General features: G+C 67.3%; 175 protein-coding genes, 4 tRNA genes and 1 pseudogene. 102 read left to right on the forward strand and 78 right to left on the reverse strand.

Going from position 1 to position 211,056, the window contains the following annotated elements; genetic code table 11:
- A pseudogene (locus ACFX59_RS08895) lies at positions 1 to 314 on the forward strand (integrase core domain-containing protein); the annotation flags it as partial.
- Positions 315 to 342: 28 nt separating this feature from the next.
- Here the strand turns inward: ACFX59_RS08895 and ACFX59_RS08900 are convergent.
- Positions 343 to 720 (reverse strand): hypothetical protein, encoded by a 378-nt coding sequence (locus tag ACFX59_RS08900; RefSeq protein WP_387431628.1) that lies wholly within the window; start codon positions 718 to 720, stop codon positions 343 to 345.
- An 81-nt stretch (positions 721 to 801) separates the two neighbouring features.
- Between ACFX59_RS08900 and ACFX59_RS08905 the strand changes: the two genes are divergently transcribed.
- The 4 genes from ACFX59_RS08905 (at position 802) to ACFX59_RS08920 (ending at position 4,036) form a co-directional block, all read left to right on the forward strand.
- The gene (locus ACFX59_RS08905) at positions 802 to 1,965 is read left to right on the forward strand and encodes an IS110 family transposase (protein ID WP_387431631.1); all 1,164 of its coding nucleotides are present in this window, start codon (positions 802 to 804) and stop codon (positions 1,963 to 1,965) included.
- 615 nt (positions 1,966 to 2,580) lie between these two features.
- Positions 2,581 to 3,585 carry an SDR family oxidoreductase gene (locus ACFX59_RS08910; RefSeq protein WP_387431634.1) on the forward strand — a complete coding sequence of 335 codons (1,005 nt, stop codon included), beginning with the start codon at positions 2,581 to 2,583 and terminating at the stop codon, positions 3,583 to 3,585.
- 16 nt (positions 3,586 to 3,601) lie between these two features.
- Positions 3,602 to 3,826 (forward strand): hypothetical protein, encoded by a 225-nt coding sequence (locus ACFX59_RS08915; RefSeq protein WP_387431637.1) that lies wholly within the window; start codon positions 3,602 to 3,604, stop codon positions 3,824 to 3,826.
- A 9-nt stretch (positions 3,827 to 3,835) separates the two neighbouring features.
- On the forward strand, positions 3,836 to 4,036 hold the full coding sequence (locus tag ACFX59_RS08920) for a hypothetical protein (RefSeq protein WP_309703539.1): 201 nt from the start codon (positions 3,836 to 3,838) through the stop codon (positions 4,034 to 4,036).
- A gap of 56 nt (positions 4,037 to 4,092) precedes the next feature.
- On the opposite strand, the gene ACFX59_RS08925 is transcribed toward ACFX59_RS08920, so the two are convergent.
- Together ACFX59_RS08925 and ACFX59_RS08930 are read right to left on the reverse strand one after the other, a co-directional pair.
- The gene (locus ACFX59_RS08925; RefSeq protein WP_387431640.1) at positions 4,093 to 5,217 is read right to left on the reverse strand and encodes a sensor histidine kinase; all 1,125 of its coding nucleotides are present in this window, start codon (positions 5,215 to 5,217) and stop codon (positions 4,093 to 4,095) included.
- On the reverse strand, positions 5,207 to 6,448 hold the full coding sequence (locus tag ACFX59_RS08930; RefSeq protein WP_387431642.1) for a sigma-54-dependent transcriptional regulator: 1,242 nt from the start codon (positions 6,446 to 6,448) through the stop codon (positions 5,207 to 5,209). Before ACFX59_RS08930 ends, ACFX59_RS08925 begins: the two co-directional genes overlap by 11 nt.
- A gap of 188 nt (positions 6,449 to 6,636) precedes the next feature.
- Here ACFX59_RS08930 and ACFX59_RS08935 point away from each other — a divergent pair, with 188 nt between their 5' ends.
- On the forward strand, positions 6,637 to 9,057 hold the full coding sequence (locus tag ACFX59_RS08935; RefSeq protein WP_387431644.1) for an ABC transporter permease: 2,421 nt from the start codon (positions 6,637 to 6,639) through the stop codon (positions 9,055 to 9,057).
- Between the two features lie 40 nt (positions 9,058 to 9,097).
- On the opposite strand, the gene bioB is transcribed toward ACFX59_RS08935, so the two are convergent.
- A complete protein-coding gene (bioB, locus tag ACFX59_RS08940) occupies positions 9,098 to 10,120 on the reverse strand; it encodes a biotin synthase BioB (protein WP_387431647.1) in 1,023 nt (340 codons plus the stop codon).
- A 261-nt stretch (positions 10,121 to 10,381) separates the two neighbouring features.
- On the opposite strand from bioB, the gene ACFX59_RS08945 reads away from it, so the two are divergent.
- Both ACFX59_RS08945 and ACFX59_RS08950 read left to right on the forward strand, forming a co-directional pair.
- Entirely contained in the window at positions 10,382 to 12,904 is a 2,523-nt protein-coding gene (locus ACFX59_RS08945; RefSeq protein WP_387431649.1) for a putative bifunctional diguanylate cyclase/phosphodiesterase, read from the forward strand.
- A 166-nt stretch (positions 12,905 to 13,070) separates the two neighbouring features.
- Positions 13,071 to 15,539, forward strand: a complete 2,469-nt coding sequence (locus ACFX59_RS08950; RefSeq protein WP_387431652.1) for a putative bifunctional diguanylate cyclase/phosphodiesterase — start codon at positions 13,071 to 13,073, stop codon at positions 15,537 to 15,539.
- Between the two features lie 53 nt (positions 15,540 to 15,592).
- On the opposite strand, the gene ACFX59_RS08955 is transcribed toward ACFX59_RS08950, so the two are convergent.
- The 8 genes from ACFX59_RS08955 to ACFX59_RS08990 all read right to left on the reverse strand — a co-directional run bounded on the left by ACFX59_RS08955 (position 15,593) and on the right by ACFX59_RS08990 (position 28,511).
- Positions 15,593 to 17,113 (reverse strand): tryptophan halogenase family protein, encoded by a 1,521-nt coding sequence (locus ACFX59_RS08955; protein ID WP_387431654.1) that lies wholly within the window; start codon positions 17,111 to 17,113, stop codon positions 15,593 to 15,595.
- Positions 17,110 to 17,835 carry a DUF6445 family protein gene (locus ACFX59_RS08960; RefSeq protein ID WP_387431656.1) on the reverse strand — a complete coding sequence of 242 codons (726 nt, stop codon included), beginning with the start codon at positions 17,833 to 17,835 and terminating at the stop codon, positions 17,110 to 17,112. Before ACFX59_RS08960 ends, ACFX59_RS08955 begins: the two co-directional genes overlap by 4 nt.
- 63 nt (positions 17,836 to 17,898) lie before the next feature.
- Positions 17,899 to 20,739 carry a TonB-dependent receptor gene (locus ACFX59_RS08965; protein WP_387431657.1) on the reverse strand — a complete coding sequence of 947 codons (2,841 nt, stop codon included), beginning with the start codon at positions 20,737 to 20,739 and terminating at the stop codon, positions 17,899 to 17,901.
- Between the two features lie 420 nt (positions 20,740 to 21,159).
- Positions 21,160 to 22,164 carry an SMP-30/gluconolactonase/LRE family protein gene (locus tag ACFX59_RS08970; protein WP_387431660.1) on the reverse strand — a complete coding sequence of 335 codons (1,005 nt, stop codon included), beginning with the start codon at positions 22,162 to 22,164 and terminating at the stop codon, positions 21,160 to 21,162.
- A 55-nt stretch (positions 22,165 to 22,219) separates the two neighbouring features.
- Entirely contained in the window at positions 22,220 to 24,511 is a 2,292-nt protein-coding gene (locus tag ACFX59_RS08975; protein ID WP_387431663.1) for a family 43 glycosylhydrolase, read from the reverse strand.
- Complete coding sequence (locus tag ACFX59_RS08980; RefSeq protein ID WP_387431666.1) at positions 24,508 to 25,998, reverse strand: family 43 glycosylhydrolase; 1,491 nt, start codon at positions 25,996 to 25,998, stop codon at positions 24,508 to 24,510. The genes ACFX59_RS08975 and ACFX59_RS08980 overlap by 4 nt, the downstream gene beginning before the upstream one ends.
- 73 nt (positions 25,999 to 26,071) lie before the next feature.
- Entirely contained in the window at positions 26,072 to 27,214 is a 1,143-nt protein-coding gene (locus ACFX59_RS08985; protein ID WP_387431669.1) for a sensor histidine kinase, read from the reverse strand.
- Entirely contained in the window at positions 27,204 to 28,511 is a 1,308-nt protein-coding gene (locus ACFX59_RS08990) for a sigma-54-dependent transcriptional regulator (RefSeq protein ID WP_387431672.1), read from the reverse strand. Before ACFX59_RS08990 ends, ACFX59_RS08985 begins: the two co-directional genes overlap by 11 nt.
- Before the next feature lie 126 nt (positions 28,512 to 28,637).
- On the opposite strand from ACFX59_RS08990, the gene ACFX59_RS08995 reads away from it, so the two are divergent.
- Genes ACFX59_RS08995 through ACFX59_RS09015 form a run of 5 tightly spaced genes read left to right on the forward strand, consistent with a single transcriptional unit; the run spans position 28,638 to position 35,042 of the window.
- Complete coding sequence (locus tag ACFX59_RS08995; RefSeq protein ID WP_387431676.1) at positions 28,638 to 29,870, forward strand: efflux RND transporter periplasmic adaptor subunit; 1,233 nt, start codon at positions 28,638 to 28,640, stop codon at positions 29,868 to 29,870.
- Between the two features lie 13 nt (positions 29,871 to 29,883).
- The gene (locus ACFX59_RS09000; protein WP_307097969.1) at positions 29,884 to 30,561 is read left to right on the forward strand and encodes an ABC transporter ATP-binding protein; all 678 of its coding nucleotides are present in this window, start codon (positions 29,884 to 29,886) and stop codon (positions 30,559 to 30,561) included.
- A gap of 11 nt (positions 30,562 to 30,572) precedes the next feature.
- A complete protein-coding gene (locus ACFX59_RS09005; RefSeq protein WP_387431680.1) occupies positions 30,573 to 31,334 on the forward strand; it encodes a GIN domain-containing protein in 762 nt (253 codons plus the stop codon).
- Positions 31,335 to 31,360: 26 nt separating this feature from the next.
- A complete protein-coding gene (locus ACFX59_RS09010; protein ID WP_387431683.1) occupies positions 31,361 to 33,775 on the forward strand; it encodes an ABC transporter permease in 2,415 nt (804 codons plus the stop codon).
- Positions 33,768 to 35,042, forward strand: a complete 1,275-nt coding sequence (locus tag ACFX59_RS09015) for a TolC family outer membrane protein (RefSeq protein ID WP_387431685.1) — start codon at positions 33,768 to 33,770, stop codon at positions 35,040 to 35,042. Before ACFX59_RS09010 ends, ACFX59_RS09015 begins: the two co-directional genes overlap by 8 nt.
- A 13-nt stretch (positions 35,043 to 35,055) precedes the next feature.
- Here the strand turns inward: ACFX59_RS09015 and ACFX59_RS09020 are convergent, their stop codons facing one another.
- The 5 genes from ACFX59_RS09020 to ACFX59_RS09040 form a co-directional block, all read right to left on the reverse strand.
- A complete protein-coding gene (locus ACFX59_RS09020; protein ID WP_307097973.1) occupies positions 35,056 to 35,442 on the reverse strand; it encodes a response regulator in 387 nt (128 codons plus the stop codon).
- Positions 35,435 to 38,848 (reverse strand): CheR family methyltransferase, encoded by a 3,414-nt coding sequence (locus tag ACFX59_RS09025; protein ID WP_387431689.1) that lies wholly within the window; start codon positions 38,846 to 38,848, stop codon positions 35,435 to 35,437. The genes ACFX59_RS09020 and ACFX59_RS09025 overlap by 8 nt, the downstream gene beginning before the upstream one ends.
- Before the next feature lie 32 nt (positions 38,849 to 38,880).
- Positions 38,881 to 39,465: a PAS domain-containing protein gene (locus tag ACFX59_RS09030; protein ID WP_387431692.1), complete on the reverse strand. Its 585-nt coding sequence runs from the start codon at positions 39,463 to 39,465 to the stop codon at positions 38,881 to 38,883.
- Positions 39,466 to 39,573: 108 nt separating this feature from the next.
- Positions 39,574 to 41,469, reverse strand: a complete 1,896-nt coding sequence (locus tag ACFX59_RS09035) for a M61 family metallopeptidase (RefSeq protein ID WP_387431695.1) — start codon at positions 41,467 to 41,469, stop codon at positions 39,574 to 39,576.
- 179 nt (positions 41,470 to 41,648) lie between these two features.
- A tRNA-Cys gene (locus tag ACFX59_RS09040) sits at positions 41,649 to 41,722 on the reverse strand.
- Between the two features lie 209 nt (positions 41,723 to 41,931).
- Between ACFX59_RS09040 and ACFX59_RS09045 the strand changes: the two genes are divergently transcribed.
- The 5 genes from ACFX59_RS09045 (at position 41,932) to ACFX59_RS09065 (ending at position 49,176) form a co-directional block, all read left to right on the forward strand.
- Positions 41,932 to 42,600, forward strand: coding sequence for a protein-L-isoaspartate O-methyltransferase (locus tag ACFX59_RS09045; RefSeq protein ID WP_354293411.1), 669 nt, complete (start codon positions 41,932 to 41,934; stop codon positions 42,598 to 42,600).
- Positions 42,601 to 42,606: 6 nt separating this feature from the next.
- Positions 42,607 to 44,124: a TolC family outer membrane protein gene (locus tag ACFX59_RS09050; protein WP_387431698.1), complete on the forward strand. Its 1,518-nt coding sequence runs from the start codon at positions 42,607 to 42,609 to the stop codon at positions 44,122 to 44,124.
- Between the two features lie 52 nt (positions 44,125 to 44,176).
- Positions 44,177 to 44,758 carry a DUF2497 domain-containing protein gene (locus tag ACFX59_RS09055; protein WP_309703477.1) on the forward strand — a complete coding sequence of 194 codons (582 nt, stop codon included), beginning with the start codon at positions 44,177 to 44,179 and terminating at the stop codon, positions 44,756 to 44,758.
- 104 nt (positions 44,759 to 44,862) lie between these two features.
- Positions 44,863 to 46,461 (forward strand): histidine kinase famiy protein, encoded by a 1,599-nt coding sequence (locus ACFX59_RS09060; RefSeq protein ID WP_387431701.1) that lies wholly within the window; start codon positions 44,863 to 44,865, stop codon positions 46,459 to 46,461.
- 42 nt (positions 46,462 to 46,503) lie between these two features.
- On the forward strand, positions 46,504 to 49,176 hold the full coding sequence (locus tag ACFX59_RS09065) for a valine--tRNA ligase (protein ID WP_387431704.1): 2,673 nt from the start codon (positions 46,504 to 46,506) through the stop codon (positions 49,174 to 49,176).
- A gap of 141 nt (positions 49,177 to 49,317) precedes the next feature.
- On the opposite strand, the gene ACFX59_RS09070 is transcribed toward ACFX59_RS09065, so the two are convergent.
- Positions 49,318 to 51,096 (reverse strand): cation:proton antiporter, encoded by a 1,779-nt coding sequence (locus ACFX59_RS09070; protein ID WP_309694511.1) that lies wholly within the window; start codon positions 51,094 to 51,096, stop codon positions 49,318 to 49,320.
- Positions 51,097 to 51,208: 112 nt separating this feature from the next.
- Here ACFX59_RS09070 and ACFX59_RS09075 point away from each other — a divergent pair, with 112 nt between their 5' ends.
- Positions 51,209 to 51,658, forward strand: a complete 450-nt coding sequence (locus ACFX59_RS09075) for a c-type cytochrome (RefSeq protein WP_387431707.1) — start codon at positions 51,209 to 51,211, stop codon at positions 51,656 to 51,658.
- Positions 51,659 to 52,048: 390 nt separating this feature from the next.
- On the opposite strand, the gene ACFX59_RS09080 is transcribed toward ACFX59_RS09075, so the two are convergent.
- Positions 52,049 to 53,269 carry an NADP-dependent isocitrate dehydrogenase gene (locus ACFX59_RS09080; RefSeq protein ID WP_309694514.1) on the reverse strand — a complete coding sequence of 407 codons (1,221 nt, stop codon included), beginning with the start codon at positions 53,267 to 53,269 and terminating at the stop codon, positions 52,049 to 52,051.
- A gap of 142 nt (positions 53,270 to 53,411) precedes the next feature.
- Between ACFX59_RS09080 and ACFX59_RS09085 the strand changes: the two genes are divergently transcribed.
- Positions 53,412 to 54,134: a phosphatidylserine decarboxylase gene (locus tag ACFX59_RS09085; protein WP_307097985.1), complete on the forward strand. Its 723-nt coding sequence runs from the start codon at positions 53,412 to 53,414 to the stop codon at positions 54,132 to 54,134.
- 8 nt (positions 54,135 to 54,142) lie between these two features.
- A complete protein-coding gene (gene pssA, locus ACFX59_RS09090; RefSeq protein ID WP_387431711.1) occupies positions 54,143 to 54,952 on the forward strand; it encodes a CDP-diacylglycerol--serine O-phosphatidyltransferase in 810 nt (269 codons plus the stop codon).
- Here pssA and ACFX59_RS09095 read toward each other — a convergent pair.
- Positions 54,891 to 55,211 (reverse strand): hypothetical protein, encoded by a 321-nt coding sequence (locus tag ACFX59_RS09095; RefSeq protein ID WP_354293420.1) that lies wholly within the window; start codon positions 55,209 to 55,211, stop codon positions 54,891 to 54,893. The genes pssA and ACFX59_RS09095 overlap by 62 nt on opposite strands.
- A 284-nt stretch (positions 55,212 to 55,495) precedes the next feature.
- Between ACFX59_RS09095 and rpsB the strand changes: the two genes are divergently transcribed.
- From rpsB to ACFX59_RS09165, 14 genes are all read left to right on the forward strand, one after another.
- Positions 55,496 to 56,305: a 30S ribosomal protein S2 gene (gene rpsB / locus ACFX59_RS09100; RefSeq protein ID WP_307097988.1), complete on the forward strand. Its 810-nt coding sequence runs from the start codon at positions 55,496 to 55,498 to the stop codon at positions 56,303 to 56,305.
- Between the two features lie 160 nt (positions 56,306 to 56,465).
- Entirely contained in the window at positions 56,466 to 57,401 is a 936-nt protein-coding gene (gene tsf, locus ACFX59_RS09105; protein WP_387431715.1) for a translation elongation factor Ts, read from the forward strand.
- 321 nt (positions 57,402 to 57,722) lie between these two features.
- Positions 57,723 to 58,448, forward strand: coding sequence for a UMP kinase (gene pyrH, locus ACFX59_RS09110; protein WP_307097990.1), 726 nt, complete (start codon positions 57,723 to 57,725; stop codon positions 58,446 to 58,448).
- Positions 58,449 to 58,451: 3 nt separating this feature from the next.
- Positions 58,452 to 59,009, forward strand: coding sequence for a ribosome recycling factor (gene frr / locus ACFX59_RS09115; RefSeq protein ID WP_307097991.1), 558 nt, complete (start codon positions 58,452 to 58,454; stop codon positions 59,007 to 59,009).
- Between the two features lie 89 nt (positions 59,010 to 59,098).
- Positions 59,099 to 59,767 carry a polyprenyl diphosphate synthase gene (uppS, locus tag ACFX59_RS09120; RefSeq protein ID WP_387431968.1) on the forward strand — a complete coding sequence of 223 codons (669 nt, stop codon included), beginning with the start codon at positions 59,099 to 59,101 and terminating at the stop codon, positions 59,765 to 59,767.
- A gap of 53 nt (positions 59,768 to 59,820) precedes the next feature.
- Positions 59,821 to 60,588: a phosphatidate cytidylyltransferase gene (locus tag ACFX59_RS09125; protein WP_309698157.1), complete on the forward strand. Its 768-nt coding sequence runs from the start codon at positions 59,821 to 59,823 to the stop codon at positions 60,586 to 60,588.
- Entirely contained in the window at positions 60,588 to 61,745 is a 1,158-nt protein-coding gene (gene dxr, locus ACFX59_RS09130; protein WP_387431718.1) for a 1-deoxy-D-xylulose-5-phosphate reductoisomerase, read from the forward strand. Before ACFX59_RS09125 ends, dxr begins: the two co-directional genes overlap by 1 nt.
- The gene (gene rseP / locus ACFX59_RS09135; RefSeq protein WP_387431720.1) at positions 61,742 to 62,878 is read left to right on the forward strand and encodes an RIP metalloprotease RseP; all 1,137 of its coding nucleotides are present in this window, start codon (positions 61,742 to 61,744) and stop codon (positions 62,876 to 62,878) included. The genes dxr and rseP overlap by 4 nt, the downstream gene beginning before the upstream one ends.
- A 70-nt stretch (positions 62,879 to 62,948) precedes the next feature.
- Positions 62,949 to 65,678 (forward strand): outer membrane protein assembly factor BamA, encoded by a 2,730-nt coding sequence (bamA, locus tag ACFX59_RS09140; protein WP_307097994.1) that lies wholly within the window; start codon positions 62,949 to 62,951, stop codon positions 65,676 to 65,678.
- The gene (locus tag ACFX59_RS09145) at positions 65,678 to 66,349 is read left to right on the forward strand and encodes an OmpH family outer membrane protein (protein WP_307097995.1); all 672 of its coding nucleotides are present in this window, start codon (positions 65,678 to 65,680) and stop codon (positions 66,347 to 66,349) included. Before bamA ends, ACFX59_RS09145 begins: the two co-directional genes overlap by 1 nt.
- Before the next feature lie 7 nt (positions 66,350 to 66,356).
- A complete protein-coding gene (gene fabZ / locus ACFX59_RS09150; protein ID WP_307097996.1) occupies positions 66,357 to 66,845 on the forward strand; it encodes a 3-hydroxyacyl-ACP dehydratase FabZ in 489 nt (162 codons plus the stop codon).
- Positions 66,846 to 66,943: 98 nt separating this feature from the next.
- Positions 66,944 to 67,174 (forward strand): 50S ribosomal protein L31, encoded by a 231-nt coding sequence (gene rpmE, locus ACFX59_RS09155; protein WP_007404343.1) that lies wholly within the window; start codon positions 66,944 to 66,946, stop codon positions 67,172 to 67,174.
- A 161-nt stretch (positions 67,175 to 67,335) separates the two neighbouring features.
- Positions 67,336 to 67,626, forward strand: coding sequence for a PilZ domain-containing protein (locus tag ACFX59_RS09160; protein WP_309694537.1), 291 nt, complete (start codon positions 67,336 to 67,338; stop codon positions 67,624 to 67,626).
- Positions 67,627 to 67,663: 37 nt separating this feature from the next.
- On the forward strand, positions 67,664 to 69,097 hold the full coding sequence (locus ACFX59_RS09165; RefSeq protein WP_387431726.1) for an L-serine ammonia-lyase: 1,434 nt from the start codon (positions 67,664 to 67,666) through the stop codon (positions 69,095 to 69,097).
- 9 nt (positions 69,098 to 69,106) lie between these two features.
- Here ACFX59_RS09165 and ACFX59_RS09170 read toward each other — a convergent pair whose 3' ends face one another.
- The 11 genes from ACFX59_RS09170 to paoA all read right to left on the reverse strand — a co-directional run bounded on the left by ACFX59_RS09170 (position 69,107) and on the right by paoA (position 83,643).
- Positions 69,107 to 69,904: a ThuA domain-containing protein gene (locus ACFX59_RS09170; protein WP_387431729.1), complete on the reverse strand. Its 798-nt coding sequence runs from the start codon at positions 69,902 to 69,904 to the stop codon at positions 69,107 to 69,109.
- 172 nt (positions 69,905 to 70,076) lie between these two features.
- Entirely contained in the window at positions 70,077 to 71,636 is a 1,560-nt protein-coding gene (locus ACFX59_RS09175; RefSeq protein WP_387431731.1) for a DHA2 family efflux MFS transporter permease subunit, read from the reverse strand.
- Entirely contained in the window at positions 71,636 to 72,799 is a 1,164-nt protein-coding gene (locus tag ACFX59_RS09180; RefSeq protein WP_307098000.1) for an efflux RND transporter periplasmic adaptor subunit, read from the reverse strand. Before ACFX59_RS09180 ends, ACFX59_RS09175 begins: the two co-directional genes overlap by 1 nt.
- Positions 72,796 to 74,199: an efflux transporter outer membrane subunit gene (locus ACFX59_RS09185; protein ID WP_387431734.1), complete on the reverse strand. Its 1,404-nt coding sequence runs from the start codon at positions 74,197 to 74,199 to the stop codon at positions 72,796 to 72,798. Before ACFX59_RS09185 ends, ACFX59_RS09180 begins: the two co-directional genes overlap by 4 nt.
- Positions 74,196 to 74,648: a MarR family winged helix-turn-helix transcriptional regulator gene (locus ACFX59_RS09190; protein WP_307098002.1), complete on the reverse strand. Its 453-nt coding sequence runs from the start codon at positions 74,646 to 74,648 to the stop codon at positions 74,196 to 74,198. Before ACFX59_RS09190 ends, ACFX59_RS09185 begins: the two co-directional genes overlap by 4 nt.
- Positions 74,649 to 74,764: 116 nt before the next feature.
- The gene (locus ACFX59_RS09195; RefSeq protein ID WP_387431738.1) at positions 74,765 to 77,254 is read right to left on the reverse strand and encodes a glycoside hydrolase family 9 protein; all 2,490 of its coding nucleotides are present in this window, start codon (positions 77,252 to 77,254) and stop codon (positions 74,765 to 74,767) included.
- Between the two features lie 357 nt (positions 77,255 to 77,611).
- Entirely contained in the window at positions 77,612 to 78,256 is a 645-nt protein-coding gene (locus ACFX59_RS09200) for a tetratricopeptide repeat protein (protein WP_387431741.1), read from the reverse strand.
- Positions 78,257 to 78,360: 104 nt separating this feature from the next.
- Positions 78,361 to 79,722 carry a cation:proton antiporter gene (locus tag ACFX59_RS09205; RefSeq protein WP_387431744.1) on the reverse strand — a complete coding sequence of 454 codons (1,362 nt, stop codon included), beginning with the start codon at positions 79,720 to 79,722 and terminating at the stop codon, positions 78,361 to 78,363.
- A gap of 128 nt (positions 79,723 to 79,850) precedes the next feature.
- Positions 79,851 to 82,061, reverse strand: a complete 2,211-nt coding sequence (gene paoC, locus ACFX59_RS09210) for an aldehyde oxidoreductase molybdenum-binding subunit PaoC (RefSeq protein ID WP_387431746.1) — start codon at positions 82,059 to 82,061, stop codon at positions 79,851 to 79,853.
- Complete coding sequence (locus ACFX59_RS09215; RefSeq protein WP_387431748.1) at positions 82,058 to 83,008, reverse strand: FAD binding domain-containing protein; 951 nt, start codon at positions 83,006 to 83,008, stop codon at positions 82,058 to 82,060. Before ACFX59_RS09215 ends, paoC begins: the two co-directional genes overlap by 4 nt.
- A complete protein-coding gene (gene paoA, locus ACFX59_RS09220; RefSeq protein ID WP_387431750.1) occupies positions 83,005 to 83,643 on the reverse strand; it encodes an aldehyde dehydrogenase iron-sulfur subunit PaoA in 639 nt (212 codons plus the stop codon). The genes ACFX59_RS09215 and paoA overlap by 4 nt, the downstream gene beginning before the upstream one ends.
- A 177-nt stretch (positions 83,644 to 83,820) precedes the next feature.
- Here paoA and ACFX59_RS09225 point away from each other — a divergent pair, with 177 nt between their 5' ends.
- The 8 genes from ACFX59_RS09225 to ACFX59_RS09260 all read left to right on the forward strand — a co-directional run bounded on the left by ACFX59_RS09225 (position 83,821) and on the right by ACFX59_RS09260 (position 94,068).
- Entirely contained in the window at positions 83,821 to 84,378 is a 558-nt protein-coding gene (locus ACFX59_RS09225; RefSeq protein WP_354293449.1) for a sigma-70 family RNA polymerase sigma factor, read from the forward strand.
- On the forward strand, positions 84,375 to 85,064 hold the full coding sequence (locus ACFX59_RS09230; protein ID WP_387431752.1) for an anti-sigma factor domain-containing protein: 690 nt from the start codon (positions 84,375 to 84,377) through the stop codon (positions 85,062 to 85,064). Before ACFX59_RS09225 ends, ACFX59_RS09230 begins: the two co-directional genes overlap by 4 nt.
- Before the next feature lie 216 nt (positions 85,065 to 85,280).
- Positions 85,281 to 85,664: a hypothetical protein gene (locus ACFX59_RS09235; protein WP_387431754.1), complete on the forward strand. Its 384-nt coding sequence runs from the start codon at positions 85,281 to 85,283 to the stop codon at positions 85,662 to 85,664.
- 133 nt (positions 85,665 to 85,797) lie between these two features.
- A complete protein-coding gene (locus ACFX59_RS09240; RefSeq protein WP_307098012.1) occupies positions 85,798 to 86,010 on the forward strand; it encodes a cold-shock protein in 213 nt (70 codons plus the stop codon).
- Between the two features lie 72 nt (positions 86,011 to 86,082).
- Positions 86,083 to 86,274, forward strand: coding sequence for a hypothetical protein (locus ACFX59_RS09245; protein WP_307098013.1), 192 nt, complete (start codon positions 86,083 to 86,085; stop codon positions 86,272 to 86,274).
- Positions 86,275 to 86,362: 88 nt separating this feature from the next.
- Complete coding sequence (locus ACFX59_RS09250; protein WP_387431758.1) at positions 86,363 to 87,979, forward strand: DUF5597 domain-containing protein; 1,617 nt, start codon at positions 86,363 to 86,365, stop codon at positions 87,977 to 87,979.
- Positions 87,980 to 88,156: 177 nt separating this feature from the next.
- The gene (locus ACFX59_RS09255; RefSeq protein ID WP_387431971.1) at positions 88,157 to 90,925 is read left to right on the forward strand and encodes a DUF3857 domain-containing protein; all 2,769 of its coding nucleotides are present in this window, start codon (positions 88,157 to 88,159) and stop codon (positions 90,923 to 90,925) included.
- A 203-nt stretch (positions 90,926 to 91,128) separates the two neighbouring features.
- Positions 91,129 to 94,068: a TonB-dependent receptor domain-containing protein gene (locus tag ACFX59_RS09260; RefSeq protein ID WP_387431760.1), complete on the forward strand. Its 2,940-nt coding sequence runs from the start codon at positions 91,129 to 91,131 to the stop codon at positions 94,066 to 94,068.
- A gap of 117 nt (positions 94,069 to 94,185) precedes the next feature.
- Here ACFX59_RS09260 and ACFX59_RS09265 read toward each other — a convergent pair whose 3' ends face one another.
- From ACFX59_RS09265 to ACFX59_RS09275, 3 genes are all read right to left on the reverse strand, one after another.
- Positions 94,186 to 97,332, reverse strand: a complete 3,147-nt coding sequence (locus ACFX59_RS09265) for a TonB-dependent receptor (RefSeq protein ID WP_387431762.1) — start codon at positions 97,330 to 97,332, stop codon at positions 94,186 to 94,188.
- Positions 97,329 to 97,484: a hypothetical protein gene (locus tag ACFX59_RS09270; protein WP_309694574.1), complete on the reverse strand. Its 156-nt coding sequence runs from the start codon at positions 97,482 to 97,484 to the stop codon at positions 97,329 to 97,331. The genes ACFX59_RS09265 and ACFX59_RS09270 overlap by 4 nt, the downstream gene beginning before the upstream one ends.
- Before the next feature lie 308 nt (positions 97,485 to 97,792).
- Positions 97,793 to 99,886 carry an alpha-glucuronidase family glycosyl hydrolase gene (locus ACFX59_RS09275; protein WP_387431765.1) on the reverse strand — a complete coding sequence of 698 codons (2,094 nt, stop codon included), beginning with the start codon at positions 99,884 to 99,886 and terminating at the stop codon, positions 97,793 to 97,795.
- 202 nt (positions 99,887 to 100,088) lie between these two features.
- Here ACFX59_RS09275 and manD point away from each other — a divergent pair, with 202 nt between their 5' ends.
- From manD to ACFX59_RS09290, 3 genes are all read left to right on the forward strand, one after another.
- A complete protein-coding gene (gene manD, locus ACFX59_RS09280) occupies positions 100,089 to 101,300 on the forward strand; it encodes a D-mannonate dehydratase ManD (RefSeq protein WP_387431767.1) in 1,212 nt (403 codons plus the stop codon).
- A gap of 10 nt (positions 101,301 to 101,310) precedes the next feature.
- On the forward strand, positions 101,311 to 102,627 hold the full coding sequence (locus ACFX59_RS09285) for an MFS transporter (RefSeq protein ID WP_387431974.1): 1,317 nt from the start codon (positions 101,311 to 101,313) through the stop codon (positions 102,625 to 102,627).
- Between the two features lie 137 nt (positions 102,628 to 102,764).
- The gene (locus ACFX59_RS09290; RefSeq protein WP_387431770.1) at positions 102,765 to 103,820 is read left to right on the forward strand and encodes a patatin-like phospholipase family protein; all 1,056 of its coding nucleotides are present in this window, start codon (positions 102,765 to 102,767) and stop codon (positions 103,818 to 103,820) included.
- A gap of 31 nt (positions 103,821 to 103,851) precedes the next feature.
- Here the strand turns inward: ACFX59_RS09290 and ACFX59_RS09295 are convergent, their stop codons facing one another.
- Entirely contained in the window at positions 103,852 to 104,640 is a 789-nt protein-coding gene (locus ACFX59_RS09295; protein WP_387431773.1) for a DUF1206 domain-containing protein, read from the reverse strand.
- A gap of 520 nt (positions 104,641 to 105,160) precedes the next feature.
- On the opposite strand from ACFX59_RS09295, the gene ACFX59_RS09300 reads away from it, so the two are divergent.
- The 4 genes from ACFX59_RS09300 (at position 105,161) to katG (ending at position 110,715) form a co-directional block, all read left to right on the forward strand.
- Positions 105,161 to 105,937: a response regulator gene (locus tag ACFX59_RS09300; RefSeq protein ID WP_387431776.1), complete on the forward strand. Its 777-nt coding sequence runs from the start codon at positions 105,161 to 105,163 to the stop codon at positions 105,935 to 105,937.
- Positions 105,921 to 107,270: an ATP-binding protein gene (locus ACFX59_RS09305; protein WP_387431779.1), complete on the forward strand. Its 1,350-nt coding sequence runs from the start codon at positions 105,921 to 105,923 to the stop codon at positions 107,268 to 107,270. Before ACFX59_RS09300 ends, ACFX59_RS09305 begins: the two co-directional genes overlap by 17 nt.
- 89 nt (positions 107,271 to 107,359) lie before the next feature.
- Positions 107,360 to 108,265 carry an intradiol ring-cleavage dioxygenase gene (locus ACFX59_RS09310; RefSeq protein WP_387431782.1) on the forward strand — a complete coding sequence of 302 codons (906 nt, stop codon included), beginning with the start codon at positions 107,360 to 107,362 and terminating at the stop codon, positions 108,263 to 108,265.
- A 224-nt stretch (positions 108,266 to 108,489) separates the two neighbouring features.
- Positions 108,490 to 110,715, forward strand: coding sequence for a catalase/peroxidase HPI (gene katG / locus ACFX59_RS09315; RefSeq protein WP_387431784.1), 2,226 nt, complete (start codon positions 108,490 to 108,492; stop codon positions 110,713 to 110,715).
- 116 nt (positions 110,716 to 110,831) lie between these two features.
- Here the strand turns inward: katG and ACFX59_RS09320 are convergent, their stop codons facing one another.
- The 5 genes from ACFX59_RS09320 to ACFX59_RS09340 are packed head-to-tail and all read right to left on the reverse strand — an operon-like array spanning position 110,832 to position 116,105.
- On the reverse strand, positions 110,832 to 111,488 hold the full coding sequence (locus ACFX59_RS09320; RefSeq protein WP_387431786.1) for an alpha/beta fold hydrolase: 657 nt from the start codon (positions 111,486 to 111,488) through the stop codon (positions 110,832 to 110,834).
- Positions 111,489 to 111,528: 40 nt separating this feature from the next.
- Positions 111,529 to 112,182, reverse strand: coding sequence for a YjbE family putative metal transport protein (locus tag ACFX59_RS09325; RefSeq protein ID WP_387431789.1), 654 nt, complete (start codon positions 112,180 to 112,182; stop codon positions 111,529 to 111,531).
- Positions 112,183 to 112,186: 4 nt separating this feature from the next.
- On the reverse strand, positions 112,187 to 113,488 hold the full coding sequence (locus ACFX59_RS09330; RefSeq protein ID WP_354293478.1) for a CitMHS family transporter: 1,302 nt from the start codon (positions 113,486 to 113,488) through the stop codon (positions 112,187 to 112,189).
- Positions 113,489 to 113,520: 32 nt separating this feature from the next.
- The gene (locus ACFX59_RS09335; RefSeq protein ID WP_387431792.1) at positions 113,521 to 115,026 is read right to left on the reverse strand and encodes an OprO/OprP family phosphate-selective porin; all 1,506 of its coding nucleotides are present in this window, start codon (positions 115,024 to 115,026) and stop codon (positions 113,521 to 113,523) included.
- On the reverse strand, positions 115,023 to 116,105 hold the full coding sequence (locus ACFX59_RS09340) for an ABC transporter substrate-binding protein (RefSeq protein ID WP_387431795.1): 1,083 nt from the start codon (positions 116,103 to 116,105) through the stop codon (positions 115,023 to 115,025). The genes ACFX59_RS09335 and ACFX59_RS09340 overlap by 4 nt, the downstream gene beginning before the upstream one ends.
- 97 nt (positions 116,106 to 116,202) lie before the next feature.
- Here ACFX59_RS09340 and ACFX59_RS09345 point away from each other — a divergent pair, with 97 nt between their 5' ends.
- Positions 116,203 to 116,868 (forward strand): response regulator transcription factor, encoded by a 666-nt coding sequence (locus tag ACFX59_RS09345; protein WP_307098032.1) that lies wholly within the window; start codon positions 116,203 to 116,205, stop codon positions 116,866 to 116,868.
- Entirely contained in the window at positions 116,858 to 118,273 is a 1,416-nt protein-coding gene (locus ACFX59_RS09350; protein WP_387431798.1) for a sensor histidine kinase, read from the forward strand. The genes ACFX59_RS09345 and ACFX59_RS09350 overlap by 11 nt, the downstream gene beginning before the upstream one ends.
- On the opposite strand, the gene ACFX59_RS09355 is transcribed toward ACFX59_RS09350, so the two are convergent.
- The 8 genes from ACFX59_RS09355 to ACFX59_RS09390 all read right to left on the reverse strand — a co-directional run bounded on the left by ACFX59_RS09355 (position 118,261) and on the right by ACFX59_RS09390 (position 128,692).
- Positions 118,261 to 119,103, reverse strand: coding sequence for a MipA/OmpV family protein (locus tag ACFX59_RS09355; protein WP_387431800.1), 843 nt, complete (start codon positions 119,101 to 119,103; stop codon positions 118,261 to 118,263). The genes ACFX59_RS09350 and ACFX59_RS09355 overlap by 13 nt on opposite strands.
- Before the next feature lie 16 nt (positions 119,104 to 119,119).
- A complete protein-coding gene (locus tag ACFX59_RS09360; RefSeq protein WP_387431802.1) occupies positions 119,120 to 120,547 on the reverse strand; it encodes an efflux transporter outer membrane subunit in 1,428 nt (475 codons plus the stop codon).
- The gene (locus ACFX59_RS09365; RefSeq protein ID WP_387431804.1) at positions 120,540 to 123,581 is read right to left on the reverse strand and encodes an efflux RND transporter permease subunit; all 3,042 of its coding nucleotides are present in this window, start codon (positions 123,579 to 123,581) and stop codon (positions 120,540 to 120,542) included. Before ACFX59_RS09365 ends, ACFX59_RS09360 begins: the two co-directional genes overlap by 8 nt.
- A gap of 3 nt (positions 123,582 to 123,584) precedes the next feature.
- Positions 123,585 to 124,667 (reverse strand): efflux RND transporter periplasmic adaptor subunit, encoded by a 1,083-nt coding sequence (locus tag ACFX59_RS09370; RefSeq protein WP_387431806.1) that lies wholly within the window; start codon positions 124,665 to 124,667, stop codon positions 123,585 to 123,587.
- 96 nt (positions 124,668 to 124,763) lie between these two features.
- Entirely contained in the window at positions 124,764 to 125,825 is a 1,062-nt protein-coding gene (locus ACFX59_RS09375) for a helix-turn-helix domain-containing protein (RefSeq protein WP_387431808.1), read from the reverse strand.
- A gap of 324 nt (positions 125,826 to 126,149) precedes the next feature.
- Positions 126,150 to 128,111, reverse strand: a complete 1,962-nt coding sequence (locus ACFX59_RS09380) for a putative bifunctional diguanylate cyclase/phosphodiesterase (RefSeq protein ID WP_387431810.1) — start codon at positions 128,109 to 128,111, stop codon at positions 126,150 to 126,152.
- 173 nt (positions 128,112 to 128,284) lie between these two features.
- Complete coding sequence (locus ACFX59_RS09385; protein WP_387431812.1) at positions 128,285 to 128,431, reverse strand: hypothetical protein; 147 nt, start codon at positions 128,429 to 128,431, stop codon at positions 128,285 to 128,287.
- A gap of 171 nt (positions 128,432 to 128,602) precedes the next feature.
- Positions 128,603 to 128,692 (reverse strand) — tRNA-Ser (locus ACFX59_RS09390).
- A 159-nt stretch (positions 128,693 to 128,851) separates the two neighbouring features.
- Between ACFX59_RS09390 and ACFX59_RS09395 the strand changes: the two genes are divergently transcribed.
- Genes ACFX59_RS09395 through ACFX59_RS09410 form a run of 4 tightly spaced genes read left to right on the forward strand, consistent with a single transcriptional unit; the run spans position 128,852 to position 132,736 of the window.
- Entirely contained in the window at positions 128,852 to 129,895 is a 1,044-nt protein-coding gene (locus ACFX59_RS09395; RefSeq protein WP_387431813.1) for a lytic transglycosylase domain-containing protein, read from the forward strand.
- A complete protein-coding gene (locus tag ACFX59_RS09400; protein WP_387431815.1) occupies positions 129,879 to 130,553 on the forward strand; it encodes a septal ring lytic transglycosylase RlpA family protein in 675 nt (224 codons plus the stop codon). Before ACFX59_RS09395 ends, ACFX59_RS09400 begins: the two co-directional genes overlap by 17 nt.
- 31 nt (positions 130,554 to 130,584) lie before the next feature.
- Positions 130,585 to 131,757, forward strand: coding sequence for a D-alanyl-D-alanine carboxypeptidase family protein (locus ACFX59_RS09405; RefSeq protein WP_309694618.1), 1,173 nt, complete (start codon positions 130,585 to 130,587; stop codon positions 131,755 to 131,757).
- A 4-nt stretch (positions 131,758 to 131,761) separates the two neighbouring features.
- Positions 131,762 to 132,736 (forward strand): AAA family ATPase, encoded by a 975-nt coding sequence (locus tag ACFX59_RS09410; RefSeq protein WP_387431818.1) that lies wholly within the window; start codon positions 131,762 to 131,764, stop codon positions 132,734 to 132,736.
- A gap of 120 nt (positions 132,737 to 132,856) precedes the next feature.
- On the opposite strand, the gene ACFX59_RS09415 is transcribed toward ACFX59_RS09410, so the two are convergent.
- Entirely contained in the window at positions 132,857 to 133,567 is a 711-nt protein-coding gene (locus tag ACFX59_RS09415) for an SDR family NAD(P)-dependent oxidoreductase (protein ID WP_354293500.1), read from the reverse strand.
- Positions 133,567 to 135,018, reverse strand: a complete 1,452-nt coding sequence (purF, locus tag ACFX59_RS09420; RefSeq protein ID WP_387431822.1) for an amidophosphoribosyltransferase — start codon at positions 135,016 to 135,018, stop codon at positions 133,567 to 133,569. The genes ACFX59_RS09415 and purF overlap by 1 nt, the downstream gene beginning before the upstream one ends.
- A gap of 144 nt (positions 135,019 to 135,162) precedes the next feature.
- Between purF and ACFX59_RS09425 the strand changes: the two genes are divergently transcribed.
- From ACFX59_RS09425 to ACFX59_RS09440, 4 genes are read left to right on the forward strand one after another with little or no spacing between them, the layout of a single operon-like run.
- Positions 135,163 to 135,414, forward strand: coding sequence for a Rho termination factor (locus ACFX59_RS09425; RefSeq protein ID WP_307098049.1), 252 nt, complete (start codon positions 135,163 to 135,165; stop codon positions 135,412 to 135,414).
- Positions 135,415 to 135,455: 41 nt separating this feature from the next.
- On the forward strand, positions 135,456 to 135,818 hold the full coding sequence (gene hisI / locus ACFX59_RS09430; RefSeq protein ID WP_387431825.1) for a phosphoribosyl-AMP cyclohydrolase: 363 nt from the start codon (positions 135,456 to 135,458) through the stop codon (positions 135,816 to 135,818).
- Entirely contained in the window at positions 135,815 to 136,324 is a 510-nt protein-coding gene (locus ACFX59_RS09435; RefSeq protein ID WP_387431827.1) for a hypothetical protein, read from the forward strand. Before hisI ends, ACFX59_RS09435 begins: the two co-directional genes overlap by 4 nt.
- A 33-nt stretch (positions 136,325 to 136,357) precedes the next feature.
- On the forward strand, positions 136,358 to 136,768 hold the full coding sequence (locus ACFX59_RS09440; RefSeq protein ID WP_309694627.1) for a MerR family DNA-binding transcriptional regulator: 411 nt from the start codon (positions 136,358 to 136,360) through the stop codon (positions 136,766 to 136,768).
- Between the two features lie 235 nt (positions 136,769 to 137,003).
- Here the strand turns inward: ACFX59_RS09440 and ACFX59_RS09445 are convergent, their stop codons facing one another.
- Genes ACFX59_RS09445 through ACFX59_RS09455 form a run of 3 tightly spaced genes read right to left on the reverse strand, consistent with a single transcriptional unit; the run spans position 137,004 to position 140,541 of the window.
- A complete protein-coding gene (locus tag ACFX59_RS09445) occupies positions 137,004 to 138,275 on the reverse strand; it encodes a cell wall hydrolase (RefSeq protein ID WP_387431830.1) in 1,272 nt (423 codons plus the stop codon).
- On the reverse strand, positions 138,272 to 139,192 hold the full coding sequence (gene cysK / locus ACFX59_RS09450; protein ID WP_294235727.1) for a cysteine synthase A: 921 nt from the start codon (positions 139,190 to 139,192) through the stop codon (positions 138,272 to 138,274). The genes ACFX59_RS09445 and cysK overlap by 4 nt, the downstream gene beginning before the upstream one ends.
- A complete protein-coding gene (locus ACFX59_RS09455; protein WP_309703362.1) occupies positions 139,189 to 140,541 on the reverse strand; it encodes an MFS transporter in 1,353 nt (450 codons plus the stop codon). The genes cysK and ACFX59_RS09455 overlap by 4 nt, the downstream gene beginning before the upstream one ends.
- Positions 140,542 to 140,712: 171 nt before the next feature.
- Here ACFX59_RS09455 and pdhA point away from each other — a divergent pair, with 171 nt between their 5' ends.
- From pdhA to ACFX59_RS09475, 4 genes are all read left to right on the forward strand, one after another.
- The gene (gene pdhA, locus ACFX59_RS09460; protein ID WP_294235726.1) at positions 140,713 to 141,756 is read left to right on the forward strand and encodes a pyruvate dehydrogenase (acetyl-transferring) E1 component subunit alpha; all 1,044 of its coding nucleotides are present in this window, start codon (positions 140,713 to 140,715) and stop codon (positions 141,754 to 141,756) included.
- A gap of 1 nt (position 141,757) precedes the next feature.
- A complete protein-coding gene (locus ACFX59_RS09465; RefSeq protein WP_387431833.1) occupies positions 141,758 to 143,188 on the forward strand; it encodes a pyruvate dehydrogenase complex E1 component subunit beta in 1,431 nt (476 codons plus the stop codon).
- 87 nt (positions 143,189 to 143,275) lie between these two features.
- Positions 143,276 to 143,968, forward strand: coding sequence for a squalene/phytoene synthase family protein (locus tag ACFX59_RS09470; RefSeq protein ID WP_387431835.1), 693 nt, complete (start codon positions 143,276 to 143,278; stop codon positions 143,966 to 143,968).
- 282 nt (positions 143,969 to 144,250) lie between these two features.
- Entirely contained in the window at positions 144,251 to 144,739 is a 489-nt protein-coding gene (locus tag ACFX59_RS09475; RefSeq protein ID WP_387431837.1) for an EF-hand domain-containing protein, read from the forward strand.
- On the opposite strand, the gene trmFO is transcribed toward ACFX59_RS09475, so the two are convergent.
- Entirely contained in the window at positions 144,651 to 146,042 is a 1,392-nt protein-coding gene (gene trmFO / locus ACFX59_RS09480) for a methylenetetrahydrofolate--tRNA-(uracil(54)-C(5))-methyltransferase (FADH(2)-oxidizing) TrmFO (protein ID WP_387431839.1), read from the reverse strand. The two genes, ACFX59_RS09475 and trmFO, sit on opposite strands and share 89 nt — an antisense overlap.
- Before the next feature lie 75 nt (positions 146,043 to 146,117).
- On the opposite strand from trmFO, the gene ACFX59_RS09485 reads away from it, so the two are divergent.
- The gene (locus ACFX59_RS09485; protein WP_387431842.1) at positions 146,118 to 146,552 is read left to right on the forward strand and encodes a DUF488 family protein; all 435 of its coding nucleotides are present in this window, start codon (positions 146,118 to 146,120) and stop codon (positions 146,550 to 146,552) included.
- Here the strand turns inward: ACFX59_RS09485 and ACFX59_RS09490 are convergent, their stop codons facing one another.
- The 5 genes from ACFX59_RS09490 to ACFX59_RS09510 all read right to left on the reverse strand — a co-directional run bounded on the left by ACFX59_RS09490 (position 146,553) and on the right by ACFX59_RS09510 (position 152,790).
- Entirely contained in the window at positions 146,553 to 147,836 is a 1,284-nt protein-coding gene (locus ACFX59_RS09490; protein ID WP_387431844.1) for a methyl-accepting chemotaxis protein, read from the reverse strand.
- Between the two features lie 87 nt (positions 147,837 to 147,923).
- Positions 147,924 to 148,274, reverse strand: coding sequence for a DUF952 domain-containing protein (locus tag ACFX59_RS09495; protein WP_387431847.1), 351 nt, complete (start codon positions 148,272 to 148,274; stop codon positions 147,924 to 147,926).
- Entirely contained in the window at positions 148,271 to 151,021 is a 2,751-nt protein-coding gene (gene gyrA, locus ACFX59_RS09500) for a DNA gyrase subunit A (RefSeq protein WP_387431849.1), read from the reverse strand. Before gyrA ends, ACFX59_RS09495 begins: the two co-directional genes overlap by 4 nt.
- A 333-nt stretch (positions 151,022 to 151,354) precedes the next feature.
- Positions 151,355 to 152,053 carry an SDR family NAD(P)-dependent oxidoreductase gene (locus ACFX59_RS09505; protein ID WP_387431852.1) on the reverse strand — a complete coding sequence of 233 codons (699 nt, stop codon included), beginning with the start codon at positions 152,051 to 152,053 and terminating at the stop codon, positions 151,355 to 151,357.
- The gene (locus ACFX59_RS09510) at positions 152,050 to 152,790 is read right to left on the reverse strand and encodes a YaaA family protein (protein WP_387431855.1); all 741 of its coding nucleotides are present in this window, start codon (positions 152,788 to 152,790) and stop codon (positions 152,050 to 152,052) included. The genes ACFX59_RS09505 and ACFX59_RS09510 overlap by 4 nt, the downstream gene beginning before the upstream one ends.
- Positions 152,791 to 152,959: 169 nt before the next feature.
- On the opposite strand from ACFX59_RS09510, the gene ACFX59_RS09515 reads away from it, so the two are divergent.
- Positions 152,960 to 154,252, forward strand: a complete 1,293-nt coding sequence (locus ACFX59_RS09515) for a tol-pal system YbgF family protein (protein ID WP_387431858.1) — start codon at positions 152,960 to 152,962, stop codon at positions 154,250 to 154,252.
- Positions 154,253 to 154,773: 521 nt separating this feature from the next.
- Here the strand turns inward: ACFX59_RS09515 and ACFX59_RS09520 are convergent.
- The gene (locus ACFX59_RS09520) at positions 154,774 to 155,241 is read right to left on the reverse strand and encodes an Lrp/AsnC family transcriptional regulator (RefSeq protein ID WP_042487895.1); all 468 of its coding nucleotides are present in this window, start codon (positions 155,239 to 155,241) and stop codon (positions 154,774 to 154,776) included.
- A gap of 191 nt (positions 155,242 to 155,432) precedes the next feature.
- Here ACFX59_RS09520 and ACFX59_RS09525 point away from each other — a divergent pair, with 191 nt between their 5' ends.
- Positions 155,433 to 157,277 (forward strand): sensor histidine kinase, encoded by a 1,845-nt coding sequence (locus ACFX59_RS09525; RefSeq protein ID WP_387431862.1) that lies wholly within the window; start codon positions 155,433 to 155,435, stop codon positions 157,275 to 157,277.
- A gap of 8 nt (positions 157,278 to 157,285) precedes the next feature.
- Entirely contained in the window at positions 157,286 to 158,290 is a 1,005-nt protein-coding gene (locus ACFX59_RS09530; RefSeq protein ID WP_387431864.1) for a polysaccharide deacetylase family protein, read from the forward strand.
- A gap of 40 nt (positions 158,291 to 158,330) precedes the next feature.
- Here ACFX59_RS09530 and ACFX59_RS09535 read toward each other — a convergent pair whose 3' ends face one another.
- Positions 158,331 to 159,374, reverse strand: coding sequence for a mannose-1-phosphate guanylyltransferase/mannose-6-phosphate isomerase (locus tag ACFX59_RS09535; RefSeq protein ID WP_387431867.1), 1,044 nt, complete (start codon positions 159,372 to 159,374; stop codon positions 158,331 to 158,333).
- 150 nt (positions 159,375 to 159,524) lie between these two features.
- On the opposite strand from ACFX59_RS09535, the gene ACFX59_RS09540 reads away from it, so the two are divergent.
- From ACFX59_RS09540 to ACFX59_RS09555, 4 genes are all read left to right on the forward strand, one after another.
- Positions 159,525 to 160,913: a TIGR03013 family XrtA/PEP-CTERM system glycosyltransferase gene (locus ACFX59_RS09540; RefSeq protein WP_387431869.1), complete on the forward strand. Its 1,389-nt coding sequence runs from the start codon at positions 159,525 to 159,527 to the stop codon at positions 160,911 to 160,913.
- Positions 160,910 to 162,913 carry a tetratricopeptide repeat protein gene (locus ACFX59_RS09545; protein WP_387431872.1) on the forward strand — a complete coding sequence of 668 codons (2,004 nt, stop codon included), beginning with the start codon at positions 160,910 to 160,912 and terminating at the stop codon, positions 162,911 to 162,913. Before ACFX59_RS09540 ends, ACFX59_RS09545 begins: the two co-directional genes overlap by 4 nt.
- Positions 162,914 to 162,961: 48 nt before the next feature.
- Complete coding sequence (locus ACFX59_RS09550) at positions 162,962 to 163,780, forward strand: ATP-binding protein (RefSeq protein ID WP_387431874.1); 819 nt, start codon at positions 162,962 to 162,964, stop codon at positions 163,778 to 163,780.
- Positions 163,781 to 163,900: 120 nt separating this feature from the next.
- Positions 163,901 to 163,977 (forward strand) — tRNA-Pro (locus ACFX59_RS09555).
- Between the two features lie 286 nt (positions 163,978 to 164,263).
- On the opposite strand, the gene ACFX59_RS09560 is transcribed toward ACFX59_RS09555, so the two are convergent.
- Both ACFX59_RS09560 and ACFX59_RS09565 read right to left on the reverse strand, forming a co-directional pair.
- Entirely contained in the window at positions 164,264 to 164,551 is a 288-nt protein-coding gene (locus ACFX59_RS09560) for a hypothetical protein (RefSeq protein WP_387431877.1), read from the reverse strand.
- Between the two features lie 474 nt (positions 164,552 to 165,025).
- Complete coding sequence (locus tag ACFX59_RS09565; protein WP_387431879.1) at positions 165,026 to 166,036, reverse strand: LacI family DNA-binding transcriptional regulator; 1,011 nt, start codon at positions 166,034 to 166,036, stop codon at positions 165,026 to 165,028.
- 386 nt (positions 166,037 to 166,422) lie between these two features.
- Between ACFX59_RS09565 and ACFX59_RS09570 the strand changes: the two genes are divergently transcribed.
- From ACFX59_RS09570 to lepA, 7 genes are all read left to right on the forward strand, one after another.
- A complete protein-coding gene (locus ACFX59_RS09570; RefSeq protein ID WP_387431882.1) occupies positions 166,423 to 169,674 on the forward strand; it encodes a TonB-dependent receptor in 3,252 nt (1,083 codons plus the stop codon).
- Positions 169,675 to 169,733: 59 nt separating this feature from the next.
- A complete protein-coding gene (locus ACFX59_RS09575) occupies positions 169,734 to 170,438 on the forward strand; it encodes a SapC family protein (protein WP_387431884.1) in 705 nt (234 codons plus the stop codon).
- Positions 170,431 to 171,468 (forward strand): cupin-like domain-containing protein, encoded by a 1,038-nt coding sequence (locus tag ACFX59_RS09580; RefSeq protein ID WP_387431886.1) that lies wholly within the window; start codon positions 170,431 to 170,433, stop codon positions 171,466 to 171,468. The genes ACFX59_RS09575 and ACFX59_RS09580 overlap by 8 nt, the downstream gene beginning before the upstream one ends.
- Positions 171,465 to 172,958 carry a tryptophan halogenase family protein gene (locus ACFX59_RS09585; RefSeq protein WP_387431888.1) on the forward strand — a complete coding sequence of 498 codons (1,494 nt, stop codon included), beginning with the start codon at positions 171,465 to 171,467 and terminating at the stop codon, positions 172,956 to 172,958. The genes ACFX59_RS09580 and ACFX59_RS09585 overlap by 4 nt, the downstream gene beginning before the upstream one ends.
- Positions 172,959 to 173,352: 394 nt before the next feature.
- Positions 173,353 to 173,904, forward strand: coding sequence for a nicotinamide riboside transporter PnuC (gene pnuC, locus ACFX59_RS09590; RefSeq protein ID WP_387431890.1), 552 nt, complete (start codon positions 173,353 to 173,355; stop codon positions 173,902 to 173,904).
- Positions 173,901 to 174,428, forward strand: coding sequence for an AAA family ATPase (locus ACFX59_RS09595; protein ID WP_387431892.1), 528 nt, complete (start codon positions 173,901 to 173,903; stop codon positions 174,426 to 174,428). Before pnuC ends, ACFX59_RS09595 begins: the two co-directional genes overlap by 4 nt.
- A 39-nt stretch (positions 174,429 to 174,467) precedes the next feature.
- A complete protein-coding gene (gene lepA / locus ACFX59_RS09600; RefSeq protein WP_387431894.1) occupies positions 174,468 to 176,279 on the forward strand; it encodes a translation elongation factor 4 in 1,812 nt (603 codons plus the stop codon).
- Between the two features lie 728 nt (positions 176,280 to 177,007).
- On the opposite strand, the gene ACFX59_RS09605 is transcribed toward lepA, so the two are convergent.
- The gene (locus ACFX59_RS09605) at positions 177,008 to 180,418 is read right to left on the reverse strand and encodes an autotransporter domain-containing protein (RefSeq protein WP_387431896.1); all 3,411 of its coding nucleotides are present in this window, start codon (positions 180,416 to 180,418) and stop codon (positions 177,008 to 177,010) included.
- A gap of 162 nt (positions 180,419 to 180,580) precedes the next feature.
- Between ACFX59_RS09605 and modA the strand changes: the two genes are divergently transcribed.
- Genes modA through ACFX59_RS09620 form a run of 3 tightly spaced genes read left to right on the forward strand, consistent with a single transcriptional unit; the run spans position 180,581 to position 182,649 of the window.
- Positions 180,581 to 181,357 carry a molybdate ABC transporter substrate-binding protein gene (modA, locus tag ACFX59_RS09610; RefSeq protein WP_387431899.1) on the forward strand — a complete coding sequence of 259 codons (777 nt, stop codon included), beginning with the start codon at positions 180,581 to 180,583 and terminating at the stop codon, positions 181,355 to 181,357.
- A 7-nt stretch (positions 181,358 to 181,364) separates the two neighbouring features.
- Positions 181,365 to 182,054 carry a molybdate ABC transporter permease subunit gene (modB, locus tag ACFX59_RS09615; RefSeq protein WP_307104498.1) on the forward strand — a complete coding sequence of 230 codons (690 nt, stop codon included), beginning with the start codon at positions 181,365 to 181,367 and terminating at the stop codon, positions 182,052 to 182,054.
- Positions 182,044 to 182,649 (forward strand): ATP-binding cassette domain-containing protein, encoded by a 606-nt coding sequence (locus tag ACFX59_RS09620; RefSeq protein ID WP_387431902.1) that lies wholly within the window; start codon positions 182,044 to 182,046, stop codon positions 182,647 to 182,649. Before modB ends, ACFX59_RS09620 begins: the two co-directional genes overlap by 11 nt.
- A gap of 8 nt (positions 182,650 to 182,657) precedes the next feature.
- Here ACFX59_RS09620 and ACFX59_RS09625 read toward each other — a convergent pair whose 3' ends face one another.
- Complete coding sequence (locus tag ACFX59_RS09625; RefSeq protein WP_387431904.1) at positions 182,658 to 183,548, reverse strand: DMT family transporter; 891 nt, start codon at positions 183,546 to 183,548, stop codon at positions 182,658 to 182,660.
- A gap of 94 nt (positions 183,549 to 183,642) precedes the next feature.
- Here ACFX59_RS09625 and ACFX59_RS09630 point away from each other — a divergent pair, with 94 nt between their 5' ends.
- Positions 183,643 to 183,819, forward strand: coding sequence for a hypothetical protein (locus ACFX59_RS09630; RefSeq protein ID WP_387431907.1), 177 nt, complete (start codon positions 183,643 to 183,645; stop codon positions 183,817 to 183,819).
- Positions 183,820 to 183,921: 102 nt separating this feature from the next.
- Here the strand turns inward: ACFX59_RS09630 and rpsI are convergent, their stop codons facing one another.
- The 3 genes from rpsI to ACFX59_RS09645 all read right to left on the reverse strand — a co-directional run bounded on the left by rpsI (position 183,922) and on the right by ACFX59_RS09645 (position 186,124).
- A complete protein-coding gene (gene rpsI / locus ACFX59_RS09635) occupies positions 183,922 to 184,467 on the reverse strand; it encodes a 30S ribosomal protein S9 (protein ID WP_309694698.1) in 546 nt (181 codons plus the stop codon).
- Positions 184,467 to 184,946, reverse strand: a complete 480-nt coding sequence (rplM, locus tag ACFX59_RS09640) for a 50S ribosomal protein L13 (protein WP_037568175.1) — start codon at positions 184,944 to 184,946, stop codon at positions 184,467 to 184,469. Before rplM ends, rpsI begins: the two co-directional genes overlap by 1 nt.
- A gap of 122 nt (positions 184,947 to 185,068) precedes the next feature.
- Positions 185,069 to 186,124, reverse strand: a complete 1,056-nt coding sequence (locus ACFX59_RS09645) for a COX15/CtaA family protein (RefSeq protein ID WP_387431911.1) — start codon at positions 186,122 to 186,124, stop codon at positions 185,069 to 185,071.
- A gap of 125 nt (positions 186,125 to 186,249) precedes the next feature.
- Here ACFX59_RS09645 and ACFX59_RS09650 point away from each other — a divergent pair, with 125 nt between their 5' ends.
- On the forward strand, positions 186,250 to 186,717 hold the full coding sequence (locus ACFX59_RS09650) for a Fur family transcriptional regulator (RefSeq protein ID WP_307098104.1): 468 nt from the start codon (positions 186,250 to 186,252) through the stop codon (positions 186,715 to 186,717).
- A gap of 13 nt (positions 186,718 to 186,730) precedes the next feature.
- Here the strand turns inward: ACFX59_RS09650 and ACFX59_RS09655 are convergent, their stop codons facing one another.
- Positions 186,731 to 187,264, reverse strand: a complete 534-nt coding sequence (locus ACFX59_RS09655) for a hypothetical protein (RefSeq protein WP_387431914.1) — start codon at positions 187,262 to 187,264, stop codon at positions 186,731 to 186,733.
- Positions 187,265 to 187,328: 64 nt separating this feature from the next.
- The gene (locus tag ACFX59_RS09660) at positions 187,329 to 187,616 is read right to left on the reverse strand and encodes a GNAT family N-acetyltransferase (RefSeq protein WP_387431917.1); all 288 of its coding nucleotides are present in this window, start codon (positions 187,614 to 187,616) and stop codon (positions 187,329 to 187,331) included.
- Between the two features lie 299 nt (positions 187,617 to 187,915).
- Between ACFX59_RS09660 and dxs the strand changes: the two genes are divergently transcribed.
- A complete protein-coding gene (dxs, locus tag ACFX59_RS09665; RefSeq protein ID WP_387431920.1) occupies positions 187,916 to 189,841 on the forward strand; it encodes a 1-deoxy-D-xylulose-5-phosphate synthase in 1,926 nt (641 codons plus the stop codon).
- Positions 189,838 to 190,014: a hypothetical protein gene (locus ACFX59_RS09670; protein WP_354293551.1), complete on the forward strand. Its 177-nt coding sequence runs from the start codon at positions 189,838 to 189,840 to the stop codon at positions 190,012 to 190,014. Before dxs ends, ACFX59_RS09670 begins: the two co-directional genes overlap by 4 nt.
- Positions 190,015 to 190,381: 367 nt before the next feature.
- Here ACFX59_RS09670 and ACFX59_RS09675 read toward each other — a convergent pair whose 3' ends face one another.
- On the reverse strand, positions 190,382 to 191,065 hold the full coding sequence (locus ACFX59_RS09675) for an alpha/beta hydrolase (RefSeq protein ID WP_307098115.1): 684 nt from the start codon (positions 191,063 to 191,065) through the stop codon (positions 190,382 to 190,384).
- A 167-nt stretch (positions 191,066 to 191,232) separates the two neighbouring features.
- Between ACFX59_RS09675 and ACFX59_RS09680 the strand changes: the two genes are divergently transcribed.
- From ACFX59_RS09680 to proC, 5 genes are all read left to right on the forward strand, one after another.
- A complete protein-coding gene (locus tag ACFX59_RS09680) occupies positions 191,233 to 191,967 on the forward strand; it encodes a TlyA family RNA methyltransferase (protein ID WP_387431923.1) in 735 nt (244 codons plus the stop codon).
- A gap of 123 nt (positions 191,968 to 192,090) precedes the next feature.
- Complete coding sequence (locus ACFX59_RS09685) at positions 192,091 to 192,609, forward strand: TspO/MBR family protein (protein ID WP_387431925.1); 519 nt, start codon at positions 192,091 to 192,093, stop codon at positions 192,607 to 192,609.
- A 22-nt stretch (positions 192,610 to 192,631) separates the two neighbouring features.
- The gene (locus tag ACFX59_RS09690) at positions 192,632 to 192,904 is read left to right on the forward strand and encodes an accessory factor UbiK family protein (RefSeq protein WP_307098121.1); all 273 of its coding nucleotides are present in this window, start codon (positions 192,632 to 192,634) and stop codon (positions 192,902 to 192,904) included.
- A 138-nt stretch (positions 192,905 to 193,042) separates the two neighbouring features.
- Positions 193,043 to 193,546 (forward strand): YbjN domain-containing protein, encoded by a 504-nt coding sequence (locus ACFX59_RS09695; RefSeq protein ID WP_307098123.1) that lies wholly within the window; start codon positions 193,043 to 193,045, stop codon positions 193,544 to 193,546.
- 11 nt (positions 193,547 to 193,557) lie between these two features.
- Positions 193,558 to 194,361: a pyrroline-5-carboxylate reductase gene (gene proC, locus ACFX59_RS09700; protein WP_387431928.1), complete on the forward strand. Its 804-nt coding sequence runs from the start codon at positions 193,558 to 193,560 to the stop codon at positions 194,359 to 194,361.
- 58 nt (positions 194,362 to 194,419) lie between these two features.
- Here the strand turns inward: proC and ACFX59_RS09705 are convergent, their stop codons facing one another.
- Positions 194,420 to 194,917 (reverse strand): helix-turn-helix domain-containing protein, encoded by a 498-nt coding sequence (locus ACFX59_RS09705; protein ID WP_307099192.1) that lies wholly within the window; start codon positions 194,915 to 194,917, stop codon positions 194,420 to 194,422.
- Positions 194,918 to 194,974: 57 nt separating this feature from the next.
- Between ACFX59_RS09705 and ACFX59_RS09710 the strand changes: the two genes are divergently transcribed.
- From ACFX59_RS09710 to ACFX59_RS09720, 3 genes are all read left to right on the forward strand, one after another.
- A complete protein-coding gene (locus tag ACFX59_RS09710) occupies positions 194,975 to 196,072 on the forward strand; it encodes a branched-chain amino acid aminotransferase (RefSeq protein ID WP_387431930.1) in 1,098 nt (365 codons plus the stop codon).
- A gap of 63 nt (positions 196,073 to 196,135) precedes the next feature.
- Positions 196,136 to 196,210 (forward strand) — tRNA-Gln (locus tag ACFX59_RS09715).
- A gap of 112 nt (positions 196,211 to 196,322) precedes the next feature.
- Positions 196,323 to 198,413 (forward strand): integrase, encoded by a 2,091-nt coding sequence (locus ACFX59_RS09720; protein WP_387431933.1) that lies wholly within the window; start codon positions 196,323 to 196,325, stop codon positions 198,411 to 198,413.
- A 23-nt stretch (positions 198,414 to 198,436) separates the two neighbouring features.
- On the opposite strand, the gene ACFX59_RS09725 is transcribed toward ACFX59_RS09720, so the two are convergent.
- Entirely contained in the window at positions 198,437 to 199,780 is a 1,344-nt protein-coding gene (locus ACFX59_RS09725) for a sigma-54-dependent transcriptional regulator (protein ID WP_387431936.1), read from the reverse strand.
- The gene (locus ACFX59_RS09730; protein ID WP_387431939.1) at positions 199,777 to 201,519 is read right to left on the reverse strand and encodes an ATP-binding protein; all 1,743 of its coding nucleotides are present in this window, start codon (positions 201,517 to 201,519) and stop codon (positions 199,777 to 199,779) included. Before ACFX59_RS09730 ends, ACFX59_RS09725 begins: the two co-directional genes overlap by 4 nt.
- Before the next feature lie 164 nt (positions 201,520 to 201,683).
- Between ACFX59_RS09730 and ACFX59_RS09735 the strand changes: the two genes are divergently transcribed.
- The 5 genes from ACFX59_RS09735 to ACFX59_RS09755 are packed head-to-tail and all read left to right on the forward strand — an operon-like array spanning position 201,684 to position 204,681.
- Positions 201,684 to 202,007 carry a hypothetical protein gene (locus tag ACFX59_RS09735; protein WP_387431941.1) on the forward strand — a complete coding sequence of 108 codons (324 nt, stop codon included), beginning with the start codon at positions 201,684 to 201,686 and terminating at the stop codon, positions 202,005 to 202,007.
- A gap of 15 nt (positions 202,008 to 202,022) precedes the next feature.
- The gene (locus ACFX59_RS09740) at positions 202,023 to 203,291 is read left to right on the forward strand and encodes an SDR family oxidoreductase (protein WP_387431944.1); all 1,269 of its coding nucleotides are present in this window, start codon (positions 202,023 to 202,025) and stop codon (positions 203,289 to 203,291) included.
- Positions 203,284 to 203,757 (forward strand): DUF2269 family protein, encoded by a 474-nt coding sequence (locus tag ACFX59_RS09745; protein WP_387431947.1) that lies wholly within the window; start codon positions 203,284 to 203,286, stop codon positions 203,755 to 203,757. The genes ACFX59_RS09740 and ACFX59_RS09745 overlap by 8 nt, the downstream gene beginning before the upstream one ends.
- Complete coding sequence (locus ACFX59_RS09750) at positions 203,754 to 204,287, forward strand: DUF4166 domain-containing protein (RefSeq protein ID WP_387431949.1); 534 nt, start codon at positions 203,754 to 203,756, stop codon at positions 204,285 to 204,287. The genes ACFX59_RS09745 and ACFX59_RS09750 overlap by 4 nt, the downstream gene beginning before the upstream one ends.
- Entirely contained in the window at positions 204,280 to 204,681 is a 402-nt protein-coding gene (locus ACFX59_RS09755; protein WP_387431951.1) for a thiol-disulfide oxidoreductase DCC family protein, read from the forward strand. Before ACFX59_RS09750 ends, ACFX59_RS09755 begins: the two co-directional genes overlap by 8 nt.
- A 273-nt stretch (positions 204,682 to 204,954) precedes the next feature.
- Here ACFX59_RS09755 and ACFX59_RS09760 read toward each other — a convergent pair whose 3' ends face one another.
- Genes ACFX59_RS09760 through ACFX59_RS09770 form a run of 3 tightly spaced genes read right to left on the reverse strand, consistent with a single transcriptional unit; the run spans position 204,955 to position 207,568 of the window.
- The gene (locus ACFX59_RS09760; protein ID WP_387431953.1) at positions 204,955 to 205,824 is read right to left on the reverse strand and encodes a restriction endonuclease; all 870 of its coding nucleotides are present in this window, start codon (positions 205,822 to 205,824) and stop codon (positions 204,955 to 204,957) included.
- Complete coding sequence (locus ACFX59_RS09765) at positions 205,821 to 206,576, reverse strand: hypothetical protein (RefSeq protein ID WP_387431956.1); 756 nt, start codon at positions 206,574 to 206,576, stop codon at positions 205,821 to 205,823. Before ACFX59_RS09765 ends, ACFX59_RS09760 begins: the two co-directional genes overlap by 4 nt.
- 56 nt (positions 206,577 to 206,632) lie before the next feature.
- Positions 206,633 to 207,568, reverse strand: coding sequence for a hypothetical protein (locus ACFX59_RS09770; RefSeq protein ID WP_387431958.1), 936 nt, complete (start codon positions 207,566 to 207,568; stop codon positions 206,633 to 206,635).
- Positions 207,569 to 208,864: 1,296 nt separating this feature from the next.
- On the opposite strand from ACFX59_RS09770, the gene ACFX59_RS09775 reads away from it, so the two are divergent.
- Positions 208,865 to 209,191 carry a helix-turn-helix domain-containing protein gene (locus ACFX59_RS09775; protein ID WP_387431960.1) on the forward strand — a complete coding sequence of 109 codons (327 nt, stop codon included), beginning with the start codon at positions 208,865 to 208,867 and terminating at the stop codon, positions 209,189 to 209,191.
- Positions 209,151 to 210,119, forward strand: a complete 969-nt coding sequence (locus tag ACFX59_RS09780; protein ID WP_387431962.1) for a reverse transcriptase family protein — start codon at positions 209,151 to 209,153, stop codon at positions 210,117 to 210,119. Before ACFX59_RS09775 ends, ACFX59_RS09780 begins: the two co-directional genes overlap by 41 nt.
- Positions 210,120 to 210,170: 51 nt before the next feature.
- Here ACFX59_RS09780 and ACFX59_RS09785 read toward each other — a convergent pair whose 3' ends face one another.
- Entirely contained in the window at positions 210,171 to 210,707 is a 537-nt protein-coding gene (locus ACFX59_RS09785) for a hypothetical protein (protein ID WP_387431965.1), read from the reverse strand.
- Positions 210,708 to 210,970: 263 nt separating this feature from the next.
- Here ACFX59_RS09785 and ACFX59_RS09790 point away from each other — a divergent pair.
- The coding region (locus tag ACFX59_RS09790; protein WP_387431976.1) for a transposase at positions 210,971 to 211,056 on the forward strand (86 nt) is incomplete at its 3' end.

Genomic DNA, 211,056 nt, shown 5'->3' on the forward strand with positions numbered 1-211,056 from the left:
ATCCCTTCGATCGCGCCTGCTGGCGGCATGAGATCGAGCATCGGCTCACCAAGCCAAACCATCCCTGGACCAACGGCTAGGTCGAACGGATGAACCGCACCATCAAGGACGCAACGGTCAAACGCTATCACTACGACAGCCATGACCAGCTTCGACAGCACCTCCAGCTGTTCATCGACGCCTACAACCATGCCCGCCGGTTGAAGACGCTCCGCGGCCTCACACCCTACGAATATGTCGCACGCATCTGGACAGAAAACCCGAGCCGATTCAAAATCGATCCGTACCGCCACTCCCCAGGACTAAACACCTAGATCATGGGCGTCGCGCCACCAGCCAGCACTACGTGTCGACAGCCGCGATATCCTGGTCAGCCGCGACCATCAGAGACGGCGTCGACATGGTTGAAAAGTCTAGATGCATGAACGGAAAGGTATCGACCCCGGCAATGATCCGACGCGGCACCCAAAATTGGAAACCGGGTTCTACAGCGGTCAAATCCTGCCCCCGCAACCATACACACCCAACATCCTCATACATGAGCCGCCACGGCATAGCCGATGGCGGATCGGCGCGTTCACGCCTTAGCGACGGCGCCCCGCCCTTCGGCGGCAGGGCCGCTGGCGAATCTTGGCTCTCCGCCAATTCCACCACCTCGAATCTGTGCCCCACCCAGCCGCGCTTGCGTGCCGCTTCCGCCAGCGACGCGTCGTGCGCCATGGCTTGTGGGTTAGCTGCTGCCCAGGCGACGGCGGGAGGCGTATCCTTTTTCGGTCAACGGTGACGGGAAAGGAGCAGGTCATGTCGAAGAAGATCGTAGCGCCGGTTTACGTCGCGGCGATGGCGCGGGCGGAGGCGGATCCGGCGTCAGCGCGGTTTTGGGTCGGGCTAGATATCGGGTTCAAGAGCACGGCGGTGTGCGTCGTGGATGTCGACGGTGCGGTGGTCCACCAGGTGTCGATGAAGAGTCACGCGACCGAGATCGGCCGCTATCTGCGCCGCAACTTCAAGTCGCACGTGACGCTGATCGGCATGGAGACGGGCGGCTTGTCGCCGCACCTGGCAGGCAAATTGCGCGAGCAGGGTTTCCAGGTGGCGGTGCTCGACGCGTTGCAGGTCCACCGGGTGCTGTCGGTGAAGCGCAACAAGACAGACACCAACGACGCGCGCGGCATCGCCGAGATCACGCGCAGCGGTCGCGACTATCTGACCGAGGTCTACGTCAAGTCGAACCTGTGCTTCGAGGTTCGGGCGTCACTGATCATGCGCGACCGCCTGGTCAAGCAGCGGCGCGAAACCGAGGCGATGATCCGCGGGCTGGTCCGGGTCTATGGCGGGCGGATCGAACCCGGCAGCGACAGCCCGGCGACGTTCCGCGAACGGGCCATCGACCAGCTGTGCCTCATTGCCGACACCGAAGCTGTCGACCTGCGGCCGCGGGTCATCCCGCTCCTCGACCTGTGCGAGCGTTTCTACATCGAGGCCGGGCGGATCGAGCGCGAACTGGACTTGCTCGCGGCCTCCAATCCGGTGTGCAAGCGGTTCATGGAGATCTCCGGCATCGGCACGATCACGGCGCTGTTCTTCTATAGCGCGATCGAGGACCCGACACGGTTCCGGCATGTCGACGATGTCGCGGCCTATCTGGGTCTGACCCCGCGCGTCTACCAGTCGGGTGAGAGCCTGACACATGGCGGGATCAGCAAGATGGGTAACCAGCTGACCCGCACGCGTCTGGTCGGGGCTGCGACCGTCATGCTGGCGAACACCAAGTCGTTCAGCACGCTCAAGGACTGGGGCATGAAGCTCAGCAAGCGCGTCGGCTTCAACAAGGCCAAGGTCGCGCTCGCCCGCAAACTGGCAATCGTGATGTTCAGCCTGTGGCGCGACGGCACCCACTTCATGGCCAAGGCCGCTGATGTGGGGCCGCACCGCGACCTGATGCAGGCGCGCGCGACCGCATAGACAATTCCAGGTTCACACCAGGTTCGTCCGCACAAGAGCGACGAAACCGTCCTCCCGGGAGGCGGAGGGACAGGACACTTCGGGCCTAAAGGTGAGGTGGCGACAATCTCGTGACGCTTGTTGAAGCTCCACCCTTTGCACGTGAATGCCCATACTGCGGCAGGTGACAGGCCCAACGGCCATCGCAAAGCGCCCGACCGCGAAGAGACTGTTGCACTCCGGGAGTGATGACGGGTGATCTTGCAAATATCCGCGAAGGAGCAGATCATGAGGTAGCGTAAAGAAGTCGGGATATCCCTCGCACCGAGGGGCAGCAGCTAGAGACTTTCCGCGATTTCGCGTGACCCCAAAACACCTCCGTCCGGCCGCCGCCCAGATCGGCGACGATCCGCCAGTAATGGCTGAACGGGGCAGAGGTCGGCCCGATGGTCTTCACATAGCTGTTATTCCGCCATGACCCGGTCTACCTGCTCAAGCGAATAAAAATCGCGTTATAGCAATGGGATGTCTAAGCCGTAGATCACCCCGCCTCCCTGCCACATCACCATCGCGCATTTTTCGCAGCAACCAACCCTCTCCACGCGCGTCCCACCCACGCAACGGGAAGGACTGGCGATGACGAGAACGGCGGTGGTGACGGGTGGGAGCGCGGGTATCGGCTTGGCGACGGCCGAGGCGTTGGCGAAGGCCGGATGGAATGTCGCGATCATCGCGCGGGATGCGGCGCGGCTGGAGGAGGCGCGTGCCATGCTCGTCAAGCATGGCGGCGGGGTTCTTGCGATCAGCGCGGATGTCGCCGATGCGGCGGCGGTCGATGCGGCGGCGGACCGGATCGAGCGGGAGTTGGGGCCTATCGAAGCTTGGGTCAACAATGCGATGTCGACCGTCGTCGCGCCCGCCGACCGGATCAGTGCGGAGGAATATCAGCGTGTCACCGCGACCACCTATCTCAGTCAGGTCTATGGCGCGCTGGCCGCGCTGCGGCATATGAAACCGCGTCGGCGCGGGGCCGTCATCCAGGTTTCGTCGGGACTTGGCATCCGGGCGGTGCCGCTTCAGGCCGCCTATTGCGCGGCCAAGTTCGCCGTCTCGGGCTTCACCGACGCGCTGCGCGCCGAGCTGATCGCCGACAAGGTGCCGGTGACGCTGACCGTCGTCTATCTGCCCGCCGTCAACACGCCGCAGCCCGGCTGGGCGCGCAATCATACCGGGCACGAGCAGGTGCTGCCCGATCCGCTGTTCGATCCGCGTGTCTGCGCGGAAGCGATCCTGTCGGCGATCGACAGGCCGGAGCGTGAGATCTGGGTCGGCCGATCGACCATCCAGATGGCGATCGCCCAGTCGCTGGCCCCCGGTTTCGCCGATCGGCAGGCGAGCGGCTTCGCCAAGGACCAGTTGGGTGCCCCGACCAGCAACAAGCCGGGCAATCTCGACCAGCCGGTCGCCGGTCCTGCGCGGATCGACGGCGACTCGACCGATCGAGCGATCGACAATAGACGCGAGTTCTTCACGTCGCGGCAGCGCGATCTGCTCAAGCTGGGCGTCGGCGGTGGCCTTGCGGGCATCGGCGCGCTGGCCGGGTTCGGCGTGTCCCGCCTCTTCGCCCGCCCGAACCGCTGACCGACAGGAGGACAGGATGGCCGATATTGCCACCCAGACCCGCCGTCGCGAGATCGCGACCGAACATCTGCTGTTCAAGACGATGGAATATGTCGAGCGACAGCATCCCGGCCTGCTCGATTTCCTGGAGGACAGCCTCGACCATCTCGGCGATCCGGCGGACGGCGTGGACAAGGATGATGCGGCGGTGCAGGCGATCGCACGCCGCATGATCGCCGGTGCACGGCGCGAGGGCGGCTGAGCCCGGCCGATGGCGCTTCACTTCGTCGGCTTTCGCGGTGAGGAATATGTCCGCGCCATACGTGTCTTCGGCCCGCCCGACTTCATCCATATCGGGTGGGACCGTTGGGCGCGGCTGGAGGTGATGCAGGACGACGTCGCGGTGTTCGCGACCGGAACGGCGGAGGACGAACCGTCGGCTTACAGCTTTCCCGATATTCGCGAGCCGTAACGCGGCGGACATTCCTTATCGGCCATCACCCGACCCGGCATGACCGCCAGTAGGGGTTACGCACCCGGCACCCGCAGGCGGAAGGTGGCGGGTGTCAGGGCCAGAAGGTCGAGCGAACCGCCATGCGCCTGGGCGATCCGGCGCGCGAGGCTGAGGCCGATGCCGGTGCCATGGGTCTTGGTCGTGGCAAAGGGGCGGAAGATGGCGGTGGCCTGGTCGGGGGGAATGCCTCGCCCATTGTCGGTGACGTCGATGGCGACCAGCCCGTCCTGTCCGCTCACCGACACGGTCACCGCCGCCCTGTCGGCATCCGCGGCTTCGACGGCATTTTGCAGCAGCGCCCAGATCGCCTGGGCAAGCTGGTCGCGATCGACCATTCCGGTCCGGGGCACAGGGATCGCGATCGTCAGGACTGCGTCGGGCCAGCGGCTGGCGAAGAGCCGCGCCAGATCCTCGATCAGCTCATTCAGGCGGACGGGTTGCTTGACCGGCGGGGGCAGGCGGGCCAGCGACCGATAGGTCTCGGCAAAGCGCTGCAACCCCTCGGCATGGCGCGCGAGGGTCGTCAGGATTTCCGGCAGAAGATGGCGCTCGTCGCCCTTCGCCTCGATCGCGGCGAGCCCGCATTCGGCAAGCGAGACGATCGGCACCAGGCCGTTGAGCAGCTCATGGCCCAGCACCTGGATCATCTCGGCCCCAGCACGCGCCTCCGCCGTCCGCTCCTCGCTCTCGACATCGACCAGCGCGACGACGGATTTCGTGCCGAGTTCGACACGGTCGGCGCGCCAGCTTCGTCCGGCATGGCGGAGATGCGTGGCCTCGCGATCGAACAGGGGCGGCGGGGGCGGCAGGATACGGTCATCGGTATCGAACAGGCGGCGTGCGGCGCGGTTGAGCGCGCGGGCACCCCCTCCATCGACCAGCAGCAAGGGGGTAGGGGAGGCGTCGAGCAATGCGCCGTGGACCAGGGCCTGGCGATCCGCCTCGCTCGCGGTCGGCGGTGCGGTGATGGCGGAGCGCCCGGTCGCCAGCAGGCTGCGCAGCGTCAGCCATGCGATGGCGAGCAACGCACCGGCCATGGCCAGCCACAATCCATGCGCCCATGCCAGACCCGCCGCCGCCCCCGCCATGGCGAGGGACAGCGCCGTCGCGATCGCGGATCGCCCGGCGCTAGAGGCCATGCTGCGCCATGCGTCGGTAGAGCGTTCCCCGGCTGATCCCCAGGGCCGAGGCCGCGCGCGAGATATTGTGCCGATGCTCCTTCAACGCGGCCTCGATCATCGATCGTTCGGCATCCTCCAGGCGGAAAGCGGGCGCCGCGTCGGTCGCGACCGACGGCGAAAGGGGGCCGACGGGGCGGAGCGCGGCTGCGTCGATCACCCCGTCATCGGACAGCAGGACCGCGCGCTCGACCGCCGCCGCCAGCCCGCGCACCTCGTCGGGCCAGTCGGTCGCGGCCAAGACCGCTTCGGCGGCGGGCGTCAGCCGGACCGAGGCATGACCATAGGCCTCTGCCGCGACCTGGGCGAAATGACGCGCCAGGACCACCGCATCGTCCCGCCGCGCATGGAGCGGCGGCACCGCGATCTCCAGGGTGCAAAGGCGCCGGTGCAGCGCGGGGGGCAGCGATCCCAGCCCTTCCGCCACGCTGATACACCGCAATCCGGGCGGCAGCCGGTCGAGCAGCCGCGCCTGGGCCACCGCGTCCAGCCGGTCCGGGTGGCGCAGAAGGAGGGTGCCGTGCGCGCCGTCGAGCGACGGCCATTGCTCCGGATCGCGAAGGTCGATCCGCAGCGGCGGGCGGTCCGCCTCGCGCGACGCGGCATGGACCGCCAAGGCCGCCAGGGTGCGGCCCGATCCGGATCGGCCGGTGACGCAGATATTGGCGACGGTCGGCCCGACCCGCCGGATCGTCGCGCGCATGCTTTCCATGGCGACGGAATTGCCCAGCAGCATGAGGCCGCCACCCGATCGATCCCCGGACGGGCTTGCGGCGGGACCGCGCGCGCCGATCGCGGCCGTGCATTTCGCGAGCAGATCATCCTTGCGCCACGGCTTCATCAGGAAGTCGCGCGCGCCCGCCTGCATCGCGGCGACCGCGATCCGGATGCCGCTGTGCGCGGTGATGACGATGATCCGCGCATCGGGGTCCTCGGCCATGATCCGCGCGATGCAGGACAGGCCTTCCTTGCCGTTCGTCCGACCCGCGGTGAAGTTCATGTCGAGCAGGATCGCGTCATAACGACGCCGCGCGAGCAGCGAATAGGCCGCCTGAGGATCGGCCGCGATGTCCAGCCGGTGCCCGGCCAGCCGAAACAGGATATCGGTCGCGCGCGCCACGACGGGATCGTCCTCGACCAGTAATATCGTCCATGGGCTTGACAGGTCGGGCGACTGTCCGTCGGCGGACATAATGTTCCGTCCTGCTTGGGCCTGGGTCGACGCCCGACAGGAGAAGTCTTTGTTCATAAGGGGTTGGCGTTTCCGGCGCTGGACAGTGACACTCCATCCATGATGACCGATCATCCGGGACGTGCAAGGGGCGGCGACAGGGCGCGCCCGGCCCGCGAAAGGATCGGGTTTCGGACGGAGAGGCGTCGATGAACAGCTTGGCCCTGACCGCGCTCTACCGGGCGACGACACGCCATATGGGGCACGCCCTGCTCAACATCGGCGGGCTGGCGGTCGGGATCGCGGCGTTCCTGGTATTGGGGCTCTATATCCGTTTCGAATGCAGCTTCGAGCGATGGATTCCCGATCATCGGCATATCTATCTCGTCCGGACCGAACTGCATCTGCCCGGCAGTCCGTTCAACGGTGCCTATCCGATGACGATGGCGGGCCTGTTCGAACAGATGCGGCAGGATTTTCCGGCGCTGGTCGGCACGCGCATCCGGGGCGGCAAGCAGGGGGGCAGCATCGTGCGAGAGGGCGATGCGATCGTCGCCGATGTCGCGCAGGTGGATCCGGGCTTCTTCGATGTCTTCGACTTGCCGATGCTGCGCGGCGACGGGCGGCGGGCGCTGGCGCACCCGTCCGGCGCGCTGCTCAGCCGGGCCGAGGCGCGTAGGCTGTTCGGGGATGCCGACCCCATCGGGCAGAGCCTGACCATCGCGGTCGATACGCCCAAAAGCTATCGGGTCGCGGGGATCTTCGAGGATCTGCCCCGGAACAGCGACCTGCAAATCTCGATCCTGGTCCCGATGCCGCGCAAGCCGCCGCCCGCGCGGTGGGATTGGTACAAATGGGGCACGGTCGATGCGATGACCTATCTGCGCTTTCCCGATGCCGCGACCGCGCGCGCGTTCGAGGCGCGGATGCCCGCCTTCATCCGGCGCCATGCCGGACAGGATCTGGGGCCCGATCCCGCCAAGGTGATTTCCCTGCCGCTGCTGCCCATCGCGCGCTTCCATCTCGAGCCGCCGGGCGGTGCCGAGGTCGGCGCGCGCAAGCTGACCGTGGTGACGCTGGGGCTGGTCGGCCTGCTGACCCTGCTGATCGCGATCATCAACCATGTGAATCTGGCGACCGCGCAGTCTGGGCTTCGGGCGCGCGAAGTGGCGATGCGCAAGGTGCTGGGGGCGGATCGCGCCCGGCTGATCCGCCAGTTCCTGGGCGAGGCGGTGGCGATGGCGGCGGTCGCGACACTGGCGGGCATGATCCTGGCCGAGCTGAGCCTGCCGCTGGTCAATGCGGCGGGCGGATTGTCGCTGGCCTTTCCCTATGCGCTGGCCCTGCCGATCCTGGCGGGCATGGCGCTGGTCGTCGGGGTGATGGCGGGCGTCTATCCGGCGATGGTCCTGTCGCGCTTCCCGGCGGCGGCGGTCCTGGCCTCCGCGCATGCGCCGGGGGGCGGGCGAGCGGGGATGCGGGGTCGTGAGGCGCTGGTCGTGATCCAGTTCGGGCTCGCCATCGCCTTCCTGATCGCCACGACGGTCCTGGTCGCGCAGACGCTGCATGTGCGGCGATCCGATCTGGGCTTTCGGCGCGAGGGGCTGATGCTCATTCCGTCGCTCGCCGACAAGCGCATCTTTCCGGATCAGGCACGCCCGATCCTGGCGGCCTTTCGCCGCCTGCCCGGTGTCGTCTCAGTCGGGGCCGCTTCCTCGGCGCCGGGGGGCGGATCGGAGAATGTGGACATGCTCGACCTGCCGGGGCGAGCGCCGCTGACGATCGGCAATCTGATCGTCGGGCCCGATTTCTTCCGGACCTATGCCCCCATATTGCTCGCCGGGCGCGTCTTCGACGATGCCCACCGCGCCGACGATGCCAGCGACTGGACCCGGTGGAAGGACGGACGCAACGTCGTCATCAACCGAGCCGCCGCGCGCGCGCTGGGTTTCCGCAGCCCGGCGGAGGCGATCGGCAAGACCGTGGGGCGCAGCAATCCCCGGACGATCATCGGGGTGATTGACCAGTTGCGCTTCGGCTCGCCCCGCGCGCCCGACATGGTCACCTTCTATCAATATCATCGCGACGGGCCGCCGAATGCGATCGCGGCCATCCGCTACACCGGGGACGCGTCGGCCATGCTGGCGCGCGTGCGGGCGACCTGGCGTCGGCTGGCGCCCCAGATACCGCTGGACGCGCGGACCGCCGACCAGCGGCTGGCGGAATTCTATACGAGCGACGATCAGGCGGCCCGCCTGTTCGCGATCGGGGCGGCCATGTCGGTTCTGATCGCCTGTGTCGGCCTATGGGGCCTTGCCTCGTTCGACACCGCGCGGCGGGTGCGGGAGATCGGTATCCGCAAGACCCTGGGGGCGTCGTCGGCGGATATCGTGCGGTTGCTGCTGCTCCGCTTCGTGCGGCCGATCCTGATCGCGAACCTGCTGGCCTGGCCGCTGGCCTATGTGGCGCTGCGCCTGTGGCTGGCGGGGTTCGACGACCGGATCGCATTGTCGCCGCTCCATTTCGTCGCGCCCAGCCTGGGGGCGATCGTCATCGCCGTGGCGACCGTGCTGGGGCAGGCCTTGCGCGCCAGTCGGGCGACTCCGGCCTGGGCGTTGCGTCAGGGGTGAGCGGCGGTGGCCCCCCGGCACGCGCCGGGGGGCTCGACGGTTATTCCGCCGCAACCCGCATGGGTTCTGCGCCTTCCATCGGCTTAAGGCCCAGCCTGGCGAACAGCGCGGCATCGGCATCGTCGCCCGCATTGCCCGCGGTCAGCAGCTTGTCGCCGGTGAAGATCGAATTCGCCCCCGCCAGGAAGCACAAAGCCTGCGTCGCCGCCGACATGCTCTCGCGGCCCGCCGACAGGCGGACCATGCTCATCGGCATGGTGATGCGCGCGACCGCGACCGTGCGGACGAACTCGATGTCATCGATCCGCGCCAGCGGCGTGTCGGCGAGCATGTCGCCCAGCACCGTGCCCTTGACCGGGACCAGCGCATTGACCGGCACGCTTTCCGGGTGGCGCGGCAAGGTGGCGAGCGCATGGACGAAGCCCACCCGGTCGCCGCGCGTCTCGCCCATGCCGACAATGCCGCCGCAGCACACCGAAATGCCCGCCTCGCGCACGTTGGACAGCGTCCCCAGCCGGTCCTCGAAGCAGCGCGTCGTGATGACGTTGGCGTAGTTTTCGGGCGAGGTGTCGATATTGTGGTTGTAATAGTCGAGGCCCGCCTTCGCCAGCCGCTGCGCCTGGGGGGCGTCGAGCATGCCCAGCGTCATGCAGGTCTCCAGCCCCATGGCCTTCACACCTTCGACCATGGCGACGACCTTGTCCATGTCGCGCTCCTTGGGGCTCCGCCAAGCCGCGCCCATGCAGAAACGCTGCGACCCCGCCGCCTTGGCCTCGGCGGCGGCCGCCAGCACCGCCTGCACGTCCATCAGCTTCTCGGCCTTCACGTCGCTTTCCGCCGAGGCGCTCTGCGAGCAATATCCGCAATCCTCGGGGCAGCCGCCGGTCTTGATCGAGCACAAAGTGCATAGCTGCACCTCGTCGGCGGCATGATACGCGCGGTGCACCTCGGCGGCGCGGAACAGCAGCTCGGGGAACGGCAGGTCGAACAGCGCGGCGATCTCGGCGCGGGTCCAGTCGGTGCGCAAATGCGCCTCGGGGCGAAGCGCGGTGGTCGTCGTCATTACGTCTGGTCCTGTCCTTCGCCCGTCTCGGGCGGCATGTTACGGCCGAGCAGCCTCAGCCCGTCCTCGGCCGCGTCGCAGGGCGCCTGATAGTCTCGCCATGGGGCAAGGTCACCCGGTATGTCCCGGTTTTCTTCGGGCAATCCGGCCTAGCAACCTTGGCACGCCGCGTGATAGGACGCGTTTTCATCTTTGTTAAGATGTCCAATTTAGTGACGGTTCGTTATCGATCGGCGGTGGGGGCCGCAAAAATTGCTGTCCATGTTCAAAGCGCTGCGGCTGGTCATGCTGGCCGTCCTGATCGGCCTTGCGCCGGGAATCGCGTCGGCCGCCGGCGTCGATCTCCATCGCTCGGTGTGCAGCGCGGCGCTGCCGGACATGGCGGGTGATGCCGCGATCGCCGCCGCGCCCTATCGCTGCGGCGCCGATGCCCCGACCGACAGCGACCAGTGGCTGTGGCTGCGGCTGGACCCGTCGCATCTCGGGGGGCTGGCCTCGCCGTGGAGCCTGCTGGTCGACCAGGTGCGGTTCGACCGCATCGCGGTGATGACCGTGACCGACCGGGGCATGACGCGCCGGAGCTGGTCGTCCTCCGACCTGGGAGGCAATTGGGCGCCGGGGGGGCTGCTGAAATTTCCGATGACGGTGCCCGGTCGTGACATTCGCGGCCTGTATCTGGGCTTTCGGCGGATCGACGACCTGTCGCTGATGCGCAAGGTCGTGGCGATGCCGGGTTCGGCGCTGACCACGGGCGAGGTGAAGTGGCTGCTGCTGATCGGGCTCTTCACCGGGACGCTGCTCTCGGCCTTTCTCTACAATCTCGTCATCCATACCGGGCGGCGTCTGGCGTTTCAGCGCTGGTATCTGCTCTGGGTTTCCGTCTCGCTCGCTTATGGGCTGGTCTGGACCAATGCGGCGGCCTTTGTGGTGCCGCAACTGGTGGGCCCGGTGGCGTTCCGGCTGGATTATGTGCTGGTCGGCCTGATGGTGGCGGCGTGCAACATGTTCTTCTTCTCGGTGATCGAGGAGGGGATATTGCCGCGCGGCTTCGTCCGGGCGGGGCGCGTGCTGGCCGTGGCGGGGGCGGTCATGGGCTTCGTGGCGGCGGCGGACATGTGGTTTCCGGTCATCCTCACCGACCGCCTGCTCAACTATGTCATCGCGGGAACCTCGGCGATCATCGCGCTGTCCTGTGGCATCGCGGTGCGGCGCGGCAGCCGGGTCATCTGGTTCTACATGATCGGCTGGGGGCCGGTCATCTGCCTGTTCCTGCTGCGCCTCGCGCGCAATCTGGGCTTCGCGCCGCAGAACGACCTAGTCGATCTGGCAACCTTCGCCGCGCTGGCCTTCGAGGCGCTGGTCCTGTCGCTGGCGATCGCCGACCGGTTCCGCCTGATCCGCCACCAGCTCGAACTCGCGCGCCAGCGCCGCGAGGTCGACATGGCGGAGACCAAGACGCTGCGGATCGCCGCGCATACCGACTTCCTGACCGCGCTGGGCAACCGCGCCGCGTTCCAGCAGCACGCCAACGACCTCATCAAGGGCCATGTCCCGTTCAGCCTGTTCCTGATCGACGTCGATTATCTGAAGGACGTCAACGACCGGCTGGGCCATGCCAGCGGCGATGCCCTGCTGCTCAGCGTCGGCTCGGCCTTGTCCCAGGCCACCCGGCTGTTGCCCGACGTCCGGGTGGCGCGGATCGGCGGCGACGAATTCGCCATATTGTGTCCCGGATCGGTCGAGGCCGAAACCGCGCTGTCCGAGGCGATCATGACCGTCCAGGGCGACCGCTGGCACCCGACCGACAGCAACTGCACCCTGTCGCTCAGCATCGGCGCGGCGCGCTATCCCGACGATGCCGACGCGCTCGACATGCTGTATCAGAATGCCGATCTGGCGCTCTATACCGCCAAGCGGCTCGGGCGCGCGCGCTATATCCGGTTCGACCCCTTGCAGCGCAGCCTGCGCGACCTGCAGCTGGAATTCACCAGCGATGTCGAGGCCGCGCTCCAGCGGGGCGAGTTCCAGCTCTATCTCCAGCCGATCGTCTCGCTGGAGACCACGCGGGTCTGCGGCTATGAGGCGCTGCTCCGCTGGAACCACCCGCGTTACGGCCTGATGGCGCCCGATCGCTTCGCCGATGTGCTGGTGGCGGAGCGGATCGGCCTGCGCATCCAGGAACATGTCCTCGAACTCGCACTGCTCCAGCTGCGCGAGCATGGCGAGCGGATGGGCGTGCTGAGCGTCAACTTCACCTCGGCCCAGCTCTCGGGCCCGCGCTCGGCGCGCAATGTCCTCGACCGGCTCGCGCATCACGGTATCGCGGCGTCGCGGCTGTGCGTCGAGGTGACCGAGGGGGTGATGCTCGACCGGACGGCGGACACGATATTGGCCAATCTCCGTATCCTGCACGATGCGGGCGTGACGATCGCGCTCGACGATTTCGGCACCGGCTATGCCTCGCTGGTGCATCTCCGCCGGTTGCCGGTGGACCGGATCAAGATCGACTGCTCCTTCGTGTCGAGCATCGAGCAGTCCGAGGGAGGGACGATGGCGATCGTCCGGGCGATCGTCGGCATGGGCACCGGCCTGGGCAAGGTCGTGGTCGCCGAAGGGATCGAGAGCGAGGCGCAGGCGCTGTGCCTTCGCGACCTGGGGTGTCAGCTGGGGCAGGGGTTCCTCTATGGCCGCCCCGCACCCGGACTGATGGCCGATCCCCTGCGCGTGGCCGCCGGACCGGCCGCGGCCAATGACGTGGCGCAGGTGGTGGCGGCCCACCACTAAGCCCGAATGGCGGGCGGCCTGCCCCCGAGTGGGACAAACCGGCCCTTTCCGCCGCAAATGGCGATGCGGTATTCTGCGTTAACATAGTTTATGGAGGCGGCCGTCGCGCTCGGCCTCGGGCGGGCCTGACCCTTTCTCCCGCTTTTCTTGGAACCAGGATCGCCTCTTGGCTGCATGCTCTATGGACGGATCGGACGTGGACGGCGGCACGGCGCTTTCCCGCTTCTGCGCGCTGGCCCGGCAGCTTTTCGCCATGCCCCATGCCTTTGTCCTGCTGGAAGAGGGGGGCGAGTATCGCCTCGTCGCGGGATCGCGGGGCGAGGATCGGGATGACGATCGCATTCTGCACGACGAGGTGATGCGTCGTCGCGCGGCGAGGGCGGTCGGAGTGCAGGAAGACGGCGGCGCCACGGCCTTTCGGGCTGCGGCACCGCTGATGCGCGCGGATGGCGGATGCGCGGGGGTGCTGGCGCTCGGCGACAGCGGGCCACGGCGTTGGGGCGCGCGGTCGTCGGCACTGCTCGAACGGCTGGCGGCGGACGCGGCGGCCCTGTGGCAGCGCGAGGCGGAGAGCGCCGCGGCCACCGCCCGGCTGCGCGATCAGCTGGCCGAGACGCGGCGGGAACTGCACGAACTGGCGGATCATGGCGCGCATGCCCGCATGTTGAGCCGCCAGATGCCCTGGACCGCCGATCCGAACGGCAGCATCCGCGAGGTGGACCCGCGCTGGCTCACCCTGACTGGGCGCACGGCCGAACAGATATTGGGCGAGGGCTGGACCAGCGCGGTTCACCCCGACGACCTGCCCGTCATCGCGGCGGCGTGGCAGCGGGCCCTGTCGACCGGAGCCTCGACGGGGGTCGATGCGCGCGTGCGGATGCAGGACGGGGCCTATCGCTGGTTCAACACCCGCTCCGCCCCGCGTCTGGGAGAGGATGGTTCGATCTATCGCTGGTACGGGACGATCGAGGATATCCATGATCGCGTCATGGCCGAGCAGGCGCTGAGCGAAAGCGCAGCCTTTACCCGCAACGTGCTGGAAAGCACGACCGATTGCGTGGTCGTCATCGATCGCGACTGGCGGATCACCTATCTCAATGCGCGGGCGTCCAAATTCTTTCGCCCGTTCCGCGCGGCGGCGGTCGGCGATGCGGTCTGGGATCGCTTCGCCGAATATCGCAAGAGCGACCTGGCCCAGCGCTTGAAGGTGGCGATCGGTACCGGCCAGCCCAAGCGGTTCGAGATGCACCTGTCCGACCCCGATATCTGGCTGCATATCCATGCCTGTCCGGTCGCCGAGGGGCTGGCGATCTTCTTTCGCAACATCACCAGGCGGATACGCGACCGCGAGCGGCTCGTCCGGCTGGCGCATTGCGACCCGCTGACCGGGTTGGCAAACCGGACCTTGTTCAACCAGGTGCTGGAAAATGCCTTTGCCGGGCGGACCGAACGGCCGGTCGATGTCCTCATGCTCGACCTCGATTTGTTCAAAGAGGTCAACGACACGCTGGGCCATCCGGTCGGCGATGCGGTATTGTGCGCGGTCGCGGAGCGGTTCCGGTCGGTGACGGGTGAGGGGGACGTGCTCGCGCGGCTGGGCGGTGACGAGTTCGCGGTCATCCACTGGCCCGATCCGGCGGGGGGCAGCGCGATCGCGCTGGCGCATCGGCTGCTCGCCTGCTTCGCTGCGCCCTTCCCGCTGGAGGATACGGCGATCCGGCTGGCGGCCAGTATCGGCGTGGCGTCCTCGGTCCAGGCGCAGGGCTCGGCGAACGAGTTGTTCAAATCGGCCGATATCGCGCTCTACCGCGCCAAGGAGGCGGGAAGGGGAACGATCCGCGTCTTCGACTGCCCGATGGCGGCGCGCGTGCGCGACCGCCAGGTCATGAAATATGATCTGGAAGCGGCGCTATCGCGTGACGAATTGCGGCTGGTCTATCAACCGCTGCTCGACCTGAAATCCGGTCGGATCACGGGGGCCGAGGCGCTGCTCCGCTGGCATCATCCGACCCGTGGCGATGTGCTGCCCGGCGATTTCGTCCCGCTGGCCGAGGAGACCGGCCAGATCGTGGCGATCGGCGACTGGGTCGTGGCGACGGCGTGCCGCGATGCCGTGAACTGGCCCGGCGATGCGACCGTCGCGGTCAATCTGTCGGGCGTGCAGTTGCGCGACGACCTGCTGCCGTCGCGGGTGCTGTCCGCGCTGTCGCGATCGGGACTGGCGGCGGAGCGGCTGGAGCTGGAAATCACCGAGTCGATCCTGATGAGCGACAGCGACGGCACCATGGAAAAGCTGCATCGCCTGCGCCGACATGGCGTTCGCATCGCACTCGACGATTTCGGGACGGGCTATTCCTCGCTCTCCTATCTGCGTCGTTTCCGTTTCGACAAGCTGAAGCTCGATCGCTGCTTCGTCGATGACATCGGCCGATCGCCCCAGTCGGATTCGATCGTGCGCGCGGCGTGCGAAATGGGACGCGCCTTTGCGATGACGATGACGGCGGAGGGCGTGCAGACGCCCGAGCAGCTGGAATGGCTGCGCGCGCATGGCTGGTCGCAGGCACAGGGTTACCTGATCGCCCGCCCCCTGGAGGCGGATGCCTTCCTGCGACACATGGTGGCGTACAACCGTTAGTTCGGATCGCCGTTACAGGCGTCATGCCTGCTCGTGCCGCCCCGAACCGACCGTTACCGCCCGGCGGCGCAATGCCGGGCGATGAAGTCGGCATGGACGGGGATATGGCCGACCGCCGCATGGGTCACCGCCGCGATCCGATCCAGCCGGGCGCGCAGTTCCTCGATCGGGATGCCCGCCGCGATCGGGTCATAGGCGCCGGGGTGAAGTCCCTGTCCATCCATCACCGCCAGCCAGCTCGTCTTGGTGAACAGCTCGTCGCCCTCGCGGAACACGCGCCCGGTGCGGTTGTAGATCGCGATCCGCTCGGCCAGCGAGTCCGGGATCGGCATCGCCGCCAGCTGCCGCCAATAGGGGGTGTCGCGTCGCTCGGTCGCGTGGAAATGCAGGATCAGGAAGTCGCGGATGCTTTCGAACTCGGCCGCCATCAACCGGTTGTAACGGCGAATGTCCGCCGCCTCGAACGAGCGGGTCGGCAGCATTTCCAGCAGCCGCGCGATCCCCGCCTGGATCAGATGGATACTGGTCGACTCGAGCGGCTCCATGAACCCGCTCGCCAGCCCCAGCGCCACGCAATTGCCGATCCAGAAACGGTCGCGGCGCCCGGTGCGGAACCGGAGCAGTCGCGGTTCGGCCAGCGGCTCGCCGTCCAGATGCGCGAGCAGCGTCGCGGTCGCCTCGTCGTCGGAGATATGACGGCTGGCAAAGACATGGCCGTTGCCGGTCCGGTGCTGAAGCGGGATGCGCCATTGCCATCCCGCACCATGCGCGGTGGAACGGGTGAAGGGGACAGGCGGTCCCGCCGGAGCGGTCGGCACCGCCACCGCGCGGTCGTTGGGCAGCCAATGGCCCCAATCCTCGAACCCCGCGCCCAGCGTCTCCCCGATCAGCAGGCCGCGAAAGCCGGTGCAGTCGATGAACAGGTCGGCGGCGATATGGGTGCCGTCGGCCAGCATGACCGCCGCGATACGCTCCGGCCGGGCGTCGCGCACCACCTCGACCACGCGGCCCTCTTGCCGGACCACGCCCTGCGCCTCGGCATGGCTGCGCAGGAACCGCGCATAGAGCGCCGCGTCGAAGTGAAAGGCATAGCCGATATGCGCGAGTGGGGTGTTGCCCGGCTGCGGCCGCATGAACCGCCCCGCCCGAGCCGCCGCCGCGCAGATCGAATAGGCCTCGAGCGGCGCGGCTTCGCCCGCCAGCCGCAACCGCTGCCACATTGCCTCGAACGGCACCGCGCCCCGGTCGACGCCGTGCACGCCGAAAGGGTGGAAATAGCGATGGCCGGGACGCAGCCAGTCGACGAACTCGATGCCCAGCTTGAACGTGCCCTGCGTGGCGCGGACGAAGCTGTCCTCGTCGATGCCGAGCAGCGCGTTGAACGCCTGGATCGGGGGGATGGTCGCTTCGCCGACGCCGACGGTGCCGATCTCCTCGGACTCGACCAGCGTGATGGCGGGGCCCTGCGGCCCCAGCACGCGGGCCAGCGCGGCGGCGGCCATCCATCCGGCGGTCCCGCCGCCGATGATCGCGATCCGGGCGATCGGTCCGTCCTGGTCGTCGCGTCGGCTCATGCGTCCATCCGGCATTGCAGGAAGAGATTGCCGGTCAACCGGCCATGGCGCGGGTCCGCCGCCCTATCGGGCAGCGCGGTGATCTGCCCCGAATGGAGCAGCGCCGCGCGGTAGAGGATCAGCCGGTCGGGCCGGGCGGGGATCGCCTCGATCCGCACGAAGGCCGGATCGTCGCCGGTGCAATAGCCCGGCGGCGGGGCGGGGTCCGCCGCCCGCGCCGCCTGATAGGAGGGCAGTCGCTCGGCATCGATGGTCTCGAACCCCGTTGCGCGGTGGCGGAAAAAGGCGGTGCCGTCCGCATGGTCGGCCGACAGGAAATGCACGGTCGCGAATTGCAGGCGGTCGGCGGTGTCGACATGCGGCGCGCGCTGATCCTCGCTCAGATCGGCGGCGGGCGTGGTCACGAGCGAGAAATTGCCGCGGGCACGGGCCGGACGAACCGGCGCGCCGGTAAAATGCGCGGCGATCAGCGGCAGCACCGCGCGCACCATCGCATCGATATAGGCGACCGGCGCAGGCCCCAGCAGGCCGGGATAGCCGCTGCCCACCGATGCGGCGGGGGCGAAGGCGGAGCGGCTGGCGGCGAAATCGCGCAGCGCCGCCATCTGCCCCGACGCCCGGTCGACGATCAGCACGGGTTCGCGCTCCCGCCCGATCCGCAACAGGGTGAAGGCAGCCTCGGCGCCGAAGAAGGAGAATGCCGGGGGCGGCAAGGTGGCCATGGCGATCGTCCCGCAAAAAATACCGGCATGTCCTTGCGATAAGGACATGCCGGCAGTCGGGGATCAATAGGTCGCGCGCAGCGACAGGCCGAAGCGGCGGTCGTTCAGCTGATATTGCAGCGGTTGGCCGATGGTGCCGATATAGGTGACGTTCATGCGGTTGGTCAGGTTCACCGCATCCGCCGACAGCGCGATATGGCTGTTCACATTGACGCTGACCGAGGCGTCGAGCGAGGCATAGGGCTTGGCATATTGCGGCTGGTTGGTGCCCGCGCCGAAGGTCTGGTCGAGATAGCTCGACCGCCAATTATAGGCGAGGCGCGCGGTCAGCGGCCCCTTTTCGTACAGGCCGATCAGGTTGTAATTATGCTTGGACAGCTTCTCCAGCGGCAGCTGGGTCGACATGCCCGATCCGGCGACCGCGAACGGATTGGTCACGTTGGAGTCGACATAGGTATAGTTGGCCTGCACGCCGAACCCGCTGAGCAGCCCCGGCAGGAAGTCGAAGAACTGCTGATAGCCGATCTCGGCGCCCTTGATCGTGCCCTTGCCCGAATTCAGCACCGTGCTGACGTCATAGGCGCGCCCCTGGAAATTCTGGACGACCACGCCGCTGGCCAGGAAGCCGTCGACCTTCTTGTAGAACAGGCCGCCGGTCAGCGAGCCGGTCGGCGCGAAATACCATTCCGCCGTCAGGTCGAAATTGTCCGAAGAAATCGGGTTCAGGCGCGGATTGCCCGAGCTGGCGCTGGGGCGGCCGGTGATCGGGTTGACCTGGTTGGGATTGTTCAGCGTCAGGTTGGTCGACAGCTGGTCGAAGTTCGGCCGCGCCAGCCCCTTGGAATAGGCGAAGCGCATCTGGAACTCGTCGGTCAGCCGGGCGCGGATGTTCACGCTGGGCAGCGCGCGGGTATAGCTTTTCTGGACCGCCAGCGGCGAGGTGGTGCCGTTGGAATTGAACTGCGTCCCGAACGAGGTCAGGTCGGTCTTGACCAGCCGGACGCCCGCGCCGCCGTCGAAGCGCACGCCCCCCGCCGTGAATGCGAAGTCGCCCGCGCCCCAGACCGTATAGGTCTTTTCGGTCTGCGCATTCAGGTCGCCCGGCGTGAACGCATCCTTGGTCTTGGCGCCGAACAGCGCATAGAGCGCCTTGGTCTGCGCCCAGACCCCGTCGCCCGCCGGGAAGGCGGGATAGAGCAGCCCGCCGGTGACGGTGCGTCCGTCGAAGAAATTCTTGGACGGGCCCTGCATCGCCAGCTGCGGATTGCGGCTGAGCGGAATGAGCGCGGTGCCGTCGGGGGCCGAGCAGGACGGGTCGGGGCCGGTGGCGTACAGGCAGACGCCGTTCCAGGTGCCGCGCAGATTGATCGAATTGTCCGAATAGCGCGCGCCGCCGCGCAGCTTCTGCAGGAAGCCGCCCTCCAGGTCATAGTCGATGTCATAGGCCAGCGCGAGCGTGTCGGCGTCGTTCCGCTGCAACGCGTCGGCAATATAGGGGGTGGCGTAATTGGCCGGGTTGGTCAGCAACGCCTTGTCGCGGACATCCCATTGCGGACGGCTGCCGCGCAGGTCGAAATCGATGGTCGACGGATGCGGCGATCCGGTCGTCGTATTCTGGCCGGTTGCGGTGAACAGGGTCAGGACATGGCCGTTGCGATCGGCATTGTAATAGCTCTTCAGATACTGGACGTCGAAATGGACCTTGGCGCGGTCGGTCGCCTGCCAGTCGGCGCCCAGCGTGAAATTCTGGCTCTGGCTCCATAGCTGCTGGTCGAAGCGACCCGACTCGAAATTCTGGCCCTGGAGCGACCCCGATGTGGCGTAGCCATCCTTGTTGAAGGTGAAATTGGACCCCGGCAGCGGGCTCGACTGGCTGCCGCCATTGACGGTGTAGAAATAGGCGCCGCGCCGGTTGAACCAGTATTTGGCGAGCTGATACTGGCCGGTGATCAGCAGATTGTCGGCGGCGCGCCACTGGATCGCGGTCGCGACGCCCAGGCGGCGGCGGTCGCCCAGATCGTCATAGACCTGCATGCCCATCGGCGCCTTGGCATTGGCGGGCGCGCCCGCGATCGATCCGGCGGGGATCGGCTGCTGCGGATTGGCGAGGATGCCGTCCTGACGATAATAGCTGGTCGAATAGACCGCGTTCACCAGGAAGCCGATCTCGCCGATGCCGGTGTCGAACCGGTTGCTGTACAGGCCCGAGGTGGAATAGCCGAACTTGTCCGCGCGGTCATAGTAATTGCCCCGAATGGTGCCGCTGATCGTCTGGCCGGGCTTGTCGAAGGGCAGGCGGGTGCGCAGGTTGACCGCAGCGCCCACGCCGCCCTCGATGATGTTGGCGGGGGCGTTTTTGTACACGTCGATGCCCGCCAGCAACTCGGGCGGAATCCCCTCCAGGTCAAAGGCGCGACCGCCCGAGGCGGAATAGATGGCGCGGCCGTCGAGGAAATTCTGCACCTGGGTCAGGCCGCGCACGGTGATGGCGGGCGAGGTGCGGTGGTCGAAGTCGGTCGCGCCTTCGCCGTAGCGGCGCTGGATCTGGACGCCGGTGATGCGCTGCAACGCCTCGGTCGTGTTGGCGTCGGGCAGCTTGCCGATATCCTGCGCCTGCACCGAGTCGACGATCTGATTGGCGTTGCGCTTGAGCGCCTGCGCCGAACGGAGGGACTCGCGCACGCCGGTGACGACGATGTCCTGGTCGGAGACGCCCTGCGCAACCTGGGTGGCGTTCAGCGCGCCGGTGGGCTTGGTCGGGTCGCGGCCCGCCTCGACGCGCAGGCCGCCGCCCTGCATCGGTGTCGCTTCGCCGGTCTGCGCCTGTGCGCCGCCGCTGAACCCGCTTATGGCCAGAGCCGCCATGGATGCACCGATCAGCCAGCGCGATTGCAAATCTCGCATATATCCTCCCCCAATGTCCGGCCGCTCTTCGCGGCTCGACTGGGATCATGCCATATCGGTAAATGACTGACAAATAGAAGTTGCGGCCCGTCCCCTGCTCGGATCAAGAACAGGGAAGCAAATCGCTCATTTTTCAGCGGAAAAATTGTGAAAACGGCTGTGTCTCGCGCATAGTGGCGAGCGTCATGAATGTTCCTGCCGGGCATCTGAGAGTGCCGATAAAGCGAAAATGAGCCGTTACAGCGTTTTCATCAGACAAATAATGTGGCGGCATCACCGGGGCGCGACGACGCGATTCGGCGGTGCGGTCGACCCGGTCGGCCGTTCGCGTTCGGCATGGCGTCCGGTCATGCAAATATGCCGGATGGCGATCCGTGGGCAGGGCGCGGGGCTGCTGATGGCGGACCGCGCCGGGCGGCTCTATCCCTGCCAGCCCGGGCGGAGCGCCACGCGCAGGATGCGGTCGTTCGCCGCCAGGAACAACGCGCGGCCGCCCTCGCCAAAGGCGCAGTTGGCGATCGGCGCATCCTGCTCGATCAGGCCGAGCGGCTCGGCCTCCGGTGTCATCAGCATCATGCCGCCGGGCACCGAACAGACCAGCGTGCCGTCCCGCGCGACCTTCATGCCGTCGGGCAGCCCGGCGCCGCCCGCCGCCAGCATCGGCCGCGCATCGAGCAGCATGCGCCGCCCGCGCGCCATGCCCTTGGCGTCCAGATCATAGACCATGATCCGGGGCGCGGCCTCGTCCGAAACCGAGACATAGAGGCGGCGCTCGTCGGGGGACAAGGCGATGCCGTTGGGGCGGGTCAGCTCGCCGTCGATCAGGTCGATCCGGCCATCGGGGCGGCGGCGATAGACGCCGTTGACCGTCTGTTCCTTCAGCGGCGAGGTGTCGCCGTCCTTCAGGCCATAGGGCGGATCGGTGAACCAGATCGTCCCGTCGCGCGCGACATGCAGATCGTTGGGGCTGTTGAAGCGCTTGCCCGCATGGCGGTCGGCCAGCACGGTGCGGCGGCCGGTGGTCAGGTCGACCCGGTCGATCGATCGCCCGCCGCTATTGGCGATCAGCAGCGCACCGTCCCTGTCCAGCGCCAGCCCATTGGCGCCGGGCTCGCGGACCAGCGCCGGATCGGTGCCCGGTGCGCCCGACGGATCGAGCACGACGGACACCGCGCGGCCGCGCTGCCACCGGCGGACGATATTGGCGGGCGGATCGGAGAAGAGGAGATAGCCGCCACGCGGCACCCATAAGGGCCCCTCGGCCCAGCGTATGCCGGTCGCGATCACCTCCGGCTCGGTCCCCGGCGCGATCATCCGGTCGAGCCGCGGCGACAGGCGGCGGAGGCGCGGGGGCGTCTCCGCACCGGCGGGCGCGGCGAGCATGGCGAGACCGGCGGCAAGCACGGAGCGACGGGAGAGTGTCATGATGTCGGCAGCTTGCGGGAAAAGCGGTCGCCCGGCAAGCGGGCGGACCGAAGCGTCATCGCCGTGCCTTGCCGCGCGTGACCGTCACCCGCATCGTCACGCTCCGCTGCGACGGCGCGACCTCCTCGTCACGGGTCATGTCGAGGACGGGGCGACCATCGGCGGCCCAATGGACCCGACGCAGGCGCGTGTCGCGACCATCGCCGCCCACCCCGTCACCCCAGCTGTGATAGACGTAGAGCGGATTGCCGTCCTCGTCAGTGGTGAAGGCGCCGTGGCCGACGCCTTGTTCGTACCTGCGATAGTCGATGACGCCCTTGGGCATCGGCTCGCTACGCTGGAGCGGCGCGTTCCATTTGTGCCAGTTGTCGATCCGCGTCGGGTCCTCGCCGTCGCGCAGCCAGGCGCCGCCGACGACATAGGTCGGGCTGACCCCCGAGCTGGAATAGATCAGATGGGTGCGTCCGCCATGATGGAGGGCAAAGGCCCCTTCGGACAGATTTTCCTCGAAGGACCGCGTCGGCGCGACGATCGGGCGCGGGGTGGAGGTGAGGCGGGTGGGGTGCGCCGGATCGACCCGCGCGATCCAGGTCAGCGGATCGCCCAGCGGGCCCTGGCCGGGCAGATAGCGCTGCGACCAGGTGTAATAGGCCTTCCCGCCGATCGTGACATAGGACATGTCGAGGCTGATGTTGCGGGCGAATTCGGCGCGACCCAGCGGCGTTCCGTCCGCCTTTCGAATGGCGGCGGGGCGCGACCAGTCGGCGGGGTTGGCGGGATCGCCGCCGGGCCGCAGCTGCATGATATGCGACGCTACCCGGTCCCAGGCGCCGTCCTTGTTCGACTGATCGTCGCTGGGGTTGAAGCAGGGCGCGAACAGGATGGACAGCCGCCCGCCAATCTCGTGCAGTTCGGGCGCCCAATAGCATCCGGCGATCACGCGTCCCTCGGCGGTACGGTCGCGCCGGGTCAGGCGGTTGAGCAGGTCGACCTCGCGCGCCCGCCCGCCATGGTCGTCGGCCAGCGCCGCGATGCTGTCCGCGACCCGGATCGGCAGATGGGCCGATCCGACATTGTCGTTGTTCGTATCGTCGGTCGCGATGAACAGATAGCGGACCCGGCCGCCCCGTGCGTAGCGATAGATGACCGGATCGGCGCGGTTATAGGCGAAGATGGCCGGATAGACGGGCTGGCGGACGGTCCCCCACACGACATAATGCCCCGGCCCGCCGCGGGCGATCCGCGCCAGATCGGCGGTGTCCCAGTCGACGCCCCGTGTCGCGGACGATCCGTCCGAATAGGTGAGCCGCGCCCGCGTGTTCGCCAGCTGGGGGATTTGCGCGATCGTGATGCGGCGCGGGTCGACCATGGCTCGCAGATTGACGATCCGGCCATAGCGATCGGCCAGCGCGGCGGCGGTCCGGCTGTCGAGCGGCAGGGCGGCGTCATCCTCCGCCATTCCGGCGACTTCGCCCGCCTGAACCGCGCCGACATTGCCCGCCGCGACGATGCGCATTCGGCGTCCGTCATGATCGGGGAAGAAGGGCGTCGCCACCCGCTCGGTCCGTGCCAGATCGGCGACGCCGGTCCAATGCGGCTTGCCCGCATCGTCACGCCAGGCGACCAGATAGCGCCGCGCAGCACTGTCCCAGATCGCGCGCGGGGCGACGATGCCGCCGGTCGTGCCAAGGTCGATCAGCCCCAGTTCGGTGAAGTCGGCGGGACTGGCGGGATCGCTCTTGAAGACCAGCGCGCTCGACCGCTGCGACTTATCCGGCTTTCCCGCCAGATCGACCCGCGTCGCGATGACGCCGAGGCTGCCATCGGCGAAATGGAACAGCGAAGGGGCGACGATCCCACGATGCTCGACCCGGTCGACCCCGACATATTCGCCGATGGGAAAGAGGATGCCGTAATTCGCGTTGAGCGGGGTCGCGGCGCCATTGCCGGTGGCAAGCGCCAGATGGACCGAGCGGGCGATGATCGGCTGGTTCGCTTCATGCGCGTCGGTCGGGCTGCGGCCATAGGCCGACAGGCGCGGTGCGGATCCGGGCAGGAGGGTGACGGTGAAGCGCTTCTCCTGGGTCCCGGTCCCGGCCGTGACGCGACGCCCGGTCAGCGTGACGCGAACCGGCCGATCGCCGCGAAGGACCAGGCGATCGCCATCCAGAACCGGTCGGTCGGCGGACCAGCGTATCGCTCCCTCGGGCGAGACGGGCAGGCGGCTGCCCGATGCCATGACCGGCGGCACGATCCACGGGGCCGCTTGCGCCGCGACCGGCTGGGCGGAGCCGGGGGCGACCATGACGATCAGCGGCCAGGCGGCGGCGCGAAGCAACCCGCTCATCGTGCCGCACCGCTGGTCGGCGAGGCGGGGCTCCAGCGGGCGACCAGCGCATCCCGTTCCCTGGCGGTGATCGACAGGACCGAGCCGTGACGCGGCGAGGCGGGCAGGCGGAAATCCTTGGGATAGGTCCATCGGATGGGGCCGCGCAGCGACCGGGTGGCGAGCGGGATGTAACCGACGCCGCCATAATTATCGACCCAGAGGAAATATCGGAACCCGCTGGTGTCGCCCGGATTGGCGACGAAAGCGCTCGGCCCCTCGACCTCGGGCGTCCCCGCCTTGCGGCCGATGCAGCGGTAGATGGTGCGCCACGCACCCGAATGGCCGGTGGCGCGCAGCGTGCGGGAACGCTGTCCCATGATGTCCGACGAAGGACAGCCCGACACCTCCGACACCTTGGTGAAGCGGTAATAGTCCGCGCCGTCCTTCAGCACGGTGGAATCGATCATGCCCTTGTCCTTCACCAGAAAGGGCAGGTCGGCGGCCTTGAACCAGGGGCGGGGCGGGGTGAAATGGCGGAAGTCGCGGGTGGTGGAGATCAGGATCTGCGGCCCGTTGCCGTCACTGGTCCGGTGGCTGGCATCGGTGAACAGGGTCGATGTCCAATAGACGACATAGGCCTGGATCGTCGGGTCGTAGGTCGCCTCGGGCGCCCAGGTCATGCCCGCTTGAGGAAGGTTGACCTTCACATGACGCTGCTCGCTCCAGTGGACGAGGTCGGTCGATTCCCAGATTTCCAGATAATGGCTGCCCTTGTCGGTCGCGCCGCCCCAGCCGCTGCGCCCCACCGACAGGTCGGTCGCCAGCAGGAAGAAGCGGTCGCCCTCCGCCGATCGCAGGATGAACGGATCGCGCAGGCCCATCGTGCCCTTGCTCGACTCCAGGACCGGCCGTGCGCCGTTCAGCTCCCGCCATCGCAGCGCGTTGTTGCCGTCCGAAACCGCGAAGCGCAGCTTCTCACCCTCCACCGTGTCGGAATGGAAATAGACGAACATATAAGCGCTCATGTCGGCGGGACGCGGCGCGGCGGCGGACAGGATAGTCAGGTCGAGCGGGACCATGACCGGCGCGGCCCCCGGCGCGGTGATGGTCGCGGTCAGCCGAACCCGGCGGTCGGTCCGGCCGCGATGGACCACGCCCTTGAGGACCCGATCGTCGCCCTGGCCCCGGTCGCTGTCCGACAGGATCGCCGGGTCCGACGAACGCCAGCCTATCGTGACGAGACGGGCCTGCGGGTCGTCGGACGTGGCGGCAAGATCGGCGGCGGTATCGGGCAGGGTGATGCTGCCCCGGATCGGCGCGGTCAGCACGGGATCGCGACGGATCGCATCCGCCACCCGGTGCGCCAGCGCCGCCGCGTCATCGGCGGGCGCTGCCACTGGAGGGGTCGGTGCGGCGGGCATCGCCCATGTCGGAGTGATGGCGACGCTGGCCAACGCCAGCAAAAGCCCTTGTCCGCGCCCCAATCCCGGTATCCTGCCCGACATTCCCGCTCCCCGATGCTGTGATTTCGGGGCAGGATCGATCATTATGTCCTACAAGTAAAGCGGCAAGGTCGCCCTATTCGCCGGGTATGGCCAGTGCGAATGTCGTCGTCGCCACCGGCAACAGCGTCAGGTCGCCGCCATGCGCGCGGGCGATGCGTCGGGCCAGGGTCAGGCCGATGCCCGACCCGTCGGGCTTGGTGGTGTGGAAGGGGCGGAAGATCCGCGCGCGCTCCGGCCCCGCTACGCCGCCGCCGCTGTCGGTAATCGCAAAGCGCAGGCTAGGCCCGTCCATCGCGGCGGTCAGCGTCACCTGCGGCGCGACCGCTCCGCCCAGCGCCGCCTCGGCCGCGTTTTGCAGGAGCGCCCAGAGCGCCTGAGTCATCTGATCGCGGTCGCACCGTCCGATCAGTCCGTCCGGCACCGCCATGGAGAGCGCGACCCCGCTTCCGAAGCGCTGCTCGAACAACCGCGCCAGATCGACGGCCAGTTCGGCGACCTTGAACGGGTTGCGGACCGGATCGGGCAGCCGGGCCAGCGTGCGATAGGCGCGGGTGAACCGCTCCAACCCCTCGATCCGCCTGGCAAGGGTGGCGAGGATGCCGTGCAGTCGCGCATCCTGCCGCTCCGCCGCCATCACCGCGCTGTCGGCCAGCGACACGATCGGCGACAGGCCGTTCAGCAGCTCATGCCCCAATATGTCGATCATCTCGCTATCGGCATGCGCCTCGGCGGTGCGGCGCTCCGCCTCGACATCGATCAGCATGGCCAGCGCGCGCTCGGGCCCGGCCTCGACGCGTTCGATCCGCCAGCTTCGCCCCTCATGCCGCAACCGGCTTTCCTGCGGCGCGAACAGCGCGGGCGGTGGCGATGACAGGCGGTCGTCGGTCGCGAACAGCGTCCGGCCGGCGCGGTTGAGCGCCCGTGCCGATCGCCCCTCGATCCGCAGCAGCGGCAAGGGGATCTGGTCGAACAGCGCATGGAGCGGCGGGCCGCGCGGCGCCATGTCGGCGGGCGCGGGGGCGGGGGGCAGGAGGGGCGTCCGCGCGGCGGCCCAGCCGATCGCCCCGATCAGCCAGCCGGTGCCCAGGCCCAGCCCCAGCACCGACCCCAGCATGCCGTTCTGCCACGCCACCACCATCAGCCCACCGAACAGCGTCAGCATCAGTCCCGACAGGAGGATGGCGACGACCCGCCGGGCCGGCGCGTCAAAGCCCATGGCGCGCCATGCGACGATATAGCGCGCCCCGGCTGAGCCCCAGGGCCTGTGCGGCATGGGTGACGTTGTGATGATGCTCGATCAGCGCCGCCTCGATCATCCCCCGCTCGGTTTCGTCCAGGTCGAAGCTGGAGCGCGGGGCGGCGGCGGCGACCGGCGCGGCGGGGGCGAGCAGCGCCGCCTCGATCACGCCGCCATCTCCCAGCAGCAGCGCCCGCTCGATCGCGGCGGACAGGCCGCGCGCCTCGTCGGCCCATGGCGCGGAGATCAGCAGCGCCTCCGCCGCCGGGGTGAAGCGTGGGGCCGGGCGACCATGCCGCTCGGCCGCGATCCGGGCGAAATGGCGCGCGAGCAGGGGAATGTCCGCCCGACGCTGGGTGAGCGAGGGGGCGGCGATCTCCACCGTCGCGATCCGCCGCGCCAGCGCCGGGGTGATGCCACCCGGATCGTCGGCGATCGCGATGAAGCGTGCCGTCATCGGCAGCCGATCGAGCAGCCGCGCCTGCGCGACCTCGTCCAGCCGGTCGGGATGGCGCAACAGCCAGGTCCCGGCCTCTTCACCGGCCAGCCGGTCCCACGCCGTCATATCACGCAGGTCCAGCCGCGCCATCGGCCGGTCCGCACCATCGGAGGCGGCGTGGACCGCCTGGGCGATCAGCGTCCGCCCCGCGCCCGACGGACCGGTGACGACGATCCCCGCCCGGGTCGGCCCGACGCGGCGGATCAGCGCGCGCACCTGCTCGATCGCGGGACTGTCGCCCAACAGCCGGGCTGGCTCGCCGCCGTGGACCTCGCCGCTATAGGCATGAGGACGATCGGAGCGGGGGGCGGGGCGGGCGGCGGCGACCTCGATCTTGGCGATCAGCTCGGCATTGCGCCACGGCTTCATGACGAAATCGCGCGCCCCCGCCTGCATCGCGGCGACGGCCAGGCGTATGCCGCTATGCGCGGTGATCACGATGATGCAGGCCGCCGGATCGTCGGCGAGCAGCCGCGCGAGCATGGCCAACCCCTCCGCGCCATCGGTGCGTCCGGCGGCGTAGTTGAGGTCGAGCAGGATCGCGTCGTACCGCCGCGCCGCCAGACGGGAAAAGCCCTCTTCCGGCCCCGATGCGATATCCAGCCGGTGTCCGGCCAGCTCGATCGCGATGCCCAGCGATTCGGCGATGCGCGGATTGTCGTCGATGACCAGGATCGACAGCGCGCTTGACGACGCCCCGCACCGTCCATTTCCGGACAGGCTGTCCGAACGCGAACGGTCGGATTCGGCGGTCGGCGGGGAAAGTGGCGGTTTCATAGGGCTTTAGGTTTTTCGACCGTCCTGGGTGACATTCGTCCCATGATGACCGAACAGATGACAGGCGCAATCACTTCCGCCAGCGGGGATGGCGGAGGCGTTTCGGGGACCCCGCCGGGGGCCGCGATGGACCGCCGGATCGCGCGAAAGCCCGTCCCCTGGTGGCGTCGCCGCGCGGTCGTGGTCGCCATGCTGGTGGTGATCGGCGCGGGGCTGGTCTGGCGCTTCCTGCCTGCCGCCGGATCGACCGACATCGCCGCCGCCAATGTCGACACGGGCGAGGTCACGCGCGCCGCGTTCGACGATTACCTGCCGGTCCGCGCCACGGTGACGCCGCGCGTCACCACGCTGGTCGGCGTGCTGGCGGGCGGACAGGTCGAGAAGCTGTTGGCGCAGGACGGCGACATGGTCCGCGAGGGACAGCCGCTCGCCACCCTCGCCAATCCGCAGCTCAAGCTCGACGTGCTGACCCGCGAGGCGCAGATCGCCAGCCAGCTGGGCGGCGTGGCGAGCGAGGGGCTGGGGATCGAGCGCAACAAGCTCGACCGGGCGGGGCAGGTGGCGCAGGCCGAATATGACCTCATCAAGGCGCGGCGCGACCTGGGCATCCGGCGCCAGCTTCACGACCAGGGCTTCCTGTCGGATGCGGGCGTCCGCAGTTTCGAGGAGGAGGCCTCCTATCAGGAAAAGCGCCTCGCCCAGCTCAAGTCCGGCCGCGCGACCGAGGCGCGGATCACCGCGACCCAATCCGCGCGGCTGTCCGACACGCAGACGCGGCTGTCGGGCAATCTGGCGGCGGTGCGCGCCGGGCTGGAGGCGCTGACCATCCGCGCGCCGACGGGCGGGCGGCTGACCAATTTCACGATCCAGCCGGGCCAGACGCTCAAGCCCGGCGACCCGGCGGGCCAGGTCGATAGCGAGGGGGCGTGGAAGCTCGTCGCGCAGGTCGACGAATATTATCTGGGCCGTGTCGCGGTGGGGCAGAAGGCGACGACCTCGGACGGCGTCGGGCTGACCGTGTCGAAGGTGCTGCCGGCGGTGAAGGACGGGCGGTTCCAGGTCGAACTGACCTTCGACCGCGCGCCCGCCGGGCTCAATCGCGGGCAGACGATCGACATCCGCATCACGCTGGGCGCCGCGAGCCGCGCGCTGGTCGCCCCGGTCGGCGGCTGGCTGGAGGCGGGCGGCAGCTCGGCCTTCGTCCTCGATCCCGACGGCGCGCATGCCCGCCGCCGCACCGTGCGCATCGGCCGCCGCAATCCCGAACAGGTGGAGATCCTGTCCGGCCTGAACCCCGGCGAGCGCATCGTCACCAGCAACACATCGTCCGTGAAGGGCGACATACTGAACATCCGATAAGGGGGACCGACAGATGATCCGACTGGAAGGCATTCAGCGCCGCTATGTCTCCGACGAGGTGGAGACGACCGCGCTGCACGATATCGACCTGCATGTCGCGGCGGGTGAGTTCCTGGCCATCATGGGCCCCTCGGGCTGCGGCAAGTCGACCTTGCTCAACACGCTGGGCACGGTCGACCGGCCGACGGGCGGGCGATATCTGTTCGGCGACCGCGATCTGGCGGCGATGGACGAAAAGGAGTTGGCGAAGTTCCGTGCCGAGACGCTGGGCTTCGTCTTCCAGAGCTTCAACCTGATCGACGAGCTGACCATCGAGGAGAATGTCGCGCTCGGCCTCGCCTATCGCAGCGATGCGGGGGATCGTCGCGGCCGGGTGGCGGCGGCGATGGACAAGGTCGGCATCGCCCACCGCGCGCGCCACTTCCCCCACCAGCTGTCGGGCGGCCAGCAGCAGCGCGCCGCCATCGCCCGCGCGATCGTCGGCGACCCCAAGCTGATCCTGGCGGACGAGCCGACCGGCAATCTCGACACCGCCAATGGCGAGCAGGTGATGAACATCCTGACCGGCCTGAACGATGCGGGCGCGACCATCGTGATGGTCACCCACTCGCCCAGCCATGCCGACCTCGCCAAGCGCCGCATCGACATGCTCGACGGCCGCATCGTCGCCAGCGCCATGCGCGCGATCTGAAAGGATTTGTGATGAAGACCATGATCCCCGCCATCGCCCTGCTGTCGCTCGCCGCCGTCGGCGCCGCCGCGCAGGACAACGCCCAGACCTCGCGCAGCTTCGATGTGCGCGGGTTCGATCGGATCTCGCTCGAAGGGTGTGACAGTGCCGTGGTCACGATCGGCTCCGACTTTTCGGTCAGGGGGATCGGGCCATCCGTATCCCTGGCCGTCATCCGGGCCGAGGTGCGGGGGCAAAAGCTGATCGTCGACCGCCCCGAGCATATGTGCGACAGCCGCGCCAAGCGGCCGGGCATCACGCTCGAAATCACGCTGCCGCGCCTGCGGGCGGTCGAGTCGGAGGGCACCGGCTCCTTTCGGCTTCGCCCCTTCGAGGCGGCGGAGTTCCAGGCAGACATGACGGGCACCGGTAACCTGACCGTCGAGGGCCTGCGAAGTCAGCGCGTGGGGATCGTCATGTCCGGAACAGGGAACGCCATGCTTCAGGGCATCCGGATTGCCAGGCTGTCGCTCGAACTGAACGGGACCGGCTCGATCCGAGGGGCGGGCGCGGTCGAAGCCTTGACGATTGACAGCAGCGGCACCGGCAATGTCGATACCACCGCCATGTCCACCCGCAACCTGTCGGTCGATGCCAGCGGAACGGGCGGCGTGCGGGCGCAAGCCGACGGACCGGCGACCATCGACGCCAGCGGTATGACCCGCGTCGTCGTGAGCGGCCGCCCGCAATGCAGCGTCGACAAGAGCGGCTTTGCCCGCGTCACCTGCGGCTGAGCCGGGATTATCGGGGGGCTGTCATCATGAACCGCTACGCGCTTCTCTCGCTCTATCGCTCGCTTGTGCGCCACAAGCTTTACGCCGCGCTCAACATCGGGGGGCTGGCGGTGGGCATCGCCGTGTTCCTGGTGCTGGGCCTCTATGTCCGGTTCGAGACGGGGTATGAGAAATGGCTGCCGAACCATGACAAGATTTATCTGGTCGAGACCGTATGGAATCTGAAGGGCAGCGAGTTCAACGGTCCGTCGGCCGAGACGATGGGTGGTCTGCTCGACCAGTTGCGGGGTGATTTTCCCGGCGTCATCGGCACGCGACTGAGCGGCGGCAAGGGGGGCGGCAGCGTGCTGGTCAACGGCGTCGCCACACAGGAGGATGTCGCGCAAGTCGACCCGTCCTTCTTCGATGTGTTCGACCTGCCGATGGTGCGCGGAAACGGGCGTCAGGGGCTCGCAAGCCCGACGGGCACGCTCATCAGCGAAAGTCTTGCGCGCAAATATTTCGGCAACCAAGACCCCATCGGCCGAACCATGACGATCGTCGGGGATGCGCCGAAGCAATATCGAGTCAACGGTGTGTTCCGGGACCTGCCCCATGCGACCGAACAGCAATTCACGATCCTCGTCCCCTTGCCGCGCACGCCTCATTCTCCCCAATGGACTCATTGGGGCAGCACGGCGCTGACGACCTATCTGCGTTTCGATACGTCGGCAGCGGCACGGAGTTTCGAGCAGAAAATGCCCGGCTTCATCGATCGGCATGGCGCGAACGATTTCGATGGTCGTCCATCGGATCAGATCGGCATTGCTCTTTACCCCTTGGCCAAAGTCCATCTGGCCCCGGATGTCGGCGAAGGGCAGCGCATGACCGTGGTGACGCTGGGTATCGTCGGGATCGTGACGCTGCTCATCGCGCTGGTCAACTATGTGAACCTTGCGACTGCGCGATCAGGGCTGCGGGCCCGTGAAGTCGCGATGCGCAAGGTGCTCGGTGCCGATCGCTTCGCGCTCATCCGCCAGTTTCTCGGCGAGGCCATTTCGATGGTTGCCTTGGCCGCATTGTTCGGCCTGATCCTCGCCGAACTAGGCCTGCCGTTGGTCAATGCCGCGGGCGGCTTGTCACTGACCATACCGTATCGGCTTGTGTTGCCCGGGCTGGCGTTGCTGGTGGTCGTTACCGGTGTCACGGCGGGCTTCTATCCTGCAATGGTTCTTGCCCAATTTCCCGCAGCCTCGGTTCTCGCTTCGTCGCGTACACCGGGTGGCGGCCGTTCCGGCACACGAACGCGTGAGGCTTTGGTCGTCTTTCAGTTCGGTCTGGCGATCGCGTTCATGATCGGTACGGCCGTGCTGGTGGCGCAGACCTGGCATGTCCGCAACGCTGACCGGGGTTTTCGGCGCGACGGCCTTCTGATCATTCCGTCGTTATCGAGCGATCAGATCGGACCGACGCGTGCCGATGCGATCATTGCGGCGATCAGGGCATTGCCGAACGTACGTGCCGTCGGCGTATCCAATTTCGTGGCGGGCGGTAGCGGTAGCAAAAGTAGCGACAATATGCCGTTGCCAGGTGTGGCTGGAAACGGACCCATGCTGAATTGGGTCGATGTCGGTCGCGATTTTTTCAAGACGCAGGGTGTCAGCCCGATCGCCGGCCGATTGTTCGACGATGCGCATCGCAGCGACGATCGTAGTCTGGTGGCCGACGGGGGCGGCAAGAACATCGTCATCAACCAGAAGGCGGTCAGCACGCTTGGCTTCAAGTCGCCTGAGCAGGCGGTTGGCAAGACGGTGGGGGGTGATCGTCCACGCACGATCATCGGCGTCATCCCCAATGTTCGTTTTGAATCGCCGCATGATCCGACGGTCGCAACCTATTATTACTATACGACAAAGGCGCCATCCTTCGTTACCGTCGCAAGCGTTCGGGTGTCGGGCGATCCGCGTGCGACCTTGGCGCAGATCCGCAGCATATGGCAGCGATTGGCGCCCCAGGTACCGTTCAATGGTCAGACGGCGGATGAGCGTCTCGACCGCTATTACAAGGCCGACGAGCACGCGGCCCGCTTGTTCGGCATCGGTGCCAGTCTCGCCGTCCTGATCGGCTGCGTCGGCCTCTGGGGCCTGGCCTCGTTCAACACCCAGCGGCGGGTGAAGGAGATCGGGATCCGCAAGACGCTGGGCGCGTCGTCGGCGGCCATCGTGAAGCTGTTGGTCGGGCAGTTCCTGCGGCCCGTCATCCTAGCCAATCTGCTCGCTTGGCCGCTCGCCTATGTTGCGATGCGGACATGGCTGGCGGGGTTCGAGGATCGTATCAGCCTATCGCCGCTCTATTTCCTCGCCGCCACCGCCCTGGCGCTGACTATTGCGGTGCTGACCGTGCTGGGTCAGTCGCTGCGGGCCAGCCGGGCGGCACCGGCCTGGGCGTTGCGTCATGACTAAGCGGTGGCTTCTGACGGGGGCGGCGCTGGTGCTGGCCGTGCCCGCGTCGGGCGAAACCCTGCGCGATGCCATTGCCGCGGCATGGGACGGCAATCCCCAACTGGCCGCCGCACGGGCCCGGCAGGAGGCGCTGGCCGAGACGCCCAACCAGGCGCGAGCGGCCGGGCGGCTGACCGCGGCGGCGACGGGCGGCGCGGGTTATGACCGGCTGGGCTATGACGATACGGGCAGGCGTTCGGGCGCGTCGAGCGGGACCGGCGCGGTGACGGCGACCCTGCCGATCTGGACCGGCGGGCGCGTGCGCGCGGCGGTGCGTGCGGCGGACGGCGATGTCGCGGCGGGGGGCGAGGCGCTGCGCGATGTCGAGGCCGACGTGCTTGAACGCGTCGTCGGCGCCTATGCCGACCTGCTCTATACGCAACAGGCGGTGGAGATCGCGCGGGTCGGGATCGAACGGCTCGACCGGCAGGTGGCGGAAGCCCGCTCGCGCTATGGCCTGGGGCAGGCGACGCGCACCGACATCGCCCAGCTGGAGGCGCAGCGGGCCAGCGTCGTCTCCAACCTCGTCGATGCCGAAGGGGCGGCGGCGACGGCGGCGGCGAGCTATCGTGCGGTCGTGGGGCGCGACGCGGGGGCGCTCGATGCGACGATCGCGCCGCCCACGGCCTTGCCCCACACCCTGGCCGATGCGCGCGGCGCGGCGGAGGCGGCCAATCCGCTGCTGCTGGCGCAGCGACAGCGGGTGGAGGCGGCGTCCGCGCGGGTCGATCAGGCCCGCGCCGAACGCGCGCCCGCGCTCGACCTGACCGGAAATTACGGGCGCGGGGTGCAGGTGGCGGGCGGCCGCTGGACCGGCTTCGACAGCGCCGCGAGCGCGGGGCTGGGCCTGCGCGTGCCGCTGCTGACCGGGGGGGTGGTCGCCTCGCATGTCCGGCAGGCGGAGGCGGTGCGGCGGGCGGAGCGTTTCGATGTCGAGACGGCGGCGCGCAATGCGGTCCGGAGCGCGGATACCGCCTGGGCCTCGCTGATCGCGGCCGAGGGACGGCTGAAGGCCAGTGTCGAGGGGCTGTCCGCCGCCGACCTCGCGCTGAAGGGCGTGCGCGCCGAATATGGGTTCGGGCTCCGTTCGACCATCGACATTCTGGTCGCCGACCAGAGCTATCGCTCGGCGCAGCTGGCGGTGGCGCGGGCGAAGGTCGATGTGCTGACGGCGCAGGCCGCGCTGCTGCGCGCGACCGGGCGGATGGGGCGGGGCGCGTTCGACTGAGCGCGGACCCGCCTCAACTGGCTTCGCGGTCGCCTTCGCTGGGGCCCGATACCGCCATCGACAGGGTGCGGCGGAGCAGTGAGGGGGAGCAGGGCTTGCCGCACACCGCCGAGCCCGGATAGCGATTTTGGAGAGCCTGTTCATCGGCATGACCCGAATGGAAGATCAACGGCACGCCCGCCTCGCGCAGCCGTTCCGCCGCCGGAAAGACCTCGCCGTCGCGCAGCCGGACGTCCAGGATCGCGCAGGCCAGGTCGGGACGATCGCCGTCGAGATGCGCCAGCACCTCCTCGACGCTGACATAAGGGCCGTCGACTTCATAGCCGCCGTCTTCGATGATATTCTGGATATCCAGGGCCACGAAAAATTCGTCTTCGACCAGCAAAATCGTTTTAGTCATGCGCGAGGACCGTTTCGGGTAGAGCCAAGTTAAGAATGAAACGCCCATCGGCGTAATTCCGCTCCAGCCGCGCACCCAATTGTCGTGAGGAAGTCTGGACGAGAAGTGTCCCGAAACCGTGCGCCGCGTCGCTGTCGGTCGGCGAACCGCCGGTTTCGACCCATTCGATGGACAACGTGCCCCCGGCCAGCGTCCAATGGATGGACAACTCGCCCAGTCGGTGCGCCAGCGCGCCATATTTGACCGAGTTGGTCGCCCATTCGTGCAGGATCAGCGCCAGCGGCGACAGGCAACGGCGGTCGACCAGCAGGCGCGGGCCGTCGATGGCGATCTTCGACTGGCCGCTATAGGGCGCGATGGTCGCCTCCACCAAGGCGCGCAGCTCGATCGCCTGCTGCTCGCCCGCGGGCGAGGCCAGCGAATGCGCGCGGCCCAGCGTCGCGATGCGCTCGCGGACATCGTCGGCCAGCTCGGTGACGTCCTCATGCGAACGCGCCGCCGCCGACACGATCCCCGAGATGATCGCGAACAGGTTCTTCACCCGGTGGTTCATCTCGCGCAGCATCAGTTCGCGCGTCTCGGCGATGGCATATTCGGCGGTCACGTCGATCGACACGCCGACCATGCGGTGCGGCGGACTGGTGGTGACGCGGCGGCCAAAGCCCTTGATCCAGCGCTGGGTGCCGTCGATGTCGAGGCGGAAGGTCATCTCGAAATCGCCATTCCCGGCCATCGCCTCGGCTATGCCCAGTTCGACCCCGGCGCGATCCTCGGCTACGATCCGCTCCAGCCAGCGGCCCATCCGGGCCCCGTCATCCTCCGCGCCCAGGCCGAACAGCGCACGGCCGGTGTCGTCCAGAAAGGTCTCGCCGGTATCGCCGCGATATTCCCAGACGCCGATGCCGCCCGCCTTGATCGCCAGGTCCAGCCGCTCGCGCTCGGCGGCCAGCGCGCGTTCCATGCCGAGCGCCTCGGTGATGTCGGTCAGGACCAGCGTCGCCCCCTCGATCCCGTCCGACTGGGTGCGATAGGGCAGGATGCGCAGCGACAGCGTCCGCGCGCCGTCGCGGGTGGTAACGCGCTGCTGCGACGGCGATCCGCCCGCCGCGACCGATGCCGCGCCGTCGAGATAGTCGGTGTTGCTCAGCCGGGTCGACACATCGGCCAGCAGGCGCCCCCGGTCGCTGGGTTGCAGCGGGAAGATCGAGCGCGCCGCCTCGGTATAGCTGCGCACGCGCAGGTGCCGGTCGAGCACCACCACCGCCAGGTCGGTCGATTCGAAGAAATTGCGCAGGTCGGAATTGGCGATGGTCAACTGGTCGACCTTGGTCTTCAGCTCGTCATTGACGGTCGACAATTCCTCGTTGGTCGATTGAAGCTCCTCGTTCATCGACATCATTTCTTCGTTGGAGCTTTTCAGCTCCTCGTTCGCCGTCTCCAATTCCTCGACTGTCGAGCGCAGGCGGTGGCGGGTCAGGCGGAGTTCGTCCTCCAGCGCCTCGATATGATCGTCGCCGGGTTCCAGATCGGCCAGGTCGCTCGCCTCGATCGGGCTGAACGGCTCGGTATCGCGGAACAGGAACAGCAGCGATCCGTCGGTCAGCGGATCGCAGATCACCTCGACCTTCTGGATGCCATATTCGGTCGTCACCGCGACGTCGCGCGCGGCGATCCGCTTGCGGGCGTCGCGCGCCTGGCGGAGCATCGGGCCGATCACTTCGCGCAGGCCGGTACGCGCCAGCGTGACCGCGCTCGACCCGCCCGCACGGGTGACGGGGAAGTTGAAATAGCGGCTGAGCTTGCCGAACGCGGCCAGGATGCCGCCATCCTGATCCACCACCATGCTGGGCGGCGCATAGCGATCGACGATGCGGCGGGCCGCCAGGCTCTCCTCGCCCATCGGCGCGCCATGGTCCCGCTCGCCGCGCTCGCCGCGCCGCCGGATGCTGCGGCTCGTCCCGCCGGGCAGGTCGATCGGATAGGAGGGAGAGCCCGGCGAGCGCTCGAACAGGCGCGCATGGCCGTCGATCGCGGGGAAGAGATGGTCGAACCGCCCGACGCTCTCGGACGGGCCCAGGAACAGATAGCCGCCCGGCCGCAGCGCATAATGCAGCAGCGGCAATACCGATTGCTGCAACCGATCGTCGAAATAGATCAGCAAGTTGCGGCACGACACCAGGTCGATCCGCGAAAAGGGCGGGTCCTTGACCAGGCTGTGGTTGGAGAAGCGGATCATGTCGCGGATCTGCGCGCTGATCGTGAACCGCTCGGCATGCGGCATCGTGTAGCGTTCGCGCAGCGCCGCCGGAATGTCGGCCAGCGCGGCGGCGGGATAGCTGCCCTCGCGCGCGATCTGGAGCATCTGCTCGTCGATGTCGGTCGCGAAGATCTGCACCGCCAGCGGCTGTCCGCTTTCGCGCGCGGCCTCGGCGAAGAGCATCGCGATGCTATAGGCTTCCTCGCCGCTGGAGCAGCCGGGAATCCAGATGCGGATATCCTCGTCCGGGTCTCGCGCGCGGGTCAGCGGCAGGATCGCCTTGGCCTTCAGCGTATCGAACAGCTCGGCATCGCGGAAGAAGCGGGTGACGTTGATCAGCAGGTCGCGGAACAGCGCCTCACACTCGTCGGCATCCTTCTTGACCCGCGCCAGATAGGCCGAGCCCGTCGCGATGCCCAGAACGTGCATCCGCCGCTCGACCCGGCGGACCAGCGTGGTGCGCTTATAGCCCGAAAAGTCATGGCCGATGGCGTTGCGCAGCACCCGGCACAGATCGTCGATATGATCGGCGACGACCTCGGCCTCTTCCTCCTTGGGGTCGCCGGAACGACGCGCGAAAAAGGCGTGGAGACAGTCCAGTATCTCGCCCGCGGGCTTCACGAAATCGACCAGGCCGGTGCCGACCGCCGAGAGCGGCATGCCGTCATAACGGGCGCTTTCGGGTTTCTGGACGACGCTGACCCCGCCATTTTCCTTGATCGCGCGCAGCCCGGTCGTGCCGTCCGCGCCGGTGCCCGACAGGATGACGCAGGCGGCATTGGCCTGCTGGTCGCTGGCCAGCGACAGGAAGAAATCGTCGATCGGCCGGCGCAGCCCGCGCGGCTGGATGAAGTCGGTCAGCTCCAGCACGCCGCCGCGTATCGCCAGTCCCCGGCCGGGCGGAATGATATAGACGTGATCGGGCTCGATCCGCTCCAACCCCTCGCACTGACGCACCGCCAGATTGGTGTGCCGGTCGAGCAGTTGCGCCAGCATGCTCTCATGATTGGGGTCGAGATGCTGGACGACGACAAAGGCCATGCCGGTCGGCGCGCGCGCCGGGGTCAGCATCTCGCGAAGCGCCTCCAGCCCGCCCGCCGAGGCGCCGATGCCGACCACCGGCACGCTCAGGCTGTCATGATCCGGCATGTCGTGATCCCCGGCGGCGGGCTGCCCCGCATTCACGGAAAGGGCGCTCGGTCGAGGTCCGAAAGCGTCAGCTTGGCCTGGGCGATGGTCGCTGCGGTATTGGCGATCGCGGTCAGCGATCCCTCCAGGACCATGCCGCTTTCCGCCAGGATCGGGGTCAGCCGTCCCAGCGTGCGTCCCAGCTCGGCGTCATAGGCGGACAGCCGGTCGGGATGCGAACGGCTGATGTCGAATTGCGAGGCGAAGATATAGGGCATGTCGCCGCCCAGTTGGCGCAGCTTCGACATATACAGAAGGTTGACGAAGGGCGAGCCGTCCTTGCGGAAGTTGATCAGCGTCGTGCGGACATTGACCTGACGATCATTGGCCAGAAATTCGCGGATCCGGTCGCGCGCCTCGCGATTGTCGGCATGGCGTTGCAGCATCCGGCAATTCTCGCCGATCACCTCTTCGCTGGTATAGCCGGTCAGTTCGCGAAACCCGTGATTGATGAAGATCAACGGATTGTCGTCGCGCGCATCGGCCAGTGCCAGGGCAATCGGGGACTGGTCCAGATACGCGGCCAGTTGGGTCGGAATGTCGAGATTGTGCAGCAAAACTGGCTCCCTGACGCGCATTCGCATGGCGCCTGTCCCATCGCAAGGGCCGTGAACGCGGCCGGCCCCGAAAAAAGACACATGGATAAACTTTCCGGATCGGAAATCCGTTCCCGATCCGAAACGACATCATCCCGTCGTCTTGGCGGGGGATGCGGGGGCCGTGCCGACCGATGTTTCACCCAGCCAGGATCGACGGAACTGGACTTGCGCGGGCGTCAGGGTCCGGCCGAGCGTCTCGTCGGGCACGATCTGCATCGTGGGATCGGTGCCGAGCGTCAGCATCGCGTGACGCTCGGCACCGCGTTGGCGATAGACGATGGGCAGGCGGTCGCCCGGCGCATGGGCGGCGAGCAGGGCGGTCCATGCCCCGGCATCGGCCAGCGGCTTGCCGTCGAGGCTGACGATCCGGTCGCCCTTGTCGAGCCCGGCGTCATAAAGTGGCGTGCCGGGCGCGGTGCTGCTGGCCAGGGTCAGGCCGTCTTCCCCCGCGACCGGCGTCGCGCCCGCCCAGGCGGCGTCGGCATGGGCCGGGCGCAGGGTCAGTCCGGCCTGCGCCAGAAGCGGCGCGAAGTCGGGCAGCCCGCTGGCCGTCACGCTGCGCGCGAAGAAGCGGTCGGCAAAGCCCTGGTCGCCGGTCACCTGCGCCAGCGCCTGGCGGAGATCGTCGGGGCGATAGGGACGCTCGTTCCGGCCGTGGTTCCGCCAGAGCTGGCGCATGTAATCGTCCAGCGTCAGCCGCGGAAAGGCCTGGCGCAGCTCCAGGTCGAGCGCGAGCGCGATGACCGCGCCGTAAGGGTAATAGGAAACGAAGATATTGGGATTGGTCGGATCGATCGACTGCGCCGCATCGACGAAGGGCGCGCGCAGGCTCATCTCCTGCGGTCCGCCATAGCGGCGCGCGGGGGTGTTGAGCAGGCCGTTCAGTGTTCCTGACAATTGCCGGATATAATCCGCCAGCGGCATCTCGCCCGCGCGCAGCACCGCCAACGGGCCGTAATATTGGGTGAAGCCCTCCGCCAGCCAGAGCGACGGCGTGGCGTTGGCGCGAGTGAAGTCGAACGGCTCCAGTTCGGCGGGACGGATGCGCTCGACATTCCAGGCGTGGAAGAATTCGTGGCTGAGCGTCTGGATCTGCTGGAAATTCGCGGCCGCCAGCGAGCGGGGCATGCTGATGACGGTCGAGTTGCGATGCTCCATCCCGTCGCCGCTGATCTGCGGCATATAGTCGGCCAGGAAGGTATAGGTGCCATAGTCGAAGGGCGGCGGCGCGCCGAAGATCGCGATCTGCTGCGCGACGACCTTCTTGGCCATGGCGGCGAAGCGGTCGACATCGGCGGCGCTGCCGTCATGATGCACGGTCAGCCGGATGGTATAGCGCTTGGCCCCGTCCGCCACCGTCCAGCTGCGGACGTCATGCGCCGACAGCTCGACCGGGCTGTCCATGAAATATTGCAGGTCGCGCGCGGTGAAGACGGCCGGGTCGTCGGTCGGGGCGAGCTGGGTCGCGATCTTCCAGTCGGGCCGGGGGTGGAAACGGACGCGGATCGGGCGGTCGTCCTGTCCGGTTGCCCAGAGGAAGGTCGCGGGGATGTTCAGCCGGGCATGGGTCGGATCGATCTGCGCATAGGTGCCGTCGCCGCGATCGCCGAACAGCGTGTAGCGGACGGTGACCGTCCCGTCATGCCCCGCCACCGTCCAGCCATAGGGATCGGTGCGCGTCACGGTCAGCGGGCGGCCCGCGCCGTCGGTGGCGGATACCGCATAGACGTTCTTGGCGAATTCGTGGAGCGCGTAGCGGCCGGGCGAGGACCGCGCCATCTGGAAGCGGACGGGGGCGCTGTCCAGACCGCGATAGGTGACGCTGACCTGCGCCTCGTGATGCTCGGGGTGGGGGAAGGCGATGTCATAGTCGGCCGGCGCGCGCGTCGCGGTCGTCGCAGCCGTGTCGCGCGCCCGGGCCGTGGCCGGTGCCAGTCCGCCCAGCGCCAGCGCGATCGTCGCGGCCATCGTTACGTTGCGCATATATCCCCCTGCAAAGCGTCGAGAAACCCGATCTAGGCGCTACGGGGCGACGGGGTCCATCGCTTTTCCGAACCCGCATGGCGAGGGGGGCAGGGCGGGGGCGGGGGCGGGTGGCATATCCCCGTCCGGGGCAGGCATCGCTGCCCGCCCGCATCGTTCGTCCATCTTCCAGGGGAAACTGGAGGCGCGACCGGGAATCGAACCCGGGTGCAAGGATTTGCAGTCCTCTGCGTCACCACTCCGCCATCGCGCCTCGATGCGGTGAGGCGCGCCCTTTGCGCAGCTTTTGGGGCGGCGTCAACCGCTCATTCATCCAAATGTCGCATTCTTGGCAAAACCCGCTAGGTCATGACCCCGCTTGATCGCGTACTCCGCTTGGCGAGGGCGGGCCCGCGCGATAGAAGCGGCAGGATTGATTTAGTGTATTGCACGGCTAAAACGGTTGTGCGACAGGGATGGGCCATGATGACGATCAGCAATGATTCCTCGAATTTCGACGCGATGCGCCACGCGATGGTGGTGAGCCAGCTGCGTACCACGGCGGTCAGCGACCAGCGCGTCGTCGCCGCGATGGCCCGCGTGCCGCGCGAAACCTTCGTGCCCGAGGCGCTTCGTCCCGTGGCTTACCGCGACGGGACGCTCGATCTGGGCCAGGGGCGCGCGATCAACCTGCCGATGGCGACCGGCCGCCTACTGACCGAGGCCTATCTGGAGGCGGGCGACCGCGTGCTGCTGATCGGCGCGGCGACCGGCTATACCGCCACGCTGCTGGCCGAGATCGTGGCCGAGGTGGTCGCGGTCGAGGAACAGGGTGATCTGGTCGCCGCCGCGCGCACCGCGCTGGCCGGGCAGGGCAAGGTCACGCTGGTCGAGGGCCCGCTCAAGGCCGGTCATGCCGCCGGTGCGCCCTATGACGTGCTGATCGTCGATGGCGCGGTCGAGGAACTGCCCGCCGCCCTGGTCGAGCAGGTCAAGGTCGATGGCCGCATCGTCACGGGCCTGGTCGAAAACGGCGTCACCCGGCTGGCCAGCGGCCGCCGGACCGAGGGCGGCCACGGCGTGCGCCCCTTCGCCGATGCCGAATGCACCATCCTGCCGGGCTTTGCCCGTCCCCGCGCCTTCCAATTCTGAGTGTCTATGCGCCCGTATCTTAACCTTGGCCTGACCTCTGGTGTCCTGATCGGGGCGGCGCTGCTCGGCGGCACCGCTTCGGCGGAGACGTTGCGCGAGGCGATGCTACGGGCGTATCAAAGCAATCCGACGATCACCGGCCAGCGCGCGGCGCAGCGTGCGACGGATGAGAATGTCCCGATCGCACGGGCCAGCGGGCTGCCCTCGCTCCAGTCGACCGGGCAGATCACCGACAATATCGTGGTCGCCAACAACAACTTTCTGAACCCCGAACGAACGGCGACCGGCGCGGTACAGCTGTCGGTGCCGCTCTATCAGGGCGGGGCGGTCAAGAATGCGGTGCGTGCGGCCGAGACGCGGGTGGATGCGGGCCGGGCGCAGCTGCGCGGGGTAGAGGCCAATCTGTTCACCAATGTGGTGGGCGCCTATATGAACGTCATCCGGGACGAGGCGATCGTCAACCTCAACACCCGGAACGTCAACGTGCTGGAAACGAACCTGCGCGCCTCGCGCGACCGGTTCCAGGTCGGCGACCTGACCCGCACCGACGTCGCCCAGTCCGAGGCGCGTCTGGCGCAGGCCCGCGCGCAGCTGCAATCGGCGCAGGCCAATCTGATCTCCAGCCGCGAGAATTACATCAACATCGTCGGGGTCGAGCCGGTGGGGCTGGAACAGCCGCCCGCGCTGCCCAGCCTGCCCGCCTCGCCCAATGCGGCAGTCGGCATCGCGCTCGACCAGAATCCGCAGCTGATCGCGGCGCGTCGCAGCGCGGACGCCACCCGCTATGACATCGACGTCGCGCGCGCCAACCGGCTGCCCCGCGTGTCGGCGGTGTCGAGCGGCAACTACTTCAACTATCTGGGCTCGCTGAACGTCGCCACCGTGCCGTCCTCGGGCGTCAACGCGACGGTCGGCCTGCAACTGTCGATGCCTTTGTTCCAGGGCGGCCGCCCGGCGGCGCAGGTCCGCCAGGCCGAGGCGCTGCGCGGACAGGCGCTGGAGAATGCGACCGCGACCGAGCGGCAGGTCGTCGCGCAGGTCCGCTCCGCCTATGCCGTGTGGCAATCCTCGCAGGAGGTGATCCTGTCGGCCGAATCGGCGGTGCGCGCCAACTCGCTGTCGCTGGAGGGCGTGCGCGCCGAGAACAGCGTCGGCACCCGCACAGTGCTCGACATCCTGAACGCCGAGCAGGAACTGCTGAACAGCCAGGTGACGCTCGTCACCGCGCGCCGCGATGCCTATGTCGCCGGTTTCGCGCTGATCGCCGCGATGGGCAATGCCGAGGCGCGCGACCTGGGGCTGGACGGCGGGGCGCTCTACGACCCGGTCGCCAACTACAAGCGGGTGCGCAACAAGATCAACGACTGGGGCGGCGATGGCGAGCCCGCGCCGGTGGCCTCGACCACCGCCGGAACGCCCGCGCAGACGGCGGTCATCACCCGTCCGCTCGACCCCGACGTCAACGCCCCTGTTGACAGAAGCCCCGCATTAACCACAGGTGCATCGGCACCAAGCCGGCAATAAGGTCGGCTGCGGCCTTTGGGGGCCTTGGGGGGCTGAAATGGGGTTTGCGGTCATGGGTGATATCAGCGCCGAACCGTCGATGGAGGAGATCCTCTCCTCGATCAAACGCATCATCGCCGAAGAAGGGGAGGCCCCGACGCGTCAGCGTCGCCCTGCGCGCCCCGTGCCGTCACCGGCCGTCGAGGAGGATTCGCCCGAGGTCCTCGAGCTCAGCGACCCGATGCCGCTGCGCATGAAGGTGGAGGCCGCCGCCGCGCGCGCCGCCGAATCGACGTTGCGCGCCGAACTCGCCCCCCGTCCCGCGCCCGAACCGGCGGCGGCGAAGCCCGAGCCGGTCGCCCCGGCCCCCGTTCCCGCACCCGCAGCCCCCGTGGCGGCACAGAACGGGATCGAGGCGGATGACGGCGAGGAAGCGATCGTCAGCCCTCGCGCGGCGGAGGCCAGCCGTGGTTCCCTGGAGGCGCTCAGCCGTATGATGGTCAAGCCCGAACCGAGCAGCGACGGCACCCTCGAGGGGCTGGTCCGCGATATGCTGCGCCCGATGCTGCGCGACTGGCTCGACGCGAACCTGCCCGAGATGGTCGAGGCGATGGTTGCGCGCGAGATTGCCCGGATCACCCGCGAAGGGCGCTGAGCCGCGCAATTCCCGTCGATTTCCGCCCGTGCCGTTGCGCGGGCGGAACCCGCGTGACCTGACCGGGTTCGATGCGCATGGCCCCGAGAGACGAGACGCCCGAGATGGAAAAATCGCCGCGCTCGCTCGTGTCCTCACCCCCCATCTCGGACGCGCGACAGCCGCATTCGGGCCAGTCGGACATTTTCTTCGCGGCGGTCAAGACGACGCGCATGCCGATGATCGTCACCGATCCGCGCCAGCCCGACAACCCGATTGTCTTCTGCAACGAAGCCTTCAGCTTCATGACCGGCTATTCCGAGCATGAGATCCTCGGCACCAATTGTCGTTTCCTGCAGGGGCCGGAAACCGACCGCGACGTGGTGGCGCAGGTCCGTGCGGCGGTCGAACGCCGCGACGAGATCGCGGTCGAACTGCTGAATTATCGCAAGAACGGCTCGACCTTCTGGAACGCGCTGTTCGTCTCGCCGGTCTATGACGATGCGGGCGAGCTGGTCTATTTCTTCAGCAGCCAGCTCGACATCTCGCGCCGCCGCGAGGCCGAGGATGCCTTGCACGAGGCGCAGAAGATGGAAGCGGTCGGCAAGCTGACCGGCGGCATCGCGCACGACTTCAACAATCTGCTGCAAGTCATTCTGGGCTATGCCGATATTCTGGAAGCCCGCGTCGATCAGGGCGACCGCAGCGGGCGGCGCGCGGTCGAGGCGATCGCGGCGGCGGCGGCACGCGGCGCGACGCTGACCCAGCAGCTGCTCGCCTTTGCCCGTAAGCAGGAGCTGCGCGACCGGCTGCTCAACTTCAACCAGTTGATCGAGGATTTCCGGCCGATCATCAACCGCACGGCGGGCGAGGGGCTGGCGGTCCGCCAGAAGTTGGAGGAAAATCTCTGGAACTGCCGGATCGATCCGGTCCAGGCGGAAATGGCGCTGATCAACATCGTGACCAATGCGCGCGAGGCGATCGCGCGCAACCAGGGTCATGGCGAGATCATGCTGTCCACCCGCAACATGATCCAGTCCGCCGACCAGCCCGAGGGACCGGCCAATCTGGAACCCGGCGAATATGTCATGGTCCGCATCGGCGACAATGGCCCCGGCATCGATCCGGCCATCGCCGACAAGGTGTTCGATCCCTTCTTCACCACCAAGGAAATGGGGAAGGGGGCCGGGTTGGGCCTGGCGATGGTCTATGGCTTCATGCGCCAATCGGGTGGGCTGGCCTCGGTGGAGGCGGGCGAGGAGGGCGGCGCGGTGCTGTCGCTCTATTTCCCGCGCGCGGCGGGCGTGACCGAGCGGCGGCCCTCGCCGACCCAGCCCGCGCGCAGCGGCGGGGTCGAGCGCATCCTGATGGTCGAGGATCAGGAGGATGTCGGCGATCTGGGCAAGTCGATGCTCGAGGATCTCGGCTATGACGTGGTCCTGACCCGCAGCGCGCGCGAGGCGCTCGACCATCTGGCCGAGGACAGCGACTTCTCGCTGCTGTTCACCGATATCCTCATGCCCGGCGGGATGAACGGGGTGGCGTTGGCGCAGGCGGTGCGGCGCGATTATCCGCGCCTGTCAGTGCTCTTGACCACGGGTTTCGCCGACGAAGCGATCGATGAGGGCGCGCGCTCTTACGAGCTGATCCGCAAGCCCTATCGCCGCGCTGAACTCAACGAGCGGATTCGCGCCGTGCTCGACCGGCCGGGTGCGCGGACCTGATAGCATCTGGCGTCCCAGCCTCAGGCTGATTAAGGCAGCGTCATGACTGAGCTGCCCAAGACGTTCGACCCCGCCGCAATCGAAGCCCGCTGGTATGGCCATTGGGAGGAAAAGGGCCTGTTCCGCCCCGACCGCCCGAATGCCGAGCCCTGGACGATCGTCAACCCGCCGCCCAACGTCACCGGCAACCTGCATATCGGCCATGCGCTCGACAACACGCTGCAGGACATTCTCGTCCGCCATGCCCGGTTGAAGGGCAAGGATGCGCTGTGGGTGGTCGGCACCGACCATGCGGGCATCGCGACCCAGATGGTGGTCGAGCGCCAGATGAACGCGAAGGGGCAGAAGCGCACCGACTTCACCCGCGAACAGTTCCTCGAAAAGGTCTGGACGTGGAAGGCGGAGAGCGGCGGCCAGATCACCGGTCAGCTGCGCCGCCTGGGCTGCTCGATGGACTGGGCCAATGAGCGCTTCACCATGGACGAGGGCTTCAGCAAGGCGGTGCTGAAGGTGTTCGTCGACCTGTACCGTCAGGGCCTGCTCTACCGCGACAAAAGGCTGGTCAATTGGGACGCCGGGCTCGGCACCGCGATCAGCGACCTGGAGGTCGAGACGCGCGAAGTGAAGGGCAGCTTCTGGCGCCTGCGCTATCCGCTCGCCGACGGTTCGGGCTTTATCGAGGTCGCGACGACCCGGCCGGAGACGATGCTCGCCGACATGGCGGTCGCGGTGCACCCGGACGATGCGCGCTATACCGCGCTGATCGGCAAGCAGGTCCGCCTGCCCATCACCGGCCGCCTGATCCCGATCGTTGCGGACGAACATGCCGACCCCGAACTGGGATCGGGCGCGGTCAAGATCACGCCGGGCCATGACTTCAACGATTTTGAGGTCGGCCGCCGCGCCGGTATCGAAGCGCGCGACATGCTCAACATGCTCGATGCCAAGGCGTGCATCGTCCAGACGTCGGATGGCCTGATCCCCGACGCGTTCCTGGGCCTGTCGACCGCCGAGGCGCGCAAGGCCGTGGTCGCGCGGCTGAAGGACGAGGGCGTCCTGATCCCGCATATCGACAAGGACGGCGAGGAGCATGACGCCGAGCCGCGCACGATCCAGACCCCGTTCGGCGACCGCTCCGGCGTGGTGATCGAGCCGTGGCTGACCGACCAATGGTATGTCGATGCCAAGACGCTGGCCCAGCCCGCGATCCAGGCGGTGCGCGGCGGTGATATCAAGATCGTGCCCCAGGCGTGGGAGAAGACCTTCTTCAACTGGATGGAGAATATCCAGCCCTGGTGCGTCAGCCGCCAGCTCTGGTGGGGCCATCAGATCCCGGCCTGGTTCGCCGAGGATGGCCGCGTGTTCGTCGCCGAGAGCGAGGAAGAGGCGCAGGCGGAAGCGGGGGAGGGCGTTACCCTGACCCGCGACCCGGACGTGCTCGACACCTGGTTCTCCTCCGCGCTCTGGCCCTTCGCGACGCTCGGCTGGCCCGATAATGGCGACAAGACGCTGGCGGGGCGTTACCCGAACGACGTCCTGATCTCCGGCTTCGACATCCTGTTCTTCTGGGACGCGCGGATGATGATGCAGGGCCTGCACTTCATGGAAGATGTGCCCTTCAAGACCCTGTATCTGCACGGTCTTGTCCGTGCCGCCGACGGCTCGAAAATGTCGAAGTCGAAGGGTAACACGGTCGATCCGCTGGGCCTGATCGACCAGTACGGCGCCGACGCGCTGCGCTTCTTCATGGCGGCGATGGAGAGCCAGGGCCGCGACATCAAGATGGATGAACGCCGCGTCGAAGGCTATCGCAACTTCGCGACCAAGCTGTGGAATGCGGCGCGCTTCGCCCAGGCCAACGGCATCGGTGCGTCGGCGACGCTGGAGGCACCGAACGCCACGCTGGCGGTCAACAAGTGGATCATCGCCGAGACGGTGAAGACCGTGCAGGCGGTCGACCTTGCGCTGGCCGATTACCGTTTCGACGGCGCGGCGAACGCGATCTACCAGTTCGTCTGGAGCCGCTTCTGCGACTGGTATCTCGAACTCATCAAGCCGGTGCTTCAGGGCGGCGAAGCGGGCGGCGAGGAAACCCGCGCGGTCGCGGGCTGGGTGCTCGACCAGATCCTGGTCCTGCTCCACCCCTTCATGCCGTTCATCACCGAGGAATTGTGGCACGCCATGGGCGCGCGCGATCACGACCTGATCGTCGCGCACTGGCCGATGGCCGATGCCCGCGCGCTCGACCCCGAGGCGGAGCGCGAGATCGACTGGCTGATCCGTCTGGTCAGCGAGATCCGCGCCGCGCGGACCGAACTGAACGTGCCGCCGGGCGCGCGCCTGCCGATGCATGTCCGCGATGCGAATGAGGCGACGACGGCACGGTTGATCCGTCAGGCCTCGGCGCTGGCGCGCCTCGCGCGCGTCGACGCGGCCGATGGCGAGGTGTCGGGTGGTGCGGCGCAGGTGGTGGTGGACGAAGCGACCTTCGTCCTGCCGCTGGAAGGGGTGATCGATCTCGACGCCGAACGCCAGCGGCTGACCAAGGCGATCGCAGCGGTCGAAAAGGAACGCGACGCGCTGGGCGGCCGGCTGAGCAATGCCAGCTTCGTCGAACGCGCCAAGCCAGAAGCGGTCGAAAAGGCCCGCGCCGACCATGCCGACAAGATGGCCGAGGCCGCCCGGTTGCACGCCGCCCTGGGCCGGCTGGGCTGACCCCTGAAATCCTCCCCATGCGCAGCATGGGGAGGGGGACCGCGCCCGCAGGGCGTGGTGGAGGGGCAAGGCGCCTCCGTCTCGCTGCTCCGCTGACGCGACGATCTCCCTCCCCAGGCATGACCTGGGGAGGATCGGCTCCTACCCCTGTTCCCCCAATCGTCGCAGCCGCCGAATGCGCGGTTCGCGTTGCAGCTGTGCCTCGCGCCGGATGACCTGGCGCAGTTCGTCGCGCTTTTCATGGATCGATGCGATCACCGGCCCCATCGCGACGCCCAGATCGACCAGCACCGCCTCCGACAATTGCAGCGAGCTTTCCAGCGTTTCGGGCACCGCCTCGCTGACGCCCGCGCGGTAGAGTTCGGTGGCATGCGCCATGTCGCGCGCACGGGCGATGATCGGCAGGTCGGGCGCCGCCTCGCGGATGCGCCGTGCCAGCCGCACCGTCAGCACGGGGTCGTCCATCGTCAGGATCAGCGCGCGGGCGGCGGGCAGGTTGAGCCGGTCGACCAGCTCCGCCCGCGCGACATCGCCGAACAGCACCGGATAGCCTGCACGGCGGGCGTCGCTGACCGAATCGATATCGGCCTCGACCGCGACATAGGATTGGCCGTGCACGGTCAGCATGTCGGCGATCATCTTGCCGACGCGGCCAAAGCCGATGATGACGGTCCGGCCGCCATCATGTTCCAGTTCGGGCGGGGCGGGGCCATCGGTGCTGCGCGCCTCGATCCGGCGGGAGATCACGCGACCCGCTTTCGCGAGCAGCGGCGTGATGGTCAGGCCGATCGCGGTCACGGTCTGCCAGAAGGCGGCGGTCGAGGGCAGGATTAACTGTGCCTGTGCCGCAGTGCCCAGCACGATCAGCGTGGTTTCGGACGGGCTGCCCATAAGCAGCCCGGTCTCCGCCGCGACCCCGCGCCGCGCATGGGCGACGCGCAGCAGCAGATAGGTGACGATCGCCTTCACCGCGACGACCCCGATCACCGCGAGCAGCAGCGTGTCCCAGTTCCGGGCGATCAGCCGCAGGTCCAGGCTCATGCCGACGGTGATCAGGAACACGCCCAGCGCCAGCCCCTTGAAGGGGGCGGTCATCACCTCGACCTCCGAATGATATTCGGTCTCGGCGATCAGCAGTCCGGCGAGCAGCGCGCCGACGATCGGCGAAAGGCCGGCGGCGGTCGTCGCGACGCTCGCGACGATGACGACGAGCAGCGAGGCGGCCAGGAACAGCTCGGGGCTCTTGGTCCGCGCGGCCTGGGCGAACAGGCGCGGCAGGACGAACTTGCCGCCCAGATACATCGCCACCACGGTCAGTCCGCCGCGCAGCGCCACGCCCGCAATCCCGACCCAACCCTCGTCGCTCGCGGTCGGTGCCATGGCGCCCAGTGCGAAGATGATCGGCACGAGCGCCAGATCCTCGAACAACAGCATCGCGAACGCCCCGCGACCGACCGGGCTGGTCGTGCCGACCAGCGGCAACACCAAGGCGGTCGAGGAAAGCGTCAGCGCCAACCCCAGCCCGATCGCCCCGGCCCAGCCCTGTCCCAGCAGGTTCAACGCCGTCCCGATCAGCACCGCCGATCCGAGCAACTCGGCCACCCCGGTTCCGAAGACCAGTCGTCGCATCGCCCAAAGCCTGCGAAAAGACAGCTCCAAGCCTATGGAAAACAGCAATAATATGATGCCGAACTCGGCAAAGGGCTCGATCGATTCCGGGTTGGAGATGGTCAGATAATAGAGCCACGGTGCTTGGGGCACGAGCGATCCCAACCCGGCGGGGCCGACCAGCAGGCCGACCAAGATGAAGCCGATGACCGGGCTGACCCGAAAACGGGCGAAGGCCGGGATGACGATCCCCGCCGACCCGAGGATGACGAGCGCGTCGGAGAAACCCTGATTGTCGAGCCGTAATGCCATGACGGCAACCTAACCCGGCTTGGTCGCGCTTGTCAGGTCGTTAATCGGGCGAAACGGTGATGGGACGATCGGTCCACTGACGGCGGGCGTCTCCCGAGGCTAGGGGGCGGCGATGACCAAGGCCTTTCGTTTCGCTTTCCTGCCCCTTTTGCCGATGCTTGCCCTGACGGGATGTGGGGACGGCGACCGTGAGGCGCGGCTGAAAGCGGCGGGTCCGAACCCGTCGCTCGATGCGCTGATGCGGGTGGCCAATGCCGATGCGGGGGCGAAGACGTTCGGACAGTGCCTGGCCTGCCACACGATCGGCAAGGGCGAACTCGATCGCGGCGGGCCCAATCTCCACGGCATCATGGGCAAGCCGGTGGCGGGCGGCAGCGAACGCTTCGGCTATACCGCGGCGCTGATGGGGGTCGGTGGGCGCTGGGACCGGGCGACGATGGACCGCTGGCTCACCTCGCCGCAACGCTTTGCGCCAGGGACCAGAATGACCTTTGCGGGCCTGCCCGATCCGCTCGCGCGGGCGGATGTGATTGCCTATCTCGAGCTGGAAGGGCGGGAGTAACGGACTGCCTGAGCGGCGAGGGCCGGGCGTGCGCTTCGACTTGGCTCGGCGTGAACGGATGTTCCGTCAAGCGGACATTCGGTGATATCCCCATTGTTCAGCCCGAGCCGCTTGGCTGGCCACTCGGAATAGAATTCGGGGCGAAGATCCTGTGACGTTGTTCGCGCAGAGGCGCGGAGGGCGCAGAGAAGGTTTTGCTTTCGCCCTCCACTCCGGCCTGCGTCCGGGTGGTAGGAGGTTCGTAGGGGGGCTTCTTCTCAGCGTCCTCTGCGCCTCTGCGCGAAACAGGATTATTTCTTCGGTCTTCGACTTCACGCGGCTGGGGCGGAACGAAAAAGGGCCCGAAGACGATGTCTCCGAGCCCCTTCCTCGCAACAACAGGCGGCAGGATTACTGCCAGCTGCCCATTTCGGTTTCGAGGTTGACGCGGATCGCCTCGAAGAACTGCTCGGTGGTCATCCAGGGCTGGTCCGGGCCGATCAGGATGGCGAGGTCCTTGGTCATCTGGCCGTTCTCGACGGTCTTGATGCAGACCTTTTCCAGCGTCTCGGCGAAGCGGACGACGTCGGGGGTGTTGTCGAACTTGCCGCGATACTTCAGGCCGCCGGTCCAGGCGAAGATCGACGCGATCGGGTTGGTCGAGGTCGCCTTGCCCTGCTGGTGCTGGCGATAGTGACGGGTCACGGTGCCGTGCGCCGCTTCCGCCTCGATCGTCTTGCCGTCCGGGGTCATCAGCACCGAGGTCATCAGGCCCAGCGAGCCGAAGCCCTGCGCCACCTGGTCCGACTGCACGTCGCCGTCATAGTTCTTGCAGGCCCAGACGAACTCGCCATGCCACTTCAGCGCCGAGGCGACCATGTCGTCGATCAGGCGGTGCTGATATTCGATGCCCGCCGTCTTGAACTGGTCGGCGAACTCGGTCTCGTACACCTCCTGGAAGATGTCCTTGAAGCGGCCGTCATAGGCCTTCAGGATGGTGTTCTTGGTCGACAGATAGACCGGCCAGCCGCGACCCAGGCCATAGTTCATCGAGGCGCGCGCGAAGTCGCGGATCGATTCGTCCAGATTGTACATGCCCATGGCGACGCCCGAGCTGGGGAAGTTGAACACCTCCTCCTCGATCGTCTCGCCATTCTCGCCTTCCCACTTCATGGTCAGCTTGCCCTTGCCGGGCACCTTGAAGTCGGTCGCCTTATACTGGTCGCCGAAGGCGTGACGGCCGACGACGATCGGGTGGGTCCAGCCGGGGATCAGGCGGGGAACGTTCTTGATGACGATCGGCTCGCGGAAGACGACGCCGCCCAGGATGTTGCGGATCGTGCCGTTGGGCGACTTCCACATCTTCTTCAGGCCGAATTCCTCGACGCGCTGCTCGTCGGGGGTGATGGTCGCGCACTTGATCGCGACGCCGTACTTCTGCGTCGCATGGGCGCTGTCGATCGTCACCTGGTCGCTGGTGGCGTCGCGATTCTGCACCGACAGGTCGTAATAGGCCAGTTCGATGTCGAGATACGGCTTGATCAGGCGTTCGCGAATCCACTCCCAGATGATCCGGGTCATTTCGTCGCCGTCGATCTCCACGACGGGCGTGTTCACCTTGATCTTCGCCATATGCGCATCCTTAGATTTGGCAGGTTTGGCAACGCGTCTAGGGGAGGGGGCGCGGCGGATCAACCACCCTGCGCGATCCGCGAAAGGACCGGGGCGAACCGAAAAGATTGTGCGATGGCCGGTGGACAGGTAGACAGGCCCGATGCCTTCGCTTGAAAAGCCTCCCATCGCCACCACCACGGTCAAGTGGCGTTTCCCCGCCGTCCATCCCGAAGGGCGCAAATATGTGCTGATCGGGGCGGGCCTGACCCTGCTCGCCACGCTGATCACCAAGGTGCTGTTCTGGCCGTTCGTCGGCCTGTGCATCTGGATCGCCGCGTTCTTCCGCGATCCCGTCCGGACCACGCCGCAGGGCGACGACCTGATCGTCGCGCCCGCCGATGGCTTGGTCACCATGATCCAGCGCGTCGCGATCCCGCGCGAGCTGGTCGGCGAACTGGGCGAGGCGCCGCTGGTTCGCGTGTCGATCTTCATGTCGGTGTTCGACGTGCACATCAACCGCACGCCGATCGCGGGCGTCATCCGCCAGGTCGTCTATATCTCGGGCAAGTTCCTCAACGCCGACCTCGACAAGGCGTCGGACGAGAATGAGCGCCAGCATTTCGTGGTCGAGGGGCGGGATGGTCGCAAGATCGGTTTCACCCAGATCGCGGGCCTCGTCGCGCGGCGCATCGTCGGCTTCGTGAAGCCCGGAGACATGGTCGCCGCCGGACAGCGGGTCGGCCTGATCCGGTTCGGCAGCCGGGTCGACGTGTATCTGCCCGACGACGTCACGCCGCAGGTCTGCCTGGGCCAGCGGTCGGTCGCGGGCGAGACGGTGCTGGGGCGTGTCGGCGGCAAGCCGATGAGCGGCATCGCGCAATAACCGATCCGATGGCCATCTCCCCCCGCTTCGCCCGTCGAGGCCCGCCGCGCGGCCTGCCGCTCCGGGCCATCGCGCCCAATGCCGTCACCGCGCTGGCGCTCTGCTCCGGCCTGACCGGCGTGAAGTTCGCCATTGCGGGGTCGTGGGAAGCGGCGGTCACGATGATCATGGTCGCGGCGGCGCTCGACGGCCTGGACGGGCGGATCGCGCGGCTGCTGCGCGGGGAGAGTCGGTTCGGCGCCGAGCTGGACTCGCTCTCGGACGCGATTTCGTTCGGTGTCGCGCCTGCGCTCATCCTCTATCTCTGGTCGCTGCAAAGCCTGCCTCGCATCGGCTGGATCTGCGCGCTGCTCCAGGCGGTCTTCTGTGCGCTTCGCCTGGCGCGGTTCAATTCCCAACTTGATGTGATCGACCAGCCGCGCAAGACGGCGGGTTTCTTCACCGGCGTTCCCGCACCCGCCGGAGCGGGGCTGGCGATGCTGCCTCTCTATCTCTGGTTCTGGACCGGCGAGCCGATCTTCGCCTCGCCATTCCTCGTCGCGCCATGGGTGGCCTTTGTCGCCCTGCTGATGGTGTCGAGCATCGCTACCCTGTCATGGACCTCGTTCCGGTTGCGGCGTCATATCAGGTTCGAGGCACTGGCCATCATCGTCCTGGTCGGCGTGGCGCTGATCTCCGCGCCTTGGCATGCCCTGACGGCGATATGCCTTGCCTATCTGGCGAGCATTCCCTTCACCATGCTCGCCTATGCCCGCATCAAGCGGCCGCGCGGCGGCGCACCAGCGAAGGGGCAGGCGAGTTCGCCGCCCAGCGCCTGACCGCGATCCGCCGCTCGGCCACCACCAGCGTGGCGAGCGGCGTGAAGGCCGGCTCGGCATGTCCGGTCGCCAGATGGAGAATACGCCGCCATTGGGGCGCAACCATCATGACGATGGTGCCGAGCGAGGCGACCAGCGCGCCCATGAAAACCAGAACACTCACCACGATCATCATGATGCCTGCCTCCTGCCGTTCCCATACGGTGCGGCCATTAACCGAACCGTAACCGTTGATTTTTTCGTCCGGTTCCGTCGCCATAGCGGCAACATCAGGGCGAGCCGTGCCAAATCCCCGATGTTGCGAATCCGTGATAAGGCGATCCGTCCCGTTTCCCTGTTGTGGTCATCTTATGTTCCATCGATGTTCCAGAGTCAATCGGCGGTGGAACAAAAGTGAACGCAAAGGGTGGCTTGCCAAGCGGTCGACCATCGTCTAAGGGCGCGCACCTCAACACCGCATGGGAAGCATCATATTTCGGTGCGCATGGGCTTTGCCCGCCGCGTCATCCGCTTCCCAGAGGACCAACCGGAAGGAATTATCTTATGGCGGCACCCGTCGTCACCATGCAGCAGCTGGTCGAGACCGGCGCGCACTTCGGCCACCAGACCCACCGCTGGAACCCGAAGATGAAGCCCTACATCTTTGGCGACCGCAACGGCGTCCACATCCTCGACCTGTCGCAGACTGTGCCGCTCTTCGCGCGCGCTCTGGAGTTCATCAGCTCGACCGTCGCTGGCGGTGGCAAGGTCCTGTTCGTCGGCACCAAGCGCCAGGCGCAGGAGCCGGTCGCCGAGGCCGCTCGCCGCGCGGGCCAGCACTTCGTCAACCATCGCTGGCTGGGCGGCATGCTCACCAACTGGAAGACGATCTCGAACTCGATCAAGCGCCTCAAGACCCTCGAGGAGCAGCTGTCGGGCGACACGCACGGCCTGACCAAGAAGGAAGTGCTGAACCTGACCCGCGAGCGCGACAAGCTCGAGCTGTCGCTGGGCGGCATCCGCGACATGGGCGGCATCCCGGACGTGATGTTCGTGATCGACGCCAACAAGGAAGAGCTGGCGATCAAGGAAGCCAACACGCTGGGCATCCCCGTCGTCGCGATCCTCGATTCGAACGTCTCGCCCGACGGCATCGCCTTCCCGGTTCCGGCGAATGACGACGCCAGCCGCGCGATCCGCCTGTACTGCGAAGCCGTTGCCATCGCCGCGACCCGTGGCGGTCACGAGCAGCAGCGCCGTGGCGGTGCGGACTTCGGCGCGATGGCCGAGCCGCCCGTCGAGGAAGCGCTGACCGTCGCCCCGGCGGACGTCGCCGAGCAGGCGGTCGAGGCCGAGCGCCAGATCGACGCGTAATGGCGTGAGAAAGCCCCGCGGTGCGGGCGGGGCGATCATCGACCGGATGGGGCAGCCCGTCGGTCGATGACATCGGCTTGACATGCAAGCCGTGCTAAGGGCCGCCTCCGATGGGGCGGCCCTACCCGCATCCCCCTTTTCAGACAGAGGAAATCAGACAATGGCCGATATCACCGCAGCGATGGTCAAGGACCTGCGCGAAAAGAGCGGCGCGGGCATGATGGACTGCAAGAAGGCGCTGGCCGAGGCGAATGGCGACATGGACGCCGCGCTGGACTGGCTGCGCACGAAGGGCCTGGCGGCCGCGCAGAAGAAGTCGAGCCGTACCGCAGCCGAGGGCCTGGTCGGCGTCGCCACCAGCGGCACCGTCGGCGCGGCCGTCGAAGTGAACTCGGAAACCGACTTCGTCGCCAAGAACGACCAGTTCCAGTCGTTCGTGAAGGACGTCACCGCGATCGCGCTGAAGTCGACCGACGATGTCGAGGCGCTGAAGAACGAAGCGATGCCGCAGGGCGGCACCGTCGCCGAAGTGCTGACCAACAACGTCGCGACCATCGGTGAGAACCAGTCGCTGCGTCGCGCCAAGCGCCTCGAAGTGTCGAAGGGCGCGGTCGTGTCCTATGTCCACAACCAGCAGGCGCCGGGCCTGGGCAAGATCGGCGTGCTCGTCGCGCTCGAATCGGACGCTTCGGACGAGGTCCTGCAGAAGCTGGGCAAGGACCTGGCCATGCACGTCGCGGCCGCCTTCCCCAAGGCGCTGAACGAGGAAGACCTGGACGAGGCCGAGATCGAGCGTGAGCGCGCGATCGCGACCGAAAAGGCCGCCGAATCGGGCAAGCCCGCCGACATCATCGCCAAGATGGTCGAGGGCGGCATCGCCAAGTACCGCAAGGAGCACGCGCTGGTCAGCCAGCTGTTCGTGATGGACGGCAAGACCAAGATCAGCGACGTGGTGGCCAAGGCCGCCAAGGACGCCGGTGCCGAGATCCAGCTGGTGGACTATGTCCGCTTCCAGCTGGGCGAGGGCATCGAGAAGGAAGCGTCGGACTTCGCCGCCGAAGTCGCCGCGGCCTCGGGCGTTCCGCAGAAGGCGTAACGATCCGCGCCGTCCCTTGACGGGACGGTGACGGCAAGGGGGAGCGGTCGCCGCGAGGTGGTCGCTCCCTTTGCGTTTGGGGGTGGGCGATCGCTCCCGAGGCTTCGTTCGCCTCGGGCGAAGTCGAAGGGCGCGGGGTCGGCGGAACTCCATGGGCTTCGACGTCGCGCCGCCTGAACGGGGCGGGGGCGAAAGGCCGAGTCGCTTTTGTGAGACACGGCAGGCCCACGAAAATCCCCGCGATCCGCCGCTCCACGGTTGCCCGCCGCCCGCCCGCCGCCTAAGGTCCGCGGCACTTTCACCATCAAGATCCGAGAAACGATGACCAGCCCGCGCTTCAAACGTATCCTATTGAAACTCTCGGGTGAGGTGCTGATGGGCGAGGGGGGGCTGTCCATCTCTCCCGAGATCACCGCGCGCGTGGCGCAGGAGATCGCCGACGTCCGCGCGCAGGGTTATGAACTGTGCATCGTGGTCGGTGGCGGCAACATCTTCCGCGGCCTGTCGGCGGCGGCCAAGGGGTTCGAACGCGCGACCGCGGACTATATGGGCATGTTGGCGACCGTCATGAACGCGCTGGCGGTGCAGAACGCGCTGGAGCAGATCGGCGTCGACACGCGCGTCCAGTCGGCCATTCCGATGGCCAGCGTCTGCGAACCCTTCATCCGTCGTCGCGCCGAGCGGCATCTGGAAAAGGGCCGGGTGGTGATCTTCGCGGCGGGCGTCGGATCGCCCTTCTTCACCACCGACAGCGGTGCCGCGCTGCGCGCCGCCGAGATGAAGTGCGACGCGCTGTTCAAGGGCACCAGCGTCGACGGCGTCTATGACGCCGATCCCAAGAAGGTGCCGACCGCCACCCGTTACGAAACCGTCAGCTATTCCAAGGTTCTGTCCGACGACCTGAAGGTCATGGACGCCTCGGCCATCGCGCTGTGCCGCGACAACAATATCCCGATCGTCGTCTTCAACATCCGCGAACATGGCAATTTCGGTGCCGTGCTCGCCGGTCAGGGTGTGTCGACGGTCGTTCAGAACGCAGGAGCTTAACCCATGCCAGCCTATGACAAGTCCGATCTCGAGCGCCGTATGCAGGGCGCGGTCGAATCGCTGAAGCACGACCTGAACGGTCTGCGCACCGGTCGTGCATCGACCGCCTTGCTCGATCCGGTGACGGTCGAGGTCTATGGCAGCCATATGCCGCTGAACCAGGTCGCGACCGTCTCGGCGCCCGAGCCGCGCATGCTGTCGGTGCAGGTGTGGGACAAGTCGAACGTGTCGTCGGTCGAAAAGGCGATCCGCTCGGCGGGTCTGGGCCTGAACCCGATCAATGACGGCCAGACTCTGCGCCTGCCGATCCCCGACCTGACCGAGGAGCGCCGCAAGGAGCTCGCCAAGCTGGCGAACAAATATGCCGAGGGCGCGCGCATCGCGGTACGCAATGTCCGCCGCGACGGCATGGACAGCCTGAAGACCGACGAGAAGAAGGGCGTCTTCGGCGAGGACGAGCGCAAGCGTCACGAGACCGAGGTCCAGAAGCTGACCGACGCCACCGTCGCCGAGCTGGATGCGGCGGCGGCGGCCAAGGAAAAGGAAATCCTGGGCAAGTGAGTCCTCCGGCCGCCTCGGCCCAGACGGCTCTGGGGTCGCTGGTGGCCGTGCCCGATACGGGTGCGGTCCCGCGTCACGTCGCGATCATCATGGACGGCAATGGCCGCTGGGCCAAACGCCGTCTGCTGCCCCGCTTCGCCGGACACAAGGCCGGGGTGGATGCCGTGCGCCGCATCGCGCGTGCGGCGCGGGCGATGGGGATCGAGGCGCTGACGCTCTACGCCTTTTCCTCGGAAAACTGGCGGCGGCCCGAAACCGAGATCAGCGACCTGATGGGGCTGCTCCGCATCTTCCTGCGCAAGGATCTGGCGGAGCTGGTGTCGGACAATGTCCGGCTGCGCGTGATCGGCGACTATCGCCGCTTCGCGCCCGATCTGGTCGCGATGATCGACGACGCCATTGCCCGGACCTCGGTCAATAGCGGGCCGGTCCTGGCCATCGCGCTGAACTATGGCGCGCAGGCCGAGCTGGTCGAGGCGACGAAGCGGCTGGCGATGAAGGTCGCGGCGGGCGAGATGACCGCCGACGGCATCACGCCCGAGGCGATCGAGGGCGAGTTGCAGACGAACGGCCTGCCGCCGCTCGACCTGGTCATCCGCACTTCGGGCGAACAGCGTCTGTCCAACTTCCTTTTGTGGCAGGCCGCCTATGCCGAGTTGATGTTCGTCGACACGCTCTGGCCCGATTTCGACGAGGCCGCGCTGGCCGATGCGGTGGCCGCCTTCGGACAACGGCACAGGCGTTTCGGCGGCCTGTGATCGATCGCGATTCCGAACCCGCGGCAAGGCCGGTCGAGCCCGCCGCCAAGCCCATGTCCAACCTGACCAAGCGGGTGTTGGCCAGCATCGTGATGATCGCGGTGGCCAGCCTGTGCCTGGCGCTGGGCGATCTGGCCTTCTGGCTGCTGGCGGTGGTCGTCGGCCTGTTCATGATGGCCGAATGGTCCGACTTGCTGAAGGTCGATGCCAAGCAGAAACGACTGGCCCAGTTCGCGCTGTCGGTGCCGCTGGCGATCATGGCGCCGGGACTGGCGGCCGGGCCGGGCTTTTTCGCGCTGGGCCTGATCGCGGCGACCTTCTTCTTCCTGACCATCGTGTCGCGGCGGCCTGCATTCGGGGCCGGTGCCTTCTATGTCGGCCTGCCGGTCTTCTCGCTGCTGGCGATCCGTCTGCATGACGACGGGCTGGCCCTGTCGCTGTGGACGATGGCGCTGGTCTGGGCCTGCGACAGCGGGGCGTTCTTCGTCGGGCGGCAGTTCGGCGGACCCAAGCTCGCGCCGAGCATCAGCCCGGCCAAGACCTGGTCGGGGCTGATCGGCGGCGTGGCGGCGGCGACGCTGCTGGCGGTGCTGATGCGCGCCTATCATGGCCTGCCTTTGCACCTCGTCATCGCGACCCCGGTGCTGGCGGTGCTGGCGCAGATCGGCGACCTGTTCGAAAGCGGGCTGAAGCGGCGGGCGGGAGTGAAGGACAGCGGCAATGTCCTGCCAGGCCATGGCGGCGTCATGGATCGGCTCGACGGCATCGTGCCTGTGGCCCCGATCGCGGCTCTCCTGATCTTTCTGCCGGACCTGTTCTGATGCGAAGCGTGACGATCCTCGGCGCGACCGGCTCGGTCGGCACCTCGACGCTGGACCTGATCGAGCGCGAGCCCGATCGCTACCGCGTCCGCGCGCTGACCGCCAATGGCGATGTCGCCAAGCTGGCGGCGGCGGCGAAGCGGACCGGAGCCGAGCTGGCGGTGGTCGCCGACGAACGCTGCCTGCCCGATCTGCGCGAGGCACTGGCGGGGACCGGGACGCGGGTGGCGGGCGGCCGCGCGGCGGTGATCGAGGCAGCGGCGAGCGGCGCGGACTGGACGATGGGGGCGATCGTCGGGTGCGCCGGGCTGGAGCCCGCCATGGCCGCGATCGCCAATGGCGGCACGGTGGTGCTGGCCAACAAGGAGCCGCTTGTCTCGGCGGGTGAGGTGGTGCTGGCGGCGGCCGCGAAGGCGGGGGCGACGCTGCTGCCCGCCGACAGCGAGCACAACGCCATCTACCAATGTTTCGACTTTGCGCGGCCCGAGCGGGTGCGCCGGATCGTCCTGACCGCCAGCGGCGGCCCGTTCCGCACCTGGACCACCGACGCCATGCGCCGCGTCACCCCCGAACAGGCGGTGGCGCATCCCAACTGGTCGATGGGCGCGAAGATTTCGGTCGATTCGGCGACGATGATGAACAAGGGGCTGGAGCTGATCGAGGCGGCCCGGCTGTTCCCGGTCCCCTCCGACCGGATCGAGATCGTGTTGCATCCCCAATCGGTGATCCATTCGGCGGTCGATTATGTCGACGGCTCGATGCTGGCGCAGCTGGGGCCGTCCGACATGCGGGTGCCGATCGCGCATTGCCTGGCCTGGCCGGACCGCATGCCGACGCCGATGGCGCCGCTCGACCTGGTCGCGCTGGGCCGGATGGACTTCGCCGCGCCCGACCCGGTGCGCTTTCCCGCGCTGCGACTGGCGCGTGCCGCGCTCGAGGCGGGCGGGGCTGCCCCGGCCATTCTGAATGCGGCCAATGAGGTCGCGGTCGCGGCTTTTCTTGCACGCCGCATCGGCTTCCTCGAAATTGCCGCAATCGTTGAGGATATTCTCCATCGCTACGACCCGGCCCCGCCGGAAACGCTCGACGCGGTGATCGCGATCGATGCGGAGACGCGGGAGCTGGCGGGCGAGCGCGTAGAGGATTGCGTCGTTTGATCGAAACCCCCGGCCTGTTGTTGACCATCCTGGCCTTTGTTCTCGCCATCGGTCCGCTCGTGTTCGTGCACGAGATGGGCCATTACCTCGCCGGGCGCTTGTTCGGGGTGAAGGCGGAAACCTTCGCGATCGGCTTCGGGCACGAGGTGTTCGGGCTGACCGACCGGCGCGGTACGCGGTGGAAGATCGGGTGGCTGCCGCTGGGCGGCTATGTGAAGTTCGCCGGTGACATGAACCCCGCCAGCCAGCCCGACGCGGCCTGGCTCTCGCTCCCGCCCGAGGAGCGCGCGCGGACGTTCCAGGCCAAGCCGGTATGGCAGCGCGCGATCATCGTCGCGGCGGGCCCCGCGATCAATTTCGTCGCGGCGATCCTGATCCTGGCGGGCTTTGCCTGTGCCTATGGCGAGGCGGTGATCCCGCCGGTGGTGGGTGAGGTCGTGACGGGAAGCGCCGCCGCCTCTTCGGCGCTGCGCCCCGGCGACCGGGTGACGGCGATCGACGGGCGCACCGTCACCGATTTCGCCGATATCGCGCGCTATGTGCAGATCCGCGCCGGACAGCGGGTGACGATCGAGGCGACGCGCGGCGGCGTGCCGTTCACGACCGACGTCACCGTCGGCACCGACGAGCAGCGCGATCGCTTCGGCAACCGCTATCGCATCGGCCGCCTGGGCGTGCGCGGCACCGGCACGGTCGATGTCCGCCCGGTCGGCCTTCTCCGCGCCCCCGTGGTGGCGGTGAAGCGCACCGGCGAGATCGTCCGCATGATGGTCGAGACGCTGGGGCAGGTGATTTCCGGCCGCCGCTCGGTCAAGGAACTGGGCGGGCCGGTGTCGATTGCCAAGGTGTCGGGCGAGCAGATGGCGCTGGGCCTCGACGCCTTTGTTTTCTTCGTGGCGCTGGTGTCCATCAATCTGGGGTTCATCAACCTCTTGCCAGTGCCGATGCTGGATGGCGGTCATCTTCTCTTCTATGCGATCGAAGCGGTGCGACGTCGCCCCCTGGAGCCGGCGGCCCAGGAATGGGCATTCCGTGGCGGTTTGGTCGCGATCCTGGCCCTGATGCTCTTCGTGACGTTCAACGATCTGGGCAATTTGGGGCTTTGGAAAAATATCGCTGGCTTGATCGGCTGACGTCGATGGGGCAGGGCGCGAGGACGACAGGGGTCGGTTCGACTTTTCTGGGGTGGGTTTGGTGACAGCAATGACGGGTATCAAGACTGTGCGCGCAGGCGCCTTATTGCTGGCGGGCACGATGCTGTCGGGCGTCCCCGTCATGGCGCAGGTCGCGCCCGCGACGCCCGCCGGGACGACGACACAGGCGGCGGCGCCCGCCGCGACGCCCGCGCCGCAGCGGATCATCAAGACGCTGCGGGTCGAGGGCGCGCAGCGGATCGAGCCCGAGACGGTGCTCTCCTATACCAAGCTGCGCGTGGGCATTCCCTATTCGGCCGAGACGCTCGACCAGGCGCTGAAGGATCTTCAGGCGTCCGAACTGTTCGCCGACTATTCGATCTCGGGCGTCGAGAGCGGCGACATCGTGCTGCGCGTGCGCGAGAATCCGATCATCAATCGGGTCATTCTGGAGGGCAACAAGCGCCTGAAGGAAGACAAGATCAAGAAGGAGATCAAGCTCGCGCCGCGGCAGATCTTCACCCGCACCGCCGTCCGTCAGGACGTGGCGCGGATCGTCGAGCTGTACCGCCGCCAGGGCCGGTTCGGCGCGGTGGTCGACCCCAAGATGGTCAATCTGGACCAGAACCGCGTCGATGTGGTGTTCGAGATCAGCGAGGGGCCCAAGTCCAAGGTCCGCCAGATCAACATCATCGGCAACGAGAAATTCTCCGACGACGAACTGCGCGGTGCGATGTACACCAAGCAGTCGCGCTGGTTCCGCTTCCTGTCCTCGGCCACCAGCTACGACCAGGATCGCCTGGCCGCCGACCAGCAGAAGCTGCGCGCCTTCTACCTGTCCAACGGCTATGCCGATTTCCGCGTGACCAGCGCGGTGGCCGAGCTGACCCCGGACAAGAAGGACTTCATCATCACCTATGTGGTGGAGGAAGGTCCGCGCTACAAGTTCGGCGACGTCAAGGTCGACAGCCAGATCCGCGACTTCGACAATGAAAAGCTCGCCCAGTCGCTGCCGATGAAGAAGGGCGACTGGTACAATGCCAAGCTGATCGAGGATTCGATCGACAGCCTCAGCCAGACGGCGGGCCTGTTCGGCTATGCCTTTACCGACGTGAACCCCGAGTTCCAGCGTGACAAGGACACGCTGACCATGTCGATCACGTTCAACATCGCCGAGGCGAAGCGAACCTATATCGAGCGGATCGACATCAACGGGAACACGCAGACCCAGGACAAGGTCGTCCGCCGCGAGTTCCGCGTGGCGGAAGGCGATGCGTTCAACAGCTTCCAGGTTCGCCGCAGCCAGGACCGCATCAATTCGCTCGGCTATTTCCAGGAAAAGCTGGAGGTCAAGCAGAACCCCGGCTCGACCCCCGACCGCATCGTCCTGGAAACCAATACCGAGGAACAGTCGACCGGCTCGCTCCAGCTGTCCGCGGGCTATTCGTCGCTGGAACGCTTCATCATCCAGGCGAACATCACCCAGCGCAATTTCCGCGGCAAGGGCCAGGAACTGCGCGCGGGCGTGAACTATTCGGCCTATTCGAAGTCGATCGAGCTGGGCTTCACCGAGCCTTATGTGTTCGACAAGAACGTCGCGCTGGGCGTCGACGTGTTCCGTCGCGACTATAACTCGTTCAACTATCTGGGCACCACCCGCCAGACGACCTATAGCCAGGTGTCGACCGGCTTCCAGGTGCGCGCGGGCGTGCCGCTGACCGAATATTGGTCGCTGTCGGGTCGCTATGGCCTGACCTATGACGAGGTCGGCCTGGCCTCGTCCTTCTTCAACGCCGATGGCAGCTGTAACTTCCAGACGGCGGGCCGTTATCTTTGCGACGCGATCGGCAATCGCTGGACCTCGTCGGTCGGCTATTCGCTGATCTATGACAGCCTGAACAGCCGTCTGCGTCCGACCGCGGGTCAGCGTTTCTCGTTCAGCCAGGACTTTGCCGGTCTGGGCGGCGACGTGAAATATATCCGCACCCGTGGCGAAGGCGCCAAGTTCTGGGGTCTGGGCAAGGGCTTCGTCTTCTCGGTCCTGGGCGAGGGCGGCTATATCCACTCGCTGGAGGACAGCCGCGGTCCCGGCATCGACCCGGTGCGTATCGTCGACCGCTTCTATCTGGGCGAGCCGCAGTTCCGTGGCTTCGACATTCGCGGCGTCGGTCCGCGCGTGCTGCGCGTGCCCTATGTCATCGGCACGGATGGATCGCAGTCGCGTCAGACCGATCGCGACCAGATCGTCGACGACGCGCTGGGCGGCCGCGCTTATTATCTGACGCGCGCCGAGCTCGAGATTCCGCTGGGCTCGGGTGCGCGCGAAATGGGTCTGCGGCCCAGCATCTATGTCCAGGCGGGCAGCCTGTGGGGCATCACCCGCCCGCTGCCGTCGCTCGACTTCCCGCAGGCGCGCGACGCCAACGGCAATCTGCTGTTCAACAAGGACGGGTCGAAGACGCTCGCCCCCTCGCTGCTCAAGGACGGGCAGGGGCGGCAGCTGTACGTCGTGCCGACGGGGTCGGACAATGCGGGCCAGTTCACCACCTGCTCGGTCGGCTTCTCGGCGACGTCGGGCGGTACCTGCTCGGGCACCAGCACCAACACCATCGCGCAGAATACCAACTATGCCGAAGAGCAGTTCTACGGCGGCACCTGGCGTCCGCGCGTGTCGATCGGCATCGGTGTGAACTGGAATTCACCATTTGGACCGCTGCGCATCGACCTGGCCAAGGCATTGGTCACGCAGCCGGGCGACGACCCCAAGCTCATCACTTTCAACGTAGGGACGCAGTTCTGATGAAGACGATTTCCAAGCTCCTCCTCGCGGCGGCCCTGGTGGCCCCGGCCGCGACCGTCGCGACGACCGCGAGTGCGCAGGTGAACGGCGTCGCCGTGGCCGACCCGCAGGGTGCGATCGCCGGTTCGCGCGCCTGGGCGACCGCCCGCCAGCAGATCGAGACGACCTACAAGGCGCAGCTCGACCAGGCCGAGACCCGTCGCACGGCGCTCGCCGCCGAGCTGAACCCGCTGGTCCAGGCGTTCCAGACCGCGCGTTCGGCCCCCAACGCCAACGAGGCGGCGCTGCGCACCCAGGCGCAGGCGATCCAGACCAAGCAGCAGGCCGCCGAGCAGGAATTGGCCCGCCTGACCCAGCCCGCCGTCCGCGCGCAGACCTATGCCGTCGAGCAGCTCCAGGCCAAGCTGGGCGAAGCGGTGCAGAACGCCGTCCGCGCCAAGAATGTCAGCCTGCTGGTCAGCCCGCAGGCGGTGCTGTTCATGCAGCCGACCGCCGACATCACCTCGGCCGTGACCGCCGAGCTGGACAAGCTGGTCCCGACCGTCAGCATCACCCCGCCGGCGGGCTGGCAGCCCGGTCAGCAGGGTGGCCAGCAGGGCGCCGCCCCCGCCGCCGCTCCGGCCGCCACCCCGGCTCCGGCGCCTGCGCGTCGCCAGAACAGCGGCCGGTAATCGCTTCGTGAGCGACGTTGTGAACGACGAGGCGAAGACCGTCCTCGGCCCGCTGGACGTCACGCGGGTCATGGCGGCGATCCCGCACCGTTACCCGATGTTGCTGGTCGATCGTGTCGAGGAACTGGTCCTCGACACGTCGATCCGCGCGGTGAAGGCGGTGACGATCAACGAGGCGTTTTTCCAGGGCCATTATCCCGGCCGTCCGATCATGCCGGGCGTGCTGATCGTCGAGGCGCTGGCGCAGGCCGCCGGTGTCCTGGGCGTGGAAAGCCTGGGCCTCGCCAATTCGGGCAAGCTCGTCTATTTCATGTCGATCGACGGCGTGAAGTTCCGCAAGCCCGTGGAACCCGGCGTCCTCCTCCATCTGGAGGTGGAGTTCGTGTCGAAGCGGACCCGCGTATGCAAGTTCGCGGGTGTCGCCAAGATCGACGGCGTCGCCGTGGCGGAGGCCAATTTCACCGCGATGATCGCCGATCCGCCCGCCGAGGCGTAAGGGCTCACGTCGCTTTTGACTATCGGGGCGCGGTCCGCTATGGGCCGCGCCTTGAGCTTTAAGGCTGGTCGGAACCAGCCATTTTCCGGAGCAATATCATGAAGACCGATACGCACCCCGACTATCACATGATCAAGGTCCAGATGACCGACGGCACCGTGTTCGAAACCCGCTCCACCTGGGGCAAGGAAGGCGACACGATGCAGCTCGACATCGATCCGCTGGCGCACCCGGCCTGGACCGGCGGCCGTGGCCAGATGCTGGACACCGGCGGTCAGGTCGCGCGCTTCAACAAGCGCTTCGGTGGCGGTCTCACGCTCCGCAAGTAATGGCCTGGCCCTGCGGGGCCGCGCTATCGCAAAGGACCCGGCGCCTCCATGCGGAGGGGCCGGGTTTTTTGTATCCGCCGCGCGCGGCCGGAAAATCGTTTGCGATGTATTTACCACCTCGCTTTAGCATTGCCTGCATGTTCGCCGCCGAATTCGAGCCCATGAAAATTCCGGCCCGCCGTCGCTCGAAGCGGACGGAGGTGAAGGTGGAGGCCGATTATGAGGGCGACGGCCTCGCCCGCGCGCTGTGCCGCGTTCTCGACATTTCGACCCACGGCGCCCGGCTGGAAACCTATACCGAGCTGCGCAGCGGGATGACGATCTGGCTGCGGCTGCCCAAGGTGGGGCAGGTAATCGCGCGGATCGTCTGGGCCGACGATTTCGCGGCGGGGTGTCAGTTCCAGACCCCGCTGGCGCAGGACGCCTATGAGGTGCTGGCGCCGCTCGCCTGATCGCGGGGTGGCCAGGGGCGATCGGCTGGGCTAGTCCATGGGACTATTCGTTGCAAATGGAACGATCTTGACCCTGCCAGTCCCTCCCGTGACCGCGCTGCCGCGTGGCGAAGACAGTGTCGCCGCAGTCAGCGTGACCGAGCTGTTCACGATCGGTATCGGCCCCTCCAGCTCGCACACGGTCGGGCCGATGCGCGCCGCCAAGGCCTTTGCGGTCGAGATGCTCGACACCGGGCTGATCCCGGTGCGGGTGCAGGCCGAGCTGTTCGGATCGCTATCGCTGACCGGGCGCGGGCACCATAGCGACCGTGCCGTCCTGCTGGGCCTGGCGGGGGAGACGCCCGAGACGATCGATCCCGACGCCGTCGAGGGACTGCTCGCGCGGATCGGTGAGACGCGGCGGATCACGCTCGACGGGCGGCATGCGATGGATTTCGATCCCGAGGCCGATCTGCTGTTCCGCCCCGGCTTTCTGCCCGCCCATCCCAATGGGATGGTCTTCACCGCCTTCCTGTCCGACGGCAGTTCGGTGGTGCGGCGCTTCTATTCGATCGGCGGCGGTGCGATCCGGATGGAGGGGGCCGAACTGGCGCGGACCAACCGGCGACTCGCCTATCCCTTCGCCTCCGGGGCGGAACTGCTCGAGCGTACCGGGGATACCGGCCTGTCGATCGCGCAGATCGTCCGCGCCAACGAGGCGGCGTGGCGCGAGGATGCGGAGACGGACGCGTTTCTCGACCGGGTTCGCGACGCGATGGTGGGCGCGATTGATCGCGGCTGTACCGCGACGGGCATCCTGCCCGGCGGGCTGAAGGTCCAGCGCCGTGCACAGGCGATCAAGCAGAAGCTGCTCGACCGGGGGCCGCGCACCGATCCCAGCCTGGTGTTCGAATGGGTCAGCCTGTGGGCGCTGGCGGTCAATGAGGAGAATGCGGCGGGCGGACGGGTCGTGACCGCGCCGACCAACGGCGCGGCCGGGGTCATTCCGGCGGTGCTGCGCTATTATGAGGCCTTCGTCCATGGCGCGACGCGCGACGGGGTTCGCACGCTGTTGCTGACGGCGGCGGCGGTGGGGATGCTCTACAAGAAGCGGGCCTCCATCTCGGCGGCCGAGATGGGCTGCCAGGGCGAGGTCGGCGTCGCCTGCTCGATGGCGGCGGCGGGGCTGGCGGCGGCGCTGGGCGGCACTCCCGCACAGGTCGAGAATGCCGCCGAGATCGGCATGGAGCATAATCTGGGCCTGACCTGCGACCCGATCGGCGGGCTGGTCCAGATCCCCTGTATCGAGCGCAACACGATGGGCGCGATCAAGGCGATCAACGCCGCCTATCTCGCGCTGCACGGCGACGGGCGGCACATCGTCAGCCTAGATCAGGTGATCGAGACGATGCGCCAGACCGGTGAGGACATGAAGTCGCAATATAAGGAAACCAGCCTGGGCGGGCTGGCGGTCAACGTCGTCGAGTGCTGACCCGCCCGGTCAGCGCGCCGCCCAGCGGATCGCGTTGGTCAGGATGCGGCGATAGGCGGGATCGTCATAGAGCTGCGGCTCATGCCCCAGCGCGGAATAAACGACCCGTCCCTTGCTACGCGGGTTGATCCACAGCACGGGATGATCCGCGCCCATGCGCAACCGCTCGCCGGGGCGATAGCTGCCCTCGTCGACGCGCGCGAGCACGGTCATGCCGCGCGCCGCCGGATTGCCGTCGAAGCTGTACCATTCGTCGCGCGCGACCCAGGGCATCGTGACGCCGCGAAGCACGGGATGGTCCGGCCGGACCGCGACGACCCGCGCGGGCTGGATGTGATCCGCGCCGCCCGGATGGCCGATAAAGGTCGTGCCGATGATCGTATCGGCATACCAGGGCTCCTTGTGACTGTCGTCGCCCGCCGCGTGCAGCGCCACGACCCCGCCACCGCGCGCGACGAAGCGCGCAAACGCCGCCTGCTGTTCGGCGCTCAGGAAATCGCCGCTGGCGCTGTTGAGGACGACGACCGAGAAACGCGATAGCTGGTCGTCGTTGAAGACGGCGGCATTCTCGGTGGTGAAGCTGGCGCGGCCGAGCCCTTTGGCGATCCCGGCCAGCACGGTGTTGGAATGCGGGATATGCTCGATATGCCGCCAGCCATTGGTCTTCGAGACGATCAGCACGCCGCGCTTCAACCCTGCGGGCAGGGTAGGGGCGACGCTGTCGACGGTCCGGCCGGGCAGATGCGGGTCCGATGGCGCCTGCGCGGCCACGACAAGCGCCATCATCATCAGTGTTTTCAGCATCATCCGTCTCCCTTTTGGGAGAAGCTACCCAGATTGGTTACGCGCGCAACCTCTTCCTCCCCTGTAAGGGGAGGGGGACCATGCGTAGCATGGTGGAGGGGTATCTCCATCGGCCATGACACCCCTCCGTCAGCCCTTCGGGCTGCCACCTCCCCTTACAGGGGAGGAATTACGATCAATCCGCCGCGATCGGGCCGTCATGCGGCTTGGGTCGCCGGGTGAACCAGGTCAGCGCCGCCAGCACGATGCACAACCAGGCCGACACATAGAAGATGTCGGTCGAGGCCAGCAGATAGGCCTGGCCGACCATCTGCCGGGTGACGGCGGCGGCGGCCTGGGTATCGGTCAGGCCGAGATGGTTGAGCCCCGTCCGCGCCATCTGCCACACCGGGTTCTGGCCGATCGCTTCGGACAGATGCGCCTGGTGCAGCGCCTCGCGCCGGTCCCACATCGTCGTCGTCAGCGACGCGGCAAAGCTGCCCGCCGTGATGCGCGCGAAATTGGAAATACCGGTCGCCGACGGAATGCGATGCTGGGGCACGCCGTCCAGCGCGATGGTCAGCATCGCGAGGAAGAAGGTGCTCATCGCGATCCCCTGAACCATCAGCGGCAGGACGAAGTCGCTGAAGCTGGCCGAGGTGTTGAGCCCCGAGCGCATCCAGTAGGACAGGCCGAAGGCGGCAAAGGCGATGGTCGCCATGATCCGCGCATCGACCTTGCCCGACAGCCGCGCGACGATGGGGGTGAGGACCACCGCCACGGCCCCGCTGGGCGCGGCGACCAGCCCCGCCCAGGTCGCGGTATAGCCGAGCTGCGTCTGGAGCCAGAGCGGCAGCAGCAGCGTGTTGGCGAAGAACACGGCATAGCCCAGGCAGAAGGCCAGCGTCCCGATGCTGAAATTGCGCCCCTTGAACAGCGACAGGTCGACCGCCGGATTGGCGTCGGTCAGTTCCCAGATCAGCCACGCGACGAAGCCGACGATCGCGATCACCGTCATCACCACGATCCGGGTCGAATGGAACCAGTCGTCATTCTTGCCCAGGTCGAGCATCATTTGAAGCGCCCCGACCCAGACGACCAGCATGATGAGCCCGACCTTGTCGATCGGCAGGTTGCGGGTCGGCGTTTCCCGGCTCGACAGGCCGCGCCAGCACACGCCCGCACAGAACAGGCCGACCGGCACGTTGATCAAGAAGATCCAGCTCCAGTGATAATTGTCGGAGATATAGCCGCCCAGGATCGGCCCCATGATCGGCGCGACCAGCGTCGTCATCGACCAGATGCCGAGCGCGGTCGAGCGTTTCTGCGGCGGGAAGATCGAGATCAGCAGCGCCTGGCTGCCCGGGATCATCGGCCCCGATACCGCGCCCTGAAGCACGCGGAAACCGATCAGCGAGGACAGGTCCCACGCGATCCCGCACAGGAACGAGGCGATGGTGAACAGGAAGACCGAGACGCAGAAGGTCCGCACCACCCCGAACTTGCCCATCAGCCAGCCGGTCAGCGGCACCGCCACGCCGTTGGCGACGGCGAAGGCGGTGACGACCCAGGTCGAGTTGTCCGAACTGACGCCCAGATTCCCCGCGATGGTGGGCAGCGAGACGTTGGCGATGGTCGAATCGAGCACCTGCATGAAGGTGCCCAGCGCCAGCGCGAAGGCGATCAGCGCCAGCGAGGCGCCTTTCAGCGGAGCGGGGCCATCCCCCGCGCCCGCCTGGGGAGGGCCGCCCGACATCAGCGATTGGCCGCGATGATCTGCGCGATCCGCGCCTCGATTGCGGGATCGTTGCCGTCGGTCGCGGGGGTGCGATAGGTCTGGCTGGCGGGGGCGCCGATGCGCGGACCGCGCTGGTCGGCGGTATCGACCGTGACGGTCGCCGACAGGCCGACGCGCAGCGGGTTCTGGCGAAGCTCATTGGCGTCCAGCCCGATCCGCACCGGCACGCGCTGGACGATCTTGATCCAGTTGCCGCTGGCATTTTGCGGCGGCAGCAGCGCGAAGGCGTTGCCGCTGCCCGCGCCCAGGCCGATAACCTTGCCGTGATAGACGATCTTGCCGCCATAGATGTCGGCGACGATCGTCGCGGGCTGGCCGATCCGCAGGTCCTTCAACTGGGTCTCGCGGAAATTCGCGTCGACCCACAGCCGGTCGAGCGGCACCACCGCCATCAGCGGGGTTCCGGCGGCGACCTGCTGGCCGACCTGCACGGTGCGCTGCGCGACGACGCCGGTGATCGGCGCGACGACGTGCATATGGCTGCGCGCGATGGCGGCGCGGCGATAGGCGGCGATCGCGGCGAGGACCGACGGGTTGGTCGATACCTCGGTCCCCTGCACGGCGGTGCGCGCCTGCGCCGCCTGGGCGCGGGCCAGGTTCAGGTTGGCGGTCGCGACCTTCACCGCGTCGGCGGCGTGCGACAGCTCCTCGCCCGACACGGCCCCCTCGGCGGCGGCACCCCGGCGGCGGGCATAATCGGCCTGCGCCTGGGTCAGTTCGGCCTGCGCCTGGACGATGGCCGCGCCGCTCTGGTTGACCTTGGTGAAGTCCGCTCGCGTCGCGCGGACCGCGCGCGCCAGCTCGGCGGCGGCCGAGGCCACGCCGACATCGGCGGTGGCGGGGTCGAGGTCGATCAGCGGCGCGCCCTGCTTCACCGTCTGGGTGTTGTCGGCATGGATGGCCAGCACCGTGCCCGGATCGCGCGCGGTGATCGCCACCACATCGCCCGCGACATAGGCGTCGTCGGTCTCTTCCTCGGGCTTGGCGAGCAGGAAGTGGAACACGGCCCAGACGATCGCGGCGATCACCACGACGACCGCCAGGATGGTCAGGCCGGTCTTGCGCGCCCTGGGCTTGCCGGCGGGCGCGGGGGAGGGGGCGGCGGTGGCGGTGTCGCTCATCGGGGCGTGCTTTCGGTGGAAGGGGAGAAACCGCCGCCCAGGGCGACGGCCAGCGCGATCCGCGCCTGGACCGCGTCGGCGGCGAGATTGGCGTCGGCCTGATCGGCCTCCAGCTGGCGGATATCGGGGTCGATCAGCCCCAGTTGCGATTGCAGCCCGCTCGACACGCGAATGGCGTTCAGGCGGCGCGTCTCGGCCAGTCCGCGCGTGACCTCGCTCTGGCGGGCGCGCTCGGTGGCGAGGGTCTGGCTGCGCGTCACCGCATCGGCGGCCTCGCGCACCGCGCCGACGACCCGGTCGTTATAATCGGCGGTCGCCAGGTCGAGCGCGGCGGTCGCGCCGGCCAGGCCCGCGCGAAGCCGTCCGCTGTCGAAGATCGGCAGGTGGATGGCGGGCCCGGCGCCGACGGTCCCGGCATCGGCGGTGAACAGATTACCCAGCCCGACCGCCTGGAACCCCGCCAGCGCCATCAGATTGACATTGGGCAGGAACGCCTTGCGCGCGACCTCCTGCCCGCCCTTCGCCGCCTCGATCCGGGCGAGCGCGGCGGCGATGTCGGGGCGACGGGACAGCAGGTCGGCGGGCACGATCCCCGGCATGGGGAGCGCGGTGTCGAGCGCGATCCGCGTCGGCGCGATCGTCGCTGGATAGTCGAGGCCCCGCCCGGCCAGCGCCGCCAGCGCGTTGCGTGCCAGCGCCGCCTGTGCCTCGGCCCTTGCCAATGCGACCCGCGCCTGGGCGAGCAAAGTCTGCGCGCTGCTGGCGTCGAGCTGGCTGGCGAGGTGGTTGCGGATGCGCGCCTGCACCAGCCCCAGCGAGCGGGTGCGCGTATCGATGGTCCGGCGCGCGATCGCCGCCTGCCGCTCGGCACGGGCGAGTTCGACATAGGTCTGCGCGACCGATCCCGCGAGCGCGAGCCGCGCCGCCGTCACGTCGAGCATCGCCGCGCGGGTGGAGGCGCGCGCCGCCTGGATCGCGGCGGCCTGTCGCCCGAACAGGTCGATCGTCCAGTTGAGACTGGCCTGTGCCTGCCCCAGCCACTGGGTCGTCCCCGCATAGGGCGGCGGGATGGTGTAGCGGCCCGAGATGCGGCTATATTGCTCCTGCGCGTCGAGCGACACGGCGGGGCCGTCTTCCGCCCGGCGGCTGGCCAGCACCGACTCGGCCTGACGCAGCCGCGCCATCGCGATCTCCAGCGACGGATTGCCGGACAGCGCATCGCGGACGATCCGGTCGAGCTGCGGATCGCCCAGCCCATGCCACCACTCGGTCGCCACCAGCGGCGCCTGCGCGGTGCCCAGACCCAGCGTGTTGGTCGCGACCGGGGCGATGGCGGGATGCGCCTGCGGCACCGAACAGCCCGCCAGCAGAAGGGCGGTGAGGAATGTCGACCGCTTCATGCCTGGGTCTCCAGACGGTCGCGGAGCCTGAGGAGAAGGGCGACGAGCTGGTCGGCATCCTCCTGCGACCAGTCGGCCATCCAGTCGTTCCACAGGGTGACGACCTTGACCTTGCAGCGTTCCGCGACGATGCGCCCGGCCTCGGTCAGCGCGAGGCGGACGACGCGCCGATCGGATGTGCAGCGGCGGCGCGCGATCAGGCCGCGCTCCTCCAGCGTGTCGATGATCCGCGTCGTCGCGCCGGTATCGTGGCACAGGTGGCGCGACATCTCCGCCGCCGTCTCCCCGAAACCGCAGAGCAGCGTCATCAGCGCGCTCCACTGGACATGGGTGACTTCCTCATCCTGAAAGATCGGCTCCATCCCGATCCGGGCGAGCTGGAACACGCGCTTGGTCAGATAACCGACCGAGCGTTCGGGATCGAAATGGGCAGTATCTTGGTGAGCCATATGACTGCCATGGCAATAGCTGCCACGGCAGTCAATTTATGGATGTCATCATGACGCATTTGTCATAACGGAGCAGGTGCGGTGGGGCGAGACGATCGTGTCTCGCCCCGTTCGGGTCAGCGGGTTTCGCGGGTCGCCGCGATCGCGGCATTGGCGGCGAGGATATAGGCCGAGGTGGTCGCGACCGTATATTCATTCTCGAACCACAGGAACGGCCAGTCGGTCTTCAGCTCGGGGAAGTCCGGCTTCACGATCAGCACGCCCGGCACCAGCCCGCCGGGGATGAAGCCATAATCGGCGCGGTTGTGGCCATAGCCGATCAGCTTGGACGCGGTGCCCACCGTCGAGACGAGCGACAGGTTGTTCGCCGGGTGCCGCCCCAGCACATAGTCGATCGCGTTCAGCGTGTATTCGGTCCCGACGATCTCCGGGAACGCCTTGTGCATCAGGTACATGTTCGATCCGAACGCGACGACCTGATGCGATCCGGCCCAGTTGGCCTCGCTGATCGGCACGCCGAAGGGGTTTTTGGCCAGATCGGCATCGAGCTTCGCCTTGGCCTGCCGGACCAGCGGCGCCAGTGCGGCCCGGTACTTGGCGTCCATGAAGGGCAGGGCGCGGATCGCCGAGGCCCCGACCCATTCGAAGCTCTTGGCCACAACGGGCATCAGCGCGCGGAGGCGATCGGCATAGACGCGGTCGCCCTTGCTGGTGATCAGCATTTCCACCGTCGCGCCGACATTGGCGCCCTCCGCCGACCAGGGCGATCCCGAATCGTCGCGCCCGTCACCCGCCTTGACCGGGCCTTTTTGCTGGCGGGACCACAGCGTCTTGGCGGCATCCCATGCCTCGGCCGCCATGGTCGGGTCGCTGTCGGCCAGCGCCCGCGAGGCGGCGGCCAGCGCGCCCGCCACCGCCAGATTGTTGGCGGGCAGATCGGTGGTGAAGGCCCAGCGATCGTCCTGCGCGCCCGACGACCCGCCGCGCCGCTCGGTTACGCCCAGCGAGGCGTCATAGGTCAGATTGTCGGTCTGCGACCCCGCATCGCCCAGATGGGCATATTGTCGCTGGACGGGATCGATGATGCCGACGATCGCATGGCCGAACACCTTGTACTGGGCGAGCAGTTGCAGCGTGCCGTGGCGGATCTGCTGGAGCGCGTCCTGCTGGCCGTCGGGCTTGCGGATCTCGACCGCACGGGCGGCCTCGTCCACGCTCGTCTCGTCCCAGTCCAGCCCGTAAAGCTCACGCCCCCAGGCCAGATCGCGGACCACGGCGGCGTTTTGCGGCGTCTGGATGTCGTAATCGCCCGCATCCTGGAAGCCGCCGACGTCCAGCCCCGGAATATGCTCGCCCGGCTTGAATGGCGAGTCGAGGGTCGGACCCATTTTATAGCCGTCGAAATGGACGTGATTGGCCGGCGCCTGGCGCGCATCGTCCAGATGCGAGGGGGCGGACCAGACGCGATATTGTTCGCGAATGCCGACATGGTCCATCTGCTCGGCGATGAAGGTATCGAGCGAGGTCTGCCAGATTCGGTCATAGGCGTCGGGCGCGATGCGGAAGGGGTTGGTCACCTGGCCGCCATAGGAAATGGCATAGACGCCCGGTTCCCGGACCTGCGAGAAGTCGAAGGCGGCGTAATCATAGCGCATCCAGCGCCCGCGCGGGGCCACGCGGCTGCGCAGCACCGATTGCCGGGTTCCGTCGGCGGCCAAGCGGACGAGTTCGGCCTCGGCGGGGGCGGAGCCGTGTGGATCGGTCTCGATCAGCGCGACCTTGGATCGGCCCGGCGTATAGCCCGCCTGGTTGAACGAGACGACCGGCGCGCGGACCCAGTCCTTCACGACATTGGGGCGGACATGCCAGACGACGGCATTCTCCTTGGCCCCGGCCGCGATCAGCGAGCGGACGACGAACCAGCCATTCTGCGCCCGGTTGCGCGCGTCATAGAGTTCCAGCGCCCCGGCGTCCGAGGTGATGGTGACGCGGGTCAGCGGATCTTCGGGCGACAGGGTGATCGCCTTGCCCCCGGCGGCCAGCGGCATCGGATCGCCCGACCCGTCCTTGCGCATCGGCCCCGTGGCATGACGCGGGAAGAGCCCCGGCGCGCTGTCCATCAGATAGGTCTTGCCGAAATAGCTGGTCGGCAGGAAATCCAGGTTGAACCCAGCCTTGCCCGCCAGCGCCGCGGGCAGCGGCTTGTCGAGGTCGACCGCGATGCGAAACCCGTCGCCCTCCGCCGTCACCTTCACCCGATAACCCAGATCGACGTCCTTATAGGTGGATCGGACCACCACCTGATTGGGCTCGGTCCCGCGCGTCCGGCTGATGAAGGCGGGGACCGGGTCCCATTGTTCGGGCGTGCGGTTCAGCCGCACCGCGCCATCGGTCGCGATCCGCTCGCCATGCAGGACGATCTGGAGCCCGGCATTCTTCTCGTCGAAGAAGATCGGACTGAACTGGTTCTGGTCGACCATGACGGTCAGCCCCTGGCGCTCGAGCGTCTCCGCGGGGGTGACGGCCAGCGACTGTGCCCGGACCGCCTGGGCCCCCGCGATCACGCTGGCCGAGGCCAACAAGGCGATCCCCATCCGTTTCAGCATATCCCCTCCTAGTAGCGCTATCATTTCCGAATGCGGAAGCGGCGCCCGGACGGAGAGTCCGTCCCGCATTCCGCGTCCCGCATGCCGGGGCCTTTATGACCTCGCGGCGTGGGCAATCTGTGGCAGAATGCCGGATTAAACAACGGAAAAGTGGAGGGTTATCCTGCATCAGCCAAAGGGGCGGCACGGGCCTTGCCCAGCCGACGCAAGGGGCCGGAGGCGAAGTGGATATAACGCTCACATAAACGGGTATGGGATGACCTACGGCCACGAAAAAAGGGCATGAACGGATCGCCGCTCATGCCCTTGTATATCGAGGAGGGGGCCGGACGCCGCGATGCGGCGCACGGGTGAGGATCAGGGTTGCGACTTGTAGCGCGGCTGGGCGCGTCCGGCCTCGTCGGCGGCCTGGCGGATCAGCGCGATGTTGCGCTTGATCGAGGCGGCCAGCGCCGCGCGCACGGCTTCGTCGGCATCCGAACCGGCGGGCACGTCGCGCAACAGCGCCAGCCAGTCGCCCACCGCTTCGTCATGCTGGCCCTTCAGATCCTTTTCCATCGCGAAATAGAAACGGGCGCGCGCATCGCGCGCATCGCGCGGATCGAGCGCCAGCGCCTTGCGAAAGGCTTCGGCGGCGGGGGCGGGGAGGTCGGCGGAGTTGGACTTGGTCGTCTGCATCACCGCTTCGCCGAGCGCCGACCAGGCGGTCGACTGGTTGGGATCGATCGCGAGCGAGGCGCGATAGGCGGCAGCGGCCTCGTCGAAGCGGCGGGCGGCGAGCATCGCATCGCCCAGGCGCTTCTGCGCGGCGGCATCGCCGGGCGCCTTGGTGGCGGCGGCCTGCGCGGCGGCGGGGGCTATGGCGGGGGCGGGGCGGTCGACGAAGACGGGGGCGGGCTCGGCCTTGTCGACCGGGCGGCGCAGCAGCGCCATGGCGATGAACGCCAGAAGGGCCAGCACGAGCACGATGCCCGCAATGACGAAGAATTTGCCCCGTTTCATCTGATGGATCCTGTTGGAATGGGTCGGCCGCGCCCTTCTGGGTCAATCCCGTTGACAGACTGTAAACGAAACGGGGCGTGGCGATGCGGTGAGAGCCTTCGCCGTCAGACGCGGGCGCTTTTCAGCGTCTCCATCTCGCCCATCACCCGCGCCCGGCGGCCATAGACCAGCTCGAACAGCGGGCTGGCCATCATCGTCGTGACGATCGCCATCAGCACCAGCATAGAGAACAGCGCGGGGCCGATAATGCCCTTCTGCAACCCGATATTGATGATGATCAGCTCCATCAGCCCGCGCGAGTTCATCAGCGCGCCGATGCCCATCGCGGTCCGGTTGTCCTCGCCGCACACCCGCGCCGCGAGATAGCAGGCGCCGAACTTCGCCGCGATCGATGCGGCCAGGATCCCCAGCGCGATCAGCAGCAGCGGGATGGAATTGACCATGTCCATCCGGGTGTTGAGCCCCGAATAGGTGAAGAACATCGGCAGCAGCAGGACGACGGCCAGCGGCTCGACCTTCTTCTTCAGCTCGGCGACGAACAGTCCGCGCGGCATGAAGACGCCCAGGATGAAGCCGCCGAAAATGCCATGGACCCCGATCGCGTCCATGATGAAGGCCGAGATGCAGAAGGCCATCAGCGTGATCGCCAGCACGTTCATGCTCATCTCGCCCCGCGCCTCGACCGCGCGGCCGAGCGGGGCGAGGATGCGGCGGCCGAACAGGATCAGGAAACCGACATAGAGGATCGCGCCGCCGATCGCGAGGATCGCGACCCCGCTGCCCCCGCCGAACGTTGCCAGCACCACGGCCAGCACGCACCAGGACGTCGCGTCATCGAACGCCCCCGCCGCCAGCGACAGGGTGCCCAGCGGGCTGTCGGCCAGCCCGCGTTCGTTGATGATCCGCGCCAGCATCGGAAAGGCGGTCAGCGCGATGCAGGCGCCCATGAACAGCGTCGCATTGGCCTGGCTGATGCCCGGCGCGAACAGCCCCGGTACGGTCAGCAGCGCAGGCGTGATGACCGCCGCGATCAGGAACGGCGCGATGACGCCCGAGGCCGACACCGCCATCGCGCTGCGCGCCTTGGACTGGAAATGGTCGAGCCGCAGCGTCAGGCCGACCAGGAACATGTAGAGCGCCACCCCGAGCTGCGCCCCGGCGTAGAGGATGTTGCGCGTCTCCTTGGGGAAGATCGCGCCCTGAAGCTCGGGAAAGGCCAGTCCCAGCAGCGAGGGGCCCAGCACCACGCCCGCGATCATCTCCCCCACGACCGGCGGTTGCGCCAGGAAACGCTGCCCCAGCCATCCGACGATGCGGCAGGCGAACAGGATGACGGCGAGTTGCAGGAAGAAATGGATGCTGAAATCGCCGGGGGCATAGCTGGCCGCCGCCGCTGCGGTCGCCGGGCCATGCGGCGACAATATGCCCCCCGCCGTCTGCCAGAAACTGTCGATCGCGTCGTTCATATCGCCCTGCCGAGCCCCCTCCTGCCATCCGATCCCCTTTGGGGAGCGGTATCATCATGACCTTAGCGGCGCAGACCATGCTCTGCATAGGTCCTGACGATCAGGCGAAGGGGAAAGCCGACGGTCGATCACGCCATGGCGGGCAGCCGGTCGAGATGCTTTTCGAGCGTCAGCGGATAGTCGCGAATGCGCACGCCGGTCGCGTTATAGACGGCATTCGCCACCGCCGCGCCGACTCCGCACAGGCCCAGCTCGCCCACGCCCTTGGCCTTCATCGGATTGGCCTTGTCATCGGCTTCCTCCAGGAAGACGACCTCCTGATGCGGGATGTCGGCATGGACTGGCACCTCATAGCCGGCCAGGTCGTGGTTGACGAAGAAGCCGAAGCGCTTATCGACTGCCAGTTCCTCCATCAGCGCCGAGCCCACGCCCATGGTCATCGCGCCGATCACCTGGCTACGTGCCGATTTGGGATTGAGGATGCGGCCCGCCGCGCAGACCGCCAGCATCCGGCGCAGGCGGGTGACGCCGGTATAGGCGTCCACCCCGACCTCGACGAAATGCGCGCCGAAGGTCGACAGCTGGTACGTCTTGTCGAGGTCGCCGAACTCGATCCGGTCCTCGGCGGACAGCGGACCGGCGGCGATGGCATCGCGCAGCGCGACCGATCGGTTGCCGCCGGTGACCTTGCCCCCTGCAAAGCTGAGGTCGGCCGAATTGAAGCCCAGCCGCTGCGCGATCGCCTCGCGCAGCTTCACGCACGCGGCATAGACCCCGGCCGTCGCATTGGCCGCGCCGAACTGCCCGCCTGATCCCGCCGATACGGGATAGGCGGAATCGCCCAGCCGGACATCGACCCTGTCCATCGGCACGCCCATCATCTCGGCGGCGGTCTGGGCGATGATCGTATAGCTGCCGGTGCCGATATCGGTCATGTCGGTTTCGACGACGAGGCGGCCGTCCTTGTCCAGCGTGACCCGTGCGGCCGACTTCATGTTCATGTGATTGCGGAAGGCGGAGGCGACGCCCATGCCGACCAGCCAGCGTCCGTCGCGGACCTGGGCGGGCTTGGCGCTGCGCCGCGACCAGCCGAAACGCTGCGCGCCCTCCTCCAGGCAGCGCACCAGCTGGCGCTGGGAAAAGCGGCGCTCGGGCTTTTCGGGATCGACCTGGGTGTCGTTCTTCACGCGGAAGGCGACCGGGTCCAGCCCCAGCTTCTCGGCCATTTCGTCCATGGCAATTTCCAGCGCCATCATGCCGGGCGCCTCGCCGGGCGCGCGCATCGCATTGCCTTCGGGCAGGTTGAGCACCGCGAGCCGCATCGAGGTCAGGCGGTTGGGACCGGCATAGAGCAGCTTGGTCTGGTTGACCGCCGTTTCGGGGCCGCCGCCGGGCTGGTCGCCCGATCCGCTTTCATGCGCGATCGCCTGGATGCTGCCGTCCTTGCTCGCGCCGATCCTGATGCGCTGGGTCGTGGCCGGCCGGTGGGTGGCGTTGTTCGCCATCAAGGGCCGCTGCATCGCGACCTTGACCGGCCGGCCGACCGCCTTCGCGCCCAGCGCCGCCATGACCGCATCGGCGCGCAAGAACAGTTTCCCGCCAAACCCGCCGCCGACATAGGGAGAGATCAGCCGCACCTTCTCCTTGGGCAGACCCAGCGTCTTGGCAAGGTCGCTGCGCCCCCAGGCGATCATCTGGTTGGAGGTCCAGACGGTGAGCTGGTCGCCGTCCCAGGATGCGATCGACGCGAACGGCTCCATCATCGCATGGCTGTGATCGGGCGTCGTATAGGTCGCGTCGAGCTGGACCGGCGCGGCGGCGAAGGCGCTCTCGAAACTGCCGGTCCGGTCGGCCTTGCCAGGCTTGCCCTCTTCGCCGCCGGTCAGCGGCGCGGTCTTCAGCGCATCGTCCAAGTCATATTGGCCCTTGGCGCGTTCGTAATCGATGCGGACGAGGCCGGCGGCGGCGCGCGCCTGTTCGAACGTCTCGGCGACGACGATGGCGATCGCCTGGTGATAATGGTCGATCTCGGGCCCACCGAGCAGCTTGACGGTGTTGAAATTGCCCTTGTTCAGCTTGCCCGCATCGGCGGCGGTGGCGATGCCCAGCACGCCCGGCGCGGCGCGTGCATCGTCCAGGTTCATCGATCGGATGCGGCCTTTGGCGATGGCTGAACCGATGATCCAGCCATAGGCGGCATTCGGCGCCTCGGCATGATGCTCATAGGCGTAAGGGGCGGTGCCGGTGACCTTTTTAGGGCCGTCGATCCGGTCATGCGCTCGGCCGACCACGGCCATGCGGTCGATGGAGTTGGCGCCCGCAGGCTCGGTGAATTTCATGCGGTCCTCGCCTGGTTGATGACGGCCGCCAGCGTCCGTTCGACGAGCGGCACCTTATAGGCATTGTCCTGGGTAGGGCGGGCGTCGGCGAGCAGGGTCGCCGCCACCGCCTTGGCCCCTTGCGGCAGGGCGGCCTCCGCCGCCTCCACCCGCCAGGGCTTGTGCGCGACGCCGCCCACCGCGACCCGGCCGGTGCCATCCTCCTGGACGATGGCCGCGACCGAGACGAGCGCAAAGGCATAGGAGGCGCGGTCGCGCACCTTTTCATAGATATGCATGCCGCCGATCGGGCGGGGCAGGGTGACCGCGGTGATCAGCTCGCCCGGTTGCAGCGCCGTTTCGATATGCGGGGTGTTGCCGGGCAGTCGGTGGAAGTCGGCGATGGGGATGGCGCGGGTGCGGCCGTCCGCATTCACCGTCTCGACCGTGGCGTCGAGCACCCGCATCGCGACGTTCATGTCGCTGGGGTTGGTCGCAATACAGTCGCTGCTCGCCCCCACCACCGCCAGCTGGCGCGAATAGCCGCCGATCGCACTGCACCCGGTGCCGGGCTTGCGCTTGTTGCAGGCCATGTTGGTATCGTAGAAATAGGGGCAGCGGGTCCGCTGGAGCAGATTGCCCGCCGTCGTCGCCTTGTTGCGCAGCTGGCCGCTGGCCCCCGCGACGATCGCACGCGACAGGACGCCATAGTCGCGCCGGACCCGATCGTCGGCGGCGAGCGCGGTGTTGGTCGCGAAGGCGCCGATGCGCAGCCCGCCCTCCTTCGTCTTCTCGATCCGGTCGAGCCCCAGATCCTGGACGTCGATCAAATGGGTCGGCGTCTCCACCTCGATCTTCATCAGGTCGAGCAGGTTGGTGCCGCCCGCCAGGAACTTCGCACCCGGCCGCGCAGCCGCACGCGCCGCGGTGACCGCGTCCTTGGCGCGCTCATAGGTAAAGGCCTTCATGCCCTGGCTCCCGCTACCTCGGTCATCGCCTCGGCGATGTTGGAATAGGCGCCGCAGCGGCAGATATTGCCGCTCATCCTCTCGCGCATCTCGGCGCCGGTCGCCTGCGGACGCGCGGTGATGTCGGCCTGCACATGGCTGGGCACGCCGCGCTTGATCTCGTCGAGCACACCGACCGCCGAGCAGATCTGGCCGGGCGTGCAGTAGCCGCATTGATAGCCGTCATGCTTGACGAAGGCCGCCTGCATCGGGTGCAGCCGATCGGGCGTGCCCAACCCCTCGATGGTGGTGATCTCGTCGCCGTCATGCTGGAGCGCGAGCGAGAGGCAGCTGTTGATCCGCTGGCCGTTGACGATCACCGTACAGGCCCCGCACTGGCCATGGTCGCACCCTTTCTTGGTGCCGGTCAGGTGGAGATGTTCGCGAAGCGTGTCGAGCAGCGTGGTGCGCGGATCGAGCGACAGCGCGCGGCCCTTGCCGTTGACCTTCAGGGTGACGGGCATGGTGGCGGGGCCTGGGGGCATGGTCGCCTTTCGGGGTTGCGCCTCGGCCGGGCTGTGCGCCGCCATCGCGGTTGCCGCGCCGCCGATCATGACGCCGCGTCGCGACACGGAAAATTCGCTCTTGTCCGCCACCGTCCTGCTCCCTTGGATTCCGGTCATCCGTCATCCGCGCGAAAAGGTCTCAGGACGCAACCGGCCCGGTCGACAGGCCAGCGCGGCTGGCGGTCATCATGTCACACAACGCGCCTAAGCCATTTTGGTGGCGTCCGAAAATATCATGGGATAGTTTGCCGTCAAAGGACCAGCATCATGGTGATCGAAGACGATAGCCGCTCGCGTCTCGCCGAGGCGCTGCTCCGCACCGCGCAGGAGGATCGCGCGGCCTTTCGGGAGGTGTATCGCCTGTCGTCGGCGCGGCTGTTCGGCATCTGCCTGCGCATCTGCGGCGAACGCCAGGCGGCCGAGGATGTGTTGCAGGACGTCTATCTGACCGTCTGGAAACGCGCGGGCGGCTATGAGCCCGGACCCGCCAGCCCACTGGCCTGGCTGGCGACGATCGCGCGCAACCGGGCGATCGACTGGCGGCGGGCGCATGGGCGGCACCGGGCCTCGCCGATCGAGGAACAGCCGGTGCTGGTCGACGACGCCCCCATCGCCAGCACGGTCGTCGAGGATGCGCAGGAATCGCATCGCCTGGGCCGCTGCCTCGACGAACTGGAAGGGCGGTCGCGGGATGCGATCCGCACCGCCTTTTTCGACGGCTGCACCTATGCCGAGCTGGCCGACCGGTCCGCCGTGCCGCTCAGCACCATGAAGACCTGGATCCGCCGCGGCCTGATCCGCCTGAAGGATTGCATGGAGCGATGACACCGCCACCGACCATGACGGGCGACGAACCCGACGCGATGGCCGCCGAACTGGCGCTGGGGCTGCTGGAGGGGGAGGAGCGGGCGACGGCGCTCCGCCGGATGCTGGCCGATCCCGGTTTCGCGGCCCAGGTGGCGCGGTGGCGCGACCGTTTCGCGCTCTGGTTCGAGGACTGGCCCGAAGTCGCCGCTCCGGCGGACGGGCTCGCCCGGCTGGAGGCGGCGATCTTCGGCGTGCCGCCGCAGCAGCGGTCGTCGGTTCGGCTATGGCAGGGGCTGGCGGCGCTGTCGGGGCTGGTCGCGGCCTGTCTGTTGCTGTTCGTCGCCATGCGCGGGCCCGAGATGGCTCCGCCGTCCCCGCTGTTGACGACGATCGTCGCGAACAATGGGGCCGGGCCGATCGCCGCGCTCTATGACCCCGCGACCGGCCGCCTGTCGCTGGACGCCGCCAACCAGCACCGGGCGGGGCGGAGCGCGCAGCTCTGGATCATCGGGGCGGACGGCGTGCCGCATTCGCTGGGCCTGATGGCGGATCGGGGGGCGACCCGGCTGGCCCTGTCTCGCGCGCTTCGCGACCGGATGCGGGTCGGGGCGACCATCGCCATCTCGATCGAACCCGTTGGCGGTGCGCCGGGGCCGCTGCCCACCGGGCCGGTGGTGGCGACCGGCGCATGGACGCCCGTGTGACGGCAGAAACAGCGCGACGGGTGGGGGCGGACATGCTAGTCGGTGGCATCGCCGGTTTGACGACCGCAAGCGCTGGCGGCTGAGAGACCTTGTGCTCCCGCTTGTCGCGTCGGAGCAACCTGGTGATCCTATTCCTCGACGGACCGGGCGGCGCATGATCGCACGCTTCGTGACCCGCTGGCTTCGGCGGCGCTATTGGCGGCGGATGGGCTGCCGATGAGTCGGCGCCCTTCGAGCATCGAAGACCATGACCGCGCCTATCGCGCGCTGATGGACGGCATCCGCGTAGTGGAGGAACGGATCGCGCCGCTATGGAGCGCCGACCGCCGGGGGATGTCGGATCGTCATCATATCGTCCGCCACCGCGTGACCGCCAACGGCTTTCGCGAACTCGACGTGTTGCTGGCGCACTGGATCGGGCTGGTCGCCCGCCGGCCGGTCCGCATGACCGAGATCGACGGCTGGCGCGAAGCCCCGCAGGACGCGCGGGGCGCCGCCGAGATGGTCTATACGCCTGCCGAAATCCTGCGGATCGCGGGGGACTATCGGCTCGCCGCGCCGCCGCCCCGGATGGCGCATGGTTGCGGAATGGCGGCCTGATCCCCATATCGTCGGGGCTTTAGTCGCATATCGACGGTTCTCGGCGCTTTGCGGCCCCCTTTTCCTTCTTTCCCTGCTGCCCGGGCATCCGGGTCCGCCGATCCTCGGCAGACCGCGATCCGAAGGAAATATCATGAGCCAGAACGGCACCGTCAAATTCTTCAACATGGACAAGGGCTATGGCTTCATCGCGCCCGATAACGGCGGCACCGATGCCTTTGTCCATATCTCGGCGGTCGAGCGTGCGGGGATGATCACGCTCCAGCAGAACCAGCGTGTCGGTTACGAGCTGGAGCAGGATCGTCGCGGCAAGATGGCGGCGGTCAACCTGCAACCGGTCGACTGACGCGTATCGATGGCGGGGCCCGATATTCCGGTCCCGCCTGTTCCTGATGTTGGTGTCGGAAAGGATCCTGCCATGCGTGATTCCGAACTCTATCAGCAGCGTGCGGCCGATTGCCGCGACCAGGCGGCGGCCTCCGACCTGGCCAATGTGCGCGAACGCTGTCTGCGCGCGGAGGCGGCCTGGTCCGCCATGGCGCAACGCTCGCTCCGCACCGAGGCCGCGCGCGACGCGCGGGTCCAGACGGTGACCGCCATCTGCCCGTAAAGGGTGCCTCCGCTGGTTGATCCCCACCATCAAGCCGTGCACAAGCGCGCAAACGCGATCGATCGCGGATGATGGGAAGGGAAAAGTCATGCGCCGTGAACTGGTTACAGCTCTGTTGGCGCTGGCGGCGGCGGCTCCGGCGGGTGCCCAGTCGACCGAGATCCCCCGCATCGCGACCCGCGACGGTCGCCACGCGCTGATCGTCGATGGACGGCCTTTCCTGATGCTGGGCGGGCAGGTCAACAATTCGAGCAACTATGCCGCCGCCTTGCCGCAGGTCTGGCCGGTGCTCGACCGCATCCATGCCAATACCGTCGAGATCCCCGTGGCGTGGCAACAGGTCGAGCCGGAGGAGGGGCGTTTCGACTTTTCCTTCGTCCAGACCCTGCTCGACCAGGCCCGCGCGCATGACAAGCGGGTCGTGCTGCTGTGGTTCGGGACGTGGAAGAACACTTCGCCCGGCTATACCCCCGATTGGGTCAAGCTGGACAATCGCCGCTTTCCCCGGATGAAGACGCGCGACGGCAAGGATCATTACGTCCTGTCGCCGATGTTCCGTTCGACGCTGGAGGCGGACAAGCGCGCCTTCGTCCGGCTGATGACCTATCTGAAGGATCATGATCCGCAGAACACGGTCATCATGGTCCAGCCGGAAAACGAGGTCGGCAGCTATCGCAACCCGCGCGACTATGGACCGGAGGCGCAGCGGCTGTTCGCCGGGCCGGTCCCCGCCATGCTGGTCCGCCGCTTGGGCAAGCGGCCGGGGACGTGGAGCGCCGTGTTCGGGACGCAGGCCGACCGCGCCTTCAACACCTGGTACACCGCGCGTTTCATCGACGAGATCGCGGCGGCGGGCAAGGCGGTGAAGCCGCTGCCCATGTACGTCAACGCCGCACTGGCGGGCCCCTCCAACGTGCCCGACCCCGACGGGGTGGCGAGCGGCGGGCCGCAGCAGGACGTGCTCGACATCTGGAAGGTCGCGGCCCCCTCCATAGATGCCGAGGCCCCCGACATCTATGACCGCGCCAGCGGCAATGTCGCGTTGTATCTCAAGGCCTTTGCCCGGCCCGACAATCCGCTGCTGGTGCCCGAGATCGGCAATGCGCGCGAGTTCGGCCGCTATTTCTACGACGCGCTGGGGCGTGGGGCGATCGGCTTTGCGCCGTTCGGCATGGATGACACCGGCTTCTTCAACTATCCGCTGGGCGCGACGAAGCTCGACGCGGCGACGCTCGATGCCTTTGCCGGGCCTTATGGCGCGGTGGCGGGGGTGATGCGCGACTGGGCGCGGCTGGCGTTCGAGCATCCGACCTGGGGGGCGTCCAAGCCCGACGACGGCGCCGACGTGAAGACGGTGATGGGCGACTGGTCGATCCAGGGCAGCTTCGGCCAGTGGCAGTTCGGCGAAAAGAGCTGGAGCTGGCTCAAGTCCGAGCCCGCCCCCTGGGGCAAGGAGCCGGTCGGCGGGCTGGCGGTGATCCAGCTGTCGCGCGACGAATTCCTGATGACCGCCGACCATGTCCGCGTCCGCTTCGAGCCCGCGACCGCCGATCCCAGGGCCATGGTGCTGCGGGTCGAGGAGGGGCATTTCGCCGAGGGCCGCTGGGTGATGGACCGGCTGTGGAATGGCGACCAGACCGATTACGGCATCAACATCGTCGACCGTCCCGTCGTCCTGAAGGTCGTCATGGGGCGCTATCGCTGACCTTGTCCGGGCGCGCGGACGGTTCAGGCGGCGCGGCTTATAAATATGTACCGGCATGACAATTCCGTCAGGCAAGAAAAATTTGCCTGTGCCGATTGAGGCGTCATGGAAAGTCGCTACGCTCGGCCCCCTCTTGGGGTGGGGACGATAATGTTCGGACGTGCGTTACTGGTGACTATGCTGTTGTCGTCGGCAAGTGTTGTGCAGGCGAACGACAAACCTCTTTACCAGCCGGTGCCGGACTGGGTGAAGCTGGCTCCCGCGCCCGATACCAAGAGTCTGACGGCGGACAGTCCCGCCACGCTGATCGCCGACGCGCAGGTGCGGCTGGGCGACGGGATGAGCTGGTCCTATTTCGAACAGGCCACGCGCGCCAATTCGGTCCAGGCGCTGTCGCAGGCAGGGACGATCAGCCTGTCCTGGCAACCCGCGCATGGCGATCTGATCATCCACGGCGTCGACATCATCCGCGACGGGGAGCGGATCGACGCGCTGAAAGGCAAGCAGTTCACCGTCCTGCGCCGCGAACAGGGGCTGGAGCGGATGTCGATGGACGGGATGCTCACCGCGACGCTGGCGGTGGAGGGGTTGCGGGAGGGCGACATACTCGACGTGCGCGCATCGCGTACCGTCAAGGACCCCAGCCTGATGGGCAACAGCATGGGCAATGCGCCGCTGCTGGCGCAACCGGTCAAGATCGGCTTTTCGCGCGCTCGCCTGCTCTGGCCGCAGAAATCGGCGGTCCAGTGGCGCGCCTATCTGACCGGGGCCGATCCCGTGGTCGGCGATGCCAATGGCTGGCATGAACTGGTCTTCGCCCAGCCTTTCCCGCGCCAGCCCGACATCGCCCCGCAGGCGCCGGGGCGCTATGCGCGGCCCGGCTTTGTCGAGGCGTCGACCTTTGCCGACTGGCCGAACGTGTCGAAGGTCGCCGTGACGCTCTACAAGACCGACGGACTGATCCCGGCGGGCAGCCCGCTCGCCGCCGAGGTCGCCCGGATCGCCGCCGCCGAAAAGGACCCCCGCCACCGTGTCGCCGCCGCCCTGGCGCTGGTGCAGGGCAAGGTCCGTTATCTGTTCAACGGCATGAACAACGGCAATTATGTCCCGCAGAAACCGTCTGAAACCTGGTCGCTTCGCTATGGCGACTGCAAGGCCAAGACGCTGCTGCTGCTTGCCATGCTCCACGAACTGGGGATCGAGGCGGAACCCGCGCTCGCCAATATGGAGGGGGGCGACATGGTGTCGCGGCGGTTGCCGTCGTTCGCGGCGTTCAACCATATCTTCGTCGTCGCGACGGTCGGCGGCGAGAAGCTGTGGCTCGACGGGACGGGCGCGGGCACGCAATATGAGGATCTGGGCGACAGCCTGCCGTTCCGCTGGGTACTGCCGCTGCGGGCCGAGGGCGCGCAGCTGGTCGAAATGCCCAGTCGCGCCCCCGCCCGGCCCGAAATGGAGGCGACGCTCAATATCGACCAGCGCGGCGGCCTGAACATCGCCGCCCCCGCCGACATCCGCATGACCTTTCGCGGCGGTGTCGCCGGGCAGATCAAGACGCTGGCCAGCGGGCTGGACAAGCAGAAGCTGCGCGAATTGTTCGGCCATGTCGCCCCGCGCGTCGGGGAGGACCGCATCGTCCTGACCGACAGCAACGTCACGTTCGACGATGCGGCGGGCACGGCGACGGTGGCGCTGAGCGGGATCGCGAACCCGTCCTGGAATTACGCGCAGCGCCGCTATAGCGACCAGACCGAGAATTTCTCCAATCTCCGCCTGCCGGACCGCTCGCGCGAGGCGTGGAAGGATGTTCCCGTCGCGACGGGCAATCCCGGCCATGCGCTGCTCACCTATTCGGTCCGCCTGCCCGGCGATGGACAGGGTTTCGAGATCGAAGGGCCCGCGACCCTCGACGCGGCGCTGCCCGGCGGCCGGGTCAAGACGACCACGACCCTGGCGGGCCCGTTGTTGACGGTGCGGACCGAACGCCTGACCAGCGGCGCCGAGATCGCGCCCGCCGACTTCCCGGCCGAACGGACGCGGCTGGCGGAGTTGCGCAACAAGCGGATGATGGTGCGGACCCAGCCCGGCTATCCGGGCCCGTGGCGCGGGATCGAGGCGGCACGGCGCGCGCATCTCTATGACACGGTGCTCGAGCGTTATGCCTCGCTGATCGCCGAGCGGCCCGACGATCCCGAACGCTATGCCGCCCGCGCGCAGTTCCAGAGCCATATCCTCGACCGCCCGCAGGCGCTGGCCGACTGGAACAAGGCGATCGCCATCCAGGCGAGCGCGCCCTATCTCTTCGACCGCGCCAATGTGCATCTGGCGCTGGGCGATCGGGCGGCGGCCATCGCCGACCTGAAGGCGGCGCGCGATCTGGACCCCGGCAATATCGGTTATCTCCAGCGTCTGGGCCTGGTGATGGCGCGGGCGGGGCAAGGCGATGCCGCGCTCGCGATGATCGAGCCGCAGGTCGAGGAAGGCGGCGAGAACCTGACCGGCGTCCTGATGGCCAAGGCCGAGGTGCTGGCGGCGACGGGCAAGGGCGATGCCGCGCTGGCCGCGATCGACCAGGCGATGGAGCGCGAGCCCGACAATGGCCGCCTGCTCAACGAACGCTGCTGGACGGCGGGGACGCTGAACTTCGGGCTGGAAACCGCGCTCGCCAATTGCAACCGCGCGATCGAGATGGGCGGACAGATCAGCGCGATGGCGCTCGACAGCCGGGCGATGGTGTATTTTCGCCAGAACGACCAGGCGCGCGCGCTGACCGACCTGAACGCCGCGCTCGACCAGCGCCCCGAGAGCGCAGAGAGCCTGTTCATGCGCGGCGTCGTCCTGACCCGGCTGGGCAAGGCGAGCGAGGCGGCTGCCGATCTGCGCGACGCCCGGCTGCTCGATCCGCAGGTCGATGCGACCTATGCCCGCTGGGGGATCAAGCCCTGAACCTGAAACAGCGGGTCGGGCCTCCGCCATCGACCCGCCCCGCAACGCCGACAGCGTTTCTCCCAAGCCGGACGGTCCGCCGTCCGGCTTTTTTCGTGCATTCACCAATAAATAAAGAAATTTTCGATTGACTGAATATCGTATAATGTAGTTGGCAGAAACGGGAGAACAGACGCAAAATTGCTCGGAAGGGGGCATCTAACATGGTATATGGCAGAAACTGGCGGCGATCGGCCGCTTTGGTTGCGCTGGCGACCGGATTGGTGACGGCGAACGGCGCGGCGGCGCAGCAGACGCGGTTGAGCAATCCCGATGACGCGGCGGCGGGCGAGGACGTCGTGGTCACCGGCACGCGCATCAAGCGCCCAGACCTGACCAGCAACAGCCCGCTGACCAGCGTCAGCTCGCAGGAACTGACCCTTCAGGGCACCAACAATATCGAGAACGCGCTCAACCGCCTGCCGCAGTTCACGGCGGACGCGAACGAGAATGTCTCGAACGGGTCGAACGGCACCGCGCAGATCAACCTGCGCAACCTCGGCTCGAACCGCGTGCTGACGCTGGTCAACGGCCAGCGCCTGTTGCCGACCCAGGCGATGGACCTCAACTTCATCCCCTCCGCCATCGTGGAGCGGGTCGATGTCGTCACCGGCGGCGCGTCGGCGGTCTATGGTTCGGACGCGCTGTCGGGTGTGGTCAACTTCATCCTGCGCGACAAGCTGGACGGCTTCCGCCTGGATGCGCAGACCAGCATCGCCGACCACACCAACGACAACCAGTTCCTGCGCGGGATCGTGTCGGCGCGCGGCTATCAGACCGCACCCGAACATGTGTTCGACGGTGCGAAGCAGGACATCAACGCCGCGTTCGGCAAGACGATGCTCGACGGGCGGCTCAACATCACCGTCTTCGGCGGCTATCGCCATACCGAGCCGGTGCTCCAGTCGACCCGCGACGTGTCGGCCTGCGCGCTCAACAGCGAACTGACGACCTTCAGCTGCGGCGGGTCGAGCAACACCCCTTATGGCACCTTCACGCCGCTCGCCGGTCCGCTGGCGGGGCAGAAGCTGACCAACAGCAAGGACGGCACCAAGACCTGGGTGCCCTATGACAACAGCTACACCTATAATTACGCGCCGCTGAACTATATCCAGCGCAGCGGCGAGCGGTACAATGCCGGTGCGTTCCTCCACCTCGACATTTCGAAGGCGGCGGAAATCTATGGCAGCTTCATGTACATGGACGACCGCAGCTTCTCGCAGGTCGCTCCCTCGGCGCTCTGGTTCGGCCAGACCTATGCCGTGACCTGCAACAACCCGCTGATGAGCGCCAGCCAGCAACAGGCGCTGTGCGGCGCCGCCGCCGGCACCGCGACGACGCAGAACACGCTGGTCGGCTATCGCCTCGGCGGCAGCGGCACCCTGCCGCGTCGCGACGATCTCCAGCATCATTACTACCGTTCGATGGTCGGCGTGCGCGGCGATATCGGCCACGGCTTCAACTATGACGTCAGCGTGCTGCGTTCGGCCGCGCATTATGACGAGCAGTATATGAACGACGTCAATGTCGTGAAGGCGCAGCGCGCGCTGCTCGCCGTGCCGGACGGCAAGGGCGGGGCGGTCTGCCAGTCGGTGCTCAACGGCACCGATACCGCCTGTACCCCGATCAACGTCTTCCAGGCGGGCGGGCTGACCGGCCAGCAGGCGCAATATCTCTATGCGCCGACGACGACCTGGGGGCGCTATGGCCTGAACGTCGTCTCGGGCTCGATCTCGGGCGATCTGGGTACGTTCGGCATCACCAGCCCCTGGGCGCAGGACGGCGTCGGCATCGTGCTGGGCGGCGAGCATCGTCGCGAGACGCTGTACTTCACCGGCGACGAGGTGGCCAAGCAGGCGGGCACGCAGGACTCGGACGGCATCATCGCGGTCAATGAGGGCTTCGGCGAGATCGAGGTTCCGATCGCGCAGGACTCGGCGATCGGCAAGTCGCTGACGCTGAACGGCGGTTTCCGCTATTCGGCCTATAAGAACAACCAGCGTTCGACCGGCTATTCGTCGCGGTACAATGCCTTCACCTACAAGGGCGAGCTGAGCTGGCAGGTGATCGATCCGATCCGCCTGCGCGCCAGCTTCAACCATGCGATCCGCGCGCCCAATATCAGCGAGCTGTTCTCGAACCTGTCGCTGGGCAACGTCAACGCCCAGGATCCGTGCGCGGGTGCGAAGCCGACCGCCTCGCTGTCCGCCTGCCAGCTGACCGGCGTGACCGCGGCGCAGTATAACAGCCGCCTCGTGATCGAATGTCCGTCGGACCAGTGCACCGGCCAGTCGGGCGGCAACCGCAACCTGAAGCCGGAAACGGCCGACACCTATACGGCGGGCATCGTCCTGACGCCGGGTGGCGGGCGCAACCTGTCGGTGTCGATCGATTACTTCAACATCAAGGTGAAGGACTATATCGGCACGATCGATACGAACACGATCATCAGCCAGTGCTTCTCGAGCGGCAGCCCCTATTATTGCGGGCTGTTCCACCGCGACCCGCTGACCGGTTCGATCTTCGGCACCGGTTATGTCACCTCGACGACGCTCAACACCGGCTATCTGCGCACCTCAGGTCTCGACCTGGCGGCCAATGCGATGGTGCCGATCGGCAATCTGGGTCGCCTCTATGCCGACTTCATCGGCACCTATCTGTTCGAACAGGCGACGCAGCCGCTGCCGAGCGGCGACAGTTATGACTGCAAGGGGCTGTTCGGCTATGCCTGCGGGCAGCCCAATCCGGTCTGGCGCCACAATCTGCGCGTGACGTGGAAGCCCGATGCCAAGACCAGCCTGTCGTTCAACTGGCGCTTCATCGACAAGACCAAGCTGTCGACGACCTCCAGCAACAGCTTCCTGACCGGCGCGGCCGATCCGATCGACTCGCGTCTGCCCGCCTATAGCTATTTCGACCTGACGGCGGGGGTCGAGGTCGATCGCAACCTGACGCTGCGGATCGGTGCGAACAACCTGCTGGACAAGAGCCCGCCCGCCCTCGCTTCGGGCGTGCTGAACCTGTTCGGCAACGGCAACACCTATCCGGGCGTCTATGACGTGCTGGGCCGCCGCATCTTCGTGGGGGCGACCGTCAAGTTCTGACGATTGTCTTTGCCGGAATAAGAACGGGCTCCTTCCACCGATGTGGAAGGAGCCCGAAGTTTGTCGGGAGAGGATGGCGGAGCCGATCGGCTCCGCCGGGCCTGCCGAAGCAGAGGGTCAGAACGTTCCGCGCAGACCGATCAGGAACTGGCGGCCGGGCTTGTACTGGGTGAAGGTGGCGTTCTCGAACTGGAAATAGGACCGCAGCGTCGCGTTGGTGAAGTTGGCGACGTTGATGGTCAGCTGCGGCGCGCCGGGCATGCCGAACAGCTTGTCCAGGTCGAAGGACGACGAGAAGTCATAGGTGGTGAAGTCGGTGCCGAACAGTGCGGCATTGGGAATGCCGTTCTGCGCCGCGCCGCTATTCTGCGCGCCCTGACGCGAGGTGGTGGCGACGCGCAGCATCACGCCGTTCTTCTCGTAATAGCCGGTGATGTTGTAGGTGAAGGGCGCGACGCCGAACGCCACGGCGGGGCCGTCGCTGCGCTGGTCGACGATGGTAGCGTTGGCGTTGAAGCCGAAGCCGGTGATGCCGATCGCGCGGGTCAGGAAGTCTAGCGGCTGGACCCACTGGAATTCCAGGCCGTTGATGGTCAGCTTGTTGGGCACGTTGACCTGCGAAGTGACCTGCACCTGCGCCTGGCTGGGCCCGCCTCGCGCGTTGATCGCGATCTGCTGCGTCGAGTTCAGCGTGTCATAGGTGATGCCATATTGCGCCAGGTTCGAGAAGGGCACCGTCGAGATCGCGGTCGTCGTGAAGCCCTCGATCGACTTGCGGAAGGCGTTGAAGCTGATCACGCCTTCCCGCCCGGTATAATATTCGAAGCCCAGGTCCAGATTGGTCGACAGATAGGGCGCCAGCGCCGGATTGCCGATCGAGGCCTGGTCGGCCGAGGGGGCGCCGAAATTGACGCCCGGCAGCTGCGCCGACGGATCGGGACGGGTCATCGTCCGCGAGCCCGCGACACGCACCACCGCATGCTCGCCAATGTCATAGGCGAGCGTCGCGGCGGGCAGCCATTCCGAATAGACGTTGCGCGTGTTGGCGATGTTCACGATGCTCGGATAGCGGCTGCCATCGGGCAGCGAGGCGCCCGAGGCGGTCGTGTTGCGCGGATCGGGCAGCGAGACGCGGCCCGAAATCGTCTGGATCGTGTTGACGTAGCGCACGCCGACATTGAAGCGCAGCGTATTGCCGCCCAGTTCCTGTGCGCCGTTGACGGTCGCGAAGGCCGACTTGACGATCTCCCGGATATAGCCCGCGCTCGCGCCGGTGTTCGCGCCGCCATTTTCGGGGGCGTTGTCATGATAGAATTGATAGTTGCTGGCCTTTGCGAAGGCGGGCCAGTTGACCGTCACGAACCCGGCCGGTCCCGGCATCAGATAGCTCGACGCCGCGCTGTTGGGGATCAGCGACCCGCCATAGTTGACCGGCCCGCTCATCCCCGCCGTATAGCCGGTGCCATAGCCCGGATAGGTGGGATAGCCGGCGGGCGCCGCGCCGGGCGCGTTCAGGCCCTCGCAGGGCGGCTGCGAATTGGGGGAGGGGACCGCGACGTTGGGATTGTTGCCGCACACCGCGTTCTGCCAATATTGGCTGTTATCGAAACCCCGGATGCGCCGCGCGGTATTGTCGAACGCGCCGCCGATCTTCACGTTGAGCGCGGTGTCGCCCCAGGTCAGGTCGCCGCGCATCCCCTTGTTGATGTACAGCCGCCGCTCGTCCTGGAGGTTGACGCGGCTGCCCGCATTCCAGCCGAAATTCTTCGGGTCGTTCAGGTCGAGCGCGCTGGTGATCGTCGGGATGCCGCCGTCGTTCGAATAGGTGACGGTGTTGCCGGCGCCCAGCGGCGTGGTCATGCCGACGGTCGGGCTTTCGCGGTGGAAGGTCGAGCGCGCGTAATTGCCCTGGATGTTCAGCTTGAGCTTGTCGTTGATCTCCCACTCGCCGCCGGGATTGACGCTGAACAGGTGCGTCGTCTCGGTATAGGGGCGGAATTCGTTGAAGAACTGGACATTGGCGAAGGTGCCGCCGGTCACGGTGCAGCCCGCGCTGCAATCCGCCTTGTCGAAGGTCAGGTTGGTCGGGATGATCGCGCCGTTGCGGACGATCCACGCCATGTTCTCGCGGGTCAGCTCGTTCTTCTTGAAGCCGTACAGGCCGTCAATGTAGAAATGCAGCTGGTCGGTGGGGCGATATTCGGCGCTGACGATCGCGTTGACGCGGTCGCGGGGCCCGCGGATGCTGGTGACGCGGCCCAGGCGCGGCAGCAGGCCGTTGTCGATCTGCTGGATGGTCGCGCCCGGATTGTTGGCGAGCAGGAAGTTGCGGTCGATCGTCGTCCCCGCCACCAGGCCGCCGCCCGCGCCCGCAGGCACGACCGACGGGATCGTCCAATTGCCGCCGCCGGAGCTGTTGCATCCGCTGGTCGCGCCGCATTGCGCGGCGGTCAGCGCGGGGTTCGTATAGCCGATCGTCTCGAAACCGCGCGTGTCGGTGAACAGCCGCTGCGCCGAGACGCCCGCCAGGATGCCGACGGTGTCGTTGCGCCAGCTGCCGATCAGTGATCCGCGCGCGCCGATCCGGTCCTCGGGCGTCTGGTTGGACGCCTGGACGTTATAGGCGACGAACGAGGTCTGGCGATCGAAGGGCCGCGCCGAGCGCAGGTCGATATTGCCCGCCGCGCCGCCTTCGAGCAGGTCGGCGGTATAGCTCTTGTTCACGGTCAGCTTGGTGAACAGGTCGGTCGGGAAGAAGCTGAGGTCGACCGAGCGGTCGGTGCCTTGCGCGTCGGTCGCGCCCGAGGAGGCGACGGCGATCGGCGCACCGTTCAGCGTGACGTTGGTGAAGTTCGATCCCAGGCCGCGAATGGCGACGTTGGTGCCTTCGCCGGTCACGTCGCGGGTGATGGTCACGCCCGGAATGCGGTTGAAGGACTCGGCGATGTTGGTGTCGGGGAACTTGCCGATATCCTCGGCGAAGATCGAATCGGTAAAGCCGGTCGAGGCACGCTTGGCGTTGGTCGACTTGGCCAGGCTCGAGCGATAGCCGGTGACGACGATGTCCTCGCTCGTCGTGCCCTGGGTCTGGTCGGTCTGCGGCGCGGGGGGCGTCGATGGGCCATTGTCCTGGCCGTCGGCGGGAACCTGTTCCTGGGGCGGCGGCACCGCCTGGGCGAGCGCGGTCGACGCGCTCATGGCGCCGGCGGCGGTCGCGCACAGCAGGGCCAGGCGGCGCAGGCGGATGGGGGGCACAGTCCTCATGTCAGGTCCTCTCGGTCGGTCCGCTGCCCTTCGCCGGGACATGCGGCTATTCGAATATTGATGGCGGTCGGGGCGATCAGGCGTCGGGCGAGCGGTGCGGCAAGGCGGCGGCCGATGATGCGGGCCGCGTGACGCCCGATCGGGTCGGGCATGATGATGCCATGGATGTCATTCCGCTTCCCCTCACAACCGTCTGATGCGGCTTCGTTGATAGCGGTATCGTCAGGCCTATTGGTCTGTAAGTCAAATGAAATTGGCTAGACCAAAGCATCCCGGCGAAGAATTTTGCCTGTCTGCAAGCTGTTATCGATTGCGGGCCGCCATTCGCGGGCGCCATGGTCGCGGTGCGGTCGGCGCAGGGAGTTGCAAGGCAGGTCGGTCATGCCGTCCGCTCGCGCCGACTCCCCACAGGCGGCCGGACCAAAGGCGTCGCGATAGTCCGGCCTCGCTCCGCCTCCGGTCAGTGCGCCTGGCCCGGCGCGTAGGGAAAGCTCCGCGCCTTGTACCAGGCCAGGTCATGCTCGGGCGCACGGACCCCGGCGGGGAGGGGGCGATGGTTGACCGACATCCAATAGGTCAGGCTCGCGTCGCGCCACCACCGGGCTTCCTTCTCCTGGATGGCGAGATAGGTCGCGGTCTTCTGCCAGCGTTCGGCATCGATTTTGGGACGCAGCATGTCCCATTGCCGCTGCATCTGGCCGACATAGGCGACGCCGCGATCATGATGCGCGACCATCTCGTCCCACAGAGTGCGCCCGCTCGCCAAGCGGCGATCCCAGGGCAGGTGGTGGAACCAGAGCAGCATCGACTCGGGCGTCGTTGCCGGGTCGGCGAAGGCCTTGGCGACCGGCGCGGCATATTGGCCGACCGCGTTGCTGCCCTTCGCGGTCCGGTCGAAGCCGATGCCGTCCGCATCGGCGCGGTGATAATAGGCCGGGTTCCATTCGGGGCGCGCCAGATCGGCCACCCATGGCCCCGGCCCGTAATGATGGCCGGTCGCCATCAGATGCGCGAGGCCGAGCGGGCCGGTATAGTCGACCACCGCCTCGCGCGATCCCATCATCATCGCGGTGACCGTATCGACCACCTGACGGTCGGTGCCGAAGGTCTGCTCCGTCCAGTCGCGCGCAATGGCCTGTGCCGACAGGTCGGGATCCCATGCGAGGCGGCCGAAGGCGTACCAATTGGCCTGGTTGAAGGTCGATCCGCTCCAGTCGCGGTCGCGGCCGATATTGGCGACGCCCGCCATGCCCGAAAGCGCATGATGCTCCGCCGCGCCGTCGACCACATCGGCGACCGTCTCGCCCGGCTTCCACCCGGTCTTCGCGTCGAGGACCTCGGTGAACAGCGGGCCGAGATAGGCGAGATGGGTCGCGAAGCCGAGATATTCCTTGGTGATCTGGAACTCGATCATCAGGGGCGTGCGCGGCATCGCACCGAACAGCGGGTGGAAGGGCTCGCGCGGCTGGAAGTCGATCGCGCCGTTCTTCACCTGCACTAGCACATTGTCGGCGAACTTGCCGTCCAGCGGCTTGAACTCGGTATAGGCCTGTTTGGCGCGATCTTCGGGATCGGTCTCGGCATAGACGAAGGCGCGCCACATCACGATGCCGCCATGGGGTTTGACGGCGGCGGCCAGCATGTTGGCGCCGTCCGCATGGCTGGCCCCGTAATCGCGCGGGCCCGGCTGCCCCTCGCTATTGGCCTTGACCAGGAAGCCGCCGAAATCGGGGATGGCGCGATAGATCTCGTCCGCCTTGGCCTTCCACCAGGCCGCCACCGCCGGATCGCGCGGGTCGGCGGTCTTCAGTCCGCCCAGCTCGATCGGTGCGGAGAATTTGACCGACAGATAGACGCGGATGCCCCAGGGGCGGAAGACATCGGCCAGCGCCGCCGCCTTGGCGATATAGGGCGCGGTCAGGCTGTCGGCCTTGGCGTTGACGTTGTTCAGGACGGTGCCGTTGATCCCGATCGAGGCGTTGGCGCGAGCATAGTCGGTATAGCGCGGATCGCGGAAGTCGGGCAGCGTCCACCAGTCCCACAGCGACTGGCCCGCATAGCCGCGCTCGATCGAGCCATCGAGATTGTCCCAATGGTTCAGCACGCGCAGCTTCACCTTGGGCGCGGACCGCAGCTCGACCCGATCGGCCGTTCCGCCGGTGGAGAGATGGCGGAGCAGCGCAAAGGCACCATAGAGCGCGCCGCGATCGCTGTTGCCTGCTATCAGAAGCATGGTCCGGCCCTGCAACGTCACCGGGCGGACCAGATACCCTTCCTCGCCCAGCCCGCCGAAATTCAGCCCTAGCGTGCGCAGGGCGGGGTCCGAAGCGGTCGCCACCATGACGGGCGGCATGCCCGAGGGCAGGGCGCGCCTCAGTTCGGAGCCCGCCAATTCCAGCGTCGGGGACGTGCCCGAAACTCTGACATCGGCCTGCCCGACCGTCGGTGCGGCGGTGCGCAGCCACAGCGCATAGCCATCGTCCGCCATCGCCGGAAAGGGCAACGCCACCAAGGATAGGGACAGCGCGGTGGCCCATGCGCGAATCCGTTTCATGCCATGCTCTCCCGATGTGTCGGCGATTGACAAGCCGACGCTTGACCCGCACGTTACCGCTATCAGACCAATTGGCAAGTCCGGTCAGACCGGCTGCCTGACAGGAGAGGGCCGTCATGAGCCGCAGGCATCGAATGATTCGCCATGCCGTTTCGCGCGGCCATCCTTCTGTCGCGTTTCTGGTCGCCTGAAGGACGCCGCCATGCCCAAGATCGTTTCCGCCCGCCTGATCGTGACCTCTCCGGGGCGCAACTTCGTCACGCTGAAGATCGAGTGCGACGACGGCAGCACCGGCCTGGGCGACGCGACGCTCAACGGTCGCGAACTCAGCGTCGCCAGCTATCTGCAGGATCACGTCATCCCCTGCCTGATCGGGCGCGACGCGCACCGGATCGAGGATATCTGGCAATATCTCTACAAGGGCGCCTATTGGCGGCGCGGCCCGGTGACGATGACCGCGATCGCGGCAGTCGACATGGCGCTGTGGGATATCAAGGGCAAGATCGCCGGGCTGCCCGTCTATCAGCTGCTAGGCGGCGCGGCGCGTGACGCCTGCCTGGTCTATTGCCACGCCAACGGCACCAGCATCGAAGATACGATCGCCACGGCGATCCGCCACCGCGACGAAGGCTATCGCGCGATCCGCCTGCAATGCGGGGTGCCGGGGCTGGCCTCCACCTATGGCGTCGCCAAGGCGGGACAGCGTTACGAGCCCGCCGATGCCGACCTGCCCAGCGAGAGCGTCTGGTCGACCGAGAAATATCTGCGCATCGTCCCCGAACTGTTCGCCGCCGCGCGCGAGGCTTTGGGCTGGGACGTGCACCTGCTCCATGACGTCCACCACCGGCTGACCCCGATCGAGGCGGCGCGGCTGGGCAAGGATCTGGAGCCCTATCGCCCCTTCTGGATCGAGGATGCGACCCCGGCCGAGAACCAGGATGCGTTCCGCCTGATCCGCGAGCATACGACGACGCCGATCGCGGTGGGCGAGATCTTCAACTCGATCTGGGATGCCAAGCATCTGATCGAGAACCAGCTGATCGACTATGTCCGCGCTACCGTCGTCCATGCCGGGGGGCTGACCCATTTGCGGCGGATCGCCGCGCTCGCCGATCTGTATCAGGTCCGCACCGGCTGCCACGGCGCGACCGACCTGTCGCCCGTCACCATGGCGGCGGCGCTGCACTTCGGGTTGTCGGTCCCCAATTTCGGCATCCAGGAGCATATGCCGCACACGGACGAGACCGACGCGGTTTTCCCGCATCATTACCGGTTCGAGGACGGGATGATGCATCCGGGCGATGCGCCGGGGCTGGGCGTCGAGATCGACGAGGCACTGGCGGAAACCTATCCCTATAAACGCGCCTATCTGCCGGTGAACCGGCTGGAGGACGGCACCCTGTGGAGCTGGTGAGATGAGCGACATGGCCAACGCCGCCGCGACCGCCCCCGAAACCGCCGCGCATGCCGTGCCGCCGCCGCGCGGGCGGGTCCGCTGGGTGATTTGCGGCCTGCTCTTCGCCGCCGTGGTGCTCAGCTATATCGACCGGCTGGTGCTGGGCGTGCTCAAGCCGCAGCTGACCGCGCTCTATGGCTGGACCAATAGCGGTTACGGCGACATCACCGGCTATTTCCAGGTCGCCTATGGCATCGGCTTCCTGTTGTTCGGCTGGCTGATCGACCGGATCGGGCCGCGCGCCGGGTATCTGCTGGCGATGGGCAGCTGGACCATCGGGCATTTCGCGCAGACGCTCGTCACCTCGACCACCGGCTTCGTGATCGCCCGCATCCCGCTCGCCTTCGGGGAGGCGGGGACCTATCCCTCGGCGCTGGCCGCCGCGTCGCAATGGTTTCCCAAGAAGGAACGGGCGCTGGCCATCGGCATCTTTAACGCCGGGGCCAATGTCGGGGCGGTGGTGACGCCGCTGCTGATCGGCTTTATCGTCGCCGATCTTGTGCTCGACTGGCGCTGGGCTTTCATCATCACGGGGCTGTTCAACCTCGTCTGGCTGGCGGCCTGGTGGCGGCTCTATCACCCGCCCCATGCCCATCCGCGCATCACGCCCGAGGAGCGCGCCTGGATCGAGACCGAGCCCGCCGAGACGAGCGGCCGTGCCGGATTCCTCACCGTCCTGCGCCATCGCGAGGCCTGGTCCTATATGACCGGGCGCTTTCTGATCGATCCGGTCTGGTGGACCTTCCTGTTCTGGTTGCCCGATTTCTTCCACAGCCGTTACGGCTATGATCTCAAGAGCTTTGGGCCGCCTCTTGTCGCCATCTATATTATGGCGGATGTCGGTGCGATCGTCGGCGGCTGGTATTCGTCACGGCTGCTGAAGGCCGGGGTGGCGACCGGGCGGGCGCGCAAGCGGGCGATGTTCTTCTGCGCGCTGTTCGCGCTGCCGGTGATGTTCGCGGCGCAGGCGAGCAGCATCTGGATCGCGGTGGCGATGATCGGCCTGGCCTGCGCGGCGCATCAGGGCTTCTCGACCAACCTCTTCGCCCTGCCCGGCGACCAGTTCCCCCGTTATGCGCAAGGTACGTTGATCGGGCTGGGCGGCTTTGCCGGGGCGGCCGGCGGCTTCATCGCGTCGAAGGCGCTGGGCATGTTGCTCGACCGGGTGGGTAGCTACCAGCCCTTCTTCATCGCCTGCGGCTTGGCCTATCTGGTCGCGCTGCTGGTCTTCCACCTGCTCAACCCGCGCTATCGGGACGTCCGGATCGCGAAGACACGCGACTGACGCGAGGACGGGGCGTGACCGACCCAGCCATGGGTCGGCTTCATGCTGCACTGCATCCAAATCCAGCGGCGCTCGTTGCATCCCCAAGCGAACCACGGTCGTCGCAGACCCGTGAGGACGCCTTTCGGGAGCCCGCCATGACCGACACCGCATCGCCTTCGACCTCTTCCGCTCGTCCTCGGCTGGCGCTGGCCTTGCAGGGGGGCGGGGCGCACGGCGCCTATGGATGGGGCGTGATCGAGCGCCTGCCGGAGGAGGACATCGACATCGTCGCGGTCAGCGGGGCGAGCGCCGGGGCGTTGAACGGCACCGCGCTGGTCGCGGGACTGGCCGTCGGCGGCCGGGACGGCGCGCTGGCGGGGCTGGAGAGGCTGTGGAAGGCGGTGTCGCACGGATCGCCGCTACGCGCCTTCGATCACCAATGGGGCGGGCCGCTGTTCGAGCCGTGGTTCCGGCGCTCGCTCGAAATGTCGAAGATGATGAGCCGCTATCTGGCGCACCTTTCGCCCCAACTGCGCGAGATGCGGGCGCTGCGTCAGGTGGTGTCGTCGAGCATCGATCTGAGCGCCCTGACGCGCGACGGGGCGCTGCCGCTCTATATCGCCGCGACTGCGGTGTCGAACGGTGCGGCGCGCCTGTTCCGCAACGACGAGATCACGGTCGATGCGATCATGGCGTCCGCCTGCCTGCCCGATCTGTTCGCGGCGGTGACGATCGATGGCGAGGACTATTGGGACGGCGGCTTTTCCGCCAACCCCGCGCTGGAGCCGCTGATCTTCGACCATCATGGCGCGACCGACCTGTTGATCGTGCAGATCACCCCCTTCGGTGTGGACGAGGCACCAACCTCACTCGGCGGGATCATCGGGCGGATGAGCGATATCGGGTTTAACGCCTGTCTGCTGCGCGACCTGAAGGCATTGACCGAGGTGCAGGCCATCGCCCGCAGCGCAGGTTCGTCCGATCCGGCGATGCAGGCGCTGGCCGCGACCAATCTGCACATGATGGCTGCCCCGACCGCGCTGGCCGAACGCGGATCGGCGAGCAAGCTCGACACCCGCTGGTCCAAGATCCAGGAACTGCGCGAGTTGGGGCGGGCGACGGCGGCGGCGTGGCTGGACGAGAATGCCGGTCAGTTCCGCCGGTCCTCGACCCTGACCGATGACGACCTGCCCGAGGCGGTGGCGGCCTGATCCCCCCATCGCTGGGTGGGACGCGGACCGATCAATGCCAGCTGGTCGCCCGCCGGATCGCCGCGTCGACGGGCACGTCATGCAGCCGCCGATAGCGTGCCTCGACAAGGCTGAAGAGTCCGAACGCCAGCAAGCCTGCGCCGACGATCAGGTCGAACGGGTTGGTCAGCCATGACAGGACCCGCGCCATGCCGCCGGCCTCGCCCGCCTGTTCCTCGATCCCGGCCCGTGCGAGCAGATAGCCGCTGATCAGGAACACCAGTCCGCGTGCGGCATATCCCGCGCGACCGCTCCACTGCACCCAGCGTTGCCGCGCGACCGAGGCGTCCAGATAGCGCAGGAAGGACCCCTTCGTCGCCTTGACCAGCTGGACCGCGCCCAGCGCCGCCAGCACCACCGCCCCGACCAGCACGAGCGCCCAGCCGCCGGGCAGTTGGAGCGCCGTTCGCGCCCCTTCGCGCGTGCCGTCCCCGGACAGGGCCGCGCCCCGCATCACCGCGACGGCCTGCCACGCCAGGAAAAGGTGCACCGCACCGCTGACCCCCGCGCCGATCCGCTCCATCACGCCCTTGCGGTCGGTGCCGTGACGCTCGATGTCGAGCGCCGCGTCGGCCAGGCGCCAGATGCCATAGGCCACCAGGCCGACGGCGATGATGCCCAGCAGGATCTGGCCGCCGCCCCGCCCGAGATACTCGATGGCGCCGCTGGGGTCCTCGGCCCTGCCGGTGCGAAGGATAAGAAAGGCGATGACGAGATAGAGCAGGCCGCGCGTTGCAAAGCCGATCCGGGTGAGGGCGGTCAGGCGCGAATTGGCGTTCATGCGATCTCCTTTGCCCACGAAAACAAGGGCAAGGCGATCTCGTTCCCGGATCGGAACGACGTATTCGGGTCGGGGCGGCTCCAGCACCCACCCGTCTGGGCGACAGGGTGATCGAACGCTCCGGTCCGCGCCCCGCGACGAAGTTCTAGGGGCGATCGACATTCAGCGATGCCTTATCCTTCCCTCGCCCCTCGCAGAGGGGAGAGGGTTGCGCAGACTTGGCCTTTGCGAGAGCAAAGGCTTAGTCGGAGCTGGGTGAGGGGTGGGCGCTCGCGAAGCGAGCGCGCGAGCCTTTGGGCTCGCTCAACCCCTCATCCAAGCTGCGCTAGCCAGCAGGCTGGCAAGCTCCGCTAACCCTCTCCCCTGTCCAGGAGAGAGGGGAAGAAGACGCAATTGTGAATGTCGATCCGCCCTAGGTCGGCCCGATCCCGGTGTGGCGTCCCGGCCACACCCCGGTCCCGTTCTGCTGATGTTGCAGCCCTGCAATCCGCGCGATACACCGGGACGGCATCCGGGCGTCATGCAGACCGTCGCCCGTCCTGAACCGATCGAGACCATGGACCTCGAAACCCGCCTTCTCATCGTCGACGACGATCCCGGCATTCGCGAGCTGACGGCGGCGTTCCTCACCGACCATGGCTATGTCGTCGATGTCGCCGAGGATGCGGCGGCGATGCGGGCGGCGCTGGTGCGCCATGCCTATGCGCTGGTCGTTCTCGACGTGATGATGCCGGGGGAGGACGGGCTGTCGGTGCTTCGCAGCCTCGACCGTACGACCGCGCCGCCGGTCATCATCCTGTCGGTGATCGGCGAAGAGGTCGACCGGATCGTCGGACTGGAAATGGGCGCCGACGATTATATCGCCAAGCCCGCCAATCCGCGCGAACTGCTCGCCCGCATCCGCTCGGTCCTGCGTCGCAACCAGGGGCGGCCGGCTGCGATCGCCTCGGTCCAGACGGCATCGCCGGAGCGTGCATATCTGCGCTTCGCGGGCTGGCGGCTCGATCCGCTGGGACGGCAGCTGTTCGATCCGGACGAGGTCCTCATCAACCTGTCCGATGGCGAGTTCCGCCTGTTGATCGTGCTGGTCGAGCATCCGCGCCGCGTCCTGACCCGCGACTTCCTGCTCGACCAGTCGCGCGGGGCCAATGCCGAGCATTTCGACCGCGCGATCGACGTCCAGATCAGCCGGTTGCGCCGCAAGCTGCAACGATCCGACGGGCGCGGCGGCGACGATCTGGTCCGCACCGTGCGCAACGAAGGCTATCTGTTCACGGCCGATGTCGAGCGTCGCTGACCGGCGACGCGACCGGCGCGGGTCCTCGATCGCGGCGCCGATCTTCCTGCTGGTCATCGTCTCCGTCCTGGTGGCGACGGCGATTTCGTTCGTGGTCACCTTTTCCGGGCCGCCCCCCTTCGACTTTCCCAGCAGCCTGCGCTCGATCGCGTTGACGCTGGAAGGCAAGGGGCCGCCGCCTTTCGACCGGGGCGGCCCGCCGCTCGGCGTGGCGCAAGCGGCCGATGGCCAGGATCCCGGACCGGGGCCGCCACGGCGTCGAAGGGAACGGGCCGCGCCCATGGCCCGTAGCGGGGAAGTCGCCGATCCCACCGCCCGTCGTCGCCTCGCCGCCGAGTTGGGCGTCTCGCCCACCGCTGTCCTGGCCTTTACCGAAACGGCGGGCAAGACGGAGCGCGATGCCTTTGTCGGCAGCTTCACCTTCGCCTGGCATGAGGGAGCGGGCTGGTGGGTCGTGCGCAGCCATGTGCCGCCCTATCTGACGCGCTGGCACGTCCGCACCCTGCTGGCGATGCTGGTCGCGATCCTGCTGCTGTCCCTGCCGGCCTGGTGCATCGCCCACGCGCTGACCCGGCCCCTGCGCCGCCTCGCCAGCGCCGCCGATCAGGCGGGCACCGGCGCCGCGCTGCCCGCGCTGCCGGGGGGCAGTCGCGAGGTGCGCGATCTGGCGCGTGCGGTGACGACGATGCACGCCCGTCTGGCGCATCATGCCGAGGCGCGCACCGCGATGCTGGCGGGGATCGCGCATGACCTTGGCACGCCGCTGTCGCGGCTCGCCTTTCGCGTCGAACAGCTGCCCGAGGACGCCCGCGCCCGCGCCGCCGCCGATATCGGCGAGATGCGCGCGATGATCGCCGCCACGCTGGCCTTCACTCGGGACGAGGCGATCCAGGCCGACGCGCGTCGCCTCGACCTGGCCAGCCTGCTCGACAGTCTGGTCCAAGACATGGCCGATGCCGGTCAGCCCGTGACGCTGATGCCCGGCCCGCGTGCGGTCGTGCGCGGCGATACGGCGGCGTTGCGGCGGCTGTTTGCCAATCTGATCGAGAATGCCGTGCGCTATGGTGAGCGGGCGAGGGTCGGGTGGGAGATTGCGGGCGGGAATGTCGGCATATGGGTGGCCGACGACGGACCCGGCATCGATCCGGCGCAGGCGGAACGGCTGTTCCAGCCATTCGTGCGCGGCGACCCCTCGCGCAACCGCGCCACCGGCGGCACCGGGCTGGGTCTCGCCATCGTCCGGTCGATCGCGACGCGGCACGGAGGCGCGGCGACGCTGGAAAATGGCGATCGCGGCGCGATGGCGCGTGTGGTGCTGCCGCTGGCGAGCTGACACACGCTGTAACATCATGGCGGCATCCCGACATAGCCGGGCAATCCGCCACGCCGACATGCTCCTTCTGTCCGAAGGAGTATGAGTGCATGTCCGACCGCCACCCCGACCACGCCCACAGCCTGGCCGACGATCTGAAGGTCATGGAGACGCTGATGGCGCGCCGTCGCGCGCTGAAGTGGTTTGCCGGTGCGGGCACCGCCGCGCTGGTCGCGGGTTGCGGCGGCAGCGACGCGGCGTCGGGCAGCGTCGCGGTGGTAAGCGGCTCCACCGCCGGCGCCACGCCGACACCAACACCGACCGCTACCCCCACGCCGACCGCCAGCGGCACGAGCACGGCCTGCATCGCCGACCCGGCCGAAACCGCCGGCCCCTATCCCGGCGACGGCACCAACACCGCCTCCGGGGGGACGTCCAACATCCTCACCGTGAGCGGCGTCGTGCGCAGCGACATCCGCCCCAGCTTCCTCTCGACCACCACGGTCGCGACCGGCGTGTTGTTGAAGATTACGCTGACCCTGGTCGACGTCAACGCCACCTGCGCACCTCTCGCGGGTTATGCGGTCTATCTGTGGCATTGCGACCGGCAGGGGCTCTATTCGCTCTATACCGCCCCGGCGGAAAGCTATCTGCGCGGGGTCCAGGTGACCGATGCCAATGGCCAGGTCAGCTTCACCACCATCTTCCCCGGCTGCTATGACGGGCGCTGGCCGCATATGCATTTCGAGGTCTTCTCCAGCCTCTCCAATGCGCTGGGCGGTCGTTATGCGGTCCTGACCTCGCAGTTGGCGATGCCGAGCGCCGTCTGCTCGACCGTCTATGCCGATGCCACGACCTATCCGTCGAGCGCCGCGAAGTTCGCGCGTATTTCGCTGTCGAGCGACGGCATCTTCGGCGACAACAGCGCGGCGCAGATCGCCCAGCAGACGCCGGTGCTCAGCGGCAACGTCACGGCGGGTTACGACGCGACCGCGCTGATCGGTATCGCCCGCTGAATTCCCTCGTGCAAAAGCATTTGGCCGATGCTTTTGCACGCCATGCCGCAGCGGCTCCTGCGGGTCGAAGCCGGTGGGCGCGACAGGCATTGAGCCGAGAGGCGCGATGCCGGTAGTGATCGAGTATCATGATCTATCCATCCCGAATAATCGATTGGACAGATTGCCTGCGCGCGCGGCACTATCATGTGGTGAAGTGACATCGGTAGGAAGAGGACACCGAGATGGCCGATTACGAAAAGCCCAAGAGCGGCGGTTGCCCGATGGGTGGCAAGGGCGGCGGCGAGGTCAAGGCCCGGTCGCTGCTGGGACGGACCAACAAGGACTGGTGGCCCGACGCGCTGCCGATCGACATGCTGCACCAGCACGGCATCTCGCCCGACCCGATGGGCGAGGGCTTCGACTATGCCGAGGCGTTCAACGCGCTCGACTATGCCGCGGTCAAGGCCGACCTGCTCGCGCTGATGACCGACAGCAAGCCGTGGTGGCCCGCCGATTACGGTCATTACGGTCCCTTCATGATCCGCATGGCGTGGCACGCCGCCGGCACCTATCGCGTGACCGATGGGCGCGGTGGTTCGTCCTCGGGGCAGCAGCGTTTCGAGCCGCTGAACTCGTGGCCGGACAATGGCAATCTCGACAAGGCGCGGCGCCTGTTGTGGCCGATCAAGCAGAAATACGGCAAGCATATCAGCTGGGCCGATCTGTTCATCCTGGCGGGCAATGTCGCGATCGAGAGCATGGGCGGGCCGACCTTCGGCTTCGCGGGCGGCCGCAAGGACGTCTATGCGTCGGAGGGCGATACCTTCTGGGGCGCCGAGGAGCTGTGGGTCGATGAAGGCGCGCAGACCCGCATCACCGAGGAGACGCCCGAGCTCGAAGGACCGCTCGCCGCGATCCAGATGGGCCTCATCTACGTCAATCCCGAAGGGCCCGGCGGCAATCCCGACCCGCTGACCTCCGCGCGCGACATGAAGGCGACGTTCCGCCGGATGGCGATGAACTCCGAGGAGACGGTGGCGCTGACGGCCGGTGGCCATGCGTTCGGCAAGGCGCATGGCGCCAAGCCCGCCCCGCACTTCAAGAACCCGGCGGCGGAAGCGGTGCACCAGCAGGGGCTGGGCTGGCTGACCGACAGCGAGGAGATCGGCCAGGGGCATATCACCACCTCCGGCATCGAGGGCGCATGGTCGAACAATCCGACCAAGTGGACCGGCGACTATCTGCGCCTGCTGTTCAAATATGATTATGAACTGACGCAGAGCCCGGCGGGCGCCAAGCAGTGGACCCCGGTTAATCCCGACCCCGAGGATATGGCCCCCGACGCGCGCGATCCCAACAAGCGCGTGCCGACCATGATGACCACCGCCGACATGGCGCTGAAGATGGACCCCGAGTTCCGCGAGATCGCGCTGCGCTTCCGCGAGGATCAGGCGGCGCTGGACGACGCCTTCGCCCGCGCCTGGTTCAAGCTGACCCATCGCGACATGGGCCCCAAGATCCGCTATCTCGGCCCCGAAGTGCCCGAAGAGACGCTGATCTGGCAGGACCCCGTGCCGGAAGGCACCGTGCCGTCGGATGCGGCCGTGGCGGCGTTCAAGGAAGCGTTGCTTTCCAGCGGGTTGACGGTCGGACAGCTGGTCAAGACCGCCTGGGCCTCGGCCTCGACCTATCGCCGGTCGGACCATCGCGGCGGCGCGAACGGCGCGCGCATCGCGCTGGCCCCGCAGAAGGACTGGGCGGTCAACGAACCCGAACAGCTCCAGCAGGTTCTGGCCAAGCTGAACGAGCTGCGCGGCGACATGTCGCTGGCCGACGCGATCGTGCTGGCCGGCTCGGCAGCGGTCGAGAAGGCGGCGCGCGATGCCGGGTTCGACGTGGCGGTCCCGTTCCTGGGCGGTCGCGGCGACGCGACGCAGGAATGGACCGATGTCGAGAGCTTCATCTGGATGGAGCCGCAGGCCGATGGTTTCCGCAACTATCTGAAGACCCGCAACCCGGTGAAGACCGAGGAACTGCTGCTCGACCGGGCCTCGCTGCTCGGGCTGTCCGCACCGGAAATGACGGTGCTGGTCGGCGGCCTGCGCGTGCTGGGCGCGAACTTCGGCGATGCGCCGGAGGGCGTGCTGACCGATCGTCCGGGGCAGCTGACCAACGACTTCTTCGTCAACCTGCTCGACAATGACACCTTCTGGGATCTGGTGGATGCGTCGAGCGACGAGAAGTTCATCGGTTACGACCGTGGCGGCCGCCAGGAAAAGTGGCGCGCGACCCGGACCGACCTGATCTTCGGCTCCAACTCGCAACTGCGCGCGACCGCCGAAGTCTATGCCGAGAACGGGCACGAGGAGAAGTTCGTGCGCGACTTCGTGCGGGCTTGGGTGAAGGTGATGAACGCCGATCGCTTCGACGTGACCGCCAAGCCGGTGTCCGCCAACCAGGCCAGCTAACCACCCTCAGGGTGAGAAGGGGGCGCGGTGTCCGGACTCAGGTCCGGGTCGCCGCGCCCCTTTTTCATGTCGTCCGGATCGCGCGGCCGTGCCGCACCGGCGGCGTGCCGGACCGTTCAGCCTTGCAGCCAGTCCCGCAACAACTGGGTGACCTCGCCGGGGCGCTCCAGCGGGGCCAGATGCCCGCAATTGCGGATCTCGTGGAGCCGCGCGCCGGGAATTTGGTTGGACAGCTCGCGCGCTTCGGCGGGCAGGCAGATGCGGTCATATTCGCCCACCGCCACCAGCGTCGGCACCCGCACCGCCGCGATGGCCGCGCTGATATCCGGCCGGGCGAGCATGGCCCGCTGCTGGCGCTCGAACACGGCCGCGCCGACGCGCTCGGCCATCGCCTGGACCGGGCCGCTGACGATCGGGGTCAGCGTCGGGTCGGCATGGGGTGCGGTGGCGAGCAGGCCCTGCTCGGCGACGGTGCGCGGGCGCATCCGCATCGATGCGCGGGTGCCGAACAGCGCCACCCGCTGCACCCGCTCGGGCGCCTGGCGGATGACCTCCAGCGCGACATAGCCGCCCAGGCTGACCCCGGCGACCGCGAAGCGGGGCGGGGCATGGGCCAGCACCCGCGCGGCCATCGCCTCCAGCGTGTCGTCGACGGTCAGGTCGCCGAGCATCGGATGGGTGACGTCGCTCAGGTCGATCACCTGCCTGGCCCAGAGTTGGCCGTCGCAACCCATGGCGGGTAGCAGGATGAGGGGCGGCGCGTGGCGGATCATGTCAATCTCTCCCGATAAGGGGGCGTGGGGGTGGGATGGATCAGGCGAACAGGGTCAGCAGCCCGCGCGCCGGGTCGGTCAGCCCTTCCCAGATCATCTTGCCCGCGACCCACAGGATGACGAGCAGCCCGACATAGGCGAGCCAGCGATAGCGCTCGATCACGCGGGCGAGGATATTGGCGGCAAGGCCCATCAAGGCGACCGACAGGATCAGGCCGATGGCGAGGATGCCGGGATGGTCGCGCGCGGCCCCCGCGACCGCCAGCACATTGTCGAGGCTCATCGATATGTCCGCCACCGCCACCGCCCAGGCGGCGGCCCAGAAGCGGCGCGGCGCCCGGTGCGCCAGCGCATCGTCGTCGCCGTCGCCGTCGCCGCCACGCAGTTCGCGCCACATCTTCCATGCGACCCAGACCAGCAGCAGCCCGCCCGCCAGCACCAGCCCGACGATCTGGAGCAGCTGGGTCACGACCAGCGCGAAACCGATGCGCAGGACCAGCGCGGCGACCACGCCGACCAGGATCACCTTGCGCCGCATCGCCGGGGGCAGCCCCGCCGCCAGCGCGCCGACCACGATGGCGTTGTCGGCGGCCAGCAGGACGTCGATCAGGACGACCTGGGCAAAGGCGGCCAGGGCTGCGGGCGTGCCGATCGCGGCGAAGTCGGCGACGATATGCGGCCAGAGCGTCTCCATCGGATCAGCCCATCAGCGGGAAGGCGAGCACCGCCATCCCGACCAGCGTCATGACCGCGCAGACCATCGCGGCGGGGACCAGGGTGAAACGCTGGTGATCGGCCAGGTCGACGCCCGCCAGGCTGACCAGCAGATAGGTCGACGGCACCAGCGGGCTGAGCAGATGGACCGGCTGGCCCATCAGCGAGGCGCGGGCGATCGCCATCGGCGACACGCCATAATGCGTACCCGCCTCGGCCAGGATCGGCAGCATCCCGAAATAGAAGGCGTCGTTGGAGATGAAGAAGGTGAAGGGCAGGCTGAGCGCGGCGGTGATCGGCGCCATGTACGGCCCCAGCACCGGCGGAATCCAGCCGACGACCTCCTTGCTCATCGCCTCGACCATGCCGGTGCCCGACAGGATGCCGGTGAAGATGCCCGCCGCGAAGATCAGCGAGACGACCGACAGGACATTGCCCGCATGGGCGGCGATCCGCTCCTTCTGCTCGGCGACCTGCGGATAGTTGACGATCATGGCGACCGCAAAGGCCAGCATCATCAGCACCGACAGCGGCAGGATGCCCGAGACCAGCCCCGCGATCAGCGCGATGGTCAGCGCGGCGTTGAACCCGCGCAGGTGCGGACGGCGCGCCTCGGGAAATTGCGACACGGCCATGCCGGTGAAGGCGGTCGGCTCATTGGCCTTCACATGGCCGATGCGGCGACGCTCCTTGCGGCCGAACCAGATCGCCAGCCCGATCAGGAAGGCGAGCCCGGCGATCATGCCGGGGATCAGCGGCAGGAACAGCGTGGCGGGGTCGAGCTTCAGCGCGCTGGCGGCGCGGGCGGTCGGGCCGCCCCAGGGGGTCAGGTTCATGATCCCGCTGGTGCTCATCAGCAGGCAGCACAGATACAGCCGGTTCATGTCGTACCGCTTGTAGAGCGGCAGCAGCGCGGCGATGGTGATGATGTAGGTGGTCGACCCGTCGCCATCCAGGCTGACGATCGCGCACAGCACCACGGTTCCGATCAAGATGGCCAGCGGATCGCCGTGCACCACGCGCAGCAACCGGTTGACCAGCGGATCGAACAGCCCGGTATCGGTCATGATCGAGAAGAACAGGATCGCGAAGAGCAGCATGACGCCGGTCGGCGCGAGATTCTTGATGCCGTCGATCATCATGTCGCCCAGGCCGGAGGCGAAACCGGCGATCAGCGCGAAGGCGGTCGGCACGACGATCAGCGCGACCAGCGGGGTCATCCGCTTCGTCATGATGAGCGTCATGAAGGTGGCGACCATCAGGAAGCCAAGCAGGGCAAGATCCATCGAAGGATGCTCCGTGAGGGGAGGAGAGTGTTTCAGAAGGTGACGGCGATGCGCGTGCCGATCGTCTCGCCGCTGTCGGGGCCGGTAAAGGCGCCTGCGCGATTGTCGGTGTCCCAATGGACCCAGTTGAACTGGAGTCGGGTGAAGCTGTTGAGATACCAGTTGGCGCCGACCGTCGCGGCCCAGCCGCGCCCGCCGGTCAACAGGCTGGTATAGTCCAGATTTTCATAGCGCGCGGTCAGCTCGATCGCGCCGGGTCCGCCCTCGAAGATCGGTTTCAGCACGCGGGGCTGGCCGAAGCTGCCTAGGCGCGGGTTATAGGGGGGCAGGTCGCCGGTGACGAACCAGCCGCCCGACAGGCTCCATGCCTTGCTGAGGAAGTCGGGGCGGTCGCCGGTCAGGCGCGCGCGCCGCTCGCCCGCCTCGGCCATGACCCAGACCGGGCCGACATAGCCGCCCAGCTCCGCGCCATAGCCGGTGGTGCTGCGCCCGCCGAGCAGGGCGCCGGTCGACACCCGCAACGCGCCGTTGAAGCGGCCGCCGATCACCGTGTTGCGGGTCAGCGTGGTCGCCGCCGAGGACAGCGCCTCGTCAAAGCCCCACAGCCCGACATGGAGGACCGAACGCTCGCCCTTGATCGGGTTCCAGTGCGCGCGGGCCAGCACGGTGCGGCTGTCATTGGCGGCCTGGCTGCCGTCGATCCGGTCGCCGGTCAGCGTCAGCGAGGCGTGGCCGGTCTTCCAGAACAGGCGCGGCATGATGCCGACGCCGTAAAAGCCGCGCTGCGGGATGATCGCGGTGGCGACGACGGTGCGTTCCATGAAGGGCGTCGAGTCCGATCCGGTCGAGCCCTCGAACCCGCGATCGTTGAACAGATGCCCGGCGCGCAGGTCGTAATCCAGGCCCGGCCGGATACGGTTGCGCCAGCCGATGAAGGCGGTGACGATGTCGACGTCATTTTCGGAAAAGTCGGTTTCGAACTGGTAGAAGAAATGGGTGCCGACCCCGCCTTCCAGGCCCAGGCGTAGCGCGCGCATGCCGGTCGTGGTGATGTTGCGCCCGTCATAGCGCGATCCGAAGCTGGAGCTGACATCGGCCAGGATGCGACCGCGCGGCTTGAAGGTGTAGATGCCGTCCGCCGAGTGGAAGACGGGCAGGCCCGCCCCCCATTCGGTCGTCACGCCCGCCGCATTGGCCTGCCGCGCCTGCGCCACGTCGCGCTCGGCGGGGCCGGGGGGGACGAGTTGCGGCGCGAAGGGGCGGGTGACGGTGTCGCGGCCGGTCGTGTCGTTCTGCGCCAGTTGCGGTGCGGGCGTCGCCGCCGCTGCCGCCGGGGTGGTGGGGGCGGGCATGGTCCCGGCGATCGCGGCGGGGGCCTGCGTCCCCTCCAGCCGGTCGAGCCGGGCGCGCAGCGTCGCGATCTCGGCGGCCTGCTGGCGGACCAGCGCGGCGAGGTCGTCGTTGCTCGGCGTCTGGGCCAGCGCGGGGGTGGCGGCCAGCAGCGCGACCAGTGCGGTCGCGGTTCGGTACGGGATCATCGGGTTCGGGCCCCTTCGGCTAGAGTGGCGCGCCAGTCGGCCAGGAAGCGGCGGCGCTTGATCGTATCGAGATTGACGAGAAGCTGCGGCCCGACGCGGATCGGGCGTTGCTGTTCGGACGACAGGCGGGGCGCGCGGACATCGCCGCGCACCGGCAACAGCCATTGCCGCGCGAGGAGCGTCTGCCCGGAGCGCGACAGCAGGAAGTCGAGGAACAGCCGCGCCGCCGCCGGATGCCGCGCATCGCGCGTGATGAAGGCGACGCGCGAGGCGATGATCGTATAGTCGCGCGGAAACACCACCCGGATGCGCGGGTCGCGCAGCGCGCGGGTCAGCGCATAGGGGCCGACGACATTATAGGCGATGGCGATCCGCCCCGCCGCCACCGCGTCCAGCATCGGCTCGGTCGTGCGCGACAGCATCGGTCGGGTCGCCGCGATCGCCTGGACCAGCGAACGGGTGTCGCGGGTGATCGCATGATCCTCGGTCAGATAGAGATAGCCGACATTGGACCGGGCGGGGTCATAGGTGGCGACCTTGCCGGTCAGCGCGGCGCGACGGCTGCGCAGCAATTGCTCGAACGCCTCATGGGTGCGCGGCACCTGTGCCGCCGGGATGAGGCGGCGGTTGACGACGAAGGCGACCGGCTCGGCGGTGACGCCGTAACCCATGTTCTTCCAGACGGCCGTGGCGGGCAAAGCGGGCTTTTCGGGGCTGAGATAGCCTTGCGCATAGCCGTCGTTGATCAGCTTGGCCTGGAGATCCATTGCCGAGGACCAGACCAGATCGGCCCCCGCTGCGCCTTGCCGCGCCTCGGCGACGACGCGGTCGTAGATGGTGCTCGATTCCAGATCGTCATAGCGTACCGCGACGCCGGGATAGGTGCGGCGAAAGGCGGCGATCAGCGGCTGCATCGCGGCGGTGTCGGCATTGCCATAGACGCGCAGGCCGCCCTCGGCGCGCGCATCGGCGACCAGCGCGTCATAGGAGCGGGGATAGCCGACCGGGCGATGCGGCGCGCTGGCTTGCGCGAACGCCGGGGCGCCCAGCAGCAGCATCGATAGAATCAGGATTCGCATCGTTCAGGTCCTCTCGCTTCCCGCCTCTGAGTTCGGGTAAGCTCAAGGACATGAACTATGCCGGCAAGCTGTCATCCACCTTTCACCGGGCGGCGCGATGCGGATTCTGATCGTCGAGGACGATGCGGCGCTGGCGCGCGGGATCGTCGCGCTGCTGCGGGCCTCGGGCCATGCGGTCGATCACGTCGCCAGCGGCGAGGATGCGCTGATGGTGATCGCGGACGAGGCCTATGCGCTGGTCGTGCTCGATGTCGGGTTGCCGGGGATGGACGGTTTCTCGGTGCTGGAGACGTTGCGGCGGCGGGGGGCGCGCGTGCCGGTGCTGATGCTGACCGCGCGCGACGCGCTGGACGACCGGGTGCGCGGGCTGGACCTGGGCGCGGACGATTATCTGCGCAAGCCCTTCGCCCCCGCCGAGCTGGAGGCGCGGATCCGCGCGCTGGGGCGGCGGCGCGGCGGCGATCCGACCCCGGCGCTGGTCGTCGGCGCGCTGGTGCTGGACCGTTCGCGCGGCGAGGCGCGGGTCGGCGAGCGGGCGCTGGACCTGCGCCGCCGCGAATGGGCGGTGCTCGACTCGCTCGCCACCCGCGCCGGGCAGATCGTGCCGCGCGAGACGTTGCAGTCGGAGGTGTTCGGCTATGACGAGCCGGTCGGCCCCAATGCGATCGAGGTGAACATCACCCGCCTGCGCGGCAAGCTGGCCCCCGACGGCCCGGCGATCCGCACGGTGCGCGGGGTCGGCTATATGCTCGATGCCGATTGAACGCGCGCGCGGCGGCGCGCTGGCGCTGCGCACCCGACTGCTCGCGGCGATGCTGGCGCCGATGCTGGCGATCGCGGTGCTGCTGGGGCTGGCGGGGGCGACGCTGATCGCCGATGTCGTCCGCCGCACCAACGACCGCGTGCTCGGCGGGGCGCTGGGCGCGGTGGCGGAGACGGTGCAGGTGGAGCGGGGCGAGGTGACGCTCGACCTGCCCGCCGCGGCATTCGGGATGCTGGAGAATAGCGAGCGCGACAATGTCTATTACCGGATCGCGGTGGGTGGGCGCCTGCTGACCGGCTATGGCGACCTGCCCGCGCCGCATATCGCGGAACTAGCGCTCGACACGCCGCGCTTTCGTTTCGCGCGCTATCGCGGCCAGGATATCCGCGTCGCCGAGGTGCGCCGCGCGCTGCCCCGCATCGACGCGCCGGTGGTGGTGCAGGTGGCCGAGACCCTTGACGGTCGCCGGGCGCTGCAACGGCGGTTGGTGATCGCGCTGGTGCTGGGCGAGATCCTGCTGGTGGGCGTCGCGATGCTGCTGATCCGCCCGGCGCTGGCCTGGAGCCTGCGCCCGCTGGCGGGCCTGCGGGGGGCGGTGTCGGCCCGCGACCGGCGCGCGACGCCGGACCTTTCGCCGCTGGATACCGGCCCCTTGCCGGTCGAGCTTCGCTCGCTGGCCGATGCGTTCAACCATCTGCTTGCCCGGCTGGACAGCGCGACGGCGGGGATGCGGCGCTTTACCGCCGATGCCTCGCACCAGATGCGCACCCCGCTGGCGGTGCTGAAGGTGCAGGTCGCGCTGGCCCGGCGGGGCAGCCCGACCGCCATGGGCGAGATCGCCGATGCGGCCGACCGACTGGAGCATCTGGTGACGCAGCTGCTGGCGCTGGCCCGTGCCGAGGAGGCGGGCGTCGCACCCCCGCGCGAGCGGGTCGACCTGCGCGAAGTCGCGGTCGCCGTCATCAACCGCCGGATCGCGCAGGCGATCGAGGCGGGGGTCGAAATCCATCTCGATGCCCCGGCCGATCTGGTGATCGCCAGCCATCGCACGCTGGTTTTCGAAATCCTGTCCAACCTGCTCGACAATGCGATCCGCTATAATCGTCGCGGCGGCCAGGTGATGATGACCATCTCGGGCGAGCAAGGGACGGGGGCCAAGATCGTGGTGGCGGATGACGGCCCCGGCCTGCCCGATGCCGACCTGGCCCGTCTGGGCGAACGCTTCACCCGCCTTTCGACCGCACGCGACAGCCAGGGCAGCGGCCTTGGCCTCGCCATCGTCCGCTCTGCGGCATCGCGCCTCGATGCGTCGCTGGAGATCGTCAGCACCCGACCCGGCCTGCGGGTCACGCTGGGCTTCGGGGCGGCCGGAATGATCGGCAGCGACGGCGATCAGAAGCTGTAGGCCAGACCCAGCGCCCCCAGCCATTGCTGGCGCGACCCCGCCTGTGCGACGATCGGGCTGTCGCCGATGCTGCCCGTCATGCCGCCAAAGGTGCCGAGCGCGACGAGGTGCAGGCCGTGCAGCAGATTGCCGCGCAATGTGCGAACCCCGACAAGGCCGATCGTCCAGTTCTTGATCCCGCCCTTGGCATCATAGACGGGCATTCCGCTGCGCAGGCTTTGGGCGGGCGAGACGCTGTAATAGGTTCGCGCATAGCGATCCTCGGCCATGTCGACCGACGCCGTGAACGCCACCGCCATATGAAGCGATAGCGGCGTGAAATAGGTCAGGCCGGGCTGCCACAGCCCCGCATCATGGATTCCCGCCACATCGTGCCGATAGGACAGGGTGAGGGAAAGCGTGTCATAGGGGCTGGTCACGACGCCCGTTCTCTGGACCCCGACATAGCCGCCCAGTTCGATGGCGGTGCCCGGCGCGCCGAGCGCGCGGACGCGGGGATCGTGGATATCGCTTGGCGTGTTGCGGTTGAAATTGACCTGGGCGACGGGCCCGCCCTTAAACCGCCAGCCCGGCCCCGGCCGGTCGCGGAGCAGGTCGATGCTCAACTGGTTGCCCGCAAGGACGAAGGAATGTCCCTCGACCGAACCGATCGCGGCCGGGGCGACGACCGGGCTATAATGATCCGAGCCCTCATAGTCGGGAATGACGGCCAGACCGGCCCCCACCGCGACCCTGTCCCGGTCGAAGGGGGAGGGCTCGAGATGGGACTGGGCGAAGACCGGCGCTGCGATCAGCCCGGCCGCCGCGACCATGAAACGGAATGTCGACATGCGATCGTCCTTTCGATCAGCCGCCCAGGGCGACCTGCAACTGAATGCGCGCCAGCGCGCCGGCGGTGGTGTGATGGAGAAGGGCGCGCTTGGCGGCGATCTGCGCGGCCTGCGCGTCGATGAGCGGCCCGGCGGCGATGTCGCCGCGCCGATACCGCGCCTCGACCGCCCTGACGGTCTGCCGCTGGGCCTCGCTGTCCGCCGCCGCCAGGCCCCGTCGCCGGTCGAGCGCGCGGACCAGGGCCAGCGCATCGTCCACCTCGCGCCAGGCATTGCGCACCGTCTGCTGATAGGCGAGCGCGGCGCTGCGTTCTTCGGATCGACGCAGCGACAATTGGCGTTCCAGCCGCCCGCCCGCGAAGATCGGGATCGACAGGACCGGCCCCGCCCCGGTGGTGCGGGCGTCCCATCCGAAATCGGCGAGGTTCAGGACGTCGATCCCGAACAGCCCGGACAGGTTCAGGCTGGGATAGAAGTCGGCCTGTGCGGCGCCGATCGCGGCGGTCGCGGCGTGGAGCGCGGCTTCCGCGTCCAGAATGTCCGGGCGACGACGGGCGAGATCGCTGGGCAGCCCCGGCGCGGGCTCGACCAATACAGGCGCGGCGGGGCGGCCTGCGACGTCCGGCGGTGGCGTGTCGGGATTGTCGCCGACCAGGATCGCCAGGGCGCGGGCGGCGCGGGCGATGTCGGTGTCGAGCGCGAGCAGGGCGTCCTGTCGTGCCCGCTGCTCGCTTTCCACCGCGCGGGCATCGATGCCGCTGGCCAGCCCCCGTTCCCGGAGCGCGGCGGCGATGGCCAGCCTGCGCTCGCCCAGCGCGCGGTCGCGCTCGGCCAGGCCGCGCTCCGCGATCAGCCCGCGCCATTGCCAATAGGTCTGCGCCACCGCCGCCTCGACCGACAGGCGGGCGGCGCGGGCGGCGGCGTCGGCCTGCGCGATCCCGGCGGTCGCGACCTCCACCTCGCGGCGATGCTTGCCCCACAGGTCGATGGCCCATGTGGCGCTGATATCGGCCTGGTAGAGATCGAAGGCATAGCCCCTCGGAATGGCGCCCTCCGTCTCGCTGGGCGGCTGACCCAGCAGCGGCGCCAGCACCCCGGCCAGGCCCGCCGTGCCGATGCGGTTGCGACTATAGCCGAGCTGCCCGCCGATCTGCGGCAGGCTTTCGCCCCGTTTGGCGTCGCGCGCGATCCGCGCCGCCACCAGCCGTTCCTCCGCCATGCGCAGGTCGAGATTGGCGGTCAGCGCGTGCGCCTCCAACCCGTCCAGCGCCGGATCGCCGAAACGGTGCCACCAGGGCTCGGACGGCGCGGTCTGCGATGCGGTGGCCCCCTGCCACCGGGCGGGCAGATCGGCGACGGGCGGATGGAAATCCGGGCCGACCGTACAGCCGCTCAGCAACAGCAGGCCGAGCAACCCCGTGCCGACGATGCGACGGTCAAACATGGGCGGTCTCCCTGGACGCGTCCTCGCGCCCGAACAGCAACAGGTAGAAGGCGGGCAGGGCGACCAGCGTCAGGATGGTCGCGCCGATCAGGCCGCCGATCATCACGATCGCCATCGGACCCCAGAAGATGTTGAAGCACAGCGGGATGAAGGCCAGCACGGCGGCCAGCGCGGTCAGCACCACCGGGCGTGCCCGGCCGGTCGTCGCGTTCACCACGGCGTCGCGCACCGCCATCCCGTCGGCCCGGTATGATTGCACCTGATCGACCAGGATGATGGTGTTGCGCATGATCATCCCCGCCAGCGCGATCAGCCCCAGCAGCGCGACGAAGCCGAACGGCGCGCCGGTCAGCAGCAGCGCCGCCACCGCCCCGATGATGCCCAGCGGCGCGGTCGCCAGCACCAGCAGCGTTCGCGAGACGCTCTGCAACTGGATCATCAGCAGCACGAGCATGATCCCGACCGTCAGCGGCAGCAGGCGATAGATGGCCCGGTTGGCATCCGCCGACAATTCGCCGTCGCCGCCTTCCTCGAGCCGATAGCCGGGGGGCAGGGCGGCGCGGATCGCGGCGATCCGGGGGGCGGCGGCCTGAACGATCTCGGACGCCTGGACATCGCCGATCATGTCGGCCTGCACGGTCATGGTCGGCGCGGCATTGCGGGTCCAGACGACCGGCTGTTCGGTGGCGGGGCGAAGCGTCGCCACCTCGCCCAGCGGCACCATGCCATGGGACGTGGCGACGGGCATGTCGATCAGGCCGCCCAGATCGTGCCGATCCTCGGCCCGGCCGCGCACCATGATGCCGATCTGCTTGGTCCCGTTCAGCACCGCGCCCCCCGGCGCGCCTGACAGAATGGCGGCGAGGTCGCCCGCGACCTGCGCGCGGTCCACCCCCAGCGCCGCCGCCCGTTCCGGATCGATGGCGTAGCGCGCGACGGGCGCGGCGATGCCCCAGTTGATCTGAACGGCGGTGGTCGACGGGGTGGTGCGCAGCACGGCGGCGATCCGCTCCGAGATCGCGCGCAGCCGCGCCGGATCGCTCCCCACCACCCGGTACTGTACCGGCGCACCCAAGGTCGGCCCGAGCGACAGGCGGCGCACATGCAGGCTGGCTCCGGCGATGCCGGGCATTCGCTCCAGCTTGCGGATCAGCGCGTCGCGTGCCGCCAGGTCGGACGTGACCAGCATCACGGTCGCCGTCGCCGGATTGGGCAGCGCCGGACCATAAGGCAGATAGAAGCGCGCCGCACCGCGCCCGACATAGCTGTCCATGCTGCGGATACGGGGATCGCCGCGCAGCACGTCCTCCAGCCGCTTCACCGCGGTTTCGGTCGCCTCGATCGATGCTCCCGGCCGCATCGCGACATCGACCATCACCTCGGGACGGTCGGAATTGGGGAAGAATTGCTGCCGCACGAGCATCGCCCCGGCCAGGCTGACCGCCAGCAGCGCGACCGTGATGCCGACGATCAGCCAGCACCGGTCGAGCGCCCAGTCGATCGCGCCGCGCAGATATCGATAGGGCCTGGAAGGAATGGCGTCATGCCCATGGGCCCGCACCGGCTCCGGCAACAGCTTCACCCCCAGGAACGGCGTGAAGACCACCGCGACGATCCAGCTGACCAGCAGCGCCGACCCCGTCACCCAGAAGATGCCCCCCGCATATTCGCTGGTCGTCGACTGGGCGAGGCCGACCGGCAGGAACCCGACGATGGTAATCAGGGTGCCGGTCAGCATGGGAAAGGCGGTGTGGGTCCAGGCATAGGCCGCGGCCTCGCGCCGGTCGACGCCCTGTTCCATCTGGACGACCATCGCCTCGACGCTGATGATCGCATCGTCGACCAGCAGGCCGAGCGACAGGATCAGCGCACCGAGCGAAATCCGCTCCAGCCCGATCCCGGCCACCCCCATGTACAGGGCGACGATCGCCAGCGTCAGCGGCACCGACAGCGCGACGACGATCCCCGTCCGCCATCCCAGCGTGACGAAGGCGACGACCAGCACCACGGTCAAGGCGCAGAAGAACTTGACGAGGAAAGTGTTCACCGCCTCGCGGATATTGGCGCTCTGATCCTCCACCTGTGTCAGCCGCGCCCCGGCGGGCAGCGTCCGGCGGACCTCTTCGGCCGCCGTGCGGATGGCGTCGCCGAAGCCCAGGCCGTCCGCGCCCGGCGTCATCGACACGGCGAGGATGACCGCCCGGCGTCCGTCATGGCGCACCAGCGCGTCGGGCGGATCGGCATAGCCGCGTGCCACCCGCGCGATATCCCCCAGTCGGACCGCACCGGCGGCGGTCGGGATCGCGGCGCCCTCCAGATCGCGGACATCGTCCACCTGGCCCTCCAGCCGCACCGGCGTCTGCATCGCGCCCTGGACCCCGCCCGCCGGGCCGACCGCCTGGCGCTGGGCCAGCGCCTGCGCCACGCGACCGGGCGACAGGCCCATGGCTGCAAGCCGCCGGGGATCGACGTCGACGAACAGACGCCGGGGCAGTTCGCCGATGATCTCGGCCTTGCCCGCCCCCGGCACGCGCAGCATCGCATCGCGCGCCTGCTCGGCCAGGCGAACCAGGCGGGCATTGTCCGCCCCGGTCAGCGCGAAGACATAGCCATAGACATCGGCATTGTCCTCGCTCGCGGCCAGCGACGCGCCGCCGGGCAAGGCGGGCTCGACGTCCTTCAGCTTGCGCCGCACCTGCCGCCAGACTTCCTTCGCCTGGCCGGGCGGCGCGGCATCCTTCAGTTCGACGGTGATGAGGCAGGCGCCCTCCAGGCAATAGGTCTGGAGATAATCGAGATGGTCGATCCCGCGCAGCGTCTGTTCGACCGGATCGGCGACCTGCGCCCGCATCTGCGCCGGGCTGGCGCCCTCCCAGCGGGCGGAGACGATCATCTCCTTCAGGGTGAAGCCGGGGTCCTCGTTGCGGCCCAGCGACAGGAATTGGAACGCCCCCGCGACGAAGAGCAACGCGATCAGGAAGCCGACCAGCGCGGGGTGACGGATGGCCCAGCGGGACAGGTTGAAGCGGGCCATGGATCAATGGAATCCCGGCTCGATACCGGCCGCGACCACGCCCTGTCCGTCGACCAGCGTATCGGCGGCGGTGGCGACGACCGACTGGCCGTCGCGCAGTCCGGTGACCAGCGCATCCTGTCCGATCCATTCGGTGATCCGGACCGGCTGCCGCCGGATGCGCCTGTCCGGCAGGATCGTCCAGACATAGGGCCGCCCGGCTCGATCGGCGATCGCGGACAGGGGCACGCGAATCCGCTGGGCCGGGACCGACGCTCGCAGGCTGAGCGTCACCATGCTGCTATAGGGCGGCGACCCCGCTCCGTTCAGCCTGAAGCGGGCATCGCGCAGATGCGAGGCCGGATCGCCCTCGGGCGACACGAGGCGCAACCGGGCGGTGACCGCCATGGCCTGGCCGGGGCTGTGGACATCGGCCATCATGCCGGGCGTCAGGCGGACATCGGCGGGGGCGTGGATTTCCACCTCGGACGGGCCGCTCGCCAGCTTCAGGACCGTGGTGCCCGCATCGACGACGCTGCCCGGTTCGGCCAGCCTGGCGGTGATGACCCCATCCTGCGGCGCGACGAGCATGGCGTCGGACCGCATATCCCGGCTGCGTCGGACGGCGGCGGCGGCGACCGCCACTCTGGCGTCGGCGGCGCGGGCGGTCAGAGCCCGCTGGCGGACCTCGGCGCTCGACAGCGCGCCCAGGCCGTCCAGCCCTTGCGCACGGTTCGCCGCGTCCCGCGCGCCTTGCGCATCGGCGGTGGCGGCGGCCAGCTCGGCCGAGGCTTGCGCCACCCCGGCATCGGCTTCCGCCCGGCCCAGGCGACCGAGCACCTGTCCGGCGCTGACGCGATCGCCGACCCGGACCGTCAGCGCGAGCACCCGGCCCGGCCGCTTGAACGCCAGCATCGTCTCGCCATAGGGGCGCACGACGCCGCTGAACTGGCGCAGCGCGTCGCCCGCGGTATGGACCGGGACGATATCCACGATCGCCACGTCGCGATCGGGCTGGGGCGGCGGCGGCGACGAACAGCCTCCCGCAATCAGGGCGGATATGGGAAACAGCATCGCGACGATGCGATGCGTGCGGGCAAATGGCATGGCGGCCCCCTCGGGATCGGAATGGGGGTGCCATGGCGAGGAAGCGGCGCGGTGCCTCCCGGATTTCGGATTTCGACCGATCGATTCCGAAATCGATCAGTCGGACGGGGGTGTCGTGTCCAGATGGCGGCGGCGATAGGCGCTGGGCGTCTCTCCCTGGCGCGCCTTGAAGCTGCGATTGAAGACCGCCAGGCTGCCAAAGCCCGCGTCCATCGCGATGGTCAGGATCGGCACCTCGGCCTGATCGGGGTCGGCCAGCGCGGCGCAGACCTCGGCCACGCGCAGGCCGTTCAGATAATCGCTGATGTTGCGATGACCGAACCGGCCATTGACCAGCCGACGGACCCGATATTCCGGCACCCCCAGATGCGTGGCGATGGCGCCGATGGTCAGGTCGGGTGCGCGGTACAGCCGCTCCTGCGTCATCGCCATGTCCAGCGCGCGTGCGAGCGGCTCGTCCAGATCCTGGGGCGGGGAGGGATCGGCGGCGACTGGCAGGGACGGCGCGCGCTCGGGCGATGCGGATGCAAACATGTCCGGGTGGCGCAACCCGAACAGCAGCAGCGCCAGCCCGAATATCCCCGTCAGCATGCCGATCGCGCCGACGATACCGGCCATGGCGAAACCGCCCAATGCGCGTCCGATGACCTCCGCACCGATCGTCCAGAGGATGACCATCGTGACGATGACGATGAAGGCGACCCGCGCGCGCAGCCGCGCCTCGACCAGATCGCTCGCCCGGTTCCGCCACGCATGACGCAGCGTATCGACGGCAAGGACGATCCCGGCGATGTAGAGCAGGCCGTCAAGCGGATGCAACGCCCCCTGCGCCGCATGCTCGCCACCGATCACCGCCGCGCTCAGGCCGAGATAGCCCAGCGCACATGCCAGTTCCGCGACGCCAGGCCGGAAATTGTCGTCGAACCACGAACGGGCGAAGAGCCAGAATAGCGGCAGGCTGGCCGATCCCGCGACCCGCAGCACCGTGGCCAGCATCGGCCGGTCCTGCACGAAAGGCAGCCCGGCCAATTCCGCCAGCAGCGCGGCCAACGCCAGCGCCGCGCCATAGCGGCTGGGCCGGGTGGGCGCCTCGCTGAGAAACAGCGCCACCGCCAGTCCGAGCAACGTCACGATGCCGCCGTGCAGCCAGGCTTCCATGATGCGCGAGCGGGTCTTTCCTGGAGGATAGGGGGCGAGGGGCAAAAATGCCCTATCGACCCGCCGATAGAAAGCGGCGGCGCGATCGTGTCAATAGGAAGGACCGGCTTGGGGGCAGGACTCGTTGATCACAGCCGGAAGATGACGGTGGCAGCGAGGGCGGAGGCGGAGAAGATAGTTGGACAGCGATCGCGACCTCTTCATACCATCATCGCATCCGACCAGGGGCAGATGATCCGTTCCCGGCAATATCTAATCTTTGCGCCCACGAACCCGGTAGAAAATCAGCCTGTATCGCCTGCGGTATGAAGGGGAGGCTATCCATCACCCGAAAGGTTCGGTCTCACGGGCCAGGAGATAATCCAGCAAGTCGGATTCAGGCACGGGGCGGGCCAGATAATATCCCTGGAAGAGGTGACCGCCCAGCCCCTGTATCATTGCATAATCCTCGCGCGTCTCGATGCCTTCGATGACGACTTCGAGGTCGAATTTCCGACCATAATCGATGATGGCGCTGACCAGATGCTGGTCCTCGGGCGACCGGGTGATGTTAGACACGAAGCTTCGATCGATCTTGATGCGATCGACCCGGCGATGGCGCAGAGCCTCCAGCGACGAATAGCCCACGCCGAAATCATCCAGGCTGATCGTCACGCCCGCTTTCGACAGCGTTTGTATCTTGTGCTGTATGGCCTTGGTCTCGAAGGCGGTCTCCTCCGTGATTTCAACGTCGAGCAAGGGAGGCGCGAGGCCAAGCGCCTCGAAATGCTCCAGGATGATGGTGTCGACCGACAGTTGCGCCATCTCGCGCGGCGATATGTTGATCGCGACCTTGATCTCCTTCAGTCCGGCTTGGACCAGGGCTTCCAGAAGTTGACAGGCACGGTGCAACACGAAACGGAGCAGGGGTTCGGCGTGTCCGTTGATCGCGGCGAGGCGGACCACATTTTCCGGCGAGATCCAGCCATGCTGCGGATGCCGCCAGCGCAGCAGGGCTTCGATCGTGTTCGGCAAGCTTTGGCCGAGCGCGAAGATGGGCTGGAACCAGACATCCAGCGATCCGTCCTCGAGATGGCGGGGGAGGTCGCGTTCGAGGTCGCGGCGCATCTCCAATCGTTCGCGCAGCTCGTTGTCGAAGACGTGATAGCGGTTCCGGCCTCCATTCTTGGCGGCGTAAAGGGCTTCGTCGGCACAGGCCAGGACATCGGCCAGGTCCGCCTGAAGGCTCATGACGATCCCGATGCTCGCCCCCAGCGCGCCCGTATCGACGCCGTCCATGTGAACCGACAGGGCGCCGATGACAGCCTGTGCGAGGTCGGTGGCCTCTTGAAATGCCGCGACGGGGAGGAAGATGGCGAACTCGTCACCGCCCATGCGCGCGAGAAGGCCTTCGCCGTGGGTCTGGGCCTGAAGGCGCCTGGCCGCCTCTATCAGCACCTGGTCGCCCTTGCGGTGACCATAGACGTCGTTGACGGCCTTGAAGCCGTCCAGGTCGATGAACATCAGGCAATAGGCATCCTGCCCCGCCTTCATATGTTCCTCGACCTCGGCGAGAAATCCCGATCGGTTGAGCAAGCCCGTCAGGTCGTCATGCGTTGCGCGATACCGCATGATGTCGATGATGTGCAGCGAATGATCGTGCGCCGCGGAAAGGGCCGCGGCGTTCGTAGTAGCTTCGTGCTTGGCGCGGCTGAGCGCTTTGAATGTTTTTTCGGCGCGAATGGAACTGCGCGAGAGGGCGGCCATGTAAACGATCGTGGTGAAGGCGATGCAAGCCCGCTCGAACCCTCCTGCCACCAACAGGCAGATGACGACGGATGCCAGAGCCGGGAGGATGAAGCATAGGGGCGTGCGGGCGTCGGGCGTGCCGTGGGTGACGGCGCCTGCGGTGACGCCGCATACGACGGTCAGATAGAAGAGCGACTGCGGCGAGGTGTAACCGGCGCACAGGATCGGAACCCAGGCCCATACCAGTCCCGAAAGCAGCGCTCCCGCCCACATCAGATATCTCTGCACGGCGATCGATCGCAGCGGCGATCGCCGGCCGGAAACCTGTCCCACGTCCGGGGCCGGCAGATAGCAAAGGTAGAGACGCACGAGGTTCACGGTGAGCGAGGCGACGAACCAGACGATGCCGTAGAGCGCGAGGTCGCTCCTGATCGCGACCAAAAGGTTGACCATGCCGAGCATCATATTGACCGGTATGGCGACCCGGACGCAGCTCTTGATCTCGGCAATCTGGTCCAGGACGATAGGCGCAGAAAGCTCGTCTGGGATTTTCGCCACAGGGAGATCAAATTGCGTGTGGCGGGAGGAGGGCATGGGCAATCACCGTGACGAACTCGGAATAGATGCTTCGTTTCGCATGTGTAAGGTATATGCTGTGCTAACAGTGGCCGAAACTGAGCGAAATGTTGTGAAATGGCGCCGGTTTTGACCGGAAGTTTAGGCTTGGGATCCTAGCTGAAAATTGAGTCGAACCATTTCAACGACTTGCGGTTGGCCGAGAGTGAGGTGCAGGTGATTACAGCGACCGGGGCGGGGGGGCCTTGGCCCGCCGCCACGAACGTCAGCAGCTTCACCTTGCCGTCGATCCGGAATTTCATGCGTCAGGATTTCGACCCGGTGCGGGCATAGGCTATCTGAATTGGCCATCCCGTATGGCTTCCCGCGTCGCTCCGACGTGTCGATCAGAGTGATGTACCCCGCCATGCATCCACGACAACCCCGCGTTTACGAGGGGATTGAGACGTTACGAGCGTATCGATGCAGGGCCATGGCGGAAGAGGTGGGATTCGAACCCACGGATGGCTTGCACCATCGCCGGTTTTCAAGACCGGTGCCTTAAACCGCTCGGCCACTCTTCCGGATCGGCGGAAGGGGCCTGTACGCCAAGCCGGGCGGCGAATCCACCCTTGGATTTGAGCCCGTCCGGATGGGACAATCCCGCCATCCGCGGGTGATCCGTGCCGTGCGCGCGGTGACGCGAGGTTCCGGTTCCGCCGTCGCTATGGCAAACAGGCCGCATGTGGGGGGACATTACCCGGCGCGTGAGGCGCCTCGGCATTTCTTCGGCTCTGGCTCTGCTGGTCGGCAGCACGCCCGCGCTTGCGCAGGACGAGGCGGGTTTTCAGAGCTATCTGCAACAGGTGCGCGGTACCGCGAGCGCGCAGGGTGTCAGTCGTACGACGCTGGACGCCGTGCTGCCGACGCTGACGCTCAACACCCGCGTCATCGAACTCGACCGTCGTCAGCCGGGCGGCCCGAGCAATAGCGGCTTCAGCCCCTTTGCGCCCTATAAGGCCGCGCATGTCGATGCCGCGCGGATCGGCCGGGGGCGCAGCAAATATCTGGCGCAGCGCCCGCGCCTGTCGCGGATCGAGCGCGAGACGGGCGTGCCCGAATCGATCATGGTCGCGATCTGGGGCCATGAGACCAATTACGGCGCCTATACCGGCAATTTCGACCTGCTGCGCTCGCTCGCCAGCCTGGCCTATGAGGGGCGGCGGCGTCCCTTGTTCGAGGGTGAGTTCATCGCCGCGCTCAAGATGATGGACCGGGGCGTCAGCCGCGAACAGCTGAAGGGCAGCTGGGCCGGGGCGACCGGCAATCCGCAATTCCTGCCATCCATCTATCTGCGCCTCGCGCGCGACGGCGATGGCGACGGACGCGCCGACATCTGGAACAGCGAGGCCGATACGCTGGCCTCGATCGGCAACTACTTCGTCAATGCCGGTTGGCGGGCGGGTCAGCCCTGGGGCTTTGCGGTGACGGTGCCGGCCGGGTTCGATCAGTCGCAGGTCCGCAACCGGCTGGTCAGCCCACGCTGCCCGCGGGTGTTCGAGCGGCATAGCGGGTGGCGGACCATGGCCGAATGGCGCGCGCTGGGCATCGTGCCGCAGGGCACCGCCTGGCCGGGCGATCAGGTGCTGGCGACGCTGATGGAGCCCGACGGGCCGGGGCGGACCGCCTATCTGCTGACCGGCAATTACCGCGTCATCCTGGATTACAACTGCTCCAACTTCTACGCCTTGTCGGTGGGCCTGCTGGCCGATGCGATTGCGGGCTGAGATCCTGGCCCTGGCGGCACTGGTCGCCGGGTTCGCCGCGCCGGTCCGGGCGGAGGAGGCGCCGGCGCTGCGCTACGGCGGTTATCAGGCGAGCGGTCATGCCAGCTGGTACGGCCATGAACTCGCGGGTCGGCGGACCGCGACGGGGCGGCGGTTCGATCCCGACGACGTGATGATCGCGCATCGCAGCCTGCCGCTGGATTCGATGGTCGAGGTGACCGACATCGACACCGGCCGGACGATCGTGGCTCGGGTCGGCGATCGCGGGCCGGGCCGCGCCGACCGGCTGGCCGACCTGTCGCTGGGCGCGGCGCGGCTGCTGGGGACGAACCGGCGGGCGGTGGCCCATATCCGGTTGCGCGCGCTGCGGACCGGCGCGGACAATCCCGGCCTGGTGCTGGCGGGGGCCAGCGCGGTGCCGCCGGTCGCCAAGCCCATCTCGCTCGATCCGCAGGCGCGCTACCGCGTTCAGATCGCCAGCTTCTCCAGCCAGCCTCGGGCCGAAGCGCTGGCCCGCCGCTTCGAGGCGCGTGCGCACCGGGTCGGCCGGGTCTGGCGCGTCGAACGGTCGTCATTGAATGCCGATTCCGCCAAAGCCCTGCGTGACGCGGCGGCACAGGCGGGTTATGACGACGCCCGCATCCTGCATCAGGATTGACCTCCTACCTCCCTTTGGTCACGGAACACCCATGAAGACCCTGTTCGCATCGCTCGCCGCCCCGCTCGCTCTCGTCGCGCTGGCCTATCCCTCGATCGCGGCCGCGCCGCAGTTCGATACCCCCGCGCCGGTCGCGTTCATGAAGGACCTGTCGTCGGGCGCGGTGCTGTTCCAGCGGGACGCCGATCGCCGGATGCCGCCCGCCTCGCTGGCGAAGATGATGACGGTCTATGTCGCCTTCGACCTGGTGAAGAAGGGCCAGCTGAAGCTGGACGACATGGTCACGGTCCAGCCCGAGACCTGGAAGAAGTGGCATGGCCCGCAGGCGGGGTCGACCATGTTCCTGTCGCCCGGCGAGCAGGTCAGCGTCGCCAACCTGCTCTATGGCATCGTCACCCTGTCGGGCAACGACGCCTGCGTCGTGCTGGCCGAGCATATCGCGGGGACCGAGCCGAACTTCGTCGAGCGGATGAACCGCACCGCCAAGCAGATCGGGCTGACCAACAGCCATTTCGGCACCTCGAACGGCTGGCCGGACGGCGGCGTGACCTATGTCACCGCGCGTGACCTGGCCAACCTGGCCGAGCACACGATCGAGGACTTCCCCAAGCTCTACAAGCAATTCTATTCGCGCCGTGATTTCTCCTGGGGCAAGACGATGGGCGGCAACGCCATCACCCAGGCGAACCGCGATCCGCTGCTGGGTCGCGTCGCGGGGGCCGACGGCCTGAAGACCGGGCATACCGAGGAAGCGGGTTACGGCTTCACCGGTTCGGCCGAGCAGAATGGCCGCCGTCTGGTGATGGTCGTCGCGGGGCTGAACAGCTTCGGCGCGCGGGCCGAGGAATCGGTGAAGTTCATGAACTGGGGCTTCCGCGCATGGCAGGCCAAGCCCGTCGTGGCGCAGGGCAAGAAGGTTGCCGATGCCGAGGTCCAGATGGGATCGTCGAGCAGCGTCGGCCTGGTCGCGCCGCGCCAGCTGACCGTGACGCTGCCCGCCGGGCTCGACCCGGAGCTGAGCGCCAAGGTCGTCTATCAGGGCCCGATCAAGGCCCCGATCAAGGCGGGCCAGCATATCGCCGACTTGGTCGTCAGCTCGCCCGACATGCCCGCCCAGCGCCTGCCGCTGGTCGCGGACAAGGATGTCGGCGAAGCCGGGTTCTTCGGACGCGCCTGGGCCGGGCTGACCTCGTTCTTCGGGTGATCGCATGAACCTGCCGGTCGGCAATGCGGCGGCGCAGGCCGCCTTTGCCGCCGCGCTGGGGGGCGCCAAGCTGCACCATGCCTGGCTGCTGGCCGGGCCGGAGGGCGTCGGCAAGGCAGCCTTCGCGCGCGCGGCGGCCAGGCGCGTCCTGGCCCGGGCGGGCGGGCTGGGGGGCTCGCCCCCCGGCCTCGCCGTGCCCGACGATCATCCGACCGCCAGGCTGATGGAGGCGGGGTCGCATCCCGATTTCCGCGTGCTGGCGCGGCTGCCCAAGGATGCGGACAAGCCCGACCAGGATCTGGCGCGGTCGATCACCATCGCGCAGGTCCGCACGCTCCAGCCGATGTTCGCGACCGCGCCCGCCATGGGCCCGGCGCGGGTCGTCCTGATCGACGCGATCGACGATCTGGAGCGGGGCGGCGCCAATGCGCTGCTGAAGAATCTGGAGGAGCCGCCCGCGGGCACCCTGTTCCTGCTGGTCAGCCATGCGCCGGGACGGTTGCTGCCCACCATCCGGTCGCGGTGCCGCTTGCTACGCTTCGAGCGGCTGTCGGACGGCGAGGTCGCCACGGTGCTGCGCGGGCAATTGCCCGAGGCGGAAGAGGACGAGATCGCCGCGCTGGTCGCCGCCGCCGATGGCGCGCCGGGCCGTGCGCTGCGCTTTGCCGGGCTGGACATTGCCGGGCTCGACGCGGCGATCGCGCGCATTGCCGAGAGCGGCGATCCGGGCAATGCCGAGCGGGTCAAGCTGGCCAAGGCGCTGGCGGGCAAGGCCGCACAGGCGCGCTACGAAGCGTTTCTGGACCGGGTGCCTGCGTTCATCGCGGGTCGGGCGCAGACGCGGTCGGGGCCTGCCCTGAAGGTGGCGTTGGATGCCTATGCCGCCGCGCAGGATCTGGCGGGCGCGGCGCGGGGGCTGTCGCTGGATGCGCAAGGGACGGTGTTCGAGATGGCGGGGATCATCGCGACCTTGCGGTGAGGGTTGCCCTTGGGCTTCGACTTCGCTCAGCCTGAACGGCTGGCGGGAAAGGCGTGCCTCTACGTCCGTTCAGGCTGAGCGAAGTCGAAGCCCACGCTTCACCGCCAGCCAAATGGCCTGTTACAGACCCACCCGCTCGAAATGCCCCGGCGCGAAGCCGTCGATCGCCAGCGCGGTGATCCGCTCCGCCACCATTTCGGGGGCCTTGACCGAAGCCGGATCCTCGCCCGGATAGGCCTTGGCGCGCATCTGCGTACGGGTCGCGCCCGGATCGACGATGGCAGTGCGGATCGCGCTGATCTCCGACGTCTCGTCGCCATAAGCCCCGAGCAGCGTCTCGAACGCCGCCTTGGAGGCGCCATAGGCCCCCCAATAGGCGCGGGGGCGGCGTCCGACCGAAGAGGTGACGCCGATCACCCGCGCGCCCTTCGACCGGCGCAGCATCGGGTCGAAGGCGGAGATCATCGCGGCCTGCGCGCTGACGTTCAGGGTCAGGACGCGGGCGAATTCCTTGGGATCGATCGCGGGCACGGCGGCCAGCGATCCCAGCATCCCGGCGTTCAGCACGAGGATGTCCAGCGCCTGCCACCGCTCGCCGATCGCCCCGGCCAGCCGCCCGATCGACTCATTTTCCGTCAGGTCGAGCGGCGCGATGGTGGCCGATCCGCCCGCGTTGAAGATGGTCTCCTCGACCTCTTCCAGCCCCTTTGGGGTGCGCGCCGTCAGGACGACATGGGCGCCTTGCGCGCCGAGCGCGATGGCAGTGGCGGCACCGATCCCCCGGCTGGCGCCGGTGACCAGCGCCAGCTTGCCCGACAGCGCGCCCGTCATCAGGCGACCCGCTCGGCCAGCATCTGGAACTGGTCGACCGGCGCCGTCTCGTCATGGTCGGTCAGCGTGGTCGGATAATCGCCGGTGAAGCAGGCGTCGCAATAGCTGGGCTTGCCGTCGCGCGCCGCGTTCAGCGCCTTGTACAGCCCCTCGATCGACACGAAGGACAGGCTGTCGGCATGGATGAAGTCGGTCATCCCGCCCAGGTCGAGCTTGGCGGCCAGCAGCTTGGCCCGCTCGGGCGTGTCGACGCCGTAGAAGCAGCTGTGGCGGGTCGGGGGCGACGCGATGCGCATATGCACTTCGGCCGCGCCCGCCTCGCGCATCATCTGCACGATCTTCAGGCTGGTGGTGCCGCGCACGATCGAATCGTCGATCAGCACGATCTTCTTGCCCTGGATCAGCGCGCGATTGGCATTGTGCTTCAGCTTGACGCCCAGATGGCGGACCTTGTCGCCCGGCTGGATGAAGGTGCGGCCGACATAGTGCGAGCGGATGATGCCCAGTTCGAACGGAATGCCCGACTGCTGGGCATAGCCGATCGCGGCGGGGACGCCCGAATCGGGGACCGGGATGACCAGATCGGCATCGACCGGCGCCTCGATGGCCAGCTGCGCGCCGATTTCCTTGCGCACCGAATAGACCGACTGGTCGCCCGCGATCGAATCGGGGCGGCTGAAATAGACCCACTCGAAGATGCAAGGACGCGCATCGACCGCCTGGAAGGGGCGGATCGAGCGGATTTCGGTGCCCTGCACGATGACCAGCTCGCCCGGCTCGACCGCGCGCTCGAAGGTCGCGCCGCACACGTCGAGCGCGACCGTCTCCGAGGCGAAGATCACCGCGCCGTCCAGGCGACCCATGACCAGCGGCCGGATGCCCAGCGGATCGCGGCAGGCGATCATGCCCTCGGGCGTCATGACGATCAGCGAATAGGCGCCCTCGACCTGCTTCAGCGCATCGATGAAGCGGTCGAGCAGGGTGCGATAGTTCGAGGTCGCGACCAGATGGATGATCGTCTCGGTATCGCTGGTCGACTGGAAGATCGAACCGCGACGCACGAGTTCGCGACGCAGCTTCATCGCATTGGAAATATTGCCGTTATGCGCGATGGCGAAGCCGCCGGTCGACAGGTCGGCATAAAGCGGCTGGACGTTGCGCAGCGCGGTCTCGCCGGTGGTCGAATAGCGGACATGGCCGCAGGCGACATCGCCTGGCAGTCCGCGGATCACATCGTCGCGATCGAAATTGCCCGCGACATGGCCCATCGCGCGGTGGGTGTGGAACAGCGTGCCGTCGAAGCTGGTGATGCCCGCGGCTTCCTGCCCGCGATGCTGGAGCGCGTGCAGGCCGAGCGCGGTCAGCGCGGCCGCGCCGCTGGCGCCGGACACGCCGAAGATGCCGCATTCCTCGCGGAGTTTGTCGTCGTCGAAAGGATGGGTGGTCAGCATGGGAGAGGCGCTCGCAACGTTCGCAACTAAGGGGCAGACGGGGCGCATATAGGAACGTCATCCGCGTTTGTCGCCTGTTTGTCATGGTTGACGGGATCATTTTCGGGGAGGCTGCGTTTCGGCACCGAAAACAGGAGATGTCATATGGCGCGCGACCACGGACCCCAGGTCAAGGATGACGCCCTGTACGAGGAGCTGCGCAAGCAGGGTCAATCCAAGGAAAAGGCGGCAAGAATCGCCAATGCCAAGGCCAAGGGCAGCCTGGACCACCGCGCGACGCATCTGGAGGACCGGACCAAGGACGACCTGCTGAAGGAAGCGCGCAGGATCGGCATTGCGGGGCGGTCGAAGATGGACAAGGCGGCGCTGATCGCCGCGATTCGGGATCACGGCTGACGGGTTGGAAGGCGGCGCGGTTGCGGCTAGATCATGCCGCCATGGCCGACCAACGTGACACCGGGCTGACGCTCGACCCCAAATTCGACGCCAACGGATTGCTGACCGCGATCGCCACCGACCGCGTGAGCGGCGACCTGTTGATGGTCGCGCATATGAATGCCGAGGCATTGGAAGCCACGCGGACCACCGGCGAGGCGCATTTCTGGTCGCGCGGCCGGGGACGGTTGTGGAAGAAGGGCGAAAGCTCGAACCATGTCCTGCGCGTCATGGAGATGCGGATCGACTGCGACCAGGATGCGCTCTGGCTGATCTGCGACCCCGCCGGACCGGCCTGTCACACGGGCGCGCGCAGCTGCTTCTTCCGGCGGATCGAGGGCGACGGGCTGGTGCCGGTCGCGTGAGACGGGGCTGGGCGGGCCTGATGCTCGCCGCCGCGCTGGCGGCCTGCGGTTCGGGTACCGGCGATGCCGACAATGCGGCGGGCGAGCAACTGGAGGCCGCCAGCATCGCCGCGGGCCTCGTCGCCGATCCGGCGGTCGTCCCGCTGGAGGGCATGTGGGCGCGCGATTCGGATCGGATGTGCATCCTGCCGCCCGGCGATGGCGGGTCGGACGCATCATGGCAGATCGGCGTGATGCTGGATTATGGCGAGGGGCAGGGGTGCACCGCGCGCGGCACGCTCAAACGCTCGGGGCGCGACCTGGCTGTGACGCTGGGCGGCTGTCGCTTCACCGCGCGGTTCGACGGCGATGACATCCAGTTCCCCGCGACGCTGCCCGCGCCTTGCGCCTCGCTGTGCACGGGGCGCGCGAGCCTGTCGGCGCTGATCGTCGAACGGATCAGCCGGTCGGCGGCGGAGGCGCGGACGCTGCGCAGCGCGGACGGCGCGGCGCTTTGCGGCGATTGACGTTGACGTAAAGGGACCCTAGCCTTCGGCATCATGGCCAAGGTCGCTGCCCATCCCGTGTCCCCGCCCGAACCCGACCGCGACACGTACAGCATCACCGAATTGTGCGGCGAGTTCGGCGTCACCGCGCGCGCGCTGCGCTTCTATGAGGATGAGGGCCTGATCTCGCCCGAGCGGCGGGGGACGCAGCGCATCTATTCGCCGCGCGACCGCGCGCGTCTCGCCTGGATCCTGCGCGGCAAGCGGGTGGGGTTCAGCCTGGCCGAGATACGCGAGATGATCGACCTGTATGATCTGGGCGACGGCCGCCGCCAGCAGCGCGAGGTGACGATCGCCCGCTGCACCGCCAAGATCGAGGCCCTGCAGGCGCAGAAGCACGACATCGATGCCGCGATCGCGGAACTGGCGGAGTTCGTGACGCTGGTGGAAACGCATCGCGATTGAGAGCGGGGGACAGGCGGGCGCCATGTCGATGGGCGTGATACGGCGGCCGTCCCCTATTCCCCACCCTCCGTTCAGCCTGAGCGAAGTCGAAGGCCACGCCCGGCGCTGACTGCAAGCGATTTCGCGTGGCCCCGACAAGCGGGCCGTCATCCCATGGTGGTGTCGGGGAGGTTTTCCCTTGGCCTTCGACTTCGCTCAGGCTGAACGGGTGTGGGGGGGGAGCGGGGTTGGCGTCCTACGGTTTTCCCTCGGGCGATGACGCACTGGCGCGTCTCACGCCGCCGAGTTCGCCCGGTGCTGGTGTCGCGGCGGGCTGGGGCGTCGGCGTTGCCGCAGGCACGGGCATGACGGTCAGCGTCTGCCGCTTCATGCAGCGTGGCCCCCGCATCGCCGGATAGAGGGTACAGTTCCACAGCGTCCGCTCCAGCCCGGTGGCGGGATCGCGCAGATAGCTGAACGCCATCGTCTCCAATTGCGTCGAGGCCAGCGGCACGGCGCGCGGGGTGGCGGCGGAGTCGCGCCAGGCCATGACCGTGCAATGCTTGCGCTCGCCGCACAGGGTCAGTGCGAAGGCGGCGAAGCCCTCGGGCGCCAGGCCGGTGGGCAGGGTGACGAGGAACATGTCCGGGTCGCTCGCCAGCGGGGCTAGTGTTCCACCCGCCACCGCCCCCTCGGCCAGCGCGGCCCCCGCTTCGTCGGTCGCGTCGGTGCCCGCCCGATGCGGCGGCGAGAAGGGGGCGAGGGCTTCGATGATCGGCTCGCCCGCGACCTGGTGCCGGTTGAAGGCGGGCGGGGTCCCCCACCAGCCCGCCCAGCGGAAGAACAGATGCGAACCGACCCGTGCGACCTTGTCGAGGCTGGCCTGCCAATAGGGGACGACCCAGTCGGTATGGTAATGGGTGGCATGGCCCACGGGGCGGAAGACCTTGCCGTTCACCGCCATCGCGGCGATCTGGCGGGCGCGGGTCCAGGCCGCCTCGGGCGGTTGCCACTTGGTCAGCGCGCCGTCGCAGGTGAAAGTGAACTGACAGCCGGTGCTGCGCTCCTGCCCCTCGAACACCACGCCGCACACCGTCTTGGGGAAGGCCGGGTGACGCAGCCGGTTGAGCACGACCTGCGCCACCGCCTGCTCGCCCTTGGCATCGTCGCCCGCCTCGTACAGCACGCCCGCCGCCAGACAGTCGAGCGCGCGTGCCTTGTCCTCCGCCGTGCCCCGAAAGACGAAGGGGCGGGCGGCCGGGTTGGGATCGGTCGAGAAGGGGACGCCTTCGTTATAGGCGCGTGCCTCGTCGGGCGTCATGTCGATGAACGACACCGGCTCGACCGGGGGAAGCTCGGCGGACGGCACCACGCGCGGGACCTGTCGCAGCCGCTCGGTGGCGGTGCGGTGCGTCTTCGGAATGGCGGGGGCGTTCGCCACGAGCAAAGCCGGTACGACGCTGGCCGTACCGGCGATGGCAAACAGCGCCGCGCGGATGCCGCCGCGCGGCCGGGGTAAATCGCTCACTGTTCGGGCAGGAAGTCCGGCACCGACAGATAACGCTCGCCCGTGTCATAGTTGAAGCCGAGCACGCGAACGCCCTCGGGCAGGTCGGGCAGCTTCTGCAGGATCGCGGCGAGCGTCGCGCCCGACGAGATGCCGACCAACAGCCCCTCTTCGCGCGCCGAGCGGCGGGCCATGTCCTTGGCGACATTGGCATCGACCTCGATCACCCCGTCGATCGCCTGGGTGTGGAGGTTGGCCGGGATGAAGCCCGCGCCGATGCCCTGGATCGGGTGCGGGCCCGGCTGGCCGCCCTGGATGACCGGCGAGGCGGCGGGTTCGACCGCATAGACCTTCAGCTGCGGCCATTCCTTCTTCAGCGTCTCGGCGACGCCGGTGATATGGCCGCCGGTGCCGACGCCGGTGATGATGACGTCGATCGGCGAATCGCGGAAGTCGTTCAGGATTTCCTGCGCGGTCGTGCGGACATGGACGTCGATGTTCGCGGGATTCTCGAACTGCTGCGGCATCCAGGCGCCCGGCGTCTCGCGCACGATCTCCAGCGCACGCTCGATCGCGCCCTTCATGCCCTTTTCACGCGGGGTCAGGTCGAAGGTCGCGCCATAAGCCAGCATCAGGCGGCGACGCTCGATCGACATGGACTCGGGCATGACCAGGATCAGCTTATAGCCCTTGACCGCCGCGACCATCGCCAGGCCGACGCCGGTATTGCCGCTGGTCGGCTCGACGATGGTGCCGCCGGGCTTCAGCTCGCCGCTGGCCTCCGCCGCTTCGATCATCGCGAGCGCGATCCGGTCCTTGATCGAGCCGCCGGGATTGGAGCGTTCCGACTTGATCCATACCTCCGATCCGGGGAACAGCCGCTGGATCTTCACATGCGGCGTGTTGCCGATCGTTTCCAGGATGGTGTTGGCCTTCATGGCTTGGCTTCTCCGTGGGTTGGTTCGGTTGCAAGGATTTCAGGCGGATCAAAGGTTCGCGCACGCCGGAGTTCCGGGAACAGCCGCGACCAGAGCAGGGTGACGCCGATCGCGCCCAGCCCGCCGAACACCACCGCGCCGACGGGGCCGAGGATCGAGGCCATGACCCCGCTCTCGAATTCGCCCAGTTCGTTGGAGGCGGAGATGGTCAGCTGAGACACCGCGCTCACCCGCCCGCGCATCGCATCGGGGGTGTGGAGCTGGATCAGCGACTGGCGGACATAGACCGACACCATGTCCGCGCCGCCCGCGCAGATCAGCGCGGCGAGGCTGAGCAGGAAGGCGGGGTGGACGAACAGGTTGACCCCGCCCAGCGCGACCGTGCCGCTTTGGAGCCCCAGGGCGCCGGTCACATGGCTGGCGATGCCGAAGGTCAGGATCGACAGGCCGAAGACCACGACGGCGATCAGCATCTTGACCCCGACATTGCTGGTCATCGGCTTGAACGAAAACCAGATCGCGGTGGTCGCCGCGCCGATGCCCATGCCCGCCGCCAGCACGCCCAGACCCTGCGACCCGACATGCAATATGTCGCGCGCATAGACCGGCAGCAGCGAGGTCGCGCCCGCCAGCAACACCGCGAACAGGTCGAGCGTGATCGCCGCCTGGACCAGCCGGTTGCGGCGGACATAGCTGAACCCCTCGACGATTCGGGTCAGCGGTCGGCGGTCGGTCTGCGCGGGCGGCTGCGGCACCGGACCGATCAGGAAGATGCAGAGCAGCGCGACGGCGAACAGCAAGGTGGCGACGCCATAGGCGAATTCGGGATGGATCGCATAGAGCAGCCCGCCGACGCTCGGCCCGGCGATGGTGCCGACCTGCCACGCGATCGAACTGACCGCGATGGCGGTGGGCAGGCTCTCGCGCGGGACCAGATTGGGGGCGAGCGAGGAATAGGCCGGTCCCGAAAAGGCCCGCGCGATGCCGAAGGCGACGGCGGCGGTGAACAGCGCCCCCAGCGTCAGATGCCCCGACCAGGTCAGGAACCAAAGGCTCGCGGCGGTCAGCACCAGCAGCCCGGTCGTCGCCCGCACGATCCAGCGCCGGTCGACGCTGTCGGCGACCAGGCCGGTGATCGGGGTCAGCAGGAACAGCGGCACGAACTGCGCGAAGCCGATCATGCCCAGCATGAAGGCGGCCTGCCGGACGTCCATCGTCTCGCGCGCCAGATTGTAAACCTGCCATCCGATGACGATCGACATGGCGGATACCGCGATGGTCCCGCTGAATCGCGACAGCCAGTAGCTGCGGAAATTGGCGATGCGGAACGGGTGTTTGGGTCTATCCATGGTCGGCGAGCGTTGTAGGCTGCGGCGCGCCGTCAAGGCAACCGAGGCAAAGCTATTCTCCGCTAAATTCCTTCTGTCCGAATGGGAATTAAGAGGGGGAATTGAGTTTCATGACAAAGCACGCCAATAGGCGTCCATCCTTCCCTAACGGAAACAAAGGTGTTCCCGACTGTGGCAAAAGCTCCAAGCCGTACCAGCGAGCCCCCCATTCCCAATCGGGAGCGTCCCGCCGAACCGCAACCGTTCCAGGCTACCAAGGAACAGTTGCTGGATTTCTACAAGCAGATGCTCCTGATCCGCCGCTTCGAAGAAAAGGCGGGCCAGCTCTACGGCCTCGGCCTGATCGGCGGTTTCTGCCACCTGTATATCGGCCAGGAAGCCGTGGCGGTGGGCCTCCAGTCGGCGCTCGACGGCGACAAGGATTCGGTCATCACCGGATATCGCGACCATGGCCACATGCTCGCCTATGGCATCGATCCCAAGGTCATCATGGCCGAGCTTACGGGGCGTGCCGCCGGCATCTCCAAGGGCAAGGGCGGGTCGATGCACATGTTCTCGACCGAGCATAAATTCTATGGCGGCCACGGCATCGTGGGCGCGCAGGTGTCGCTGGGCACCGGCCTGGCGTTCGGGCACAAGTACAGCAATGACGGCGGCGTCTGCCTCGCCTATTTCGGCGACGGCGCGGCCAATCAGGGCCAGGTGTACGAGAGCTTCAACATGGCCGAGCTGTGGAAGCTCCCGATCATCTTCGTGATCGAGAACAACCAGTATGCCATGGGCACCGCGGTCAACCGCGCCTCGTCCGAGGACCAGCTCTATCGCCGTGGCGAGAGCTTCCGCATCCCCGGCATCCAGGTCGACGGCATGGACGTGCTGGCGTGCCGTGGCGCGGCCGAAGAGGCGCTGGCCTGGGTCCGCGCGGGCAAGGGCCCGGTCATCCTCGAGATGAAGACCTATCGCTATCGCGGTCACTCCATGTCCGACCCCGCCAAGTATCGCAGCCGCGAGGAAGTTCAGGGCGTGCGCGACAAGTCGGACCCGATCGACCACGTCAAGAAGCTGCTCGAAGCGCAGGGCGTGACCGAGGCCGATCTGAAGGTCCTGGAGCAGGACATCCGCAAGCAGGTCAACGAAGCGGCCGATTTCGCCGAACAGACCCCCGAGCCCGACGTGGCTGAACTCTACACTGAAGTGCTGGTGGAGCGTTACTAAGATGGCGATCGAGATCAAGATGCCGGCCCTTTCGCCGACCATGGAAGAGGGCACGCTCGCCAAGTGGCTCGTGAAGGAAGGCGATACGGTCAAGTCCGGCGACATCATGGCCGAGATCGAGACCGACAAGGCGACGATGGAGTTCGAGGCCGTCGATGAGGGCGTGATCGCCAAGATCATCGTCGCCGAGGGCACCGACAATGTGAAGGTCGGCACCGCCATCGCGCTGCTGGCCGAAGAGGGCGAGGACGTCGCGACCGCCGCTGCCTCGGGCAGCCGTTCGGGCGAGGCGGCCAACGCCGCGCCGAAGAACGAGGCGACCGACTCCAATTCGCCGCCGATGCCGGAAGGTGCCGCCGCCGCCGAGCAGGAAAGCGGCACGCAGAAGCTGGTCGCCGCCGCCGAGCAGGAAGCGCCCGCCTCGCCGGAAATCCCGGAAGGCACCGAGATGGTCAAGCTGACCGTCCGCGAAGCGCTGCGCGATGCGATGGCCGAGGAAATGCGCGCCGACGACCGCGTCTTCGTGATGGGCGAGGAAGTCGCCCAGTATCAGGGCGCGTATAAGGTCACGCAAGGGTTGCTGGACGAGTTTGGCGACCGTCGCGTGATCGACACGCCGATCACCGAGTACGGCTTTGCTGGTGTCGGCACCGGTGCCGCGATGGGCGGCCTGCGTCCGGTCATCGAGTTCATGACGTTCAACTTCGCCATGCAGGCGATCGACCACATCATCAACTCGGCCGCCAAGACCAACTACATGTCCGGCGGCCAGATGCGCTGCCCGATCGTGTTCCGTGGTCCCAACGGTGCCGCCAGCCGCGTCGGCGCGCAGCACTCGCAGAACTACGGCCCGTGGTATGCAAGCGTCCCCGGCCTGATCGTGATCGCGCCCTATGACGCGGCCGATGCCAAGGGCCTGCTGAAGGCCGCGATCCGGTCGGAAGACCCGGTCGTCTTCCTCGAGAACGAGCTGATGTACGGCCGTTCGTTCGACGTGCCCAAGCTCGACGATTTCGTCCTGCCGATCGGCAAGGCGCGGATCATGCGCGAGGGCAAGGACGTGACGCTCGTCTCCTATTCGATCGGCGTGGGCGTCGCGCTCGAAGCCGCCGAGAAGCTGGCCGCCGAGGGCATCGACGCGGAGGTCATCGACCTGCGCACGCTGCGTCCGCTCGACACCAAGACGGTGCTGAAGTCGCTCGCCAAGACCAACCGCCTGGTCGTGGTCGAGGAAGGCTGGCCGACCTGCTCGATCGCGTCGGAAATCACCGCCGTGGTGATGGAGGAAGGGTTCGACGACCTCGACGCGCCGGTACTGCGCGTGACCAACGAGGACGTGCCGCTGCCCTACGCCGCCAACCTCGAAAAGCTGGCGCTTGTCGACGCGAACAAGGTCGTCACGGCGGTCAAGAAGGTCACCTATCGCGGCTGAGCCGTGGGTTATCTTATGATTTGAAGGGGCCTTCCGGGAGACCGGGAGGCCCTTTTTCATGGGGTTCATTCGTGCGAAGGGCAGGGGATGACCGACGCCCCCGCCACCCCGACGCCCCCGCCCGCCATCGAAGCGGTGATGCGCGAACAGGCGCTGGCGGTGGGCTATGCGCCGGCCGCCGCGCGCGAGGGGTTCGCGGCGCTGCTCGATCTCGACCATCAGTTCGCCTCGATCCTGCAAAGCACGACCGAGCCTATGATCGGCCAGATGCGGCTGACCTGGTGGTATGAGGCGCTGGAAAAGCTCGACCGCGAGCCCGCGCCTGCGCATCCGGTGTTGCAGCGGCTGGCGGTGGCGGTCCTGCGCGCCGGAGTGCGAGGCGCGGATCTGGCGCCGATGATCGAGGGGTGGGAGGCGCTGCTCGATGATGGCGAAGCGCTGGATGACGAGCGTGTCGCCCGCCATGCGCAGGCGCGCGGGGGCGTGTTGTTCGCCTCGATCGGCCGGTTGCTGGGTGGCGAGGGGTGGGAGCCTCTCGGGACAGCTTGGGCCAAGGCCGATCTGGCCGGGCATATCAGCGACAAGCCGCTGGCGGATCGAATCGGCGCACAGGCCCTGGGCGAGCTGGACACCGCGCTGTCGTTGAAGCGGGCGCGAGGGGGGCGGGGATTGAGCGGCCTGGGTGTCCTGACCCGTGAAGGTCTGCGTCACCCGGACCGCCTGCCGGGCCATCCCCTCCGCGCGGCGCGGCTGGCGTGGCATGGTTTGACGGGGCGCTGAAGCCGTTCGCATCAGGACGGAGTCGTACCCCGGCGAAGGCCGGGGTCCAGTTGTAATGCCCTATCGACGGCGCGGGGCCTTTGCCTCCCCCGCCGATCCGGGGCGCTCCACCGGCTGCACAGAAACTGGACCCCGGCCTTCGCCGGGGTACACGCAGTGTGGGGAGCGGCTCACCAAAACCCCGTTCAGCCTGAGCGAAGTCGAAGGCCAAGGGAATCATCTTGCCGCCCGTGCATGACCCCGGTTAACCATAACCCCGTCTGACGGGGGGAGACGGAACCGATGTGGCGCTATCTGGCCGGTGGGTTGGGCACGCTGGTACTGGTGGGGGCGGGGCTGTTCCTGTGGGGCAGCCGACCCGACACGCCATCCCCGCTCCCAGCCGCGAGCGCGGCGACTGCCTCGCCCCGACAAACTGCCGAGGACGATGCGCCCCTCCCCGAAGCCTCGGCGAAGACCCGCGAGCAGAAACGCTTCGACCGCTACGACAAGGACCGCGACGGCGCGATCACGCGCGAGGAATATCTCGCCGCGCGGCGCAAGGCTTACGGCAAGCTGGACCGGGACGGCGACGGCAGGCTGTCCTTCGACGAATGGGCGATCAAGGCCACGACCAAGTTCGCCACCGCCGACCGGGACAGGTCCGGGGCGATGAACGCGGCCGAGTTCGCCACCACCGCCATTAAGCGTCGACCGGCTCGGCGGGACTGTCCGCCGGTGCGAACGGCACCGGCTGAGGCACCGGAGGCGGCCCCGGCGGAAGAGAGTTGAGCCAGCCGGGCAGCGCCTCGCGCGCGCGATCGGTGTACATCTTCTTGCGATCGGCCTTCTTGGTCCGGCCGGGAATGGGCGGGAACAGGCCGAAATTGACGTTCATCGGCTGATAGGTCTCGGCCTCGGCCAGCCCGGTGATATGGCCCAACAGCGCGCCCAGCGCCGTCTCGACCGGTGGCGGGGCGATGGTCTTGCCGGTCAGCTCGGCGGCCGCGAAACGCCCGGCGAGCAGGCCGATGGCGGCGCTCTCGATATAGCCCTCGCACCCCGTGATCTGGCCCGCGAAGCGCAGATTGGGTCGCGACTTCAGCCGCAGCGTCGCGTCGAGCAGCTCCGGAGAGCGGATGAAGGTGTTGCGGTGAAGCCCGCCCAGCCGCGCGAACTCGGCCTTTTCCAGCCCCGGAATGGTGCGGAAGATGCGGATCTGCTCGGCATATTTCAGCTTGGTCTGGAAACCGACGATGTTCCACAGCGTGCCCGCCGCATTGTCCTGGCGCAGCTGGACGACGGCATAGGGCCAGCGTCCGGTACGCGGATCGTCCAGCCCGACGCCCTTCATCGGCCCGAAGCGCAGCGTGTCGACCCCGCGCTCGGCCATGACCTCGACCGGCATGCAGCCGTCGAAATAGGGCGTGTTCTTCTCCCACTCGCGGAATTCGGTCTTCTCGCCGTCGAGCAGCGCCTGATGGAAGGCCAGATACTGGTCCTTGTCCATCGGGCAGTTGATGTAATCCTTGCCCGTGCCCTTGTTCCAGCGGCTCTGGAACCAGGCAACGTCCATGTCGATCGACTCGCGGTGGACGATCGGCGCGATCGCGTCGAAGAAAGCCAGCGCCTCCGCGCCGGTCGCCTCGCCGATGCCGCCCGCCAGCGACGGCGCGGTCAGCGGGCCGGTGGCGATGATCGCCGGCCCCTCCGGCAGCGTGTCGATCCGCTCGCGAACGATGGTGATGTTGGGATGCGCCTCAAGTGCCGCCGTCACGCCGCCCGAAAAGCCGTCGCGGTCCACCGCCAGCGCCGAACCGGCGGGCACGGCATGGACGTCGCCCTTGGCCATGATGATCGAGCCGAGCGCGCGCATCTCCTGATGGAGCAGGCCGACCGCGTTGGAGGTCGCATCGTCCGAGCGGAAGGAATTGGAACAGACCAGCTCGGCCAGGTCGCCGCCATGATGGGCGGGCGTGGTGTCCGCGCCGCCGCGCATTTCGGACAGGCGCACCTTCAGCCCCGCTTCCGCAAGCTGCCACGCGGCTTCCGAGCCCGCCAGCCCGCCGCCGATCACATGAATGTCATAGGTCATCGCGTCGCCTTAGACCCGGAAGCGCCGGGGTGGAAGCACTTGCGCCGATGCGACGCCGCCGCCACCTCATGAACCATGACGACCATCTTCACCATCGGCTATGAGGGCGCGACCGTCGACGGCTTCCTCGCCACGCTGAAGCAGGCGGGGGTCGCGCGGCTGATCGACGTCCGCGCGCTGCCCCTGTCGCGGCGGCCCGGATTTTCCAAGTCGCCGCTGGCCGCCGCCTTGCGCGAGGTCGGGATCGACTATGTCCACCTCAAGGACCTCGGCACGCCGAAGCGCGGGCGGGATGCGGCCAAGAAGGGCGATGTGGGGACGCTGCGCGACGTCTATGACGATCAGCTGGCGCTGCCCGAGGCGCAGGCGGCGGCGGCGCGGATGCTCGATCTGGCGGGCGAGATGCCGTCCGCCTTGCTCTGCTACGAACGCGATCCCTGCCATTGCCATCGCACCCTGTTGCTGGAGGCGGTGGGGCAGGGGATGACGGTGGTCGACCTCTGTGTCTGATCAGACCGCGACCAAGTCCACGAAGTTGGCCGTGCGGTCGCGCAGCGCGCCGATGGTTTTGCCCAAAGCCTCCGCCAGCCCGTGGAGCGCGCCCGCTTCCTGATCGATCCGGGTCGCATCCTGCTGGATCTGCGCGACCTGTCGCCCGATCTGGTGCGCGGCCGTCACCGACTGTTCGACATTGCCCGCGATCGCGGTGGTCGCGACTCCCTGCGCCGCCACCGCCAGATCGATCGCCTGAGAGATGGCGCCGATCGCCCCGACCGCCTCGCAAAGCTGGCCCTGTTCGGCGACGAGCGCGTGGAGGTTGGTCTTGACCTCGGCGATGTTGCGCGCGGCGTTCTGTGCGGCCTCGCGGGTCTGGCTGGCGAGCGCCTTGACCTCATGCGCGACGACCGCGAAGCCGCGTCCGGCCTCGCCAGCGCGCGCGGCCTCGATCGCGGCGTTCAGCGCGAGCAGGTTGGTGCGGGCCGATACCGCCTCGATCAGCGCGAGCAGCGCGTCGATCGCGGTGGCGCTGTCGGCCAGGGCATCGGCGCGGAGGCCGGTGGCGGCGATCCGGTCGCCGACCGTGCGGCGAATATCGCGCGCCTTGTCCATGTCGCGGGTGATCGAGGCGAAGGCATCGGCCAGGCCCCGCCCGCGCGCCGCGGTGTCGCCCAGCGCCGAACGGCTTTGCTCGACCGCCTCGGTCATGCATGTCGCGCCCGTCTGGGTTTCGCCCGCATAGCGCGCCAGATCGCCCGCCACGCGGCCCATATCCCCGGTGGCGCGGGCCAGCGTGTCCGACAGGATGGCGATATCGGCCAGGAAGTCGTGCGCTGCGCCGTCGATCCGACGCGCCCGCGCCATTCGCTCCTGCGCCAGCGCGATCTGCGCATCGGCCGCCTGCCGCGCGATCGTGGCGGCATCCAGCGTGCCCTCGAAAACGCCCTTCTTCGTCAGGATCAGCGCGTCGGGGGCGCCCCAATCGGCATGGAGCGCCAGCTTTTCGGCGATGCTCGCCCCGACCTCGCAACAGGGATGGGCGCGGACATAACCATCCAGCGTCGCGCCGAAATCGGGATTTTGCAGCAGCGCATGGCCGAAGGGATTGTAGAGCAGCCCCTTTACGTCCCGCTCGCGGATCGCGCCGACCGGGCGGCGCTCGGCGTCGAGCACCGGCAGCAGCCGCATGTCGGGATGCTGCCGGAACAGGCCGATCGCCGCCGTCAACGACGCATCGGCGTCGATCACCGGGGCTTGGGGCACGGCGACCCCGGAGGAGAAGACGGGCGGCTTCATCGCCTCCGTCCCTATGTCATCAACCGTAAACGCCGTGTTAGGAATTGATGACGTTTTCGTGACGCAACGCCATCAATTTCCTTGCGATCACCCCGAAACGGGCAGGCGGACCGTCCCGTCCGTATCGCGCTTCATCGGACCATAGGCCAGCACCGCCGTCAGCGGCAGCGGCGCATAGAGATGCGGGAAGAGCTGGCCGCCCCGGCTCTCCTCCCACTTCACCGCCCCGCCCATCGCCGCCAGATCGACCGCCGCGATGTGCAGGTCGTCCTGGCCGGCGAAATGCTTGTCGACCGTCTCGGTCAGCTGGGCGGCGGTGGACAGATGGATATAGCCATCGGCCAGATCCACCGGGGCGCCCTTGAACACGCCCTCCTGTTCCAGCGCCGCCATCTGATCGGCGGTCAGCACCTTATAGGCGGTGGCGGGTTGGCTCATTCGCCATCCTCGGGTCCGGCGGCGAGGTTCTCGCCGATGACCGCGTCGGGCTCGGGCGCGATGTCGGACGTGCCGTCGGCCAGGTTCATCTCGGCATCCTCCTCGGTCTCCTCGATGCGCGCGGCCGAGACGACATGCTCGCCCGCCGCCACGTTGAAGAGCCGCAGACCCGCCGAGCCGCGCCCGATGACGCGAAGCGACGCCAGCGACATGCGGATCAGCTTGGCCTGGTCGGTCACGAGCATCAGCTGATGCCCCTTGGATGCAGGGAAGCTGGCGACGACATCGCCGTTGCGGGCGATATTGTCGATGTTCGTGATGCCCTGACCACCGCGACCCGTGCGGCGATATTCATAGGCCGAGGACAGCTTGCCATAGCCGTTCGCGCAGACGGTCAGGATGAACTGTTCGGAGTTGCGCAGCTCTTCGTACCGCTCCACCGACAGCTCGGGCTCGCCTTCCTTTTCGCCCTTCCAGGGGGCGAAGCGCAGATAAGCCTCGCGCTCCTCCTGGGTGGTGCCGACGCGGTGCAGGACCGAGAGCGAGATGACCTCGTCCTCGCCCTTCAGCGCGATGCCGCGCACGCCGGTCGAGGTGCGGCTCTGGAACTCGCGCACATCGTCGGCGGCGAAGCGGATCGCCCGGCCGCAGCGCGTGGCGAGCAGCACATCGTCCTGGGCACCGAGCAGCGCGACGCCGATCAGCCGGTCCTCGCTCTCGTCGTCGAAGCGCATCGCGATCTTGCCGTTCGAGGGGACGTTGGTGAACGCGTCCATCGAGTTGCGGCGCACCGCGCCCTTGGCGGTGGCGAACATGACGTGGAGCTTGCCCCACTCCGCCTCGTCCTCGGGCAGCGGCAGCACGGTCGAGATCGTCTCGCCCGGTGCCAGCGGCAACAGGTTGACCATCGGCCGTCCGCGCGTGGCGGGCCCTCCTTCGGGTAGGCGCCACACCTTGTAGCGATAGACCTTGCCATGGTTCGAGAAGAACAGGACCGGCGTGTGCGTGCTGGTCACGAACAGCTCGGTGACGACGTCCTCGTCCTTGGTCGCCATGCCCGAGCGGCCCTTGCCACCCCGGTTCTGCGCGCGGAAGGCGTCGAGCGGGGTACGCTTGATATAGCCCTGCATGGTCACGGTGACGACCATGTCCTCGCGCTCGATCAGGTCCTCGTCGTCGATACCATCGGCAGCGGCGGCGATTTCCGAGCGGCGCGGGGTCGCGAACTGGTCGCGGATCGCCACCAGCTCACCGCGCATCACCTCGTACAGCTTCACGCGGTTGGCGAGGATTTCGAGCAGCTCGGTGATCGAGTCCGCCAACCCCTTCAGCTCGTCGCCGATCTCGTCACGGCCGAGCGCCGTCAGGCGATGCAGGCGCAGGTCGAGGATCGCGCGAACCTGTGTCTCGGACAGGCGATAGGTGTCGCCAAAGCCTTCGCTCTCGACCGCTTCGACCAGGCGGATATAGGGCGCGATCTCGGCGATCGGCCATTCGCGGGCGAGCAATGCCTCACGCGCGGCGACCGGCGAGGCCGAACCGCGGATGATCCGCACCACTTCGTCCAGGTTCGTCACCGCGATGACGAGGCCCAGCAAGATGTGCGCCCGCTCGCGGGCCTTGGCCAGTTCGAACTTGGAGCGGCGGGTGATGACCTGCTCGCGGAACTGGACGAAGGCCTGGATGATGTCGCGCAGGTTCAGCAGCTCGGGCCGCCCGCCGCGAATGGCGAGCATGTTGGCCGGGAAGCTGGTCTGGGCGGGGGTGTGCCGCCAAAGCTGGTTGAGCACGACCTCGGGGGTCGCATCGCGCTTCAGGTCGATGACGATGCGAACGCCTTCGCGGTTCGACTCGTCGCGAATGTCGCTGATCCCCTCGATCCGCTTTTCCTTCGCGGCCTCGGCGATCTTCTCAACCAGCGCGTTCTTGCCCTGCTGGAAGGGGATTTCGGTCAGGACGATGGCCCGGCGGTCGCCGCGCATCTCCTCGATCTCGTGGCGCGAGCGCACGATGATCGAGCCGCGCCCGGTCTGATAGGCCGATCGCGCGCCCGAACGGCCGAGGATCAGCGCGCCGGTGGGGAAGTCGGGGGCGGGGACGATCTCGTTGAGTTCCTCGACCGTGATCGCGCCGTTTTCCATGTACGCCAGACAGGCATTGACCACCTCGCCCAGATTGTGCGGCGGGATGTTGGTCGCCATGCCGACCGCGATACCGCCGGCACCATTGACCAGCAGGTTCGGGTACTGGGCGGGCAGGACCGAGGGTTCGCGCTCCGAGCCGTCATAGTTGGGCTGGAAGTCGACCGTGTCCTTGTCGAGATCGTCGAGCAGCGAGTTGGCGACCTTGGCCAGACGCGCTTCGGTGTAACGCATCGCGGCGGGCGGATCGGGGTCCATCGAGCCGAAGTTGCCCTGACCGTCGATCAGCGGCACGCGCATCGACCAGTCCTGCGCCATGCGGGCCAGCGCGTCGTAGATCGCGCTGTCGCCGTGCGGGTGGTACTTGCCCATGACGTCGCCGACGATGCGCGCCGACTTGCGGTACGGCTTGCCCGCGACGAAGCCGCTCTCGGCGGCCGAATAGAGGATACGGCGATGGACGGGCTTCAGGCCGTCGCGCACATCGGGCAGCGCACGCGCCACGATCACACTCATCGCATAGTCGAGATAGCTCGACTTCATCTCGTCGACGATGGAGATCGTCGAAATATCGGAAGGTTCCGCGAGGGTCGTCTCGTCGGCCAAAGTCTGTTGCTTTCCGGCTTGATGGTCAGATGGGAACCAAGGGTACTAGCCCAGCGTGAGCCGCCTGACCACCCCCGCGCGACCCCATTCGCGAGGGGCCGTTCGGGAGCAACGGCGGGCGCGGAGCGGGTCGGCGGGGATGGGCCCGGCGCCTATGCTCCCCCCGGGCAGCAGGATCGCGGGACTTGTCGAGGCGCTGGTCGCCGACGGGAGTAAACGGCGACCAGCCGGGGTCTTATGCCGCCCCGGCGATTTCGGCGACATGTCGCAAATGTTACTATTCTGTCATGACGTTGTCGTAACAGACGTTGTCGTAACAAGGGGTTTGACGGGTCAGGGCTGGACCTCCTTGCCCTCCCAGTCGAACAGCTTGCCGCTGTCGGGCGCGCGCAGTCCGTCGAGGACGTCGAGCAGTTGCACGGCGGCGCGATCGGCGGCGAACAGGCCGCCGGGGCGGACATTGCCCTGGAACGGCTTGGACAGCGCGGTATCGACGGTGCCGGGGTGCAGGGCGACGACGATCGAGCGGTCGTTGCGCCGCTTGTGCTCGATCGCCAGCGTGCGGATGAACTGGTTCAGCGCCGCCTTGGACGCGCGATAGCCGTACCAGCCGCCCATGCGATTGTCGGAGATCGATCCGACCCGCGCCGACAGCGCCGCGAAGATCGTCTTGCCGGTGCGCGGCATCAGCGGCAGCAGATGCTTGGCGATCAGCGCCGGGCCGATCGCATTGACCGCGAAATTGCGCGCCAGCCATGCGGGCGACAGCTGGTCGATCGCCTTTTCGGGCCCGTGGTCGCCGTCATGCAGCAGGCCGGTGGCGACGATCACCAGATCGGGGGCAGGCCCGCTGGCGATCCGCGCGGCGGCGGCGGCGATGCTGGCCTCGTCCTCCAGGTCGATATGCGCGTCGCCGGTCATCGAGCGGGCGAAGCGGGCGACCGCGATCCCCTCTTCCTCCAGCGCGTCGGCAAGGGCTCCGCCGATCCCGCCCGAGGCGCCGATGACGATTGCCCGTTTCCACTCGCTCATCGCACGAATCTCCACAGGGTCGGCGTGCTCGCCTCGGCGTCGAACGCATAGCCGTCGCTATCGAAACCGCGCATCGCATCGGTGTCGGTGATGGCATGCTCGACCATCCAGCGCGCCATGGCGCCGCGCGCCTTCTTGGCGTGGAAGCTGACGAAGCGGTCGCCCTCGCGGAAATCGACGCCGATCACGCGGATGGACGGGGGCAGCTTGCCGTCGACGGCATGCCAATATTCCTGGCTGGCCAGGTTCAGGATGGTGCCGGTGCCCTCCGCCTCGACCTCCTCGGCCAGGCGCGTGGCGATCCGGTCGCCCCACCAGTCGGTCAGCTTGTCCCCGCGCGGCGCCCAGCGCGTGCCCATTTCCAGCCGATAGGGACGCATCGCGTCCAGCGGGCGGAGCAGCCCGTAAAGCCCCGACAGCATCCGCAGATGATCTTGCGCGAACAGGATCGCGGGCTCGTCCAGCGTCTTGGCCTCCAGCCCGGTATAGACGTCGCCCGCAAAGGCGAACATCGCGGGCCGCTCGGGCGCGTCGGCGAAGTCGCGGAACCGTTCGGCATTCAGCTTGGCGAGCGCGGGCGAGATGCGCATCAGCGCGGACAGCTTCTCTTCGCCGAGGCCCGCAGCGGCGGCGGCCAGCGCGTCCGCCTCGACCGCGAAATGCGGGCGGGTGGGGGCGAGATCGGGGAGGGGGCTCTTGTAATCGAGCGTCTTGGCGGGGGAAATGACGGCAATCATGATGACGCACGCGCTAGCGGGCGGAGCGTTCGCGTTCAATCCGCGTTCAGCGGCTGACGGATAGGGTGGCACGCATCATCGCTTTGCTTGAACGGGACGAGACCTGTCCCTACAAGCGCGCCATCGACGGTTCCGGACCTGACAGGCTCTATTCTTGGAGAGAATTCGCATGAAAATCATTCCGAAACTCGCGCTGGCGGCGGTGCTTGCGACGGGCGTAGGTGGCGTTGCGCTGACCGCGCCGGCCGTCGCGCAGAAGAAGGGCAAGGAGCAGGAAGCCGGTGGCCTGAAGCTCAGCCCCGAGGCGCTGAAGGCAGCGCAGGCGGCACAGCCGGTGCTGCAGCAGAAGAATTATGCCGCCGCCGATCCGCTGGTGTCGGCGGTCGAGGCCGCGGCCAAGACCGAGGACGACAAGTATATCGCGGCCGCGATGCGCTACGAGCTCGAATCGGGCAAGCTGTTCGCCGCGCAGCAGGCGAACCCGAACGCGCCGATCGACGAGGCCCCGCTCGCCAAGCCGCTGGACGTGCTGATCGCCAGCCCCTCGACCCCGGTGACGGACAAGCCGCGCTATGTCTATCGTCGCGGCGCGCTGGCCTATAATGGCAAGCAGTATCCGATCGCGCTGAAATATTTCGAACAGGCGCAGCAGCTGGGTTACAACGACCCCAACCTGCCGCTGCTGATCGTCAAGGCGAAGATGGAGACGGGCGACGTCGCGGGCGCGAACGCCGCGCTGGCCACCACCATCGACCAGATGAACGCCTCGGGCCAGAAGGCGCCGGAGGATTATTACAAGTACGCCATCGGTCGCGCCAACAAGAGCAAGATGGTCCCCGAGACGCTGACCTGGATGCGCAAGTGGATCGTCGCCTATCCGACGCCGCAGAACTGGCGCAACGCGCTGGTCATCTATGGCCTGCAGCCGGGTTCGCTGGCGACGCTGGACAAGAACCAGAAGCTGGACCTGTTCCGCCTGATGCGCGCCTCCAAGTCGCTGGCCGACCAGAACGACTATATGGAATATGCGCAATATGCGACGGACAAGGGCCTGCCCGCCGAGGCGGAAGCGGTCCTGAAGGAAGGCATGGCGACCGGCAAGATCCCGGCCGGTAACGCCACCGCCAAGGCGATGCTGACCGCCGCCGCCGCCAAGAGCCGCCAAGAAGGCTCGCTCGCCCCGACCGAGGCGCGCGCTAAGTCGGCTGGCGACGGCAAGCTCGCCGCGCTGACCGCCGAGGCCTATTACGGCCAGGGCAATTACGCCAAGGCGGCCGAGCTGTACCGCACCGCGCTGCAAAAGGGCGGCGTCGATGCGGGCGAGGTGAACACCCGCCTCGGCATCGCACTCGCCGCGCAGGGCGACAAGGCCGGTGCCACCGCCGCCTTCGACGCGGTGAACGGTGCCCCCCGCGCCGATCTGGCGGGCTTCTGGAAGGCCTGGCTCTCGACCCAGGCATAAGGTCAACGTCCGCGCCGATCCGGTCGGCGTGGTCCTGTCCCGCGGAAAGGCCTCGGCGAAAGCCGGGGCCTTTTTCGTTCCGGTGGGAGGGGCGCGAAACTCCCTCCCACCCGCCGTTCAGCCTGAGCGCAGTCGAAGGCCACGGGATTGTGCTCGCCTGGAGGGACGCAGCGGGCGTGCGCTTCGACTTCGCTCAGCGCGAACGGTTGTCTGGTCTGCGGCCCCAAGCTCCGCGCGCGTCCCTGCCCTCCGTTCAGCCTGAGCGCAGTCGAAGGCCACGGGATTGCACTCGCCTGGAGGAAAGCTGCAGGGTGCGCTTCGACTTCGCTCAGCGCGAACGGCAGTCTGGTGAGAAGCCTCAAGCGCCGCCCGCGCCCCGCCCTCCGTTCGGCCTGAGCGAAGTCGAAGCGCACGCGAATCCCTGGAAATGGAATCACCCCGTCAAATGGCGGCCCTCCCAAGAAAAAAAACCGGCCCCCCTCGCAGAAGGCCGGTTTCCTGACTGGCCGAAAACTTGTGGGTCAGTCCGCTTCGATCGGAATCCCCGACACCTGCTTGGCGGTGCGAATGGTCAGCGAGGTCTTGACGCTGGCGACGTTGGGCGCCGGTGTCAGATGCCCGGTCAGGATTTCCTGGAAGCTCTTGAGGTCCGACGCGACGATCTTCAGGATGAAGTCGATCTCGCCGTTCAGCATATGGCATTCGCGCACTTCGGGAATACCGGCGACATGCGCTTCGAACGCGGCCAGGTCATGCTCGGCCTGGCTGCGCAGCGACACCATCGCGAAGACGGTGATCGGAAAGCCCAGACGCGCGGCGTCCAGATCGGCGTGATAGCCCCGGATCGCCCCCGCTTCCTCGAGCGCGCGGACGCGACGCAGGCAGGGCGGGGCGGTCAAACCGACGCGTTCGGCGAGTTCGACATTGGTCATACGGCCATCGGCCTGCAACAGCGCCAGGATCTGCCGATCGATACGATCGAGCGCCATTACACGATACTCCACATAAAAAGCCGATTCCCTATGTTCGTTTGCGGCTGGATATAAGAAAATTACGCACTACCGCAATTGTCTCACTTTGCAACGGCATGTCGCGTGATATTTGCAGGTTACCAGTTGGAAGGATAAAGACGTTACGTCAGGGTCCTCGGGGGCCATGGCCCAAGCGTAAAGGGAGCTCTGTGCGGTTCGACGACAGTCTGGCGACGATTCTTTCGGCCGACACTGCGACGCCATTCGGCGCGCAGACTGCCTGGCGGCAGCTGGTCGACCTGATGAGTCGCGGGCGGGTTCCCGCAGATCCGCCGATGCTGGCGCGACTGGCGGCGTTGCGCGATATCGTGCCCGAGCCCGTTCGCGCCGCCAGCGCCCGCATACTGCGTCAGGGCCCGGCACCGGTCGCGCTGGTCGCCTTCTTCGCCCAGGACGATCTGCCCGTCGCGGGACCGGTCCTGCGTTCGGTGACCCTGGCGGATGCGGACTGGCTGGCGATCCTGCCCCGGCTGACGCCCGGCACCCGATCGATTCTCCGTCATCGTCGAGATTTGTCGGAAACGGTGCAGCGGGGACTGGAGAGCTTCGGCGCGGTCGATTTCGTCCTGCCGCACTTCGGCGCGGAGGCGGTGGCCGATCCTGAGCCCGAACCCGTCACCGTGGCGCCGACCCCATCCCAGCCGCAAAGCTGGCCGATCGCCCGCGACACGCCCCCGCCGCCGCCCGCCGCCGCGCCATTGCCGCCGCAGGAGCCGCCGGTCGCCGAACAGCCGCCGCTGTCGATCCTGCTCGATCCCGTGCCGACCCAGCCCGCCACGCCGTTCGTGGCGCTGGGGCAGGTGGCCCGGACCCTGCCCTTCATGGCCGAGGCGATGCGCCATGCCGAGCCCGCTTCAGCGCCACCGCGCTATGAGATCGCCGATCTGGTCGCCCGGATCGATGCGTTCAACCAGCGCCGCGAAGAAGTGGCGGGGGCGACCCCGAGCCATGCGGGCCCGGCGCATTTCGATTTCGAGACCGACACGCGCGGACTGATCCTGGGCGTCGATGGCGTCGCGCGCGGGCCGCTGGTCGGCGTCAGCATCGCCGAGACCGTGATGCAGGGGCTGGCGCAGTTCGATGGCGTGGCGATGGGAGCGTTTCGGCGCCGCTCGCCCTTCCGCGACGCCCGGCTGGAGATTGGCGGCGCATCGGAAGCGGCGGGGTCGTGGCGGGTTTCGGCCATGCCCTATTTCGACCCGCTGACCGGCCAGTTTCTGGGCTATCGCGGCAGCGGGCGGCGGCCCCGGCGCGACGAGATCGCCAATGCGGTCGGCGCCGACACGGCGTCGGACAAGGCTTCGTCCGATTCGCTGCGCCAGCTGGTCCACGAACTCCGTACCCCCGCCAATGCGGTGGCGGGCTTTGCCGAACTGATCGAAAGCGAACTGCTCGGTCCTGTCGCGCCGGTCTATCGCGACCGGGCATCGGCCATCCGGTCGATGGCGGCGGACCTGCTCGCCTCGGTCGAGGACCTCGACACGGCGGCGCGGATCGAGGGACGGGTGCTGGAGCTGCGGCCGACCGTCGTGCCGCTGGAGCCGCTGATCCGGCGTATCCTGACCGAACTCCACCCGCTGGCCGAGTTGCGCCGTGCGGAAATCCGGTTCGAGGCGCCCGAGCAGGCGATCACCGCCCTGGCGGACGACCGCGCGAGCGAGCGGCTGATTACCCGGCTGTTCTCGGTCCTGCTGTCCAATTGCGTGGTCGGCGAGCGGCTGGCCGCCGGGCTGGCGATCGATCAGGGCATGGCGGTGCTGCGCGTCGACCGGCCGCTGGCCCTGACCGTCGAGACCGAGGGCGCGCTGCTCAGCGAGGCGGGCGACGAGGATCAGCGTGACGGCGCGCCGCTGCTCGGCACCGGCTTTTCGCTGCGGCTGATCGACAAGCTGGGCGCGGAGATGGGGGGCGGCCTGACCATCGGGCTCCACCGGGTCGTGTTGGCGCTGCCGCTCGGCGGGGAGCAGCGCGCGGGACAGGCGTCGCGCCGCTGAAGCCGGCCATGTCGACCCGGCCTTGGCGCCCCGACCCGCCCAGCGCGGAGGAACGGATCGACTGGCCTGCCGATTTCGGCACCCGCTTCCTGGTCACCGTCGATGTCGAGGAGGAATTCGACTGGTCCGCGCCGCTCGACCGGCGGCACCGCGCGACGACGGCGATGCGGGCCTTCCCGGCGGCGCATCGGCGTTTTGCCGAGGCGGGCGTCGGGCTGACCTGCATGGTCGACTATCCGGTCGCGGTCGATCCGGCGTCGGTCGCGATCCTGTCCGAGTGCCGGAACGACGGGCGGTCGGAAATCGGGGCGCAGCTTCACGCCTGGGTCACCCCACCCTATCGGGAGGTGGTCGACCCCTTCACCAGCCATGCGGGCAACCTGCCCCTCACGCTGGAGGCGGCCAAGCTGGATATGCTGACCGAGGCGCTGGCGCAGGGCTTCGGCATGCGGCCGCGTATCTTCCGGTCGGGGCGCTATGGACTGGGGCCGTCCTCGCTGGGCCTGTTGGCGGAGCGGGGCTATCGGATCGACAGCTCGATGCGCGCGCTGCACGATTATGGCGACGAAGGGGGCATGGATTTCGGCGGCATCGCGGCGCATGGCTTTCACCGTGACGGGATGGTCGAATTGCCGCTGACCAGCGTGTTCGACGGGCGCTTGCGGCGATGCGGACCGCGCGTCCATCGGTGCGCGGGACAGGTCCCATATGGTCGCGGGGTGCTGGCACGGGCGGGGTTGCTCAACCGGATACCGTTGACGCCCGAAGGGGTGGGTATCGCCGATGCGCTGGCGGGGATCGATCGGTCCTTGCAGGACGGCGTCCGCCTGCTGGTCTTTTCCTTTCATTCCCCGACGCTGGAGCCGGGGCATACCCCCTATGTCCGCGATGCGCGGGACCGGGCGCAATTCGACCTATGGTGGGATGCGGTGTTCGACCGGCTGGCCGAACGGGGCGTCCTGCCCACCACGGTCGCGGATATCCTCGCGGCGCTCGACCGGCGCCCCGGCTGACATCGGTGGGCGACCAGGACGGCCGCCCGCCGGTCGGGGATCAGCGCTTCATCGCCTCGATCAGCTTCTTGACGTCCTGGCTGCGACCGCGCGGCAGGATCAGGATGTCGTCGCCGCTCGCCACGACGATCAGATTCTCGACATCGACCGCCGCGACGCGCACCCGGTCGGTGCGGATCAGGCAGTTCTTGGTATCGATCGCCAGCACTTCGCCGCGATGCGCATTGCCGAACCCGTCCAGCTCGCTGATCGCGTGCAGCGCGTCCCAGCTGCCGACATCGTTCCAGCCCATCGCGACCGGCACCACCGCGACGCGATCGGCGCGCTCCATGACCGCATAGTCGATCGAATCGGACGGGCAGGCGGCGAAGTCGGCCTCGTTGGGGCAGATGCGCTTGCCCTCATGCGTGGCGCCGCGCATCGCCTTTTCGGCGGCGACGAGCATTTCGGGGGCGTGCTGGCCCAGTTCCTCGAGATAGCGGTCGGCGCGGAACAGGAAGATGCCGCCGTTCCACGCATAGTCGCCGCGTGCCAGCATCGCTTCGGCACGTTCCAGGCGGGGCTTCTCGACGAAGCGCGCGACCTGGTTGACCCCCGGCGCGATCTCGCGGCCGACCTGGATCCAGCCATAGCCGGTCTCGGGCTTGTCGGGCGAGATGCCGAAGGTCGCGAGCCAGCCCTGCGACACCATCGGCAGTGCGGCGCGGATCGCGGCGTGGAACGCGTCCAGATCGGCGATGACATGGTCGGACGGCATGACCAGCAGCACGTCCTCGGGCTTGGCGGCGAGCGCGGCGAGTGCGATGGCGGGCGCGGTGTTGCGCGCCACTGGCTCGAGGATCAGCGCCTGGGCCGGGGTGCCCGCGGCGACCAGCTGGTACTCGACCAGATCGGCATGACGTTGGCCCGCGACGATGATCGGTGCCGCGAAGTCCTTCGAGCTGGTCCGCTGTGCGGTCAACTGCAACATGGTCTCGTCCGAGGTCAGCGCGAGCAGCTGCTTGGGCATTTCCGGCTTGGACATGGGCCACAGTCGCGTGCCGGAGCCGCCGGACAGGATGACCGGAACGATCGGATTGTGCATGAATGCCCCTTTGTTGATCCGCCATCGCCGATCGGATGACGGTTTCGCCTATAACGCGCCCATAACGCATATCTTCACGCTTCGTTTGTCATTCCGTGTAAAAATTGGGACAGTCGTGCGTGCAAGGGAGGGACGAGCAGCGTCCGGTCGATGATCCGTGTGTTCAAACACTATGTCCCCCATGCGGTTCTGCTGCTCGGGTTGGTCGATTTCACGCTGCTGCTGCTCGCCTCCGAGCTGGGGTGGCGGTTGCGGGCCTGGCAGATCGGCTATCCGGTCGGTGCGGCGATCGACCGCTGGCCGCAGATATTGAGCTTTGCCGCGCCGCTTCAGGTCGCGCTGCTGGCGGTGGGGGCCTATTCGACCGCGTCCTTCCTGTCGCTGCGCTTCGCGGCGGCGCGGTTGATGGTCGCGGTGTCGCTGGGCGTCATCTTCCTGTCGCTGATCTTCTTCTTCTTTCCGGCAGTCTCCTATTGGCGATCGAGCCTGTTGTTCGCGATGATGTTCGCGATCCTTCTGCTGGTCGTCATGCGTGGCGCGTTGGGGCGGCTGCTGGGCGGAGACCGGTTCAAGCGGCGGGTGATCGTGATGGGGGCGGGGCCCCGCGCCGCCCAGATCGTCGAGCTGGCCGAGCGGCCGGGCGCCAATTTCCTGGTCGTCGGGGTGATCGCCATGTCCGACGCCGAAAGGGTGCTGCCACAGGCCATTCACCGCGAGGATATTCCCAATCTCCAGGCGTTCGTCGTCGGTCGCGAGGTGGTCGAAGTCGTGCTGGCGCTGGAGGAACGCCGCCGCGCCTTGCCCTATCAGGATTTGTTGCGTGTCCGGACGGCGGGCGTGCAGGTGTTCGAGCTGTCGAGCTTTCTGGAGCGCGAAACCGGGCGGATCGACCTGGCCTCGGTCAGCCATAGCTGGCTGATCTTCTCCGACGGTTTCTCGTCGGGGCGCGTCCGTTCGGTGATCCTCAAGAGGGCGTTCGACGTCACGGTCAGCCTGGCGCTGCTGATCGCGGCGGTGCCGATCATCGCGATCACCGCCATCGCCATCCGACTGGAGTCGAAGGGGCCCGTCTTCTATCGCCAGCGCCGTGTCGGCCTGTTCAACCAAGCGTTCGACATCCCCAAGCTGCGCTCGATGCGGCAGGATGCCGAGCTGGCCGGGCAGGCGGTCTGGGCGGAAAAGGACGATCCGCGCATCACCCGCGTCGGCCGTTTCATCCGCAAGGTCCGGATCGACGAACTGCCGCAGATCTGGTCGGTGCTGAAGGGCGAGATGAGCTTTGTCGGCCCGCGCCCCGAACGCCCGCAATTCGTCGAACAGCTCGAACAGCAAATTCCCTTTTACGCCGAACGGCATATGGTAAAGCCGGGGATCACCGGATGGGCGCAGCTCAACTATCCCTATGGCGCCTCGATCGACGATGCGCGGCACAAGCTGGAATATGACTTGTACTACGCCAAGAATTATTCGCCCTTCCTCGACGCGCTGATCCTGCTCCAGACGCTGCGGGTCATCCTGTGGCCGTCGGGCGCGCGGTGAGCGACGCGGCCGGGCCGGGGGCCCCGGCGGCCAGCCCCTATCCGATGCTGCGGCGCAAGCGGCGATTCTGGCGTCGGGGGCGGTTGCCGCTTCGTGTCCGGCTGGTTGCCGTATTGGCGGCGATCGCGCTGGCGGTGGGGGCGCTGCTGGTCCAGCTGTTTACCGCCAGGCCGCCGGTTGACCCCGTGCTGGCGCTGCGCAAGGCGAGCGTCGCACTGGAGGCGGGCAATTATCACGCCGCGCACGACCAAGCGCTCCAGGCCGCGGCCGCCGCGCCGCGCTCCGGGCCGGCGCAGATGATGCTTGCCCGGACCAGCCTGTTGCTGGGGCAGGGGGTGACGGCGGAGGCGGCGCTGGACCGCGCGCTGGCCGACGGCGTGCCCGAGGTCGAGACGCTGGCCGCACGGGCGGAGGCGCGCTGGTCGCTGGGCAATCTGGCGGGCGCGCAAGAGGCGGTCGATCGCATGCCCGCGCAGCAGGACGCCGCGATGATGCGCGCCGCCGCGCAGGTTCGTGCCGCCCGCGCCGGTGGCGCGACGCTTCGCCGGATGTTGCAGGCGGTCGTGGCGCGCTTTCCGAACGATGCGCGAAGCTGGACCGATCTGGGTCGCAGCCGGTTCGGCGCGGGCGACATGCTGGGCGCGAGCGAAGCCGCGACCCGCGCCGCCGCGCTGGCCCCCGCCGATCCGGCGGCGCTGACCCTGCAGGCCGAGGTGGTGCACGCGCGCTATGGTCTGGCGGCGAGCCTGCCCTGGTTCGAGGCGGCGTTACGGCGCGATGCCTATTATCATCCGGCGCTGATCCGTTATGCCGCGACGCTGGGCGATAGCGGCCGTTCGAGCGATGCGCTGGCGGCGACCCGCAGGGCGCTGGTGTCCGAGCCGGGCAGTCCCGAGGCGTTCTACCTCCAGGCGGTGATCGCCGCGCGGGCAGGGCGTTTCGCCTTGGCGGAGGGCGTGCTGGAGCAGACGCGCGGCGCCTTGTCCTATCGTCCCTCTGTCGTGCTGCTCAACGGTTTGCTGGCCTATGCCCAGGGGCGGCCGCAGCGGGCGGTGCGGGTGTGGGGGCGGCTCGTCGCGATGCAGCCGATGAACGTCGCCGCCCGTCGCCTGCTGGCGGCGGCGCAGATCGCGACGGGGGATCGCCCCGCCGCGCTGGCGACGCTTCGCCCGATCCTGAGCCGGGCGGATGCCGATGGCTATGCGCTACGTCTCGCGGCGTTCGCGGCCCCGGCGGAGGAGGGGGCGGGGCTTATCGACCGGATCGCGCAGGCGCATGTCGGCGAAGCGGCGATCTTTCGCCCCGACCGCCCGCTGGGCGACCTGACCATCGCGGCGGAAACCTCGCCGACCGACCCGACCTATGCGCTGGGGGTCATTCGCGCGCTGGCCAGCCAGGGGAACCGGGCAGGCGCGCTTGCCAAAGCGCAGGCGCTGGTCCGCGCCACGCCGGGCGCCCCGGCCGCGCTGCTGGCTTATGGCGATGTGCTGTCGACCATCGGCCGCCTGTCGGAGGCGCTGGGCCCCTATGCCCGCGCGGCCGATCTGACCTTCGACGAGCCGACGATGCTGCGGCTGGTCGATGGCTATGGACGAGCCGGGCGGGCAAGGGAGGCCGCCGTCGCCCTCGGCCTGTATCTCTCGCAAAACCCGCAGAGCGTGCCCGCGCGCCGTCTGCTCGCACGGTGGCAGCTGGCCGCCGGGGAATGGGATGCCGCGATCGAAACGCTCGAAGGATTGCGGATGCAGCTGGGGCCGGACGACGTCGCGCTGCTTCACGATCTGGCGTTGGCCTATGCCGGGGCCGGGGACGGGCTGGTCGCGCGGCGTTACGGCGCCGTGGCCTATGGGCTGGCTCCGATGAACGCGGCAGCGGCGGATGCCTATGGCGTGGCGCTGGCGGCGGCGGGCGAGACGGAGGGCGCGCGTCAGCTGTTCGACAAGGCGCTGGCGCTCGCCCCCGGCAATCCGGTCATTGCGGGGCACCGCGCCGCGCTCTGACGTCCGCCGGTCTTTGCAGCGGGGTGTCCGCGCCGTAGAAGCGCGGGCATGACCGACCTTCCCGTTTCCGTGCTGGAGCGCATCGCCGCCGCGCTCGAACGCCTGGCCCCCGCGCCCATCGTCTCCGCCGATCCGCTGGCGCATCCCGCCTATCTGTGGCGTGACGGCGTGCTTCGGCCGGTGCGCGGCTTCGCGCCGCTGCCGCTAGACCTGTTGCAAGGGCTGGACCGTCAGCGCGAGGCGCTGCTCACCAATCTGACCCGGCTGGCCGAGGGGCATGCGGCGCAGGACGTGCTGCTCTGGGGCGCGCGGGGCACGGGCAAGTCGGCGCTGGTGAAGGCCAGCGTGGCGGCGGTACAGGCGGCGCGGCCCGGTCGTCTGGCGCTGGTGTCGGTCGATACGCTCGACAGCCTGCCCACGCTGTTCGCGCTGCTGGAAGGGGTGGACCGGGCCTTTGCGCTGTTCATCGACGATCTGGGTTTCGACGAGGCGGGCGAGGCGCGCAAGCTGCGCTCGCTGCTCGACGGCGGGGCGGAGGCGCGGCCCGCGCATGTCCGCTTGCTGGTCACCGCCAATCGCCGCCACCTGCTGCCCCGCGACCTGAGCGAGCAGGACAGCGCGATCAATCCGCGCGACGTGGTGGACGACCAGCTGGCGCTCGCCGACCGTTTCGGCCTGAGCCTGGGCTTCCACGCGCTCGACCAGGACGGCTATCTGGCGATCGTCCGCGCCTATACCGAGCGCCACGACCTGCCGTTTGACGGGGCCGAGGCGGTCCATTGGGCGACCCGGCGCGGCAGCCGCTCGGGGCGGGTGGCCTGGCAATATATCGTCGACCTGGCGGGACGGAAGGAGCGGGTCCTGTAAGAGAAATTTCGTTTCGGTGAAAAAACCTCTTGCACCGATCCGAGCCGCTGGCTATTGGCGCGCCTCCAGCACGGATCGGCCTTCCCGAAAGGCTCTGAAAACCGATCCGTACTCTCTAGTCGGGGAGTAGCTCAGCCTGGTAGAGCACTGCCTTCGGGAGGCAGGGGCCGGAGGTTCGAATCCTCTCTCCCCGACCATTTACATGCCCTTATGATCACCTCCGAAAGGAGGTCCAGGCGTGGCCCAAGCCGATATGCTTATTCGGTGTCAGCCCGGTGCGGTTGGCGACATGTCCTATTTGCCCTGATATGTTCGCTCGCAGCGTCGCGTTGGCCTATGCAAAGAGGGCGACCTTCCGGCCGCCCTCCCGCTTGATGCTGTGTCCTGGATACGGTCGATATGAACCGGTGGGCCCGTTGTCGCACGCCGGGGCCTCCTAGTCAGGAACGGTGCCGATCCCCGTCAGCCATCAATTTCTTTTGGTCATGCTGCGCACGGCAGACCTTCGAAAACTGCCGACTGCAGTCGCATCAGCAATACGCCGTTGTTGAGCCAATGCGCAGAAACTGCATTTTTTAAAATGTCCAAAAGGGCAAAGTCGGCAAGCCCGGACTCGCCCACATAGGTGGCGTCCGGCGTGACGCGCCGCTGGCCATTGCCATCAAAGAACTGCCTATGGAAGCCAAAGTAGCCCATAGCGTTGTGGACGCCCTCGTAAACCTCGTAAGGTGCATCTCCGTTTAATACGACCCGAGCACAAAATAACGACATATTGATTACTCCTAAGGCCGAATCATCTCAGCCAAAGGAATGCTAATTCGTTCGATGATTGAACCGCCAGCCTTGTTGAAGTTGGTTGCGATGAACTGCGGATAAAAATTTTATGGCAGCCATTCGGAAAGCTCGTATTTCTGCGAGATCTATGAAGCGCAAGACCCCAAAAATAAATTTTCGCGCTATTCAGCAACCTGAATTCAATCGATCAATGTACCCGAGCGGCCGAGCTGGCGTACAACCGTGTTGAATGCCGCCTTCACTCCTTGCGCGCGAGCGATCTCATTCGACTGCCCGGCCGATTCCCAGAAGGTCGTCAGCCGCCAGCGGTCGGGGCAGTGGGGGCAGGCAGCGAAGAGCGAGGTGAACCGGGATCGTGTCGCACCGTCGCCCGCCGCTATCGATCATCGCCTGTCGCAGGACCTGAACGGATAGCTCCACGATGATGCGCTGCTGCTTGGGCATCCGCCCTCAAGAGCCGCAGGAGCTGGCCCTGACAATCAGCTCATAGGGAAGCTCGATCGAGGATCGGGCGCTCTCCGGACCATCGCTGCGGTCTGCCAGCAGGCTCACGGCGGCCGCCGCCATGTCGCAATTGGGTTGTCGGATCGTTGTCAGCTGTGGCCAGGCCATGCGGGCCAGCTGGGCGTCATCGAACCCGACGATGGACAATTTCTGCGGGACGGCGATCTGCGCCCGCATCGCGGCCACCAGCACGCCCAGCGCCATCTCGTCGTTGCTCGCGAAGATCGCGTCGGGTGCGCGGGGGCCATGGAGCAGGGCCTCCGCCGCGACGATGCCGGACCGGAAGGTGAAGTCGCCTTGGACCACCAGCCGGTCGTCGGGCGCGATCCCGGCGGCGTCCATGGCATCGCGAAACCCAAGCCAGCGGCGATGGGTCGCGCTATGGGTCGGGTTGCCCTTGATGAAAGCGATGTCGCGGTGGCCCAGCGCGATCAGATGCTCCGCCATGGTGCGGGCCGCCGCGCGGTCGTCGATGCTGACATAGGGTGTCCGGTCGACATCATTACCCGGCGCGATGCGGACCACGGGGACCGCATGCCGCTCGAAAATCGCGATCAGGTCGGCGCAGTCGCAAATGGGCGGGGTGAGGATCGCACCCCCCAGTTTCAGCCCGACCAGGCTCTCCTCCAGCCTCGCCTGCCAGTCGGAACGGTCGAGCGAGACGGTCTCGATGACCACATGGCGGCCGAGCGATCGCGCCCGTTCGAGCGCGCCGAGCAGGACGTCATTGGCATAGCTGCACGCCGGGTCGTCGAAGAACAGCCCGATGAGGAAGGAGCGGGTGCTCGACAGGCTGCGGGCGAACGTGTTGGGCCGGTAGTTCAATTCCGCCACGACGCGCGCGACGGCCTCGCGCACCGCCGGGCGGACATGCGCTTCGCCGTTGATGACGCGCGAGACGGTCTTGGGGGAAACGCCAGCCTGCCGGGCCACGTCCTTGATGGTAAGCGCCTTCATCAAAACATCCGGCCGGAAGACAAGGAGCGGCACGCCGGGGTCAAGCGTCCCACATGGCGTCATCTTATGCAATCGGATGCGGCCCGCAATCATGCCGTGCCTCAGGGGCAGTCTCGATAGGAGACGGGCGATCAATATCGTCGTCGCGAAAGCCGGAAAGTATCAGGACGCCGACGGCGCGCCCCGCGAAACGCGCTGCTCCCGTCGCGAAGGACAAGGGGAGTGTGGCGGCGGAACCACAGTCATCCGGTTGATTCACCGGGCGATCCCGGCGCCGGTCAATTTTGTTGACACCGATGTCATGCCGTATAGCGTGATATGGCAAAATAATACGCCGACGCGATCGGTGAAACGCGGTCCGTGAAGGTCGCAAAGGGAGAGGTGACATGAAGGGGAAGACGCTTGCGCGCGTGCTCGTGCGCTCGACATCGGTTCTGGGGCTGACGGCGGGATTGCTGCTGGCCTCCCAGGGGCAGGCGCAGACGGCACCGGCCGATCCGCAACAAGGCACGCCCCAGGCCGATACCGGCAGCCAGACGCCGCCGCCGGGCGAGGCAAGCCCCACCAATCCCCAGCCCGAAACCAATTCGAGCGACATCGTCGTTACCGGCGTCCGCGCCTCGCTGGAGCGGTCGATCGCGATCAAGCGCGACTCCAACGGCGTCGTCGATGCGATCAGCGCGGAGGATATCGGCAAGTTCGCCAATACCAACCTGGCGGAATCGCTTCAGCGTATCACCGGCGTGTCGATCGACCGGCGCAACGGCGAAGGCTCGACCGTCACGGTGCGTGGTTTCGGCGCGCAATATAATCTCGTCACGCTCAACGGCCGCCAGCTGGCGACGTCCAACATCGTCGCGGTCGGCGGCGACCAGGGCGGCGACGGTGCGGGCGGCTTCGGGCGCTCGTTCGACTTCTCGAACCTCGCCTCGGAAGGGGTGAAGACGCTGGAGGTCTACAAGACGGGCCGCGCCGCGATCCCGTCGGGCGGTATCGGCGCGACGGTCAACGTGGTCAGTCGCCGCCCGCTCGACAATGCCGATACCGGGCTGGTCGGGTCGCTGGGCGTCAAGGGCAGCTATGACAACAGCTCGGCCGACTGCATCGACTGCGGCGCGCGCGTCACGCCCGAGGCGTCGGGAACGGTCAGCTGGTCCGACAGCGAGAAGCGCGTCGGCGTGTCGCTGTTCGGCAGCTACCAGAAGCGCAATTTCAGCTTTGCGAGCGTCGCACCGGACAATTGGAATATCCGCTCGCTCAACGACTTCCTCAACCCGGCCAACGGCTTCGTCAACGGCGCGACCAAGATCAACAACCGCCCGACGGGCAACCCGCTGGTATCGGTGCCCAACGACTTCCGCTATCACTTCTCGGAGGCCAGCCGCGAGCGGATCAACGGCCAGGCGATCCTGCAATTCCGCCCGACCGACACGCTGACCTTCACCGCCGATGGTCTCTATGCCCAGCTGCGCCAGTCGGAGCGCCGCTCGAGCCAGTCCAACTGGTTCAACCGGCCGTTCAGCGAGGTGACGTTCGACGACGCCAGCAACGGCGTCGCCACCACCCAGTTCTTGGCCGAGACGATCAACGGCGTGAAGGACGCGGCCTTCGAACAGGCGTATCGCGCGCAGAAGAACCGGCTGTACGATGTCGGCGGCAACATCGAATGGAAGCCGAGCGATCGGTTCACCCTGTCGGTCGACGGCCATATCGGCGAGGCGCAGAGCCTGCCCGACAATCCCAACGGCCAGACCTCGACCACCGTCGCGATCAACGCGCCGGTCGTGACCGGCCACACGCTGCGCTGGACCGAGAACGGCTTCCCGCAGCAGACGCTGGCGATCAACGACGGCACCCAGAGCACGACCCCGACCGGCCAGCCCTTCATCAAGGGCAATAATAACGGCGTGCTGGACGTCGGCGATCTGGCGAGCGCGGTGCAGCGCCAGTTCGCGTCGAACCAGACGCAGCGGATCCGCGAGCTGCGTGCCGATGCCGCCTGGGACTTCACCGATCAGATCCGGCTAGACGCTGGCGTCGATTACCGCACCACGACGACCCGCCAGACCCAGTTCAACACGCGCCAGGTGCTGGGCGACTGGGGCAACTCGCTGCCGCCCGACATCGCGCGGCTGGCACCGGGGCAGGTTTTCCAGTTCTGCAATACCTGCAAGTTCGAGCATAACAATCCGAACGCCGACCCGAACACCCAGATCGCCTTCCGCACCCAGGATGCGACGAAGCTCTACAACACGCTGTTCAACTATTATTCCGGCGTGACGAACGACGGCGTCGACCACCGCAACAATATCGACGCGAACAGCGACAATTCGGTGCGCGAGAATATCTGGTCCGGCTATCTCCAGGGCAGCTGGAACGGGCAGGTGTTCGGCCGCAACGCCCAGATCGTGGCCGGCCTGCGTTATGAGAATACCAAGGTGCACGCCGTGTCGTTGCAGCCGGTGCCGCTGGCGATCGTGTGGACCGCGGACAATGACTTCGTGCTCCAGAACAGCACCGATCGCCAGGCGATCACGGCGCGGGGATCGTACAACAACTGGCTGCCCGCCGTGGACGCCAAGATCGAGGTGATGGACAATCTGTTCGCGCGCGCGTCCTACAGCAAGACGATCTCGCGGGCGCCGTACGGCAACCTCTTCGCCTCGACGGGCGTCGGCGCGCCGGGACGGCCGACCGCGATCGGCGGCATTGCGACGGGTTCGGCCAACAATACCGGCCTGCTGCCGCTGTCTTCGGACAATATCGACGTGTCGGTCGAATGGTATCCGCGCAAGGACGTCTTCCTGTCGGCGGGGTTCTTCGACAAGCGGGTGCATAATTTCATCGGCAACACGGTGGTGAACCGCAACCTGTTCGGGCTGCGCGACGCGACCTCGGGGCAGGCCGGCACGCGCTCGGGCACGGCGCGCGAGCAGCTGACCAACACGTTCGGCGCCGACATCACCGACGTCAACCTGTTCACCTATACCGCCCTGCTGCAACAGAATGCGGGCAATGTGGCGGCGGCGAACGCGCAGTTCGCGGCGAATTACAACACGCAGAGCCGCGCGCTGAACCAGGGCTTCGTCGATTCGATCCTGAGCCAGGTCGACATCAGCCCCAATGCCAGCGACCCGTTGTTCAATTTCGCGGTCAACACGCCGATCAACAATCGCGACGCGCATATCTATGGCGTCGAGCTGGCGGGTCAGTATTTCCTGGGTGAAACCGGCTTCGGCATCGCGGCCAGCTATACGCTCGTCCGGGGCAATATCGGCATCGATATCGCGGCGGACCCCACCGTGAACACCTTCGCGCTGGTCGGCCTGTCGGATACCGCCAATGCCACGCTGATCTACGACAAGAACGGCATATCGATGCGCCTGTCGTACAACTGGCGCGACAAGTTCCTGAGCGACATCAACCGTGGCGGCGACCGCAATCCGGTCTTCACCGCACCCTATGGCCAGCTCGACCTGTCCATGAGCTTCGACCTGACGCCGCGCTTCGCGCTCGGCTTCGAGGCGATCAACCTGACCGAAGAAGGCGTGCAGACCTATGGTCGCGACCGCATGAACACCTGGTATCTGGCCGAAGGTTCGGCACGCTATCTGGTCGGCGCGCGGTATCGCTTCTGATTTCGGAAACCCGGAAGGCCGCTGTCCCCTCCGCGGTCTTCCGGGTACATGGGGCGATCATGGCCGCACCTGTCCTGCTCAACAATATCGACCATCGCGACCTTCGCGTCGCGATGGGTCATCATGCGCGCTTCGGCGACGCCATCAACCAGACCCGCGTATTCCCCGCCGAGTTCGAGGAGCTTCAGCGCGAATACGCGATATTGCTGCGCCGGGACGAGGCGGGTGCGCTGTATGCGACCATCCTTCTGGGCCTGGACCCGGATGAGAACCTGTTCCTGAAGGGCGATCGCTGGGACGCCCGCTACATTCCCGCGACCCGTGCGCGCGGGCCGTTTTCGATCGGTCACGACCCCGCCGGCGAGCCGATGATCTTCCTCGATCCCGAGCATCCGCGACTGACCACGGATGGCATGCCCGTCTTTCGCGAACATGGCGGCAACGCGCCGCTGCTCGACCATGTCTCGGTCATGCTGCAACGCATTTATGAGGGCGTGCAGACCGAGCAGGCCATGTACGAGGCCTGGGCGGCGCTCGACCTGCTGACGCCCGCCGTGCTGCAACTCGATCTGGACGAGGGGCGGCGATACAAGGTGCCGGACTGCCTGACGATCGATAGCGCGCGGCTGGCGGCGCTGGAGGGCGGGGCGCTTGGCGAGCTTCATGCACGGGATTATCTACGCCCGGCATTCTGGATCGTGTCCTCGCTGGGCAATCTGCGCCATCTGATCGATCGCAAGCTGGTCGGCGATGCGCATGGCTGATCGCCTGCCCGCCCCGCGTCATGCCCGCGAGATGACCGGCACGCTACCCCCCGATCTCGCCGCGCTGGTCCAGCGGGACGAGCCGGTCATCCTGCGGGGCTATGCTGCCGACTGGCCGCTGGTCCGCGCGGGGCGGATTTCCGGGCATGCGGCCGCCGACTATCTCCTTCGCTTCGATCGCGGACGGCCGGTGACCGGCTATGTCGGCGAGGCGGCGATCCGGGGGCGTTTCCATTATGACGAGACGGCCACCGCGCTGAACTTCAAGAGCCAGACGCTGCCGCTGCGCGATCTGCTGGCGCGGTTGCTCGACGGGGCGGACGGGGAAGGGGAGGCGCCCGCGCACTATATGGGGTCGACCGATCTCGACGCCTATCTGCCCGGTTTTCGCGACGAGAACGACCTTGTGCCGTCGGATGGGCTGTTCGCCCGCCATCCGCCGCTGGCCAGTATCTGGATCGGCAATCGCACCATCGCCTCGGCGCATTACGACATGGCGAACAATGCGGCGATCTGCGCGGTCGGTCGACGTCGCTTCACCCTGTTTCCGCCCGACCAGATCGCCAACCTCTATCCCGGACCGCTGGCCCCGACGCCGGGCGGGCAGGTCGTCAGCATGGTCGACTTCGCCCGGCCCGACCTCGATCGCTATCCCCGCTTTGGCGACGCGATGGCCGAGGCCGTGGTGGCGGAACTCGAACCCGGCGACCTGCTGGTCTATCCGGCGCTGTGGTGGCACCATGTCGAGGCGCTGGAGACGTTCAACGTCCTCGTCAATTACTGGTGGAACACCGCGCCCGCCTATCTCGACACGCCTATGGATACGGTGATGCACGCCATGCTGTCGCTGCGCGATCGGCCGGCGGCGGAAAAGCGGGCCTGGTGCGCGATCTTCGACCATTATGTCTTTGGCGATCCCGAAGCGGTCGTCGCGCATCTGCCCCCGGCGTCGCACGGCCCGCTCGCGCCGCTCGACGAGGCGATGGCGCGGCGGCTTCGCGCCTATCTTCTGCAAAGGCTGAACCGATGAGCGATCCCTGTCCGCCGACGCGGGTCGTCATCGCAGGGGGTGGGACCGCCGGGTGGCTGGCCGCCACTGCGCTCGTGCGGCAATTGGGGCCGCTCGTCCAAGTCGTCCTGGTCGAATCCGACGAGATCGGCACCGTCGGAGTGGGCGAGTCCACCATTCCCACTGCGCGCGGCTTCCATGCCTTTCTCGGCATCGACGAGGCGGCGTTCATGCGCGCCACCCAGGCGACCTTCAAGCTGGGCATCGGGTTCGAGAATTGGGGCCGGGTCGGCGACCGCTATTTCCACCCTTTCGGAACCGTGGGGCGATCCGTGGCGATCGCCGATTTCCAGCATTTCTGGCTGGAGGCGCGGCGTCACGGGTTCGGCGGCGCCTATACCGACTATTCGCTCGAGGCGCGGGCGGCGGCGGCGGGCCGTTTCGGACGGGACGAGGCCGGGACCCTGGCCTATGCCTATCATCTCGATGCCACCGCCTATGCCCGCTTCCTGCGCGGGATCGCCGAACCGGCCGGGGTGCGCCGGGTCGAGGGCCGCATCGCCAGCGTCGAGCGCCACGGCGAGGGCGGGGACATCGCCGCGCTCCATCTGGTATCGGGCGACCGGATCGAGGGGGACCTGTTCCTCGACTGCACCGGCTTTCGCGCGCTGCTGATCGAGGGGGCGCTGGAGACGGGTTTCGAGGACTGGAGCGAATGGCTGGCCTGCGACCGGGCGATCGCGGTCCAGACCGAGGCCGTCGCGGCTCCGGTCCCCTATACCCGCGCCATCGCGCACCGGGCGGGCTGGCGCTGGCGCATCCCGCTCCAGACGCGGGTGGGCAATGGCCTGGTCTATGCCTCGGCCCATATGAGCGAGGACGAGGCGACCGCCACCCTGATGGCGGGGATCGAGGGTATGACGCTGTCCGAGCCCCGCGCCCTGCAATTCCGCGCCGGGATGCGTCGTCGCGCCTGGAGCCGCAACTGCGTGGCGCTGGGGCTTGCGGCGGGGTTCATCGAGCCGCTGGAGTCGACCAGCATCCACCTGGTCATGATCGCGGTGATGCGCCTGATCCAGGGCTTTCCCTTTCAGGGCCAGGACAGCGCGGCGCTGCGGACGCGGTTCAATGCCCAGTCGCGTCACGAATGGGAGCATATCCGCGACTTCATCATCCTGCATTACGCGCAGACGGAGCGGACGGACTCGCCTTTCTGGCAGCGCTGCTCGACGATGCGCGTCCCCGAGACCCTCGCGGAACGGATCGCATTGTTCGCCGAAAGCGCGGGGGCGTGGCAGGGGCAGGACGATCTGTTCAAGATCGATTCCTGGGTTTCGGTGATGCTGGGGCAGGGACTTGTCCCGAAAGCCCATCACCGCATTCCCGGAATGCTGAGCCGTCAGGCGCTGAAGGATTCGTTCGACGGACTGGATCAACAGCTTTCACGGCAGTTGCAGCCGATCCCGGATCATCTTGCGTTTCTCAAGGGGTATTGCGAGGCGACGGCTTGATGGCATGTCGGGAATAAGGCGGCGAGAGCTACGCCCGATCATATTCCGTTCTACCCGGCTTTTTCGAAGGGCTTCCCGTTGAATGTCGCAGCCCGACCGGCGAGATTGACGGCGGTGCCGTCGACCCGGAACTGATCGACAGAGCCGAAACAATCCTGAGTTGTGCGATGCACGAGGTTGGGCTTCCGGCCATGATCTCGCGGCGGTCGATTGGGACTATCGCGAATGCGTGCCGCTGGCCTATCGGGCGATCCCACTATGGTAACCCTTCGACTTCGGGCCGATCCGCTATGAGGAATGGGAAGGACGCTTCCGGCTCGCAGCCGTCGGCGAGCGCCGGTCTTCCTGGCGAGGGACATTCGCCGCTGGCGATGGTCCGGCCTGTCCCGGTCCGATGACCTGGCTTGAGTCCATCGCCTTCGTCCTCGGGGTCGCGAACGTCGCGCTCGTCGTGCGGCGCAGCCTGTGGAACTATCCCGTCGCGCTGGTGATGGTATCGCTCTATGCGCTGCTGTTCTGGCGGGAGCGGCTGTACAGCGACGCCGCGTTGCAGCTCTTCTTCTTCGCGCTCAACCTTTATGGCTGGATCGTCTGGCGGCGCAGCGTCGCGCAGGCGGGCGAGGTGAGGGTGGAGACGCTGTCCTTCCGCGCGCGTGGCATATGGCTGGCGGGGATCGCGATCGCCTCGCTCGGTTGGGGGGCCGCGATGGCGCGCTGGACCGATGCGGCGATGCCCTTCTGGGATGCCTCCAATGCCGTTGCCAGCGTCGCGGCGCAGATATTGCTGGCGCGGCGGCGGCTGGAGAACTGGATCCTCTGGATCGTCGTAGATCTCTCCTCCATCGCGCTCTATGCGGTGAAGGGGCTGACGCTGACCGCCATCCTCTATGTCATCTTTCTGGGGCTGAGCCTGTGGGGCTATCGCGAATGGCGGGGGCGGGCGTGACGAGCATCTGCCTGCATGGGCCCGAAAGCACCGGCAAGTCGACCGTCGGCCCGCGCCTGGCTCGGGCATTGGGCGGATGCTATCTGGGCGAATATGGCCGCGACTATGCCGAGGCGCATGGCACCGACTTCACCATGGCCGATCTGGTGGCGATCGGACAGGGGCATGATGCCCGGCTGGTCCGGGCGATGGCGGAGGGGCCATGGCCGGTCGTGACCGATACCGATCCGCTGATGACCGCCGTCTGGGCCGACATGCTGTTCGCCGCGCGCGATCCCTGGTTCGCGACGTGGAACCGGCTGTCCGACGTCTATCTTCTCTTCGCCCCCGATCTGCCCTGGATCGAGGACGGCACCCGCCTGTTCGGTACGCGCGCGGCGCGGCAACGCTTCTTCGACCTGTCGCGCGCGGAGCTGGATCGGCGCGGCGTGGCGTACCGGTTGATCGAGGGGCAGGGCGAAAGCCGCTATGCAAATTGCATCGCCGCGCTAGAGCACTTTGGCATCCGCCCGCATCTTTGCTAACGGCGTCATCGAATAGCTTTTCAGGAAACCATTCCCCCCGTGTCCACGCCGCTCGACAAGATCCGCAACTTCTCCATCATCGCGCATATCGACCATGGCAAGTCGACGCTCGCCGATCGCCTGATCCAGTTCACCGGCGGCCTGACCGACCGCGAGATGAGCGAACAGGTTCTCGACAATATGGAGATCGAGAAGGAACGCGGCATCACCATCAAGGCGCAGACCGTGCGCCTGGCGTACAAGGCGCAGGACGGCGAGACCTATACGCTGAACCTGATGGACACGCCGGGCCATGTCGACTTCGCCTATGAGGTCAGCCGAAGCCTCGCGGCGTGCGAAGGCGCGCTGCTGGTCGTCGACGCCGCCCAGGGTGTCGAGGCGCAGACGCTGGCCAACGTCTATCAGTCGATCGAGCATGACCATGAGATCGTGCCCGTCATCAACAAGATCGACCTGCCCGCCGCCGAACCCGAAAAGGTCCGCGCGGAGATCGAGGATGTGATCGGCATCGACGCCTCGGGCGCGGTGCTGGCCAGCGCCAAGTCGGGCATCGGCATCGGCGACATCCTGGAAGCGATCGTCAAGAACATCCCCGCGCCCAAGGGCGACGCGGCCGCGCCGCTGAAGGCGATGCTGGTCGACAGCTGGTACGACCCCTATCTGGGCGTCGTCATCCTGGTCCGCGTGATGGAAGGCACGCTGAAAAAGGGGCAGCAGATCAAGTTCATGCAGGCGGGCACCACCCATCTGATCGACCGCGTCGGCTGTTTCCGCCCCAAGATCGAGCAGCTGACCGAGCTGGGCGTCGGCGAAATCGGCTTCATCACCGCGCAGATCAAGGACGTGGCGCAGGCGCGCGTCGGCGACACGCTGACCGACGCCAAGAAGCCGACCGAACAGGCGCTGCCGGGCTTCAAGGAAGTCCAGCCGGTCGTGTTCTGCGGCCTGTTCCCGGTCGACGCCAACGACTTCGAGAAGCTGCGCGAGTCGATCAGCAAGCTGCGGCTGAACGACGCCTCGTTCAGCTTCGAGATGGAGACGTCCGCCGCGCTGGGCTTCGGCTTCCGCTGCGGCTTCCTGGGGCTGCTCCATCTGGAGATCATCCAAGAACGGCTGACGCGCGAATATGATCTCGACCTGATCACCACCGCGCCATCGGTGGTCTATCAGATCGAGCTGACGCATGGCGGCGGGCAGATCGATCTGCACAATCCGGCCGACATGCCCGATCCCAACAAGATCGAGTCGATCAGCGAGCCGTGGATCGAGGCGACCATCTACGTCCCCGACGAATATCTGGGTTCGATCCTGAAGCTGTGCCAGGACCGGCGCGGCATTCAGAAGAACCTGACCTATGTCGGCGGCCGCGCGCAGGCGACCTACGAATTGCCGCTCAACGAGGTCGTGTTCGATTTCTACGACCGGCTGAAGTCGTTGTCGAAGGGCTATGCCAGCTTCGACTATCACCAGATCGGCTATCGCGACGGCGACCTCGTCAAGATGTCGATCCTGGTCAATGAAGAGCCGGTCGACGCGCTGTCGATGATCGTCCACCGCGGCACTGCCGAAACGCGCGGACGCGGCATGTGCGAGCGGCTGAAGGAACTGATCCCACGCCACCTGTTCAAAATCCCGATCCAGGCGGCGATCGGTGGCAAGGTGATCGCGCGCGAGACGATCAGCGCGATGCGCAAGGACGTGACCGCCAAATGCTATGGCGGCGACGCAACGCGCAAGCGCAAGCTTTTGGAAAAGCAGAAAAAGGGTAAGGCGAAGATGCGCGAGTACGGCTCGGTCAGCATCCCGCAGGAAGCGTTCATCGCCGCGCTGCGCATGGGCGACGAGGCGTAAGAACCCGGACCGGCCGGACGCGTGGCTGTTTAAAGCCGAGCGCCCGGCCGGGTCGGTAGCTCATGCACCGTCATCGGCATGGCGGCGAAATCCTTAGGGACGACCGCGTGAGCCCATTGGGACAGATGCCTTTGTGCTCCATCGGCCGCCTTGCGGTCCCGTACGAACAGGTCGAGTTGAGGTAGGCTCTCGCACGGCTTGGGACCCCTGCCGCAGTGATAGCTTATGACAGCAATCGCATGTATCTCACCTTGTGGACCGAGTAGGATCGCACCCTTTTCATCGCAGGAATGAACGCGGCAGGCGGTGAAGAGGTGGCTGCCATCCGGTAAATCCCGGCGGGCGTCGGGCGGTCCGCCCAGAACGGCTTCGACTTGATCGATCAGGCGGCCACTATGGTAGAGTAGGCTGATGCGCTTGTGGCCATCTATCCCCAAAAACTGAGCCAATGCCTGCTGGAAGTCCGGACGCCAAGATAGGGGGTTGACCGTATCACAGCCTGTTAGCCGCCGAAGCGAACACGGCTTCACGGCGACATCCGCAGACGGTGTAGCCAAAGCGATCGCCGACATTAAAGCCGCAAGCATCACGACAATCCCCCCGAGAACACCGATCGAGAACACCGATCCATCGCATGGCGGACGGCAGTCCGCCAATGGGCTTTCGGAAAAACGTGCAGTACAAGCGGGGCGGCCGCCCAAGGAGTAAAGCGGCCGCCCTTCAGTGTATCAGAACGCGATCTTGATCGTGCCGCGATAGGACTGGTTCTCGACGTCCCGGCGCTCGAAGGTCGTGTCGGCGCCCAGCGACAGCTGGACCCGGCCCGCGACATAGGACACGCCCAGGCTCGCCTCGCCCCAGTTCTTGTCTTGGCCCGGCAGTGCGAACAGCGCGGAGGGGCCGATGCCGCCCGCGAAATTCGCACCGAACACGCCCGGCCGATCCTGGAAGTCGTGGACATAATAGGCCGAGGCATAGGGGCGGAACGGCCCGTCCGAGCTGAGCATCAACCCGGCACGCCCCTGCACGCTGTTATAATCCTGGCGATCATAACGCAGGGCGGGGCCGCCGCCCGTCTCGGCCGTGGGGGTGAAGCCCAGATGGCTGACCCGCGCGGCGATACGCGGGCCGATCTTCAGGCCGCCGAAGCTATAGGTCTTGGCCAGCCCGACCTCGCTCGACAGCGCAAGCGCATTGTCGCGCGACCGCAGGTCATAGGCGACCCCCGCCAGCGAGACGTTACGCTGCGTCCGCGCCTGGAACACGCCCGCGCTGAACTGGCTGTCCAGCGAGACGCCGCCCAGCTCGGTCTTGCCGTACAGCGTACCCTGATACAGGTCGCCGCGCGCATATTGCCCGAACGAGGTGTTGCCGGTCGTCTTGGTGTAGGAAAAGCCGAAGCCGATGATGCTCGCCTCGTCCACCTCGGTCTCGATGCCGGTGGCGATATAGAAGCCGTCGAACCGGTCGCGGACGTTCGACGTGGTCGTCTGCGGCAGGGCGCGGGACCGGCCGTCGAGATAGCCGCCCGCCAGGAACACCGCGACATTTTCGGGCAGCACATTTTCGCGCATCGACACGCCGCCGCTGTCGGTCGCCATCTGCGCCTGGGTGCCCGCCAGGTTGCTGAGCCCGAGGCTGGCGACCTGGACCGGCTGGCCGACCATGGTCAGCGTGCCGCCCAGCCCCTCGCGCGGGGACAAAGTGGCCAGATGCTCGCGATAGAAGCGTGCCGTGTTGTCGAGCGCCATCGTGCCCTGCGCGCGCTTCAGCGCCTCGGTCGAGGGGGCCAGCCCCTCCAACGAGGTGCGGATCGACGCGGCCGAGGCTAGGTCGAGCGTGCCGTACAGGCTCGGGAGATTGGCCTGGTTGCTGCGATTCTGGTCGAGCAGCCGGGCATAGGCGGTCTGGTACGGCGTGGCGTTGACGACATTGGCATAGGAGCCCGCGACGATCCGCGCGGTGATCGCATTGGCCGAATAGGCCAGCGTCGGGGTCAGGATGGCGCTGAGCGCGGCGGGGCTGTTGAACTGCCCGCTGATCCCGCCGGTCGCGGTGGCGATGGTATAGACGTCGCCCGCGCGGATCACCTGCCCGCTGACCGGTGCGAAGCCGACCGATCCGCCCACGTTCAGCTGCCCGCCGCTGCCATTGTTGGCGACGACGGCGATCTTGTCCGACGTGCCGCCCGGCCCGACATCGATCAGCAACTGCGTGCCCGAGGCCAGGATGACGTTGCCGCCGAAGGTCAGCGTGCCGATCGTGCCCGTGGTGCCCGGCGCGATCATGCCCGACACGCTGGTGAAGAAGCGGGTGTTGATCCGCCCCGTACCCTGCAGGCCGCCCGCGAGCATCAGATAGTCGCCGCCCGCATTGATCGTGCCGCTATTGGCGACCATGCCTGCCAGATGGTTGAACTCGGCCACCGTGGACAGGGTGCCGCCGCTCGCCACGGTCAGCCGCGCCTCCGACCCGTTCAGTGTGAAGCGGTCGACCGTCGCCGAGGAGCTCAGCGTCGTATTGCCCGCCGCCGACAGGGTGACGTCGTAATAGCGCGCCGCGACCGTCCGGCTGGGGTCGACATTGTTCGGCACGAAATTGGTCGCGCCCGGCAGGCCGTTGGCGATGGTCGCGGCGGGAAGCGCCGCCGCCATCGCGCTGCCCGAGGCCTGGGCTTCGTCGGTGGCGGTCCGGCTGGTCTCGGTCAGGATGGCCTTGCCTGCGGCATTGGCCTCGCCCGCGCCGGTCTGTTCGGTGCCGTCGCCATCCTGTCGCGTGACCGCGCCGGTCTTGACATTATAGCATTCGACGCCGTCACAAATGTCGCCGAACTTGTTGGTCGGATCGTTCGCGAGACCGAGGCCGGGCGAGGTGGGAACGCCATTCGTCAGCTGGCCGTTCTGGATGATCTGATAGGCCGGGTCGGTCGTCGTCACCCAGTGCGTGCCATCCTCCCAGGCGCCGTCGCCGGCCTTGGCGGCGGCATAGCGATAGGGGTTGTTGGCGGCGATATAGTCCCAGAAGAGGTAGAGCGGTTGGTAGAAGGACGAGGTGCCGTAGCTGGACGAAGCCTGCGCATTGTAGAAGCGGCTGCCGCCCGACAGCACGCCGATCACGACCTGCCGCGCAAAGGTGCGATCGAGGATCAGCGGGCCGCCCGAATCGCCGCCCGCCGTTGTGCCCTCATTGGGCAGCGCCTTGTCGCGGAACAGGTTGAAGTCGAACCGGCTGGCCGAGGACGTGCCGCGGCGGGGATCGTCGAAGTCGATCTGATAGAGATTTTGCGGCAGGTTCGCGCCCTGGCCGAACAGCCACAGATTGCGGTCGTCGAGCGAGCCCAGCATGCCGATATAGTTTTCCGCGACACGACGGCGGAAATCGATGCCGTTGGTGTCGCCCTGGTTGCCGACGCCGCTGCGGCCATAGCCGGTGACGGTCACGTGATAGCCGGTGCCGCTGTCATTGCTGATCGACGCGGGCGCGGGCAGGGCGGAGAACAGCAGCGCCCAGGTCGGGATGCCGGTCGCAGGCGTATCGAGCGTGGCGAGCGCCACGTCGCCTTCGAGGAAGCCGGTCCGCTGCGACGCGGGATTCCAGCTGACCTGATTGACATTGTAGAGCGCGTTGGCGGCCTTGGTCTTGAACTGGTCGGGATTGGCGCGACCGCCCAGCGTGTCGAGCAGCCATTCGCGCACGCCGGTCAGATTGTCGGTCTTGAACCCGAACGAGATCGGGGTGCCGCCGCGTGCGGTGCCGTAATCGGCGGCGGCGCGGGTGTTGACGCAATGCGCGGCGAAGATGACGGTGCGCGGGTTGATCAGCGTGCCGGTGCACAGGCTGAGGCTGCCACCACCTGCGGAGACGAACATTTGTCCGACCCCGTTGACGCCCCCGGCATTGTCGATCGCGCTGGTCGCGGTGCCCGGCTGGGAGATGACGATCTGCGGTTCGTCGGTGACGCGCAGGCCCGGTACGGCCTCGATCGCGTTGGCGGCGCTGGCATAGTCCTGCGCGATCTGCGGGCGCGGTGTCTCGGTCGCGGCTTGCGCCTGTGCGGCGGCGGGCAGCGCCAGCAGCGCGCTCGAAGTCATCAGCGCACGGCGAAGCCGGTCTGTGGCGGGCAGAGTGAGTCCCTGCATCATCATTATCATTCCCCTGTAGTCCGGCGTCGTCCTTACGCCGCTCCGATAACGGAGTTATTCGGGAAGATGGCGCGATACAATGACAAATGTCTGAAATTCAAACATTTTGTTGTCAAGACCGACGCGTAATTGCCGCGCCAACATAACCAAGGAAAGAACATGTCGAGCCGACGAAAGAAGCTGCTTCTGGTAGCGTGCAAAGTCTTGCCGTTCATTGCGTCATTGGGCGCGGGGCCCGCTGCGGCCCAGGAACGCGCGCCGTTGATACTGGCGGCCGCCAGTCTTCAGGAGTCGATGACCGCCGCCGCCGATGCCTGGGCCAGGCGGGGGCATGTCCGTCCCGTCATCTCCTTCGCGGCCTCCTCGGCGCTGGCGCGGCAGGTCCAGGCGGGGGGCAAGGCCGACCTGTTCGCCTCCGCCGACGAGGAATGGATGGACGTGCTGGAACGCGGCGGCCTGCTCGCCGCGCGGACCCGGAGCGCCTTTCTGGGCAATCGGCTGGTGGTGATCGCCCCGGCCGGGCAGGGCGGTCATGTGACGGCGCGCACGCTCGGCCGGACGCTGTCGGCCGGGCCGCTTGCCATGGCGGACACCGACAGCGTGCCTGCGGGCAAATATGGCAAGGCCGCGCTGGAGCGGCTAGGAGCCTGGTCCATGGTGGCCCCGCATGTCGTCCGTGCCGAGAATGTCCGTGCCGCGCTGGCGCTCGTGGAGCGTGGCGCGGTCCCCTATGGCATCGTCTATGCCACCGATGCCAGGGCGGCACCGCGCGTCCGCGTGGCGGGGATGTTCCCGGCGGCCAGCCATCCGCCCATCACCTATCCGCTCGCACGGCTGAAATCCTCGACCAATCGGCAGGCCGAGGGGTTCCGGCGCTTCCTTCTGTCGGCCGAGGGCAAGGCAATCTTCCGACGCTACGGCTTTTCGACGCGATGACGGCATGATGCTGTCGGCTGAGGAATGGGGGATCGTCCGGCTGTCGCTGCTGGTCGGGGGATCGGCGATGCTGGTCACGGTGCCGGTCGCCTTCGTCATCGCCTGGGCGCTGGCGCGGGGGCGGTTTCCGGGGCGGGTGCTGCTCGACGGGATCGTGCACCTGCCGCTGGTGGTGCCGCCGGTGGTGACGGGCTGGGTGCTGCTGCTGGCTTTCGGCCCCGCCGGGCCGATCGGGTCGCGGCTGGCGGCGTGGTTCGGGGTCAGCGTGCTGTTCCGCTGGACCGGCGCGGCGATCGCGGCCGGGGTGATGGCGCTGCCGCTGGTGGTGCGTGCCATCCGCCTGTCGATCGAGGCGGTCGATCCCCGGCTAGAACAGGCCGCGCGGACGCTGGGGGCAGGGCGGTGGCGGGTCTTCGCGACCATCACCCTGCCGCTGTGCGCGCCGGGCGTGCTGGCGGGGCTGGTGCTGGGCTTTGCGCGGTCGATCGGCGAGTTCGGCGCCACCATCACCTTCGTCTCCAACGTGCCCGGCGAGACCGCGACGCTGCCGCTCGCCATCTACTCCGCGCTGCAACGGCCCGATGGCGAGGCGATGGTCTGGCGTCTGGCGGGGGTGTCGGTCGCGCTGTCGCTGGTCGCGCTGATCGCGTCCGAATGGCTGGCGCGGCGGATGGGCCGGGGGCTGCATGTCCTTTGATATCGACGTCTCGGTCCGGCGCGGCGAGAGCCTCATCGCGGCGCGCTTCGCCACCGGGCCCGGCGCGACCGTGTTGTTCGGGCCATCGGGGGTCGGCAAGACCAGCATCCTGCAGATGGTGGCCGGGCTGTTGCGGCCCGAAAGCGGCCATGTCCGCGTCGATGGCGAGACGCTGTTCGACGGCGCGGCGCGGATCGACGTGCCGCCCGAGCAGCGACGGATCGGCTATGTCTTTCAGGAGCCCCGGCTTTTCCCGCACATGCGCGTAGGGGCCAATCTGCGCTACGGCATGCGGCAGGCGGGCGGCGACCGGGACGGGGTGGTCGCGATGCTGGGCATCGGGCATCTGCTCGATCGCTGGCCGCGCACCCTGTCGGGCGGCGAGGCGCGGCGCGTGGCGATCGGGCGCGCGCTGCTCAGCGGGCCACGCGTCCTGCTGCTCGACGAGCCGCTCTCCTCGCTCGACCGGGGGCGGCGGGGCGAGATACTGGATGCGCTGGTAGCGGTGCGGGACACGACCGGCATCCCGATCCTGATGGTGACGCACGACCCGGACGAGGCCGAGCGCATCGCCACCGCCATCGTCCGGCTATAGCGTCCGCGTCAGAACAGGGTGGTCAGCACCACGCCGCCGACGATCGCGATGCCCGCCAGGATCTGACGCAGTTTCAGCGTCTCCCGGAACAGGCGATGTCCGGCCATGGCGGCGATCGGCGCTTCGATGATGCCCAGCGCGCGGACCGGGGCCGCCGGGGACAGGGCCAGCGCAACGAACCATCCCGCCGAGGCGCAGGCCCCGCACAGCCCCGCGCCCAACGAGGGCCGCCAGCGGCGCAGCACCTCCGCCAGCACCGCCGGATCGCGCCACGCCAGATAGAGGCCGAGTGCGACCGTCTGCATCGCCTGCACCACAGCGACGCACACCAGCGCGGCGAAGATCGGATGCACCGGGTCGAGCGCCAGCGCGGCATGGCGAAAGGCGTTGAGCGAGAAGCCGAAGAACAGCCCCGAGGCCAGGCCCAGCGCCGCTCCGATCAGCGACCCGCGCCGCTGGTCGGGCGCGGGCCAGGACAGAGCGACCAGCCCGGCGGTCGTGATCGCTACCCCGGCCCAGGCAATGCCGCTGATCCGGTCATGATAGACGATCAGGCCGAGCAGCGCGGCGAGCGGCAAGGAGCTTTGCTGGAGCGCGGTGCCCACCGCGAACCCGGCGCGGTCCATGGCGGCGAGCAGCGCGGCGGTCGCCAGCACCTGCGACGCGGCCCCGACCGTGGCCGACAGCCAGAAGGCACCGCCCCAATGCAGGTCGACGCCCGGCATCACGCTATGCGCCACCGCGACGAACAGCAACGAGAAGGGCAGCCCGAACAGGAAACGCACCAGCGTCGCACCCCAGGGCCCGGAAGAGGACATGACGCCGCGTTGCAGCGCGTTGCGGCCGACCTGGAAGACCGAGGCGGCGATGGTGGCGGGGATCCAGAGCAGGTTGGCCATGAGCCGCTCCTACGCCGTCATGTTGCGCCTGCGAAGGGGTTTGTCGCCCGGCCCGCGCGGAACGCGGGCGGGGGCGATGTCGTTGATGGGCATCATGATGGTTATCGGATGCCTGTCGCTGATCATCCTGCCGCTGCTCGGCTTCGTGATCGGCGGCTATTATGGTGGCGTCGCCATCGGTATCTGGGCGGCACTGGCGGGCCTCGGCCTGGCGATCCTGGCCTGTGTCGTCCCGATCGTGGCGCTGATCAAGGCGCGGCCGTCGCGGTGAGAATCACCTGACCGGAATGCCAAAAGGGCGGCCCGTTGCCGGACCGCCCCTTCGTGCCTTGGCAAGTCCCCGGATGGCATGGGCCATCCAGGGCAGTCGCCATTAGCGCTTCGAGAACTGGAAGCTGCGACGCGCCTTCGCGCGGCCATACTTCTTACGCTCGACGGCGCGGCTGTCGCGGGTCAGGAAGCCAGCGGCCTTGACCGGAGCGCGCAGAACCGGCTCGTACTTGGTCAGCGCCTGGCTGATGCCGTGCTTGACCGCACCGGCCTGGCCCGACAGACCGCCACCCTTGACGGTGCAGACGACGTCATACTGACCTTCGCGTTCGGTGATGCCGAACACCTGGTTGATGACGAGACGCAGCGTCGGACGCGCGAAATAGACTTCCTGGTCACGACCGTTGATCGTGATCTTGCCCGAACCCGGCTTCAGCCAGACGCGAGCGACGGCGTCCTTACGACGGCCGGTCGCATAGGCGCGGCCGAACTTGTCCAGTTCCTGCTGACGCAGCGGGGTGGTGTTGACGCGCTCGACGGGAGCGGCGGGGGCTTCACCGGCGACGGCGGCGGGCTGCGCCGAAGCGGCGGCGGCCTGCTGGTTCAGCGTGGCGCCGAGATCGGCGAGCGACTGGCGGTTGTCGGACATTATGCGCCCACCTTGTTCTTGCGGTTCATGCTCGCGATGTCGAGCACCTCGGGGTTCTGCGCGGCGTGCGGATGCTCGGTGCCGGCGAAGATGCGCAGGTTGCGCATCTGCTGGCGGCCCAGCGGACCACGGGGGATCATGCGCTCGACGGCCTTTTCCAGGACGCGCTCGGGGAAGCGGCCTTCCAGGACCTTGGCGGCGGTGATGCCCTTGATACCACCGGCGTAACCGGTGTGCTTATAGTACACCTTCTGGCCCAGCTTGTTGCCGGTGAAGCGCACCTTGTCCGCGTTGATGACGATGACATTGTCACCGCAATCGACGTGCGGGGTGAACGACGGCTTGTGCTTGCCGCGCAGGATGTTCGCGATGATGGTGGCGGCGCGGCCGACAACCAGGCCGTCGGCGTCGACGATATGCCACTTCTTCTCCACCTCGTGCGGCTTGGCCGCCTTGGTGGTCTTCATGAGCGCCTTCATGGGCGTGAGACCTTTCGGTTTGAAATGCAACACGCCGCCCTTTGTCTCGGGCGGCGCGGACGAGTGGCCAATGCTGGAGGTGCCCCAAAAAGTCAAGCAAAGCGCGGCTTTGCTGACGGGTATTATAATACCTTGAGGACGCCGGGGTGGCTGCCCAGCCGGTGCGCGGCGGCGGTCGCGGCGATCAGCAGCAGCGCGGCATTGGCTTGGTGCGTCACCGCGATGTCGATCTGGACACCCGACAGCAGCGTGGCGATGCCCAGCCCGATCTGTACGACGACCAGCACGATCACCAGCCAGCCTGCGCGAAGGGCACCGGCGCGGATCGCGCGCGCCGCCATCAGCACGAGCATCGCCGCCGCCGCAAAGGCGAACCAGCGATGGATGAACTGGACGACGACCGGATTGTCGAAAGCGTTGGCGATGGCGGGCGTCATCATCGGCGTGCCTGCGGGGAACCAGGCATCGCCCATCAGCGGCCAGCTGGAAAAGGCATAGCCCGCATCCAGCCCGGCGGTCAGCGCGCCGAACATCAGCTGCACGAACAGCAGGACGAGCGCGCCCGCGCCCAGCGCGGTCAGTCGTGCCGGAGCCGCCAACCGGTTGCGATGGAGGGCCGCCAGATCGAGCGCGGTCCAGACGATCCCCGCCAGGATGAACAGTGCGGTCAGCAGATGGACGGTCAACCGGATATGGCTGACATCGGTCCGCTCGACCAGGCCCGACGCTACCATCCACCATCCGATCGCGCCCTGCAGGCCGCCCAGCGCCAGCAGCGCGACCAGGCGCGGCTTGTACCCGGCCGGGATCGCCTTCCTCGCCCAGAACCAGATCAGTGGCAGGGCAAAGGCCATGCCGATCACCCGAGCCAGCGCGCGGTGCAGATATTCCCAGAAGAAGATCGCCTTGAACCCGGCGAGTGTCATGTCGCGGTTGAAGGTCCAATATTCGGGGATGCGCTTGTAATTGGCGAACTCCGCCTGCCACTGCGCCTCGGTCAGCGGGGGGACGATGCCGGTGATCGGCTTCCATTCGGTGATCGACAGCCCGCTATTGGTCAGGCGGGTGATGCCGCCCACGATCACCATCGTCACGATCAGCCCCGCCACGGCGAACAGCCAGCGGGCAATGGCGCGGGGGCGGGCGGTGATCATGAAGGCGGGGCTCGGCTGCAACATGATGCCATCATAGGAAGCGGCGGCGGCGGCGGATAGTGGACCGAATGCCCTGTTTGCGAAAGGATGCGCGCACCGGCATGACGGCGGACCTTGCTCCCCGTGTCGCCACCACCTAAATCAACGCCATGGCGCATGCGCATCAACATCAGGAACCCGAAGGCGCCGATCTGGCCGTCGCTGCGAAAGCCACGCTGGAACGCGCGGGCGAACAATGGACGTCGATGCGCGCCAGCGTGTTCGAGGCACTGGCCGGGTTCGAAAAGCCCGCCAGCGCCTATGACATCGCCGATGCCATGTCGAAGGCGCAGGGGCGGCGGGTCGCTGCGAACAGCGTCTATCGCATCCTCGACCTGTTCGTCGGCGCCAATCTCGCCCGCCGGGTGGAAAGCGCCAACGCCTATGTCGCCAATGCGCATCCCGACTGCCTGCACGACTGCATCTTCCTGGTGTGCGACAAATGCGGGCAGACGATGCATATCGACGACGATCACCTGACCGGCGCGGTGCGCGATGCGGCGCGCGGCGCGGGGTTCCGTCCCGAGCGTCCGGTGATCGAGGTGCGCGGCCGCTGCGCGGACTGCGCCAAGGACTGATCCGGCTCGCTGCTCAGCGCAGCATCAGCCAGCCCAGTCCGGTCAGCAGCGCCAGCGCGTAGAGCCCGCCCTGCGTGCGCATCAGATAGGCCGCCCCCAGCACCCCCGCCGCCGCCAGCGCGCAGGTGGTCGCCGGGCGCGTGCCGATCCGTTCCAGGATCAGGACCCCGCCGACCAGATTGGTACCCGCATGGACCGCGATCCACAGATAGGACGGAAGCACGCCGATCGACCCCAGCAGCGGCATCTTGATGGTGGCATAGCCGCGCATCGTGGTGGGAAACAGATCGGCCGCCAGGTGGAATCCGATCCCGAAACCCAGCCCCGCCGCCACCGGCCATGTCCGGGGATCGAGCATCGCGATATAAAGCGGCAGCACGCTGTGCACCACCGCGCTGCGATGCTGGAGCCGCAACGGGCTGTCGAGATCGGGAAAGGTCGTGCCCGATGCCGTCGCCAGCGCGACCGTCGCGACCATGATCCAGGGCCCGCCTCCCCCGGCGAATGCCAGAATTACCGCCAGGAGAAGAAACAGGGAGGCTGCCATCCGTGGCGGCTACCCATTTGTACCCCTTTTGTCCAGCGCGTCGAATCGGCCGCGACTCGGCGGATTACAGCCATTTTCCCATGCGGATCAGCGGCACCGTGACCCCCTCGACCGGCGCGGACCGGACGGGCGCGATCGCCGCATAGCCGCAGGCCTGGTAGAGCGGTTCGCCGGCCAGCGTCGCCATCATCTCCACCGAGCGGAAGCCCGCCGCCCGCGCGGCCCCCTCGCACCGCGCCAGGATCGCCCGACCCAGGCCCCGACGAACGAAATCCGGGTCGGTGTACATCGCGCGGATACGCGCGGGCTGGGTCGTCGGATCGAGCAGCTTGGCGTCGCGCGGCGGCTCCATCCGCCACATCCCGCCAGCCGCTCCTCGCATTCGGCCAGCAGATAGGTGCCGTCGGCGACCAATTGCGTGTCGAGCCCCATGACCGAGCGGCTGGCGCGAATTTCGGCCGGGGAAAGAAATCCGTGCTGAAGCGTTGCGATGGCGCGGTCCATCAGGACCGCAATGGGTTCGAGGTCCTTTGGTTCGGCCCGGCGAAAGGTAAACATGTCCCGTTTCTGGCGCGATGACCGCAGACGTCCATCAAGATCCGGCCGACGGTTGCAATCGACACCACCGATTTGCTGCGATAAGCCGGTGTGATGGCAGATATTCCTCAGACCCCGTTGCTTGACACGGTCCACACTCCCGACGATCTGCGTCGACTGGCTCCCGAACAGTTGCGACAACTCGCCGACGAGCTGCGAACCGAGACGATTTCGGCGGTGGGCACGACCGGCGGGCATCTCGGCTCGGGGCTGGGCGTGGTCGAGCTGACGGTCGCGCTCCATTATGTGTTCGACACGCCCGCCGACCGGCTGGTGTGGGACGTCGGGCACCAATGCTATCCGCACAAGATCCTGACCGGGCGGCGCGAGCGTATCCGCACCATCCGCCAGGGGGGTGGCCTGTCGGGTTTCACCAAGCGGACCGAAAGCGAATATGATCCGTTCGGCGCGGCGCACAGCTCGACCTCGATCTCGGCGGCGCTGGGCTTTGCGGTGGCGAACAAGCTGGCGGGAACGCCGGGCAAGGGCATCGCGGTGATCGGTGACGGCGCGATGTCGGCGGGCATGGCCTATGAGGCGATGAACAATGCCGAGCAGGCGGGCAATCGCCTGATCGTCATCCTGAACGACAACGACATGTCGATCGCGCCGCCGGTCGGCGGCCTGTCGGCCTATCTGTCGCGCATGGTGTCGAGCCGCGAGTTCCTGGGCGTGCGCGACGTGCTCAAGAAGCTCGCCAAGCGCTTCCCGCGTCCCATCCAGAAGGCGGCGCGCAAGACCGACGAATTCGCGCGTGGCATGACCATGGGCGGCACGCTGTTCGAGGAGCTGGGCTTCTACTATGTCGGCCCGATCGACGGTCACAATCTCGACCATCTGATCCCGGTGCTGGAGAATGTCCGCGACGCCGAGGAAGGCCCGATCCTGATCCACGTCGTCACCAAGAAGGGCAAGGGCTATGCCCCGGCGGAGGCGGCGGCGGACAAATATCACGGCGTCCAGAAGTTCGACGTCATCACCGGCGCCCAGGCCAAGGCGCCGCCGGGACCGCCCGCCTATCAGAACGTCTTCGGCGAGGCGCTGGCCCGCGAGGCGGCGACCGATCCGACCATCTGCGCGATCACCGCGGCCATGCCGTCGGGCACCGGGCTGGACAAGTTCGCCGTCACCTATCCCGACCGCTTCTTCGATGTCGGCATCGCCGAACAGCATGCGGTGACCTTCGCGGCGGGGCTCGCCGCGCAGGGGATGCGGCCCTTCTGCGCCATCTATTCGACCTTCCTCCAGCGCGCCTATGACCAGGTGGTCCATGACGTCGCGATCCAGAACCTGCCGGTCCGCTTCGCGATCGACCGCGCCGGACTGGTCGGAGCGGACGGGGCGACCCATGCGGGCTCGTTCGACGTCACCTATCTCGCCAGCCTGCCCAACATGGTCGTGATGGCCGCCGCCGACGAGGCGGAGCTAGTCCATATGGTCCATACCTGCGTCCAGCACGACAGCGGCCCGATCGCGGTCCGCTATCCGCGCGGCAATGGCGTTGGCGTGGCGCTGCCCGAGACGCCGCAGCTGCTGGAGATCGGCAAGGGCCGCGTCGTGCGCGAGGGCAAGAAGGTCGCGATCCTGTCGCTCGGCACCCGCCTGGCTGAGGCGCTGCGCGCCGCCGACACGCTGGAGGCCAAGGGGCTGTCGACTTCGGTCGCCGACCTGCGCTTCGCCAAGCCGCTCGACGAGGCACTGATCCGCCGGATGCTGACCACGCATGAGGTGGCGGTGACGATCGAGGAGAATGCGATCGGCGGCCTGGGCGCGCATGTCCTGACCATGGCCTCGGACGAGGGGCTGATCGACGGCGGGTTGAAGCTGCGCACCATGCGCCTGCCCGATATCTTCCAGGATCAGGACAAGCCCGAGGTGCAATATGCGCAGGCCGGGCTCGATGCCGATGCGATCGTCGAGACGGTGTTGAAGGCGCTGCGCCACAACAGCACCCATGTCACCGAAGGCGCGCGGGCGTGATCCGGGGATGGACCGCCGTCATCGTCTTCACGACGCTGGCGGTGGTCATGATGGTGGGCGTGAATGTCCGCATGTGGCGTCGGATGAAAGCTGCCACCGCGGCGGCGAAGGCGGATGCCGAGCGGGAAGGGGAAGGAGATAGGGTTGATCGGGGCGAGCCCGCTTCGACCTGACCCGGACCTTCGTTCGGCGTCAGGGCAGTCGAAGGCCGAGGACATTCCCTGTTTTAGCCGTTCCCCGGCGAAGGCCGGGGCCCAGTTTCCATGCCACCGCGATGGCGCGGGTAATTGGCGTGGGAGGCTATGCGACCGATCGGCTTTGCCTCCCACTTACCGTCTTTACTTCCTCTCGGCGTCGCCGAAACTGGGCCCCGGCCTTCGCCGGGGTACGCCGAGTGGTGAGGTTTTCCCTTGGCCCTCGACTTCGCTCAGGCTGAACGGGGCGGGGGAGTAACTGAACGGTGCGGGGGAGCGGGTGGCCACAATCCCGTCAGCCCGTTCACGCTGAACGCAGTCGAAGCGTGCGCCACGCCACCCGCCGTCAGGACCGCCCCAGATAATGCGCCTGCGCCGCGTCGGTCGCGTTCACCGCCAGCACCGCGCGCGCCTCAGAGGGGGGTAAGGGCCCCGAAGGCGTCGGCCGGTCCATGCCGCTCGCCGCGATCACCCGGCCGAGCAGCTCTTGGCCTTCCTGCCACCAGCCCAGGCCGCTGGCGGCATTGATATGCCCCTGATGCCCGGCATCGACGAAGTGGCTGCCCCAGTCGACCGCCAGGCTGTGCGCCCGCTCGATCGAGATCCAGGGATCGTCCTGGCTGGCGACCAGGATCGAGGGGAAGGGGAGCGGGGTGCGCGGGCTGGGTGCGAAGCCCTTCAGGCTGTCGGGCGCGTCCGGCCGATCGACATCGGCGGGCGCCACCAGCAACGCGCCGGCGACCGGCCAGCCATAGGGTTGCGGCGACAATTCCGCCCACCACGCCACCGCCAGGCAACCCAGCGAATGCGCCGCCAGGATCACCGGCGCCTGCGCCTGCCGGATCGCCTCGTCCAGCCGCGTCACCCAGGCGTTGCGGTGCGGGGTCGACCACATGCCCAGCTCGACCCGGATCGTGTCGGGCCGCGCCTCTTCCCACAAACTCTGCCAGTGCGATCGGCCCGACCCACCCAGGCCGGGGACGGTGAGGACGGTCGGCTTGCGCGCCTCATAGGATGCGAACGAACCCATATGGCATCTCCTTGGCTCAGGGCCGGGTTGCCGGTGGAGCGATGGGCATCGATCCCACGACTCCCGATCCTTGGCATCAACATATTCCTATCAATCTAATAGGCAATAGGCTTTCCGCCGGACGGATCGCGGCTTGCGACGGACGGAGGCGCGGGATAGGGGCGCTTATGGCCAAGCAGCGTGTCGACCAGATGCTCGTGGATCGCGGACTCGTGGAATCGCGTTCGCGCGCCCAGGCGATGATCATGGCGGGGCTGGTCTTTTCGGGCGAAACGAAGATCGCCAAGCCGGGCCAGCAGCTGCCCGAGGATGCCGCGCTCGACGTGCGTGGGCGCGATCACCCATGGGTCTCGCGCGGCGGCATCAAGCTGGCGCATGGCCTCGACCATTTCGGCTGGGACGTGGGCGGGGTGGTGGCGATCGATGTCGGGTCCTCGACCGGCGGCTTTACCGACGTCCTGCTGCAAAAGGGCGCGGCAAAGGTCTATGCGGTGGACAGCGGCACCAACCAGCTTGCCTGGTCGCTGCGCCAGGACCCGCGCGTCATCGTCCATGAACAGACCAGCGCGCGCATCCTGACCGAGGTGCACATCCCCGAGTCGGTCGACATGATCGTGTGCGACGCCAGCTTCATCGGCCTGGCCAAGGTGCTGGAGCGCCCACTGAGCTTTGCCGGGCCCGAGGCGCGACTGCTCGCCCTGATCAAGCCGCAGTTCGAGGCGGGGCGCGACGAGGTCGGCAAGGGCGGGGTGGTCCGCGATCCCGCGGTGCACCAGCGGGTGTGCGAGGCGGTCGTCGCCTGGCTGACCGGCATCGGCTGGCACGTCGTCGGCGTGACGCCCAGTCCGATCACCGGGCCGGAGGGGAATATCGAGTTTCTGGTCGCCGCATCCCGAAATTGAACGGTGCTGTGACGCATTCGCGGCAGCTTTTCGTTTACTGTTGTGTGGCACTGCGGCAGACCGACCGCCATCATGGGAAGAGAGGCACGCTTGGGCACGATCGCATCAAAGGAACAGTTGCGGATGTCGTTCCTGCGCTGGGCCATCGTGATCGTGCCGCTGATCCTGCTGCTGGGCTTCGCCTCGGGCCGCGCGGTGCCCTCGGGCAGCGAGAATCTCTGGTATCAGGCGCTGACCAAGCCCGAACTCAATCCGCCCGGCTGGGTCTTTCCGGTCGTCTGGACGATGCTCTACATCATGATCGGGCTGGCGCTGGCGATGATCGTCCATGCGCGCGGCGCGCGGGGGCGGGGCGTGGCGATCGGCCTGTTCGTCGTCCAGTTCGCGCTGAACCTCGCCTGGACGCCGTTGTTCTTCGGCGCGCATCTGGTCGATATCGCATTGTTCGTGATCGTCGCGATCCTGGCCGTCTCGATCGCCACGACCTTCGCCTTTGCCCGTATCCGGCGCGGCGCGGCGTGGCTGATGCTGCCCTATCTGGTATGGCTTTCGTTCGCGGGCGTGCTCAACTGGCGGATCGGTCAGCTCAATCCAAATGCGGAAAGCCTTGTGCCGCGCGCCCAGACGTCCCAAATGCTGTGAAACGATTTTTGGGAATTTGATCATGCAGGCCGACAACAAGCTGTTCGACGATTTCGCCAAGGTGATGAACGGCCTGGCCGGCACCGTGGCGGGCATGGGGCGTGAGGCGGAAGCCAGCGCCCGTTCGCGCGCGCGCGAATGGATCGGCGGGCTCGACTTCGTCAGCCGCGAGGAGTTCGAGGTCGCCAAGGCGATGGCCGTCGCCGCGCGGGACGAGGCCGATGCGCTGAAGGCACGGCTCGACGCGCTGGAAGCCCGGCTGGCGAGCGCGCCCGTGACCGGGGCGGAATCCTGATCCCGACGGATAACATCGGTTCGCTGCCTGTCCCCAGCGGGCGGGCAGCTATCCACAGTTTTCGTGGGGTCGCTGCTTGCGGCGGGGCCGGACAGGGTGCACCCTGTCACGGTCTGGTTTTGTTCGCAGGAAGCCACGATGCTTGAATCGCACGATCACGAAACCGAGGAATCGGCGCCCATCGATATGCTGGAGGCGTATTTCGCCGCGCATGGGTGGGAGCATGAGCGCCATGACGAAGAGATCGTCGCGACGGTCAAGGGCAGCTGGGCCAGCTATGAGCTGCGCGCGCTGTGGCGCGATGACGACAGCGTGCTGCAATTCCTGGCCTTTCCCGACATCAAGGTGACCGAGGATCGCCGCGCCAGCATCTATGAGGCGCTGGCGCTGGTCAACGAACAGCTGTGGATCGGCCATTTCGAGCTTTGGTCGAACAGCGGCATCCTGCTCTACCGGCACGCGGCGATGGTCGATGGCGGGGACGAGGGCACCATCTCGCTGTCCGCCACCGAATTGCTGGTCGAATCGGCCATCGAGGAATGCGAGCGTTTCTATCCCGTGTTCCAGTTCGTCCTCTGGGGCGGCAAGACCCCGCGCGAGGCCCTGGCCGCCGCGCTGATCGAGACGCAGGGCGAAGCCTGAGGAGCTGGGACGTGAGCGGTTTTCCCGACGGGCCGATCTGGCTGATCGGTTGCGGCAACATGGCGGGCGCGATGCTCCGCCGCTGGCTCTCCGCGGGGCTGGATCCCGCCCAGGTCACGGTGATTACCCGAAGCGGAACGCGCGCGCCCGATGGCGTCCGCTCGCTGACCGCGCTGCCGACCGACGAGCGACCGGCGACCTTGATGCTGGGGTTCAAGCCGCAGCAGCTTGACGATATCGCGCCGACCTTGGCGCATCTGCGCCCCCGGCTGCTTTTCTCGATCCTGGCCGGGGTCGAGGAACGGGCGCTGGCGGAGCGCATTCCGGCGGACGCGGTCGTCCGGATGATGCCCAATCTGCCGGTGGCGATCGGGCAGGGGGTCACGGCGCTCTTCACCCGCTCGAACGATCCGGCCGTCCGCGCGGCGGCCGAGGCGCTCGCCCGGCCGCTCGGCCTGGCGCCATGGGTCGAGGATGAGGGGCAGTTCGACGCGGTCACCGCGCTGGCCGGATGTGGCCCGGCCTTCGTGTTCCGCTTCATCGATTCCATCGCGCAGGCGGGCGTGGCGCTCGGGCTTGATCCCGATCTCGCCCGGCAGCTGGCGCTGGCGACGGTCGACGGGGCAGGGGCCATGGCGATCGGTGCCGATGCGTCACCCGCCGTCCTTGCCGATCGGGTCGCCAGTCCCGGCGGTTCGACCCGCGAAGGGCTCAATGTGCTGGATGCCGGGAATGCGCTCCAGCGGCTGATGGCCGACACGCTTGCGGCGTCGGAACGGCGCAATCGGGAAATGGCGGCGGCGGCGCGGCGCTGATCTGGGGTTCACGCGAAGGCGCGAAGCCTCGCTCGCAACGCCTCCGCGCGAACCGAAATCAGCCGTCGTTGGAACGCAGTTCCTCGATCCGGGCGCGCTCATTCTCGGGGATGAACCCCTCCAGCACCGTCCAGAACCCGGTCACCGCCTGCTGCCCCGCGCGGGCATAGGCCTTGGCCAGCTTTTCGCGCAACGCGTCGAACAGCTCGGCCTCCATGGCCGCACCGGCCGGGGTCAGCCGCAGCAGCCTTTGCCGCCGGTCGCGGTCGCCGGGCCGCGTCTCCACCAGGTCGCGGCTCGCCAGTTCATTGAGCACGCGCCCCAGCGATTGCTTGGTGATGGCCAGGAGCGACAACAGCTCGCTGACCGTCATGTCGGGCCGCCGCGCCATGAAATAGAGCGCGCGGTGATGCGCGCGCCCCAGCCCTTGCGCGGCCAGGCCACGATCGATGGATCGCACGAGGTGGCTATTGCCGAAATACAGCAATTCCATACCCCTGCGGAGTTCGGGTTCACGAAGAAACTGTGCCGATGCGGACTGGTTCGAGGCAGCCATGTTGACCCGTCTACTCACAGCGCCTAGGCCACGGCAACCCAAAACAGAGAGTTGATCATGGAAGCGCATCAATCCCTTACGTTTCGGTTCGATCCTAGCCAGACCCCGGTCGAGGCGAGCGAGCGGACGGCGCGTTTGGTCGATCCCGGTTTCGGGCGCGTTTTCACCGATCACATGGCCCTGATCCGCTATAGCGACGACAAGGGCTGGCACGACGCGCAGATTACCGCGCGCGTGCCGCTTCAGGTCGATCCGGCCGCCTCGGTCCTGCATTATGCGCAGGAGATATTCGAGGGGATGAAGGCCTATCGCCTGGCCGATGGCGGCACCGCGCTGTTCCGGCCCGAGGCCAATGCCCGCCGCTTCCAGGATTCGGCGCGGCGCATGGCGATGCCCGAACTGCCCGAGGGCCTGTTCCTGGAATCGGTCGAGCGATTGGTCGAGGTGGAGCGCAACTGGATTCCCGAGCAGGACGGCGGTGCGCTCTATCTGCGCCCCTTCATGTTCGCCAGCGAGGTCTTCCTGGGCGTGAAGCCCTCGTCCGAATATCTCTACATGGTCATCGCCTCGTCGGTGGGCGCCTATTTCAAGGGCGGCGCGCCCGCCGTGTCGATCTGGGTCAGCCAGGGCTATACCCGCGCTGCGCCGGGCGGCACGGGCGCGGCCAAGTGCGGCGGCAATTACGCGGCCAGCCTGCTCGCCCAGAAGGAAGCGATCGCCAATGGTTGCGACCAGGTGGTGTTCCTCGACGCGGTCGAGCGCCGCTGGGTCGAGGAACTGGGCGGCATGAACGTCTTCTTTGTGTTCGATGACGGCAGCTTGGTGACGCCGCCGCTGACCGGCACGATCCTGCCCGGCATCACCCGCGATTCGATCCTGACCATCGCGCGCGCGCAGGGCCTGACCGTGCGCGAGGAGCCCTATGCCATCGACCAGTGGCGCGCCGACGCCGCCAGCGGTCGCCTGGTCGAGGCGTTCGCCTGCGGCACCGCCGCCGTCGTCACTCCGATCGGTAGCGTTGCGGAGCCCGCGGGCCGCTTCACCATCGGCAGCGGCGGTCCCGGCCAGCTGACGACCCGCCTGCGCGACCAGCTGGTATCGATCCAGCGCGGCCAGGCCCCCGATCCGCATGGCTGGATGCGCCGCCTGGGCTGACGATTTTGTCGCAATAAAGGCTTTTCAAGAACGGCGCGCCCGGTATAAGGCGCGCCTCTCCACTGGGGCGTCGCCAAGCGGTAAGGCAACGGTTTTTGGTACCGTCATACGCAGGTTCGAATCCTGCCGCCCCAGCCAGTCACTGATTGCCCCAGCTAAGGGGACCAAAAACTGCGGTTTTCGGTAGCTTAGCGGGGCTTCAACCATCGCAGTGGCGTCAACTGACGCCAGTCGATGGAGCCAGTCCCTGATGCCAGCGATCGAGAACGTCACCCGCCGCAGCGCGGTCTATTGGTGGCGTCGAAGGCTGCGTTTGGCGCCCGCGAGCGCAAATCCTATAACCGTTGTGACGATGGTCAGCCTTCTGACGAAGGATCAGCCGGTCGCGCGTCGACGCGCGGTCGCGATGACCGGGCGGAGCGAGGCGGTACGGATGAGCCTGTACGAAAAGATCGAGCGTGACGGCCTGACCGCGGAACAGGCCAGTGCGGTGTTCCAGGAGGAGATGGTCCGCTACAGGAACATGCTTGCCTATCAGCACCAGTCGATCCAACAGGACGGCGAAGGAGATGTCGCGGAACGCTTCGCGCAAATGCGGGCCATCTATGGCGCGGTGAACCGCGATTTTGCCGCCAACGGCTTCGGCGATTTTCTGGGGATCGATTATGTCGGCGGTTTCGATCGCCGCTTCGCCGACTTGGACGACGAAGCGCGCGGCCACCTCTACGCGATGCTCGGTCGAGCGCCTGACCTGCCGGAGCATCTGCTGAACGAAGCGCGCGACCTGTTGCGTCGTGTCGGTATCGACGACTCTGGCGACCGGAGTGAGACGGCCCGTCAGATCATGTGCCAGGCGCGAGTTGCCGCCGCAGCCTCGTTCGCCGATCCAGCGTTGCAGGACATGGCCAATCGGATGGCCATCGCGGCGGCGATCATGCGGCCGCTCGGCGTGGTGACTTCTTCACCTTTACAAGCCGTGACTCCGGCAGCCGCTGCGATGTCCGCGCCAACCGCAGCGAATGTCGCGGCGGATCCTGAGCAATGGGATGAGGAGGACGGGGAGGACGAGAAAGCCGAACGGCAGCGCTATGCGCGCATGACCCCGTTGGAGGTCGTCGAGGCGTATATGAGCCTCAAGCCAAAGGCCCGAGGACGCGTCGCAACGGCCAAAGCGGGCGTTAACAGGTCAAAGTCGCAGGCTAAGACCTGGGGCGACAGCCAACGGCGTCAGTTCAAGGCCGCGGCCTTCCTGTTCGGCAAGTCGAACGGCGGCAAACCCTTGGCGCGAACCAAGCCGGAGGACCTTGCCGAGTTCTATGACCAGCTCAACCGCATGCCTTCCACGCATCACAAGTCGGCAAGGCACGAGACGATGACAATCAAGGAGATTTGCGATGAAACCGCCGACCGGGTAGTTGAGGCGGAAAAGAACAACGAACCCATCACCTTCACGATCGGATTGGATGTCGGTACGATCAACAGGCACTTTGCCAACCTGAAAAAGCTGTGCACTTGGCTTGCCAGCAAGACGACCATGCGGGCGCTCGATTTCTCCGACTACATTCTCGTGGAAGAGGAGCGCGACGAACGGACGGAGCGTGATCCCTACACCATCCAGCAGGGTCAGGAACTGTTCGCGCTGAGGATCTGGACCGGCAGCCTGACGCTGGAGGACCGGTTCGCAAAGGGCAGTGGCGGCCGGATCTGGCATGATGCGGCCTATTGGGTCATGCCGATCGTCTGGTACTCGGGAATGCGGCGCGAGGAAGCGTGCAAGCTGCTCGTCGAGGACATCGACGAGGAAGATGGCGTCCCCTATTTCGACATTCGCAATACCCGTGCCGGGCGGGTCAAGACCGCCAAGAGCACTCGGAAGGTTCCCATCTGCGCGGAACTTCGCCGGCTCGGCCTGCTGGACTACGTCGCCGCGATGCGGGCGGCGGGCGAAGAATATCTCTTTCCGGAAATCGTGCCCGGCAAGGGCGGCCGACCGTTGGGCGATGTGTTCTTCAACACCATCTGGCTGAAGATCAAGCCGCTGTTGACGCTCATCAAGCCGGGCCAGGCGGTGCATAGCGGTCGACACATGGTCAGCACCGAGCTGAAGGCTTTGCAGACCTTCGAAGAGACGCGGGCCGACCTCCTCGGGCAGCAGATCGGCGGCGAAAATGCCGTTCGCTATGCGGGAGCGACGCGGCTGGAGATCCTGGCGGATGTCGTGGACCGCCTGCCCATCGTCACCGGCCATCTGCCGTCGCCCGAAACCATCAACCTTCTTCCGAAGCATCTGCGCTGTGCGCGCCCGACGCGTCAGTCGGCGGGCCGGAGGACGCGAGGCTGACAGGCGCGGTTACAGGACGGAAATCAGCGCAGCCCCATCCGATCCATCTTCTTGAGCAGACCGACGCGCGACAGGCCCAGTTCGCGCGCCGTATGGGTGTGGTTGTGCCCGGTACGTTGGAGCGCCTCGACGATGCGACGGCGTTCCAGAGCGGCGATTTCCTCTTCAAGGCTTTGGGGAACGGCGGGGGCGACGTTTTCTGGAGGGGCGTCGCCGACCGCGAAGGCGAGGTCGGCCGCAGTGACGATCGTGCCAGCCGCGCCCGGGATCGCTAGCGCGGCGGCGCATTCGACGGCCGCGCGCAATTCGCGGACGTTACCGGGCCATGCCCTGACAGCCAACCAATCCAGCGCGTCCGGCGAGAAGCTGGCCCGGCCTTCGCTCGCCCGCTGCAGGAATAGGCGGGCGAGCAACGGCACATCGGTCGCCCGCTCGGCCAGCGATGGTGTGCGCAGGACGACACCCTTGAGTCGGTAGAACAGGTCTTCGCGAAAATTGCCCTCCGCCACGGCAGCGGCAAGGTCGCGATGCGTCGCCGCCACGATGCGGACTTCGGCCTCGCGCGGAGCGCGGGCACCGATGGGCTGGTAGCTGCCGTCGTTGAGGAAGCGCAGCAGCTTGACCTGCATCGCGGCGGGCATCTCGCCGATCTCATCGAGGAACAGCGTGCCGCCATGCGCTGTCTCGATCAGGCCAGGCCGGTCGGCGGTCGCGCCGGTGAAGCTGCCCTTCAGATGCCCGAACAGCTCGCTTTCCAGCAACTCGGCCGGAACCGCGCCGCAATGGATCGTCACCAGCGGCCGCGCGGCGCGGGGCGAGGCGGCATGGATTGCACGCGCGACCAGTTCTTTGCCCGTGCCGCTCGGCCCCAGCACCAGCGCTGGGAGGCGGGTCGGCGCCACGCGGCGGATCAGGTCGCGCAACCCCGCCATCGCCGTTGATGTGCCGACGAGCCCCATATCCTCCTCGGCCCCGGCTTGCGCCCGCAGGGCGGCCACCTCGCGCGCAAGCCGCGCCCGCTCCAGCGCACGGGCGACGACGACGCGCAGCATGTCGGGATCGACTGGTTTGGCGAGGAAATCCCAAGCCCCGGCCTCGACCGCCTTCAGCGCCAGCGGATGGTCGGCATGGCCGGTCATCACCACCACCGCGGCGGGCGCGAAGGAGGGGATCAGCGCCAGCCCTGCCGCCGGGTCGTGATGCGGCGGCATGGCGAGGTCGAGCAGGACCAGATCGACCGGCTTGGCCTTGAACGCCGCCACCGCCGCGTCGCCATCGCCGACGACCTCCACGGCATGGCCAAGCCCGCGCAACCACGCGCCGGTCAGCCGCTGGAAGGCGGGTTCGTCATCGGCGAGCAGGATCATCGGGATGCTCCGAAGGTGAGGCGGAAACAGGTCGACCAGCCGGGTCGCTCGGCCAAGGTGACCGAGCCGCCATGCGCCTCCATGATTCGCCGGACGATGGCGAGGCCGAGGCCGGTGCCGCCGGGGCGGCGCGAGACGAACGGGCGGAACAGGCTGCCCGAGATTTCGGGCGGGATCCCGGGGCCGTTGTCGCAGATGTCGATCGTGACCGGCGGCCCGACCTCCGCGAAGATGGCAACGCGCGTGCCGAGCGCGCGGCCGTTGTCGACGAGGTTGGTGAGTGCACGCAGCAGCGCGTGGCGGTCCGCCGCCACCGTCAGGCTGTCCGGGACATGGACCTCCACGCCCAATGACGTGACAAGGTCCGCCACGATCAGCGGCTGCGGCATGATCGTCCAAGCGCGGGCATAATCGAGGATGTCGGTGACGAGGTGATTCATCCGCGCCACCTGCTCGCCGATCTCGGTGCGCACGTCGGGCGGCGCGCCGGTTGCTGCCATCTGGACGATTCCGAGCGGATTGCGCAGGTCGTGCGCGACCGTCGTCGCCAGCGCACCGAGTTCCGCCAGCCGCGCCTCCCGCTCCGCCACGACCAACCGGCGGGCGACGGTCAGGCGGCGGGCGCTCTCCGTCACCAGTCCGGCGAAGCGCTCGGCGACGTGCCGCGTGGCGATCGGCGCGTCGTCCCAGCCGGTGAGGGTCACCGTCTCGCCGTCGACCGACAACGTCGGGCCATCCGCCGGCAGGCTCAAGCGCTGTAGAAGGAGCGATCGCGCCGTCTCGCCCAATGCTGCTTCGTCGGTCGGTTCCGCCAATCGGTCCCGCCATTCGGCTAGGTCCGCCTCGCTGATCCGCCCGCCCGGAAAGACGATCCGGTCGGCCAGTCGTTTCAACGGCGCAAGGATCGCGAGTCCCAGGGCCAGCGTCGCGGCCAGCGCCGCCCAGGTGGCGAACAGCCCCGCGGGACGCCCGGCCAGCGTCAGCGGCAGGGAGGCGATCAGCGCGCTCGCCGCGCTCGCGCCGGCGACGAGTAATAGCCATACCAGCCCCCGGCGCGCCCACACATCCGCGGCCATGAAGCGGTGCCGCACGATGCCATAGACCAGTGCGACCGAGTAGAAGGGCAGCAGCAGGACCGGCCAGGGATAGGCGTCGATCCCCAGCGCCGGAAAGGCGAAGCCGGTCAGCGCGACGAGCCCGATCAGGCTGGAGACGAACACCGCGCCCGCCTGCCGGCGGTGCTGGCCGTCCTGCTCGCGCCACGTCTGCGCCAGCCGCAGATGCCCGGCGATCGACAGCATGGCTGCAACCGCCAGCACGCACCAGCCGATCGTCGAGGGCACGAACATGCCCGAGAATTCGCGCCACGGCACGACCGCGCCGACCCCGAAGATCAGCCCGATCAGCGTCGTAAAGGCTGCGGTCGCATAGGCCGCGATGGCGACGGGCCGCAACGCGCCGCATAGCGCAAAGGCGAAGGCCAGATGGACGAACCCCGCCGCTGGCAGCGGCGACAATGCGATCAGCGTGGTCGTCACCGGCCCGGCGGCCGGGCCGAGAACGGCGGGCAGGACCTGCGCGATGCTCCACAGGGCGACGCCCAGCAGGAACACCGCCAGCAGCGTCGATCCCGGCACGACCCTGACACGAACCGCTACGAACAGCGCCAGCAGCGCGCTGGCGATCGCGGTTAGCGAAAGTGCGCCGATATAGGCGAAGAGGCCAACAGCTATATCCATCGTTGACAGCATCGCAGCATCTTCCGTTCACGGTGTAAACATCATGCGCCGGCCCGAACGGCGAAAAGCACGAATTTCCGTCGATCCTGGCAATTGGCATGCCATTCGCAATGCTCCTCCCGAGCCGGGCGATCGTCGCCCGGCAACTGAAGGGAGATCGAACCATGTTGCTGCCGATCGCAGCTCTGCTGCTGACCTATGCGCTGACCGCGCTCATCTCTTTGCTCGCTGCCGTCGTGCTGTGGCGGCCTCTGGCAATCCTGCTCGCCGAGCTCTGCGGAACGGAGGAGCGGTCACGCTTCTGGACGGTGTGGTCGACCGTGATGATGGTCGTGACCCCGATGCTGTTCGTGTCCTGGCGGGGCGTGACCACGGAGCCGACGCAACTGGTGCAGGGCACGATGACCAGTGCGCTGCTTGGTGTCCTGATGGCGCTGGCCGGCATGGGCATGGCGGTGTGGAGCCGCAGCCCTCGCGCCGATGCCTGACGGGAGCGAGACGTCATGCATGTCCTGATCGTCGCCGCGAGCGGCTTTATTGGGCGGCACCTTGCCGCCCGGCTGGTGGCGGAGGGCGTCCGCGTCACCGCCGCCGGCCGCGCGCCGGATCGCTTGGGGCGGCGCCTGCCGGGGGCGGCGGCGATCCGCTGCGACCTTGCCACCAACGGGTTGGAGGACTGGCGCGAGCGGCTGGCGGGCGTCGACGCGGTGGTCAACTGCGCTGGGCTGTTCGGTGACGAACGGGGCTATGCGCGCGTCCATGCCGGTGGGGCGATCGCGTTGTTCGACGCCTGCCGCGCCGCCGGAGTTGGTCGCGTGCTCCAAATTTCCGCTTTGGGTGCGGCGGCCGATGCCCCCAGCGCCTATCACCGCAGCAAGGCCGCCGCCGACGATCATCTGGCGGGGATGGGGGACGCGTTCGGCTGGGCGATCGTCCGGCCGTCGCTCGTTATCGGCCAAGGCGGGCAGAGTAGCGCGCTGTTCACCACGCTCGCCGCGCTGCCGGTCACGCCGGACCTCGGTCGCGCCGATGGCTTGGTTCAGCCGATCCATGTCGACGATCTGGTCGAGATACTGGTCCGCCTGCTTCATGCCCCGCTGCCGATGGCCGCGCGGATCGATGCGGTCGGGCCGGAACCGATGACCACTGCGGCGTTGGTGACGATCCTGCGAAGCTGGCTCGGCCTGCCGGACACGATGCGCGTCACGATGCCGCGCTGGATGATCGCGGGGGCCGCTCGCCTCAGCATCGGGCCGGTGACGCGCGAAGGCATGGCGATGCTGGCGGCTGGAAACACGGCGCCGGTCGAGCCGCTGATCGCCATGACCGGCTTTCGACCGGCAACGATGGCACGCGCCTTGGCCCGCCGCCCGGCGAACGGGGACGATCTGCGGACGGCACGGCTTGCCTTTGTCGCGCCGGTCTTGCGCGTCGCGCTCGCGCTGGTCTGGTTCGCCGGGGGAGCGATACCGTTGTTCGTCATCCCGGCGGCGACGAACATGGCATGGCTCGCACGGGCCGGCCTGTCAGGCGGCATGGCGACGACCGCGTTATGGGCAGGCGCGCTGGCCGACATTGCCATCGGAGCCGCGCTCCTGCTGAGGATACGCGGCGCGGCGCTCGCCGGTATCGCCCTTATGGCGACCTACACGCTGATCCTGACCCATATCGCGCCCGAACTCTGGGCCGATCCCTTCGGCCCGCTCGCCAAGAACATCGCCGTCCTCGCCCTGTCGCTCGCCGTCAACGCGCTGGAGACCCGTCATGGCTGATTATCTGCTGCTGAAAACCGTCCATATCCTCAGCTCGACCCTGTTGTTCGGCACCGGGCTCGGCACGGCCTTCCATGGCTGGATGGCGAACCGCTCCGGCGACGCGGGCGCGCGGCGGGTGGTCAATCGCAACGTCGTCCTCGCCGACTGGCTGTTCACGACCCCCGCCGTCATCGTTCAGCCGGTGACCGGGGTGTGGCTCGCGCAACTCGCGGGCTTTCCGCTGACGACCGGCTGGCTAGCGACGTCGATCGCGCTCTATCTGATGGTCGGAGCCTGCTGGTTGCCGGTGGTCGGCATCCAGATCCAGATGCGCCGCATCGCTGACGCCACCCCGTCCGACATGCCGCTACCGGCGCGCTATTTCCAGCTGTCGCGGATGTGGTTCCTGCTCGGCTGGCCGGCGTTTATCGGGGTGATCGTCATCTTCTGGCTGATGGTGACCAAACCGGAGTTCGTGTGGTGACCCAGCCCCTGTTCCGTCGTCTCCTCGGCAGCACGATCAATGACCTATCACCCGTGCTGCGCGATGCGCATGATAGTCGGATGGACCAGCGCTGGCGCGGCGTAGCGCAGGTCGAGACGCACCCGAACCCGCTAGCCCGGCTGCTCTGCCTGATGATGCGTCTCCCCGCGCCGGGGACCGCCATTCCAGTGACGGTGCAATTCGAGCGGCGCGGTAGCGCCGAGCACTGGCACCGCGATTTCGCCGGACGTCGCTACCACAGCACGCTCGTCGAGCGCGACGGGTTGATGATCGAACGGATGGGCATGGCGACCAACATCTTCCGCGTGTCGGTGGAGGACGGCGCACTCCGGTTGGACCTGATCGGCTTCAGGTTCCTCGGCGTCCCGCTGCCTTCCACCCTGCGCCCGCATTGTCACGCCCGCGAACATGGAAACGACGGGTGCTATGTCTTGGACGTGCCCGTCGACCTCTGGCCCTTCGGCCGGATCATCCGCTACACCGGCCGGATGGAGCGGATCGATGACTGACGGCCCCATCATCCTGTTCGACGCGCAATGTGTCCTGTGCTCGGCCAATGCCCAGTTCATCCTACGCCACGATCGCCGGCACCGTTTCCGACTGGCGGCGATGCAGGGTGCAGCCGGTGCGGCGCTGTTCCGTCGGCACGGGATAGACCCGACCGATCCCGACACGATCCTCGTTGTCGATGGCGATAATGTCCTGCGAGACAGTGACGCGGTGATCGCAATCTACACCGGCCTGGGCTGGCCGTGGCGCATCGCGGGTGCGGCCCGCCTGTTACCGCACTGGTTGCGCGACGGGGCCTACCGATGGATCGCCCGCAATCGCTATCGCCTGTTCGGCAGGCGGTCGACTTGCTGGCTTCCAGCGCCGAAGGATGTCGGCCGGGTTCTACCTTAGCCGCATAATGCGAGTCGCTTCGCAGAGGGAGCGGCCGGGCAATCTATCCTGACCGCACGACAGCAACTTGAGCGAAACCGGGAGGGGTGTTTCGTTCGTGTTGCTCTGGACCGAAGCGAAGGCGACCGGGCTTGGGACAAACTCGTCGTTCCCATGCAGAAGGTTGAGCATCCGCTCTTGTCAAAAGTGGACGTTCAGCGCTTGTTCGCGCGGCTTAGCAATCAGTCGAGTTATTATGTCGTCGCTGAGCGGGCAGACCGATAGCCTCGTCGTTCAGCTCTCCGTGGGAAATAGGTCGGCCACCGGTGCAAATGGCTGGCCGGTCTCCGAGGCATGGCGAACTTTCCGTTCGAGCACGATGTCGATTGGGATGTTGCGGTCTAGCGCTTCGTACATATCCTGCCCGTCCATGCAGATAACCTTCTTGCCTCGGCCGAAAGCGGCTAGCCCGACATCGGTGAAGCCGCCGAAGCTGACGAAGAGACCGCGCGTCCAGGCGGCCTTGTCGTCGACCTTGCCCTGGAAGCTGCGCAGCTCGTCCGATCCAATCCTGTCCTGATGCCACTTGGCTTCGAGCAAGTAGGTCTCGTGCTTCAAGTCAAAACTGCCGTCGATCTGCTCACCCGTCAGGCTGAAGGGCCTGCGCGCCTTGAGGCCGAATGTGTCGAACAGCACCTTCAGATATTTCTCGAAGGCGTAGCCGCGCGGGCGTGGATCCATTTCCCACAGCGCGTTCAATTGGTCGCGTAGCGCCTCAAAGCCCTTCCGGTTGAACACCGAAACGGGTAGTGCGCCGTTGACGTTGCCGCCGCTCTCAAGCCGGCTGACGATCGCGAGCACTTGCCCTTCGGCGAGTGGGGAGGTGTCCCGCTGAGGCTTGCGCCTCATCGCGCTGCGATATTCGCTCAGCCGGCGGAGCGCTCTTGCGGCGGTCGCATCGTCCACGGCCTTCAGGAAGCAGCGAAGGTGACTGGCCTTCGACGATCCTTCAGTCTCGTAATCCCCGCCATACAGGTCGACGTCAAACTCGATCTGGAAGAATTCACCCATCGTGCGGTTGCTGAAGTCGAGAACGTATCCCTTGCTCTCGCCGCGGAGGAACTCGTCAATCAGATTGAGCTCGGCGGTCTTGATGCTGCTCATGCGGCTGACTCCGGCTTGAAACGGATGTATTCGCCAATGATCGGGATCAGTCGATCCGACGTCTCCGGCGTGTAGTCCGGGGAATGGCACAGCAGACCGACATCGAACGGCGCGGCGGCGGTGTAGTCGTCGAGGGTGAGCATCCTGAAGGGCACCGGCGGCAAGGCGAAGTCGGGATCCAGCCCGCAGAGTGCATGGTAGTCGGGCGACGATCCCATCATGGGTAGGCCGACGCGGGTGAACGACTTGATGTCGAGATAGCCGGCTGTCTTGTCGCCCTTCGGAAAGTAGATCGGCGGGAGGTCGTCCCCCCATCCCTTGGGATACACGTAGGTGAGGTCGCAGATGAACTCGGCGGCGACGGCGTAGGCGAGCCAGCTTCCCAGATTCAGTCCTTCGCTTGCCCGGACGGGTTTGCGGCGGTCCGCCAGCGGCATACCCACGCGCTTGATCATGTCCACCCAAGAGGGATCGCCCATGCCGAGATCGGCGTGCGCGTCGACGTGGACGACTTCGAGCGGCCCGCTGCCGCCCTCGACAATGTTGCGCATGACGTCGAACGCGCCGTCGTGGTTGGTGACGAACCAGCCGTCGATCGGCGCGCTGCGCGACAGACCGCACTGGCGCTCCATAAACTCGCGCAGCCTATCCTCTGCCCATGGGTGGAAGGTTTCTGCATCCAGACGCCCGCCCTCCGGCCAATGCGCCACGTGATTCAGAAAGGCGTCGAGGTCGATGTCGAGGAAGCGCATCTTCCTGGAGGCGTTCCCGTCGTTGACCATCGGAAGGGCGTCGCCGCCAACGTGCCTCACAGGAACTTCTCGGCCAGATCGCGTCGACCGCGCGGCTCAGAATGGGTGATCCGCTGATCCTCGGGGTAGTAAAAGCCCGAGACGTACAGATCATACTTGCCGATCTCTACGCGTACAGAGATCTCCGTTTGGTCATCCCAGGTGTCACGCACCGACGCCTTGCATGTCTCCCCGCGCATCTCGAAATCGAACGAGGGGCTCGCTTTGTCCCACTTGTCGATCGCGGTACGGATGAGCGTCTGGCAGATTGCGTTGCGCTTTTTCTGCGACAGCATGTCCAGCGATGACTCCTTGATCGGACCGAACATGCCGCTGGCGTTCATCGCTTCGAGGATCTTCCGCATGTGAGTGCCGGTATGCTGGTTCACGAACAGCGACGACCGCGATCCATGGGGGGCGCCGAGGATATTGGAGCGGATGTTCCACCAAGTCTCCGCCACCTGCGCACCTGCAGCCTCGGCGGCCGACAGCTGAGCGAACCAGGTCAGGGCGTCGCGGCTGCGAATCGTCCCATCGGCCTCCAATTCGACGTTCACCGCCACCACGACGACAGGGTGCGCCTGATCGGAATAGAGGGGTTCCTCAAGCCGGTATGCGTCAAGTCCTGGGACGGCTCGCACCGTGTCGACGAGTTTGTCGGCGCCTTCCTCAGAATAGGGGCATGTCACAAAGCCGCGAACGAATTCGACCGTGTGGTCAAGCTCTCGGTACGTTGGAGACTCAGTAAGGCTGGCGACGTGCTTTCCGGGATGACGGGGCGGAGCGGTCAGGATGGGGTGCCAGTCGGGGAAGAAGTCGGTGGCGTTGCCGAGCTCCTCAATCAGCGCCTCGACTCTCTGCCGGCCGGCCGCCGGATCGTTGAGGCTCTTGGTTAGGTAGCTGATCGCCTTGGCGTTCTGCTGAGCGGCGACGGTCGGGGAGCGGAATTCCATACTAATGCACCTCCACGTGAGAGCTTTATAAAACGCATATGGGTTCTAATGCGCAATTATGCAAGTCACGTGAAATAGTCATTTTACGTGATTGTCGTGCGGCTACCGATCGACCGGCGATGGTGCGGCTCGCTTGACGTGAAGTCAAAGCCGACCGACTGGTCTGCGCGGCACGAGTGACGGGTTTCAGCAAGAACCGCCGTTCACATCAACGATGCTGAATGTCTTGAGCTGGTCGACTGCTGTCTCAGCCTCAAACGCGGGATAGTGGGACATTCCTGGCGCTCCCCTGCAACGTGTCGAACGGCAGGTCCGGCCAAGAGCCGACATTTGACGTCTGCGCGACCGGCACCGCACTACGACATAGATTGGGCTGTCCGCACGTCGGCAGCTTCGGGGGGGCGCATCGCGGAAAGCGTCCATCTGTTTAGTCGGAAAGTCGGGTAGCTAAGGGCTGACCCGATGGTCTCCTTCGCTGGCCATCCCGATACTTTGACCTGCTGCCGGTCTCATGAACACCGGGTTAGGCTACATGAGCCTAATTCTCGAAGCCTATGGGGTTGAGATAGCCCAGCATGTCGGGCTGTAGAAGCGCTCGATGTAAGGCTGGCAGAGCACGCTCCGCTGTATTCGCGCTCCTTGCAGGGCGTTGACCGAACAATGGGACGACAGCATGCCCTGCGAGCCGGATGACATTGATTTCTGGAAGCACCATCTTCCGATCTGATCTATGCCTTGGCCTCGCCTCGATGTAGGCACTGACGGAACGATATTCGCTGTCAGCGAATATCTGTTGACGTCTGACGACGAATCAGGCAGGTAAGCCGCAGACATTCGGGACAAAGGCAACATCCCACTAAACTCTGGGTGAGAAATCACCTGCGGGGCAGACCTCGGTCAGTCCTCACACTTGTCAGGAGCTTGAGGGCCCCCCGCACGGGGACCGCCCGCAGCGCCGATAAGGCGCGTCCCTGTGGACGGGACGCGAAGGGTTTCGGGGGGATGCTTCTTCTCTCGTTGTGATCCTGCTTGTGGAGCTGGTCCCAATTCCGGGGCGAGTGTGCAGGAGAACTACCTATGGGAATTATTCCCTCACCGAATGTCGGGAAGAAGCGTGCGAAGACTAGCCGACGGGGTCATCCAATCCGGGATGCCCTTCTGAAGCCGACGACCTGGAAAGCCGCTGCGGCCGCCTTGGATTTTATTCTGAAGGCGGTGCGTGTGGGCGCAAAGGTCTGGGACATGTTGACGTAATCCCCCCTTAATTCTCCCGGCGGAGGTTGTGGAGGAGACATCATGTACGACAGAGCTTTGAAGACAATAAGACAATATCATCGGCTTTCGCAGGCTGATCTGGCGGACCAGATCAATATATCGCGATCCTATCTCAACGAGATCGAGCGCAACCGGAAAGAACCGAGCCTCGATGTCCTCAGGAAATATGCGGAACGGTTTGAGGTTCCATTGTCGTCCCTTATGCTGTTCGCGGAACAGGGGCCCGGGACGACATTCGACAAGGCCCGTATCTTTGTTGCCGACAAGGTGCTGAAGATGCTGGAATGGGTTGCTGAAGGGGAAGACAGTGAGCGCAGCAAAGAAAGCGAAGCAGCGCATTCCGATTGATCGGTGCCACCTTTACGGGCTCCGGTCGCCGCATGCTTTGGCAAACCGTCTGGGGTGGGACCTGAACAAGCTTGATCAGCTCGCCCGGCATGGCGGCTACAGGGTCTACAAGCACAAGGCCACCGGACGTGAGATCCAGGAGCCGGGCGCAGCGCTGCAAAGCCTTCACCGGCAGCTTCACCGATACCTCGCGCGCGTGGAGGTTCCGGAATATCTGCATTCCGCGGTCAAGGGCAGATCCTATCTGTCGAATGCGCGCGCGCACGTCTGTATCGGAAGCCTGATCAAGATCGACATCGCGAAATTCTACCAGTCGGTGCCGCAGTACAAGGTGATGCACTTCTTCCGGGATGTGCTGTGCTGCGCTCCGGACGTTGCCGGGCTGATCGCGAACCTGATCTGCTACCGCGGCGTGCTGGCCACCGGCAGCTCGATCAGTCCGATCATATCCTACTACACGTTCAAGAGTCTCTTCGACGATCTTGCCGCGCTGGCGGACGGTCATGGCCTGAATATGACCTGCTATGTCGACGACATCACCATGTCGGGCGCAGGCGCGACACGTGCGGTCCTGCACGAGGCGCGCTCCATGATCTTCCGTGCCGGGCTACGGGCGCACAAGGATCGCTCGTTTGGAGAGGACGGGGCCAAGATTGTCACCGGGGTTGTCGTCGGACCACATGGTATAGGGCTGCCGTTCGCACGCTGGCAGAAGATCCGCCAGGCGACACGCGAGATTTCAGTCTGCACCGATGTGGCGGAGAAACTGGGTCTATACCCTAAACTGGTATCCCGTCTCTATGAGGCCTCGCAGATCGATGCCCGTTGCCGCCCGCGCGCCGAGTTTCACCACGGACAGTGGCGCGCGCTCAAGCGAACGGTTGCCGCGCAGGTTCTTCCGGTAGCCGGGATCGAGGAAGCGGCTTAGCGATCGGCGCGTGACACAGCATGGGGTCCGGCCGGCATCGCGCGCCCCGGTTCACCCGGCGTCGTAACGCGCTGCCGCAATCATCCTTTCGTAGAGCATCTGGATGTCGGCGAAGAGCGCCTTGCGCCCTTCCTCGGCATCAGCGCGGCATTGAACGAGCGTGTCGTCTTGGGGCATCCCGATCGTCCGGACGAGCGGTAGCCTCAGGTTATGATACTCAACCTGCTTCAGCCAAGTGGCCTGAAGCAGGTCGCCGATCTCGTCGCCGAAAACAGTGCGTCCATCGACCAGGACATGAAAGAGCTGCTCGTTCCGGTCATCCAGTCCGCTGCCGTCATAGTTATAGCGGGCGAGAACGCCTCCGACCGTGCGGATGATTTTCTGGCGGTCCTCGAGCATTTTGATCTGTTGCGCCTGCCGCTCCATGCGGAGCTGCTTGCTCGCGTGCTGGCGCATCCACCGATTCTGCTGGATGCTGAAGTAAAGGACGGCCGCCGCCACGATGGTAGGTGATGTTATCTTGACCAGCTCGATAAACTGCGGCCAGGTCGGGGCTGCTGCAATGATCGCATTGATAAATCCGTTCATACGGCAATGTATCAGCGCGTGGCCGCCCCCTCAACGTCACCCGGCAAGACAACGCTCACCAAGCAAACCGGTCAGCTTTGCGCGAGCTCAATGTCGGGTCACATCAACAGCCGACATCCACATCAACCAAGCTGAATGTCTTAGGGTCAGGACTCGTTGATCACAGCCAGAAGATGACGGTTGCAGCGAGAGCGACGGTGACGTGACCCCCGTTTCTTCATCCAGGTGGAACTAGAGACCGGCCCCTCAAAGGGACGGACGGAATGAAGCGGAAGCAATTCTCGGAAGAGCAGATCATCGGCATCCTGAAGGAGGCCGAGGCGGGCGCAGTGGTGACGGAGTTGTGCCG

It is taken from the genome of Sphingomonas sp. NCPPB 2930, assembly GCF_042867205.1.
Classification (GTDB): Bacteria; Pseudomonadota; Alphaproteobacteria; order Sphingomonadales; family Sphingomonadaceae; genus Sphingomonas.

What these genes read in the sequence shown, in the direction of transcription:
- ACFX59_RS08900 (WP_387431628.1), bottom strand. Translation starts at nt 720, where the DNA reads ATGGCGCACGACGCGTCGCTGGCGGAAGCGGCACGCAAGCGCGGCTGG.
- ACFX59_RS08905 (WP_387431631.1), top strand. Translation starts at nt 802, where the DNA reads ATGTCGAAGAAGATCGTAGCGCCGGTTTACGTCGCGGCGATGGCGCGG.
- ACFX59_RS08910 (WP_387431634.1), top strand. Translation starts at nt 2,581, where the DNA reads ATGACGAGAACGGCGGTGGTGACGGGTGGGAGCGCGGGTATCGGCTTG.
- ACFX59_RS08915 (WP_387431637.1), top strand. Translation starts at nt 3,602, where the DNA reads ATGGCCGATATTGCCACCCAGACCCGCCGTCGCGAGATCGCGACCGAA.
- ACFX59_RS08920 (WP_309703539.1), top strand. Translation starts at nt 3,836, where the DNA reads ATGGCGCTTCACTTCGTCGGCTTTCGCGGTGAGGAATATGTCCGCGCC.
- ACFX59_RS08925 (WP_387431640.1), bottom strand. Translation starts at nt 5,217, where the DNA reads ATGGCCTCTAGCGCCGGGCGATCCGCGATCGCGACGGCGCTGTCCCTC.
- ACFX59_RS08930 (WP_387431642.1), bottom strand. Translation starts at nt 6,448, where the DNA reads ATGTCCGCCGACGGACAGTCGCCCGACCTGTCAAGCCCATGGACGATA.
- ACFX59_RS08935 (WP_387431644.1), top strand. Translation starts at nt 6,637, where the DNA reads ATGAACAGCTTGGCCCTGACCGCGCTCTACCGGGCGACGACACGCCAT.
- bioB (WP_387431647.1), bottom strand. Translation starts at nt 10,120, where the DNA reads ATGACGACGACCACCGCGCTTCGCCCCGAGGCGCATTTGCGCACCGAC.
- ACFX59_RS08945 (WP_387431649.1), top strand. Translation starts at nt 10,382, where the DNA reads ATGTTCAAAGCGCTGCGGCTGGTCATGCTGGCCGTCCTGATCGGCCTT.
- ACFX59_RS08955 (WP_387431654.1), bottom strand. Translation starts at nt 17,113, where the DNA reads ATGAGCCGACGCGACGACCAGGACGGACCGATCGCCCGGATCGCGATC.
- ACFX59_RS08960 (WP_387431656.1), bottom strand. Translation starts at nt 17,835, where the DNA reads ATGGCCACCTTGCCGCCCCCGGCATTCTCCTTCTTCGGCGCCGAGGCT.
- ACFX59_RS08965 (WP_387431657.1), bottom strand. Translation starts at nt 20,739, where the DNA reads ATGCGAGATTTGCAATCGCGCTGGCTGATCGGTGCATCCATGGCGGCT.
- ACFX59_RS08970 (WP_387431660.1), bottom strand. Translation starts at nt 22,164, where the DNA reads ATGACACTCTCCCGTCGCTCCGTGCTTGCCGCCGGTCTCGCCATGCTC.
- ACFX59_RS08975 (WP_387431663.1), bottom strand. Translation starts at nt 24,511, where the DNA reads ATGAGCGGGTTGCTTCGCGCCGCCGCCTGGCCGCTGATCGTCATGGTC.
- ACFX59_RS08980 (WP_387431666.1), bottom strand. Translation starts at nt 25,998, where the DNA reads ATGTCGGGCAGGATACCGGGATTGGGGCGCGGACAAGGGCTTTTGCTG.
- ACFX59_RS08985 (WP_387431669.1), bottom strand. Translation starts at nt 27,214, where the DNA reads ATGGGCTTTGACGCGCCGGCCCGGCGGGTCGTCGCCATCCTCCTGTCG.
- ACFX59_RS08990 (WP_387431672.1), bottom strand. Translation starts at nt 28,511, where the DNA reads ATGAAACCGCCACTTTCCCCGCCGACCGCCGAATCCGACCGTTCGCGT.
- ACFX59_RS08995 (WP_387431676.1), top strand. Translation starts at nt 28,638, where the DNA reads ATGGACCGCCGGATCGCGCGAAAGCCCGTCCCCTGGTGGCGTCGCCGC.
- ACFX59_RS09000 (WP_307097969.1), top strand. Translation starts at nt 29,884, where the DNA reads ATGATCCGACTGGAAGGCATTCAGCGCCGCTATGTCTCCGACGAGGTG.
- ACFX59_RS09005 (WP_387431680.1), top strand. Translation starts at nt 30,573, where the DNA reads ATGAAGACCATGATCCCCGCCATCGCCCTGCTGTCGCTCGCCGCCGTC.
- ACFX59_RS09010 (WP_387431683.1), top strand. Translation starts at nt 31,361, where the DNA reads ATGAACCGCTACGCGCTTCTCTCGCTCTATCGCTCGCTTGTGCGCCAC.
- ACFX59_RS09015 (WP_387431685.1), top strand. Translation starts at nt 33,768, where the DNA reads ATGACTAAGCGGTGGCTTCTGACGGGGGCGGCGCTGGTGCTGGCCGTG.
- ACFX59_RS09020 (WP_307097973.1), bottom strand. Translation starts at nt 35,442, where the DNA reads ATGACTAAAACGATTTTGCTGGTCGAAGACGAATTTTTCGTGGCCCTG.
- ACFX59_RS09025 (WP_387431689.1), bottom strand. Translation starts at nt 38,848, where the DNA reads ATGCCGGATCATGACAGCCTGAGCGTGCCGGTGGTCGGCATCGGCGCC.
- ACFX59_RS09030 (WP_387431692.1), bottom strand. Translation starts at nt 39,465, where the DNA reads ATGCGCGTCAGGGAGCCAGTTTTGCTGCACAATCTCGACATTCCGACC.
- ACFX59_RS09035 (WP_387431695.1), bottom strand. Translation starts at nt 41,469, where the DNA reads ATGCGCAACGTAACGATGGCCGCGACGATCGCGCTGGCGCTGGGCGGA.
- ACFX59_RS09045 (WP_354293411.1), top strand. Translation starts at nt 41,932, where the DNA reads ATGATGACGATCAGCAATGATTCCTCGAATTTCGACGCGATGCGCCAC.
- ACFX59_RS09050 (WP_387431698.1), top strand. Translation starts at nt 42,607, where the DNA reads ATGCGCCCGTATCTTAACCTTGGCCTGACCTCTGGTGTCCTGATCGGG.
- ACFX59_RS09055 (WP_309703477.1), top strand. Translation starts at nt 44,177, where the DNA reads ATGGGTGATATCAGCGCCGAACCGTCGATGGAGGAGATCCTCTCCTCG.
- ACFX59_RS09060 (WP_387431701.1), top strand. Translation starts at nt 44,863, where the DNA reads ATGGAAAAATCGCCGCGCTCGCTCGTGTCCTCACCCCCCATCTCGGAC.
- ACFX59_RS09065 (WP_387431704.1), top strand. Translation starts at nt 46,504, where the DNA reads ATGACTGAGCTGCCCAAGACGTTCGACCCCGCCGCAATCGAAGCCCGC.
- ACFX59_RS09070 (WP_309694511.1), bottom strand. Translation starts at nt 51,096, where the DNA reads ATGGCATTACGGCTCGACAATCAGGGTTTCTCCGACGCGCTCGTCATC.
- ACFX59_RS09075 (WP_387431707.1), top strand. Translation starts at nt 51,209, where the DNA reads ATGACCAAGGCCTTTCGTTTCGCTTTCCTGCCCCTTTTGCCGATGCTT.
- ACFX59_RS09080 (WP_309694514.1), bottom strand. Translation starts at nt 53,269, where the DNA reads ATGGCGAAGATCAAGGTGAACACGCCCGTCGTGGAGATCGACGGCGAC.
- ACFX59_RS09085 (WP_307097985.1), top strand. Translation starts at nt 53,412, where the DNA reads ATGCCTTCGCTTGAAAAGCCTCCCATCGCCACCACCACGGTCAAGTGG.
- pssA (WP_387431711.1), top strand. Translation starts at nt 54,143, where the DNA reads ATGGCCATCTCCCCCCGCTTCGCCCGTCGAGGCCCGCCGCGCGGCCTG.
- ACFX59_RS09095 (WP_354293420.1), bottom strand. Translation starts at nt 55,211, where the DNA reads ATGGCGACGGAACCGGACGAAAAAATCAACGGTTACGGTTCGGTTAAT.
- rpsB (WP_307097988.1), top strand. Translation starts at nt 55,496, where the DNA reads ATGGCGGCACCCGTCGTCACCATGCAGCAGCTGGTCGAGACCGGCGCG.
- tsf (WP_387431715.1), top strand. Translation starts at nt 56,466, where the DNA reads ATGGCCGATATCACCGCAGCGATGGTCAAGGACCTGCGCGAAAAGAGC.
- pyrH (WP_307097990.1), top strand. Translation starts at nt 57,723, where the DNA reads ATGACCAGCCCGCGCTTCAAACGTATCCTATTGAAACTCTCGGGTGAG.
- frr (WP_307097991.1), top strand. Translation starts at nt 58,452, where the DNA reads ATGCCAGCCTATGACAAGTCCGATCTCGAGCGCCGTATGCAGGGCGCG.
- uppS (WP_387431968.1), top strand. Translation starts at nt 59,099, where the DNA reads ATGGACGGCAATGGCCGCTGGGCCAAACGCCGTCTGCTGCCCCGCTTC.
- ACFX59_RS09125 (WP_309698157.1), top strand. Translation starts at nt 59,821, where the DNA reads ATGTCCAACCTGACCAAGCGGGTGTTGGCCAGCATCGTGATGATCGCG.
- dxr (WP_387431718.1), top strand. Translation starts at nt 60,588, where the DNA reads ATGCGAAGCGTGACGATCCTCGGCGCGACCGGCTCGGTCGGCACCTCG.
- bamA (WP_307097994.1), top strand. Translation starts at nt 62,949, where the DNA reads ATGACGGGTATCAAGACTGTGCGCGCAGGCGCCTTATTGCTGGCGGGC.
- ACFX59_RS09145 (WP_307097995.1), top strand. Translation starts at nt 65,678, where the DNA reads ATGAAGACGATTTCCAAGCTCCTCCTCGCGGCGGCCCTGGTGGCCCCG.
- rpmE (WP_007404343.1), top strand. Translation starts at nt 66,944, where the DNA reads ATGAAGACCGATACGCACCCCGACTATCACATGATCAAGGTCCAGATG.
- ACFX59_RS09160 (WP_309694537.1), top strand. Translation starts at nt 67,336, where the DNA reads ATGAAAATTCCGGCCCGCCGTCGCTCGAAGCGGACGGAGGTGAAGGTG.
- ACFX59_RS09165 (WP_387431726.1), top strand. Translation starts at nt 67,664, where the DNA reads ATGGGACTATTCGTTGCAAATGGAACGATCTTGACCCTGCCAGTCCCT.
- ACFX59_RS09170 (WP_387431729.1), bottom strand. Translation starts at nt 69,904, where the DNA reads ATGATGCTGAAAACACTGATGATGATGGCGCTTGTCGTGGCCGCGCAG.
- ACFX59_RS09175 (WP_387431731.1), bottom strand. Translation starts at nt 71,636, where the DNA reads ATGTCGGGCGGCCCTCCCCAGGCGGGCGCGGGGGATGGCCCCGCTCCG.
- ACFX59_RS09180 (WP_307098000.1), bottom strand. Translation starts at nt 72,799, where the DNA reads ATGAGCGACACCGCCACCGCCGCCCCCTCCCCCGCGCCCGCCGGCAAG.
- ACFX59_RS09185 (WP_387431734.1), bottom strand. Translation starts at nt 74,199, where the DNA reads ATGAAGCGGTCGACATTCCTCACCGCCCTTCTGCTGGCGGGCTGTTCG.
- ACFX59_RS09190 (WP_307098002.1), bottom strand. Translation starts at nt 74,648, where the DNA reads ATGGCTCACCAAGATACTGCCCATTTCGATCCCGAACGCTCGGTCGGT.
- ACFX59_RS09195 (WP_387431738.1), bottom strand. Translation starts at nt 77,254, where the DNA reads ATGCTGAAACGGATGGGGATCGCCTTGTTGGCCTCGGCCAGCGTGATC.
- ACFX59_RS09200 (WP_387431741.1), bottom strand. Translation starts at nt 78,256, where the DNA reads ATGAAACGGGGCAAATTCTTCGTCATTGCGGGCATCGTGCTCGTGCTG.
- ACFX59_RS09205 (WP_387431744.1), bottom strand. Translation starts at nt 79,722, where the DNA reads ATGAACGACGCGATCGACAGTTTCTGGCAGACGGCGGGGGGCATATTG.
- paoC (WP_387431746.1), bottom strand. Translation starts at nt 82,061, where the DNA reads ATGAAATTCACCGAGCCTGCGGGCGCCAACTCCATCGACCGCATGGCC.
- ACFX59_RS09215 (WP_387431748.1), bottom strand. Translation starts at nt 83,008, where the DNA reads ATGAAGGCCTTTACCTATGAGCGCGCCAAGGACGCGGTCACCGCGGCG.
- ACFX59_RS09225 (WP_354293449.1), top strand. Translation starts at nt 83,821, where the DNA reads ATGGTGATCGAAGACGATAGCCGCTCGCGTCTCGCCGAGGCGCTGCTC.
- ACFX59_RS09230 (WP_387431752.1), top strand. Translation starts at nt 84,375, where the DNA reads ATGACACCGCCACCGACCATGACGGGCGACGAACCCGACGCGATGGCC.
- ACFX59_RS09235 (WP_387431754.1), top strand. Translation starts at nt 85,281, where the DNA reads ATGAGTCGGCGCCCTTCGAGCATCGAAGACCATGACCGCGCCTATCGC.
- ACFX59_RS09240 (WP_307098012.1), top strand. Translation starts at nt 85,798, where the DNA reads ATGAGCCAGAACGGCACCGTCAAATTCTTCAACATGGACAAGGGCTAT.
- ACFX59_RS09245 (WP_307098013.1), top strand. Translation starts at nt 86,083, where the DNA reads ATGCGTGATTCCGAACTCTATCAGCAGCGTGCGGCCGATTGCCGCGAC.
- ACFX59_RS09250 (WP_387431758.1), top strand. Translation starts at nt 86,363, where the DNA reads ATGCGCCGTGAACTGGTTACAGCTCTGTTGGCGCTGGCGGCGGCGGCT.
- ACFX59_RS09255 (WP_387431971.1), top strand. Translation starts at nt 88,157, where the DNA reads ATGCTGTTGTCGTCGGCAAGTGTTGTGCAGGCGAACGACAAACCTCTT.
- ACFX59_RS09260 (WP_387431760.1), top strand. Translation starts at nt 91,129, where the DNA reads ATGGTATATGGCAGAAACTGGCGGCGATCGGCCGCTTTGGTTGCGCTG.
- ACFX59_RS09265 (WP_387431762.1), bottom strand. Translation starts at nt 97,332, where the DNA reads ATGAGGACTGTGCCCCCCATCCGCCTGCGCCGCCTGGCCCTGCTGTGC.
- ACFX59_RS09270 (WP_309694574.1), bottom strand. Translation starts at nt 97,484, where the DNA reads ATGCCCGACCCGATCGGGCGTCACGCGGCCCGCATCATCGGCCGCCGC.
- ACFX59_RS09275 (WP_387431765.1), bottom strand. Translation starts at nt 99,886, where the DNA reads ATGAAACGGATTCGCGCATGGGCCACCGCGCTGTCCCTATCCTTGGTG.
- manD (WP_387431767.1), top strand. Translation starts at nt 100,089, where the DNA reads ATGCCCAAGATCGTTTCCGCCCGCCTGATCGTGACCTCTCCGGGGCGC.
- ACFX59_RS09285 (WP_387431974.1), top strand. Translation starts at nt 101,311, where the DNA reads ATGGCCAACGCCGCCGCGACCGCCCCCGAAACCGCCGCGCATGCCGTG.
- ACFX59_RS09290 (WP_387431770.1), top strand. Translation starts at nt 102,765, where the DNA reads ATGACCGACACCGCATCGCCTTCGACCTCTTCCGCTCGTCCTCGGCTG.
- ACFX59_RS09295 (WP_387431773.1), bottom strand. Translation starts at nt 104,640, where the DNA reads ATGAACGCCAATTCGCGCCTGACCGCCCTCACCCGGATCGGCTTTGCA.
- ACFX59_RS09300 (WP_387431776.1), top strand. Translation starts at nt 105,161, where the DNA reads ATGCAGACCGTCGCCCGTCCTGAACCGATCGAGACCATGGACCTCGAA.
- ACFX59_RS09305 (WP_387431779.1), top strand. Translation starts at nt 105,921, where the DNA reads ATGTCGAGCGTCGCTGACCGGCGACGCGACCGGCGCGGGTCCTCGATC.
- ACFX59_RS09310 (WP_387431782.1), top strand. Translation starts at nt 107,360, where the DNA reads ATGTCCGACCGCCACCCCGACCACGCCCACAGCCTGGCCGACGATCTG.
- katG (WP_387431784.1), top strand. Translation starts at nt 108,490, where the DNA reads ATGGCCGATTACGAAAAGCCCAAGAGCGGCGGTTGCCCGATGGGTGGC.
- ACFX59_RS09320 (WP_387431786.1), bottom strand. Translation starts at nt 111,488, where the DNA reads ATGATCCGCCACGCGCCGCCCCTCATCCTGCTACCCGCCATGGGTTGC.
- ACFX59_RS09325 (WP_387431789.1), bottom strand. Translation starts at nt 112,182, where the DNA reads ATGGAGACGCTCTGGCCGCATATCGTCGCCGACTTCGCCGCGATCGGC.
- ACFX59_RS09330 (WP_354293478.1), bottom strand. Translation starts at nt 113,488, where the DNA reads ATGGATCTTGCCCTGCTTGGCTTCCTGATGGTCGCCACCTTCATGACG.
- ACFX59_RS09335 (WP_387431792.1), bottom strand. Translation starts at nt 115,026, where the DNA reads ATGATCCCGTACCGAACCGCGACCGCACTGGTCGCGCTGCTGGCCGCC.
- ACFX59_RS09340 (WP_387431795.1), bottom strand. Translation starts at nt 116,105, where the DNA reads ATGCGAATCCTGATTCTATCGATGCTGCTGCTGGGCGCCCCGGCGTTC.
- ACFX59_RS09345 (WP_307098032.1), top strand. Translation starts at nt 116,203, where the DNA reads ATGCGGATTCTGATCGTCGAGGACGATGCGGCGCTGGCGCGCGGGATC.
- ACFX59_RS09350 (WP_387431798.1), top strand. Translation starts at nt 116,858, where the DNA reads ATGCCGATTGAACGCGCGCGCGGCGGCGCGCTGGCGCTGCGCACCCGA.
- ACFX59_RS09355 (WP_387431800.1), bottom strand. Translation starts at nt 119,103, where the DNA reads ATGTCGACATTCCGTTTCATGGTCGCGGCGGCCGGGCTGATCGCAGCG.
- ACFX59_RS09360 (WP_387431802.1), bottom strand. Translation starts at nt 120,547, where the DNA reads ATGTTTGACCGTCGCATCGTCGGCACGGGGTTGCTCGGCCTGCTGTTG.
- ACFX59_RS09365 (WP_387431804.1), bottom strand. Translation starts at nt 123,581, where the DNA reads ATGGCCCGCTTCAACCTGTCCCGCTGGGCCATCCGTCACCCCGCGCTG.
- ACFX59_RS09370 (WP_387431806.1), bottom strand. Translation starts at nt 124,667, where the DNA reads ATGCCATTTGCCCGCACGCATCGCATCGTCGCGATGCTGTTTCCCATA.
- ACFX59_RS09375 (WP_387431808.1), bottom strand. Translation starts at nt 125,825, where the DNA reads ATGGAAGCCTGGCTGCACGGCGGCATCGTGACGTTGCTCGGACTGGCG.
- ACFX59_RS09385 (WP_387431812.1), bottom strand. Translation starts at nt 128,431, where the DNA reads ATGAAATTCCGGATCGACGGCAAGGTGAAGCTGCTGACGTTCGTGGCG.
- ACFX59_RS09395 (WP_387431813.1), top strand. Translation starts at nt 128,852, where the DNA reads ATGTGGGGGGACATTACCCGGCGCGTGAGGCGCCTCGGCATTTCTTCG.
- ACFX59_RS09400 (WP_387431815.1), top strand. Translation starts at nt 129,879, where the DNA reads ATGCGATTGCGGGCTGAGATCCTGGCCCTGGCGGCACTGGTCGCCGGG.
- ACFX59_RS09405 (WP_309694618.1), top strand. Translation starts at nt 130,585, where the DNA reads ATGAAGACCCTGTTCGCATCGCTCGCCGCCCCGCTCGCTCTCGTCGCG.
- ACFX59_RS09410 (WP_387431818.1), top strand. Translation starts at nt 131,762, where the DNA reads ATGAACCTGCCGGTCGGCAATGCGGCGGCGCAGGCCGCCTTTGCCGCC.
- ACFX59_RS09415 (WP_354293500.1), bottom strand. Translation starts at nt 133,567, where the DNA reads ATGACGGGCGCGCTGTCGGGCAAGCTGGCGCTGGTCACCGGCGCCAGC.
- purF (WP_387431822.1), bottom strand. Translation starts at nt 135,018, where the DNA reads ATGCTGACCACCCATCCTTTCGACGACGACAAACTCCGCGAGGAATGC.
- ACFX59_RS09425 (WP_307098049.1), top strand. Translation starts at nt 135,163, where the DNA reads ATGGCGCGCGACCACGGACCCCAGGTCAAGGATGACGCCCTGTACGAG.
- hisI (WP_387431825.1), top strand. Translation starts at nt 135,456, where the DNA reads ATGGCCGACCAACGTGACACCGGGCTGACGCTCGACCCCAAATTCGAC.
- ACFX59_RS09440 (WP_309694627.1), top strand. Translation starts at nt 136,358, where the DNA reads ATGGCCAAGGTCGCTGCCCATCCCGTGTCCCCGCCCGAACCCGACCGC.
- cysK (WP_294235727.1), bottom strand. Translation starts at nt 139,192, where the DNA reads ATGAAGGCCAACACCATCCTGGAAACGATCGGCAACACGCCGCATGTG.
- ACFX59_RS09455 (WP_309703362.1), bottom strand. Translation starts at nt 140,541, where the DNA reads ATGGATAGACCCAAACACCCGTTCCGCATCGCCAATTTCCGCAGCTAC.
- ACFX59_RS09465 (WP_387431833.1), top strand. Translation starts at nt 141,758, where the DNA reads ATGGCGATCGAGATCAAGATGCCGGCCCTTTCGCCGACCATGGAAGAG.
- ACFX59_RS09470 (WP_387431835.1), top strand. Translation starts at nt 143,276, where the DNA reads ATGACCGACGCCCCCGCCACCCCGACGCCCCCGCCCGCCATCGAAGCG.
- ACFX59_RS09475 (WP_387431837.1), top strand. Translation starts at nt 144,251, where the DNA reads ATGTGGCGCTATCTGGCCGGTGGGTTGGGCACGCTGGTACTGGTGGGG.
- trmFO (WP_387431839.1), bottom strand. Translation starts at nt 146,042, where the DNA reads ATGACCTATGACATTCATGTGATCGGCGGCGGGCTGGCGGGCTCGGAA.
- ACFX59_RS09485 (WP_387431842.1), top strand. Translation starts at nt 146,118, where the DNA reads ATGACGACCATCTTCACCATCGGCTATGAGGGCGCGACCGTCGACGGC.
- ACFX59_RS09490 (WP_387431844.1), bottom strand. Translation starts at nt 147,836, where the DNA reads ATGAAGCCGCCCGTCTTCTCCTCCGGGGTCGCCGTGCCCCAAGCCCCG.
- ACFX59_RS09495 (WP_387431847.1), bottom strand. Translation starts at nt 148,274, where the DNA reads ATGAGCCAACCCGCCACCGCCTATAAGGTGCTGACCGCCGATCAGATG.
- ACFX59_RS09505 (WP_387431852.1), bottom strand. Translation starts at nt 152,053, where the DNA reads ATGAGCGAGTGGAAACGGGCAATCGTCATCGGCGCCTCGGGCGGGATC.
- ACFX59_RS09510 (WP_387431855.1), bottom strand. Translation starts at nt 152,790, where the DNA reads ATGATTGCCGTCATTTCCCCCGCCAAGACGCTCGATTACAAGAGCCCC.
- ACFX59_RS09515 (WP_387431858.1), top strand. Translation starts at nt 152,960, where the DNA reads ATGAAAATCATTCCGAAACTCGCGCTGGCGGCGGTGCTTGCGACGGGC.
- ACFX59_RS09520 (WP_042487895.1), bottom strand. Translation starts at nt 155,241, where the DNA reads ATGGCGCTCGATCGTATCGATCGGCAGATCCTGGCGCTGTTGCAGGCC.
- ACFX59_RS09530 (WP_387431864.1), top strand. Translation starts at nt 157,286, where the DNA reads ATGTCGACCCGGCCTTGGCGCCCCGACCCGCCCAGCGCGGAGGAACGG.
- ACFX59_RS09535 (WP_387431867.1), bottom strand. Translation starts at nt 159,374, where the DNA reads ATGCACAATCCGATCGTTCCGGTCATCCTGTCCGGCGGCTCCGGCACG.
- ACFX59_RS09540 (WP_387431869.1), top strand. Translation starts at nt 159,525, where the DNA reads ATGATCCGTGTGTTCAAACACTATGTCCCCCATGCGGTTCTGCTGCTC.
- ACFX59_RS09550 (WP_387431874.1), top strand. Translation starts at nt 162,962, where the DNA reads ATGACCGACCTTCCCGTTTCCGTGCTGGAGCGCATCGCCGCCGCGCTC.
- ACFX59_RS09560 (WP_387431877.1), bottom strand. Translation starts at nt 164,551, where the DNA reads ATGTCGTTATTTTGTGCTCGGGTCGTATTAAACGGAGATGCACCTTAC.
- ACFX59_RS09565 (WP_387431879.1), bottom strand. Translation starts at nt 166,036, where the DNA reads ATGAAGGCGCTTACCATCAAGGACGTGGCCCGGCAGGCTGGCGTTTCC.
- ACFX59_RS09570 (WP_387431882.1), top strand. Translation starts at nt 166,423, where the DNA reads ATGAAGGGGAAGACGCTTGCGCGCGTGCTCGTGCGCTCGACATCGGTT.
- ACFX59_RS09575 (WP_387431884.1), top strand. Translation starts at nt 169,734, where the DNA reads ATGGCCGCACCTGTCCTGCTCAACAATATCGACCATCGCGACCTTCGC.
- ACFX59_RS09580 (WP_387431886.1), top strand. Translation starts at nt 170,431, where the DNA reads ATGGCTGATCGCCTGCCCGCCCCGCGTCATGCCCGCGAGATGACCGGC.
- ACFX59_RS09585 (WP_387431888.1), top strand. Translation starts at nt 171,465, where the DNA reads ATGAGCGATCCCTGTCCGCCGACGCGGGTCGTCATCGCAGGGGGTGGG.
- pnuC (WP_387431890.1), top strand. Translation starts at nt 173,353, where the DNA reads ATGACCTGGCTTGAGTCCATCGCCTTCGTCCTCGGGGTCGCGAACGTC.
- ACFX59_RS09605 (WP_387431896.1), bottom strand. Translation starts at nt 180,418, where the DNA reads ATGCAGGGACTCACTCTGCCCGCCACAGACCGGCTTCGCCGTGCGCTG.
- modA (WP_387431899.1), top strand. Translation starts at nt 180,581, where the DNA reads ATGTCGAGCCGACGAAAGAAGCTGCTTCTGGTAGCGTGCAAAGTCTTG.
- modB (WP_307104498.1), top strand. Translation starts at nt 181,365, where the DNA reads ATGCTGTCGGCTGAGGAATGGGGGATCGTCCGGCTGTCGCTGCTGGTC.
- ACFX59_RS09620 (WP_387431902.1), top strand. Translation starts at nt 182,044, where the DNA reads ATGTCCTTTGATATCGACGTCTCGGTCCGGCGCGGCGAGAGCCTCATC.
- ACFX59_RS09625 (WP_387431904.1), bottom strand. Translation starts at nt 183,548, where the DNA reads ATGGCCAACCTGCTCTGGATCCCCGCCACCATCGCCGCCTCGGTCTTC.
- ACFX59_RS09630 (WP_387431907.1), top strand. Translation starts at nt 183,643, where the DNA reads ATGATGGTTATCGGATGCCTGTCGCTGATCATCCTGCCGCTGCTCGGC.
- rpsI (WP_309694698.1), bottom strand. Translation starts at nt 184,467, where the DNA reads ATGTCCGACAACCGCCAGTCGCTCGCCGATCTCGGCGCCACGCTGAAC.
- rplM (WP_037568175.1), bottom strand. Translation starts at nt 184,946, where the DNA reads ATGAAGGCGCTCATGAAGACCACCAAGGCGGCCAAGCCGCACGAGGTG.
- ACFX59_RS09645 (WP_387431911.1), bottom strand. Translation starts at nt 186,124, where the DNA reads ATGTTGCAGCCGAGCCCCGCCTTCATGATCACCGCCCGCCCCCGCGCC.
- ACFX59_RS09650 (WP_307098104.1), top strand. Translation starts at nt 186,250, where the DNA reads ATGGCGCATGCGCATCAACATCAGGAACCCGAAGGCGCCGATCTGGCC.
- ACFX59_RS09655 (WP_387431914.1), bottom strand. Translation starts at nt 187,264, where the DNA reads ATGGCAGCCTCCCTGTTTCTTCTCCTGGCGGTAATTCTGGCATTCGCC.
- ACFX59_RS09660 (WP_387431917.1), bottom strand. Translation starts at nt 187,616, where the DNA reads ATGGAGCCGCCGCGCGACGCCAAGCTGCTCGATCCGACGACCCAGCCC.
- dxs (WP_387431920.1), top strand. Translation starts at nt 187,916, where the DNA reads ATGGCAGATATTCCTCAGACCCCGTTGCTTGACACGGTCCACACTCCC.
- ACFX59_RS09675 (WP_307098115.1), bottom strand. Translation starts at nt 191,065, where the DNA reads ATGGGTTCGTTCGCATCCTATGAGGCGCGCAAGCCGACCGTCCTCACC.
- ACFX59_RS09680 (WP_387431923.1), top strand. Translation starts at nt 191,233, where the DNA reads ATGGCCAAGCAGCGTGTCGACCAGATGCTCGTGGATCGCGGACTCGTG.
- ACFX59_RS09685 (WP_387431925.1), top strand. Translation starts at nt 192,091, where the DNA reads ATGTCGTTCCTGCGCTGGGCCATCGTGATCGTGCCGCTGATCCTGCTG.
- ACFX59_RS09690 (WP_307098121.1), top strand. Translation starts at nt 192,632, where the DNA reads ATGCAGGCCGACAACAAGCTGTTCGACGATTTCGCCAAGGTGATGAAC.
- ACFX59_RS09695 (WP_307098123.1), top strand. Translation starts at nt 193,043, where the DNA reads ATGCTTGAATCGCACGATCACGAAACCGAGGAATCGGCGCCCATCGAT.
- ACFX59_RS09705 (WP_307099192.1), bottom strand. Translation starts at nt 194,917, where the DNA reads ATGGCTGCCTCGAACCAGTCCGCATCGGCACAGTTTCTTCGTGAACCC.
- ACFX59_RS09710 (WP_387431930.1), top strand. Translation starts at nt 194,975, where the DNA reads ATGGAAGCGCATCAATCCCTTACGTTTCGGTTCGATCCTAGCCAGACC.
- ACFX59_RS09720 (WP_387431933.1), top strand. Translation starts at nt 196,323, where the DNA reads ATGCCAGCGATCGAGAACGTCACCCGCCGCAGCGCGGTCTATTGGTGG.
- ACFX59_RS09725 (WP_387431936.1), bottom strand. Translation starts at nt 199,780, where the DNA reads ATGATCCTGCTCGCCGATGACGAACCCGCCTTCCAGCGGCTGACCGGC.
- ACFX59_RS09730 (WP_387431939.1), bottom strand. Translation starts at nt 201,519, where the DNA reads ATGGATATAGCTGTTGGCCTCTTCGCCTATATCGGCGCACTTTCGCTA.
- ACFX59_RS09735 (WP_387431941.1), top strand. Translation starts at nt 201,684, where the DNA reads ATGTTGCTGCCGATCGCAGCTCTGCTGCTGACCTATGCGCTGACCGCG.
- ACFX59_RS09740 (WP_387431944.1), top strand. Translation starts at nt 202,023, where the DNA reads ATGCATGTCCTGATCGTCGCCGCGAGCGGCTTTATTGGGCGGCACCTT.
- ACFX59_RS09745 (WP_387431947.1), top strand. Translation starts at nt 203,284, where the DNA reads ATGGCTGATTATCTGCTGCTGAAAACCGTCCATATCCTCAGCTCGACC.
- ACFX59_RS09755 (WP_387431951.1), top strand. Translation starts at nt 204,280, where the DNA reads ATGACTGACGGCCCCATCATCCTGTTCGACGCGCAATGTGTCCTGTGC.
- ACFX59_RS09760 (WP_387431953.1), bottom strand. Translation starts at nt 205,824, where the DNA reads ATGAGCAGCATCAAGACCGCCGAGCTCAATCTGATTGACGAGTTCCTC.
- ACFX59_RS09765 (WP_387431956.1), bottom strand. Translation starts at nt 206,576, where the DNA reads ATGCGCTTCCTCGACATCGACCTCGACGCCTTTCTGAATCACGTGGCG.
- ACFX59_RS09770 (WP_387431958.1), bottom strand. Translation starts at nt 207,568, where the DNA reads ATGGAATTCCGCTCCCCGACCGTCGCCGCTCAGCAGAACGCCAAGGCG.
- ACFX59_RS09775 (WP_387431960.1), top strand. Translation starts at nt 208,865, where the DNA reads ATGTACGACAGAGCTTTGAAGACAATAAGACAATATCATCGGCTTTCG.
- ACFX59_RS09785 (WP_387431965.1), bottom strand. Translation starts at nt 210,707, where the DNA reads ATGAACGGATTTATCAATGCGATCATTGCAGCAGCCCCGACCTGGCCG.